188 protein-coding genes, 3 pseudogenes and 1 riboswitch (2 of these 192 only partly in view) are annotated in these 230,686 nt (G+C 55.0%); of the genes and pseudogenes, 115 read left to right on the plus strand and 76 right to left on the minus strand.

The features are described 5' to 3' along the window. Together A3OW_RS27920 and A3OW_RS0114840 are read left to right on the plus strand one after the other, a co-directional pair. Positions 1-386, plus strand: the 3' portion of a protein-coding gene (locus tag A3OW_RS27920; RefSeq protein WP_157385910.1) for a DUF2914 domain-containing protein. It extends 139 nt beyond the left edge of the window; the window shows 386 of its 525 coding nt (coding positions 140-525); the start codon falls outside the window, past its left edge; the stop codon is at positions 384-386. Positions 387-713: 327 nt separating this feature from the next. Further along, positions 714-1,028 carry an H-NS histone family protein gene (locus tag A3OW_RS0114840; protein ID WP_020564234.1) on the plus strand — a complete coding sequence of 105 codons (315 nt, stop codon included), beginning with the start codon at positions 714-716 and terminating at the stop codon, positions 1,026-1,028. A 240-nt stretch (positions 1,029-1,268) separates the two neighbouring features. On the opposite strand, the gene ppdK is transcribed toward A3OW_RS0114840, so the two are convergent. From ppdK to A3OW_RS0114855, 3 genes are all read right to left on the minus strand, one after another. Beyond that, the gene (gene ppdK, locus A3OW_RS0114845) at positions 1,269-4,013 is read right to left on the minus strand and encodes a pyruvate, phosphate dikinase (protein WP_020564235.1); all 2,745 of its coding nucleotides are present in this window, start codon (positions 4,011-4,013) and stop codon (positions 1,269-1,271) included. A gap of 168 nt (positions 4,014-4,181) precedes the next feature. After that, positions 4,182-5,108 (minus strand): histone deacetylase family protein, encoded by a 927-nt coding sequence (locus A3OW_RS0114850; RefSeq protein ID WP_020564236.1) that lies wholly within the window; start codon positions 5,106-5,108, stop codon positions 4,182-4,184. Between the two features lie 154 nt (positions 5,109-5,262). Beyond that, the gene (locus tag A3OW_RS0114855; protein ID WP_020564237.1) at positions 5,263-6,912 is read right to left on the minus strand and encodes a BatD family protein; all 1,650 of its coding nucleotides are present in this window, start codon (positions 6,910-6,912) and stop codon (positions 5,263-5,265) included. A gap of 813 nt (positions 6,913-7,725) precedes the next feature. Between A3OW_RS0114855 and rfbB the strand changes: the two genes are divergently transcribed. From rfbB to A3OW_RS27500, 30 genes are all read left to right on the plus strand, one after another. Next, positions 7,726-8,787: a dTDP-glucose 4,6-dehydratase gene (rfbB, locus tag A3OW_RS0114860; protein WP_020564239.1), complete on the plus strand. Its 1,062-nt coding sequence runs from the start codon at positions 7,726-7,728 to the stop codon at positions 8,785-8,787. Continuing rightward, positions 8,784-9,671: a dTDP-4-dehydrorhamnose reductase gene (gene rfbD, locus A3OW_RS0114865; protein WP_020564240.1), complete on the plus strand. Its 888-nt coding sequence runs from the start codon at positions 8,784-8,786 to the stop codon at positions 9,669-9,671. Before rfbB ends, rfbD begins: the two co-directional genes overlap by 4 nt. A 5-nt stretch (positions 9,672-9,676) precedes the next feature. Further along, positions 9,677-10,567, plus strand: a complete 891-nt coding sequence (gene rfbA / locus A3OW_RS0114870; RefSeq protein ID WP_020564241.1) for a glucose-1-phosphate thymidylyltransferase RfbA — start codon at positions 9,677-9,679, stop codon at positions 10,565-10,567. Beyond that, the gene (gene rfbC, locus A3OW_RS0114875; RefSeq protein WP_020564242.1) at positions 10,567-11,112 is read left to right on the plus strand and encodes a dTDP-4-dehydrorhamnose 3,5-epimerase; all 546 of its coding nucleotides are present in this window, start codon (positions 10,567-10,569) and stop codon (positions 11,110-11,112) included. Before rfbA ends, rfbC begins: the two co-directional genes overlap by 1 nt. Further along, positions 11,112-11,930, plus strand: coding sequence for an ABC transporter permease (locus A3OW_RS0114880; RefSeq protein WP_020564243.1), 819 nt, complete (start codon positions 11,112-11,114; stop codon positions 11,928-11,930). The genes rfbC and A3OW_RS0114880 overlap by 1 nt, the downstream gene beginning before the upstream one ends. A 218-nt stretch (positions 11,931-12,148) precedes the next feature. Then, on the plus strand, positions 12,149-13,510 hold the full coding sequence (locus A3OW_RS0114885) for an ABC transporter ATP-binding protein (protein ID WP_020564244.1): 1,362 nt from the start codon (positions 12,149-12,151) through the stop codon (positions 13,508-13,510). Further along, positions 13,503-18,395, plus strand: coding sequence for a rhamnosyltransferase WsaF family glycosyltransferase (locus A3OW_RS26525; protein ID WP_020564245.1), 4,893 nt, complete (start codon positions 13,503-13,505; stop codon positions 18,393-18,395). Before A3OW_RS0114885 ends, A3OW_RS26525 begins: the two co-directional genes overlap by 8 nt. 44 nt (positions 18,396-18,439) lie before the next feature. Next, on the plus strand, positions 18,440-21,502 hold the full coding sequence (locus A3OW_RS0114895; protein ID WP_020564246.1) for a hypothetical protein: 3,063 nt from the start codon (positions 18,440-18,442) through the stop codon (positions 21,500-21,502). A gap of 320 nt (positions 21,503-21,822) precedes the next feature. Then, the gene (locus A3OW_RS25130) at positions 21,823-24,372 is read left to right on the plus strand and encodes a DUF7657 domain-containing protein (RefSeq protein WP_020564247.1); all 2,550 of its coding nucleotides are present in this window, start codon (positions 21,823-21,825) and stop codon (positions 24,370-24,372) included. A gap of 183 nt (positions 24,373-24,555) precedes the next feature. Next, positions 24,556-25,452, plus strand: a complete 897-nt coding sequence (locus tag A3OW_RS25135; protein ID WP_157385911.1) for a class I SAM-dependent methyltransferase — start codon at positions 24,556-24,558, stop codon at positions 25,450-25,452. Further along, positions 25,449-26,369: a UbiA prenyltransferase family protein gene (locus A3OW_RS0114910; protein WP_020564249.1), complete on the plus strand. Its 921-nt coding sequence runs from the start codon at positions 25,449-25,451 to the stop codon at positions 26,367-26,369. The genes A3OW_RS25135 and A3OW_RS0114910 overlap by 4 nt, the downstream gene beginning before the upstream one ends. 10 nt (positions 26,370-26,379) lie before the next feature. Further along, positions 26,380-26,817: a GtrA family protein gene (locus A3OW_RS0114915; protein WP_083918220.1), complete on the plus strand. Its 438-nt coding sequence runs from the start codon at positions 26,380-26,382 to the stop codon at positions 26,815-26,817. Positions 26,818-27,246: 429 nt separating this feature from the next. Beyond that, entirely contained in the window at positions 27,247-27,516 is a 270-nt protein-coding gene (locus A3OW_RS27925; RefSeq protein ID WP_157385912.1) for a hypothetical protein, read from the plus strand. Between the two features lie 43 nt (positions 27,517-27,559). Next, positions 27,560-31,510: a rhamnan synthesis F family protein gene (locus A3OW_RS0114925; protein WP_020564252.1), complete on the plus strand. Its 3,951-nt coding sequence runs from the start codon at positions 27,560-27,562 to the stop codon at positions 31,508-31,510. A gap of 75 nt (positions 31,511-31,585) precedes the next feature. Further along, on the plus strand, positions 31,586-33,910 hold the full coding sequence (locus A3OW_RS0114930) for a rhamnan synthesis F family protein (RefSeq protein WP_020564253.1): 2,325 nt from the start codon (positions 31,586-31,588) through the stop codon (positions 33,908-33,910). A gap of 297 nt (positions 33,911-34,207) precedes the next feature. After that, positions 34,208-35,419 carry a protoporphyrinogen/coproporphyrinogen oxidase gene (locus A3OW_RS0114935; RefSeq protein ID WP_020564254.1) on the plus strand — a complete coding sequence of 404 codons (1,212 nt, stop codon included), beginning with the start codon at positions 34,208-34,210 and terminating at the stop codon, positions 35,417-35,419. Next, positions 35,416-36,102, plus strand: coding sequence for a glycosyltransferase (locus A3OW_RS0114940; RefSeq protein ID WP_020564255.1), 687 nt, complete (start codon positions 35,416-35,418; stop codon positions 36,100-36,102). Before A3OW_RS0114935 ends, A3OW_RS0114940 begins: the two co-directional genes overlap by 4 nt. Then, positions 36,095-37,123 (plus strand): lysylphosphatidylglycerol synthase transmembrane domain-containing protein, encoded by a 1,029-nt coding sequence (locus tag A3OW_RS0114945; protein WP_020564256.1) that lies wholly within the window; start codon positions 36,095-36,097, stop codon positions 37,121-37,123. The genes A3OW_RS0114940 and A3OW_RS0114945 overlap by 8 nt, the downstream gene beginning before the upstream one ends. A 403-nt stretch (positions 37,124-37,526) precedes the next feature. Next, positions 37,527-38,960, plus strand: a complete 1,434-nt coding sequence (locus tag A3OW_RS0114955; protein ID WP_026223628.1) for a UbiA family prenyltransferase — start codon at positions 37,527-37,529, stop codon at positions 38,958-38,960. Beyond that, positions 38,954-40,252, plus strand: coding sequence for an FAD-binding oxidoreductase (locus A3OW_RS0114960; RefSeq protein WP_026223629.1), 1,299 nt, complete (start codon positions 38,954-38,956; stop codon positions 40,250-40,252). The genes A3OW_RS0114955 and A3OW_RS0114960 overlap by 7 nt, the downstream gene beginning before the upstream one ends. A gap of 4 nt (positions 40,253-40,256) precedes the next feature. Then, complete coding sequence (locus tag A3OW_RS0114965) at positions 40,257-41,012, plus strand: SDR family NAD(P)-dependent oxidoreductase (protein WP_020564260.1); 756 nt, start codon at positions 40,257-40,259, stop codon at positions 41,010-41,012. After that, positions 41,009-43,159, plus strand: a complete 2,151-nt coding sequence (locus tag A3OW_RS0114970) for a hypothetical protein (protein WP_020564261.1) — start codon at positions 41,009-41,011, stop codon at positions 43,157-43,159. The genes A3OW_RS0114965 and A3OW_RS0114970 overlap by 4 nt, the downstream gene beginning before the upstream one ends. A 12-nt stretch (positions 43,160-43,171) precedes the next feature. Further along, positions 43,172-44,116, plus strand: a complete 945-nt coding sequence (locus A3OW_RS0114975) for an NAD-dependent epimerase/dehydratase family protein (RefSeq protein ID WP_020564262.1) — start codon at positions 43,172-43,174, stop codon at positions 44,114-44,116. Positions 44,117-44,118: 2 nt separating this feature from the next. Beyond that, entirely contained in the window at positions 44,119-45,405 is a 1,287-nt protein-coding gene (locus A3OW_RS0114980) for an NAD(P)/FAD-dependent oxidoreductase (RefSeq protein WP_020564263.1), read from the plus strand. Then, complete coding sequence (locus tag A3OW_RS0114985) at positions 45,402-45,803, plus strand: GtrA family protein (RefSeq protein ID WP_020564264.1); 402 nt, start codon at positions 45,402-45,404, stop codon at positions 45,801-45,803. The genes A3OW_RS0114980 and A3OW_RS0114985 overlap by 4 nt, the downstream gene beginning before the upstream one ends. 238 nt (positions 45,804-46,041) lie before the next feature. Continuing rightward, positions 46,042-47,265 (plus strand): glycosyltransferase family 4 protein, encoded by a 1,224-nt coding sequence (locus A3OW_RS0114990; RefSeq protein WP_020564265.1) that lies wholly within the window; start codon positions 46,042-46,044, stop codon positions 47,263-47,265. After that, entirely contained in the window at positions 47,262-48,593 is a 1,332-nt protein-coding gene (locus tag A3OW_RS0114995) for a glycosyltransferase family 4 protein (RefSeq protein WP_020564266.1), read from the plus strand. Before A3OW_RS0114990 ends, A3OW_RS0114995 begins: the two co-directional genes overlap by 4 nt. A gap of 124 nt (positions 48,594-48,717) precedes the next feature. Next, positions 48,718-49,689: an NAD-dependent epimerase/dehydratase family protein gene (locus tag A3OW_RS0115000; protein WP_020564267.1), complete on the plus strand. Its 972-nt coding sequence runs from the start codon at positions 48,718-48,720 to the stop codon at positions 49,687-49,689. Between the two features lie 8 nt (positions 49,690-49,697). Next, positions 49,698-51,041 (plus strand): glycosyltransferase family 4 protein, encoded by a 1,344-nt coding sequence (locus A3OW_RS0115005; protein ID WP_020564268.1) that lies wholly within the window; start codon positions 49,698-49,700, stop codon positions 51,039-51,041. Then, positions 51,038-52,021, plus strand: coding sequence for a glycosyltransferase family 2 protein (locus A3OW_RS27500; protein WP_020564269.1), 984 nt, complete (start codon positions 51,038-51,040; stop codon positions 52,019-52,021). The genes A3OW_RS0115005 and A3OW_RS27500 overlap by 4 nt, the downstream gene beginning before the upstream one ends. 6 nt (positions 52,022-52,027) lie before the next feature. Here A3OW_RS27500 and A3OW_RS0115015 read toward each other — a convergent pair whose 3' ends face one another. The 10 genes from A3OW_RS0115015 to A3OW_RS0115065 form a co-directional block, all read right to left on the minus strand. After that, positions 52,028-52,717, minus strand: coding sequence for a protein-methionine-sulfoxide reductase heme-binding subunit MsrQ (locus A3OW_RS0115015; RefSeq protein ID WP_020564270.1), 690 nt, complete (start codon positions 52,715-52,717; stop codon positions 52,028-52,030). Positions 52,718-52,721: 4 nt separating this feature from the next. Then, positions 52,722-53,654: a protein-methionine-sulfoxide reductase catalytic subunit MsrP gene (gene msrP, locus A3OW_RS0115020; protein WP_020564271.1), complete on the minus strand. Its 933-nt coding sequence runs from the start codon at positions 53,652-53,654 to the stop codon at positions 52,722-52,724. 4 nt (positions 53,655-53,658) lie between these two features. Next, complete coding sequence (locus A3OW_RS0115025; RefSeq protein ID WP_020564272.1) at positions 53,659-54,069, minus strand: DUF1003 domain-containing protein; 411 nt, start codon at positions 54,067-54,069, stop codon at positions 53,659-53,661. Further along, the gene (locus A3OW_RS0115030; RefSeq protein WP_020564273.1) at positions 54,066-56,789 is read right to left on the minus strand and encodes an MGH1-like glycoside hydrolase domain-containing protein; all 2,724 of its coding nucleotides are present in this window, start codon (positions 56,787-56,789) and stop codon (positions 54,066-54,068) included. The genes A3OW_RS0115025 and A3OW_RS0115030 overlap by 4 nt, the downstream gene beginning before the upstream one ends. Positions 56,790-56,903: 114 nt before the next feature. Next, positions 56,904-58,400: an FAD-dependent oxidoreductase gene (locus A3OW_RS0115040; RefSeq protein WP_020564275.1), complete on the minus strand. Its 1,497-nt coding sequence runs from the start codon at positions 58,398-58,400 to the stop codon at positions 56,904-56,906. A 1-nt stretch (position 58,401) separates the two neighbouring features. Then, positions 58,402-59,220 (minus strand): SDR family oxidoreductase, encoded by an 819-nt coding sequence (locus A3OW_RS0115045; RefSeq protein ID WP_020564276.1) that lies wholly within the window; start codon positions 59,218-59,220, stop codon positions 58,402-58,404. A 52-nt stretch (positions 59,221-59,272) separates the two neighbouring features. Beyond that, positions 59,273-59,758 (minus strand): DoxX family protein, encoded by a 486-nt coding sequence (locus A3OW_RS0115050; RefSeq protein WP_232422391.1) that lies wholly within the window; start codon positions 59,756-59,758, stop codon positions 59,273-59,275. 16 nt (positions 59,759-59,774) lie between these two features. After that, on the minus strand, positions 59,775-60,545 hold the full coding sequence (locus tag A3OW_RS25140; RefSeq protein ID WP_020564278.1) for an HvfC/BufC N-terminal domain-containing protein: 771 nt from the start codon (positions 60,543-60,545) through the stop codon (positions 59,775-59,777). Beyond that, the gene (gene bufB, locus A3OW_RS0115060) at positions 60,529-61,404 is read right to left on the minus strand and encodes an MNIO family bufferin maturase (protein ID WP_020564279.1); all 876 of its coding nucleotides are present in this window, start codon (positions 61,402-61,404) and stop codon (positions 60,529-60,531) included. Before bufB ends, A3OW_RS25140 begins: the two co-directional genes overlap by 17 nt. Before the next feature lie 9 nt (positions 61,405-61,413). Next, positions 61,414-61,698 carry a BufA1 family periplasmic bufferin-type metallophore gene (locus tag A3OW_RS0115065; protein ID WP_020564280.1) on the minus strand — a complete coding sequence of 95 codons (285 nt, stop codon included), beginning with the start codon at positions 61,696-61,698 and terminating at the stop codon, positions 61,414-61,416. Between the two features lie 417 nt (positions 61,699-62,115). Between A3OW_RS0115065 and A3OW_RS0115070 the strand changes: the two genes are divergently transcribed. Together A3OW_RS0115070 and A3OW_RS0115075 are read left to right on the plus strand one after the other, a co-directional pair. Further along, on the plus strand, positions 62,116-63,978 hold the full coding sequence (locus tag A3OW_RS0115070; RefSeq protein ID WP_033412675.1) for a sigma-54-dependent Fis family transcriptional regulator: 1,863 nt from the start codon (positions 62,116-62,118) through the stop codon (positions 63,976-63,978). 181 nt (positions 63,979-64,159) lie between these two features. Then, on the plus strand, positions 64,160-64,423 hold the full coding sequence (locus A3OW_RS0115075; RefSeq protein WP_020564282.1) for an STAS domain-containing protein: 264 nt from the start codon (positions 64,160-64,162) through the stop codon (positions 64,421-64,423). A 211-nt stretch (positions 64,424-64,634) separates the two neighbouring features. On the opposite strand, the gene gloB is transcribed toward A3OW_RS0115075, so the two are convergent. Beyond that, entirely contained in the window at positions 64,635-65,399 is a 765-nt protein-coding gene (gene gloB, locus A3OW_RS0115080; RefSeq protein WP_020564283.1) for a hydroxyacylglutathione hydrolase, read from the minus strand. 242 nt (positions 65,400-65,641) lie between these two features. On the opposite strand from gloB, the gene A3OW_RS0115085 reads away from it, so the two are divergent. Continuing rightward, a complete protein-coding gene (locus A3OW_RS0115085) occupies positions 65,642-65,857 on the plus strand; it encodes a DUF2905 domain-containing protein (RefSeq protein ID WP_020564284.1) in 216 nt (71 codons plus the stop codon). A gap of 58 nt (positions 65,858-65,915) precedes the next feature. Here the strand turns inward: A3OW_RS0115085 and A3OW_RS0115090 are convergent, their stop codons facing one another. Continuing rightward, complete coding sequence (locus A3OW_RS0115090) at positions 65,916-67,247, minus strand: DEAD/DEAH box helicase (RefSeq protein ID WP_020564285.1); 1,332 nt, start codon at positions 67,245-67,247, stop codon at positions 65,916-65,918. 198 nt (positions 67,248-67,445) lie between these two features. Between A3OW_RS0115090 and A3OW_RS0115100 the strand changes: the two genes are divergently transcribed. The 4 genes from A3OW_RS0115100 (at position 67,446) to A3OW_RS0115115 (ending at position 70,068) form a co-directional block, all read left to right on the plus strand. Beyond that, positions 67,446-68,129, plus strand: coding sequence for a rhomboid family intramembrane serine protease (locus A3OW_RS0115100; protein WP_020564287.1), 684 nt, complete (start codon positions 67,446-67,448; stop codon positions 68,127-68,129). 133 nt (positions 68,130-68,262) lie between these two features. Then, positions 68,263-68,589, plus strand: coding sequence for a hypothetical protein (locus A3OW_RS0115105; protein WP_020564288.1), 327 nt, complete (start codon positions 68,263-68,265; stop codon positions 68,587-68,589). 244 nt (positions 68,590-68,833) lie between these two features. Further along, complete coding sequence (locus A3OW_RS0115110; protein WP_026223634.1) at positions 68,834-69,553, plus strand: DUF5765 domain-containing protein; 720 nt, start codon at positions 68,834-68,836, stop codon at positions 69,551-69,553. Positions 69,554-69,723: 170 nt separating this feature from the next. Continuing rightward, the gene (locus tag A3OW_RS0115115) at positions 69,724-70,068 is read left to right on the plus strand and encodes a hypothetical protein (protein ID WP_020564290.1); all 345 of its coding nucleotides are present in this window, start codon (positions 69,724-69,726) and stop codon (positions 70,066-70,068) included. A 7-nt stretch (positions 70,069-70,075) separates the two neighbouring features. On the opposite strand, the gene A3OW_RS0115120 is transcribed toward A3OW_RS0115115, so the two are convergent. The 10 genes from A3OW_RS0115120 to A3OW_RS0115170 all read right to left on the minus strand — a co-directional run bounded on the left by A3OW_RS0115120 (position 70,076) and on the right by A3OW_RS0115170 (position 78,287). Beyond that, on the minus strand, positions 70,076-70,813 hold the full coding sequence (locus tag A3OW_RS0115120) for a hypothetical protein (protein WP_020564291.1): 738 nt from the start codon (positions 70,811-70,813) through the stop codon (positions 70,076-70,078). A 403-nt stretch (positions 70,814-71,216) separates the two neighbouring features. Then, positions 71,217-71,702, minus strand: coding sequence for a VOC family protein (locus tag A3OW_RS0115125; RefSeq protein ID WP_020564292.1), 486 nt, complete (start codon positions 71,700-71,702; stop codon positions 71,217-71,219). Between the two features lie 351 nt (positions 71,703-72,053). Further along, positions 72,054-72,392 (minus strand): type II toxin-antitoxin system PemK/MazF family toxin, encoded by a 339-nt coding sequence (locus A3OW_RS0115130; RefSeq protein ID WP_020564293.1) that lies wholly within the window; start codon positions 72,390-72,392, stop codon positions 72,054-72,056. Beyond that, the gene (locus A3OW_RS0115135; RefSeq protein ID WP_020564294.1) at positions 72,392-72,628 is read right to left on the minus strand and encodes a hypothetical protein; all 237 of its coding nucleotides are present in this window, start codon (positions 72,626-72,628) and stop codon (positions 72,392-72,394) included. Before A3OW_RS0115135 ends, A3OW_RS0115130 begins: the two co-directional genes overlap by 1 nt. A gap of 131 nt (positions 72,629-72,759) precedes the next feature. Continuing rightward, complete coding sequence (locus A3OW_RS0115140) at positions 72,760-73,104, minus strand: hypothetical protein (RefSeq protein ID WP_020564295.1); 345 nt, start codon at positions 73,102-73,104, stop codon at positions 72,760-72,762. A gap of 485 nt (positions 73,105-73,589) precedes the next feature. Continuing rightward, complete coding sequence (locus A3OW_RS0115150; RefSeq protein ID WP_157385913.1) at positions 73,590-74,075, minus strand: hypothetical protein; 486 nt, start codon at positions 74,073-74,075, stop codon at positions 73,590-73,592. A gap of 77 nt (positions 74,076-74,152) precedes the next feature. Next, positions 74,153-74,989, minus strand: coding sequence for an NYN domain-containing protein (locus A3OW_RS0115155; protein WP_020564298.1), 837 nt, complete (start codon positions 74,987-74,989; stop codon positions 74,153-74,155). 85 nt (positions 74,990-75,074) lie between these two features. Next, the gene (locus A3OW_RS0115160) at positions 75,075-75,932 is read right to left on the minus strand and encodes a DUF2806 domain-containing protein (RefSeq protein WP_020564299.1); all 858 of its coding nucleotides are present in this window, start codon (positions 75,930-75,932) and stop codon (positions 75,075-75,077) included. A gap of 358 nt (positions 75,933-76,290) precedes the next feature. Then, positions 76,291-77,442, minus strand: coding sequence for an IS91 family transposase (locus A3OW_RS0115165; RefSeq protein ID WP_020564300.1), 1,152 nt, complete (start codon positions 77,440-77,442; stop codon positions 76,291-76,293). After that, positions 77,439-78,287, minus strand: coding sequence for a tyrosine-type recombinase/integrase (locus A3OW_RS0115170; RefSeq protein WP_020563895.1), 849 nt, complete (start codon positions 78,285-78,287; stop codon positions 77,439-77,441). Before A3OW_RS0115170 ends, A3OW_RS0115165 begins: the two co-directional genes overlap by 4 nt. 302 nt (positions 78,288-78,589) lie before the next feature. On the opposite strand from A3OW_RS0115170, the gene A3OW_RS26530 reads away from it, so the two are divergent. Continuing rightward, positions 78,590-79,177: a GNAT family N-acetyltransferase gene (locus tag A3OW_RS26530; protein ID WP_020564301.1), complete on the plus strand. Its 588-nt coding sequence runs from the start codon at positions 78,590-78,592 to the stop codon at positions 79,175-79,177. On the opposite strand, the gene uvrA is transcribed toward A3OW_RS26530, so the two are convergent. Continuing rightward, a complete protein-coding gene (gene uvrA, locus A3OW_RS0115180; RefSeq protein WP_020564302.1) occupies positions 79,156-82,038 on the minus strand; it encodes an excinuclease ABC subunit UvrA in 2,883 nt (960 codons plus the stop codon). The two genes, A3OW_RS26530 and uvrA, sit on opposite strands and share 22 nt — an antisense overlap. Before the next feature lie 155 nt (positions 82,039-82,193). On the opposite strand from uvrA, the gene lpxH reads away from it, so the two are divergent. The 3 genes from lpxH to A3OW_RS0115195 all read left to right on the plus strand — a co-directional run bounded on the left by lpxH (position 82,194) and on the right by A3OW_RS0115195 (position 86,089). After that, positions 82,194-82,919, plus strand: coding sequence for a UDP-2,3-diacylglucosamine diphosphatase (lpxH, locus tag A3OW_RS0115185; protein WP_020564303.1), 726 nt, complete (start codon positions 82,194-82,196; stop codon positions 82,917-82,919). A gap of 274 nt (positions 82,920-83,193) precedes the next feature. Then, positions 83,194-85,032: a methanol/ethanol family PQQ-dependent dehydrogenase gene (locus tag A3OW_RS0115190; RefSeq protein WP_026223635.1), complete on the plus strand. Its 1,839-nt coding sequence runs from the start codon at positions 83,194-83,196 to the stop codon at positions 85,030-85,032. 187 nt (positions 85,033-85,219) lie between these two features. Continuing rightward, complete coding sequence (locus A3OW_RS0115195) at positions 85,220-86,089, plus strand: quinoprotein dehydrogenase-associated putative ABC transporter substrate-binding protein (RefSeq protein ID WP_020564305.1); 870 nt, start codon at positions 85,220-85,222, stop codon at positions 86,087-86,089. 69 nt (positions 86,090-86,158) lie between these two features. On the opposite strand, the gene malQ is transcribed toward A3OW_RS0115195, so the two are convergent. From malQ to glgC, 3 genes are all read right to left on the minus strand, one after another. Continuing rightward, positions 86,159-87,625, minus strand: a complete 1,467-nt coding sequence (gene malQ / locus A3OW_RS0115200; RefSeq protein WP_020564306.1) for a 4-alpha-glucanotransferase — start codon at positions 87,623-87,625, stop codon at positions 86,159-86,161. A 16-nt stretch (positions 87,626-87,641) separates the two neighbouring features. Then, a complete protein-coding gene (locus A3OW_RS0115205; protein WP_020564307.1) occupies positions 87,642-89,333 on the minus strand; it encodes a glycoside hydrolase family 57 protein in 1,692 nt (563 codons plus the stop codon). A 116-nt stretch (positions 89,334-89,449) separates the two neighbouring features. Next, positions 89,450-90,709 (minus strand): glucose-1-phosphate adenylyltransferase, encoded by a 1,260-nt coding sequence (gene glgC / locus A3OW_RS0115210; protein WP_026223636.1) that lies wholly within the window; start codon positions 90,707-90,709, stop codon positions 89,450-89,452. 377 nt (positions 90,710-91,086) lie between these two features. Here glgC and glgB point away from each other — a divergent pair, with 377 nt between their 5' ends. The 5 genes from glgB to argH all read left to right on the plus strand — a co-directional run bounded on the left by glgB (position 91,087) and on the right by argH (position 99,564). After that, positions 91,087-93,240, plus strand: a complete 2,154-nt coding sequence (glgB, locus tag A3OW_RS0115215) for a 1,4-alpha-glucan branching protein GlgB (RefSeq protein WP_026223637.1) — start codon at positions 91,087-91,089, stop codon at positions 93,238-93,240. Between the two features lie 16 nt (positions 93,241-93,256). Continuing rightward, positions 93,257-94,693 carry a glycogen synthase GlgA gene (gene glgA / locus A3OW_RS0115220; protein WP_020564310.1) on the plus strand — a complete coding sequence of 479 codons (1,437 nt, stop codon included), beginning with the start codon at positions 93,257-93,259 and terminating at the stop codon, positions 94,691-94,693. Positions 94,694-94,818: 125 nt separating this feature from the next. Further along, positions 94,819-96,327 (plus strand): endonuclease/exonuclease/phosphatase family protein, encoded by a 1,509-nt coding sequence (locus A3OW_RS0115225; protein ID WP_020564311.1) that lies wholly within the window; start codon positions 94,819-94,821, stop codon positions 96,325-96,327. Positions 96,328-96,475: 148 nt separating this feature from the next. Next, positions 96,476-98,068 carry a phospholipase D-like domain-containing protein gene (locus A3OW_RS0115230; protein WP_020564312.1) on the plus strand — a complete coding sequence of 531 codons (1,593 nt, stop codon included), beginning with the start codon at positions 96,476-96,478 and terminating at the stop codon, positions 98,066-98,068. Positions 98,069-98,175: 107 nt separating this feature from the next. Continuing rightward, positions 98,176-99,564, plus strand: a complete 1,389-nt coding sequence (argH, locus tag A3OW_RS0115235) for an argininosuccinate lyase (RefSeq protein ID WP_020564313.1) — start codon at positions 98,176-98,178, stop codon at positions 99,562-99,564. Positions 99,565-99,649: 85 nt separating this feature from the next. On the opposite strand, the gene A3OW_RS0115240 is transcribed toward argH, so the two are convergent. After that, positions 99,650-100,165, minus strand: coding sequence for a hypothetical protein (locus A3OW_RS0115240; RefSeq protein ID WP_020564314.1), 516 nt, complete (start codon positions 100,163-100,165; stop codon positions 99,650-99,652). A gap of 100 nt (positions 100,166-100,265) precedes the next feature. After that, complete coding sequence (locus A3OW_RS0115245) at positions 100,266-101,045, minus strand: TIGR01458 family HAD-type hydrolase (RefSeq protein ID WP_020564315.1); 780 nt, start codon at positions 101,043-101,045, stop codon at positions 100,266-100,268. Between the two features lie 364 nt (positions 101,046-101,409). Between A3OW_RS0115245 and A3OW_RS0115250 the strand changes: the two genes are divergently transcribed. Then, entirely contained in the window at positions 101,410-102,963 is a 1,554-nt protein-coding gene (locus A3OW_RS0115250; RefSeq protein ID WP_020564316.1) for a cation:proton antiporter family protein, read from the plus strand. Between the two features lie 104 nt (positions 102,964-103,067). On the opposite strand, the gene A3OW_RS0115255 is transcribed toward A3OW_RS0115250, so the two are convergent. Genes A3OW_RS0115255 through A3OW_RS29110 form a run of 4 tightly spaced genes read right to left on the minus strand, consistent with a single transcriptional unit; the run spans position 103,068 to position 107,650 of the window. Continuing rightward, on the minus strand, positions 103,068-105,893 hold the full coding sequence (locus tag A3OW_RS0115255) for a DEAD/DEAH box helicase family protein (RefSeq protein ID WP_020564317.1): 2,826 nt from the start codon (positions 105,891-105,893) through the stop codon (positions 103,068-103,070). After that, on the minus strand, positions 105,890-106,075 hold the full coding sequence (locus tag A3OW_RS0115260; RefSeq protein WP_020564318.1) for a hypothetical protein: 186 nt from the start codon (positions 106,073-106,075) through the stop codon (positions 105,890-105,892). The genes A3OW_RS0115255 and A3OW_RS0115260 overlap by 4 nt, the downstream gene beginning before the upstream one ends. A 22-nt stretch (positions 106,076-106,097) precedes the next feature. Then, positions 106,098-106,556, minus strand: coding sequence for an endonuclease domain-containing protein (locus A3OW_RS0115265; protein WP_083918221.1), 459 nt, complete (start codon positions 106,554-106,556; stop codon positions 106,098-106,100). Then, the gene (locus tag A3OW_RS29110) at positions 106,553-107,650 is read right to left on the minus strand and encodes a DNA methyltransferase (protein ID WP_408605673.1); all 1,098 of its coding nucleotides are present in this window, start codon (positions 107,648-107,650) and stop codon (positions 106,553-106,555) included. The genes A3OW_RS0115265 and A3OW_RS29110 overlap by 4 nt, the downstream gene beginning before the upstream one ends. A gap of 79 nt (positions 107,651-107,729) precedes the next feature. Between A3OW_RS29110 and A3OW_RS27215 the strand changes: the two genes are divergently transcribed. After that, positions 107,730-108,843, plus strand: a protein-coding gene (locus A3OW_RS27215) for an IS630 family transposase (protein ID WP_085984322.1) whose coding sequence is annotated in 2 segments (ribosomal slippage) — positions 107,730-108,157 and positions 108,156-108,843 — 1,116 coding nt in all. Because the reading frame shifts where the segments join, the coding sequence is not laid out codon by codon here. Here the strand turns inward: A3OW_RS27215 and A3OW_RS27220 are convergent. After that, positions 108,745-109,791 (minus strand): site-specific DNA-methyltransferase, encoded by a 1,047-nt coding sequence (locus A3OW_RS27220; protein WP_083918222.1) that lies wholly within the window; start codon positions 109,789-109,791, stop codon positions 108,745-108,747. The two genes, A3OW_RS27215 and A3OW_RS27220, sit on opposite strands and share 99 nt — an antisense overlap. 241 nt (positions 109,792-110,032) lie before the next feature. Here A3OW_RS27220 and A3OW_RS0115290 point away from each other — a divergent pair, with 241 nt between their 5' ends. Continuing rightward, the gene (locus A3OW_RS0115290; RefSeq protein WP_020564322.1) at positions 110,033-110,419 is read left to right on the plus strand and encodes a hypothetical protein; all 387 of its coding nucleotides are present in this window, start codon (positions 110,033-110,035) and stop codon (positions 110,417-110,419) included. Between the two features lie 46 nt (positions 110,420-110,465). Here A3OW_RS0115290 and A3OW_RS0115295 read toward each other — a convergent pair whose 3' ends face one another. Further along, the gene (locus tag A3OW_RS0115295; protein ID WP_033411756.1) at positions 110,466-111,338 is read right to left on the minus strand and encodes a helix-hairpin-helix domain-containing protein; all 873 of its coding nucleotides are present in this window, start codon (positions 111,336-111,338) and stop codon (positions 110,466-110,468) included. An 83-nt stretch (positions 111,339-111,421) separates the two neighbouring features. Further along, entirely contained in the window at positions 111,422-112,084 is a 663-nt protein-coding gene (locus A3OW_RS0115300; RefSeq protein ID WP_020564324.1) for a phosphoribosyltransferase, read from the minus strand. A 275-nt stretch (positions 112,085-112,359) separates the two neighbouring features. Here A3OW_RS0115300 and A3OW_RS0115305 point away from each other — a divergent pair, with 275 nt between their 5' ends. Continuing rightward, positions 112,360-115,194: a class I adenylate cyclase gene (locus A3OW_RS0115305; protein WP_020564325.1), complete on the plus strand. Its 2,835-nt coding sequence runs from the start codon at positions 112,360-112,362 to the stop codon at positions 115,192-115,194. A gap of 47 nt (positions 115,195-115,241) precedes the next feature. Here A3OW_RS0115305 and smbP (A3OW_RS0115310) read toward each other — a convergent pair whose 3' ends face one another. After that, the gene (gene smbP, locus A3OW_RS0115310; protein WP_332309812.1) at positions 115,242-115,589 is read right to left on the minus strand and encodes a small metal-binding protein SmbP; all 348 of its coding nucleotides are present in this window, start codon (positions 115,587-115,589) and stop codon (positions 115,242-115,244) included. Between the two features lie 340 nt (positions 115,590-115,929). Here smbP (A3OW_RS0115310) and rimO point away from each other — a divergent pair, with 340 nt between their 5' ends. Both rimO and A3OW_RS0115320 read left to right on the plus strand, forming a co-directional pair. Further along, positions 115,930-117,240 carry a 30S ribosomal protein S12 methylthiotransferase RimO gene (rimO, locus tag A3OW_RS0115315; protein WP_020564327.1) on the plus strand — a complete coding sequence of 437 codons (1,311 nt, stop codon included), beginning with the start codon at positions 115,930-115,932 and terminating at the stop codon, positions 117,238-117,240. A gap of 208 nt (positions 117,241-117,448) precedes the next feature. After that, positions 117,449-118,495 (plus strand): hypothetical protein, encoded by a 1,047-nt coding sequence (locus A3OW_RS0115320; RefSeq protein WP_020564328.1) that lies wholly within the window; start codon positions 117,449-117,451, stop codon positions 118,493-118,495. 14 nt (positions 118,496-118,509) lie between these two features. Here the strand turns inward: A3OW_RS0115320 and A3OW_RS0115325 are convergent, their stop codons facing one another. The 3 genes from A3OW_RS0115325 to A3OW_RS0115335 are packed head-to-tail and all read right to left on the minus strand — an operon-like array spanning position 118,510 to position 120,447. Continuing rightward, entirely contained in the window at positions 118,510-118,719 is a 210-nt protein-coding gene (locus A3OW_RS0115325) for a dodecin (protein ID WP_020564329.1), read from the minus strand. Beyond that, positions 118,712-119,395, minus strand: coding sequence for an N-acetylmuramate alpha-1-phosphate uridylyltransferase MurU (gene murU, locus A3OW_RS0115330; RefSeq protein WP_026223638.1), 684 nt, complete (start codon positions 119,393-119,395; stop codon positions 118,712-118,714). Before murU ends, A3OW_RS0115325 begins: the two co-directional genes overlap by 8 nt. Beyond that, entirely contained in the window at positions 119,392-120,447 is a 1,056-nt protein-coding gene (locus A3OW_RS0115335) for an aminoglycoside phosphotransferase family protein (protein ID WP_020564331.1), read from the minus strand. Before A3OW_RS0115335 ends, murU begins: the two co-directional genes overlap by 4 nt. 46 nt (positions 120,448-120,493) lie before the next feature. Between A3OW_RS0115335 and lptD the strand changes: the two genes are divergently transcribed. From lptD to rnd, 4 genes are all read left to right on the plus strand, one after another. Beyond that, on the plus strand, positions 120,494-123,427 hold the full coding sequence (gene lptD / locus A3OW_RS0115340) for an LPS-assembly protein LptD (protein WP_020564332.1): 2,934 nt from the start codon (positions 120,494-120,496) through the stop codon (positions 123,425-123,427). Beyond that, the gene (locus tag A3OW_RS0115345) at positions 123,424-124,731 is read left to right on the plus strand and encodes a peptidylprolyl isomerase (protein WP_020564333.1); all 1,308 of its coding nucleotides are present in this window, start codon (positions 123,424-123,426) and stop codon (positions 124,729-124,731) included. Before lptD ends, A3OW_RS0115345 begins: the two co-directional genes overlap by 4 nt. A gap of 132 nt (positions 124,732-124,863) precedes the next feature. Beyond that, the gene (locus A3OW_RS0115350) at positions 124,864-125,442 is read left to right on the plus strand and encodes a DbpA RNA binding domain-containing protein (RefSeq protein WP_020564334.1); all 579 of its coding nucleotides are present in this window, start codon (positions 124,864-124,866) and stop codon (positions 125,440-125,442) included. 250 nt (positions 125,443-125,692) lie between these two features. Continuing rightward, entirely contained in the window at positions 125,693-126,859 is a 1,167-nt protein-coding gene (rnd, locus tag A3OW_RS0115355) for a ribonuclease D (protein ID WP_020564335.1), read from the plus strand. A gap of 178 nt (positions 126,860-127,037) precedes the next feature. Here the strand turns inward: rnd and A3OW_RS0115360 are convergent, their stop codons facing one another. The 5 genes from A3OW_RS0115360 to adk form a co-directional block, all read right to left on the minus strand. Next, on the minus strand, positions 127,038-129,716 hold the full coding sequence (locus tag A3OW_RS0115360; RefSeq protein ID WP_020564336.1) for a FimV/HubP family polar landmark protein: 2,679 nt from the start codon (positions 129,714-129,716) through the stop codon (positions 127,038-127,040). 53 nt (positions 129,717-129,769) lie between these two features. Then, positions 129,770-130,792: an aspartate-semialdehyde dehydrogenase gene (locus A3OW_RS0115365; RefSeq protein ID WP_020564337.1), complete on the minus strand. Its 1,023-nt coding sequence runs from the start codon at positions 130,790-130,792 to the stop codon at positions 129,770-129,772. A gap of 146 nt (positions 130,793-130,938) precedes the next feature. Then, complete coding sequence (leuD, locus tag A3OW_RS0115370; protein ID WP_020564338.1) at positions 130,939-131,574, minus strand: 3-isopropylmalate dehydratase small subunit; 636 nt, start codon at positions 131,572-131,574, stop codon at positions 130,939-130,941. Beyond that, complete coding sequence (gene leuC / locus A3OW_RS0115375) at positions 131,571-132,986, minus strand: 3-isopropylmalate dehydratase large subunit (RefSeq protein ID WP_020564339.1); 1,416 nt, start codon at positions 132,984-132,986, stop codon at positions 131,571-131,573. Before leuC ends, leuD begins: the two co-directional genes overlap by 4 nt. A gap of 51 nt (positions 132,987-133,037) precedes the next feature. Further along, positions 133,038-133,676, minus strand: a complete 639-nt coding sequence (gene adk, locus A3OW_RS0115380; protein WP_020564340.1) for an adenylate kinase — start codon at positions 133,674-133,676, stop codon at positions 133,038-133,040. A 397-nt stretch (positions 133,677-134,073) separates the two neighbouring features. On the opposite strand from adk, the gene A3OW_RS0115385 reads away from it, so the two are divergent. Continuing rightward, positions 134,074-136,338: a DNA internalization-related competence protein ComEC/Rec2 gene (locus tag A3OW_RS0115385; RefSeq protein WP_020564341.1), complete on the plus strand. Its 2,265-nt coding sequence runs from the start codon at positions 134,074-134,076 to the stop codon at positions 136,336-136,338. Positions 136,339-136,386: 48 nt separating this feature from the next. On the opposite strand, the gene A3OW_RS0115390 is transcribed toward A3OW_RS0115385, so the two are convergent. From A3OW_RS0115390 to A3OW_RS0115425, 7 genes are all read right to left on the minus strand, one after another. After that, positions 136,387-136,950, minus strand: a complete 564-nt coding sequence (locus tag A3OW_RS0115390) for a YqaA family protein (RefSeq protein WP_020564342.1) — start codon at positions 136,948-136,950, stop codon at positions 136,387-136,389. A gap of 251 nt (positions 136,951-137,201) precedes the next feature. Continuing rightward, complete coding sequence (gene phoU / locus A3OW_RS0115400; protein WP_020564344.1) at positions 137,202-137,918, minus strand: phosphate signaling complex protein PhoU; 717 nt, start codon at positions 137,916-137,918, stop codon at positions 137,202-137,204. A gap of 13 nt (positions 137,919-137,931) precedes the next feature. After that, positions 137,932-138,765: a phosphate ABC transporter ATP-binding protein PstB gene (pstB, locus tag A3OW_RS0115405; protein WP_026223641.1), complete on the minus strand. Its 834-nt coding sequence runs from the start codon at positions 138,763-138,765 to the stop codon at positions 137,932-137,934. Between the two features lie 3 nt (positions 138,766-138,768). Continuing rightward, the gene (gene pstA / locus A3OW_RS0115410; RefSeq protein ID WP_020564346.1) at positions 138,769-140,427 is read right to left on the minus strand and encodes a phosphate ABC transporter permease PstA; all 1,659 of its coding nucleotides are present in this window, start codon (positions 140,425-140,427) and stop codon (positions 138,769-138,771) included. Further along, the gene (locus tag A3OW_RS0115415; RefSeq protein ID WP_020564347.1) at positions 140,424-142,703 is read right to left on the minus strand and encodes an ABC transporter permease subunit; all 2,280 of its coding nucleotides are present in this window, start codon (positions 142,701-142,703) and stop codon (positions 140,424-140,426) included. Before A3OW_RS0115415 ends, pstA begins: the two co-directional genes overlap by 4 nt. Positions 142,704-142,909: 206 nt before the next feature. Continuing rightward, positions 142,910-143,893 (minus strand): PstS family phosphate ABC transporter substrate-binding protein, encoded by a 984-nt coding sequence (locus A3OW_RS0115420; protein ID WP_020564348.1) that lies wholly within the window; start codon positions 143,891-143,893, stop codon positions 142,910-142,912. A gap of 109 nt (positions 143,894-144,002) precedes the next feature. Next, complete coding sequence (locus A3OW_RS0115425; RefSeq protein WP_020564349.1) at positions 144,003-144,518, minus strand: SixA phosphatase family protein; 516 nt, start codon at positions 144,516-144,518, stop codon at positions 144,003-144,005. A gap of 197 nt (positions 144,519-144,715) precedes the next feature. Here A3OW_RS0115425 and A3OW_RS0115430 point away from each other — a divergent pair, with 197 nt between their 5' ends. The 3 genes from A3OW_RS0115430 (at position 144,716) to A3OW_RS0115440 (ending at position 148,164) form a co-directional block, all read left to right on the plus strand. Beyond that, positions 144,716-146,239 (plus strand): CHAD domain-containing protein, encoded by a 1,524-nt coding sequence (locus A3OW_RS0115430; protein WP_020564350.1) that lies wholly within the window; start codon positions 144,716-144,718, stop codon positions 146,237-146,239. Between the two features lie 245 nt (positions 146,240-146,484). After that, positions 146,485-147,555, plus strand: a complete 1,071-nt coding sequence (locus A3OW_RS0115435) for a phosphotransferase (protein ID WP_020564351.1) — start codon at positions 146,485-146,487, stop codon at positions 147,553-147,555. A 273-nt stretch (positions 147,556-147,828) separates the two neighbouring features. After that, positions 147,829-148,164 (plus strand): hypothetical protein, encoded by a 336-nt coding sequence (locus A3OW_RS0115440; RefSeq protein WP_157385914.1) that lies wholly within the window; start codon positions 147,829-147,831, stop codon positions 148,162-148,164. A 46-nt stretch (positions 148,165-148,210) separates the two neighbouring features. On the opposite strand, the gene A3OW_RS0115445 is transcribed toward A3OW_RS0115440, so the two are convergent. From A3OW_RS0115445 to A3OW_RS0115455, 3 genes are read right to left on the minus strand one after another with little or no spacing between them, the layout of a single operon-like run. After that, positions 148,211-148,876 (minus strand): glutathione S-transferase family protein, encoded by a 666-nt coding sequence (locus tag A3OW_RS0115445; protein WP_020564353.1) that lies wholly within the window; start codon positions 148,874-148,876, stop codon positions 148,211-148,213. A 49-nt stretch (positions 148,877-148,925) separates the two neighbouring features. Next, the gene (locus tag A3OW_RS0115450) at positions 148,926-149,774 is read right to left on the minus strand and encodes an SDR family oxidoreductase (RefSeq protein WP_020564354.1); all 849 of its coding nucleotides are present in this window, start codon (positions 149,772-149,774) and stop codon (positions 148,926-148,928) included. 2 nt (positions 149,775-149,776) lie between these two features. Beyond that, the gene (locus A3OW_RS0115455; protein ID WP_020564355.1) at positions 149,777-150,712 is read right to left on the minus strand and encodes a YbgA family protein; all 936 of its coding nucleotides are present in this window, start codon (positions 150,710-150,712) and stop codon (positions 149,777-149,779) included. A gap of 162 nt (positions 150,713-150,874) precedes the next feature. Here A3OW_RS0115455 and A3OW_RS0115465 point away from each other — a divergent pair, with 162 nt between their 5' ends. Then, positions 150,875-151,318 (plus strand): DUF1499 domain-containing protein, encoded by a 444-nt coding sequence (locus tag A3OW_RS0115465; RefSeq protein ID WP_020564357.1) that lies wholly within the window; start codon positions 150,875-150,877, stop codon positions 151,316-151,318. A gap of 106 nt (positions 151,319-151,424) precedes the next feature. On the opposite strand, the gene A3OW_RS0115470 is transcribed toward A3OW_RS0115465, so the two are convergent. Both A3OW_RS0115470 and A3OW_RS0115475 read right to left on the minus strand, forming a co-directional pair. Beyond that, positions 151,425-151,994: a hypothetical protein gene (locus A3OW_RS0115470; protein ID WP_020564358.1), complete on the minus strand. Its 570-nt coding sequence runs from the start codon at positions 151,992-151,994 to the stop codon at positions 151,425-151,427. Positions 151,995-152,046: 52 nt separating this feature from the next. After that, entirely contained in the window at positions 152,047-153,909 is a 1,863-nt protein-coding gene (locus A3OW_RS0115475; RefSeq protein WP_020564359.1) for a TonB-dependent receptor domain-containing protein, read from the minus strand. Positions 153,910-154,027: 118 nt separating this feature from the next. Continuing rightward, a riboswitch (cobalamin riboswitch) is annotated at positions 154,028-154,237 on the minus strand. Between the two features lie 46 nt (positions 154,238-154,283). Here A3OW_RS0115475 and hemW point away from each other — a divergent pair. From hemW to hypF, 10 genes are all read left to right on the plus strand, one after another. Further along, complete coding sequence (gene hemW, locus A3OW_RS0115480; protein ID WP_020564360.1) at positions 154,284-155,456, plus strand: radical SAM family heme chaperone HemW; 1,173 nt, start codon at positions 154,284-154,286, stop codon at positions 155,454-155,456. Positions 155,457-155,492: 36 nt separating this feature from the next. Beyond that, a complete protein-coding gene (gene pyrE, locus A3OW_RS0115485) occupies positions 155,493-156,131 on the plus strand; it encodes an orotate phosphoribosyltransferase (protein ID WP_020564361.1) in 639 nt (212 codons plus the stop codon). Positions 156,132-156,262: 131 nt separating this feature from the next. Then, positions 156,263-159,058, plus strand: coding sequence for a fibronectin type III domain-containing protein (locus A3OW_RS26535; protein ID WP_020564362.1), 2,796 nt, complete (start codon positions 156,263-156,265; stop codon positions 159,056-159,058). Between the two features lie 409 nt (positions 159,059-159,467). Beyond that, positions 159,468-161,084 carry a DNA recombination protein RmuC gene (gene rmuC, locus A3OW_RS0115495; RefSeq protein ID WP_020564363.1) on the plus strand — a complete coding sequence of 539 codons (1,617 nt, stop codon included), beginning with the start codon at positions 159,468-159,470 and terminating at the stop codon, positions 161,082-161,084. A 159-nt stretch (positions 161,085-161,243) separates the two neighbouring features. Beyond that, complete coding sequence (gene hypA / locus A3OW_RS0115500; RefSeq protein WP_020564364.1) at positions 161,244-161,585, plus strand: hydrogenase maturation nickel metallochaperone HypA; 342 nt, start codon at positions 161,244-161,246, stop codon at positions 161,583-161,585. After that, positions 161,585-162,403 (plus strand): hydrogenase nickel incorporation protein HypB, encoded by an 819-nt coding sequence (gene hypB, locus A3OW_RS0115505; RefSeq protein ID WP_020564365.1) that lies wholly within the window; start codon positions 161,585-161,587, stop codon positions 162,401-162,403. Before hypA ends, hypB begins: the two co-directional genes overlap by 1 nt. A 3-nt stretch (positions 162,404-162,406) precedes the next feature. Beyond that, on the plus strand, positions 162,407-162,640 hold the full coding sequence (locus A3OW_RS0115510) for a HypC/HybG/HupF family hydrogenase formation chaperone (protein ID WP_020564366.1): 234 nt from the start codon (positions 162,407-162,409) through the stop codon (positions 162,638-162,640). Then, positions 162,637-163,761: a hydrogenase formation protein HypD gene (gene hypD / locus A3OW_RS0115515; RefSeq protein ID WP_020564367.1), complete on the plus strand. Its 1,125-nt coding sequence runs from the start codon at positions 162,637-162,639 to the stop codon at positions 163,759-163,761. Before A3OW_RS0115510 ends, hypD begins: the two co-directional genes overlap by 4 nt. Further along, on the plus strand, positions 163,758-164,795 hold the full coding sequence (gene hypE, locus A3OW_RS0115520) for a hydrogenase expression/formation protein HypE (protein WP_020564368.1): 1,038 nt from the start codon (positions 163,758-163,760) through the stop codon (positions 164,793-164,795). Before hypD ends, hypE begins: the two co-directional genes overlap by 4 nt. Then, positions 164,795-167,122: a carbamoyltransferase HypF gene (gene hypF / locus A3OW_RS0115525; RefSeq protein ID WP_020564369.1), complete on the plus strand. Its 2,328-nt coding sequence runs from the start codon at positions 164,795-164,797 to the stop codon at positions 167,120-167,122. The genes hypE and hypF overlap by 1 nt, the downstream gene beginning before the upstream one ends. 146 nt (positions 167,123-167,268) lie before the next feature. Here hypF and smbP (A3OW_RS0115530) read toward each other — a convergent pair whose 3' ends face one another. Continuing rightward, positions 167,269-167,613: a small metal-binding protein SmbP gene (gene smbP / locus A3OW_RS0115530; RefSeq protein ID WP_020564370.1), complete on the minus strand. Its 345-nt coding sequence runs from the start codon at positions 167,611-167,613 to the stop codon at positions 167,269-167,271. A 563-nt stretch (positions 167,614-168,176) separates the two neighbouring features. Between smbP (A3OW_RS0115530) and smbP (A3OW_RS0115535) the strand changes: the two genes are divergently transcribed. Next, entirely contained in the window at positions 168,177-168,512 is a 336-nt protein-coding gene (gene smbP / locus A3OW_RS0115535; RefSeq protein WP_026223643.1) for a small metal-binding protein SmbP, read from the plus strand. Positions 168,513-168,842: 330 nt separating this feature from the next. Next, complete coding sequence (locus tag A3OW_RS0115545; protein WP_020564373.1) at positions 168,843-169,646, plus strand: UDP-2,3-diacylglucosamine diphosphatase; 804 nt, start codon at positions 168,843-168,845, stop codon at positions 169,644-169,646. A 244-nt stretch (positions 169,647-169,890) separates the two neighbouring features. On the opposite strand, the gene A3OW_RS0115550 is transcribed toward A3OW_RS0115545, so the two are convergent. Both A3OW_RS0115550 and ispG read right to left on the minus strand, forming a co-directional pair. Then, entirely contained in the window at positions 169,891-170,208 is a 318-nt protein-coding gene (locus A3OW_RS0115550; protein ID WP_020564374.1) for a BON domain-containing protein, read from the minus strand. Between the two features lie 458 nt (positions 170,209-170,666). Then, positions 170,667-171,890 carry a flavodoxin-dependent (E)-4-hydroxy-3-methylbut-2-enyl-diphosphate synthase gene (ispG, locus tag A3OW_RS0115560; RefSeq protein WP_020564376.1) on the minus strand — a complete coding sequence of 408 codons (1,224 nt, stop codon included), beginning with the start codon at positions 171,888-171,890 and terminating at the stop codon, positions 170,667-170,669. Positions 171,891-171,980: 90 nt separating this feature from the next. On the opposite strand from ispG, the gene A3OW_RS0115565 reads away from it, so the two are divergent. From A3OW_RS0115565 to trmB, 7 genes are all read left to right on the plus strand, one after another. Further along, a complete protein-coding gene (locus A3OW_RS0115565; protein ID WP_020564377.1) occupies positions 171,981-172,709 on the plus strand; it encodes a metallophosphoesterase in 729 nt (242 codons plus the stop codon). A gap of 303 nt (positions 172,710-173,012) precedes the next feature. Continuing rightward, complete coding sequence (locus tag A3OW_RS27935; RefSeq protein ID WP_232422393.1) at positions 173,013-173,201, plus strand: hypothetical protein; 189 nt, start codon at positions 173,013-173,015, stop codon at positions 173,199-173,201. A gap of 48 nt (positions 173,202-173,249) precedes the next feature. Beyond that, on the plus strand, positions 173,250-173,450 hold the full coding sequence (locus A3OW_RS0115575) for a DUF2934 domain-containing protein (protein ID WP_020564379.1): 201 nt from the start codon (positions 173,250-173,252) through the stop codon (positions 173,448-173,450). A gap of 459 nt (positions 173,451-173,909) precedes the next feature. Next, positions 173,910-175,826 carry an ATP-dependent zinc metalloprotease FtsH gene (gene ftsH, locus A3OW_RS0115585; protein WP_408605674.1) on the plus strand — a complete coding sequence of 639 codons (1,917 nt, stop codon included), beginning with the start codon at positions 173,910-173,912 and terminating at the stop codon, positions 175,824-175,826. Between the two features lie 288 nt (positions 175,827-176,114). Next, positions 176,115-177,203, plus strand: coding sequence for a 3-deoxy-7-phosphoheptulonate synthase AroG (gene aroG / locus A3OW_RS0115590; RefSeq protein ID WP_020561623.1), 1,089 nt, complete (start codon positions 176,115-176,117; stop codon positions 177,201-177,203). Next, positions 177,200-178,177, plus strand: coding sequence for a sulfur carrier protein ThiS (thiS, locus tag A3OW_RS0115595; protein WP_020564382.1), 978 nt, complete (start codon positions 177,200-177,202; stop codon positions 178,175-178,177). The genes aroG and thiS overlap by 4 nt, the downstream gene beginning before the upstream one ends. 23 nt (positions 178,178-178,200) lie before the next feature. Then, positions 178,201-178,890, plus strand: coding sequence for a tRNA (guanosine(46)-N7)-methyltransferase TrmB (trmB, locus tag A3OW_RS0115600; protein WP_020564383.1), 690 nt, complete (start codon positions 178,201-178,203; stop codon positions 178,888-178,890). Positions 178,891-178,992: 102 nt separating this feature from the next. Here trmB and A3OW_RS25165 read toward each other — a convergent pair whose 3' ends face one another. Both A3OW_RS25165 and A3OW_RS27225 read right to left on the minus strand, forming a co-directional pair. Then, positions 178,993-180,972, minus strand: a complete 1,980-nt coding sequence (locus A3OW_RS25165; RefSeq protein ID WP_051091823.1) for a dynamin family protein — start codon at positions 180,970-180,972, stop codon at positions 178,993-178,995. A gap of 165 nt (positions 180,973-181,137) precedes the next feature. Continuing rightward, positions 181,138-182,255, minus strand: a protein-coding gene (locus A3OW_RS27225; RefSeq protein ID WP_085984335.1) for an IS630 family transposase whose coding sequence is annotated in 2 segments (ribosomal slippage) — positions 181,138-181,841 and positions 181,841-182,255 — 1,119 coding nt in all. Because the reading frame shifts where the segments join, the coding sequence is not laid out codon by codon here. A gap of 1,133 nt (positions 182,256-183,388) precedes the next feature. Here A3OW_RS27225 and A3OW_RS0115620 point away from each other — a divergent pair. The 6 genes from A3OW_RS0115620 (at position 183,389) to A3OW_RS0115645 (ending at position 191,080) form a co-directional block, all read left to right on the plus strand. Continuing rightward, on the plus strand, positions 183,389-184,426 hold the full coding sequence (locus A3OW_RS0115620; RefSeq protein WP_020563361.1) for an IS630 family transposase: 1,038 nt from the start codon (positions 183,389-183,391) through the stop codon (positions 184,424-184,426). Next, positions 184,416-185,771, plus strand: a complete 1,356-nt coding sequence (locus tag A3OW_RS28645) for an RHS repeat domain-containing protein (protein ID WP_083918223.1) — start codon at positions 184,416-184,418, stop codon at positions 185,769-185,771. Before A3OW_RS0115620 ends, A3OW_RS28645 begins: the two co-directional genes overlap by 11 nt. 1,257 nt (positions 185,772-187,028) lie before the next feature. Next, on the plus strand, positions 187,029-188,636 hold the full coding sequence (locus A3OW_RS26035; protein ID WP_198291325.1) for an RHS repeat-associated core domain-containing protein: 1,608 nt from the start codon (positions 187,029-187,031) through the stop codon (positions 188,634-188,636). A 1-nt stretch (position 188,637) separates the two neighbouring features. Next, complete coding sequence (locus A3OW_RS0115635) at positions 188,638-189,066, plus strand: hypothetical protein (protein WP_020564390.1); 429 nt, start codon at positions 188,638-188,640, stop codon at positions 189,064-189,066. A 118-nt stretch (positions 189,067-189,184) separates the two neighbouring features. After that, positions 189,185-190,711, plus strand: a complete 1,527-nt coding sequence (locus tag A3OW_RS28880; RefSeq protein WP_020564391.1) for an RHS repeat-associated core domain-containing protein — start codon at positions 189,185-189,187, stop codon at positions 190,709-190,711. Between the two features lie 9 nt (positions 190,712-190,720). Next, positions 190,721-191,080, plus strand: coding sequence for a DUF6869 domain-containing protein (locus tag A3OW_RS0115645; protein ID WP_020564392.1), 360 nt, complete (start codon positions 190,721-190,723; stop codon positions 191,078-191,080). A 275-nt stretch (positions 191,081-191,355) separates the two neighbouring features. On the opposite strand, the gene tnpC is transcribed toward A3OW_RS0115645, so the two are convergent. From tnpC to tnpA, 3 genes are all read right to left on the minus strand, one after another. After that, positions 191,356-192,945, minus strand: a complete 1,590-nt coding sequence (gene tnpC / locus A3OW_RS0115650; protein ID WP_020564393.1) for an IS66 family transposase — start codon at positions 192,943-192,945, stop codon at positions 191,356-191,358. A gap of 74 nt (positions 192,946-193,019) precedes the next feature. Continuing rightward, positions 193,020-193,370, minus strand: a complete 351-nt coding sequence (gene tnpB / locus A3OW_RS25180) for an IS66 family insertion sequence element accessory protein TnpB (protein ID WP_020564394.1) — start codon at positions 193,368-193,370, stop codon at positions 193,020-193,022. Continuing rightward, complete coding sequence (gene tnpA, locus A3OW_RS27235; protein ID WP_083918224.1) at positions 193,358-193,651, minus strand: IS66 family insertion sequence element accessory protein TnpA; 294 nt, start codon at positions 193,649-193,651, stop codon at positions 193,358-193,360. Before tnpA ends, tnpB begins: the two co-directional genes overlap by 13 nt. 83 nt (positions 193,652-193,734) lie before the next feature. Here tnpA and A3OW_RS29240 point away from each other — a divergent pair. From A3OW_RS29240 to A3OW_RS27940, 3 genes and pseudogenes are all read left to right on the plus strand, one after another. Next, positions 193,735-193,860: pseudogene (locus tag A3OW_RS29240) on the plus strand (IS256 family transposase); the annotation flags it as partial. Continuing rightward, on the plus strand, positions 193,847-194,614 hold the full coding sequence (locus A3OW_RS27240) for an RHS repeat-associated core domain-containing protein (RefSeq protein WP_232422451.1): 768 nt from the start codon (positions 193,847-193,849) through the stop codon (positions 194,612-194,614). The pseudogene A3OW_RS29240 and the gene A3OW_RS27240, both read left to right, overlap by 14 nt. A 191-nt stretch (positions 194,615-194,805) precedes the next feature. After that, complete coding sequence (locus A3OW_RS27940; RefSeq protein WP_157385916.1) at positions 194,806-195,015, plus strand: hypothetical protein; 210 nt, start codon at positions 194,806-194,808, stop codon at positions 195,013-195,015. A gap of 537 nt (positions 195,016-195,552) precedes the next feature. On the opposite strand, the gene A3OW_RS0115675 is transcribed toward A3OW_RS27940, so the two are convergent. Then, the gene (locus tag A3OW_RS0115675) at positions 195,553-196,407 is read right to left on the minus strand and encodes a YicC/YloC family endoribonuclease (protein WP_408605655.1); all 855 of its coding nucleotides are present in this window, start codon (positions 196,405-196,407) and stop codon (positions 195,553-195,555) included. 51 nt (positions 196,408-196,458) lie between these two features. On the opposite strand from A3OW_RS0115675, the gene A3OW_RS0115680 reads away from it, so the two are divergent. Next, the gene (locus A3OW_RS0115680; RefSeq protein ID WP_020564398.1) at positions 196,459-197,358 is read left to right on the plus strand and encodes a serine/threonine protein kinase; all 900 of its coding nucleotides are present in this window, start codon (positions 196,459-196,461) and stop codon (positions 197,356-197,358) included. Between the two features lie 149 nt (positions 197,359-197,507). Here the strand turns inward: A3OW_RS0115680 and A3OW_RS0115685 are convergent, their stop codons facing one another. Next, entirely contained in the window at positions 197,508-197,840 is a 333-nt protein-coding gene (locus A3OW_RS0115685) for a hypothetical protein (RefSeq protein WP_020564399.1), read from the minus strand. 330 nt (positions 197,841-198,170) lie between these two features. On the opposite strand from A3OW_RS0115685, the gene A3OW_RS0115690 reads away from it, so the two are divergent. Then, positions 198,171-198,899, plus strand: coding sequence for a DUF3581 domain-containing protein (locus A3OW_RS0115690; protein ID WP_020564400.1), 729 nt, complete (start codon positions 198,171-198,173; stop codon positions 198,897-198,899). Between the two features lie 97 nt (positions 198,900-198,996). After that, positions 198,997-199,740: a DUF72 domain-containing protein gene (locus A3OW_RS0115695; protein WP_020564401.1), complete on the plus strand. Its 744-nt coding sequence runs from the start codon at positions 198,997-198,999 to the stop codon at positions 199,738-199,740. A 95-nt stretch (positions 199,741-199,835) separates the two neighbouring features. On the opposite strand, the gene A3OW_RS0115700 is transcribed toward A3OW_RS0115695, so the two are convergent. Beyond that, on the minus strand, positions 199,836-200,858 hold the full coding sequence (locus A3OW_RS0115700; protein ID WP_020562072.1) for an IS701 family transposase: 1,023 nt from the start codon (positions 200,856-200,858) through the stop codon (positions 199,836-199,838). 287 nt (positions 200,859-201,145) lie between these two features. Here A3OW_RS0115700 and A3OW_RS0115705 point away from each other — a divergent pair, with 287 nt between their 5' ends. From A3OW_RS0115705 to A3OW_RS25185, 3 genes are read left to right on the plus strand one after another with little or no spacing between them, the layout of a single operon-like run. Then, positions 201,146-201,622 carry a hypothetical protein gene (locus A3OW_RS0115705; protein WP_020564402.1) on the plus strand — a complete coding sequence of 159 codons (477 nt, stop codon included), beginning with the start codon at positions 201,146-201,148 and terminating at the stop codon, positions 201,620-201,622. Then, positions 201,619-204,582 (plus strand): HsdM family class I SAM-dependent methyltransferase, encoded by a 2,964-nt coding sequence (locus A3OW_RS0115710; RefSeq protein WP_020564403.1) that lies wholly within the window; start codon positions 201,619-201,621, stop codon positions 204,580-204,582. Before A3OW_RS0115705 ends, A3OW_RS0115710 begins: the two co-directional genes overlap by 4 nt. Next, the gene (locus tag A3OW_RS25185; protein ID WP_020564404.1) at positions 204,579-205,250 is read left to right on the plus strand and encodes a hypothetical protein; all 672 of its coding nucleotides are present in this window, start codon (positions 204,579-204,581) and stop codon (positions 205,248-205,250) included. The genes A3OW_RS0115710 and A3OW_RS25185 overlap by 4 nt, the downstream gene beginning before the upstream one ends. Positions 205,251-205,439: 189 nt before the next feature. Here the strand turns inward: A3OW_RS25185 and A3OW_RS0115720 are convergent, their stop codons facing one another. After that, positions 205,440-206,915 carry a RimK family protein gene (locus tag A3OW_RS0115720; RefSeq protein ID WP_020564405.1) on the minus strand — a complete coding sequence of 492 codons (1,476 nt, stop codon included), beginning with the start codon at positions 206,913-206,915 and terminating at the stop codon, positions 205,440-205,442. Positions 206,916-207,118: 203 nt separating this feature from the next. Then, positions 207,119-209,062, minus strand: a complete 1,944-nt coding sequence (locus A3OW_RS25190) for a glycoside hydrolase family 17 protein (protein WP_020564407.1) — start codon at positions 209,060-209,062, stop codon at positions 207,119-207,121. Positions 209,063-209,296: 234 nt separating this feature from the next. Between A3OW_RS25190 and lexA the strand changes: the two genes are divergently transcribed. From lexA to A3OW_RS0115775, 9 genes are all read left to right on the plus strand, one after another. Further along, on the plus strand, positions 209,297-209,920 hold the full coding sequence (gene lexA, locus A3OW_RS0115735) for a transcriptional repressor LexA (protein WP_020564408.1): 624 nt from the start codon (positions 209,297-209,299) through the stop codon (positions 209,918-209,920). A 31-nt stretch (positions 209,921-209,951) separates the two neighbouring features. Next, positions 209,952-210,095: a hypothetical protein gene (locus A3OW_RS27945; RefSeq protein WP_020564409.1), complete on the plus strand. Its 144-nt coding sequence runs from the start codon at positions 209,952-209,954 to the stop codon at positions 210,093-210,095. A 720-nt stretch (positions 210,096-210,815) separates the two neighbouring features. Next, complete coding sequence (locus A3OW_RS0115745; RefSeq protein WP_020564410.1) at positions 210,816-212,927, plus strand: RelA/SpoT family protein; 2,112 nt, start codon at positions 210,816-210,818, stop codon at positions 212,925-212,927. A gap of 97 nt (positions 212,928-213,024) precedes the next feature. Beyond that, positions 213,025-215,739 (plus strand): DNA polymerase I, encoded by a 2,715-nt coding sequence (gene polA / locus A3OW_RS0115750; protein WP_020564411.1) that lies wholly within the window; start codon positions 213,025-213,027, stop codon positions 215,737-215,739. Between the two features lie 135 nt (positions 215,740-215,874). Beyond that, positions 215,875-216,942, plus strand: coding sequence for a PDDEXK family nuclease (locus A3OW_RS0115755; RefSeq protein ID WP_020564412.1), 1,068 nt, complete (start codon positions 215,875-215,877; stop codon positions 216,940-216,942). A gap of 277 nt (positions 216,943-217,219) precedes the next feature. Then, positions 217,220-217,426, plus strand: a complete 207-nt coding sequence (locus tag A3OW_RS0115760; protein WP_026223649.1) for a hypothetical protein — start codon at positions 217,220-217,222, stop codon at positions 217,424-217,426. Continuing rightward, positions 217,419-217,640: a type II toxin-antitoxin system HicA family toxin gene (locus A3OW_RS0115765; protein ID WP_026223650.1), complete on the plus strand. Its 222-nt coding sequence runs from the start codon at positions 217,419-217,421 to the stop codon at positions 217,638-217,640. Before A3OW_RS0115760 ends, A3OW_RS0115765 begins: the two co-directional genes overlap by 8 nt. A gap of 87 nt (positions 217,641-217,727) precedes the next feature. After that, positions 217,728-218,432 (plus strand): DUF2238 domain-containing protein, encoded by a 705-nt coding sequence (locus A3OW_RS0115770; protein WP_020564415.1) that lies wholly within the window; start codon positions 217,728-217,730, stop codon positions 218,430-218,432. A gap of 146 nt (positions 218,433-218,578) precedes the next feature. Continuing rightward, positions 218,579-219,937, plus strand: coding sequence for a metal-dependent hydrolase family protein (locus A3OW_RS0115775; protein ID WP_026223651.1), 1,359 nt, complete (start codon positions 218,579-218,581; stop codon positions 219,935-219,937). A gap of 102 nt (positions 219,938-220,039) precedes the next feature. On the opposite strand, the gene A3OW_RS0115785 is transcribed toward A3OW_RS0115775, so the two are convergent. After that, positions 220,040-220,849, minus strand: coding sequence for a TOBE domain-containing protein (locus A3OW_RS0115785; RefSeq protein ID WP_026223652.1), 810 nt, complete (start codon positions 220,847-220,849; stop codon positions 220,040-220,042). Positions 220,850-221,038: 189 nt separating this feature from the next. On the opposite strand from A3OW_RS0115785, the gene A3OW_RS0115790 reads away from it, so the two are divergent. The 9 genes and pseudogenes from A3OW_RS0115790 to A3OW_RS28965 all read left to right on the plus strand — a co-directional run. Then, positions 221,039-222,541 carry an alginate export family protein gene (locus A3OW_RS0115790; protein ID WP_020564418.1) on the plus strand — a complete coding sequence of 501 codons (1,503 nt, stop codon included), beginning with the start codon at positions 221,039-221,041 and terminating at the stop codon, positions 222,539-222,541. Between the two features lie 41 nt (positions 222,542-222,582). Then, the gene (gene modA / locus A3OW_RS0115795) at positions 222,583-223,350 is read left to right on the plus strand and encodes a molybdate ABC transporter substrate-binding protein (protein WP_020564419.1); all 768 of its coding nucleotides are present in this window, start codon (positions 222,583-222,585) and stop codon (positions 223,348-223,350) included. A 10-nt stretch (positions 223,351-223,360) separates the two neighbouring features. Next, positions 223,361-224,047: a molybdate ABC transporter permease subunit gene (gene modB, locus A3OW_RS0115800; protein WP_020564420.1), complete on the plus strand. Its 687-nt coding sequence runs from the start codon at positions 223,361-223,363 to the stop codon at positions 224,045-224,047. Continuing rightward, on the plus strand, positions 224,044-225,123 hold the full coding sequence (modC, locus tag A3OW_RS0115805) for a molybdenum ABC transporter ATP-binding protein (protein ID WP_020564421.1): 1,080 nt from the start codon (positions 224,044-224,046) through the stop codon (positions 225,121-225,123). The genes modB and modC overlap by 4 nt, the downstream gene beginning before the upstream one ends. A 16-nt stretch (positions 225,124-225,139) precedes the next feature. Further along, entirely contained in the window at positions 225,140-225,568 is a 429-nt protein-coding gene (locus A3OW_RS0115810; protein ID WP_020564422.1) for a TOBE domain-containing protein, read from the plus strand. 358 nt (positions 225,569-225,926) lie between these two features. Further along, complete coding sequence (gene msrA / locus A3OW_RS0115815; protein WP_020564423.1) at positions 225,927-226,952, plus strand: peptide-methionine (S)-S-oxide reductase MsrA; 1,026 nt, start codon at positions 225,927-225,929, stop codon at positions 226,950-226,952. Between the two features lie 258 nt (positions 226,953-227,210). After that, a complete protein-coding gene (locus tag A3OW_RS27950; protein ID WP_232422394.1) occupies positions 227,211-227,372 on the plus strand; it encodes a hypothetical protein in 162 nt (53 codons plus the stop codon). Beyond that, positions 227,369-227,565: pseudogene (locus A3OW_RS28960) on the plus strand (hypothetical protein). The gene A3OW_RS27950 and the pseudogene A3OW_RS28960 overlap by 4 nt, the downstream one beginning before the upstream one ends. Positions 227,566-227,574: 9 nt before the next feature. Next, positions 227,575-227,724 (plus strand): annotated as a pseudogene (locus A3OW_RS28965) (cyanase); the annotation flags it as partial. 200 nt (positions 227,725-227,924) lie between these two features. On the opposite strand, the gene A3OW_RS0115820 reads toward A3OW_RS28965, so the two are convergent. The 3 genes from A3OW_RS0115820 to gpmI all read right to left on the minus strand — a co-directional run. Further along, the gene (locus A3OW_RS0115820) at positions 227,925-228,716 is read right to left on the minus strand and encodes an ABC transporter permease (protein WP_020564424.1); all 792 of its coding nucleotides are present in this window, start codon (positions 228,714-228,716) and stop codon (positions 227,925-227,927) included. Continuing rightward, positions 228,697-229,365, minus strand: coding sequence for an ABC transporter ATP-binding protein (locus A3OW_RS0115825; protein ID WP_020564425.1), 669 nt, complete (start codon positions 229,363-229,365; stop codon positions 228,697-228,699). The genes A3OW_RS0115820 and A3OW_RS0115825 overlap by 20 nt, the downstream gene beginning before the upstream one ends. A 431-nt stretch (positions 229,366-229,796) precedes the next feature. After that, positions 229,797-230,686, minus strand: the 3' portion of a protein-coding gene (gene gpmI, locus A3OW_RS0115830; RefSeq protein WP_020564426.1) for a 2,3-bisphosphoglycerate-independent phosphoglycerate mutase. It continues 754 nt past the right edge of the window; only the last 890 of its 1,644 coding nucleotides appear in the window; its start codon lies beyond the right edge, outside the window — the gene reads right to left on this strand; the stop codon is at positions 229,797-229,799.

A 230,686-nucleotide genomic window follows, 5' to 3' on the forward strand; every position in this document is an offset into this window, starting at 1 on the left:
CCGCAGTATCTGAAAAAAAGCCATCGACGATACCTAAAAAACGCAGCCAGGAACGGGTCGCAAGATCTTTTCTGGCGCATAAAATCGTTAACAAGGAGCCGGTCCATATAGTCAACTCCACAGTTAAAATCGGCAAGACCAAAGCCGTATGGATCAATTATTTTACGGAGCTCAAAGGAATGAATAATAAAGCGGTTTATCATGAGTGGCTAAGCAAGGGCAAAGTCACTTACAGGCAAAGATTCAACATCGCTTCCAACCGATGGCGGGCCGCCAGCCGCAAGCTATTCAATGCCGGGTCCGCTGGGGTCTGGCTGGTTAGAACGGTTGATACGAAAGGTCGCTTGCTCGATCAGAAGGAATTCAAAATTATTCAGGAACGTTAGTTCCGTCGAATAAGACGAGGCACTTGCCGGCAATAGATAATGCTTTATTACCGTGAAAACCTATTTTCATTCTGAGGAATGAAAACCGCTTTTTCATGATCGTTAAATTAATTATTATATGAACCGGCTTCCTTTTTATCCTAGAAACAATCCGGCAATATAAACCATACTATAGATATTAATCGCTTGAAAACAACGAAGTTTAAATTAAAGCGGCGCCTCGTCAAGCCGGTTATTATAATCTTTGCCGTTTGCAATTAATAAATAATACCGCCTATCAATCAATGCTGATATAATATCTTTATTTTAATGGCAGGTAATATCTATATGACAGATTATAAAAATCTTTCCGAAAATGAATTACAGGCGGTTATCGAATCCGCCGAGAAAGCGCTAAGGTTGAAACAGGCCAATAAACGAAAGGAAGTCCTTGCCCAAATCAGGGAACTTGCAGCATCGATAGACGTTACCGTCGAAATTGTCGAACACGACAAGAAATCCGTCCGCAAAGGCGTCAAAGTGCCCGTCAAATACCGCCATCCTGAAGATCCCGATAAAACTTGGACAGGCCGCGGAGTAACGCCTAAATGGATGCGCGCCTTGTTGAATGCCGGACACGATTTATCCGAATTCGAGGTGTAATTGCAATCGGCAGGGATTCCCTGCTTTGCACGGAAGCAGGTTCAGTTTTTTCCTCCATTTCATCCAGGCCATCCTGCTTCCTTCCGGCACAAAAGCAAGGGCCTGGTAAACCGATCGGCCTCCGCAACCCGGAGGCTCTTCTTTGAATAATAAAATTCTGACCGGAATGATTTTCAGAAAGCCTGAGTCCGCATTGCCGGCGTTTCACGCATCCATCGCCGCAGGCAAAGGACGAGAAGCTCAGACAAGAACTTCGCCTTCAAGCAGCTTTGCATGGGCTGCGGCCAATCGCGCGATGGGAATGCGCAGCGCCGAACAGGACACGTAGTCCAGCTTGATCTGATGACAAAACCGGATCGATTCCGGATGTCCGCCCTGTTCTCCGCAGATGCCTATTTTCAACTCGGGCCGCGTTTTTCGACCCAATTCGGCGGTCATTTTCATTAACTGGCCGACGCCTTTAATATCCAGCACTTCGAACGGATTATCCTCAAGAAGGCCCAGATCGTTATAAAGCGGCAGGAATTTGTTTTCGGCATCCTCTCTGGAGAAGGAAAAAGTCGCCTGAGTCAGGTCATTGGTTCCGAAGGAGAAAAACTCGGCGTATTGAGCCAGTTGCCCCGACCGAGTGCAGGCGCGCACGGTTTCGATCATGGTGCCGAATTTGAACTTGACGTTCAGTCCGTACTGATCTTCTATTTCCCGCTGCACTTCGTCGACATACTCCTTGACTTTTTTCAATTCCTCGGCCGTTATGACCTGAGGCACCATGATTTCCGGAGCGATGGGCACGTTTTGCCGGGTACAGATCGCCGCCGCGTCAAGAATGGAGCGTATCTGCATCTTGTAGATTTCGGGATAAGACATGCCGAGACGCACGCCGCGATGGCCGAGCATCGGGTTCACTTCATACAATTCGCGCACCTTCTTCAGCATGACCTGCTTTTTCGCGATGGCCTTGCTGACGACTTCTTCGTTCAGCAAATTAAAGGGCGCCGGCAGCCTGTCGTGGGCCCCGACCGTTTCCAGAGTAACGCGCTGACCCTTGATGACGACTTCATATTGCTGCAACGCGGCAATTTCGTCCTCCAGTTGATGTTCGCTCGGCAGAAACTCGTGCATCGGCGGATCGAGCAGGCGCACAGTAACCGGCTTGGGCGACATCGCGGTAAACAGTTGCACGAAGTCTTCCCGCTGTATCGGAAACAGCTTGTCCAGCGCCGCCTTGCGACTGTCCGGATCCTCCGCCAGAATCATGTCCACGACCAGCGGCAGACGGTCTTTCGCATTGAACATGCGTTCGGTCCGGCACAACCCGATGCCGACGGCCCCGTAGGAAAGCGCCACGCGCGCCTGCTCCGGCGTATCGACGTTGGCGTGCACTTTCAGTTCCGCATGATCGTCGGCCCAGGCCAGCAAGGTTTGCAGCTCGCCGGATACGGACGGCGTCACCGTGGCGATTTTACCCTGATAAATCAGGCCGGTGCTCCCGTCGATGGTAATGATGTCGCCTTCGCGGATCTGTGTTTCGCCGACGACCGCCAGCCGCAGCTTGACGTCGATCCGGATGTCTTCGGCGCCGGCAACGCAAGCCTTGCCCATGCCGCGCGCGACCACGGCAGCGTGGGACGTTTTGCCGCCACGGCTGGTCAGAATGCCTTGCGCGGCAAAAAAACCGTGGATGTCTTCCGGCTTGGTTTCCTCACGCAGCAAGATGATTTTTTCTCCCGCCCGCCCCATCATCGCCGCGGTATCGGCATCGAAAACGCATTTTCCGCAGGCAGCGCCCGGCGAAGCCGGAAGCCCCTGAGCCAGCGGCGGAATCTTGTTGTTCGGATCCAGTTGCGGATGCAGCAACTGCTCCAGCAGTTCCGGATTAATCCGGAGCAAGGCCCGCCGTTTGTCGATCAGACCTTCGCCGACCATTTCCACCGAGGTCCTGACCATGGCCGCGGCGTTCATTTTGCCGTTGCGCGTCTGCAGGCAGTAAAGCACGCCCCGTTCGATGGTGTACTCGTAATCCTGGACTTCCCGGTAATGGTTTTCCAGCTTGTTGCGCAACTCGACCAGTTGCCGGTACAAATCGGGCATTTCTTCGACGAGAGCCTGCACCGGCTTGGGCGTGCGAATGCCGGCCACCACGTCTTCGCCTTGTGCGTTGACTAGGTATTCGCCGTACATTTCGTTGGCTCCGGTGGCCGGGTTACGGGTAAATCCGACCCCGGTCGCACAGTCGTTGCCCATATTGCCGAACACCATCGTGACCACGTTGACGGCGGTGCCGTTGGCCATTTGCGGCGTAATCCGGAACTCCCGGCGGTAATCGACGGCGCGTTTACCCATCCAGGAATTGAAGACGGCCTTGATGGACAGTTCCAACTGCTCGTAAACGTCCTCCGGAAAAGGCCGGCCGGTTTCTTCCTTAACCACGTCCAGAAACAGTTCGCTGATTTCTTTCAGATGATCGGCAGCCAGCGCCACGTCTGCCTTGATGCCCGCCTGCCGTTTGACATTGTTGAAATGAGCATCGAACTTTTCGTCGGCAATACCGAGCGCCACCTTGCCGAAAAGCTGAATAAAGCGCCGGTAGGCATCGTAGCCGAAACGGGGATCCTGGGTTTCTTCGATCAATCCTTTCAGAGTTTCCCGGTTCAGACCCAGATTTAAAATCGTATCCATCATGCCCGGCATCGAGATGGCGGAGCCCGATCGCACCGAGACCAGCAGCGGCCTGGAACTCGATCCGAAGCGCTTGCCGGTGGCTTCTTCCACTTCATGGATATGGCGTTTGACTTCGTCCATCAAGCCGTCGGGAAGCTGATGGTTTTTTAGATAATCCAGACAGGCTTCGGTCGTAATGACGAAGCCGGGCGGTACGTTCAGGCCAATCTGGGTCATTTCACACAGATTGGCGCCTTTTCCGCCTAACAACACTTTGTTTTTGCCGTCGCCTTGCTGGAACGAATAAATATATTGAGCGGTCATCTTGGCTCCTTAAGTTAAGTTCTTTATGAATGTCGAAATGCTTTCTTGCGCCCGTTCATTGGTCAAAGACCGGGAAACTCCGGACTGCAAGACGGCAAGAGTGATTCGGACTGTTTATCGGTGCCGCCGCGGCTTTCTGACGCTTCCTCCAATCGGCTCGAAAAAAGGTCAGGCGTCCAACAGGGCTTTTACGTGGATAGCGGCGCTGGCCGCCAACGCCTTCAGATGATAGCCGCCTTCCAGTACGGAGAGGATGCGGCCTTGGCCGTGGCGCCGGGCGATGGCCAGCAATTCTTCGGTAACCCAGCGGTAATCGGCTTCGACCAGATTGACGTCGGCCAGAGGATCGTCCCGATGAGCATCGAACCCAGCGGAAATCAGCATGAATTCGGGTTTGAAGCGATCGAGTTCGGGCAGTATGAGAGACTGGTATTTTCGCCTGAAATCGGCTCCGTCGTCGCCTGCCGAGAGCGGCACGTTGACGATGTTGCCGGCGCCTGTTTCGGAAGGATAACCGGTCCCCGGATAATGCGGCATCTCATGACTGGAAGCATACAGCACCCGGGGCTGGCGATAAAAAGCGGCCTGAGTGCCGTTGCCGTGATGCACGTCGAAGTCGACGATCGCGATGCGCTCGAGCCGGTAGTGAGTCCGCGCGTATTCGGCGGCGATGGCCACATTGTTAAACAGGCAGAAACCCATGGCGCGGTCGGGTTCGGCGTGGTGTCCGGGCGGACGCACGGCACAAAAAGCATGCTCGGCGCGGCCCGTCATGATGTGATCCACCGCATCGCAAACGGCGCCCACGGCCCTGAAAGCGGCCTTTCTCGAACCGGGCGACACCACCGTATCTGCGTCCAGATAATGATGCCCTTGTTCCGGCACGGCCTTTAACACCGTATCGATATGGCGCTGCGAATGAATCAGCCTGATTTGCTGCTCGCGGCCCATCGGAGGCGACATCCGGACCAACGCCGAGAATTCGGACGCGGCCAGAGCATCGGCTATGCTTTTCAGACGCTCGGCGGATTCGGGATGTTCGGCGCCCGTATCGTGCAGAAGAAAATCCGGGTGGCTGTAATATAACGTCGTCACAAAATCTTACTCGCTTCAATGGCCTGGGGACTTTATCGGCGGCCGGCCTTATCTCCCGCCATGCCTTAACAAGGTTGCTCTAACTGAAGATTGAGCCAAAGGTGATAAAGTTCATGCCGTTGAAAATTTGTTTGCAGCGGCATGCGGCCCGGTTTCATAATCGGTAAAGCGGCTCCAGGCTATGCTCTTCTCGAGCTCCAAGTTGCCGCCGGGCCCTGTGTTCGGAAAAAGCCTGAAACAGTTTTTTTCCTTGCCACCGACCTGATTCCTTGCTGTACAGGATACGGTTCAGTTCCAGAATTTCATCCCGCAGCCGCGCTTCGCAGCAGGAAGCGACGGCGCCCAAACTGGTGGCTTCGTACGTCTGTCTACCCCAATTAATCAAAGCGTTTTTAGCTGCACCCGCATCGTTGCTCTCGCAGGCTTTTTTCAGACTCCTGATAAAAACGGCGGTTTCTTCCTCCTTTTCCCGAACGGTTTCCGCCGGCTTGGCCCATGGCCGCTTCCGTAGAAAATAAACCACGGTCAGAAGCCAGCCCGCCGCCAGAAAAACCGAAATCCAAAGCCAAAGGCCGGCTTGTTCGGCCTGAGTCCTGATAGCCGGTGCATTTTCCGGCGGTTTTACGGGCGTTGCGGCCGGCGTCCGAGCATCGGCCTCGGTTTCTCCCGCCGCCTTCGCGGTGATTGTGACGGCCGGGATTTTAACGGTCTCCATGGCCTGCTTTTCCGTATTGAACCAGGGAATCTCTATGGCCGGTAGAGTATAGCTGCCCGCCTTGGCGGGGATCAAAGCGATTTTTTCCTGTCTTACCGCAACCAGACCGTCCGGTTTTTTCTGTTCCTGAAGCACGGGCTGATCAGGATAGACCTTAATCCGATCGTCCGTCCGGGCCGTATTCAGCTCGGGCAACTGGCCGACCGTCGCCCCCCGGGCTTGCAGCGTCAGGGTTCGGGTCAGAGGTTCCCCCACGTTCATTTGTTGAACGTCTCCCGACCATTCCTCCGCCAGCTCCACATGCTCGGCAGACAGCCAGTTCGCTCCCGTATAGTCGGCGGGCGCCGGCCTGACTTCAAGGTCTACGGCTTTTGAAACGGCTTTTTGAGTTCTGGTCAGTTGGGAACCGAAGAAACCGTTGAAATTCGGCCGGCTGCCGGTCAGCACTTCGGCGGTCAGGATCAGCGGCTGAATCGTCATCCGGCCGCTTTTTTGCGGAAACACGGCGTATTTGCGCTCGGTCACGGCATAATCGATTCCGTTGACTTGCGTCGTATAAGTACTGTCGTCGCCCAGTTTTTCGATCACCGCATCGGCGAGCTGCGGCTCGTTCAAACTGGCTCTGACGATTTCGATTCGCGAATAAATACGCACCGTGTAAATGACCTGGGATTGTATGAAAGGATTTTTCGGCGCCGCATCCACTTCCAGCATGATGTCGTCTTCGGCGCTCAGATTTTTCGCAGTCGAACCGGGCGTGACCACGACCACCATGGGCTGGCTCACGTCCTTACCGAATTTGATCGGCGGCACAATCAGACTGCCGGCCTGCCTGGCCATGACGTTCAGCGTCCATTGCATCGACTTGCTGGCTTTTCCGTTATGCCAGGTGGCGCTGCTGCCGGTGCTTTGGCTGATGATGTCGAAATCCTGCTCGAGCGGGCTGAAGTCGGGATCGTCGTCCGGCGTTTCAGCCGCAGTGAAAACGATCTGAAAGGACTCCTCGAGTCCGACCGGATTACGGTCCACCGAAACCTTGATCGGCGCGGCAAACCCTTCGCCCATCGCCGGAATCTGCAATAAAATCACGAGCAGGATACCAACCGGGCTGGAAAAAGAGAGGAAATTCCGGCGTCCAAGCCTATTCACTTCATTGATTATGGAGGCTGTCATATAGAAATACGCTTGCGTTTAACGCTCACCTGGAAAATAAATTGTCGACTTTGAATCGGGAAAGCTCTTTTGAATATGGCAAAGGAAAGATGCCGGCATCCGATTCCGGTTCAGCCGCTTTCCGTCAGCTCTGAAATCAAAACTGTTCGAGAAGCATTGATTCCTTCGTCGGATCGGCTATTTTGCCCGGAGCCCGATCGGCTTAGGCTATCTCGCCGGGACCGTCACGATTCTGGGCATAAGACCTTAACATTCATCACTTTGCTCAATTAGCCGTCGTACCGGCACGCACTGCCGGCATCCAGGGACAGGAAGGTATAAAGCCTTGTCGTCTCCGGCATCCGGATTCCGGCAATCCACTTGTGCCTCTTGGGTAGGCCGGAACGCCATCTCGGAAAAACCGGCGGACATTAAGGACATAAAGCATAAAAATTTTGATCTTTTTATTGGAGACGATATAATCGATGCGATTCATTATTAACATAACTGTGTTAAATATCAATCTTAAACTATAGAAGCCTAGCGGAAAACAATTGCTTTACAGAACATGGTTTTTGTTGACGGCAGCTTTCGATTCTTGATCTTTCTCGTTTGAGCCTGAATTCGGATTTACTGAACACCGGAATTATCGACCGACTTATTCAGACTTCCGTTTTGAGTTATCAATCCCTTTGGGTATCCGCCTTATATAAAGGCCGCTTTCTTTTAACTTTAAAAAATTAAAGAAACATGAGCATTCTTATTACCGGAGGCGCGGGCTTTATCGGCTCCAATTTTGTGCTGGACTGGTTTGCCCATTCCGACGAAACGGTCGTCAACCTGGACAAGCTCACTTACGCCGGCAATCTGGAAAATCTGCAAAGCCTGGCCCGGGACGAACGGCATCAGTTTGTCCGGGGCGACATCGGCGACCAGGACCTCGTCAGCGGACTGTTGCAGCGCCACCGGCCCCGGGCGGTGCTCAATTTCGCCGCCGAAAGCCACGTCGACCGCTCCATTCACGGCCCTGAAGACTTCATCCAGACCAACGTCGTCGGCACCTTTCATCTGCTTGAAGCGGTGCGCCGTTACTGGGACGGCCTTACGGAAGAGGCGAAAGCGGATTTCCGTTTTCTGCACGTGTCGACCGACGAAGTGTACGGCTCCCTGAACCCGGGCGATCCGGCCTTTTGCGAAAGCCACCGGTACGAACCCAACAGCCCTTATTCCGCGAGCAAGGCGGCCAGCGACCATCTGGTGCGTGCCTACCATCACACCTACGGCCTGCCGGTGCTGACCACCAATTGTTCCAATAATTACGGGCCGTTTCATTTCCCGGAAAAACTGATCCCGCTGGTGATCCACAACGCCCTGGCCGGCCGGCCGCTGCCCATTTACGGGGACGGCCAACAAATCCGCGACTGGCTCTACGTCAAGGATCATTGCAGCGCCCTTCGCGCCGTGCTCGCCGCCGGGCAATCGGGCGAAACCTACAATATCGGCGGCTGGAACGAAAAAGCCAACCTCGACGTGGTGCACACGCTCTGCGCCCTTCTCGACGAACTGCGCCCCCGCGCCGACGGCCAGTCCTACCGCCGCCAGATCACCTTCGTCAAGGATCGTCCGGGCCACGACCGCCGCTATGCGATCGATGCCTCGAAACTGGCCCGGGAACTGGGCTGGAAGCCCGCCGAAACCTTCGAGTCCGGCCTGCGCAAAACCGTTCAGTGGTATCTGGACCATCCGGACTGGGTAGCCCACGTCACCAGCGGCGCCTACCGCGACTGGATCGACCAGCATTACGCCGCATGAACATCCTCTTACTGGGCAAGGACGGGCAGGTCGGGCGCGAACTTCAGCGCACATTGCTGCCGTTCGGAGACGTCGCCGCGCTCAACCGGCACCAGGCCGACCTCGGCCATCTCGACGAACTGGAGCGCTTGCTGCACCGGCTCAAACCGGATCTGATCGTCAACGCCGCCGCTTACACCGCGGTCGACAAGGCCGAAAGCGACCGGGACGCCGCCTTTAGGATCAACCGGGACGCGGTCGCCGTGCTGGCGGGCTGGGCGGCGCGCCACGAGGCGTTGCTGGTTCATTATTCGACCGATTATGTCTTTGACGGCGAAAAAACCGAGGCCTATCTGGAAACGGATCCCACGCATCCGTTATCGGTTTACGGTCTGTCCAAGCGGGCCGGCGAGGAGGCGATTATCTCAAGCGGCGGCCAGGCCCTGATTTTCCGCACCAGTTGGGTCTTTTCCTCCCACGGCAGCAATTTCATCAAGACCATCTTGCGTCTGGCCAGGGAAAAAAACCATCTGAACATCGTGGCCGATCAGTTCGGCGCGCCCACCTCGGCCGAACTGATTGCCGACGTCACGGCGCTGGCCGTGGCCGCGTACCGGGCCGGACGCCTTGCCGGCGGCATTTACCATCTGACCGCAAGCGGCGAAACCCACTGGCACCATCTCGCCTGCCATACGGTCGACCGGGCGCTGGCCAACGGCATCCCGCTGCCACTGGAGACGTCCGCCATTCGCCCGATCGGTACCGAGGACTACCCGCTGCCCGCAAAGCGGCCCAAAAACTCCCGGCTGAATACCGCGCTGCTTTCCTCAACGCTCGGCTTGCAGCTTCCCGACTGGACGGTTCACGTCAATCGCGCCGTCGATCAACTCACACTTTCCGGTTAATCGTCATGACCCCGATAAAACGTAAAGGCATTATCCTGGCCGGCGGCTCGGGCACTCGCCTGCATCCGGCGACGCTGGCCCTGTCCAAGCAATTGCTGCCGGTTTTCGACAAACCGATGATTTACTATCCCCTCGGCACGCTGATGCTGGCCGGCATTCAAGACATTCTGATCATTTCCACGCCGCAGGACGTGCCGCGCTTTCAGCAATTGCTGGGCGACGGCGGCCAATGGGGGCTCGATCTCCGGTATGCGGTCCAGCCGGAGCCGGAAGGACTGGCGCAAGCCTTTCTGATCGGCGAAGCCTTCCTGGGCGATCATCCTTCGGCGCTGGTCTTGGGCGACAACCTCTTCTACGGCCACGATTTTCATCATCTCCTCGATAACGCGATGACGCGTTCCGAAGGCGCCACCGTCTTCGCCTATCACGTGCACGATCCGGAACGCTACGGCGTCGTTGAATTCAACGAGCAAGGCAAAGCCGTCAGCCTGGAAGAAAAACCCAAGAGCCCGAAATCGAATTACGCCGTCACCGGGCTGTATTTTTACGATCACACCGTGGTGAGTCGCGCCAAGGACCTCAAACCGTCCCCGCGCGGCGAGCTGGAAATCACCGATCTCAACCGCCTTTATCTCGACCGGGACCAGCTCAGCGTCGAAATCATGGGCCGCGGCTACGCCTGGCTCGACACCGGCACGCACGAATCCCTGCTGGACGCCAGCCAGTTCATCGCAACCCTCGAGCATCGCCAGGGCCTCAAGGTCTCCTGCCCGGAGGAGATCGCTTTCCGGAAACAATGGATCAGCGCCGAGCAACTGGAGAAACTGGCCGAACCGCTCGCCAAAAACGGTTACGGCCAATACCTGCAACGGATCCTCAACGAAAATATTTTTTGATGAAAGCCACGACCTTAGCCATCCCCGGCGTCATACTGATCGAGCCGGCCGTGTTCGGAGACGAACGCGGCTTTTTCTTCGAAAGCTTCAACCAGCGCCGGTTCGACGAACTCGTCGGCCGGCCGGTGACGTTCGTCCAGGACAATCATTCACGCTCGGCCCGGCACGTGCTGCGCGGCCTGCATTACCAGATCCGGCAGCCGCAGGGCAAGCTGGTCCGGGTCGTGCAGGGCGAAGTCTTCGACGTCGCCGTGGACCTTCGCCGCTCTTCCCCTCACTTCGGGCAATGGGTCGGCGTCGTGTTGTCCGCGGACAACAAGCATCAGCTCTGGATTCCGGAAGGCTTTGCCCACGGCTTTGTCGTGCTGTCCGAGCGGGCCGAATTTCTCTACAAAACCACCGACTATTACGCGCCCGACGCCGAACGCTGCATCCTTTGGAACGATAAGGATCTGGCCATCGACTGGCCCTTCAACGGCGAACCCTCGCTGTCCGCAAAGGATGCCCGGGGCGCTTCGTTCAAGGCGGCCGAGGTCTTCGCCTGATGCAACCATTTTCCATTGCCCCCAAGGAAATGGCGTTCAGTCTCTGGCGCAACCGAAACCTGGTCGCCAGCCTGGTCAAACGCGAAGTCGTCGGCCGCTACCGCGGTTCGGTCATGGGCATTCTCTGGTCGTTTTTGCATCCCATCTTCATGCTGGCCGTTTATACCTTTGTTTTCAGCGTCGTGTTCAAAGCCCGCTGGAACGTAGAGAGCGAATCAAAGACCGAGTTTGCCGTAGTGCTCTTTGCCGGCCTGATGGTCTTCAACCTGTTTTCCGAATGCATCAACCGCGCGCCCAATCTGATCCAGTCCAACGTCAATTACGTGAAAAAAGTCATATTCCCGCTGGAAGTCCTGCCCTGGGTGGCGATGGGCTCGTCGATTTTTCACGGCTTCATCAGCCTGACGGTCTGGTTCATCTTCTATCTGATTTACATAGGTCCGCCTCATCTTAACGCCCTGTTGTTTCCTTTAATTCTGCTGCCGTTGATCCTGTTGACCATGGGACTGTCCTGGTTGCTGGCGTCCCTCGGCGTCTATTTGCGCGACATAGCGCAAATCACCGGCATTCTGACGACCACTTTGCTGTTCCTATCGCCGATATTTTACCCGGTCTCGTCCCTGCCGCCCGACTATCGGAGCCTGCTGCTGCTGAACCCTCTTTCCGCGGTGATCGAACAGGCGCGCGACGTGCTGATTTGGAACAAACTGCCCGACTGGCATTATTATTCTCTGTCGCTGCTGGCCTCGGGAACCATTGCCTGGCTGGGTTTCGCCTGGTTTCAGAAAACCAGGAAGGGCTTTGCCGACGTGTTATAATGAAAAATTTCTATCGATTAATCTTCTCAAAAGCATCCGACACAGGGTACTCTGAAGAATCATTACTAACGAAGTTTGATTATTATGACGATGGCCTTCGCTCAATACGCACCGTCTTGATCGCCCGGCATTTCTGCCATTAACAAGTTGTCGGCTAAAAAGCGATCCCGTTTCCAGTCCCCCAGTTTCCATCCGTAGTATCCAAAAACAAAACCCAAATGACCGGCGTTGCCATTAAAGTAGAAAACCTCAGCAAGTGCTATCAAATTTACGATCAGCCGCAGGACCGGTTGAAACAATCGATCATGCCGAGAATCCGGCGTATTCTGGGCCGGGCTCCGGTAAACTACTTTCGGGAGTTTTGGGCGCTCCGGGACGTCTCGTTCGAAATCAAAAAAGGCGAAACCGTCGGCATTATCGGACGCAACGGCAGCGGCAAATCCACGTTGTTACAACTCATCTGCGGCACTCTCAATCCGACCGGCGGACGCATTCAGACCCAGGGCCGTATCGCGGCCCTGCTGGAGTTGGGTTCCGGATTCAATCCGGAATTTACCGGACGGGAAAACGTTTACATGAACGCGGCCTTGCTCGGGTTGAGCAAGGAAGAAACCGTAGCCCGCTTCGATGACATCATCGCCTTTGCCGATATCGGCAATTTTATCGAACAACCGGTTAAAACTTATTCCAGCGGCATGATGGTGCGTCTGGCCTTTGCCGTTATCGCCCACGTGGATGCGGACATTCTGGTCATAGACGAAGCCCTGGCGGTAGGCGACGCTTTTTTCCGGCAAAAATGCATGCGTTTCCTGCGCCGCTTCATGAAAACGGGAACGGTGTTGTTCGTCAGTCACGATACCGGATCGGTCAGAAGCTTGTGCACTCACGCCATATGGATCGAAAAAGGCCGGATGCTGCAACAAGGATCGCCCAAAGAAGTGAGTGAAAATTACCTCGAAGCCTTCTATGAAGAGCAACAAGGCAAAAGCACGACCACCCGCATCAAACAGAACTTTATCGACTCTTCCGACTCTCAGGCCAAAGATCCGCGGCTGGCGTTCATCAACGCCAGCAATTTGCGCAACGATCTTCGCTTGTTCGAATTCAATCCGGATGCGCCTTCCTTCGGCAAAGGCGAGGCGCAGATCACTTCGGTCAAATTTTTCGACCGACAAGGCGCCCCTCTTGCCTGGGTGGTGGGCGGGGAAGAAGTCGTCCTGAGAGTGGAAGCTCTTGCCAACTCGTCCCTCGACTCGCCGATCGTCGGCTTTTACATAAAAGACAAACTGGGCCAGTGTTTATTCGGAGACAATACCTATCTCAGTTATATGGACTCTCCGGTAGTCTGCGGTCCGGGCCAATTCCTGACCGCCGACTTTTCGTTTCAGATGCCGCGTTTATTGGCCGGCGATTACTCGGTGACCGTAGCCATAGCCAACGGCACCCAGCAGGAGCACATCCAGCAGCACTGGGTGCATGACGCCCTGTTTTTTAGATCGGAATCGACGAGCGTGGCAGGCGGACTGATCGGCATCCCCATGAACAACATCCATCTGAGTGTAAAAAAACCGCATGAATAGCTTCACCGACAGTTTGCTGGAATCGGCTCAATTTACGCCTCTCTCGCTGCAAGCGCCCGGCGCCTGGTGCGGCCATCTGCCGTTTGCGGACTGGCTGACCCGGACGGTGCAGCCCGATCTCTTCGTCGAACTGGGCACCCATTCCGGCAATTCCTATTTCGCTTTCTGCCAGACCGTCCGCGAGGCCGGCCTTTCGACCCGTTGCTACGCCGTCGACACCTGGCGCGGCGACGACCATGCCGGACGCTACGGCGACGACGTGTTCGAGAAAGTCCATGCCCATAACCGGGCGCATTACGCCGACTTTTCCAATCTGCTGCGGATGACTTTCGACGAAGCGCTCGGTTATTTCGCCGACGGCTCGATCGATCTGCTGCACATCGACGGCCTGCACACTTACGAAGCGGTCAAGCACGATTTCGACAGTTGGCGGCCCAAACTCGCTCCGGGCGCCGTGGTGCTGTTCCATGACACCAACGTACGCGAGCACGGCTTCGGCGTCTGGAAGCTGTGGCACGAACTTCAGGCCCGCTATCCCGGCCACCTGGAGTTTACCCATTCCCACGGCCTGGGCGTGGTGCAGGTGGACGGCGCCGAGGCCCGGCCGCTGCCCTGGCTGGACCCAGCCTCTCCGGCGCAGCGGCAGTTGCAGCGTTATTTTGCCGCGCTGGGCGCACTGCAACGGGAACGCTTCGAGCGGAACCAGGCGCAAAGCCGCCTGTCTGCCCTGACCCAAACCTTGACCGAGCGCGACGAACAACTGGCCGAACTTCATCGGGCCCTGTCGGACCGGGATTTGCAGATTGCCGGCCTCCAGCATGCGGTAAAGGATTTCGACGGGCGCATTGCCGCGCTTGACCAAGCCAGACTCGACCGCGATGGGCAGATCGCCGCCTTCAATCAGGCAGTAGCCGAGCGCGACGGGCAAATTGCCGGCCTCAATCTGGCGGTAGCGGAACGCAACCACCGGATGGCCGGCCTTGATCAGGCACTGGCCGAGCGCGACGGGCAAATCGCCGGCCTCCGTCAGGCGCTGGCCGAGCGCGACAACCAATTGCACGCCATCCAGGGCAGCCTGAGCTGGCGGCTGACCGCCCCGCTGCACGCCGTCCTAGCGTCATCGCCCGGATTGAGCCGGTTCCTTCGCCGCACGATGAAACTGATCTGGTGGACGCTGACATTTCAATTATTCCGGCGCTGGCGAGAAAGGCGCGCCGCCCTGCACCTGGAGCTTCCACCGGTTATCCCGCATTTCGCCCCCGCGGCCGGCGATTACAGCGTAGCCGTGCCTTTTTCCTACGACCTCGTGTCCTGGGAAACGCCGCCCCGCCTGGCGGTCATCTGTCACATGTTCTATCCCGACATGGCGGATGAATTCAAAGGATATTTTTCGAATATCCCGTTCGGTTTCGACTTGTACATCACCACCGACAGCGACGCAAAAAAATCAAGCATTCAACAAAGCTTTTCCGGCTGGAACAAAGGCAAAGTCGACGTCAGGCTCGCGCAGAACCGCGGCCGGGACATCGCGCCCAAGCTCATTACCTGCCGTGACGTTTATCACCGTTACGAATTCGTGCTTCATGTCCATACCAAGAAATCCCTGAACTGGGGCGATGCGCACGGCTGGCGCACGTACCTGCTGGAAACGCTGATGGGGTCGAGCGCCATTGTCGAAAGCGTTTTCGAAGCGTTCAGGCTGGACCCGAAACTCGGCATGATCGCCCCGCAACATATCGAAATGATCCGCCAGTATCTCGGCAAGGACAGCAATACCGGCAACGCCGAGCTGTTCGCCCGCCGCCTGGGCATTACGCTGACCCATGACAAAACGATCGATTTTCCGTCCGGCTCGATGTTCTGGGCGCGTTCTGCGGCGCTGAAGCCCCTGCTCGACCTCAAACTTTCCTTCAAGGATTTTCCGGAAGAATTGGGCCAGGTCGACGGTACCCTGGGCCATCTGATCGAGAGGATGTATTTTGCGATTTGCGAGAAAGCCGGTTTTCGCTGGCTGAAAATTTCCCTGCCGGCCTGGCACGTGGATTTCAACCGCTTCGATATCGACGAAAAGCTTCTGGCGGACGCGAAAGATCCCGCCCTCGATTTCGATGAAGCCTTCTATCTTCAAGCCACCCCCGAAGTGGCTCACGCCGTGGCGCAAGGCGTCATGCCGAGCGGCTACTATCATTACTGCCTGTTTGGACAGTTCGAGGGCCGGGTCTGGAGAGACCGCCGGCACAAACTGGGATTCTCCCAGTCCTCCGACCAACTGGTCCTTATCCAAAACCCGGACGATATGCAGGCGCTCATCGCCAAACGCGCCAATCCTCCCAAAACTCCGTCCGGACAAACGGATGCGGCCCGGCTTGACGGCCAGGAAAGCCTCTATCGACAGGCCTACGAAAAATCCGCCTACCGCGATGCGCTCGAGTTCAGCCGCTTCGTTCATGAAGTAAATCGCCTGGCGGCTAATAAAAAAAGCCTCATCGATTTCGACGAGGCCTTTTATCTGCAAGCGAACCCCGGCGTTGCGCAATCGGTCGCGCAAGGGCGCTTCCCGTGCGGATACGTTCATTATTGTCTGTTCGGCCAGTTCGAAGGACGGGCATGCAGAGACCACAAGCACAAGCTGGCGGCAATGCAAACGGCGGCCAAGGCGGCGCCGTCGGCCCGCTCCGAACAGAAAGAAAAACTCTACCGGAAGGCCTACGAGCAATCGGACTATAAAGACACGCTCGATTTCGCCCGCTTTGCCGAGGAGGTCGACCGCTTGGCCAGCCGCCAGGACAGCCTGATCGATTTCGACGAAGAAGCTTATCTGCAAGCCAACCCGGACATCGCAAAATCGGTGGCGCAAGGCATCATTGCCAACGGCTACGTTCATTATTGCGTGTTCGGGCAAAAGGAAGGCCGTTTCCGCAACCAAGAAGAACGGAGCGCTTATCTGCTCAAGCAGAAAGAAAACTTTTACCGCAAGGCTTACGAAAAATCGTCTTACAAGGACACGCTCGATTTCGCCCGCTTTACCGAAGAAGTGGATCGCTTGGCCGCAAATGAAGACAGCCTGATCGACTTCGACGAGGCCTTTTATTTGCAAGCCAACCCCGACGTCGTGCAGTCGATAGCGAAAGGAATCGTTGCCAACGGCTACATTCATTACTGCCTGTTCGGCCGGTTCGAGGGGCGCATTCATACCGAGCAGGAATGGCAGGCCCATCTGCTCAAGCAGAAAGAAAGCTTTTACCGCCGCGCCTATGAAAAATCGGCCTATAAGGACACGCTCGATTTCGCCCGCTTCTCCGCGGAGGTCGACCGTCTGGCTGCAAATGAAGACAGTCTGATCGAGTTCGACGAAGCCTTTTATCTAAAGGTCAATCCCGACGTGGCGCAATTGATCGCCAAAGGAACCCTTCCGAACGGGTACGTCCATTTCTGCCTGTTCGGGGAATCGGAAAAACGCATCTCTACCGAGCAGGAATGGCAGGCTTATCTTGACACGCAAAAAGAAAATCTCTACCGGGAAGCCTACGAAAAATCCGATTACAACACTACGCTCGATCTGACCCGTTTTATCGAAGAAGTGGAGCGTCTGGTCGAAAACAAGGCCAGCCTGATCGAGTTCGACGAGAAATTTTATCTTCAGGCCAATCCGGACGTCGCTCAGTTGATGAAGCAAGGTACCCTTCCGAACGGATACGTTCATTATTGTTTATGCGGACAATTCGAAAAACGCGTCTGGAGCAATTATGAAATCATGCGGCGGTTCGGGCAAGCGCCCAGGCTGTCCAAGGGATTCACGCGTCCGGCCAATCTGCGTCCGGCGCCCATCTATAAACCCGATTTAAGCGCGTTGCCAAGATCCAAGGACCCGTTCCTGCTCATTTTCTTTTCGCATCTGCAAGAAGACTTGTTTTTTGCCGGTTATACCGAATTCTTCAGGGACTTCAAACCGATCATCGACAGCTTCGACCGAGTCGTCCTTTCCGTTGAATGCGACACCTTCAACCCGGAACTCGCCGCGCGCTTCTCGGACCGCATCGAGGTGATCCATGAAAGCAAGCTGAACACGCTGGAATGCCGTCCTACCGTGATTGTCTCCTTCAATAGCGAGCTCTTCCTGAAGGCACGGGACATTTTTCAGGATCTGGACCGGACCATTTATTATTGCCAGGATTACGAGGCGGGATTCGGCCCGCTCGGAACGGGCTACGTCCGCAGCGAACAGGCGGTCGCCAGCTCGCGCAACATCATCGTTTCGACGTCGCTCCTGTATCGTTTCCTGAAAGACAAAAGGCTCTTGACGGATTCCCAGCATATATGGATCACCACGCCCAAAATCGAGCCGGTGTCCGTCAGGCCCGAAAAAACCCGGCGGTTGTTCTTCTATTTCCGGCCCGAAAGCTTCCAGTCCCGGAATCTTCCCGAAATCCTGATGGGCGCCGCCGAACAGTTTTGCGACAAATACACGGGCTACGAGATTTACATGATGGGCACCATCGACACCTGTTATTCCTATCGCATCAACGGCAATTCGATCTTCGTCAATTCGAAAGTGGCGAAGGAAGAGTACGTCGGACTGCTGTCGTCCTGCGATCTGGTGGTCTCGATGATTTATTCGGCTCACCCCGGAGTCATCGCCTTTCAGGCGGCGGCCTCGGGCATTCCCACGGTGACCAATATTTTCGAGAATCGGGATGCGGAATTGCTGAGGTCCATTTCCGGTAACCTCGTTCCCTACGATCCGGTCAGGGAAAATCTGCTCGACCGGATCGAGCTGGCGCTCACGTTGCCTAAAGGACAGCCTTCCTTTAACGGAAACCTGTACGGGCCGGCCGACAGCACGACCATTTCCCGTTACGTCGAGGCCATGGTTAAAAATGGATGACGGCGCGTCGTCGCTGTAGACGTCACCCGCCGGCAACGAGCGGCTTGACCGGACAATTTAATCAATCGCTGGAATTAATCAAGGTCATGACGGCCATAGCTTTTACAAAACCGAAAGTTACCCCTGAAGATGTGACGCTTTCCTTGCTGACGGGGGCGGGCTTGTCCTTTTTGATGGTCTGGGACCTGTACCCCTGTCTCAGCGACGGCCAGGAATACAAGGATCTGGTGATCGGCGCCCTGACTTGGGTCGATTACGACAAGGACCGGGAATGGAAAGCTCTTAACCTGCTCTTCGCCGGGTTCGTCATTTTTAGCATGGGCATGCTCATGCTGTTCCATCATTTGCGGAAAAAGGATGTTTCCGCAACATGGATCGGCGCGGTGCAGCAGTTGTTCCGGCTGGCCTGGCTGCCGGCCGTATTCTGGCTCGGCACCGCGCTCATGCGGCCCGACATGCCGTTCCTTTTGCTCAACGTTTCGGGTTTTCTGGTCCTCTTATTCGCCTTCATCGCCCTGGCCTTCGCTCGAAATCCTGAGACCGTCTCGGCCGGCGACGTGGCGGAGGCCGGCCTGTCTTCCGTGTTGATCCTGATGCTCGGCGTATTTTCCGTTGTTGCCGTCATCGTTGCCGTAACTCAGTTTTCGATTCCGCTGCGCCTCCTTTTGCTGAATAAGGGGAGCGGCGCGATTATCCTCGCCGCCGTCCTGGCGGCCATCGGATTTATCTGCTGGAATACGGTCCGTGCCGGATCATTGCCGCGCCTGAAAAGAGGGTTCCATCGGAGCTTGCTACTGCTTCAAATCACTCCTCCCTTGCTGCTTTTCGTCCTGGTGTCGCAATACGGTTTCTATCAGGGAAGCATGATCAGGTTGTATCAAAGCTCCGGGCTGATTTTCACGGTCTGCGTCCTGGTTCTTTTTTCCTGGCATAGACTTTATCGGCATTATCAGCGCTGGCTTCAAGCGGAACGCTCGGGGCAACTTCTCAGCTATAGGGACATGTTGTCGCCGGCTTCCCTGTATCCGATCGCCGTGTACACCGGTTGCTTTTTTTTCTCCTGGGCGACTTTTTCCTTTGCCATAGATGATTTCCATATCGGGGAGCAGCTTCTGCCCTGGCAGCAGATCGTCGATTTCGGCAAGCTTCCTTATTTCGATTTTGCACCGATTCACGGTCTGATGGCATTAGCCTACGGGGGCCTCAATGCCTGGTTCTACGACGGCACCGTGGCCACTTTTCCTCAAGCCATGCTGTTGCTGACGGCTCTGTTCATCGGGTTGAGTTTTTGGTCGATCTACAGTTTCCAGGGCCCCTGGCCGGCGCTCTTGTTGTCGCCTTTGCTCGGCATCGCCCCGAACCGACTGCTTTGCCTGGTGCCTGTTTTGCTGCTGTTTTCCCGATTGCTTTCCGGAAATCGCAGAGTGGCCGCATGGCTGCCTCTGTGGCTTCTCTTTGCCCTGCTTTCCGTTTTGTACAATGTTCCGGTCGGAGCCGGTCTGATCCTAGGCAGCCTTCCGCTCGTGCTTTACCGTGGCTGGCTGGATTTTTCCGACAACAAAGCATGGATAAAGTTCTTTCTTCTGCTGGCATCGGCTTCAGTCCCGGGAATCGTCTTGGTTACCCCTCTGCGGCACATAGCCGGCGGTTTCCTGCACTTCATCCTGGACAATGCCTCGACCAATACGGCCGCTAACGGCGTCGGAATATTGCAAATGGATTTGCGCCCGCATGATATCGGTTTTGCCGCAACCCAATTCCAGTGGGTTTTTTTAAAGCTGTCCTGGATCATTTTCATCATCGGCGCAGTAACGCTGCTGCTCCGCACCCTGGTCGAACAAAACCGTCGTCCCGAGCCGAGATACATAGTATTGCTCGCCCTGATTCCGCTGACTTTTTTCGTCATCGGCAAGTGGTCCATGGAAAGGATTTCGCCGGGCGATTTTATCTATCGAGACGGCGCGCTTTCCTTTCTTTCCCTGACTTTCTTTCTGCCTTTGCTCCAGGGCGGCTTCGGCACCGAGTCAACCCGGTCCCGCAGGCATCTCGCCCTGGCTCTGATTATCGGCATCACGACCAGTGTCGCGGGAGTGACTCTGGATTATCGTGCGCTGCTCGTGAATCCCACCGTGACTGAGGCCATAGACGACAAAAACAGCCTGGTATCCGGAAAGGAGATCGGCTTGCCGCGTCTTGGCAAGTTGTTTGCGGATCCGCAGCGGATAGAGGATCTTCAATCGCTTCGGAAAGCAATAGCCCTCTATCTCGAACCCGGCGAAACCTTCCTCGATCTCAGCAACCGTTCGGCTTTATACTATTATCTGGATTTGCCGGTGCCGGTCGTTTATTCGGCCGATTACGTCGCAGCCAATACCAAGTCGCTGGGCCGGATGATCGAGCAGATCAAGGAAAATCCGCCGCCTCTCGCGCTCATTGCACCCCGGCTCGTTTACGACGGCGGCCCCGCCTCCCTCAGGAGCTATCTCCTTTATAAGGAATTGGTCTCTTCTTATGTTCCCCGGGTCATCGGGAAGTATACTTTTCTTATCCGGGCCGACCGTATCGGCACCGCTGACCGAAAGACTTTGCCGGAGTCCCTGGATATTCTCGATCCGGTGTTCAGAGCCGGCGACCTGCAGGCCATTCCGAATGCGTGGGGACGCTCCTGGAGACAATTAAAGGACAGATTCACTACGATTCGGCCAATGAAGCCAACGGCAATCTATCATTTTACCCGGACCGAAACGGGAGTTTACCGGCCAACCGGGGATGATCCTTATTTCATGTTCGACATCAGTCCGTACCCTTTGGCCGGGAAAGAGGCCGACTTCCTTCTGATCGATTATGCCTGTGCGAGAAACCCGGCCGCGCCCGAACCGATTCTGGAGCTTTACTGGAATACCGAGAACGATCCCCAGAGCGAAAAAACCGTACTCCGTTTCTTCGGCTCCGGAAAAAAAGCGCTCATACCCATGGGAGCGCAGCCCAGGTGGCTTTTGGCCGAACGCATTGTTTCCTTTCGTCTAGATCTTCTGGACCCCAACTCTTGCCGCGAGCTGCGCCTGAACAGCGTAGAATTGCTGAAGTTGAATGCTCGTGCAAACTAATCGGAATTTGCTTTCCGCAAATTTTTCATGGCGAGGAGCGAGGAGTCCAGCTTTGAAATTGGCTCGGCTACCGGTTGTTCGGTTCCCTTCCCGGGCAAATGAACGCCGAATTCGTGAAAGCAGAAAACTTTGTTATATTAGCTGACGTTACGTACAGCCCTCTAAAACCGGTATGCTGTCTGGATGAAAAAAGCAGCAGGTAGCCCGCATGGAGCTGTGCGTAATGCGGGGATTATCGAAGTCAAGAATAGCCCGGATTCCGTAAACTTCATCCGGGCTGTTTTGCTGATAATAATACGCTTATGAGTTGAATTGTAAGAATGACAACATTTTCCAACTATTTTCGAATCACGCAGAGGGCGTTCGCATCCAAGGCGGTTTTATTGTTGCGCGCGTTGCACGTCAAAGCCATGATGGCCATGCTATTGTTGACAACCTTATTTGCGGCCGCCGGCACCTATGCACAAAGTACAGGGCAACCGGTGGCTCTGGGTAGTCTTGATACCATCAGCCTATCGGGAAACGAGTTTTTAGCGCAAGGTTGGGTGGCACCCTTTAACCCAACTAGAAAAATAACTGCGATAATCATTAAAGTCGGCGGCACAACCCTTTATGAAGGAGGATTTGAACAGTTCGAACGCCCCGATGTAGCCGCAACAATGGCGCGGAAAGACTGGCTGAACAGCGGTTGGCGAGTGAAATCGGCACTCCCCTCGAATTTGAAGGCTGGAAAATATGCGGTAGCCGCGAAAGCCAGAATGGAGAATGGGGAACTTATTAAATTATCGGTCAACGGTCCCACATCCGTGATTGAAGTTAACCCGGATGGGCATGCGCGAACAACGATTGTGCTCGGCTTGCTTGGGTTTGCCGTATCGCTGGTTGTTGCTGCGTTGATTTTTGCGGAAAAAGCGGCAAGGAAACTTTCCGAACGGCTTAAGCGCCACATACATCCTATCGTTATTCCAACGTCCGCTTTAATATTTCTTTTTGCCTGTCTTGTGGGCATGGGGACGTCCGGCTCGTCATTCCAGATCGGTTCCGAACAATCTTCCGCTTTTGTCAGCTCAGACGGTTTTCATTCCGTATGGGGAACACCCAAGCCCATTCGATCCGACGAGTGGCTGGTTTTTACTCCGTTGGCGATATCTCAAGCCAACCACTCGCCTGGATTTCCAATAATTAATAAAAATATTGGCGAAGAAGGGCAAAACATGCTCGTTATAGGATTCACGGGAATGCCTGTCAATCACGTTTCAGCTTTGGCAAAACCCGCAACCTGGGGTTTCCACTTGTTTGATTTGAGGCGTGCTTTAGCCTGGTACTGGTGGTTTCCCATTTTCGGCTGTTTATTTGCCCTTTGGTCGGTTTTTGGTTTGATCTCGCCCAATCATTGGCGCATAGGTTTTCTTCTCTCTCTGTCATTCTGTGCAAGCGCCTATGTCGCTGCATGGTCGTATTGGCCGGCCTATGCAGTTTTCTTTCCCAGTTTAATGTTGTACTCATTCATAGCGATATTGCGCAACAGAAATACCGTTGCGCTGTTTGTCCCGACCATAGCGCTCGGCTTGTCTTTGGCTGGATTTGTCCTCTTATTGTATCCGCCATGGCAGATTTCCTTGGGATACTTATTTCTTTTTATAGGAATAGGTCTTGTGTTACGTGACAAGCTGTACAAAAAGTTCAATCCATTTAAATTGCTTTCTTTTGCATTCGCTTTCGGCTTGGCGATACTGATTCTTTGGAATTGGTGGTCGGATGCCGAATCCGCAATCTTTGCCATGATGGACACAGTCTATCCCGGGCATCGAGACAGCTTGACCGGCGGGAGCTTTACTGTTTCATACTTGCTGCGCGGCTTTACCAACTTGATAACGATTTATCGAATGGATGGGGGCTATTCCAACCAGACTGAAATTGCGTCGTTCTATTTTATGTTTCCCGCGCTCTTTGTTTTGTTTTGCGTACGCCTTTGGGATAAAAAAATCGATGTTGTTCATTGCCTGTTATTGTTATTTATAGCCTTCATAGTAACGTATATGTTAGTAGGGTTACCCAAGGACTTTACCAAGCCCACTTTATGGGGGCGCGTACCGGATAGTAGAGCGGATTTGTCTTTAGGTTTGGCCTGCCTGCTGCTGACGGGGGCGTTATTGGTTCCAAATAACGCCACCAATCGTTTATATAAAATACTGATCATGGTTTTTGCGGGAATTGCCAGTTTGGCGTGGGGGTTGATTGTTGTTTATGCCATTTCCAAAATACCTCCCGAAACGCTATCCGGTTTTTCACCCAGTATTTTAGTAGTTATATTCCTGGTCATTTTATTCGGCTCCTGGTGGCTGGCGATTGGGGAATATCGAAAATATTTAGTGCTTAACCTGATGTTGTCGATAGCAACGGTTTTGCCTTTCAACCCGTTGATTATTTCCCCCCTTGCCGTTACCCCCGTTGCCGATTTTTCCGGGAATCGCTTCCGTGCCCTCGTCGCCGGTAATTACACGCCCGCAATGCTGCTGTTGGCAAGCGGTCGACCCGTATCGAACGGAATATTCTATTACCCCCAAAAAAGAATGTGGGAGCGTTTAGACTCGGATGGATCACAAGAAAACATCTACAATCGGTACCAACATCTGGTTTTTACATTAAGTACCGTAGCTACCCCTTACTACCGGATTGAAACTCCGCAAGGTGACGTAGTTAAAGTGACGGTGGACCCGACCTACTTCGATTTCAGAAAGACGGGGGCCGGCATTTTCGTTGCGCCTTCTACCGACTCAAACGCTCTTAAATTGAATCAAAGCTTAAAGTTCGTAAGCGAGAATAAGGGATGGTCAAAATTTGTTATATCGGGACCGGAAAATGAATGAATGGATTTTCTTGCGTACATGCCAAATATTTATGTTGTAACTCCCCGTCTTTTGCGTGAGCTCTCACCCTGACTGTGGTTGAGTGCATTTATCAATTAATGCGTATGTGAATAAAATGCTCGAATTCCTGCGAGCGCTTTTATTTAGTTTGCGCAAGAATACTCAAAGTGGCGTACCAACACCGTGAAAACAGAACATTATACGTGCTGGATTTGTAATTCAGACGACATGACTTTCGTCAAGCCTAGCAACATAACAGAAACGCTGAACAGCAGTTCCTTTGCCATTACCGATAGCAATTACGGAAGCACCGGGCGATTATATCGCTGCGAAGGTTGCGGCTTCATCCAGTGCTCCGAATTGTCCGACGTGGCTTCTTACTATCAGGACCTTGAAGATAAACAATATGAACTGGGACGTAAAGAGCGGGGAATTCAAGCGCGCAAACTGCTGGAACTGTTACGCCCGCTCCAAGGCAGCGGCCGCTTGCTGGATATTGGCTCCGGGACCGGCATATTGTTGGAACAGGCTCTTTCCATGGGATATGACGCTGAAGGAGTGGAGCCTTCCTGTTGGGCGCAGAAAAAATCGACGGAATACGGCCTTAAAGTTCATCTTGGAACTTATCCTCATCCCGACATTAAAAATACTTTCGATCTGGTTACACTGGTAGACGTTATTGAGCACGTGCCTAATCCCGTCGAGTTATTGGCTCATGTGGCACTGCAACTTGACGAGAACGGTTTTGGACTGGTGGTGACGCCTGACAGAGGCACGCTGATTCCTCGAATCATGGGGTGGAAATGGTGGCATTATCGAATAGCGCACATCGGTTATTTCACACGCAGAAATCTACTTTTAGCTCTGGATCGCGCCGGCTTGGAGCCGGTCAAGATTGGACGGCCAAGTTGGTATTTCAGTGCCGGATATTTATTGGAGCGTATCTACCGTTATCTTCCGAGTATTCTAAGAATACCGTTTCCGGATTCACTGGACAGGATTGTCGTATCCCTGAATCTTGGCGACTCCATTTACATCCTGTTCAAGAAAAAAACACCAAGTCAATCAATTTACTCATGATAAAAAATTATCTCTTTATTGCCAGAATAGACCACTGGTTTAAAAACGTATTCATGCTGCCAGGATTGGCTTTGGCTATAATATTTACTCACCCCGATATTTTACAAGCGATTACGCATTCTCTTATTGCCATATTTTCCACTTGTTTCATCGTTTCAGCCAACTACGTAATAAACGAATGGCTGGATGCCGAGTTCGACCAGCATCATCCGGTCAAAAAACATCGCCCCGCAGTTGCAGGAAACATGAAGGCAGAATACGTTTACCTGGAGTACGCGCTATTTTCGATATTAGGACTTGGACTCGCTTTGCAGTTATCTTCAGTTTTTCTCATTTTTAGCGCATCCCTGTTATTCATGGGGATTCTATACAATGTAAGCCCATTCCGCACCAAAGACCGGGTTTACCTGGACGTGCTATCAGAATCCTTTAACAACCCTTTACGTTTTTTGTTAGGCTGGACCGCGATAACCAGTCAGGTTTTTCCACCGTCAAGTATACTTTTGGCATATTGGATGGGCGGGGGATTTTTAATGGCCGTCAAGCGTTATGCAGAATACCGTTTCATCAACGATCCGAAAAAGGCAGGTTCGTACCGTCGATCGTTTAAGGTATATACGGAAAAGACCTTACTGTTGTCTTCTTTCTTCTATGCCATCACATCCTGTTTTTTTCTCGGTATATTCTTAATTAAATATAGGATTGAATTTCTGCTGAGCTTTCCGCTATTTGCTTTATTATTCGTATGGTATTTGGGAATTGGCATGAAGCCCTTGTCTCCGACTCAGAGTCCGGAGAAATTTTATCAAGAGAAGAACTTCATGATATATCTTATTTTTCTATGCCTGGTAGTATCATTGTTGTTTGTCATAGACATTCCATTTCTGCACAAACTGGTCGAGCCGCTGACCTATTGAAATTGTTGCCATGAGAAGAAATAAACAAGTCAGGCTTTTTTCCCGCTATATACTATCCGGATGTGCTGCTGCCATTACCCATTTCAGTGTATTGGCAATATTGATCGAGTTTGTTGATTTCAATGCAGCCGTCGCAAGTATATTGGGTTTTTGCGCCGCTATTTTGGTCAATTATTCGCTCCAATACTACTGTACCTTCAGGGCACAAGGGCCGCATTCCGTCATTCTTTTCCGCTATCTTCTCGTCACCTTCGCAATGCTGGCATTAAATACCTTGCTCTTCTGGACTTTGAACAGCAAACTGTCGCTGCATTATCTGGCAGCTCAATCGATAGCCACTGCGGTTATCATGATAGGCAACTTCAGCATCAATCGACGTTACACCTTTGTGTCGGATCGGAAGCCGGATACAGGACAAAACGTCCGACTTGTTGATAAACATGGTTAACCAGAATATCTTGCGCGTCCGAAGAAAAAATCAAACGGACGACCGAATCAGAGGGAACAAATCCTTTCACGCTTCGCACTTTGTTATTCCATCCTCCACGATCCTGTTCGCTCAGACTTACTCAAAATTTCGACTTTCAAACAAGGTAGTGTAAAATTGGAGCCGTACTGAAACGAAAAACAACGACTATACAATCAAAGATGGGCTATCTCGAAGCAGATTTGATGCATTTCGGACCGAGAACTCATCTGTTCGGAGAGTTTCAGCAAGCCTTGCTCTCTCGTTCCGGATTCCGGCAAAGAGGCCGGAATCCCGATCTACAATAGTCCAGCGCCCAGGCGCTCTGAAATCCGTGTCGCCGACGGTTGCCGTTAGCACGGCATCCGGCTAAACCTTCCTTCTATTTCTAACTCGTTTGACTGAAATTTTATGTCTTTACCGCAGTTTACGTTTACGATACTGACGGTGCTGACGCTGTCGGCAGACCGGATATTGTTTAAAATAGCGGCCGGTAATTTTGAATTTTCGGCTGCGGGATTTACTGGCAGCCCATTCAACATGAAGCTGATCGTCACCCTGATCGGCTGTTTTCTGCCACGACTAGGTGGTTTTTTATGCCCGAATGCGGCCGCAGGTCGGCCAATGCTGATAAATATAAGCAACTTGCAACAATCTCGCATTTTTAACCCTGTTTTTTAAATCGGAACCAACCAGTGTAGCAGGCGGACTGACAGGCATCCCCATGAACGACATCCCTCTGAGCGCTAAAAACCGCATGAATAGCTTCACCGACAGTTTGCTGGAATCGGCTCAATTTACGCCTCTCTCGCTGCAAGCGCCCGGCGCCTGGTGCGGCCATCTGCCGTTCGCGGACTGGCTGACCCGGACGTTGCAGCCCAAACTCTTCGTCGAACTGGGCACCCATTCCGGCAATTCCTATTTCGCTTTCTGCCAGACCGTCCGCGAAGCCGGCCTGTCGACCCGCTGCTACGCCGTCGACACCTGGCGCGGCGACGACCATGCCGGACGCTACGGCGACGACGTGTTCGAGAAAGTCCATGCCCACAACCGGGCGCATTACGCCGGCTTTTCCAACCTGCTGCGGATGACTTTCGACGAAGCGCTCGGCTATTTCGCCGACGGTTCGATCGATCTGCTGCACGTCGACGGCCTGCACACTTACGAAGCGGTCCAACACGATTTCGACAGTTGGCGGCCCAAGCTCGCTCCGGGCGCCGTGGTGCTGTTCCACGACACCAACGTGCGCGAGCACGGTTTCGGCGTCTGGAAGCTGTGGCACGAACTTCAGGCCCGCTATGCCGGCCATCTGGAGTTTACCCACTCCCACGGCCTGGGCGTGGTGCAGATCGACGGCGCCGAGGCCCGGCCGCTGCCCTGGCTGGACCCAAAGTCTCCGGCGCAGCGGCAGATGCAGCATTATTTTGCCGCGCTCGGCGCGCTGCAACGGGAACGCTTGGAGCGAAACCTGGCGCAAAGCCGCCTGTCTGCCCTGACCCAAACGCTGACCGAGCTTCATCAGGCCGTCTCGGACCGGGACCGGGAAATCGCAAATCTCAGGCAGGCGATTGCAGAATGCCAATGTCAGATAGCGGAATCGAACCGACTGCTCGGCACCCGCGATCTGGAAATCAACGGCCTCAATCAGGCCATGGACGAGATTTCGGAGGAGATGGGCGCCTTGCGCAAGGCGGCTTTCGCGCAAGACGTACACTGCGCCGGACTGGAGAAAGCGAACGCGGAAAAAGATCTTCAGATTCACCAATTGGCCTCCGCGGTTTCAACGCTGCAAGTGCACAATGCCGCTCTCGAACACCGGCTTGCCGAGTTGCTGAACAGTTCCTCCTGGCTGGTGACTCGGCCGATGCGCTTTCTGTCCCGGATCCTGAAAGGAGACTGGCTGGCGGTTAAAGACGGCTTGACCAGGCATTTGGGCCCTCTGAATTTTCTTTTTCCCAAACGGCTTCCGGAGAATAAATCCCATTTATTGACCCAAGACTCCGCTCCCGGATTCGGCCCGGAATGGCACAGCCATCTCGTGGACGTCGACGCCGTCCCGCCGGCCGCATCCGCCGGCCGCATCGGCGTCCACGTTCATATCTTTTATCAGGACCTCGCGGACGAATTTGCGGGCTATTTGAAGAACATCCCTTTCCCGTTCGATCTTTTCATTTCGGTCGTCGATAAAGAAGGACAGGCCATCTGCAAGCGAGCTTTTGCGAAGCTCATCCATTGCCGGAAACTGACGGTCAGGATCGTGGAGAACCGGGGGAGGGACATAGCGCCGCTGTTTTGCGCCTTCGGCGAGGAACTGGCACAGTACGATTATCTGTGTCACCTGCACAGCAAGAAATCCCATTACAATAAAGGCGCCACCGAAGGCTGGCGCGAGTATTTGTGCACCCACCTGATGGGAAGCAAGGAGCGGGTGCAAAAAATCATCGGCCTCATGCAGGACAACTACGGCCGCGGCATCGTTTATCCTCAAAACTTCGTCCGCCTGCCGTACATGGCCAACAGTTGGCTGGCCAACCGGGCGATGGGCGCGGACTGGTGCGCCCGCCTGGGCATCCGGGACATGCCCTCCGGCTACTTCGACTTTCCGGCGGGCTCGATGTTCTGGGCGCGCGGCGACGCTCTGGCGCCGCTGTTCAAGGCCGGAATCCAACTGAACGACTTTCCCGAGGAAGCCGGCCAGACCGACGGCACCCTGGCGCACTGCATCGAACGCCTGTTCGGGGTGGTTCCGGCAAGCCTGGGGCTGCCCCCCGGCATCATTAAAGACGTCCAGTTTCCCAGTTGGTCGGCGTGGCGATTCGACCATTACATGAACCGGACCTTTCAGGACCTGGTCAGGGAATTTTATGCGAAAGAAGTCAAGGTCATCGGCTTCGACATCTTCGATACGCTGTTGTGCCGACCTTTGCTGGATGCCGAATCGGTCAAGGCCATCGTCGGCCGCCGCAGCGAAGAAGAAGCCGGCCGGCTCTACCTGAAGCACCGCTTCGAAGCGGAAAATCTGGCGAGAGAAAAGAAAGGATCGGACGTTTGCCTGGACGAAATCTATGCCCGAATGGCAGAGCTTGTCCCGCTCCCGGCAGAGACTCTGGCCGATTTGAGGCGCCTCGAGGAAGAAATTGAAATGGCCAGCGTCGGGCCGCGTGAACAATGCCTGGCGCTTTATCGTCAGGCGCTTGCCACCGGCAAGCCGGTGCTGTTGCTTTCGGACATGTTTCTGCCCCGTTCCGTGGTGGAAGCGATGTTGGCGCGTCACGGCATCGAAGGCTTCGAGGCCTTGTATTTATCCAATGACGTCGGCCTGAGAAAGGATTCGGGCCAATTGTACGAGCATGTGTTTGCCCGGTACGGCATCAAACCCTCCGAATTTCTGATGGTGGGAGACAACGAGCGTTCCGACTTCCAGATTCCCTGCGATCTGGGAGCCCGTTCTCTTTATATGCTGAAGCCGGTGGAAATTGCCCGCAGCCTGCCGCGATTCGGCGGCCTGATCCGGAAATACGAGAAATCCGACCTGGACGCCGAAGCGACTCTGGGGCTGGTGGTGCGAAAGAATTTCGCAGGCATCGCCCATCCCGGCTTTGATCCGCACTCACTGGTCGATCCGGCGCCTTTCAATCTGGGTTATTCCCTGGTCGGCCCATTGCTCGCCGGCTTCGCGCAATGGCTGGTCCGGACGTCCCGCAAGGACGGCATGCAAAAGCTGTATTTCCTGTCGCGCGAAGGAAAGCTCATCAAGCAGGTCTACGATTTCTGGACGCAAGGGTTGGCCGACGCGGCGCCTTCCGACTATCTGGTGCTGTCCAGAAGAGCGGTCAGCGTGCCCGCCTGTACCGGCCTCGACGACATTCTGGAGATTGCGAAAACCAATTATTGCGCCAATACGATAGAAAACTTTCTGCTGGAGCGTTATGGCCTGAATCTGGAAGACCGGCGCTGGAAAGAAATTACCCGGGCCACCGGCTGGAAGAGATCGGATACCGTCGAGGTCGCGCATAAAAAGATTGCTTCTCTCGCTCCGCTGCTGGAAGCATTAACCCCGGAAATTCTGGAAAATGCACAATCGGAACACGCCGGCCTTCTGGCCTATCTGGCCGCCGGCGGACTAAACAATAAAGGCCGATACGCCGTGGTCGACGTCGGTTACGGCGGCACGATCCAAAAATATCTGAACCGGATTCTGGACGGAAACATCCACGGGTACTACATGATGACCGATGAAAGGATCGGCGACGTGGTTCGGGAGTACGACATCGTAACCCGCGGTTGTTTTCTGGAACAAATCAACTTGAACCAGCCTCTTCCCAAACTGTACCAATACAGTTTCGATCTGGAGAAATTTTTAAGCGCCGACGAACCGCAGATCATCCGCTATGAAGCGGACGAAAACGGCCATGCCGCCGCGGTATTCAGAACGCTGTCGGACGACGAGCGCGGATCTTGTGAATTTCGGAAATTGCTGACGGAAGGAGTGATGAGCTATGTGAGCGATGCCCGCAATCTCCGGGAGACGATGATTCCGGATTTCGTTCCGTCCCTGGCCGTGGCGAAGTCTCTGTACGAGTCGTTCGTTTCCCGCCATTCGGAGAATGAAAAAGCCTCATTGGCCGCCGTTACCCTGGACGACTATTACTATGGCCGCGGTCTGGTTTCATAATGGCGACCATTTTTTTACGATGATCCCGGCACTCGAAAAGACGGCAAAAGATCCGGCAACTGAAGCGGTTTTACGATGCTGAGCAAAGGGCTGAACGCCTTGCGTTACGCCCAACAGAACGGCTGGCCGGCTTTGGCCCGGCTGATCAAGGACCGTCTGTTTCCGGCACACACGTTTACGGGAGAACATCATCTCAAAGCCGATCGGGAAACGATCCTGATCGTAAGCCATGAAGCCTCGAGATCCGGCGCACCGGTGCTGGCTTACAATCTGGTCTGGGCGCTTGTTGGACAGTACAACGTGGTGGCGCTGCTGATGGGCCCCGGCCCGCTTTCGCCGGCGTTCCGGGATGCCGGCGCCGTCGTGATGTCGGCGCCGGACTTAAAGCACAGACCCGAACGGGTGTATCGCACCGTAGACCGGCTGTGCCGGCGTTTCCGCTTCAAGTTCGCCCTGGTCAATAGCCTGGAATCCCGCGCCGCGCTCCCGGCCTTGTACGACCGGGACGTCCCTTCGATCTGCCTGGTTCATGAATTCGCCTCGTGCTACACCCGCCCGCGCGAGGTGATCGGCGAAGCCTGTTTCTGGTCCGACGAAATGATTTTCTCGGCACGGGCCACTCTGGAAGATGCGCTGGCCGCTTACCCCGAACTGCACAACCGCCATTGCCACATCCTGCCCCAGGGCCGGTGCCTGCCTCCGGTGGAAGAAATCGATGAAGCGCGGCTTCAGACGGAGCAGGACCGCATCCGCCGCTTGATGCGTTCCGGCAATTCGGCGGAAGACGTGATTGTACTTGGCGCGGGATACGTCAATTTCCGCAAGGGCGTGGACCTCTTTCTCGACTGCGCCGCACGCGTCATCCGTGCGCCGTCGCGCCGCACTTGCCGTTTCGTCTGGATCGGAAAGGGCTTCGAGCCGGACAAAGACCCCGAATATTCGGTCTTTCTGGCCGACCGGATCCGGCGGGACGGACTTCAGGAGCATGTTTTATTCATTGACGAAACGAGCGCCATCGAAACCGCGTATCAGGAAGCCGATCTTTTGCTGCTGCCGTCACGGCTGGATCCGTTGCCGAACGTCGCGATCGATGCGATGGCTCACGGCGTGCCGGTACTCTGCTTCGACAAGACCACCGGCATCGCCGATTTTCTGAACGGCAGCGGTCTTGGCAGCCTGTGCGTTGCGGATTATCTCGACTCGGCCGACATGGCCGCAAAGATTCTGGCCTTGGCGGATTCCAGGACCTTGCGCCGGCAGACGGCGGACCGGTGCCGCCAAGCCGCGGCAGATTTTTTCGATATGAGGAACTATGTCGTCCGTCTTCAGGCACTGGGGGAAGACGCGTCCGAGCGAGCGCGGCAGGAGCGGGCCGACGCCCGGATCATCCTCGAATCCGGCCTGTTCCGAAGCGATTTTGCCTGTCCTCCGCAATGGCAGGAGGCCACGGCCGAAAAGAAAATCCGCCGGTATGTCCGCACCTGGGCCAGCGGCATGGTCCGCAGAAAACCCCTGCCGGGCTTTCATCCCGGCATTTACCTGGAGCAACACGGACTGGCCGTCCCGAATGCCAACCCTTTCGCGGACTATTTGCGGGCGGGAGAACCCGAAGGCCCCTGGCGCTATCCGGTGATCGGGCCGCCCAAAACAAACGGCAGGAATCTACCCTCCGGTCACCGCGTGGCTCTGCACGTGCATGTTTTTTATCCGGAACTGCTCGCCGACATCATGACCCGGCTTTCGCGCAACCGGATACGCCCCGACCTGTTCGTGAGCATTGCCGACGAGCAAATCCGGCCATCGGTGATGAGCGATTTAAAAGACTATTCCGGCACGATAGCCGATATCCGGCTGGTCCCGAACCGGGGCCGGGATATCGGTCCGTTATTTACGGCCTTTGGCCGGGACATCGCCGACCATTACGACTTTGTCGGCCATCTCCATACCAAAAAAAGCGCCGACGTCGAGGAAGCCGCCATAGGCCGGTCGTGGCAGCGGTTCCTGCTGGAAAATCTGCTTGGGGGCGAATTATCCGGCGCCATGGCCGACCGTATTCTGGCCGAAATGAAGGGCGATGCGACACTCGGCATGGTCTTCCCGGACGATCCCAATACGGTCGGCTGGAGCGCGAACCGGAGCGTTGCCGAGCAGCTTGCTGAACGGATGGGGCTTCGAAATTTACCCGAACAGTTTAATTTTCCCGTAGGAGCGATGTTTTGGGCCAGGACTTCGGCCCTGACGCCCTTGCTGAATTTAAAGCTGGACTGGGAAGATTACCCGGAAGAACCCCTGCCGTACGATGGTACGATGCTGCATGCACTCGAAAGACTGCTTTCGTTGAGTCTGCCGCTGGAAAATTTACGCTGGGCGGCAACCCATGTAGAGGGACTGAGCCGCTGAAAATACCCGACGTTCGGCTCCGGACCACAAATTAAACCCCAAAGCCGAATTGTCGCTGGGCACATCCTACGCCCCATCGATACATTCTACATCCGTTTGAATCGCACCCGGAAGCTTTCCTTTGAATTCATTACTTTACAAATACTGGTATAATCCACCGGCTTGCAATCGTTGTTTTTCTATTCCCATGCATATCGAATATCGGGCCTGCGTGGCTCATACGCCGCTTGCTTCATCCTTTTGCTGAAACAAGAGCCGTCTTATCATCCTTTGGCCGATCATTTTTCCTGATACCTAATGAAAAATTTCAAATTCCTGGTGCTTGGCGCCGGACCGAGCGGATTGACCGTCGCTCATGCCCTGATCGACGCCGGCTGTTCTCCTACCGAGATCGCCGTCCTCGAACAGCACGAGGTCGCCGGCGGCTTGTGCCGTTCCGAAACCGTGGACGGCGCGCCGCTCGACGTCGGAGGCGGCCACTTTCTGGACGTCAAACGCAAGGAAGTTCTGGATTTCGTGTTCCGCTTCATGCCGCAGGAAGAATGGAACCTGTTCGAGCGCGTGTCGAAGATTCGCATTCGCGGCATGGAAATCGATCATCCGCTGGAAGCCAACCTTTGGCAGCTTCCGGTCGAGACCCAGGCCGATTTTCTCGAATCCATCGCCGAGGCCGGGTGCGTGCGGGGCGAGCCCATGCCCGAATCGTTCGCCGAATGGATCCGATGGAAGCTGGGCGAACGCATCGCCGAGGAATACATGCTGCCCTACAACCGCAAGATCTGGTCGATGGATCCCGATCGGCTCGGCACGTACTGGCTGTACAAGCTTCCCGACGTCTCGTTCCGGGAAACGCTGTTAAGCTGCCTGGAAGGAAAGCCGATGGGCGCCCTGCCCGCGCACGGCACGTTTTTGTACCCGAAAAAATTCGGCTACGGCGAGGTATGGCGGCGCATGGGCGAAGCATTGGGCGACTCGCTCGTGGCGAACTGCAAGGTTGAACACATCGATTTGTCTACCCGCACCGTCAACGGGCAGTGGCGGGCGAAGACGATCATCTCCACGATTCCGTGGACTTTGTGGCCGGGATGCTGCGATTTACCCAACGACATTCTGGAAGCCGTCGCCGTCTTGAAAAACGCGCCCATCGACGTCGACTACCACCCCGAAACGCTGGACAGCCGGGCCCACTGGATCTACGAACCGAACGAGTCGATCGCCCATCACCGCTTGCTGCTGCGCGCCAATTTTGCCATGGGATCGCGAGGCTACTGGACCGAGACCAATGCCGCCCGCTCCCCCAAAAGCGAAAGCACGCGTTTCCATAACGAATTCGCCTATCCCGTCAATACGCTCGGCAAGCCGGAAGCCGTCCGGAAAATTCTGGCCTGGGCGCGCGGCCACGGCATTCTCGGGCTCGGGCGCTGGGGCCGGTGGGAGCACATGAATTCCGACGTCGCGGTCGCCGAAGCATTGCAGATGGCCGCCGAATTAAACATAGAGGTTGCATGAAAATTTCGCTTTGCCTGATCGTATGGAACGAGCTTCAAGGGTGTCAAACAGATGTGCCGACGCTTCCTCGAGAGGAATTCGATGAAATCTTTGCCGTGGACGGCGGCAGTACCGACGGCACCGTGGCGTATCTGGAAAGCTGCGGCATTCCGGTGTACCGCCAGCCCAAACGCGGTCTGAACGCGGCCTACGTGCACGCCGACCGCATGGCGGCCGGCGATGCCGTGGTCGTGTTTTTTCCCAAAGGCACCCTGCCCACCGGCGACTTGCGCAAGTTTCGCCCGCTTTTCGAGCAAGGCTGCGAACTGGTGATCGCAAGCCGGCAAATCAAAGGCTCTCGAAACGAAGAAGACGCTCATTTCTGGCGCCCGCGCAAATGGGCCGTCAAAGGGCTGGCTGCCCTGGCCGGCCTGGTCTGGCGCCGCGAGGGAGCCTGGGTCTGGGACGTATTGCACGGCGTCAAAGGCTGGAAACGTTCGGCCTTCGAACGCATGAACATCCTGGAAACCGGCTTGTCGATCGACGTCGAAATGGTGATCCGTTCCTACAAGCTGCGCATTCCGCGCGTCGAGTTTCCGACCCGGGAAACCGCCAGGGACTACGGAGAGAGTCATTTCAAGATATGGCCGACGGGCAAACGGCTGCTGGCTTATCTTTGGTACGAGCTGAGACGACATGACTGAGCAAGTAATAACGGTCAAACCTCAAGGCCGGCTGCGCCGAACCGTGTCTTCCCTCTGGTTCAAATTGGCGATCGCCGCCGGCGTGATCGGTCTATTGATTTATTACAATCGCATCGATTTCAACGTACTGGCGTCGCTCAGGCACACCTGGCCCTGGCTGCTGGCCGCGTTCCTGCTGTCGCTGCCGCCTTTCCTGATCGTCTCTTTCCGTTTCAGGATCCTCCTCGCCAGCCAGGGCATCGACGTGCCGTTCCGTCAGGCTCTGCGCTGGACCATGGTCGGTTCCTTCTTCGACCTGGGCATGCCGAGTTCGAACGGCGGCGACGTGGTCAAGGCGGGCTACGTGGTCGAACACGTCGGCGCGGGGCTCAGGACCCGCGCGGTGATGGCGGTGGCGTTCGACCGGATCATCGGCTTGCTCGGGCTGTTTTTGCTGGCCAGCCTGGCCTGCCTTCTCGGCTGGGAGATGTTAAGCGATCTGCCGGCGCGGCATGTGGTGGCGGGCCTGTCGCTGGCCGCCGGAATCGGGCCGCTGATTGCTTTTCCCGTTCTAGGATCGCGACGGCTTTATCACAACCCGACCTTGAACCGCTGGTTGGAGTCGCATACGTGGGGGCTGCGCTTGCGGCAGATGATCGGCTCGTTCAATTCTCTGCGGGAAAACGCCGGCGTACTGTTCGCCGCCCTGGGCTTGTCCATGCTCAACCACGTCTTCTGGTGCACGGCGCTCCTGTTCATTACCTTCGCGGTCGGCAACGAGGTTTCGCCTCTGAAAGGATTCATCGTGTTTCCGCTGGCGATCTTCGGCGGAATTTTCGGCGTGGCCGGCGGCTTCGGCATCGGCACAGCGGCCTTCGATTTTCTGCTCTCCCATCTGTTGATGGTGCAAAACGGCGCGCTGATCGGGCTGCTGTTTCAAACGATCGGCGCCCTGTCGCGGCTGATGGGCCTGCCCTTCTATCTGGCGTCGATGCAGCGCCGCGGCCGCAGGCCTGCCGAAGCCGCGCAAAATACGAATTGACGACGACCGGAAGAACGAGACGTTAACCCGACAAGACGCCGCTCGTTTCCGAATATCGATAAGGTTGGGCAACGTATTGACAATCTGTTATAGTACTTTCGGGTTTACGGCATTGGTTTGAATTTTGCAATTATTGCCTTGGCAGCCAATAAATTGCACAACCTTATCAATGAGATACTGATACGGGCCGCTATCGGCGGACAGGAAACAAAACTCCATTATGCCTTTATCGTAAGCAATCAAAAATATCCGTAAATCGTCGTCTATAAAACGCGGCAGCCTCATAAGGCATGTAATTGATAATCTCAACCGTACCGCCCACTTAATATCCCTGTTAATTTTTCCTTCTGGCTGTTTCGCTATTCAGAAATAGGTTAAACATGAATAGTAAGGACTTCTTATTTTGAACTTGTATCCTCTTGTAGTTGATCTCGACGGCACACTGATTCACACAGACATGCTCCACGAATCGGCATTAAGAGTTCTGCGCGATAGCCCGCTTTATACATTGCATATCCCTTATTGGTTGTCACGGGGTAAGGCTGCACTTAAGCAGAATTTAGCCAACCGTTCCGATTTTGACCCAAGCAGCCTCCCTTACAACAAGGAGTTACTGGAATGGTTAAGGCAACAAAAGGCTTTAGGCCGGAAACTGGTCTTATGCACCGCTTCCGACCTTTCCATAGCCACCGCCATATCGGAACACCTGGGCGTTTTTGATGAAGTGATGGCAAGTGACGGCGTCAGGAACTTGGCGGGAAAACACAAGGCGGAGTTGCTCGTGCAGTGTTTCGGTCATGCCGGTTTCGATTATGCCGGAAACTCCAATGCCGACCTGGCGGTCTGGCAACAAGCTCATAAAGCAGTAGTCGTCAATGCTTCTGACGCCTTGATCAAAAAAGCAAGCGCTTATTGCGAAGTAGAGCGGGTATTTCCTTCCCCCGCTTTAGAATTCAAGGTTTGGCGCCGCGTGTTCCGGGTGCACCAATGGCTGAAGAACTTGCTGTTATTCGTGCCCATCCTGGCGGCTCACCAATTGACCAACCCCGATATCTGGCTGGAGCTCATTCTGGCTTTTTTTTCATTCAGCCTGTGCGCTTCCTCGGTTTACATCGCCAACGATCTGCTGGATCTGGAAAGCGACCGGCAACATCCTCGCAAATGCAAACGGCCTTTTGCCTCCGGTCTGGTTCCGGCCTGGATGGGCGTGGTTCTGGCTCCCGTACTGCTGTTCAGCAGCCTGGCATTAGCCCGGCATGTAGGAGAGGCCTTCTTTTCCTGGTTGCTGTTTTATTTTGCCTTGACCTGCGCTTATTCCTGGATGCTTAAGCGCGTGATGCTGATAGACTGCCTGACGTTGGCCATGCTTTATACCTTGCGCATCGTTGCGGGCGCCGCCGCTGTTGAAATGAGTCTGTCTTTCTGGCTGCTGGCGTTTTCCGTCTTTTTATTTTTGTCCTTGGCTTTTGTCAAACGGTATGCCGAATTGGAGGTGCAACTGCTGCACGGAAAGCAAAAAGCTCACGGTCGCGGTTATTACACTTCGGATGCCTCTTTGCTGCAAACGATGGGCATCACGTCGGGCTATGCCGCCGTTCTGGTGCTGGCGCTTTATCTTAACAGCGACGCCATATTGAAGCTCTATCGTACCCCCGAATGGGTATGGGGAGCGGTACCCATTATGCTGTTCTGGGTCAGTTGGATGTGGATGCAGGCTCATCGGGGCAAAATGCATGACGACCCTTTGGTCTTCGCCGTTAAAGACAAAGCCAGCCTGCTGTCGGGCGTGGCTTTTTCCATCGTTCTGGCTATCGGTACCCTGGGATGGCCATGGTAAAAGTTTCATCCTGGGGAAGACTGGACCATTGCGAACATGAAGTTCGAGTACTGACCGATCGGTATCAAGTCATCAATCAGCTAAAAAACAAACGCCCCGGTCTGGCTTACGGCATGGGACGCAGTTATGGCGACGCTTGTCTCAATCCGGGCGGCGCATTATGGAACACGACTGGCCTGGACCGGTTTATCGGCTTCAACGAGAACACGGGCAGACTGGTCTGTGAATCCGGCCTGCTCTTGCGCGATATTCAACGCCTGGTTGTTCCGAGAGGCTGGATTCTTCCCGTTACCCCCGGAACCCAGTTGATAACGGTGGGCGGAGCCATTGCCAACGACGTGCATGGAAAGAATCATCACGCATTCGGCTCCTTCGGCGATCATGTGCGGAGGATCAAACTGGCGCGCACGGACACGACGTGCATTGAGTGCGGACCTGACCGGAAACCCGACTGGTTTGCCGCCACCGTGGGCGGTCTCGGTCTTACCGGCCTCATTACCGAAGCCGAAATTCAACTGCGCCGGATAGCCGGCCCATGGCTTGACGCCGAGACCCTGCCCTATACCGATCTGGACGAGTTTTTCCATTTGTGCGACGATTCGGAAAGCGGCTGGGAACATACCGTTTCCTGGATCGACTGTATTCATAAAGGTGAAGGACGCGGGCTTTTCATGCGGGCCAAGCCGGCGAACGAACCCTCCCGTCCGGAGCCGTCACCCCGCAAACTGACGATTCCGTTCGTCCCCCCCGTATCTCTGGTTAACGGCCTTTCGCTTAGAGCGTTCAATACGGCCTACTTCAACGCCAAAAAGCAGCAATCAGGCAGAAGCATCGTCCATTATGAGCCTTTCTTCTATCCGCTCGACAATCTGCTGGAATGGAACCGGATGTATGGCCCTAAAGGCTTCTATCAGTACCAGAGTGTGGTGCCGCGTGAAGTTGGACGTGATGCCGTGCAGGCCATGCTGAATGAAATTGCCGGCGCCGGTGAAGGATCCTTCCTGACCGTATTGAAAACCTTCGGCAATCGTCAGCCCCTCGGCATGATGAGTTTTCCGCAGCCGGGCGTCACTCTGGCTCTGGATTTTCCCAACCGGGGAGAGCGGACGCTTAAGCTCTTCGATCGGCTGGATGCGATTGTCCGCGAAGCCGGCGGGCGAATTTATCCGGCCAAAGACGCTCGCATGCCTCGGGATCTATTCGAATCGGGCTACCCTCGCCTCTCAGAATTTCTGCCATATCGCGATCCCGGCATCAGCTCGGCGCTGTCCCGAAGACTCATAGGAAATTAATACCATGTCCCGTCCCCATAAAAGAATCGTCATCATCGGCGCAACCTCGGCAATTGCAGAACACTGTGCCCGTTTATGGGCCCACAATGCCGCGGTGGATCTGACCCTGGTCGGCCGTGACCCGGACAAAACGGAGCGAGTCGCCGCTGACCTTCGGGTTCGCAGCCCACAATCCGCCATACGCGTTCTCGCAGCCAATTTCACCGATCCCGTCGCCATCCGCCAACTGGTGAATGAGATCACCGCCGAAGGACCCGTTCATACCGTGCTGATTGCCCACGGTTCGCTGCCGGACCAGGCCGCATGCCAACAGGACTTGACTGCATGCCAGGAAGCGCTGATTATTAATGCCATCTCTCCGGTACTGTTTGCAGAGGCGTTTGCCGGCTCCATGGAAAAGAACAATCGAGGAACGCTGGCAATTATCGGGTCGGTGGCCGGAGACAGAGGACGCAAGTCGAATTACGTCTATGGCGCCGCGAAGGGATTGGTGACGCGTTATGCACAGGGACTTCAACATCGTCTGGCAAATACCGACGTAAAAGTCGTTCTGATCAAGCCCGGACCGACCGATACGCCGATGACCGCACACATTAAAGAACAAGGCGGTGATCTCGCCAGTGTAGAAGCGGTGGCTCAGTCCATCGTTCAGGGAATCGATCAGGGAAAGCCTGTTATCTATGTACCGGCCAAATGGCTATTGATCATGATGATCATTCGGCACTTGCCTCGTTTTATTTTTAATAAAATGGATATATGAACAAGACATCAACGGTATTAAAAGAAAAAAATTTAATACTGGCCTTTGCAGGTTTTGCCCTATGGATGGTTGGGCTGACCGTCGTCGGCGCCGTTCGTACCTACTCGCCCGTACCGTTTTGGGATATGTGGGACGGCACCCTCGGATTTTTTATGCGCTTGGACGGGGAGAATAATGAATGGTGGATGCAGCATAATGAACACCGCATTCTTCTGGCTCGTTTGTTGTTCTGGGCCGATTTTAAATTCTTTGATGGCGCCAACTGGTTTTTAACAGCTTTCAATTATTTTTTGATCGGCGGAAGCGCGTGGGTGTTTTATCGAATACTTCGCGCAGCAGCCGCCACGGAAAAACCGGCCACGGAAGAAGTTTTGCTGGGGCTTTTCCTGACCGCCTGGCTGTTCCTGTGGACGCAAAAGGAAAACATGACGTGGGGTTTCCAGAGCCAGTTCATCCTGGCTCAACTGTTGCCGCTGTGCGGTTTGTACTGGCTCTACAAGTCGCTCGCCGGAATTCATGCAAAGCGCCATTTTCTTACTGCATGCGTCTTTGGTTTGGCTTCTGCAGGCACCATGGCCAACGGCGTTCTTGCTTTACCCTTAATGACATGCTACGCGCTTGTCGCGAGGCAAAACCGGCTGCGCACCGGCATATTGCTCAGTCTTTCCGCCGCCATGCTTTTCCTGTATTTTCACGACTATCGCTCACCGGCTGCACACAGCACCCTATCGCAAGCTTTGAGAGAAAATCCGTTCGGCCTGCTTCAATTCGTGTTGCGCTATCTCGGCGGTCCATTTTATTTTCTTTTCGGAAAAGAAGAACTTGGCAAACTGATGATGAATGGAGCGGCACTGTTTCTGATAGGAAGTTCCGTCGGCTTCACCGTCAAAGCTCTGCGCCGGCCTCAGGAAAACACGCTGACACTGGCACTGCTGTTCTTTATTCTTTACATAGGAGGCAGCGCTCTGGGCACGGCCGGGGGACGCCTGGTTTTCGGGCTCGATCATGCCTTTGCCAGCCGCTATACCACGCCTCCTTTAATGGCATGGGCCGCTTTACTGGTTCTGTACTCACCCTCTGTGCTGGCCGCTTTAAAAACGAAGAGCGCAACAGTTCTACTCGCGTTGGCAATGCTTGCATTGCCCATGGCCATTTTCCAGACGGAAGCAATGCAACCGGACTATGCGAAAGTGTTCCAACGAAAAATAGCTGCCCTCGCGCTTGATCTTCAAGCGAGGGATGAAAAACAGATTAAAACTGTTTATCCGGATCCTCGGCGAGCTTTGGTAATAGCCAAAGAGGCTTCCGTTCGAAATCTTTCCATCTTCGGCGACTATCCTTCCCGTGATATGAGAGAACAATGGGGCCTGACAGTGCCACAGCAGACGTTGCCGGCCTGCCAGGGCCATCTGGACGCAGTGGAGGAAATCGATGGGGAGGGCCGTCTTATCCATGTCTATGGATGGATGTTTAACGTCGCCGGTAAAAACTATCCCGACGTCATTCGCTTCCTGGGAAGCCAGGGAAAGGTCGTAGGCTATGGGCTCACGGGTCAACCCAGGCCCGATCTCGCCAAGGCCATCGATAAAAAAGCGTTCCGTGCCGGCTTCCAAGGCTATCTGCTGGCGAATCAGAGAGGCAAGATGCTCACTCTGCTGGGAGAAAATCCTGCCTGCCAACTGCAGGTAAAAGTTCCGGCGCCTATCATATCCCTTACTTCGGCTGCCGGAAAGATCACTGCATCGCTTTTCTTCACCGAACAGTCAGTGAAGAACGCCACTCTTGACGGATCAACCGTTCTGCCCGGAAATCAGTGGATAGGTTCCGATTACTACAGGTCAATGATCGACGGCCTGCAGGTTTACGGAAGCCATATCGACTCCGATGCGAACATAGGGAGCATTTCATTACGGGTCAAACGCGGGGATCGGCTTTTCTACCGATCGGGCCCGAAAGGGGGACAGCAGGTTCTCGAAATATCCGGCAGTGCCATTCCTCCGATTAAACTCCCCGTTGCCAAAGCATGGGCTCTTCTGGATTTGAACAATGCGCTATTGCCGGAGGGGACTTTTACAGTGAAATTTTCGGACAATGGCGCGGGCTGGGGAGAATGGTCCGCCATAGCCGTTCGGCAAAGCAGTCATTAAACTGGATAGATCATGCAATTAAAACACAAAAAAATAATACTTCCCGGCGGCGCCGGACTGGTCGGCCAAAATCTCGTCGCCCGCCTTAAAGCAAAGGGATACCAAGAGATCGTCGTGCTCGACAAACATCGGAGCAATTTGGCCGTCCTGAACCGGGTTCAGCCCGATATTATCGCAGAATATGCCGATCTGGCTTATCCGGGCGACTGGCAGCGGCATTTTGCAGGGGCTGACGTCGTCGTGATGCTGCAAGCCCAGATCGGCGGCACGGATTATCAGGAGTTCGTCCGCAACAATCTGGAATCGACCCGGCTGATCCTCGACGCCGTCAAAATCAACCAGATACCCTACCTGGTCCATATCAGTTCTTCGGTGGTGGAATCGGTAGCCGACGATTTCTATACCAATACCAAAAAGGAACAGGAACGGATGGTGCTGGAGAGCGGCATCCCCTGCCCTGTATTGCGCCCGACCCTGATGTTCGGCTGGTTCGACCGCAAGCATTTGGGCTGGTTGTCGCGGTTCATGAAAAAAATGCCTATTTTCCCGATCCCCGGAGACGGCCGCTACATGCGCCAGCCGCTGTATGTGGGCGACTTCTGCAACATCATTATCAGTTGCATCGAAAACGGAATCGCCGGCGGCGTTTACAACATCTCGGGCCATGAGAAGGTGGATTACATCGACATCATTCGCGAAATCAAACGTGCGACGGGAGCCCGCGCATTGATCACCAGGATTCCCTATGGATTGTTTTACTCGTTGCTGTGGATCTGGGAGCTGTTCGATAAAAACCCGCCGTTCACAACCCAGCAACTGGCCGCCCTCACTGCCAAGGACGAGTTCGAGGTGATCGACTGGCCCGGTATTTTCGGGGTGCCTTGTACGCCTTTTATCGAAGCCATCAATGAAACCTTTAATGACCCGGCCTATGGCACGGTCATCCTGGAGTTCTGACGATGAAGCAGCGCATTGCCGTGCTGGGAGCGGGACCCATGGGCCTGGCCGTGGCTTTTCAATTGGCGCGCGACGGTCACCAGCCGGTTGTTTTCGAAGCGGATGATCGCATAGGCGGCATGACCGCCTCGTTCGATTTTTCCGGCTTGACCATCGAGCGTTACTATCATTTTCATTGCATCTCCGACGAGGCTTTTTTGAAGGTGCTGGACGAATTGGCGATAGCCGACAAAATGCGCTGGACCGAAACGAAAATGGGTTACTGGTATCAGGGACAATTGCAGCCCTGGGGCAACCCCATGGCGTTACTCAAGTTTCAAGGCTTGAGCCTCGCCGCCAAATTCCGTTACGGTCTCCATGCCTTCCTCTCGACCCGACGCAACGACTGGCAACCGCTGGATCAAGTCGAAGCGACGGGCTGGATCAAACGCTGGGTGGGCGAGGAAGCTTACGAAGTCTTGTGGCGCCGGTTATTCGACTACAAGTTTTACGATTTTTCCACGAACCTGTCGGCGGCCTGGATCTGGAGCCGGATACGGCGAATCGGACGTTCGCGCTACAGTCTGTTCCGCGAAAAACTGGGTTATCTGGAAGGCGGTTCGGAAACGCTGCTCCGGGCCCTGCGCGCGGATATTGAAAAGCACGGCGGTGAAATTCGCCTCAACTCTCCGGTCGGCAAAGTCGTCATCGAAGAGGCGAAGGTGCGAGGCATAGAAACGGACGGACGATTCGAAGCCTTCGACAAGGTCATCAGCACCGTCCCTTTGCCTTACGTGCCCAGTTTGATGCCTGATTTACCCTCTTCGATACTGCAAAGTTACCGATCGGTCAACAACATCGCGGTGGTCTGCGTAATCGTAAAACTGCGTCAAGCGGTAACCGAGAACTTCTGGTTGAACACGAACGATCCCGACATGGACATTCCGGGTTTGGTGGAGTACACCAATTTAAGACCCCTGGATCGGCACATTGTTTATGTCCCTTTTTATATGCCGGGGGAACACCCTAAATTTGCCGAGCCGGATCAAATATTCCTCGACAAAGTGCGCCGCTATTTGAAGAAGATCAACCCCCGGTTAAGCGACGAGGACTTCATTGAGCTGCGCGCAAGCCGCTACCGTTATGCTCAGCCCATTTGCGATCCGGGCTATCTCGACAAGCTGCCCCCGGCCGCGCTGCCGGTCGAAGGCCTGTGGGCCGCGGATACTTCTTATTATTATCCGGAAGACAGAGGCATTTCCGAAAGTATCGATTTCGGCAGAAAAATGGCAAGGGAAGCAACGGCGTGATTCGGCAATTTTTTTCGCGGCAATTTCTGATCTTTTTACTGACCGGCGGAACCGCCGCGGCGGTCAATTTCGGCTCCAGAATCGTCTATAGCCACTGGCTGGAGTTTTCCACCGCGGTAATCTGCGCCTACCTTACCGGAATGACCACCGCCTTCGTATTGGCCAAACTGTTTGTATTCCGGGAGAGCCGGCAAGCAGTGCATCGTTCGGCCTTCTTTTTCATTCTGGTGAACTTGGTCGCCGTATCGCAAACCTGGGCCATCAGCATGGGCCTGGCCTATTATCTTCTGCCCCGCTGGGGAATAACCTTGTTCGCAAAGGAAATCGCTCATGCGGTCGGCGTGGCGGTCCCCGTATTTACCAGTTATATCGGTCACAAGCGCTGGTCCTTTCGCTAAAAGCATGGCTAAAATGTTAACCCGCTGTTATTGCCCGTCAGAATACCGGTGAACCGATCGCATCACAAGCGGGCCCAAAAACGCATTGAGAAAATCGGACACGCTCATCAGTCCTGTTGCTTTTGTCTCATTCTTTCTCTGTCTTTTCCGCTTGTAAAATCAATAGATACTTTCCTGCCACTCAAGAAGACGAACCCATTTTTAGAGAGTGGGGTTTACATCGCGGAATTCGAAAAAAATGAAACCCATCATCAATAAAAAAAGGCGATCAGGCTCGGCCATGCTGATCACGGCAGTCGAGCTGATCAAAAATCGATTGTATCCCTGGCTGAAAAAAGGCAGGGCGATCCTTCGCAGATTCAGCAGCAAGAATAAGGACGCCGCCGCGCCTTATACGGTGAAACGGCAGGAAACGGATTCTCCGGACGCGCCTCGGGTTAGCCACGTCATCGCCAATTTCATGACCGGCGGCTCGTCGCGGCTGGTGGTCGACCTGATCGAGCAATTGGGCGGCTACCGGCAAAACGTCATGACCCGCCATATTCCCGATCCGCCGGCCTACGTGAGCCTGGAAATAGAAGAGTACCGCTACCCGGTCGATGAAAAGCCGTTCCTGGAATTTTTTAAGCGCAGCAAAACCGATTTCGTCCACGTTCACTATTGGGAGAACCGCGACGAGCCCTGGTATCACAAAGCCCTCAGGGCAGCGGAAATCCTGGGATTGCCGGTCATCGAAAACATCAATACGCCGGTCGCGCCCTATCTCTCGGATGCGGTGGCCCGCTACGTCTACGTCAGCGACTTCGTCCGGCGTACCTATGGCAAAAACGGCGCCCGGCACGTCACCATCTATCCGGGCTCGGACTTTTCCCTGTTCGACCGGAATGACGGCGAAACCCTGCCGGAAGACTGCGTCGGCATGGTGTACCGGCTTGAGAACGACAAGCTCGGTCCCCAGGCGATCGAACCGTTCATCCGTATCGCCCGGAAACGTCCGATGACGCGCATCCTGATCGTCGGCGGCGGCTCCTTGCTGGCCGTCTTCCGGCAGGCGGTCACGGCAGCCCGGGTAGCCGACCGCTTCGAGTTTACCGGCTATGCCGGCTACGAACAACTGCCCGGACTCTACCGCCGCCTGTCCTTGTTCATCGCGCCGGTCCGGCAGGAAAGTTTCGGCCAGGTCAGCTCCTTCGCGATGAACATGCGCATCCCGGTGATCGGTTACGATGCCGGCGCTTTGAGCGAAATCATCGACGACCCGCAACTGCTGGCGTCGCCGGGCGACGCCGAGGCACTGGCCCGGATTGCGCTGGCCCTTCTGGACGACCCCGAGCTTCGGGAGCGCATCGGCCGCAGGCAGCGCGAACGCGCCCGCCGGCTATTCAGCGTGCAGGCCATGATCAAATCCTACGGCGATCTTTACGCTGAGATCGGCCGCACCCTCGGCAAGGAGAGCGCATGAACATCGCCTTTTTCGTCCATTGTTTCTTTCCCGATCATTTTTACGGCACCGAAACCTATACCCTGGAGCTGGCCCGGCATTACCGAAACTGGGGGCATCAGGTGACCGTCGTATCCGCCGTTTTTCCGGGCGAACCGGCGAAGACCGAACTGATCACGCGATACGAATACCGGGGCGTTCCGGTCATTTGCATCGACAAAAACAGGCTGCCCGATGCTCGGGTCAGGGACACCTACCATCAGCCGGCTCTTCGTCCCGTACTGGAACAAATCCTCGACGGGCTGAAGCCCGACGTCGTCCACGTCACCCATCTGATCAACCATACCGCGGTTTTGCTGGACGTCACCTCTGAGCGCGGCATACCGACGTATGCGACCCTGACCGATTTTTTCGGCTTCTGCCTCAACAACAAGCTGGAAGCGGCCGACGGCGAGCTTTGCCTGGGGCCCTCTCCGTCCCGGATCAATTGCCTGGCGTGCCATTTGCAAGCGATCCGCCGCTATTCTTCCGCCAAGCCCTGGCTTCGGGCTGCCGCGTTTCCGGAGCTCGCGCCCGTCATTGCTCGGCTGGCCCCTTTCGCCGGCAAGTGGCCGGGAGATTTCGGCCAACGCCTGACTCAATTGGTCGGAGACATTGCCGAGCGACCCGATACTCTGACGGAGCTGTACAACCGAACTTATCGAGCCGCCGTGGCGCCCACCCGGTTTCTCGAAAACGCCTACCGGAACAACCGGTTTACAGTCCCCTTGCATACCCTCTGGTTCGGCGTCGACATCGACCGGAGCCCCAAACCCAAGCGCCCCGAAGGCCGCTTGCCGGTGCTCGGATTCATCGGCCAGATCGCCCCGCACAAAGGCGTTGATCTTCTGATCGACGCTTTCCTCCGGCTTCCGCCCGGTTCGGCCGAATTGAGAATTTATGGCCCGGAAAATCTGGACCCCGTTTACATGGCCAGGCTGAGAGCTTCGGCTACAGGCGCGCCCATAAGTTTCCCGGGCACGTTCGCCAAAGAAGCGATGGCCGGCATTTTGGCCGACGTCGATCTTTTGGTCGTTCCGTCGCGCTGGTACGAAAACAGCCCTCTGGTTTTATTGAATGCGCTGGCCACCCACACGCCGGTTCTGATCGCCGACGTGGCGGGAATGACTGAATTCGTCGAAGAAGAAGTCAACGGCCATCATTTCCGGCGCGGCAGCGTCGACGATCTGGAAGCCAGGCTGCGAGCCCTGCTGAAAGAGCCCGACACTCTGGCCCGGCTGTCGGAAACAACCCGCTACGAGCGCACGATCGAAATGATGGCGCGGGAAACTTTTCAAATATATTCTTAATCCCTGTTTCATTTAACAGGAAATATGTGAAAAAATGAGTCTTTGCGAGTTCCATCCATCTTGCGGAAACACCGAATCGACCACCCACCTGCCGCCCAATCATAAACAATAAAGCCGCTCCGAGATGACGATCCAGACTGCCGACACACAACTGAAATGCGTCATTTTCGGAGGCGGCGGTTTTATCGGCTCGCATATCGCCGACCATTTGCTGCGCTCGGGCCATTCGGTCAGGATCTTCGAACGGCCCCGCATTCCCTTGTACCGCTCCTTCGAGGCCCACGAACGGGTGGAATGGATCACCGGCGACCTGCTCAGCAATCACGATCTGAGCGACGCAATTCAGGGAGCCGACGTCGTACTGCACCTGGTCTCCACGACGCTGCCGAAAAACTCCAGCGATGATCCGATCTACGACGTCCAGAGCAATCTGGTCGGCAGTCTGCAGATGCTCAACACGATGGTGACGCATCGGGTCAAAAAAATCGTGTTCATCTCTTCCGGCGGCACGATCTACGGAAACCCGGAGTATTTGCCGATCGACGAACGCCATCCGACCAATCCCAACGTTTCCTACGGCATCACCAAGCTCGCCATCGAAAAATACCTGTTGCTGTACGAGAAAATGCACGGCATTAAAGCGGTGATTCTCCGGGTGGCCAACCCGTTCGGCGAGCGCCAGCGCGTCGAGACCGCCCAGGGCGCCGTCGGCGTTTTCCTGCACCGGGCGCTCAGCGGCCGGCCCATCGAAATCTGGGGCGACGGCAGCGTGGTTCGCGACTATCTGTACGTCAGCGACGTCGCGGAAGCGTTCGTCAAGGCGGTCGAGTACCAAGGCGACAAAAATATTTTCAATATCAGCTCGGGCAAAGGCACCAGCCTGAACGAGTTGCTGGACCTTCTGGAAAACCTGCTCGCCCGGCCGATTCAACGCCGCTATCTGCCGGGCCGCAGTTTCGACGTGCCGGTCAGCATTCTGAGCAACGCCCTGGCCCGGCAGGAACTGGGCTGGCAGCCGGCCGTGCCGCTGCACGACGGCATCGTCAGGACCCTGGCCTGGATGGAGAACGAAATAGCCGAAGGCCGGCGGAGCTGAATTTAAAGATGCGGATTTTGTTGACGGTTCATCAGTTCTTCCCGGCGTACGGCTCCGGAACCGAAGTGCTCACCCATTCGGTCGCGAAGGAGCTGCAACGCCGCGGCCACGAGGTGCGGATTCTTGCGGCTCATCCCGATCCGGCCGAACTGGCCGACGAGGAGCGGTTCGACGACTATCTTTTCGACGATATTCCGGTCTACCGTTTCCGTCATGCCTATCGGCCGATGGGCGGACAAAGCTCGCTGCTGGCGCTGAGTTACGACAACCGTCTGGCGGCCAGGGGCTTCGGGCGGATTCTCGGGCGATTCAAGCCGGACCTCGTGCATTTTTTCCATTTCAACCGGCTGGGCACGGGCCTGATCGAAGAAGCGGCAAATGCCGGCATTCCCGCCTATTTCACGCCGACCGATTTCTGGACCGTCTGCAAAACGGCGCAGATGGTCCTTCCGAACGGCCAAGCCTGCCCTGGACCTAGCCGCTACGCCGGCAACTGCATCAAGCATCTGGCGCTGCAACAGACCGGCGGAATGCTGGCCGCGGCCGTCGACCGGATTCCCGATACATGCATGGAGGGAATAGGCTATCTCGCCGGAAAAGGATGTCTGCCGAAAGGCGGCTACGGACGGGAACTGGCCGCCCTGAGCCTGCGCCTGGAAACCAACGTCGGAAGACTCAACCGTCTGCGGGCGCTGGTGGCGCCCAACCGGCTGATGAAGGACCTGCTGATCCGCTACGGCGTGCGGCCGGAGCTGATCGTCGAATCCGCCTACGGCATCGCCGACCGGCAGGGGATTTCGAGACCGGCCCGGAAAGCGCCGAGGCGGCCTTTCCGGATCGGCTATATCGGCACGCTGATCCCGCACAAAGGCTGTCACGTTCTATTGAAAGCCTTCCATGCGCTGCCGGAAGGGCAGGCCGTGCTCAGAATTTACGGCGATACCGGGCAGTTTGCCGATTATACGGCCGAGCTGAAGGCCATCGCGGGCGGCCGCCGCGACATCGAATTTCTCGGCACCTTTCCCAACTCGGCCGTCGCCGAAGTCATGGCCGAGCTCGACGCGCTGGTCGTGCCTTCGCTGTGGCACGAAAATACGCCGCTGGTGGTGTACTCGGCCCAGGCGTCCGCCTGCCCGGTCGTCGCTTCCGATTGTCCGGGCATCGCCGGCTACATCGAAGACGGCAAAAACGGCCTGCTCTTTGCGGCAGGCGATGCCGAAGCCCTGGCTTTGCGGCTGCGTCGTCTGATCGACGAACCCGGACTGACCGTCGCGTTGAGCGCCCAGGCCAAACCGCCCAAATCGACAGCGGTTTACGTGGACGAGCTCTTGGCCGTCTGGGGACGCTCTTGAAGCCATCCGGGCAAGCTCACTCCGCTCCGGGCGTTACCGTTGTAATCGTCAACTGGAACAGCGGCGATCTGCTGAAACGGTGTCTGAGCGCTCTGGCCCGGCAAACGGTGCCGCCCGACAAAATTCTGGTCGTCGACAACGGCAGCCGCGACGGCTCGGCCGAAGGCGCCGGGCAATGGCCGAACGTCGAGCTGCGCGAAATGGGACGCAACCTCGGCTTTGCCGGCGGCAATAACGAGGCGTTCAAGGACTGCGCCACGGACTTTGTCGCCTTGCTGAACCCCGACGCCTTGCCGGAGCCCGACTGGCTCGAAAAACTGCTCGCCGCCGCCCGTCTCCACCCGGAGTTTGCCGCTTTCGGCTCCCGGCAGATGGCGGCGGACTCTTTCGACGTTCTGGACGGCACCGGCGACGTCTATCATCTCAGCGGCAAAGTCTGGCGGCGGGGCAAAGGGCAGCCTTACCGGAAACAGGACGAGTTGCCGTGCGAAATTTTTTCCCCGTGCGCCTGCGCGGCCTTATACCGGCGCGAAGCGCTGCTGTCCGTCGGCGGCTTCGACGGCGACTTTTTCTGCTACGTCGAAGACGTCGATCTGGGCTTCCGCCTGCGTCTTGCCGGTTACAAGGCGCTCTACGTGCCCGACGCCGTCGTGCATCACGTCGGCTCGGCGACCACCGGCGGACAGCACAGCGATTTTTCGGTGTATCACGGTCACCGCAATCTGGTCTGGACCTTCGTCAAAAACATGCCCGGCCTGCTGTTCTGGGGGTTGCTGCCGTTGCATATGTTGCTCAACCTCGTCTCGGTGGCCTATTTTGCCTTGCGCGGACGGGGACGGGTGATGCTGAAAGCCAAACGCGACGCGCTTAAAGGGTTGCCCCACATGCTGCAAAAACGGCGCGCGATTCAGCGGGTCCGGAAAGCGTCGACCCTGGGCATCTGGCAGGCACTGGATAAAAGCTGGCCGCCTTTCCGCTGATCCGGTTTAATCGTGAAACGGCGTCAGGCGATCCCTCAAGTAATCGATGCCGCAAATTAGGCCCGCCGCCAGCCGGTCCATGACCGGTCTTATAAAATTCACGGCCGGAGAGATCAGCCGAATGCCGAGCAGTACGCCCAGGATCACGGCGAACGTCAGCGGTTCGGAAACGTCTTTCTTGACCAGCCACCAGTAATGCACAACGCCGCCGGCGGCAATCGGATACACCAGGCGGTGCAACCATTTCCAGCGTTTGCCGCCCAGCCTGCGGATCATGCGATCGGTCGAAGTCACGGCCAGAGGCATCATCAACACGAAAGACGAAAAACCGACGGTGATGTAGGGTCGCTTGACAATATCGGCAAGGATTGCCGGGAAGTCGAAAAACTGGTCCAGTGCGAGATAAGTCAAAAAATGCAGGCTGCCGTAAAAAAAAGCGAAAAGACCCACCATGCGCCGCATCCGCACCGGCCAGTTCCAGCCCGAAAGCTTCCTCAGCGGCGTCACGGCGAGCGTGATCATAAGAAACGCCAGCGTCCAGTAACCGGTCGAGCGGGTGATCTTTTCGATCGGGTTGGCGCCGAGACCGTCCAGACAGGCGCCCGCGACCAGATTGGCCAGAGGCGCCAGCGCCAGAATGAACAGCCCGGTCTTCAGGCGGGCCATCGTTTTATTGTTCGGTGATTTGTGAGTCATAACATTAAAAATTTTTAATCAGATCCATGCCGGCGTAAAGATGCGCCACCTGCTCGGCATAGCCGTTGAAAGGCAACGTGTTCCGTTTGAAAAATTCGCCGATGCGCCGCTCCTTGGCCTGGCTCCAGCGCCGATGGGGGACGTCGGGATTGACGTTGGAATAAAACCCGTATTCGTCGGGACCGGCCTCGGTCCAACTGGAAATCGGCTGCATTTCGACGAAACGGATTTTGACGATCGACTTGGCGCTTTTGAAGCCGTATTTCCAGGGCACCACGATGCGCACGGGAGCCCCGTTCTGGTTGGGCAGGACTTCGCCGTAAAGGCCGACGGTCAATAGAGTCAACGGATGCATCGCTTCATCGATGCGCAGTCCTTCCCGGTAAGGCCAGTTCAGTACGGACGAGCGTTGCCCGGGCATTTGCTCCGGGTCGTGCAGACTGATGAATTCGACGAATTTGGCGTTGCCGGTCGGTTCGACCTGTTTGATCAGCTCGGCCAGCGGAAACCCGATCCAGGGTATCACCATGGACCAGCCTTCGACGCAGCGCATCCGGTAAATCCTTTCTTCCAGGGGCGCCATCTTGAGAATCCGTTCGATGTCGAATACGGCGGGTTTGTGTACTTCGCCTTCAACGGCCACCGTCCACGGCCTGGTTTTCAGACGGCCCGCGTTTGCCGCGGGATCTTCTTTGCCGGTGCCGAATTCATAGAAATTATTGTATTGGGTGACCTTATCGTAGGGAGTCGACTCTTCCGATCCGGCATAATTCGAGGATTGGGCCACCGCCAGTTTTTCTCCCGCCAGAAGCCCCGAAGGCCAGATTGCCGCGGCCGTAACGCCGGCCGACCATTGAAGAAATCTGCGCCTGGAACAGTACAACTCGCGCGGCGTAATCTCAGCCGATTTTATTTTTGTTTGAGCAGGATGGATCATGGCTTCAATCTCCTTGAGGGTTTATGTTACTAAGTCTCTCCAGGTGCCTTTCCAGTTCCACAAGTTTCCGGCAAGTCCGGACGATCACCTCGCCGTCCGTTTCTGCGCGTTTTTCCGAACAAGCCGTCTGACCGTTCCGGCTGATCCATACAAAACCGGCAATCAGGATGGCTTCAATGGAAAGCATGATGCCCGGCAGGCTGTAAGGATATTCGTCGAAACGGTTAATCGGACTGGACAGCTCCGGATTCTGGACGATCCAGAGTATAAACCAGACCAGAGGCAAAGTAATGAAGTAAGGATTGCCGCAGAATGCGGCGTGCTCGGCATTCTCGCCGCCGCAACACGGACAGACGGCGATGCCGGCGCTCCTTTCGGGAACGCCGTTTCGAGACATGGAAACGGCAGCGTTCATGAAGGCTTTCCTCCGTCAACAAGAGATAATAAGGGATGCGCTTCAGCCCCGGTATCAAAGCCGGCGATGTCGTAACCGTGGCAGCGCATGACCAGATTGGCCAGAAGTCCGGTCCAGCCGGTCTGATGCGATGCGCCGAGGCCCAGACCGTTGTCGCCGTGAAAATATTCGTAGAACAGCAAGTGGCCGCGCCAATGGGGATCGGATTGCCAGGGGCTGTCCGCCGCAAATGCCGGCAGCCGGCCGTCCGCATCGGGCCGGTAGAGCTCGGTCATGCGCCGCGCCAGGCAGTCGACGATCCGGCTCAGGGTCAGCTCTTTTTCGCCAAGATCGGGCGCGGCGACGGTAAAGCCGTCTCCGAGAAACCGGTAAAATTTTTCCAGCGCCAGCATCAACACGTAATTGGTCGGCAGCCAGACCGGCCCGCGCCAGTTGGAATTGCCGCCGAACAGGGCCGAGTTGGACTCGCCCGGCACGTACTCGATCAAAGCCTGTCCGATGCCCGGCAAGACGCCCAGATCGCGGCGTTCGGCGTGGATGCGGCTGACGCTGCGGATGCCGTAAGGCGACAGAAATTCCCGTTCGTCGAACAAACGCCGGATAATAGACGGCAGCATCGTATGATCGACCAGCGACAAGAGATGCTCGCCGCGCTCGTTTTTGTGCGCCGGGCAGGCGCAGATGGCATGGCCGTGAAACACGCCGCCTCCGTGCCGGTCAAGCAAGGCACGAAAGCGCGGCACCTTCCCGAGCAGACGCTCGTCCACGACCTCGCAGGCGAACAACGGAATCAGCCCCACCCACGAGTACACGTGGAGCCGATGATAACGTCCGTCGGGCGCCACCAGCAAGTCCTTGAAGAATCCGTCTTCCGGATCCCAGAGCGAAACCCCGGTGCCGGTATGGCCGCCGATGGTATTGGCGATGTTGAGAAACTGTTCGTAGGTCTGGATCGCCGTATCTTCGTAATCGGGGTCTTCGACCGCCAGCTCCAGCGCCATCACGGTCATGTTCAGCGCGAACATCGCCATCCAGCCGGTGGCATCGGACTGCTTCAGCGCGTAGCCTTCGGGCAAGCGCAAAGAGCGATCGAAGACCGAGATGTTGTCCAGCCCCAGAAAACCGCCTTCGAACACGTTGAGCCCGTCCTTGTCCTTGCTGTTGATCCACCAGGCGTAATTCATCAACAGTTTATGAAAAACCCGCTGCAGAAAATTGCGATCGCCCCGGCAGCGCTGCTGCCGCTCCATGCGGAACACCTGCAGTGCGCCCAGCGCGTGCACCGGCGGATTGACGTCCTCGAACGCCCATTCGTAAGCGGGAATCTGGCCGTTCGGATGGAAGTAGGTTTCCTTCAGAAGCAGCTCGATCTGGTCCTTGGCGAAGTCCGGATCGATCAGCGCGAACGCCATGCAGTGAAAAGCCAGATCCCACGCCGCAAACCAGGGATATTCCCAGGTATCGGGCATCGACAGCACGTCGCCGGCCCGAAGATGCGTCCAGCACCTGTTACGGCCGGACTTGCGGCGGTCCGGAGCCGGCACGCGGTCGCCCTGCAGCCAGCGCAATACGTCGTAATGGAAGAACTGTTTGGACCAGATCATGCCGGCCATGGCCTGGCGAAAAAGGCGCCGATCATGTTCGTCCGCTTCCGGCAGAATACTCTCATAAAAGCAGTCGGCTTCTTTAAGCCGCCGTGCGAATACCGCGGCGGCGCCTTCGAAAGGATCGCTTTCAAGGCCGGCCGTAAGCACCATATCGATGCGGCGCATGCCGCCTGCGGGAACGGTCAGCACGGTCCAGGCGGCGCTTTTGGTGCCGGTCAGCGCCGGATTCACGGCTCCGGTCTCGCCCTCGATCACGCGGCGATGAAACCCGTCTTTGACGAAGGCCGATGAATCGGCGCAGCCCCACAAGCGCCGGCCGTTGCTTTCATTCTCGGTAAACAGAAGCTCGGCCGGTTGCAGGCCGTGCAGCCGATATTCGCCAAGGTGCGGATGCGAGGACTTGATCGTCCAGGCGCCGCTTTCGGGATCTTCCCTTTCTAGGCAAGGCTTGTCCGATTCCGCCGCTTGCCAGCTCCAGGTGTTACGGAACCACAAAGTCGGCAGCACGTGGAGAACCGCATCGTCCGGGCCGCGATTGAAGAGGGACACCCGGATATGGATTTTATCGGTCGCGGCCTTGGCGTATTCGATGGCGACGTCCCAGTACCGGTTGCCGGCAAACACGCCCGTGTCGAGCAGGCTGAACGGCGGGTCGTGCCGGCTGCGCCGTTGGTTTTCCACCACCAGTTGCCGATACGGATAGGCGGCCTGGGGGTATTTGTAGAGATATTTCAGATAACTGTGGCTCGGCGTCGCCTCGTCGTAAAAATAATATTCCTTGACGTCTTCGCCGTGGTTGCCCTCGGCGCCGGTCAGGCCGAACAGGCGCTCCTTCAGGATCGGATCCTGGCCGTTCCACAGCGCCAGGGCGAAGCACAGCCGTTGTTTTTCATCCGAGATGCCGCCGAGCCCGTCCTCGTTCCAGCGGTAGACGCGGGAGCGGGCCTGATCGTGAGAAAAATATTCCCAGGCCGAACCGTCCGGACTGTAATCTTCCCGGACCGTGCCCCAGGCCCGTTCCGCCAGATAAGGCCCCCACAGACGCCAGTTTTGCCTGCCCAGCCGTTGATTTTCAAGCCGTTGCCGTTCTGGGTCGATGCTGTTAAAGATCATGGTAATACTCCGCTGTTCTGATTAGGATCGGAATTGCCTTGTCGCCTTCCGTCGAATCGGGACCGGCCGGAACATCGCCGATCCCGCGCCCAAAGTCATCGAATGGACAGCCGGTCATGCCGGAATTCTCCCGGCGATGTGATCGGCCGTACGTAAGGCCCAGGCATAAATCGTCAAGGCCGGATTGACGCGGCTGCTGCGCGGCAGGATGCTGCCGTCCACGGCATACAGGTTATCCAGACCGTGAACTTTCCCGTTGCGGTCGACCACGGAGCGGGCCGGATCCTCACCGGCCAGCAGGGTGCCGCAGGCATGCGCCGTGCCGGCCAGAGGCACGGATTGGATGAAGCTGAGGCAGCCCGCCCCGCGCAATGCCCGGCGGAAACTCCGGATCATCCTTTCATGCTCCAGCATCAACTCGGGAAACCGTTCGGGATCGTAGTCCAGTTTCGGCCAGCGGGCCTCGCCGTTGCTTCCTGCCGCATAAATCCGGTTATCCGCATCCGAACCGTCCTCGGTCTGCAGAAAGAAGCCATAGGCGCGCGCTGCCAACGGCCGTGCCATCCGCCTGGGCAGAAAGCCCGGAATCAATGCGCTCAGCACGTCCTCGCCGAATCCCAAAGGCTGAATACTGCCGTGCGGAAACTCGTCGTTCAGCCACAGAACGGTTTTCCGCAGCCTGTCGCTCTTTTTTCCGGGCGACAGCGCCATCATGGCGGTCAGCAGATGACGTTTGAAATAACGTCCGACGCTTTTCGCACAAGGCAGCCTCGCCGCCAGACCGTGGAACTCGAGATAATCCTGCAGCAGCCTCGGCGAATGCAGGGCGCCGGCCGCCAACACGACGCCGCCCGCCCGGCAGTGCCGGCCGTCTTCGAGCTCGACTCCGGCTATCCGGAGCGGATCGGACGGGTCGGCGATCAACCGGGCTACCACCTGGCCGGTGATCAATTCGAAATTGCCGGCTCCCTGAATTTGTTTCAGAAAAACGTGTTCGCCGTCGGCTTTCAGCCCCCGGCACGAAGCGAACCCGTCAAAATGGCTGACTTCGTGGGCTTCGCCCAGAATGGCCGGCTTTAACGCCAGCGGCAGAGGCCGGCTGCGCCAGCCGCTCTCTTGCCGATTGACTCGGTCCAGCAAGTTTTTCAGGTCCGGTTCGACGTCGAAACAGCGCACTCCAAGCAATGCTTCGGCCTCGGCGTAGTAAGGCTCCAGATCCCGGTAGGACAAGGGCCAACCCAGGCATTTAAAGCCCGTCTGAGGTTCGAATTCGCTGCGGTCGAACCGGAGCAGGGCCGCTCCGTACCATTTGGTTTTCCCGCCCAGGTTGAAATATTCTTCCGGGACAAAGCGCCGGTCGTTTCTGTCCAGCCAGGGCTCCTTGCTCTTGAAGACTCCGCTTTCGATCACTTTTCTGAAATCGAGAGTCGAGCCGTCACTCGGCAGAGCCTTCCCCTTTTCCACCAGCAGCACTTTTTTTCCGGCTTTGACCAGACGGTAGGCGGCCGCACAGCCGCCGGCGCCCGAACCGATGACGATAACGTCGTAATTCACCGGAAACGCCTTAATCTGACCTTGCCGTTCATACGGAAGCCTCGAGACGCTGTCCATCTCATCCTCCGCCTTCAAAGCCCGGATACAATGTCATGCCGCCGTCGACGTACAAAGTGGCGCCCGTGACATAGTCCGACTCGTCGGAAGCCAGCCAGACCGCCGCTCTGGCAACGTCTTCCGGCTCGCCGATGCGCCGGTACGGAATCAGCTTCAGCAGAGCCTCGACTTCTTCCTGCGTATCCCTGGCCTCGTAATTGATCGGCGTCTTGATCGCGCCCGGCGAAATGCCGTTCACCCGGATTTTATGCACGGCCAGTTCCTGCGCCAGCGTTTTCATCAGCATGCCGACGCCGCCTTTGGACGCGGCGTAATTGGCATGGCCGGCCCAGGGGATGACGTCGTGCACGGAAGACATGCAGATGATTTTCCCCGTCGACCGGGAAAGTTCCGGCACGCGGCCGCGCCGGAGAAACTCCCGGGCCGCCTCCCGGGCGCAAAGAAACTGACCGGTCAGATTCACCTCGATGACCTTGTTCCATTGTTCCAGGCTCATGTCGACCAGGGCGGCATCCTGCTGCAAACCGGCGTTGTTGACCAGAATGTCCACACTGCCCCAATGTTCCACGGCCGTCCGGAACATGGCTTTGACCTGATCTTCCCGGCTGACGTCGGCTTCGAAGACGATCGCATCCCCGTCCCTGCCGCGAATACGGCGAGCCAGGGTTTCCGCCTGATCCAGCCCCGACAAATAGTTGATGACGACCTTGGCGCCGGCATGGGCCAGGGCTTCGGCGACGGCCGCTCCGATGCCGGTATTGGCGCCGGTCACGATGGCCCGCTGGCCGGTCAGGGGCCGATAATCGTTAGGAATGTTCATACAATGGCTTCCTGTTAAGATCGATGGAATGAAGCCGGACGCTCTCGGGCGGTCAACGGCCGTTATCGAAAAAATGTTTGCCGATCCAGTAATCCAGCGACAATTTGCCGGGTCCGTGCAGCAGGGCGGCCAGCAGCATGAGGCCCCAGACCTTGTGCTGCTCGAGCCCCGCCGCGCCGAGATCGGGATAGGAAATCACCGCGACGACGTTGTAGCAGAACAGGACCAGCGCGGCGAACCGTCCCGCCAGTCCCAGGGCCAGCAGCACCGGAAACACCAGTTCGACGAAAGTGCCGAGCCAAGCGGCCGCGTCCGGCGGCAGCAGAGGGACGGCGTATTCGTTTTCAAACAGATAAAGGGTACTGTCCCAGGTTTGAATTTTTGTCGTGCCCGCCACCCAGAAGGCATAGGCTACCCAGACTCTCAATAACAGATCGGCGACGGGCGCGGCAAAATCCAGCCAGGCGATCACTTTTTTCAGCTCTCCCGCCAGCAAGGCCGTGCGGGTTGCAAATGGAGTATACATAGACGTATTCATTGGCATATCCTCTTGGTTAAACCGAATAAAAACCGGTGAAAAGCCCTTTCTCGAAGCAGAACCGAAGCGTTTCCGCCACGTCGAACCCGGGATCTTTCCGGCACGCCTCCGAAACGGCCTGCATCAGCGGCAGCCCCGACTGCAATCCGGTCAGAAAACGGCATCGGCCGACGTCCAGCGTCTCCATCGCCACCGCCCAAACCGGCCGGAACACCAACAGCCGGCAGCCGCCCTCGTTCAGGTCGATCGGGCCGTCGTCGGGACGGTCTTCCTGATTGGCCCGCCAGATGCGCTCAATCGGATAATCGGAAGCCAAAAGGCGCACCGCCGGATGCAGCCGGAAGCCGAGGCGGCCGTAAGACGTCTCCGGAACCTGCGCCAACGCGTCGGCGTTAAGCCCGACGCCGTCCGCTTCGTGGTAAGCCTCGTGCCGATACCACTCCAGCCTCGCCGTATCGGCAAGGTAAGGCAGACCTCCGGCAGGCCGATAGCTTTCCAGAAATTCCGGAAACTTCCGTCCGAAGGTCAAAAGACAGCCCGAACGGGGCGGATGCCGGCGGACATAATCCCGGCCGAGGCGCAGGAAAAAATCGCCGCCGACCAGTTTGTGGATCACGGGATACACGCCGCAGAGCGCTTCCGTCAGACCCTGCATCGTATTGTTGCGGTAGATCGCCAGCCGCCGGGCCGGCTCGATTCCGTTCGACCGGACGCCGAACGGAACACTCTCCTGCTCTTCGAACACGAAGCCGGTAAATTCCCGCTGCAATTCATGCAACCTGTTCATACCGGCCTCCCATCAATGCTTGCGCTTTCGCCGCTTCCTGCAGCAGAACGGCCAGCGGCGGCAGATCGGCATCCCATTCGATCAGCACCGGCTTAGGTCCCATGAGCCGCAGGGCGGCTTCATACAGGCGCCAGACGTCCTCGCAAACCGGACGATCGTGCGTGTCTATCGCGATTTCCCTTCCCGCCCAACGGTTAACGGCGTGCCCCGCCAGATGGATTTCCAGGACGCGTTCGGGCGGAATGCGGCGAAGATAATCCAGAGCGTTCCTGCCGTGATTCCGGCAGGACACGTACACGTTGTTGATGTCGAGCAGAATCCCGCAACCCGTTCGCCTTGAAAGTTCCGACAGAAACTCGCATTCCGCATAGGTCGAATCCAGGTATTCCAGATAACTCGACGGATTTTCGAGCAAGATCTGCCGGCCCAGAAACTCCTGTACCCGGTCGATGCGCCGGGCCAGATGGCCAAGCGTCTCGTCGGTGTAGGGCAAAGGCGACAGATCGTTGAGGAACACGCCGCCGAACGAGCTCCAGGACAGATGTTCCGACACCAGCCCCGGCTCGATCCGGTCGACCAGACGCTTTAGCCTCTGCAAATGCGGCCGGTCCAGGGCATCCGTCGAACCCAGCGACATGCCGACGCCGTGCAGGCTTATGGGATAGTCTTCCCGGATCTTTTCCAGAAAGAACAGAGGCTCGCCGCCCCGCCCGAAATAATTTTCGCTGTGCACTTCAAACCACGCCGCTGCCGCCGGTCTTTGCTCGAGAATTTCCTGGTAATGCGAAGGCCTCAATCCGATTCCGGCCGAAGCCGGAACCGACGTGCGGGCGCGAGCGGAAGGGATGGGCTGCGCCATGGCCCGCTCCTATTGGGCTTCCGCCCGGGAAGCTTCCAGACGGCCGCCGACGATCCGCTCGCAGGTTCCTTTCGGCAAAGCGATAAAAGCATCTTCCTGGCCGTCCTTTAAAGAATGGCCGGCGCAGGCATTGGACAACGTCTTGCAATCGTTTTTGCCCGCCTGGGCAACGCCGTAACATTTTTCAAGGTCTGCCTTTTCCGCGGCCAACGCCGAAGAAGAGAAGCCGCCCACGGCGCCGGCCGCGATAACGGCCGCCAGAGAGGTGGTGATGAGGCTTTTTACGTTGTTCATGAGTTTTCTCCGTTAGTGATCAATTTAAGGGAACCCCGGTTTTAAACCGGGCAAACAAGATAAAGCAACGGCTGTGCCAATCCGGTTAAAACTGCCTTTTTTAGCTTAAATACAATGGCTTGCACTAATACTTACGACTCAAATCCAATGCCCGGATGTATTTCGAGCCGCCATTTGTCGTGGCCGCCGCAAATAATTGCGGGTTGATGTCCGGCGGGTTAAAGCATAAGATGAATCGAAAATCCTTACGGTTGTCCGAACGGTCTGCATGATCCCATGGACCGTAGGAAGCCGATGCCCCGATTCCCTGAACAAAAAGAGCCTACGGCTTGTTTTTTATTTTTATTTCCCGGGTGACGCTCGATGCTGAACAGTTCCACGGACCTTTTTTCCTCCGTCCTCGGCCCGGAACCGGTCATGGATAAAGTGGAACCGGAAGTATTGCGGGCCATTGTGGAAGGCACGGCGCAGGCGACCGGGGAAGAGTTTTTTCATGCGCTGGTCGGCAACTTGAGCCTTGCGACCGGAGTGGCCAACGCGTTTATCGCCGAATTCGCCGAGTCGAAGTCCAGGGTCAGGACCCTGGCGCTCTGGATGAACGGCGAATTCGTCGAGAACCGGGAATGGGATCTGGCGGGCACGCCCTGCGAGGACGTCGTTCAGGGACGGCTGTGCCATCATCCCGTCGGCGTCTGGAAACGGTTCCCCAAAGAACAGGGCGTGGAAAGCTATCTCGGCGTTCCCTTGATGAACAACGACGGCGAAGTGCTGGGGCATCTGGCGATTTTCGACGAGCGTGAGATGCCCCCAGCTCCGGGGCTTCTGTATACCTTCAAAATATTCGCCGCCCGAGCCTCGGCCGAACTGAGCCGGCTGCGAACCGCCGAACAACTGCGGCTCAGCGAGCAGCGTTTCCGCGACCTGTTCGACGAAGCGCCGATCGCCTATGTTCACGAAGACCTTGAATCGAGGTTCATCAGCGCCAACCGGGCGGCGATGAAGATTCTCGGCATTACTCCGGAGCAGGTTCCGGGCACCGTCGGCCTCTCGTTCATTCCCGATACGCCCGATGCGCAGCGGCGGGTCAGGGAGGCTTTCGCTTCGGTGGGCCGGGGCACCGACACCAGCGGCGTGGTGCTGGAACTTCGCCGGCGGGACAACGGCAAGCCGGTCTGGATCCAGTGGTGGTCGAAGCCCGATCCCGGCGGCCAGTACACCCGCACGATGTTCATCGACATTACCGAACGGGTGCTGATGGAACAGGAACAAGCCCGGCTCAGGGCGCAAAACCAGTATCTGCAGGAAGAAATCAAGGCCGTCCATAATTTCGAGGAAATCGTCGGACGCAGCGCGCCGATGCAGGCGGTGCTGAATTACGTCCGCCGGGTGGCGGCCACCGACGCCTCGGTGCTGATTCAGGGCGAGTCGGGAACCGGCAAGGAATTGATTGCGCGCGCGATCCATTCGGCCAGCAAACGCCGCGATAAGCCGCTGATCAAGATCAATTGCGCGGCACTGCCCGCCGGCCTGGTCGAGAGCGAGCTGTTCGGGCATGAGAAAGGCGCCTTCACCGGCGCCATCGCCAAACGCACGGGCCGGTTCGAGCTGGCCGACGGCGGCACCATTTTTCTCGACGAAATCGGAGAAATTCCGCTGGAAACCCAGGTCAAGCTGCTGCGCGTGCTTCAGGAGCGGGAATTCGAACGCGTCGGCGGCCACGCGCCGATCAAGGTCGACGTGCGCGTCATCGCCGCCACCAACCGCAATCTCTTGCAGGCGGTTGCGGAAAAAACCTTCCGGGACGATCTCTATTACCGGCTCAACGTTTTTCCGGTGTTCACCCCGCCGTTAAGGGAGCGAACCGAAGACATTCCATTGCTGGTGTCCTATCTGATCAACAAGTTTTCCAGGCGGCTGGACAAGCGTGTCGAAGGCATCGGCGAGGCCTCGCTGCGCCGCCTGCACGCCTACCACTGGCCCGGCAATATCCGGGAACTGGAAAACGTCGTCGAACGCGCCATCATTCTTTGCGACGACCCGATCCTCGAAATCGATTCGGGCCTGCTGCCCGGATCGGCTCCGGCCGCCGGAATTCCGCTGTCCATGCCGGAAGACGGCCGGCTGGAAGCGGTCGAAAAACAACACATCGAAGCCGTGCTGGAACAGACCGGCTGGATCGTCGAAGGCGAAAAAGGCGCCGCCAGGATACTGGGCCTGAATCCCAGCACGCTCCGCTATCGGATGAAAAAACTGAACATTGCCAGAGAATCCCGCCAATAGTTGCAGAGGCCGTCAATAATTGAGGACAAGCGCTGCCGAAAGACTCTCCTTACAGACGAGTTGGAACCGATAAGGTGACGAAAAAACAAGCGATTGTTCTTTAATTTTATTCAACCGGGGCACCTGGCATGCATTTCGCCTGTCGATTGTTATGTTATGAACGATAGGAAACCAGACAATCATGCTTAAAATTACTTCCGTAGAGAATGCGTCGGCCGAAAGACTGCTGGTCGTCGAGGGGCGTTTGGTGGGTCCGTGGGTCAAGGAACTGGAAACCGCCGTCAGCGGCCTAGGTACGATACCCGGCTGCATGTACATCGACGTCGCCGCGGTCAGCTTCGTCGATACCCGAGGCATCAGGCTGCTGCACCGGCTGATGAACCAGGGCGTGGTCCTGCAGTCCGTCTCTCCGTTCGTTCAGGAGCTCTTGAACATGAAGCCTTGAATGGCAGTGGTAGGGTACGCACCGCGTACCTTTATCAAGACATACTGAATATCAAGCTCCTAATGGTACGCGGTGCGTACCCTACCACTACGATAAGGAAGACCTGCCCGGTTTTGAAACCGGGCAGGTCTTCTACGGCCCAGCCCCCTAACAGTTGGAACCGTCCACGATACCGGCATCGCCCGAATCCTTGCCTGTTGCCGACAAGCGCTCAAAAACGGTCCTTCAGCCGCCGGGTTTCGGCAAAAACGTCCATCGGCGGCCGCCGGCTCATGCCGACGTGTTTTTGCAATTCCGGGCTGTCTTCCCGGAAAAACGGATTGGTCGCCAGCTCTTCCGCCACGGTGGTCGGCACGGTCGGCCGGTTTTGCCGCCGCAGCCGTTCGACCTCTTCCATCCGTCTTTGCAGCGCGGGATTTTCGGGCTCCACCGTCAACGCAAAGCGTCCGTTCGCCTGGGTGTATTCGTGAGTGCAATAGATCCGGGTATCGCCGGGCAGGACTTTCAACTTCTGTAAAGAATGCCACATTTGTTCGGCGGTGCCTTCGAACAGGCGGCCGCAGCCCATGGCGAACAAGGTGTCGCCGCAAAAAAGCAGCCGGTCTTCGGCAAAATGATAAACGATGTGCCCCCGGGTGTGGCCGGGCGTGAACAGGATGCCGGCCCGGTGCCGGCCCAGCGAAACGGTATCGCCCTCCCGAACGGCGCGGTCGATGCCGGGAATCCGGTCCCGGTCTTCGTATCCCCCGATGATCGTGCAACCGGTCTGCTGTTTGAGCTCCAGATTGCCGTTGACGTGGTCCCAGTGGTGATGCGTATTGAAGATGGCGGTCAGGCGCCATCCCTTGCGCTCCAGAAACTCCAGCACCGGCGGCGCCAGCGCCGGATCGACCGCGGCGGTTTCCAGAGACGCCGGATCATGAAGGATATGGATGTAGTTGTCGGTCAACACCGGCAGCGAAACGATTTCGAGCATGACAGCCACCCTTGAAAAGCATTAAAACAAAGCATTGGACATTGTTGTTTCCGGCCCATCTTATCTCGTTGCTATCCGAACCCCTTCTTCGATATACCCAGCCGGAATACGCTGTCGGCAACGATCGATAGGCGTCTTTTTCGTTACGCCGTGGGCGCAATTTAAATAAAATGCAGTCATTCGCCTGATTCCCCGATCTAATCAATTTAAAACGTAATCAACCGGACAGAGGAGAGTGTCTTATGACCATTGGCAAATTACTGACGTCGATCGGCCTCGTTTTGATCGTCGTCGGGCTGATTTTGACTTATGCACCGGGCCTTCTGAACTGGTTCGGCCGGTTGCCGGGCGATATCCGTATCGACAACGAAAAAAGCGTGGTATTCATTCCGTTCGTGTCGATGCTGATCGTCAGCATCGTCCTGAGCCTTCTGATCAATTTGTTTTTGCGGAAATAGGCGGGCATTTTGCTGGGCAAGGCCGAAGAGCATGAAGGCATGTGCTCCGGATTGGCCGTCATTCCGCCGCTGACTCCGGTGTCTTGCGGCTGGGCGCCCGCCGTTTTCCGATATTTTTCGTATCCCTGTGCCTTTTTTTGATTTTTTCGGCCACAGCTTTTTTCACGGCGGCCGGCTTTTTGCTGCCGGCCGCCTTTCCGGAAGCCTTTACCCGTTTCGGCCCCTGATAGGCGCCCTCCAGTTCCTTGATGGTCCGGCGCTGGCAACGCTGTTTTAAATACCGCTCGATCGCCGCCATCAAATTCCATTCGCCCGGACCGACCAGCGTGATCGCGCGGCCGGTTTCGTCGGCGCGCCCCGTACGGCCGATGCGGTGCGTATAATCGACCGCATTTCTCGGCACGTCGAAGTTGACGATCAAATCGATGCCCGCGACGTCCAGACCGCGTGCGGCCAGGTCGGTAGCCAGCAAAACGGAAATCGCGCCCTCGCGCAAAAGGGTCATGACCCGGTTGCGGTCTTTTTGCTCCATTTCGCCGTGAAGAACGCCGACGCGCAGCTTTTGCCCCCGCAACGGCCCCTGCAGCCGTTCGGCCTGAAGGCGGCTGTTGGCGAAGACCAGCGCTTTATCGTAAGGCTCGTTCAGCAACAGCCAGGCCAGCAGTTTTTGTTTGTGCACCGGATCGTCGGCGAGCACGATCTGCTGCTCGATATGGGCGTGCGCCTCGTGCAGGGTGTTGACGGCGACGATCTCTGGAGCCTGCAAAATCCGGTCGGCGATCCCCTTGACGCCCCGGTGATTGAGCGTAGCCGAAAACAGCAGGGTTTGCCTTTCGGGATTGCAGCGGCCGACGATGGCCAGCACCTCGTCGCTAAAACCCATGTCGAGCATGCGGTCGGCCTCGTCCAATACCAGCATGCGCAGGCGGCTTAGGTCGGGCGTGTCCTGGCTCGCCAGCTCCAGCAGGCGTCCCGGAGTCGCAATGATCAGGTCCGGCTTTTGCCGAAGCCGTTTCTGCTGGCTTTTGAAATCATCGCCCCCCGTGACCAGTTCTGTCCGGAGCCCGGTCCATGCCGACAATTGCCGGCATTGATCGTAAATCTGGCGGGACAGTTCGCGGGTGGGCGCCAGAATGAGCGCGAAAGGGCCGGCCTTCCCGGCGGCCTCGGCCAACGCACGGTGCAGCACGGGCAGCAGAAAGGCGGCGGTTTTGCCGCTGCCGGTGGCGGCGCTGACGCAAAGATCCTTATGGACCAGGGCCGGCGGAACGGCCTGTTGCTGCACGGGCGTGGGAGAAGCCATTCCGGCTTCATCAAGCGCCTTCAACAAGGACGGATGCAAAGACAGCGCGGAAAACGAAAGCGGCCGGTCGAAGGTTTCGGTTTGCATGTATGATTAAAATTGGAGAAAACGGGGTAAAGCGCGTTATTGTATCCCAATTCCCGAAGGCCGGGCCCGGTAAAAACGATTTACAGATGCATGAATTGCCATTTAAATTTATGATGTTAAGCTAAGTCGACGAGCATCGGCCGGATTCGGATCGATTTCCGGCGCGCCTCACTGCAACCGGGTAACCAAGAAGGAACCATGATACCGATTCGAGATACCGCTCCCTGCCATTCCCGACCTGTCGTCACTTGGTCTTTGATCGTGGTTTGCACGGTCATTTTCATCGTCATGCAATGGCTACCCTACGAGGTGAGCTACCGGCTCATCCATTTGTACGGCATGGTGCCGCTGCGTTATTCCAATCCGGATTGGGCCCTGGCGCAGGGTTTGCCGTTCGACGGCTATCTCTCCTTCCTGACCAACCTGTTTTTGCACGGCAACTGGCTGCACCTGATCACCAACATGTGGTTTTTGTGGATTTTCGCCGATAACGTGGAAGACCGCATGGGGCGGGTTCGTTTTCTGATTTTTTATATCCTGTGCGGCCTGTTCGCGACTTATCTACAGTGGTATTTCGACCGGACCCTGGAGATTCCGGTCGTGGGCGCGTCCGGCGCCCTGGCCGGCGTGCTGGGAGCCTATTTTTTTCTTTACCCCATGGCCCGGGTGATCCTGCTGCCGATCCCCTTCATTCCGTTCATCTTCAACGTGCCGGCCATTGCCTTTTTGGGCATATGGGTCATCATCCAGTTGCACAACGCCACCACGTCGGTGGTGTTCAAGGGAGTCTCGGTCGACGTCGCCTGGTGGGCGCATCTGGGCGGTTTCATAGCCGGCATTCTGCTCTACCGTTATTTCATCAAACCACAAGCCGAGGAATAAAGATGGATCAATCGGCCGGCTTTCGATATAATTGCCCCAATAAAATTCGGGACTTATCGGCCATTACCCTGCGGCCGAACGTCTTTCTTTGTTTAAACGGGACTTGAAATTCTCTCAGGAAATTGAAAGGTATATGAAAAAAGTTAACGTCGCGTTGGTCAGACTGCTTCAGTTTGTCGTTTTTGTGGTATTCACATTCGTCGTCATCACTTATTTCGGAGCGATGGTGTTATTGCCTCTGGATGCCGTAGCCCTGCTGATCAAATTGATGGGTCTGGTGGGCCTGCACGGTTTCATCGGCGCCGTCATCGCCGTTCCGGTGATCGGCTATCTGGGCATGATCGTCTACAAGACTCCCGGACTTTGCAAAATGATCGTCGACACCGGCATCGACCTGGCTAAAATCGGCAAGGCCAAAGTCGAAGCTTTCAATGAAATTGTTAACGCGGTAAAAGCCTGATCCAGTCATTCCGAATCTCCTGCCGAAGCCGCCTTCTTTCCGATTCGGCTTTCCCGGCGACACCGCGATTTTATTAAAGGCGTGCCGAATTTTCCTCACGCCTTTTTTAACGATTGAAATAGGAACAGCCGCTCTTGAACGGCCATTGTTTCTCCAGAATCTGAAACAACAATTAGAATAACTGTCTGCCGGCTGCAAGGCCGGCGTCTTCTGTCGATCATCGTTCAAAATTATAGGATTAGCTATGTGTTTTAGTGCAAACATGTCGCTGGGGCTGGGCATTATCGGCTTTGCCGCCTCGGGAATCACTTTTCTCGACAAAGAGGAAGCGTTTTGGGTCAGAACGGCGCGAGCTTATGCGATCTTCCATTTTTCGCTGATGGAACTCATCCAGTATTTCGCCTACCCCGTCGCCAACGAGTGCGGTTACGGCACCAATCTGTTTCTCAGCGAGCTGTCGACTTACCATATCAGCCTTCAGGCGCTCGCGATCATGCCGGCGCTGGCGACCTACTCCTCCGACCCGACCGCGCTGAAACGCGCCTTTCAACTCGGTTTGGCGCTGAGCGGACCTTTCCTGATTTTTACCTTTCTGCCGAAAGAATGGCAATTGGGCTCAATTCAACCGAACTTCATCGGCAACATGATCGCCTGCCTGTTCATGGGCAAATACCATATCGGCTACTCCATCCCCAGCGCCTTCGGCCTGGCGGTTACCTGGGGCTCCCTGTTCGGTTTGGCGTTCAGCGGCTTCGTCTGGAAAAACAACTGGAAAATCGCCAGCTACCACTGCGTGATGGCGCTTCTGACGCTGTTCATGCCGCAATGGCTGTTCGGCGTCAGCACCGGTGAAGCGGCCGCGATCTACTGTTTTTATTCGATTCCGATCACCGCGAGCTTCATGCCGTGGTTTAAAAAGTTTTTCATGGCGCAGCCGGCGGCTCTGGAACGGCAGTACGTCTGACCGGAAAAAACGCTCAAGCTCTTTGAAGCCGGGGACGGGCCTTGTCAATCTCCGGCTTTTCTTCTCTCGATTCCGCTTTTCCTTCTCGCCGGCATTAAATCAACGCCCCCCCTTGCCAGCGCGAACATTTTGGTGAACAATCCGCTCCAAAAAGCCTGGAGAATCCTGTCATGACCGAAACCACCCGCTGGAATCCCGACAAACCCTTCATTATTACCGCCATCTGCGTCATCGGCCTGATCAACGCCGTGCAGATGCTGAACCTGATCCTGTCGCCGATGGCGAAACAGGCCGGCGCCGTTTATCCGATCTATTTTTCCGGCTCGGTGGCGATCAGCCTGATCTGCCTTATCGGACTGTGGCTGCTGAAGCGCTGGGCGGCGCTGCTGTATTCGGCGGTGTTGATCATCAACCAGCTCGTTCTGGTGGCGATGGGTTACTGGGAGCTGACCGCGGCGATCATCCCGGCCGCGATCATCCTGCTGTTGTTCAAGCATCTGGACAAAATGGCTTGAGTGGTCGTTAGGCTCTTTTGAAGCCGGCAAAGGCGTTCTGCCAGGCGGCCGGATGGGTCACTTCGAAACGTTGCGCCGCCGACTCAAGAGATGAAAGCAAGCCCCTCAGCTCGGCCTTGACCGTCGAAGTGCAGCCGTTGACGAGGATGGCGGGCTGGTACCGTTCCAGCCGGTCGATAAACTCTTCCCTGCATTCGGGCCACAGCGCCATCCACACCTTGTCGCGCAGGTTCTTGACCAGGCTTTCCTTGTGGATGTCTACCAGCGAGGCCTGATATTGCACCGGATTCACAAGGCAGAAGCTGTAGTCGTGATCCCGGTCCAGCACCAAGCCAAGACTCATCAGAATCGGCAGCACATGAGTCGGAAAGTACACGAAGATATTGCGGCCGGAAGCGCCGAGCGCGGGACCTGCAGCGACCTGGGCGGAGTATTCGTCCTTGTGGGGCGACTCCAGCAAGAGAAGGATCTGGTTCGGCCGCCTTTTCGGCTCTTGATCGAATTGATTCGAAGCGAATCTGGACAGCGCATGCCCGCCCGGAGCGGTAAAGCGCCACCCGCCGTTTTGAAAGCGCAAGTCGTACCGGTGCGCATCCCGGACCACGCGCTCATCGCTGAAGAACGAGTTTTTGACGACCAATTCGTCGTCGGTATTGTCAAGGTAAGGCGACGATACCTGAAACAGCTTTTCTTCCTGTTCGTTAAGATCGACGCGGAGTCGTTTTTGCTTGAATTCGAGGATCATGTCGCGTCCCCCTGAGTTGACCAAACGCTCGAATGCCGGGCGTGAGCCGAAAAATTGCAGCTTTAAAAACCTGATCCTCTGAATTTATTAGAGACCGGGCGATTACAAATACGACCCTCGCCATTGGCTTTTGTTCGCGCCGATTCGTAACAACGGAATCGTTAACTTCAATTCGCACGAGGTTGATGCTTGACCGCATCCTGCGATGTCGAACAATCGTAGGGTACGCACCGCGTACCTTTCTTGCTGTTTGATTCATGAGTAAAATTTGAAAATGGTACGCGATGCGTACCCTACCAGGCTTTGTGCAGGATGGGCCGACGAAGGAAGCTCATCGCATTGTTTGATGGGCTTCGTGCCGCAGCCCTTCCTTATAGCTCTACGGTCCTGCGAAGACGCAATCTCAACCGCGGCGCGCCGCCTCGATTGCAGCGATGTCGATCTTTGTCATCTGCATCATTGCATCGAATGCGCGCTTGGCGGCAGCGCGGTCGGGATCGGTTACCGCCTCCGTCAAAGCCAGCGGCATAATCTGCCAGGACAAGCCCCATTTGTCCTTGCACCAGCCGCACGCACTCTCTTCGCCGCCGTTGCCGACGAGCGCATTCCAGTAACGATCCGTTTCGGCCTGGTCAGTGGTTGCGACCTGAAACGAGAAGGCTTCGTTGTGTTTGAAATTGGGTCCGCCATTGAGCCCGAGACAGGGAATTCCCATCACGGTAAATTCGACCGTCAACATATCCCCTTGCTTCCCGGACGGAAAATTTCCCGGTGCGCGGTGTACCGCGCCAACGGATGAATCGGGGAAGGTCTTGGTGTAAAAACGCGCCGCCTCCTCGGCGCCGCCATCGTACCAAAGGCAAACCGTGTTCTTTGCTTGCTTCATCATGCCAGTTCTCCATCTTGATGAGCCGCCCGAAACCGGAGTCAATGACGCGCTCGCAGCCGAAGGGCATTGGCTCGGCCAATATTTCCGCGTCAATATGCGACAAAATTCGTACCATTCTGGCACCGCTTCACCGGGCTTCGCACAGGCCGGATAATCGAAGTCCCGATGGCACCTACTTGCTACTTGCTTGATTTATTAGAGACCGGGCGATTATCAATACGACCCCCGCCATTGATTTTTGTTCGCTCCGGTTCGTAACAACGGAATCGGTCGACTTGAATCCGCGATGCCGTTTGGGAAAGGGAGGAGTCCATACCATTATCTTGCGGGCTTGAAACACATTGTTGAATTTTACAACCCCATAACCAATTTTAGGCCGTCATTTAGCGCATTTATGTGTTGAGTGCTTAGTTTGGATGCCTTCTCAGTTAGATACTTTTTGTCTAGCGTAATAATTTGACTGACATTGATAACAGAATCTTTTGCCAGCTTTGAGTGCTTTTTCTCTAGCAACACATTGCCTGGCGCATCTGCGAGGCGAACATTTGAAGTAATTACGGCAGCAAGAACGGTGTTGATCTTGCTGTTATTGAATTCATTGGAAGAAACGACAACGACTGGACGACGAAAACCAGGTTCGGAACCTCGTGGCTCACCTAACGAAGCCCACCATATTTCACCTTTTTTCACTACCACTCATCCTGGTCTATAGAACGCCTTTGGAGTTGATAGTAGTCTTCGCCAAGAGAGTTACTCTGAGCAGAATAAATTTCATTCAACTTTTCAGTGACCCCTTGATTTTTATGCTTCTCTATAAAGGCTTCAACGGCCTTTGAATACAGCTCGCTACGAGATACCCCTAGCCGATTGGCTAAGGTTTCAGCCGCCTGAAATACTGGGTCTGGGATAGATATTGCAGTTTTCATGAGTCAAAGTATAACCTTGGTTATACTCATCTGTCAACACAGGCCGAATCGAGGAAATTTAACGTAAAGCATACCCGAACACAAAAAGCGAAGCATCGCGTAGCTTTTTGTGGTCCGTGTTTATGCGCTTGTTATGTTTTTTCATTCAATGAACCTTCCAAAGCTTTCTGGCGTAATTGCAATCGCTCAATGTCAATGTAAGGACGGATTATCCGCATACTCGCCGACGAGTAACCAAGAATTCCAGCGTAAGCAGCAAAAATTCCCGCCATTACGCAAAGGGCTCCTTGCCAATATGCTCCAAAAAGATTAATTCGATTCAGTAAAAAACTCGCCGCTAATAATAAGATTGCAGCGATAAGACACCAAACTCTTGGGCTTATGAAATTTTTTGCAGGGTTCTCCAACCGCTCAAATTCTCTGAGAAATTGTTCGAGAACCTTTAATTCAAATTGTTCAGGTTTTTCTAATGACATTTCGATCCCTTGAAAACGCTTGAATTAAGCCGCGCCGCGAAGCGGCGTCGGCTTGAATGAATTGTTAGGCCTCACGGCGCTAAGCCCTGTGTTGACTCAAACCGCTCAGCGCAGTCTGGACAAAGCCCAATCTCGTTGACGGTGAGTGGATGGAAGTACTCCATGGCCTTGTCCTTGAAATACAGCCCCTCTTTAACCTCAATCTTGACCCACAAGTTGAGCTTTAGTTAGACTATCTGGCTTGAAATACAGCCCCTCTTTAACCTCAATCTTGACTGGGTCGTATCCGGTTGTTTGGCACATGACACACTGGTTCAAGTACTTCTTGAACCCTTGATACTCATCTAGCCATTCGTTCCGATTGCGTTCTGTTTTCATGAGGCCCAACGCCGAGCTAAGGAGCGCGGAGCCGCATCGCGGCGGAGTGTCCCTTTGAGCGATGTGTTAGGTGCATTTCCCTCATTCACGCCTTCAAGCTGAGCAAGTTATTCAAAGATTGTTACTTTGATCGCCGCTTCGATCTTCTCAATAAGCCTCTGTGCTAACCCTTCAAGCACATCGAGTTCGAAATCGTGTGGATCGTAGATAGTTTCCAGACTTTCGAAATACTCAAACTCTTTTCTTGGATACAGCTTGTTCGCCTTTTCGATCGATTCTCGTTCTTTGTGAGAAATTTCGAAATATTGCGCCAAGCCGTTTCCTTCTGCGGCATCTAGCGCCTTCACCAAATCATGATTCAGCTTCTTCCGATTTTTCTTCTTGTATCCGGCAGTGAAAAGAAATGCTTTCAACGCCAGTTCAATGGAATGACAGATCAAGTAATACCGAACAGGGGAAAACCGATGCTCAGGAGCTTGAAAAGCTCGAGCAGCGGCGAGGAAATCTGCTGCGTAATTCCTTAGCCAATGGCCATCGACATGGGCAACGACATTTGATATCTGCAATGTGACTTCTTTGCCGCTTGAACTCACAGGCCCCCCTCTGTTTTTCGCACCTAACTTAAATCTCAGTTGCCGCCGCGTTAGCGGCGGTCAACTGGAGCGTTGGGTTAGGTATTTAAGTTAACTTTCGTCTCGGACTTTGCTCGGACATATAAATTTTTGTAGTCAGAACCATCTACGGCTCGTTCCTCAGTTACAAAAATATCCGACATTGCTTTTACGAGATCAGAAAGTTTTTTATATCCGTATGTGCGCGAATCAAAATCTGATTTCAGTTTATTTAGATAGCTTCCAAAAGTTCCAAGATGCGCCCAGCCGCTATCATCACTTGATTGCTCTAGCGCATCCAATACAAACTCTTTTGGGAAAACTGGCTGTAGTGGATTAGGGGATTCGCTAATTACGGGAGAAGCGGAGGCTTTTTGCTGATTCACGTTCTCTGTTAAAGATACAGTAGATTCAGTCTGAGCGGAAGGTCGTAGCACTTCAGTGAAAATGAACTTGTGACACGCATTTTTGAATGCGTCTGGTGTTTTTTGTTCACCAAAGCCAAGCACAGTTAGCCCTTCTTCTCTAAGTCGCATTGCTAAACCGGTAAAATCGCTGTCACTGGTAACAAGGCAAAACCCATCGAATTTGCGTGTATAAAGTAAATCCATAGCATCAATTATCAATGTGCTATCCGTTGCATTCTTGCCTGTAGTATAGGCAAATTGCTGTACTGGCTTTATTGCATGTTTTTGTAATACCTTTTTCCATGATGCGCTGGTTGGTGCCGTGAAGTCTCCATAGATTCGTTTAACAGTGGCTTCACCAAATTTGGCTATTTCGGCTAAAAGTCCTTCAATGACGGTGGCTTGTGCATTATCGGCATCAATAAGAACCGCTAATCTCAACGTGGGGTCTTCCGATTCAATTTTGGCTACAAATTTTGGAGATACCATTTTGTTCCTATATCTATGATGTGTCTAACGTAAAGCTAAGCCGACCGCTGGAGCGGGGCGGAAGCGGTTCGGATTGAGCGCCATGTTAGGAGATTTGCGCTTCTGGCAGATACGCACGCCATTTTTCTTTAACATAGTCAGCAAAGCCTTCCACGCCGGGAGCGTTAATAATACTTGCCAACTCTTTTCCAGCTTGCGTAAGGAGCACATTTCCTAGCTCAAGATTATTGTCTGTATCTTTCTGCATTGTTAAAGCCAATGGCTGCCCACAGTAACCTACGACAAATTGTTTTGGCAAGCGCTGCCTACTAAAGCCCGCGATTCCATTAAATTGGATAAGGCCTAAACTATCCAAATGTGACAAACTCTCAAAATTTATTCCTACTTTGTTATATATCTCTGCCTGAGGATCAAAGACCAGCGGGGTAAAGTTTCCGATAAACCAACCAAACCGACATAAAGATTGGAATAGCAATGCATCTTTTTTGTCTAAATCGCTAAATAGGTTAACTGTTCTCTTGGAATATGTACCTGGTGAATTAGCCTCACCAGCCAATACTTTTGCCCAAAGAGTTTGCATTTCGTCATCAGAAATTATTCTTGACTTATCGAAGAAGTTCGCAATCCAATCATCTTCCATCTGCTCCGGCTTTGATTCTTGTTTCAAATGCGGTATAGATTTTTTTGTAATTTCCTCCATGTTTTCTTGTCGATTTGCTTCTTCCTCAACAAACCGATGCATCGCGCGACGATGAAGTTCAGTAATTTCAATTTCAGATTTTGCTTTTATGAGGTTGGCTTCAGCTTCGGCCTTGGCAACACGCTTTATTTGCCATGGCTCAAAAACCCCACCAATTGCGGATGAAACTTTTTGAATCAAAGTGTCCGCAGGCTTGGATAAGTCTCCAAGATTAACTAATGAAGTCGAATTGTCGTCTGACATCTTCACTCCTAACAAATAAGCATTTTATCTGTCGTGCGCAAGCATGACAGATAAATGTGTGTTGGACTAAGCCGCTCTGGATGTTTGGCTTAGCCCGCCTTCTTTATTAATGGGGATTGTATTGTTTTCGAGCAGGGTTGTCCAAGATTTATCGGCTTTCTATGGACGTTAGTCTTGTTTGTAACTGACCGATTAGCTTCTGATAGGTCCGTCGAGGGAAGGATTTATTCAATTTTGTTCGCTTCATTTGTTAGTTTTTCGGTTTTTTCTTTCTCTCGGCCGCACGGTATCCCAGGCCTTTTGGCGCCTGTGGACGGGCTGTGCCGTTCCTGGCTTAAGCTTCCGATCGGTTTATCGCTTAGCCATACTCTATGCGCTTGGGCGCTATCTCTCCGACGACGATCATACGGCCTGTTTGGCATTGCGGACATAACTGCGGTTTTTCAATGATCGGCGCGGTAACGGGCTGACTGTTTACAACTTCCTGCTCGACGATCTCTTGCTCGGCTATGGCTTGCAGAGTATGCCGGATTTGCGCCAGCTTTTGTCGCCGGCATCGGTTGGCGAGAAAGCCGTAATGGCGAATGCGCATGAACCCGATCGGCAAAATATGCCATAAGAAGCGTCGAATCAGTTCTTCACCGCCCAACACCATGACTTTGTTGCGGTCATGATCCCGGTAGTCCTTGTAGCGCAGATGCACTTGGTCTTCGTCTATCTGCCGGATCCGCCCATTACTGAGTGCGGTTTTGCGACTGTAGCGGGCCAGATACTGGACCACTGTTTCGGCTTGGTTGAGATAGGCTTTGGTGTACACCACCCAGTCTGTTTGCATGAGCTCACGGAGTCGCGTATCGATTTCCGCAGGACGCGTGATCCGTTGCAGTTCACCGCGTTGCGCACTGTACCGCAGGCGGCAAACCATTCGACCCCGAAAAAATCGGGACAAGGCCCGGACCGGAAACAGGTAATTGCTTTTGGCCGGATGCCAGTCGCCTGCTTCGGTCAAGGCGCCGCCGGCGACCAGGCAGTGCAGATGCACATGCCGACTCAGATTTTGCCCCCAGGTATGCAAGACCGCGGTCATCCCCAGGGTGCCGTGCAATCGTTTCGGGTCTTGGCCAAAATGATCCAAGGTTTCCCAAACGCTCTGGAATAAGCACCGGTAGATCACTTCGGGGTGCAGTTCGACCCAGCTATTGAGCGTATGCGGCAGTGTGAACACCAGGTGATAGTAGGTCACCGGCAGAACCGCCTGCAACTGCTGTTGGCACCAGGCTTGTTGGGCTTGGCCCTGGCATTGCGGGCAATGGCGGTCACGGCAGGAATGATACTGCGGCTGCTCGAAGCCGCACTGCCCGCAACGCCGTCGCAGGCCACCCAAGGCTTCGGTGCGGCATTGTTCGATATGCCGGCAGGCTTTTTGCTGAATCGGGGTGAGCGCATGCTGCGTCTGATAGGCGGGCAGAAATCGCTCGAAGACCGCCTGCAAGCCGACGTCGCCGCTCATAACGGCTGCTCCAGTTGGGCCAACAGGTCGCCGCCGCTTCGGCTTTCCTGATAACCCGGCACCCAATGGACATAACGCAAGGTCGAGCGGATATTCTGATGGCCCAGCTGATGCTGCAGTTGATGCAGCGGCATGCCGGCTTCCAGCTGATGGGTCGCATAGGCGTGACGCAGGCTGTGAATGCCGCCGATCTTGTCGACCCCGGCGCGTCGTTTGGCCTCCGAAAAAAGCTTTTGCGCACTGGCAATACTCAACGGCGAGTGGGGATCGGCACCGGGAAACAGCCATTGCGGCGGCCGCAGTTCACGCCAATAGGCACGCAATAGCTGCAATAAAGTAGGCGACAGGATCACGGCCCGATCCTTAGCGCCTTTGCCTTGTTCCACTCGCAGCAGTCGCCGTTCGCCATCCAGGTGGCGAATCTGAATCGACACCAATTCACTGACACGAAGTCCGCAACCGTAACAGGTCGACAGTAACATGCGGTGTTTGAGGTTGCCGTGGGCCGCCAGGATGCGGCTGACTTCACTGCGCATCAGCAGTTCCGGAATGCGTTGTTCTTGTTTAGGCACCTGCAGCTTGACGCCAAAGCTGTCCTGGCCGAGGACGTGCAGATAGAAAAAACGGAGCGCATTCAGATACAAGCGGCAAGTGGCCGGCGAGAGGTGGCGTTCTTTGACCAGTGCGAGGAAGAACCCTTGCAGTTCTTCCCCCGACAGTTGAGCCGGCGAACGATGATAATACTTCGCCAACTCGGCGACAGCCATCAGATAACTGCGCTGGGTTCTCAGAGCCATGCCGCGTACCAGCATGGCATCGATCATTTTTTGACGTAACGGAGTCATCACATTTCTCCTCTAAAGACTGACCAACAGCGGTCAATCAGGAGTGTGCGACTTATTGTTACGAAAGGGAAATTTAGAGCTGTGCCAAGGCACCGCGCAGCGGTTTAGTTCAACAAATAATTATACAGTTTCTGTATATCTTCCTGACTCTACATCTTATTTGCAACAAATTTGTAACGTTAGTCAGTTGCTAACGGCATATCGTTCTAAATTGGAAGATATGCCGATCCAGATATTATTCTGAACCGGAATCATTGCCTTACTATCAGCGGCAAATAGTTGTATTCTGAAGGTAACCCAATATGTCCTTAAACAACAACCCCATCGAAATTACCCGCCTGACTCTGGCCGACCTTCGAGCCGACGAATCCGGCACGGCGATCGAACAACTGGCCGAACTGATCGTCGAAGCGTTTCGGGAGCCGCCGTGGCACGAGCATTTTTCGGCGTCGCGAATCCATTTCGGTCTGGGCGTCGAGCTGATGCGGCAGGGCGCGCTGCTGTACGCAGCCAAAGAGCAGGACGCCGGCCGGATCGTCGGCTATGTGCTGGGCAAGGAACTGGCCGCAGGCGAAGGCAACGGGCATCAGCAGACGTTAAAAGACATATCCGGCACGGCGGCGCTGGATTATCTCTGCGAGAACGGGCGGCGGGTATTTTACGTAAGCGGGCTGGCGGTCAGGTCCGGCTTCAGGCGCCGAGGCATCGCCGAGCGGCTTTCGCTGGCCTTGCTCGACGAGCTGCGCCGGCAGGGATTTTCTTACCGTCTGGGGCGCACCGACCGTTCGATGATCAGCATGCGCAATCTGTATCAAAAGCTGGGATTCAGGGAATTGCCGGTCACCGACGCCAACCACTCCGAGCGAAGCTACTGGCTACTGGCGCTGTGACCTTCACTCGCTGCCCTTTTCTTGACCGTTTGCGCAGGCTGATCGGTCTCGAAAAACCGCTTTAGATAAACGCCGGTATGGGAGACCGGGTTTGCCGAGACCTGCCGGGGCGTGCCTTCGGCGATCAGAAGGCCGCCGCCATCGCCGCCTTCGGGTCCCATGTCGACGATCCAGTCGGCGGTCTTGATCACGTCCAGGTTGTGCTCGATGACGATGACGGTATTGCCGTGGTCGCGCAGGGTATGCAGCACCGCCAGGAGCTGCTTGATGTCGTGGAAGTGCAGCCCGGTCGTCGGCTCGTCGAGAATGTACAGCGTTTTGCCGGTGTCGCGCTTGGACAGTTCCTTCGACAGCTTGACCCGCTGCGCCTCGCCGCCGGACAGCGTGGTGGCGTTCTGGCCCAGCGTGATGTAGCTCAAGCCGACCTCGGTCATCGTTTGCAGTTTCCGGGCCAGCGCCGGTATCGCGCTGAAGAACTCGGCCGCGTCTTCGACGGTCATCGCCAGCACTTCGTGGATGTTCTTGCCTTTGTAGCGGATTTCCAGCGTCTCCCGGTTGTAGCGCTTGCCGTGGCAAACTTCGCAGTTGACGAAGATGTCGGGCAGAAAATGCATTTCGACCTTGATCACGCCGTCGCCCTTGCAGGCCTCGCAGCGCCCGCCTTTGACGTTGAAGCTGAAGCGTCCGGGCGTGTAGCCGCGGGAGCGCGCTTCCGGCGTCGCCGCGAACAGCTCGCGGATCGGCGTAAACAGCCCGGTGTAGGTCGCCGGATTCGAACGCGGCGTGCGGCCGATCGGACTTTGGTCGATGTCGACCACCTTGTCGAAATGCTCCAGCCCGTCGACGCCGTCGCAGGGCGCAGGCAAGGCGCCGGCGCGGTTGATCACGCGCGCGGCCTGGCAGAACAGGGTGTCGTTGACCAGCGTCGATTTGCCGGAGCCGGAAACGCCGGTCACGCAGGTTAAAAGGCCGACCGGAAAGGCGATGTCGACGTTTTTCAGATTGTTGCCCCGGGCATTGCGGACGACGATCCGCCTGTCCGGGTCCGGAGGCTTCAGCGCGGCGGGCACGTCGATGCCGTTTTTCCCGGACAGATACTGCCCGGTCAGGGATTCCGGCGTATTGACGATGTCCTCGACGCTGCCTTGCGCGACGATGCGGCCGCCGTGCACGCCGGCGCCGGGACCGATGTCGACGATGTGCTGGGCCGAACGGATCGCGTCTTCGTCGTGCTCGACCACGATCACGGTGTTGCCGAGATCGCGCAGACGGAACAGCGTATTCAGCAGTCGCTGGTTGTCCCTCTGGTGCAGCCCGATCGAAGGCTCGTCGAGCACGTACATGACCCCGACCAGGCCCGCGCCGATCTGACTGGCCAGACGGATGCGCTGGGCTTCGCCGCCGGAAAGCGTCTCGGCGCTGCGGTCCAGGGTCAGATAGTCGAGGCCGACGTTGACCAGAAACTCCAGCCGCTCCTGAATTTCCTTGATGATTTTGACCGCCACTTCGCCGCGCTTACCGGGCAGGCTGAGCTGCTGAAAAAAATTCAGCGCCTTCCGGATCGGAAAGGCGGTCAGATGATGGACCGGCAGATTTTCGATGAACACGTTCCGCGCGGAAATGTTCAATCTCGCTCCGTCGCAAACGCTGCACGGCTTTTGTGATAAATACTTCGACAGTTCCTCTCTGACCAGTTGCGAGTCGGTTTCGTGATAGCGCCGCTCCATGACGGCAATGATGCCTTCGAAGCGGTGTCGCTTCTTCTTGGAATAGCCGAATTCGCTGAGCAGCTTGAATTCGATCTCTTCGTCGCCGCTGCCGTACAGGATGATCGCCTGGATCTCCCGGGACAGCTCCGAGAAGGGCTGCTCCGGATCGAAGCCGTAATGCTTGGCCAGGGAGCAGATGATTTGATAGTAATACGCATTGCGCCGGTCCCAGCCGCGGATCGCACCGCCCGCGAGGCTGATGTCCGGGTTGTGCACGACCAGCTCCGGATCGAAAAATTCGCGGATGCCCAGGCCGTCGCAACTGCCGCAGGCGCCCTTGGGATTATTGAAAGAAAAGATGCGGGGCTCCAGCTCGGTCAGGCTGTAACCGCAATGAGGACAGGCGTAGCGTTCGGAGAAAAGAAGTTCCGCACCGTCGTCCAGGCACGCCGCGATCGCTTTGCCGTCGGCGAGCCTGAGCGCGGTCTCGAAGGATTCCGCCAGCCTCAGGGTGATGTCGTCGCGGATCTTGAAGCGGTCGATGATCGCTTCGATGGTGTGCTTCTTTTTAGGCTCCAGCGCCGGCGCTTCGTCGAGATCGTAAACGATGCCGTCGATGCGGGCGCGAATGAAGCCCTGGGCGCGCAGATCGTCGAGCAGTTGCGTATGCTCGCCCTTGCGCTCGTTGATCACCGGCGCCAGCAGCATCCAGCGCTGGTCCTGCGGCTGCGCCAGAACCTGGTCGACCATCTGGCTGACCGTCTGCGCTTCCAGCGACACCTGATGCTCCGGGCAGCGCGGCGTGCCGGCCCGGGCATAGAGCAAGCGCAGGTAATCGTAGATTTCGGTGATGGTGCCGACGGTGGAGCGGGGGTTGTGCGAGGTCGACTTTTGCTCGATGGAAATCGCCGGCGACAGTCCCTCGATATGGTCGACGTCGGGCTTTTCCATCATCGACAGGAACTGGCGCGCATAGGCGGAGAGCGATTCGACGTAGCGCCTTTGTCCTTCCGCATAAATCGTGTCGAAAGCCAGCGACGACTTGCCCGAACCGGAAAGTCCGGTAATGACGATGAGCCGGTCCCGAGGCAGATCGAGATCGATGTTTTTCAGGTTGTGGGTACGGGCGCCGCGAATGCTGATGGTATCCATCAAAAGATTCCTGCTATTGAAAGAACTCCATACTATACGATCAAATTTATCTTCAACACAAACTCCGGTTGGTAAAAGCGGACGCAGCCATTATGATAGGCCCGCCTTATTCAACACGATCGGCCTTTCCGTTTTCTCAATTCGCTCGCTTGTCCATGAACAACGAAATTCTGTTTATTTCCGATCTCCACATCTCTCTCGAAAAAACCGAGATCACCCGGCGTTTTCTCCGTTTTTTGAAAGAGCGTGCACCCCAGGCCGCCGCCGTTTATATCCTGGGCGACCTGTTCGATTCCTGGATCGGAGACGACGACTCGACGCCACCGAACGATGCCGTCAAAACAGAGTTGAGAAGGCTCACCGCTTCGGGAACGAAAGTTTTTCTGATGCTGGGCAACCGCGATTTCCTGCTCGGCGAAAAATTCTGCCGGGACACCGGCGTAGTCCTGCTCGGCGATTACGAGGTGATCGATCTGTTCGGCGTGGCCACGCTCTTGACCCATGGCGACCTTCTTTGCACCGACGACCTGCCTTATCAGGCGTTCCGAGCCAAATCCCGAACGCCCGAATGGCGGCGCTCGATCCTGTCGAAGCCGCTGGCGCTGCGCTTGTTGGGCGCGCGCTGGTACCGCTTCCGCAGCTTTTTGCACAAAAGGAAGAAAAGCCGGGAAATCATGGACGTCAATCCGGATACCGTGGTTCGGACGATGCGCGAACACGGCTGCTTGCGGCTGATCCATGGCCATACGCACCGTCCCGCCGTACATCGTTTGAGCATCGACGAACAGCCTGCCCAGCGCTTCGTGCTGGCCGACTGGAAAAAGGACGCGGCCGAGGTTTTATGCTGGAACGGCGAAGGTTACAGGATCGAACGAATCTGATTTTCCGGAATTTCCGGTAAGGGTGTTCGGCGATTCATTCTTCAAATAGCCCCGGACCGAATCCGCAAGATAATAATTTTTTTGGCCTTTCGCTTTTTGCCTTGCGGTCCGAGTCTATTAAGGGTTGACTTTTTAAGGAAAATCATTAAATCTACGCAGCTGGAGTGACCTGTTTTGATCACGAGCAGAACATTAAACATCACCCAAAACTAATATTAGTCAAAAAAACATAATCAGTATTTTGTGGCATAACAAAATACCAGGAGAAAAAAATATGAAGAAGCCTTTAAAAAGTTGGCTGCTTGCTTCAAGTGTGGCGTCAATCTTGGCCGCGCCAGCTATTTCAACTGCTAACAGCGATCTTGACCAACTGTCACAAAACCCTGCGAACTGGTCTATGTGGGGTGGCAACTACTCGGGTACCCGTTACAGCAAACTCGATCAAATCAATACCTCTAACGTAAAGAACCTGCAGCCGGCCTGGTCTTTCTCTACAGGTGTTTTACGTGGTCATGAAGGCGGCCCATTGGTCGTAAACGATGTTCTTTACATTCACACACCTTTTCCCAATACCGTTTTCGCGATAGATCAAAAGACCCAATCCGTGATCTGGGAATACACTCCGACTCAAGACGCGGACGTCACCATTCCGGTCATGTGTTGCGATACCGTTAACCGGGGTCTGGCCTACGGCGACGGCAAAATCTTCCTGCAACAATCCGATACCGTTTTGACCGCACTGGACGCCAAAACCGGCAAACGGATCTGGAGCGTGCAAAACGGCGATCCGAAACTGGGCATGACCAACACCAACGCGCCGTTGGTCGTTAAAGACAAGGTGCTGACCGGCATCTCCGGCGGCGAATTCGGCGTCCGCGGCTTCCTGGCGGCTTACGACATCAAGACCGGCCAATTGGCCTGGAAAGGCTACAGCATGGGTCCGGACTCCGACACGCTGATCGATCCGAGCAAAACCACCACCTGGAAAGACGGCAAAGTCACTCCGGTCGGTCCTAACTCAAGCACCGGCACTTGGGAAGGCGATCAATGGAAAATCGGAGGCGGCACCACCTGGGGCTGGTACAGCTACGATCCTCAATTGAACCTGATTTACTACGGCTCCGGCAACCCGTCCACCTGGAACCCAACTCAACGTCCAGGCGACAACAAATGGTCCATGTCCTTGTGGGCTCGCGACGCGGATACCGGAGCCGTGAAATGGGTTTACCAGATGACGCCTCACGACGAATGGGACTATGACGGCATCAACGAAACCGTTCTGGTCGACCAGGAAGTCAAAGGCAAGATGCACAAAACCATCGTACATTTCGACCGTAACGGTGTGGGCTATACCCTGGACCGTGAAAACGGCGAACTGCTGGTTGCCGAAAAATTCGACAAGTCGGTCAACTGGCTGACCCATGTCGACATGACTACCGGCCGTCCGGTAGGCGTGCCAAAATACAGCACCGAGCACAACGGTGAAGACGTCACTACCGAAGGCGCCTGCCCTGCCGCATTGGGTGCCAAAAACATGGCACCTACGTCTTACTCTCCACAAACCGGGCTGTTCTACATTTCAGGCAATCACCTGTGCATGAACTACGAGCCGTTCGAAGTTTCCTACACAGCCGGTCAGCCTTATGTGGGCGCGACCCTGACCATGATGCCTGCCGGTGCGGACGTCATGACAGGACAACCCGACGGTTCGACCAACCTCGGCCAGTTCACTGCGTATGATGCAAAAACAGGTAAGATCGTATGGTCCAACAAAGAGCCGTTTTCCGTCTGGTCAGGCTCTGTTGCCACCGCCGGCGGTGTGGTATTTTACGGTACGCTGGAAGGCTACCTGAAAGCAGTCGACGCAAAGACCGGGCAGGAACTGTACAAATTTAAAACGCCTTCCGGCATTATCGGCAACGTCAACACCTGGAGCTATAACGGCAAACAATATGTCGGCGTACTGTCGGGTATCGGCGGCTGGGCAGGTATCGGCATCGCAGCCGGTCTCGAAGGTGAATCCGAAGGTTTGGGTGCCGTGGGTGCATACAGAAGCCTGAGTTCCTTCACCAAATTGGGCGGTACCCTGACTGTATTTGCATTGCCCAATTAAAAACGATCCGATTGAGTTGGATTGATCGCTGAAAGCCCTGGCTGATGATAATCAGCCAGGGCTTTTTTTGTGCGGAGCAAACCTTTGCGAGCCGAGAGGTTTTACCGAAGCGGCGATTTTTTTAATTAAATCGCGGTTCCGTTTCTAGTAAACTATTCCATTATCGGCTATACATCGGGAGAATTTAATGAGGGCTGCACCTCTAATTTATACAATACTGGCCGGCCTGTTGCTGGCTTCAAGCACGTTTTCAGCTTCAGCGGCGGATAAATTCAAGGTCTGCGCCGATCCGTTAAATCCGCCTTACTCGACAAAAAAGCAGGACGGCTTCGAAAACAAAATCGCCGAACTGTTCGCCGAAAAACTCGGGCAGACCATCGAGTACACCTGGTTTCCTCAACGCATCGGCTTTATTCGCAATACGTTGAACGCACCGGTCGACGAGAGCAAAGTCGACAGCGACGAATACAAGTGCGACGTCGTGATGGGCGTGCCGGCGGGCTTCGACCTGGCATTGACCACCGCGCCCTACTACCAGTCGACTTATGTCTTGCTGATCGCCAAGGGACGCGGCTTCGACGACGTCCAGGAGGCTTCGGAGCTGGCCGGTCTGCCTTTGCAGCGCCAGGAAGAGTTAAAAATCGCGATGTTCGACCGCGGACCCGGTACTGCCTGGCTGCAACAGCAGGGCTTGCTCGACGTCGGCATTCCTTATCAATCGATGTCGGGAGACAGCGAAAACAACGTGGCGATGCAGATTGCCAGGGACATGAAGGCAAAAAAGATCAATATGGTAATTTTATGGGGTCCGCTGGCCGGCTACGTCATCTCGCAGAGCCCCAAAAACAGCTATACGATGATACCCATGAAGTCGACGCCGGGACTGAAAATGGAATTTGCGATGGCAATGGGCGTGCGCAACGGCGACAAAGCCCGGAAAGAGATGCTGGATCGGCTGATTGCCGAAAATAAGGAGAAGATCCGGGCCATCATCGCTTCCTACAACATTCCATTAACCGAGATCAAGGCCCACGATATCCCGAAGGACGACGACTGAGTTTTGCTGTCTGCCCCTTTTTCGGCAAGGGAGGCAAAGAGCCAAAGCCTCCCTTGGCGCCCGTTCCCGTCACTTGCGGTCGTAGAGCTCCACCCAGTGGGCCAGTTTCTCGGCGCGTTCGGAGGTCAATTGCTCCCATTGAAAGCGCCAGAGCCAGTTTCCGTGGCAAGTGCCGGGAATGTTCATCCGGTGTTCGGTGCCCAATTCCAGGATGTCCTGCATCGGGATGACGGCAAGGTTGGCCACCGACCGGAAAGCCGCCTGGATCAGCGCGCAGTTCAGCGTCGTCGACGGAAATCCGAGATATTCGTAGACATGGTACCTTTCATGATCGCCGAGCTTGTCGGCCCAGCCCACCGTGGTATCGTTGTCATGCGTTCCGGTATAGACAATACTGTTTTTTTCATGATGGTCGGGTAGATAAGGATTATCGGGACCGCTGCCGAAAGCAAACTGCAGAATCTTCATGCCGGGCAAATTAAATTCGTCCCTCAACTCCTCAACTTCCGGCGTGATGATGCCGAGATCTTCGGCGACCAGCGGGATCTGGCCGAATTCATCCTGGATGGCCTGCAACAACGGCTTGCCGGGCGCTTTCACCCATTTGCCGTTGATCGCCGTTTCTTCATTGGCCGGTATTTCCCAGGCCGCCTCGAAGCCACGAAAATGATCGATTCGAATGATGTCGAACTGTTCCAACAGGGTTTCCATTCTTTTCAGCCACCAATCGAAACCGTTCTCTATCAAAGTTTGCCAGTTATAATGAGGATTGCCCCAGCGCTGCCCGGTTGCGGAAAAATAATCCGGAGGCACGCCGGCCACCACGGTCATTTCCCCGGCGTCGTCGAGTTTGAAAACGTCCCGGTTGGCCCAAACGTCGGCGCTGTCGTAAGAAACAAAAATGGGAATGTCGCCGAACAGCAGGACGTCGCGCAAATTGGCGTAGGCTTTCAATTCCATCCATTGCCGGAAAAATACGTATTGCTCGAATTTGATGCAGTCGATCGCATCCTTTAAACGTTTCCGGGCTTCCTTGATTACCCGCACGTCCCGTTCCTTGTAGGGCTCGGGCCACTGATTCCAGCATTGCCCGCCAAATTCCTCGCGAAGCGCGATAAACAAGGCAAAATCGTCGAGCCAATAGGCTTTTGCCCGGCAAAAATGAGCGAAGTCGGCTTTGTCATGCTCTTCCGCACGCGCCAGAAATCCTTGATAAGCTTTTCTGATCAGAAAACTTTTATCTTCTTTCGAGGCTTCCGACACGCGGTCGTGAACATTCAACCAGCCGACCTTGATCAGGTTATCGATATTGATCAGCGAAGGATTGCCGGCATGAGCCGATAGACAGGCATAAGGCGAGCCTTCCGCGTGGGTCATGCCCAAAGGCAGCGTTTGCCAGACGGTCAGTCCGGAGTTTTTAAGAAAATCGACGAAATAGTAGGCATCCTGTCCCAGGTCTCCCTGTTCGCCGGTTCCCGGCAGCGAGGTGATGTGAAGCAGAATACCGGCACGGCGTTTGTTTAGAAGATTATTCAAGTTGTGTGATCTCAAGTTATTGTTCTACGCCGTGGCGCATGGTTCCACCCATCGCCGGAGCGCCTGTCCCCTGGGTAAATGACAAGGCCAGATAAGGCGGAGGCTCCTTACCCAGCAATTGGTATAAATTGGTCAAGTTTAGGCGGTACTGTTTTTCAAAACTGCTGACCGCATATTCCGGATTGTAGTCGCCGAACCACCAGAACCAGTCGGAACCCTCACAAACCGCCAACTGAAGTTCGGCCTGCCTTAACTGCGAATCGCCAAGCCTTCCTGCGGCTACGGCCTGGTCGAATTCCTTTTTGACGTCGCCCAGCATGTCCCAGCCGCGATTCTTGTCGGTGGATCCTATCCACGTCGAAAAGGTACCGTAGACCCAACTGCCTGCCGCCAGACGGACCAACGGTTTGACCGGCACTTTTTCCTTCAAGCAGGCCGAAAAAGTAGTCAACTCGATATCGGGATGTCCGGCCAGCCGTTCATACAAGCCGCGCAAGAAATAATAGCCGTTATACGGAAAATACTCCCAGGCATTTTCTCCGTCCATGATGATCGAGACAACGGCGTCTCCAGACTCGTGAGCGGCAATATTTTCCAAATGATGAATCAAATCGGCCACGGCATCGTCCGCGTGCCATTTCGAATACTCGAAACCGATCCGATCCGACAAGCCGTCATCGCGAAAAAAACAGGCGATGCCGTTTTTTTTCAGCCTGAACGGATGGTGCAGGCTGACAGGGCGATGATTTTCCGGCAAATTCAGGCTGTGGCTCAACACGGCGCCGCCGCTGGCCGCCCATTTAAACCCGAAATCACCCAAAAGTTTCAGAGCATATTGACTGATCGACCCCTCGGATGGCCAGACGCCCTTGGGCTTGAAGCCGAAAAATCGTTTGAACGTCTCAACGCCCTTTTCGATGTGCCATAGCGCGCGTTCTTCTCCGCCCGGATACAGGTCGAGTTCGGGCAAGGAACAGCCGGGCATGGCTTCGTGAGCCGATTTCAGATCCAGCAGCAAAGGCAGGATCGGATGGGCATAGGGGCTAACGGAAAGCTCTATCTGACCCTTTTTGGCCAGCGTCTTATAGCGATAAATCACGTTGGCCAGCAATTCGCCCATGATTTCCAGAATTTGCAGCCGGTCGTGCAACGTATAGCCGCCACCCTTTTCGATCAGGTGTTTGATGCGGTTATCCGTTAATTTAACCGTTTCTCCCATCCAGGCCAGATGATACCAAACCAGCATGTCGGCAATAAACTGGGAGTTGACGTATGCCAGCGCCCCGTAATGCTGTTCCAGCCATTCCGCCATTTCAACCAGTTTCCGGAAGGCGGGATATCGATCGATCTGCCTTTCGCGATGGGCCCGCATGCAGTTCTTGATCAATTGCGAGCGCGCTTCCGGATCCTCGGGAAGATCGGCAGCCACCAAGGCCGCCAGCAAGTGATCCGTCAGGGCACGGCCGTGATTCAGATAGCCGCTCACCTGATTGGCATACGCTTCGATCTGCTCCAGCAAAATCGGCGCAAAGTTCACGACCGCTCTCGCCTCCGGAACCGCTTCCAGATGCGCCGCCATATCGACATAATCCTTGATGACGTGAAGGTAGGTCCAGGGCAAAACGAACTCTCCCGAATGCAGATCCCTGTATTCGGGCTGGTGCATGTGCCAGCACAAAACAAGCTTTAATTTTTTTCTTTCGGACATGACGGCCGCAGTCGCCCAACCGGCAATGGCAAAACAGCTTGGCCGAGGCGGCAGGACATTTTCAGGGAAATGAAATACGCCGCCGAACGAAAGGCCGGCGGCAGGATCAGGGTGTATTATCTTACAAAATGCAGTTTTTGCCCCAACATTTCGGGAGTGACCAGGACCACCCCACCCGGGCTGACATAATATTTCTTCTTGTCTTCTTCCAGATTTTCGCCGATGACGGTGCCTTCCGGAATTTCACAGCCTTTTTCTATGATGGCTCGGGTAATCCGGCAATGCCGGCCGATGTTCGCCTGCGGCAAGACAATCGAATCTTCCACGGTCGTATAGGAGTTCACCCGGACGTTCGAGAACAGCAGAGAATGTCTTACGGTCGCGCCGGAAATCACGCAGCCGCCCGATACCATCGAGTCCACCGCATGCCCTCTTCTTTCTTCCTCGTCGAACACGAATTTGGCGGGCGGCGTTTGTTCCTGGTAAGTCCAGATCGGCCAGTAGGTGTCGTACAGATTCAAATCGGGCTTGACGTTGACCAGTTCCATGTTGGCCGACCAGTAGGCGTCGATCGTACCCACGTCCCGCCAGTAGCTTTGCACGCCGCTTTGCATGTCCAGAAACGGATACGCATTGACGATATATTTGTCGATAACGGACGGGATGATGTCCTTGCCGAAATCGTGATTCGAATTTTTGGTGTCGGCATCCTTGATGAGCTGTTCGAACAAAAAGGCGGCGTTGAAAACATAGATCCCCATCGAAGCCAGCGCAGTGTCTTTACGGCCCGGCATCACGGGCGGATTGGCCGGCTTTTCGATAAAAGACCTCACCCTTCTGTTTTCGTCGACGCCCATGACTCCGAAAGCGGTGGCTTCCTCCAGCGAGACTTCGATGCAGCCGATGGTCAGATCGGCCTTCCGTTCGACGTGATCCGCGAGCATTGCGGCATAATCCATTTTATAAATGTGATCGCCGGCCAGCACCAGGATGAACTCCGGATCGCGGTTGCGCAGGATGTCGATGTTCTGGAACACGGCATCGGCCGTCCCTTTGTACCACGAGTCTTCGCCGTGACGCTGCTGCGCCGGCATCAAATGGACGTACTCGCCGAATTCGCCGGTCAGAAAACCCCATCCCAATTGCAGATGCCGAATCAACGAATCGGCCTTGTATTGCGTCAGCACGCCGATCTTGCGTATTCCGGAATTCAAACAATTGGACAACGGAAAATCTATAATACGGAATTTACCACCGAAAGGAACGGCCGGTTTGGCCCGCCAATCCGTCATGTTCATCAATCGGGACCCTCGTCCGCCTGCCAGGATTAAAGCTATCGTCTTGCGGGTTAAATGGCTCACTAAAAAATCTGGCATGGTTTTTCTCCCGGTAGAATAGATTCACAATGATTGAGGTGTTTGGTAACATTGAGCGGAAGTTATTCTACTACATTGAGGCTGATACAGTGAAAAGACGATCAAAAAATTCATCCGCTTCCGATTCTACCGCTACCGCTGACGCAAGCACCCCGACTGTTGAACCTGTGAAAGCCACGCCGGCTGCACAGAGCGCCTCTAAAAAAGAAAAAGTAACGGCCGCCGCTACGGCCGATGCCGACCTGGCCTCGCCGGCCGCGGCCCCTACGGCAAAATCCCCGGCGGCGGAACCGGCTAAAGCCAGAAAAACGCCCAAAGCATCGGAGCCGGCCGCGTCCGTTGACGCCACGTCTCCACCAGCCGAGGCCCCCGTCCGGCTGACCGACGATTACGAAAAAATCATCAAGGCCCGCCATCACGATCCCTTTTCAATCCTCGGACGCCATCCGAAGAACGACCGTATCGAAATCCGGGTTTTTCTGCCTCACGCCGAAACAGTCCATCTGGGAAGCAGCGACGGCCCTCGGTTCGAACGCATCCACGGCACCGATTTCTTCATCTATAAAGCCGAAAAGGATGAATTGCCACCGCATTACAAACTGGTATGGACGGATAAAAGCGGGCATCGTCACGAAAACTACGATCCGTACGATTTCGCCAAGCAGTTGCCGGACTTCGACATCCATTTGTTCGGCGAAGGCAAGCACTGGCACATTTATCAGAAACTGGGCGCCCACCTGCACCAGGTGGACGGCATCGACGGCGTGTTTTTTGCGGTATGGGCGCCCAATGCCGGCCGCGTCAGCGTCGTCGGCGACTTCAACCGCTGGGACGGCCGTTGCCATCCGATGCGCAATCTCGGCGGCTGCGGCATCTGGGAGATCTTTATTCCCGGCTTGAAAGAAGGCTGTTTGTACAAATTCGAAATCTCGAACCGGGACAGCGGCGACATTCTGATCAAAAGCGATCCCTACGGGCAGTATTTCGAATTCCGCCCCAGCACGTCCTCCATCGTCCTCAAGGAAAACACCTACCATTGGCTCGATCACCAATGGATGAACAACCGCATCCATCACAACTGGCTGCGCCAGCCCATGAGCATCTACGAGGTGCATCTGGGTTCCTGGAGCCGCGATGCTCAGGGCAACTTTTTGAGCTACCGGGAACTTGCCCGGCAACTGGTGGATTACGTCAAACAGATGGGCTTCACCCACATCGAACTCCTGCCTGTTACCGAACATCCCCTCGATATTTCCTGGGGCTACCAGACCACCGGTTATTTCGCGCCCACCAGCCGTTTCGGTACGCCCGACGATTTCCGCTACTTCGTCGACGTCTGTCATCAAAACAACGTCGGCGTCATTCTCGACTGGGTGCCTGCGCACTTTCCGAAGGATTCGTTCGCTCTGGCGCGCTTCGACGGCAGCGCCCTGTACGAACACGAAGATCCCCGCAAAGGCGAACACCGCGACTGGGGAACGCTGATTTACAATTACGGCCGCAACGAAGTCAAAAACTTCTTGTTGTCCAGCGCGATGTACTGGCTGGAAGAATTCCATCTGGACGGACTCCGGGTCGACGCGGTCGCCTCGATGCTGTACCTGGACTATTCCCGCAGCGCCAACGACTGGATTCCCAACCAATACGGCGGTAATGAAAATCTGGAAGCGATCGAGTTTTTAAGGGAGCTGAACGCGGTCACGCACGATCAGCATCCGGGCACCGTAATCATGGCCGAGGAATCGACCGCCTGGCCCCAGGTCACGCGTCCCACCTGGACCGGCGGACTCGGTTTCTCGATGAAATGGAACATGGGCTGGATGCACGACACGCTCGCCTACATGAGCCTGGATCCGGTGCACCGGATGCACCACCACGATCAGCTCACTTTCGGCCTGCTCTACGCCTTTACCGAAAACTTCGTGCTGCCTTTTTCGCACGACGAAGTCGTGCACGGCAAGGGCTCGCTGGTGAACAAAATGCCCGGCGACGAATGGCAGCGCTTCGCCAACCTGCGCCTGCTGTTGACCTTCATGTACACCTATCCCGGCAAGAAGCTGCTGTTCATGGGCTGCGAGTTCGGCCAGGGCACCGAATGGAACGTCAACAAGTCGCTCGACTGGTACGTGCTCGATTACGCCCATCACCGGGGCGTGCAAAGCCTGGTCAAGGACTTGAACCATCTTTACAAAACCCATCCGGCCCTGTTCACTCACGATTTCGAGCATCAGGGCTTCGAATGGATCGATTGCCATGACATCCAGCAGTCGGTGATCAGCTTCCGGCGCAAGTGCGAATTCGAAGAACTGATCGTGGTCCTGAATTTTACTCCGGTGCCACGGGAGAATTACCGCATCGGCCTGCCCGAAGCCGGCACGTATGCCGAAATCTTCAATTCCGACTCCAAATATTACGACGGCAGCAACATGGGTAACGGGGTCGTGACCTCGGAGCCGATGCCCTGGATGAATCTTCCTCATTCCGTCAGCATGACCCTGCCTCCGTTGGGCGGGATAATCTTAAAGTTATAACCGGGCCGATGCACGCATGAAAAAAATACTTTTCGTCACCAGCGAAGCCCATCCCCTGATTAAAACCGGAGGACTGGCCGACGTTTCCGGCAGCCTGCCCAAGGCCCTGGCCGAACTGGAGCAGGACATCCGGCTGATCGTTCCGAAATACCAGGCGCTCAATACGCACGGGGAAGACATACGCTATGTCTGCTCCCTGCGCATCGACAATCGGAATATCAATATCCTGGAAACCCGCCTGCCCGACAGCAAGGTCACCGTCTGGCTGGTCGATTATCCGGCCTATTTCAATTTTCCCGGCAATCCGTACGTCGATGAGGAAGGCAGCCCCTGGCCCAATAATGCGGAGCGTTTTGCGCTTTTCTGCCGGGTCGCCGTCGAAGTCGCGATGGACCGGATCAATCAGCACTGGAAGCCGGACATCGTTCATTGCAACGATTGGCAAAGCGGCCTGGTGCCCGCGCTGCTCTCGCTGGAATTCGGTCCGCCCGCCACGGTTTTCACGATTCACAACATGGCGTATCAGGGCCTGTTCCCGATCGCTGCGGCAACGGCGCTGAATCTGCCGGGCCAACTGGTTCATCCGGAGGGGCTGGAGTTCCATAATATGTTGTCTTTCATCAAAGGCGGCCTGGTCTACAGCGATCACATCACCACCGTCAGTCCCACTTACGCCATGGAAATCCAGACGCCGGATTTCGGTTACGGACTGGAAGGCTTGCTGGCCTATCGCAAAGAGATCCTGAGCGGCATTCTTAACGGCATCGATACCGACCAGTGGAATCCGGAAACGGATCCGCTGATCGCCCGGAATTACAAGTCGGTATCGCTTCTCGAGAAACAGTACAACAAATCCGAACTGCAAAGGCGGATGGAACTGCCGGTTAACGACCACATTCCTTTATTCGGAGTGATCGGACGGCTGGTCGAACAAAAAGGCATCGACATGATTCTGGACTGCCTGCCCGACATGGTGTCGATGCCCATGCAATTCGTCCTGCTCGGCAGCGGCGACAAAGGGTTTGAAAACAAACTGAAAAATTTCTCCCATTTGTATCCCGATAAAATCGCGGTTACCCTCGGCTACAACGAATCGTTGGCCCATCTGATCGAAGCCGGCGCCGACGTTTTTCTGATGCCGTCGCGGTTCGAGCCGTGCGGCTTGAATCAAATGTACAGCCAGCGCTACGGCACCATTCCCATCGTTCGAAAAACCGGGGGACTGGCGGACACCGTCGTCGACAGCCTGCCTCACACGCTTACGGACAGTACGGCGACGGGCATCGTCTTTAACGAAGCCAGCGCCAGCGCGTTAATGGAAGCAATCAAACGGACCCTGATCCTGTATCACAATCACGAGGCCTGGAAAAAAATGCAGGTGAACGGCATGCAGAAAGATTTTTCCTGGCAGCAAAGCGCCCGGCATTATCTGGACTTGTACCAAAACCTTTAAAAAGAACCATTTTCGGTATGGACCTTGCTTTGTTTTAGATGACGTGCTTCTCTGCGGCCAGCTTTGCCCGGCCGCACAACTTCACGACTTCAGGTTTCCGGCGCCTATCTTCGGGGAAATAACGGATGGACAAAATCCAGTTGATTTATGTAAAAAACGTCATTACCCGAAAAAAAAGAGGCGTCCGACAACTCCTGTCGTTTTTCATGCTTCTGGAAAACCTGAGTCCTCACAAAGAGGTCGACGTGCTCTGGGCGGGAGAGGATGGCATATGGCACACCCTGGCGGCCGCTTACCACAGCGCCTGCGAACCCGGCCGGGAATACTGGCGGGCGGAAACCGAACTGCAACCGACAAGCGACCACTCTCTGCCCGGAAATATTCAGTTCGCCCTGAGGTACCGGACGTTAGGAAAGGAATACTGGGATAATAACCTCGGAAGAAATCATTCCAGCGAAGCCGATTCGGGCATCGAAGCCTTCGATCATCGCCGGGTGCTCAACATCGACTTCAGCGACCGCCTGGACGAGCGCCGGAAATACGTTCCGGTCTGCGTTGCGGTCGATCGTTCGCTGCATGCGGAAAAGGTCACCGTCCACTGGACCACGGACAATTGGCGGCACACCCGAAAAACGGCCTGCCATTTCAAAAGAAACTATTGGGACAAAGAGTTCCAGAGCAACGCCCGGAATCCCAACCAGTATGGGGTCGAGCTCTGGAAAGGCTGGGTCAAAATCGCCGATGCCTTTCGCCTTCAGTACAGCATTTCCTGCGAAAGCCGAGGGCAGATCCTGTGGGACAACAATCACGGCCGGAATTACTCGGCCAGCCGCAGGCCGCTCAACGTGATGATTCTCAATCTTCATTGTTACCAGGAAGAAAATCAGGAATTCAAGTTCAACCAGATCGCCAAGGCCATCAACGAACTCGACGTCGATATCGCCTGTTTCCAGGAAGTCGCCGAGCTATGGAACGACGGCAACGGCGACTGGCAATCCAACTCGGCGAGAATCATCAACGAGCTCCTCGAGCAGCCCTATCACCTTTACACCGACTGGTCGCATCTGGGCTTCAACCGGTACCGGGAAGGCGTCGCCATCCTGAGCCGCTATCCGATGACGAAACAGGAATCGCGCTATGTATCGGACAGCCACGACGTCTACGACATTCATGCAAGAAAAGTCGTCATGGCGCAAATCCACCTGCCTTACATGGGCACCGTGAACGTCTTCTCGGCGCACCTGAGCTGGTGGGAAGACGGGTTTGCCGAACAGTTCCACCGCTTGCGCCGATGGGCGGCCGAAAGGCATCGCGGCCATCTGGCCGGCACCCTGCTCTGCGGCGATTTTAATGTCACCGCCGGCTCGGAAGGCTACCATCTGGTGGTGGACACGCATGAATACGACGATCAATTTCTGGCGGCCAATGCTCAGGGCGTGTTCGAAAAAATTTTCCGCGTCAACGATTCCCACTGGCAAAACCATCTGGCCGACGATTATCGCATCGATTATATTTTTTTGAATAAAGCCAGCGATCTATCCGTCACTTCGGGCCGTGTTCTGTTTACCGACGAGGATTACGGCCGGGTCTCGGATCACTGCGGCTATTTGATGACGTTCGTACCCAAAGTCTGATGCCGTGGCGCCACGGCATCAGTACGAAGCTGCCTGGGCTATTTGGGTGCACCTGGGCAGTCGATCACCTTCCTCCCTCAGGAAGAAGGGACTTATTCAGAGCTTCCTTAAATTTATACAATCGCACGACGCCTTTTGAGGTAAAAATATGACGTTTGCTGAACATCACGCCATGCCGACTCATGGCAATCTGGGCGGCTTTTTTTCCCGGATCAACGACTTTAAGGATAAATTCTACATTCGCTGGGGAAAAATCGACTTTGACGTTCATTTCGGCGTCCAGGCCAACGTCAAAGTCGTGCTGAAAGTGTACCGCGACGAAATCCGGGAAACCTACATCGTCGACACCGATCCTTACGATGTCCAGTGGGATCGGCACAAGCGGCGCACCCGGGATTTTTACATCCATCCGCATTCGGCCCAATTCGGCAAGATCAACTGCATCAAGTTTTCCTTCATCGTGCATCTGGACGAGCATTCGATACCTTCCCATAACGATTACATCTTCATGGACTGGTACCAACTGCAGGACGATCAGCCGCAATACCGGAGCATTAGCTCGGACTGGGCTACGCCCAACGGCTACCGGACTCACGAGCTCAATGCGGCCGAACTGCAAAGCGACGTCGACTGGTACAACCATCATCTCGAGTCGCTGAGGCTGACTCCCAAATTCACCAAAGGACTTCTGTATCATCCCTATCATCCCAAGCGGTTCATTCACGATCACATCGACAAGGTGATTCGCAGCAAATATGAAAACCCTGCGCGTTTCTGCACGATCAAGGTCAGCGTCGACTGCATCGACGATGCGGATTTCGTTTCCCATCTGATTCATGCCCATCATCAGGGGGTGTGCGTCCAGTGCATCGTCGACTGGCGCAAGATGACCCTGACCAACAGCCACAACTACGCCCGGCTGAAACGTTCCGGCATCGAGCTGCTCGGCGTGTTCTGCACGCCCAAGCACCATCTGATCGAAGTCGAACCGGACATGCACACCAAATTCGTCATCTTCAACGACGAAGACTGCATACTCGGCTCGTTCAACATCACTTTCGACCGTTGGTGGGCCAACTGGGAGTCGGGCATGACCTTCCACTCCAAAGGCATCTGCCGGCTGCTGGACAACATCTTTCAGAGCCAGCGCGGCGGCGTCAACCAGAAATACGGCATCGATCCGTTAAGCCCTTTCAATCTGCTCTATACCTTCGGCCGGCACGTCATGCTGAGCGGCGGGTATTACCGCCCGCACCATGCCATCCTCGCCGAAATTCATCGCGCCCGGCATTCGCTCAAGCTCTGCCTGTTTCTGATCGGCGATCTGGTCGGCGATCATCACGACAGCGTCGTCGACGCCCTCATTCATGCGCGGAACCGTGGCGTCCACGTCCACATTCTTTTCAACGGCCATCTGGCGCGGCAGGGCCGCGTCGGCGTCGAGCGTTCGATGGCCGACGAGCTGAACCGCCCCCTGCTGCCGGCGGTGCAGCGGCTGAAGTCCGCGGGCATCCCGGTCGGTCTGGTCTACGGGCAGGACGACCATCCGGTGCCGTATTCGCCGATCCATTCCAAATACTGCGTCATCGACGACTCGATCGTCATCGAAGGCAGCTTCAATTGGTACAATACTTCGGTTTTTTCCCACGATCTCGTGGTCGTGGTCAACAGCCGGGACGTGGCGCAGCCCTATCTGTTCGAGTTCGAACAAATCCAGCGGTCGTTCAGGGTCTTTTACTAACCGCCGTGCTTGCCGTTGCGGTAAAAGAACGGTTATTCCCGTAATTTATGGCTTTGCTTCTTAACGTTGTATAATTCGGCTTTTTCAGCCATTTCCGATCGTCCGCCATGACCAACGTCAACACCGAAAAACTTTCCAGCGCCCGTTTTGCCGAAGCCACCGACGCGTTCGTCGAAGTCTTTACCGCGTCGGTCACGTTCGATCAGCGCATGGCGATGCAGGACATCGAAGGCTCGCTGGCGCACGCGGCCATGCTGAAAGAGTGCGGCATCCTGACCGAAACCGAGTTTCAGGACATTGTCCGGGGGCTCACCGAAATCGGACAGGACATCCTGGACGGCCGTTTCGACTGGTCGATCAAACAGGAAGACGTGCACATGAACATCGAAGCCCGGCTGACCGACCTGATCGGCGTGGCCGGCAAGAAGCTGCACACCGGCCGCTCCCGCAACGATCAGGTGGCGACCGACATCCGGCTCTACCTGCGCAGCGAAATCCGGGAAATCACCCGGCAACTGACGCGTCTGCAAACCGCCGTTCTGGATCAGGCGGAACGGCACGCCGACACGATCATGCCCGGCTTTACCCATTTGCAGGTGGCGCAGCCGATCACCTTCGGCCACCATCTGATGGCCTGGTTCGAAATGCTCGCCCGCGACCGGGAACGGCTTCAGGACTGCAACAAACGGCTCAACGTGATGCCCCTCGGCGCCGCCGCGCTGGCCGGCACCAGCTATCCGATCGACCGCGAATTGACCGCCGAACTGCTCGGTTTCAGCCGCCCTTCGGCGAATTCGCTCGACTCGGTCAGCGACCGCGATTTCGCCATCGAATTTACCGCCACCGCCAGCCTGATCATGATGCACCTGTCGCGTTTTTCGGAAGAGCTGATTCTGTGGTCGAGCGCCCAGTTCGACTTCATCGACATTCCCGACGCCTTCTGCACCGGTTCGTCGATCATGCCGCAAAAGAAAAATCCGGACGTGCCCGAACTGGTGCGCGGCAAGGCCGGGCGGGTCACCGGACATCTGGTGTCGCTGCTGATGCTGATGAAAAGCCAGCCTCTGGCCTACAACAAAGACAATCAGGAAGACAAGGAGCCCCTTTTCGATACCGTCGACACGCTGATCAATTGCCTGCGCGCCTATGCCGACATGGTGCCACGCATCGGCGCGAAAAAAGACCGGATGTATCAGGCCGCCAAACGCGGCTTTGCCACCGCCACCGATCTGGCGGATTATCTGGTCCGCAAGGGCATGGCCTTCCGCGACGCGCACGAAGCGGTCGGTCTGGCGGTTCGACTGGGAATCGACACCGGCCGCGATTTATCGGAGCTCACCCTGGCCGAACTGCAAGCGTTTTCTCCGCTGATCGAAGCCGACGTGTTCGACTCGCTGACGCTGGAAGGCTCGGTCTCGGCCCGCAGCCATGTCGGCGGCACGGCGCCCGATACGGTCAGAAAAGCCGTCCGGGCGGCGCGGCAGGCCCTGGCGTAGTACCTTCCACTTTCTCCGGCCGGGCCGGGTTTTCACCGCTCACCCGATTGCATCGGAGCCTTTCATCGCTCCGAAGCCGCTTGCCTTATTCCGAAGGCGATGAATGGTGCTTCGTATGCTCCGGTACTTCGGCGCTGCCGTGATCGCTTTCCTGCGCGTCGAACCATTCATGCAGCGCCTGCACGTACTGAGGGTATTCGGTGGAAAAATGGATCTGCGCGCCGTTCGGCAGGGACTCGTATTCGTATCTGATGTCGTCGAGCGCCGCCTTTTTCAACTGGGCAAGCCCCGGCATGTCGGCGCCGTGGACGCGCTGGGTCGCGGAAAAGTCTCCTTTTCTGAACTGATTGGTCAACTCGCGCAGATGCTCCTGGACCAGCTTGATTTGCTCCTTGTCGGCCTCCGGTTTGACCACCACGTGCTGCACGCCGCCGTGAACCGTTTTCGTGAACGATTGCAAAGTCTGATCCAGGGAATAAGGAACGGTTTCGCGGCTTTGCTGCTGCACTTTTTCCACACGTCCTGAGCCGGCCGGCTCTGCCGCAAGCGCCGCCGAGGAAGCGAGTAAAATTCCGATCGAGATGAGGGATACGTATTTCATAGGGGCTCCTTGTTATCGGGTGAATTGCGTCTGATGAACAGCTTCACGTACGGATTGATGTTCGAAAGACATTTTTTGTCCGCCGCAGGTTCCATTGTCTTCAGCCCGGCAGATGCCCGGGCAGGTCGGCGATGGAAGCAATGGTCAGATCGGGCACGATCGGACTGTCGTCAACATACGCTTTCCGGTATTTGCCGGTTTTTACCAGAATGCCGGTCAAACCTGCGGTTTGTCCGCCGCCGATATCGGAGTCGACGTCGTCGCCGATAATGGCCACGTTTTCCGGCGGCAAATCCATTTCGCTCAGAGCCGCCCGGAAAAAGGCAGGCGAAGGCTTGCCGATCACGGTCGCCTGTTTCCGGCTGGCGTATTCCAGAGCGCTGACGAAGGCGCCAATGTCCATTTGCAGACCGTGTTCGGTCTGCCAGAAGCGGTTTTTATGGATGGCGATCAGCTCGGCTCCGTTCATCAGCAAGTTGAAAACCTTATTCAGCAGCGAATAAGACCACGCCTCGCCGATGTCGCCGATAACGACGACGTCGGCCTTGTCGTCCGCTTGCCGCAAATGCCGGAAATCCTGTTTGACGTCCTCCGACAGCACCCAATGGCAGACCGGGTCACCGAGTTGCCGAAGATGGATCAAAGCCGCCTGGGGAGCACTGATGATTTCGTGCCCGGCAATATCGAATCCCAGGCCGGTCAGTTTATCGTGCAGCGAAGCGCGGGACAACGTGCTGGTGTTGGTAATGAAACGGCAGCGGTAGCCCCGGCGTTTTATCTCGGTAATGGCCGCCCTGGCGCCGTCGATCACGTTTCGGCCGACGTAGAGAACGCCGTCGAGATCGCACAGAAAGCCACGAATTGAAGATAGATCTGCCATACGAAGTTAACGAGTGATTGCCGGACATCGGATTTTCGGCAGTAGTCCGATTATAACAGAGTCCTGCCGGCGCCGATAAATACCGAACGCAGGAAAAGCACCAAACCCCAGGCATCCGCCCGGCTTTTAATTTCCTACGGTTCCCGTTATAGTGATTGAAGAATCTTTTCTTCTATTTTTCCGGAAAGACAAGCTTCATGGCTTGCGCGTTAAAAGACAAAAAGAAACGAGGATAAAACCCAAAACGGCTGCTTTGAAACCCGAGCGGCGCCCGGCATCCCGCCCCAGGATGCGTGCCATTATCCGACGAGTGCCTTTATCGCAACTTTCCGGAATCAATCTTTCTAAACAAGGCATTTGACACATGATGGAATTAGTCTGGGTTGGTACGGCTTATCTCATAGGCCTGATCGCCAGCCATTTGTCCTTTCCTCCTCTGGTGGGCTACTTGATCGCCGGCTATATTCTGCACTCGCTGGGCGTGGAATCGGCATGGACCCTGACTCATCTGGCCGACGTCGGCATCGAGTTGCTGCTGTTCACCGTGGGCTTGAAAATCAGATTGCGTTCGTTGCTGCGCCGGGAAGTTTTAAGCGTAGGCGGCCTGCATTTGGCGTTCGTGACCGGAGTTTCCGGACTGATTTTTCTGCTCCTCGGCGAACGGAGCGCCGGCGGCTGGGTCCTGGGCGCCAGCCTGGCATTTTCCAGCACCGTGCTGGCGATCAAGGTGCTGGAAGACAACGGCGAGCTTTCTTCCTTGCATGGCCGGGACGTACTCAGCATCCTGATTCTTCAGGACGTCGTGGCGATTGCGCTGCTGGCGGTCGCGGACGGCCGACAGCCGTCCTACTGGGCGTTTGCCTTGTTACTGCTTCCGCTGCTGCGCCCCCTGGCCCACCGCCTGCTCACGGTCAGCCGGGCGGACGAATTGAGACTGCTCCTGGGCGTGTCGCTGGCGCTGGCAGGCGGCGTGTCCTCCGAAAGCGTCGGGATTTCCCCCGATATCGGCGCCTTGCTGATGGGCATCATGCTCGCGGCTCATCCACAGATCGACGATCTTTCCGACAAGCTCTGGAGCCTGAAGGAAGTCTTTCTGGTCGCCTTCTTTCTGCAAATCGGCCTATCCGATTTGCCGAACCGCGACCAGATCGTTCAGGCGCTGGGGTTGCTGGCCGTATTGCCGTTGCAGGGCATCGTCTTTTTCACTCTGTTTATCCTGGCCGGCTTGCGCGCCCGCACCGCGTTCATCTCGTCGCTGGCTTTGACGACTTACAGCGAGTTTGCGCTGATCACCACCGGCGCCGTGGTCAAGGCGAATCTTTTGCCCGCCGACTGGAACGCCGTGATCGCCCTGGCGGTCGCCGGATCCCTTGCCGTCGCGGCGCCGTTGAACCGCTATTCCCATCGGTTGTTTTCCTGGTGCGAGCCCTTTTTGATCCGTTTCGAGAAAACATCCGGAAGCGGACATCCCGACCGGTTGCCCGACTCCATCGGCCGCGCCGAATGGTTGGTGGTCGGCATGGGGCGCACCGGAATTTCCGCCTATCAGGCCTTGTATCGGCAGGAAAAACGGGTCGTCGGCCTGGACGCCGATCCGACCGTTCTGGAAAGCCTGCTGGCTAAAGGCAAGCGCGTGATTTACGGCGACGCCGAGGATCCGGAGCTATGGTCGGAGCTGCCGCTGGACCGGGTCAAAGGCATCATTCTTACCCTTCCCGAATTCGACGCCCGCTGCTCGGCGACACGACAACTCAGAAAGCGCGGCTTTCAGGGCCAGATCGGCACCATTTGCTATCTTCCCGAAGAAAAGGCGCAACTGGAGCGATTGGGCGCAAACCTGATGATTCATCCACTGGTCGAGGCAGGAAACCAGTTGGCCCGGCAAATCGTGCGCGATCGTTCGGAATTGCCACAATAAGGATGGTTCCTCATCCGTGCTGTGATAGACCTTAGCGGAAAAGGGCCCGGAATTGACGGCCCTTGCCGAACACAATACTCAGTGGATGCGGAAAAATTTTCCCATTAACTATCGGTCAATTTAAATCGCTGAAAATCCGCCAGCCTTTTAGACTCCACAATCTCATCATGCGGCAACAGCAGGTAAGTCCAAGGTTTGGTGCCTGTTTCTGCGGCGTAATCCGAAGCATGCCGGCACCACCGTGCTGCGGCGGCGGCCTTAGCCTGCACTTCTTGGGAATCGATGTCGCCCTTCGCTTTGGTTTCCACCATGAAAATCTGTGTATCGGTATCCGCGACAAAATCCGGTATATATTCGGGCTGCTCGGTTCCCAGTTTGTAGTAAATCTGGAATTGGCCTTTGGCGGGCTTAAACCACTTCCGTGCGTCTCTCTCCAGAATGACGGCAAAACGCCGCTCGGTGTCGGAATCGAACTTTTGTAACGGATATAAGCAGCGCTCGAATCCGCCGAACAGCATTTGTTTGATGCGGCCGGTTTCCGTGACCGTTTCGCGGAAATGGCGCACGGCAATCCCCAGGGATGGGCTGAATACCGCGGAATCTCCGGGAGCGATGGCGGCGCGGCCGGCGGTAGCCGTGTAGTTACAGGGTTTCAACTCGGTAAAGCCGCGGCTGACTTTGACTTCGTATTCGGTCGCTTCCTCCCAGAAATGCGCCATCATCTGGGCATGAATTTCACGGGCGATCAAGCGCCGATCACGAGCCAGCACGCTCCGCACCTCAGCTTCCGGGAGATAGCCGGACAAGTGTTGCACCATTTGCCCGGCGAGGCCGTACAGCAATTCGGCATGGGTGAAATAATCGACGTCGTCATAGTCCACCAGTGCGTGAACGATGTAATCCTCCAAACGCCGCTCAACCAGACCGATTTCCGACGCCAGCGTGAACTGTTCGTTGGTGCGCAGCATTTGCCCAACAATTTCACGTTCGCCGGGTTGCAGGTGTAACTGAGCAACATCGAGTTTGAACGGATGAAAACCCGTGGTAACCTCTCCATTCGGCACCACGGTAATGCGCGGAATATCGATGGTTTGCTGGACGACCACCGCGGTCGTCTTCGCCACCACGTCCGCCAAATTGAAGCTTTCGCCGGCTAGCCAACTGGACTGCACCGGCTTCAGCCGCTCGGCCACTTCCTGCAGGATTACCTGTTGCACTTCCGGTTTGAGCAATGCCGCGCTGGTCGGCACCAAGTCGCGTTTGATCTCATATTTGCCGATGACCTCCATCACCATACGCGCGGCCTGCAATTCGGGTTCACGGGTAAACACAGGCGCGCCGCCCTCTCCCCAACCCTTTATGCCCTTCAGGGGACTCTCCCATTGGGAAAGGGGCTTATCTTGCTCTCGCTCCCCTCTCCCGAATTCGGGAGAGGGGCCGGGGGAGAGGTTTGTCAAACCCAGCCGCGTCATCGCCCCAGACGACACCTGCACGCTGACTTTGTTATCGTCGCTGCTCGGCGCCTCCAAAATCAACTGTTTCAGCCGAATCGGCGAATCGCCGCGATTGGCTTCATCAATAATCTCCTGAAACTTATCGTGCGCGACGATGTTCAAGCGGTCCACTGCCGCCACGCCGGTACGCTTGCCGTACGGCAGACGCAGACCGCGACCGATCGATTGCTCGATCAAAGTCCGCGCATTGGCCGCCCTGAGCGGCACGATGGTGTACAGATTGGTGACGTCCCAACCTTCTTTGAGCATATTCACGTGAATCACGATTTCGGTCGGCTCGTCCACGCTTTCCACCGCCAATAACCGGGTAATCATCGCTTCTTCTTCGGCGCCCGAGCGGCTGGAATCGACCTGAATCACCTTGCCCCGATAACGGGCCTCAAAGAACGCATCGGACTCCAACAGCGCCAAGAGCTGCGCGGCATGCGCCGTCTCCCTCGCAATCACCAACATGAACGGCTTAACGGCCTTTACCCCGTTCTCGCGGGCATAGGTCAATAGTTCGACCTTGGTAGTCTCATGCAGGCGCACGCCGTCTTCCAGCTTGACCTTCTCCAGCTCTTCCGGGGTATGCGCTCTGGCATCGAAGTTACGTTGCGTCACCACCGCCGGTTCTTTGACAAAGCCGTCTTCCATCGCCCGTGCCAACGGGTAATCCATCACCACGTTTTTGAACGGCACCGGTCCGCGCGTCGATTCCACAAACGGCGTCGCGGTCAATTCCAATCCAAACAAAGGCTTCAATTCGTTGATCGAACGCACCCCGGCACTGGCGCGGTAACGGTGCGACTCGTCCATCAGCAGCACCAGATCGGTCAAACCGGCTAAATGGTTGAAATAACTGTCGCCCAGCACTTCTTGCATGCGCTTGATGCGCGGCTCCTTGCCGCCGCGCACTTCGGAGTTGATTTTGGAGATATTGAATATGTTGATGCGGACATCTTCAAAGGCCCCAGGCAGGCTTTCTCGAACGACAGCACCTGACTGATCGTAGTTGTCTCCAGTGATAACGATCGGCGGCTGTTGAGCAAATTCGGCGATGCCCTTGAACACATACTTCGGCGTATTCGGCGTGAAATCGGCAATCAATTTGTTATAAATCGTCAGGTTCGGCGCCAACACGAAGAAATTATTGATGCCGTGCGCCAGATGCAAATAAGCGATAAAAGCCCCCATCAAGCGGGTTTTACCGACGCCGGTGGCCAAGGCAAAACACAGCGAAGGAAAGTCGCGCTCAAAATCCTCCAGCGTCGGAAACAGCGACTTCAAACTGGACAACACGGCGGGCACGTCTTTCTCGTGCTGCAACAATTCCGGCGCCATCTTCAACGCATGCGCCAAACGCGACAACGATTCGGCTTGCGGCGGACGCAGCGACAAGCGCCCGGTTACGGCATTTAAAACCTTTGAATTCATACTTGTCCTTCTTGCCGGAGTTGTTCCGCCGTCAAACGAACCATTTGCCGGTCTTTCAAAATCACAATTGCGGTTCCGGTTTGTATTGCCTGCTTCCGGGCTGATTCGGCAGCTCGTTTGATCGCCTGTAAAGACGCCACTAAATCCTTGTCCTTGGTGAGGATCGATTCGTGCGCTGTCATGACTTTTCTCCCGTTTCCTACATTATGGCTTTTTGTTTTCATCGGCGGCTTTGGACAGGTTGCCGGCCACCATTCGAATTTGTTCCAGCACCGCTGCCGTTTGAGCCAAAACGTCATTATTCCAAAAGTGCAGGATGGTAAAGCCGTTGGCTCGAAACCAGGCATTGCGTTTTTCGTCTTGCTCGTCGCCATGCTGGCTGCCGTCGGCTTCTATGATCAGACGCAATTCCAGGCAAACAAAATCGGCAATAAATGGCCCTATCGGTTTTTGACGCTTGAATTTTAGCTCCATGAAGCGGCCGGCGCGCAAGTAATACCAAAGCCGCTGCTCGGCTTCGGTCTGATTGGAGCGGAGAAACTTGGCGTGTTCGAGCAAGCTAGCCCCCTCTCCCCACCCCCTCTCCCCGCGGGGAGAGGGGCTTGAACTGTTCCCGCCGCGATTACAGTAAGTTGATGGATTTGAAGGGTATTTCGTGTTCATAATTCATCCTCGAACAAATCAATTGTCTTCGAATTTTTTTGCATGTTGCCTTTTCTCTCCTCTCCCGCGAGCGGGAGAGGAGCCGGGGGAGAGGGTTCAGCCATCGGCAAATTCGCCACATTCAGACTGTAATCGTCATGCCCCCATTCGCAACGCGCCAACACCATCTTGGGGATTTTTTTCAGGGTCAGATGCGGCCAGCGTTCGATGGCTTGTGCGGCAGTAATGCCGTGAAAGGCCGAACAGCATACGAGTAATGAGTAGCCTGAGCGCCCTCTCCCCAACCCCTCTCCCAACTGGGAGAGGGGCTCATCCGTCCCTTTCCCGCTTCCGAGAGAGAAGCCGGGGGCCATCGGCTCAAACTCCTCTTTCCCATCTCCGAGAGAGAAGCCGGGAGCCATCGGCTCAGACTCTCCTCTCCCGCTTGCGGGAGAGGGGCCGGGGGAGAGGGCAATACCGCCCACCTCATCGGCCAGAGCCTGCAATTGTTCGGCAGACAGGTTTTGCGTGGTGACGTAGATAAAATCGCGTTCGCTGGAATGGCCGTGCTGCCACCAGCGCGTTTCCGACGGCGCATAGGTAAAGCCTTCCAGCTTGCACAAGGCCTCGGCCAGCATCGCCGCATTGTACTCGGGATTGACGACCGGATTGCCCCAGCGGTCGTTGACGATCAGGCTGGGAGCCAGTTTGTAATAACGGAAACCGCCGCCGCCCTGCCAGTTGACCGCTTTCGTAATGCCGCCTGGGTCTTCGCCGTCGATGACCTTTTTTAGGCGCGGAATGACGTGGGTGTGGCAGTGTTCGCCCAGCTCGACCATGATCCAGCGCCGGCCCATTTTATGGGCGACCGCGCCGGTGGTGCCGGAACCGGCGAAGGAGTCGAGGACGAGGTCGCCGGGGTTTGTAGCGATATGAATAACTCTGCTGATTAGTGCCTCGGGCTTGGGAGTGGAAAATGGAGTTTCTCCAGGAAACAGGTTTACCAATTCTGATTTCGCTTGACCATTCGTGCCGACCTCTTGCGCAGACCAAAAAGATGAGGGAACTAAACCCGCCTGGACTTCAGACAGGAATTTCTTAACCCTAGTAGTCAGTCAATTTAAATCAAAAGGATATATTGGGCTTGTAAGTCACTCTATAGTGGCATTGATGGTTACTGATTGAGGTCAAGCAATGCCAGCTCTTAAATACAAAGTCAATCTGACTGAAGACGAAAAGCGTGGCTTGGAAGCCATGATCAACAAAGGAAAAGCCGCGGCACGCCATCTGACACGCGCGCGAATTTTATTAAAAGCGGCAGCGGGTATTCAGGATAAAGACATTATCCAAGCTTTGGGTGTCTCGGAATCAATGGTGTTGACGACGCGCCAACGGTGTGTGGAAGAAGGCCCGGAAGCCGCCCTGAAAGAACGCCCCCGTCCAGGACGTGCCCCAAAACTGACGGAGAAGCAGGCCGCCCATATTATCGCCTTGGCTTGTAGTGAGGCGCCGACAGGGCATGATCACTGGACCTTGCGGTTGTTGGCGGACAAAGTGGTGGAATTAGCGTATGCCGACCGTTGCAGCTATGAAACCATCCGTCAGCTTTTAAAAAAACACTCTCAAACCCTGGCAGAAGCAAGAGTGGTGCATTCCCGAGGTGAGTGCTGAATTTGTCGCGGCGATGGAAGACGTGCTGGACCTTTATGAAGAACCCTACGATCCGTTGCGCCCGGTTGTGTGTTTCGACGAAAGTCCGAAGCAACTCATTGCGGAAGTCCGCCAACCTCTCCCGCCTGAGCCCGGTCAACCGGCCCGCTATGACACCGGCTATGAACGGAAAGGCGTCTGCGATTTGATGATGATCTGCGAACCTAAACGCGGTTTTCGGCAGGTGGACATCACCGCGCGGCGGACCAAAATCGAATTCGCGCACAGCATGAAGCATATCGCTGAACTTTATCCGGACGCGGCGGTGATCCGGGTGGTGCTGGACAATCTGAATACCCATAAAATGGCGTCTTTGTATGAAGCCTTTCCAGCAGAGCAAGCCCGTGAATTGGCGCGACGGCTGGAGTTCCACTACACGCCCAAGCATGGCAGTTGGCTAAACATCGCTGAGATCGAACTGGCCGTCTTGTCGAACATGTGTTTATCACAGCGGATACCGGACACAGAGAGCCTCCGGCGTGAGGTCGAAGCCAATATCCTACCGCGCAACACCAAGGCGACGCCCGTCAATTGGCGATTTACGACGCAACAGGCACGACGTAAACTGGCTCGCCTGTATCCTTGTGTTTCTTCGTGACTGACTACTAGGTGCATTTGATCCGTCCGCTCCAAACCAAATACGATTATCGGCAACCATTTCGTTGAAACGCGACTCGGTGTAGAGCCAACACCGACCAGCAGGCGGATCAACCTTACGGCCGGAAGGCGTAGTCACCGTGAAAAACTGGGCTTGCCGGCGGCCTTTCTCGGCCTTAGCATGGGCCGGCAGCGATGCCCACACGCCACGGGGATCGTTGTCTGGGTTTGTAAATCGCTCAAGCTGACTCTCGGATGCAGGCAATGGATTTCGTATCTCTTTCCAGATAGCGCGAGATTTTGCAAAGACCAACACATGGTCATGCACAGCGGAAAAGTCAGTCCGATTCTCCCGAGTTGGTGTCTTTTGCCAAAACACATTCGCAACAAAATTCCCCCGCCCAAACACCTCATCACACAACACCTTCAAATAATGACATTCATTGTCGTCGATGGTAATCCACAATGAACCGTCGTCCGACAGCAAGCGCCGGATGATTTCCAGCCGGTCGCGCATCAAGCCCAGCCAGATCGAATGCTCCAGCCCGTCGTCGTAATGAGTGAACGCGCTGCCGGTGTTGTATGGCGGATCGATGAACACGCACTTGACCTTGCCGGTAAATTCCTGCTCCAGCGCCTTCAACGCCAACAGGTTGTCGCCGAAAATCAGCCGGTTGTCGAAAATATCCGTTTGCTCCCCTCTCCCCAACCCTTTATGCTCTTCAGGGTGCTCTCCCCGCTGGGGCGAGGGGCTTACATGCTCCTCACTTTGCCGGAGCGTCAGGCTTTCGCTCCCCTCTCCCGTGTGCGGGAGAGGGGCCGGGGGAGAGGGAAAACGCCGAAACTTGGCGTAATACGATTTCTCCGGGTCTTCCAACAAAATCCGCGGCTCCAGGCGGGGTCGTTTGTCTTTGCCGATCCAGGTAAGTTCGAGTTTTTGTTTGGCCATTTAAAAAGAGATTCAATTCGTTAGTTAAAGCGGTAAGACGTGTCGTCCCAATCGCCGGCTGCGATTGGCGTAATTGCGCGAGACGATTCCGGGGATATTATCCATCAATTCAAAAAATCCGTGATACAATAACTGACTTATATAGTCAGTTAATCTGAATTCCTGCTTTGTTGCTTAAAATCTCACATTAATGGTTATATAAAAATAATTTCCGATTTTCATTTTGAGGTTTAACAAACACATGAATTCTATTAAAAAAGGTTCGATTTCCCTGGTCATGGCGGCGGTTCTTGTCTCTGCATCCGCCACGGCATTGGCCAAACCCGCCGGCCAGGAAGTAGTCACTTCCGCCATCGAAAACACCATTTCCAGTCTGGAAAGCGCGTTAAGCCTATTGGAAAAGGGCGGCGATAACGACGCGGTTATCAAAGCCATCGCCAATGCCCGCCAACAGCAAAAGGAGTTTCGCTTTGAAGTGACCGAACGTCAGCGCGAAAGAACCGTTAACATACTGAAACGCGCGGGTTCCGAGATTAAAAACGGCAACATGCAGCCCGGCGAGCAATCTTTAAGAGAAGCCTTGGCTTCTTTTAAAGAAATGAAAGCCATTTACGACAAAACGCACTAATGCCCTCAGGCCGATTAAACCGGGCTGTCCAAGCAAGCAGCCCGGTTTAATCGGCGTTCTCAGAGGTTTCTCCCTGTTCCGAGTAAAAATCGCCGCATTCCTTTTCCCGCCCACGTACGACCCGCTTGCCGCTGTCCGCGCCGCGCGTTTCCGTAACGACGGTATGCTGCCCTTCGTGATGGCGGTCGTCGTAAAAATAAACGACCACCCAGTCTTTCACTCGGTCCAGTTGGTGGGCGCGGGCGGTATTCGAATAGAGCGCGGTAAAATGCCAGCCCTGTTTCGTCACGTGCATGATCGGCAGCCAGGCTTCGCCGCCGGGATTGAAGCGCCTGGGCGCGATGGTCGGCAATTCGCCGTCCTCCGCTTTTTTACGGTACTGCCGGTCGATATACAGCAGCAGGCCGACCGGCGGCTCTTCCGTTTGTTGTTGAGGCTCGAGACGCGGCTTGCGGTACCCCAACACATGGCTGAGCCAGGTTTGCACGAGTTCTATTTTTTTCGCGCTGAAGCCCGGGACTTTTTTCAGACGTCCGCTGTGCGCCGCCATTTCCAGCGCTTCAAGCGAATCGATGTGCAGGATTTCGATGATCCGGTGCGCCGACTTCGGTCCGATGCCGGGAATCTGTTCGAACAAAGCGACCGGGTCATGACCCGACTGAAGGCTTTCCAGCCGGCTCATGCGGCCGGTCATCACGTATTCGCTAATGGACCGGGCAATGCCTTCGCCGACGCCCGGCAGTTCCAGCAAGGCGGAGAAGCCGTCGCGCCGCAGCCGTTCCTCGACCGGCTCGGGCAGGGTTTCGATGGTCCTGGCCGCGCTCCAATAAGCATTGACGCGAAAGGGGTTGGCTTTTTGCTGTTCGAGCAAGTCGGCGATTTCGCGAAGTTTTTCTGCAATGGCTTTATTTTCGATCATGAGCTTCAAGGCCGTAGATTCGTTAAAGGCAGGTTTTGGCCCTGCCGGGAAAATGCTCTCCGGCACGGAAGCGAACCCTCCCGCTAGCCCGGCCGTTCACGGTTCTCTCCCTGCCGGTGCGGATGGCCGAATTCCGCCTCCGCGCCTTGAAGCAATAGCAAGGCATCCTCTATCTGGCGAGGAGTGACCTCGATACCGTGCCGCTTTTCGATTTCCTGCCGCAGCCAGACGGCATCCCGGCCGCCTTCCGGCAACCGGGCGATCAGACTCGACAAATCTTCATTGACCGCCCAGGGATAAATGATCCAGCGCCATTCGGAAACCGTCTCGACATAAAAATCGGGGACAAACCGGGACACGGTTTTAAGATGCAGCGCCGCGGTCATCAGCCGCTTCGGCGCCCCGCATTGCCGAACGTGCTCGACGCCGACCGCAAACGTATCTCCACTGTCGCACACGTCGTCCAGGAGTAAAACGGCCCGTCCGTCGATGTCGGCCTTCAGCGGGTACTTGACTAAGGCCTGCTGCCGTTTTTGCGTGGCCCGATAATGCTCTATCTTGAAGCCGGCAAGGTCGTCGACGCCCAGCATGTCCGACAATATCCGTCCCGGTATGTATCCGCCCCGCGCTATCGCCACGATGACATCGATCGGGGCGCCGGCCGTTCGCAACTGCCGCGCCAGGCGTCGGCACAGCTCGTACATCTGCTCCCAGGTCAGTAACGTACAGGGAAAATTATCGGACATCTTCAAACCTCGGAATGATTCGGGGCGGGTTCATAGAAGCGTTTTACGCTTCGCCTTTCGGCAGCCTTTTCCGGCTCTGCCGAAGACAACGCTTCTTTCGGAAAAGACCGCCATTATAGGGTTCATTACTCTGTTAAGGAACAGACCGTGGCGAGCGCGGTATCGCTCCAGCCATTTTGTTAAGAAAAGCCCCCGGCAGGGGGCGGCCCGTTCCGGGTCTTTAACAATGGACGCCGTGCTCTATACTTAATTCTGGAGTCGAGCAAAGAAGTACCGTGACCAAATCATATCCCCCCATCCATTTAGGTGCGCCAGGAGAAGAGATCAGCATCAAGGATCTGCGAACCGTCAAATTGCGGTTCAAAAAACTGCATCAGGTTCGAATCCATTACATTTACGACTTTCTTCAACCCCGTCAGCAGATATTTCTGGATCTGCTGCCGCTTATTTTTCACGTCAACTCCCCCTTGCTGCCGGGCTATATTTCCTTCGGCACGCCTTCCGGCCTGTATCAATACAGGCCTGGCCCCCGCACGCTGAAAGCCGCCGGAAAATTCATTAAAAACTTCGCCTTCGACGGCGGCCGCGCTGCCGGCAAAGAAGCGATCGACGGATTGTATCTCATGGGCAGCGTCGGCAGCATCGCTTATTCGAAAACCAGCGACATGGACATCTGGCTGTGTCACCACCCCGATTTGCTGCCCGGCGAAATAAAGGAACTGTCGGCCAAAGCCCATGCCGTGGAAGATTGGGCGGCCACGTTGGGCCTCGAAGTCCATTTCTTTTTGATGAACAGCAAACAGTTTCGGCTGGGTCTGGATGCGCCGATTTCTTCGGAAAGCAGCGGAGAAACGCAGCATTACCTGCTGCTGGAAGAATTTTATCGAACCTCGATCTACATCGCCGGCAAAGCTCTGGCCTGGTGGCTGGTTCCCCCGCACCAGGAGCACCGTTACAGCGACTATCTACAGCACCTGGTCACGCAGCGTTTTATCAACGAAAACGATTTCATCGATTTCGGCGGACTGGAGACGGTGCCCGCCGAAGAATTCATCAGCGCCACGATCTGGCATATTTATAAATCGCTGCACTCGCCGCACAAGTCTCTTCTGAAGCTCCTGCTGATGGAATGCTATGCCAGCGAATATCCGGAGCCGAAATGGATCTGCCGACAGATTAAAGAAGCCGTTTATCGGGGCAACTTCTCTTCGGCCGATCTCGACCCTTATGTACTCATTTATCTGAAAGTCGAAAAGTATCTTCAGGAGGCGCACAGCGTGAATCGGCTAGCTCTGGCCCGCCAGAACTTTTACCGTAAAATCACCGAGTCCTCCGATGAAGCCATCACGCCGCAGGCCCTCGCCTACAGGGAAAAATATCTGCGCGATATTGCCGAGCGTTGCCGCTGGCCGATCAATACCCTGGCCGAGCTCAAGCAGCATCGATACTGGGACATCAAGCGGGCAATCGCCGAGCATGACGTCATTTTGCGGCAATTGACCCACTGTTTTCGCATGATCCGCGGCTTTGCCGGCGATCATATCCACCGGAACTACCGCCAAAGCCAGGATCTGAAACTGATAGGCCGCAAGCTCTATTCGTTTCTGGACAAGAAACCCGGCAAAATCGAGATCATGACCACTCGCGCCGCGGTTCACAACAGAGAGCGGGAAATCTTTATCGCGGAAAACCGGTATGCGGCCGCCCCGCCCGTCTGGTGTCTGTATCTCGAAGACGTCTCCGGCAGCGGCGGAGTCAGCGGAGAGCCGGTGCTCAAACGCGGGACGTTGATCGAAATTCTGGGATGGCTGATGATCAACCGGTTCTATCTGCCCGAGCAGCAGATTCATTTAGGCTCGAGGAGACTTCATCTCTCCAGGGAGGAATTACAAAGTATTCTGGAACAAATGTATGGTTTTATTAAAAACAATTTCGACGAAAATACTTCCCTGACTCATTACTATGCCGCCAATACCCTCAAAAAGTCCCTGCTGATCATCAATATGGGCCAGGCCATCCCCGAGGACGCCGGGAAGGGATTGTGTTTGATCAGCGAACGGTCCGACGTCTTCAGCTACGGCTCGGAACGGAAATGCTTCATCCAGGCCGTCGATCGAATTTCCATCAGCAGTTGGAACGAAATCACCAGCAGCCATCACGAAGGCCTCGAAGGGCTGTTCGACTGCCTGACCGGCATCATCAACGGACACGACCGGCGTTTATTGCCGAGCGATTTGACCATTCTCTGCCATACTCCGATGCGGGCCAAAAGCATCATCCGGAGAGTGGCTGCCGTCTTCGCCACGCTGGTCAGCCTGTTCTCCCGAAAACAGGCTACGGACGCTCCTCGCTACCTGCTGGCCGGCGGCAAAGGCCATTATCTTTTTCAACTGGTCGACCAGCGCCTGAGCTTTTGCGCCCTGCAATCAAACGAACAGGTTTTTGCCGAATTATCGCATCCTCAGCGGCATTTCAGCCCCTTGCATTTCGATGAAGAAGTTCTCGGCGAGACGCCGCTTGCTTTGATCTACCGCTTGAACCGGCCTCGAAGCCTCCAGTTTTTTTATTTTGAAGCCCGAAATGCCGTTACCGTTTATATTCTCGATGAAAGAGGCGCCCTGTTTTGCCGGCAACACGCCGAAGCGGATTCCGATCACCTGATCCGTCACTATTCGGCATTTTTATCGTCGACGCTCGGCCGTATTTTTCAAGACGCCGCCGCCGACATCGACTATTATGAAGTCCGGAAAAATTCTTCGGGACTTTTTTCCTGCCATCCGGTCACGGTCAAATCCGACACCGATCCTGATTCGCTCAATCTGAGCATTGCCGGCCTGATTCACGAAAACCATCCGGGATACGTCATCCGTTGCGGAGACCGGGTATTTTCCTCCCAGGATCACGGCGCCCGAATCTTTCAGGCCGTTTATCAACATATTATCCGTTATCGGCAGGAGCACCCGAATCATCCCGTCCATCTCACCGACATCGATCTGCCGGTTTCCGCTTTCGGCGTGACTTGCCGGGAAGAACTCCAGACCATTCATTATCTCAAGATGAAACAAAAAATTGAGGAGAAAATGAATGGCAGGAGTCAGGATCAGGGATGAAAGATGGAAATAAACGGACGCGACAGGCCGTCCGTGCGTCCTGTCGGTTACTTGTTCCCGGCTTCAATGTGCCCGGCCGCTTCCTCGGCCGATTGCACCGCCGCATCGAGATGCTCCTTGCCGGCCGTTTTTCCGTGCTCGATGGAAGATTCCAGAGAACGGACGGCGGCATCCATGTGGGTTTTCGAGTCGTCCTTGGCTACTTCGGCGGCTTTTTTCGCATGAGTCAGGGCTTCATTGGCATGTTCCACCAACATCGGAGCATGGCCTTTTTTTCCGTGTTCAATCGCCATCTTGGTGTGTTTCAACGCCATATCGGCATGTTCTTCGGCGAACACGGCCGAACTTAAAAACATCAGCAAAACGGCACTGATCATTGCTATTTTTTTCATCATCGTTTCCTCCTAATCGTTCAAGATGCCTTTCAGTCGGCTCGACGGCAGACCGCCCTTGGGACAAGAGCGCTTTCTATTCTGCAATATTAGAACTATACAGTTTAGCATTATCGTATTTCCGGCAATACCAAAATTGAGACTGCCCAACCATTGTTTGGTTCCTGGTTGAGGAGACGTGAAAAAACTCAGGGATTATTTTTTCCGAGGCGGGCGAATCTTTTGGCGGAACGCGCCTTTTTCCTTCCCGCCGTCCGGACGTTTCTCTAAGTCGTTATTTTGTATTTTTATTTTGTCTGCCTCTCGGCTAAACTATTTCGGTTTTACGTTACCCGAGAAATGAATGACTACCCCCCAAATTGGATTTATCAGCCTGGGCTGCCCTAAAGCCCTGGTGGACAGCGAGCGAATTCTGACCAAACTGCGTTCCGAAGGTTACGCCATTTCCCCGACTTATAAGGATGCGGATCTGGTGGTCGTCAACACCTGCGGTTTTATCGATGCCGCCGTGGAAGAATCGCTCGACAGCATCGGCGAAGCCCTGGCCGAGAACGGCAGAGTCATCGTCACCGGCTGCCTCGGCGCCAGAGAACAGGAAATCCGCGCTCGCCATCCGGAAGTCCTGAAAGTGACCGGCGCCCATGCTCTGGAGGAAGTGATTGCTTCCGTGCACGAGCATTTGCCGCCGCCCCACGATCCTTTCATCAGCCTGGTGCCGCCCCAGGGCATCAAACTGACGCCGCGCCATTACGCTTATTTGAAGATCTCGGAAGGCTGCAATCACCGCTGTACTTTTTGCATCATTCCCTCGATGCGCGGCGATCTGGTCAGCCGGCCCATCCATGAGGTGATGAGGGAAGCCGAACGTCTGGCCAATGCCGGCGTCAAGGAATTGCTGGTCATTTCCCAGGACACCAGCGCCTATGGCCTGGATTTAAAATATCAGGCTTTCGACTGGCGCGGTCAGTCCCTCGACACCCGGTTCCATGACCTGGCCGAAGCGCTGGGCGAACTCGGCATCTGGATCCGGATGCATTATGTCTATCCTTATCCGCACGTAGACGACGTGATTCCGTTGATGGCGGAGGGAAAGATTCTGCCTTATCTGGACATTCCTTTCCAGCACGCGTCCCATCGTATTCTCAAGCTTATGAAACGGCCGGCGGCCGCGCAGAATAATCTCGACCGGATCCAGTCCTGGCGAAACATCTGCCCCGAAATCACGTTGCGCAGCACCTTTATCGTCGGCTTTCCCGGCGAAACCGAACGGGACTTCGAAGAACTGCTGCAATTCCTGACCGAAGCCCAGTTGGACCGCGTCGGTTGCTTTGCCTATTCGCCGGTAAAAGGCGCGGCAGCCAATGTACTGCCGGATCCGGTGCCCGAAGAGATCAAACAGGAACGCCTGGAACGTTTTATGGCGCATCAGGCCGAAATCAGCGCGAGACGGTTGCAACGGCGTTTGGGTAAAATAGAGACCGTTCTGGTGGATGAAGTGGCTCCGGAAGGCGCGGTGGCGCGAAGCAAGGCCGATGCGCCGGAAATCGACGGCCAGGTGTTTATCGACGGCGCGACCCATTTGCGCGTGGGCGACCTGGTCGAGGTCGAGCTGGAAGAAGCCGACGAGCACGACTTGTGGGGACACCTGATTTAACCGGCCGTGGTATATCTCTTGGCTATCATGAAAAGGCTTGTCACGCCGAATATGAAAATACACAGGATGTGCCACATCATCCCTAACGATGCGCTTCACGTTGTCCGGCGCATCCTTCTATGAAGGCTTCTTCACGGCAGTATTATTGAAACAAAACCAAGGCGGATCTATTTGACCAGTTAATTTACCGACGAGAGGATATGCGATTATGTCAGCTCAGTTAATTTCAACCCGGCCATTTCCCGATCAAACCAAGCTCGCCGTCTCTTTCCGGCTGTTGTTGAGTTTATACTCGATCATTCCGATCTGCCTAATATTGCAATGGCTCGATACCGGATTCTGGCAGGGTTATCTCAAGGAAAACCTGCCGAGCAGCCCGACGCATTTTCTCCTCTTTCAGATACTGTTCGGCACGCCTCACATCATCGCCAGTGCCATCGTGCTGACCAGCAACAAGGATTATGTCCGATTCTACAAACGCCGGCTGCTCTGGATGAGCGCCGCCATTGTTGTTTTCTTCGGCCTGGGCAGCCTGTTCATCCCCTACCGGGTTCTGTATGTCCTGGTGGCCTGCTGGACGGTTTTTCATGTCCTGAAGCAGCAGCATGGAGTGGCCCGTGGAGCGTGCCGGCTGCCTTCCTGGGCATTCCATCTATTGTTGTGGTTGAGTATCGCGGCGGGAATTCTCATTTATCTCGGCATTTTTCTAAAAAACGGCCTGGACGCCCATCAAGCAGTCGAAATCCAACAGATGGCGGCCATTCTCAGCGGGACGTTGGTACTGGCGACCGGATTAACCCAGCGCCACGTGACTACCCGAAACGGCAAATGGTTTTTGTGGAGCAACACTCTTCTGGTTTTAAGCAGCTTTTATCTCTATGTTCAGCAGTATTATTTTTTCGCCATCCTGGTGCCGAGACTGGTCCACGACGCCACCGCCTATATCTTCTACATCACCCACGATTACAACAAGCACCGCCAGCAACCGCAAAACTGGATCTATCGTCTGGCCCGGCGCTATAGAATCCACTACTTCATCGTGCTGCCGCTGATTTCCTTCAGCCTCGCCTTCATCCTACAGGGATACGGGGATGCGGTGGTGAATTGGACGGCACAGCATTTATTCGGCATGGCAATACCGAAAGCCGTTACGCTGGGCCTGTTGGGCTATCTGGGCTTAATGCATTACTATACCGAATCGTTGACCTGGAAAGGGGATTCGCCGTATCGGAAATTCATTTCTTTTACCCGTTAAGCCTGACCGGAGTATTACTCGATCAGGGAAAAGCCGACTTTGATCGTGACTTGCCAGTGCGCTATTTTGCCGTTTTCGATGTGCCCGCGCGTTTCGACCACTTCGAACCAGCGCATGTTCTTGACGGTTTTGGCAGCCCTTTCGATGGCGTTCTCGATGGCTTGCTGCAACCCCACGGTCGAAGAACCGGTGAGTTCGATTTTTTTGTAAACATGCTCAGACATCGTTGCTCTCCTGTTGTTGATAGTAAAGGCTCAACTGCTGTAGGCGTTCCGGCGTACCGACATCCATCCAGAAGCCGGAATATTTTTCACCCGTCACTCTCCGGTCGGACATGGCCTGGCGTAATAGCGGGCCCAGTTTTCTGATGCCTGGCGGAGTTTCCTTGAACAATTCGGGCCGATACAGGCCGATCCCGCTGAAGGTGAACCGTTCCCTGCCGTTTTCGGTCACTTCGCCGTCATCGCTCAGGCTAAAGTCTCCCCGGGGATGATGCTCGGGATTGTCGACCAGAATCAAATGGGCCAGATCGACCTTCACCCGGGCCAGTTCGGCATAAGGAAAGTCGGTCGCAACATCACCGTTAACCACTAAAAACACTTCGCTGTCCAGGAGCGGCAAGGCGTTGATGATGCCTCCGGCGGTTTCCAGAGCCTGTTCCCCTTCCGGAGAATACCGGAGCCTGGCGCCGAAGCGGCGTCCGTCGCCCAAAACGTCTTCGATTTGCTGGCCCAGATGCGCGTGATTGATGACGATGTCGTTAAACCCCGAAGCGACCAATTGCCGGATGGTATGTTCGATCAAAGGCCTGCCGGCTGCCGGCAGCAGCGGCTTGGGGGTATGGTCGGTCAAGGGGCGCATTCTCTCGCCGCGCCCTGCGGCTAAAATCATTGCTTTCATGCGGTCTGAAACGGAAGAGGCAAAACGCGGCTTTGCAGAAACCGGCCAAACTCGGCCAGCTCCGGATAAACTCGCGTCTGTTCGATGACATAATTCAAGGTGCGGGGAATGTCGTTCAAGTAACCGTGCTTGCCGTCCCTTAATTTAAGTCTGGAAAAAATGCCGATGGCCTTCAAATGACGCTGCATGCCCATCCAATCGAACCAGCGCTTGAATTGTTCCGGGCTGCAATCGAGCAGGCGATGTGCCAAAAGGCGCCGATAATAGGCGGTCATCCATTGCTCTACCCTGGCATCGGGCCAGGCAATATAACAATCCCGAAGCAGGGACACCAGATCGTAAGTAATGGGCCCGACGACCGCATCCTGAAAATCGAGCACCCCGGTCGAGCCGCTTGCCAAAACCATCAGGTTGCGGGAATGAAAATCCCGGTGCACGCAGACGCGCGGCTGCGCCAGCGCCGATCCGATCAGCAGCTCATGCACGGATTCGCGAATGTGGGCCGGCAGGTCTATGTCGAGCAATTGCTGTAAAAACCACTCGTCGAAAATGGCCAGCTCCCGCCTTAGAAACGGCTCGTCGTAAACGGGCAAATCGCAGTCCGGCACCGGCGTATGAGCCTGTAGCCTGAACAGGCTGTCGAACGCGCTTCGATAGAGGTCGTCGGCGGTATCGGCAGTCAGCCGGTCCAGAAAGCTCTGACTGCCGAAATCTTCCAGCAATAGAAAGCCGTCCTTGAGGTTTTGCGCATGAATAGCCGGAACATGCACGTCCGAAGCACTCAACAGACGGGCGACTTTGATAAAGGCGGCCACGTTCTCCTTCTCGGGCGGCGCATCCATAACGATGAAGCTTCCTTCGGGAACCCTAATCCTGAAGTAACGTCTGAAACTGGCGTCGCTCGAAGCAGGCTCGCAGCGGACGACCGCCAGCAGCAGATCGTGTTCGAGCCAGTCCATAAGGGTAAATATTCTGATGTCTTCCAGCATGATGTCCGGGGCCAGTTTAGTTATTCTGCCGAAGTAAATTAAGGTAAAATGGGAATCCGGCATTTTATTCCAATTGCGACACATTAAGCTACTCATACATTCACTCCCGATGCATCGTCCTTTATTTCTGCTTTTTCTCCTTCTTTTTGCGAGGACAAGTATAGCCAACAACGCAGTCTGGAATTGCCAACAGGATAAAGCCAGCAAAGAGTGGAGCTGTGTCGGCGAAAAAAAACAAGCCGAGAAAACGGCCGAAAAGGCGCCTTCCGGCCGACCCGAAGCCGTCGTCGTCGAGAAACCGGCCTTGCCGATACCCGAACCTCGAACGCCCGCTCCCGTGCCCGAAACGGCACAATCCGCCGAACCCGGGGTTGCAGCCGCTCAGCCGACGGTAACGGTCTCCGAACCGGCGGGCAGCAAGCCCATCATTCCGGTTTCCCGGAAACGTTCGCCCGAGGAAGCCAAGGTCAAGGATACGTCCCGTCCTCAAGGGTGGACCTGCAAGGCCGGCGGGCAGGACACCGACTGGAATTGCAATCTGGTCGGCCCCGATCCCAAAGGCGAGGCACGGATCGTGGAGTCGGACGAACATAAATTCAGCTTGCTGAATCCGGCCTTCGATTACAAACAGGAGCAAATTTTCAACAACCTGTCGGCGCAGTTGAAATACGACCCCTGGGCAAACTGCACGATAGAAATGAGCGCCCGTCCCGCTTACGTGCCCGGACGGCATTTGCGGGATGTTTCACCGCTGGAAGTCACGTCGGACTATTCCGAAGTCTTCGAAAATGAAATCAGCCGGTACACCGGCAACGTGGAAATCACCCGGGCCGATCAGCGCTCCCTTTCCAACGCAGCCACTTACGATACCGTTTCGGAAACGCTGGACCTGCAAGGAGACGTCTATTACAGCGAAGACGAACTGGCCCTGTACAGTAATACCGCAACGCTGGAACTGGCTTCCGATCAGGCCAAATTAAGAAACGTGATGTTCATCTCGCCGTCCACGCCGCTCCGTGGCCGGGCCAAGACCGTCTACCGCGACAATAAATTTCTGTCGCGCTACAAGGAAGTGGCTTATACCAGTTGTCCTCCCAACAACCAGGACTGGGTCGTACATGCCACCGACCTGAAACTGAACGACGAAACCGGCAAAGGCGCCGCCAAAAATGCCTGGCTCGAATTCAAAGGACTGCCGGTATTTTATTCGCCCTATCTGTCGTTCCCGATGGACGAGAGAAGGCTTTCCGGTTTTCTTGCGCCTTCTTTCGGCAATACCCAACAAAGCGGCTTCAATTTTTCGATACCTTATTATTGGAATATTGCTCCCAACTACGACGCCACCTTGAATCCTCGATATTATACCGACCGGGGTCTCATGCTGGGTGGGATTTTCCGGCTCTTGACCAAGTATTCGAACAGCATCGCCAACCTGGAGTACATGCCTAACGACAATCTTCGCAATACGTCGAGATTCTACGGCTCGTTCAAGAATACCAGCCATTTCACGCCCAACATCAGCTCAAACATGGATTTGAACTATGTATCCGACAATCAATTTTTCGCTCAGTTGGGCAGTGCGCTCAGTTTTCCCAATTTCAGCTATGTCAGAAGCTCGGCCGATCTCGGTTACAACGACCAGAACATTTCTCTGGTAGGCCGAATGGTCAATTATCAGACCATCGACGAATCTTTGACCGGTTACCGCCGCCCCTATACGAGGCTGCCCGAAATCGATTTGAACTTGAATCACGCCTTCGAATTCATGCCGCTGAATACGGCGCTGGACGGCAATTTCGTCAATTTCCAGCACGACTCGATCGTAAATGCCCAACGTTTCAATATCAAACCTTCGGTGAGCTTTCCCATCAAGTCGGAAGCGGCTTATTTAACGCCTAAAATCTCGGTCCAACACACCGATTACCAGCTCAGCAACGACAACAATGGCGTCTATCAACTCAACGACCCCACGCAAGTCAGCCCATTCCCGAACTCGGTAACGAGGACCTTGCCGATCGTCTCCCTGGACAGCGGGCTGTTTTTCGAAAAGGAATTTCAATCGGCATCAATCAAGCATACTCTGGAACCGCGTCTGTTTTACCTTTACATCCCCAGAAAAGATCAGAACGACATCCCGCTTTTCGATACTTCCCGGTACGATTTCTGGTATCAAACCATGTTCAGAGAAAATCGCTTCAGCGGCAGCGATCGGTTACAGGACGCCAATCAGGTCACGGCCGCCTTGACTTCGCGCCTGATCGATTCCGCTACCGGCAAAGAGCGGCTAAAATTGAGCCTGGGCGAAATATTTTATTTTCAGGACAGAGAGGTGACGGCTCCGCTGCTTATCAACTATCTGCCCGGCTGGCTTAACTTGCAAAGCACTAACGGCTACCTGCAAACTCCGGCCGAAACCAACTCGCTGTCGCCTTTGGTGGCGGAAATCAGCAGCGAGTTCGCGGACCATTGGTCTGCCGAAACCGGTATTCAATGGGATCCGTCCACGAACTCGATCGTCAGAGGCAAGGCTGTGCTGCATTTTATTAACGAACCCGAGCAAATTTTCAACATCGGTTTCCTGTACCGGCAAAACCAGCTCATTCAAGACACGATCGAGCATAATCTCGGATTCCTGAGCAGTCCGACGGTCAATCCTTCCCACGTGAACCCGACCACCTTGTTAACGGACAAGCGCGTTCTCGAAAGCAACGACATCATCCAAAGCGACGTCTCGTTCCGGTGGCCGATCATCAACAACTGGTTCGCCGTAGGCCGATGGCAATACTCCTGGTTGTACAACCAAACTCAGGAAACTTTTCTGGGCCTGGAAAAAGAAAACTGTTGCTGGCGATTCCGGGTCATCGGAAGGCGTTACGTCAACAACGTCAACGTCACCAATTTCAGTGCCGCCAATTCTCCCAACGCAAGCAGTCAGACCGGCATCTTCTTTCAGGTTGAACTGAAAGGATTGACCGGAATCGGGGAAAAACTGGACAAATTCTTCGAACAAAGCATTTATGGTTATCAGAAACCGGAAAAATGATCGATTTTATCAATATGAAAAACTTATTCATCATTGTCTTCATAAGCTGTTTTTTTACCTGCTCTCCTGTAGCTCAGGCCGAAGTCCTGGATAAAATAATCGCCGTCGTCGAAGACGACGTAATCCTTGACCGGGAGCTGGAACAGGAAGTGTCCGTCATTCTGCAAAGAATACAGAACAACAATACCGCCCTGCCGCCCCGCTTCGTGTTACGCAAGCAGGTTCTGGAAAAAATGATCGTCGATAAACTGCAACGGCAACTGGCCGAAAAAGCCGGCGTCACCGTCAGCGAAGATACGCTGAACCGGTCGGTCGGAGAAATTGCCCGCAGAAACAATATGGACGCTCGGGAGTTCAGGATCGAGCTGGAAAGGCAGGGCATGTCGTATGAAAGCTTTCTGGAAAACGTACGTAATGAAATCATCATCAATGAATTACGGGGCCGCGAGATAGGCGGGCGCATCAAAGTAACCGATCAGGAAGTTCAACATTATCTCGAAACTCAGGATCAGGGCGGAACGGAAGCGGAACAGTATCATTTAGGACATATCCTGATCGCTGTCAAGGAAGGAGCGTCATCCTCAGAAATCCAGCAGGCCAGCAGCAAGGCCGAGTCATTAGTCACCAAGCTGCGCGCCGGCGAAGACTTTACTCAAACCGCAATCAGCAGCTCGGATGACGGCAATGCCCTGAAAGGCGGCGATCTGGGCTGGCGTTCGGTCGGCGATGTGCCGACCCTGTTCGTCGATCATGTAAAAACCATGGCGACGGGCGACATCGCCGGTCCGATCCGGAGCCCGAGCGGTTACCACATTATCAAGATGCTGGACAAAAAAGGCGCCATGGATCACCAGATGGTCACCAAAACCAAGGTTCGTCACATTCTGATCAAGACCAACGAACTCGTCGATGACAATGAAGCCAGAAACCGGCTGCTCGCCTTGAAAGAACGGGTCGACAACGGCGAGGATTTCGGCGCTCTTGCGCGCTCTCATTCGGATGACAAAGGATCGGCGCTTAAAGGCGGCTCGCTGGACTGGGTCAGCCCCGGCGATTTGGTCAAACCTTTTGAAGAAGCCATGGAGAAATTGTCGATCAATGAAATCAGCGATCCGGTACAAACCCAGTTCGGCTGGCATTTAATTCAGGTGCTGGGCAGAGAAAATAAGGATAATAGCGTAGAATACCGTAAAAACATGGCCACAGACGCCATTAGAAAAAGAAAGATTGAAGAAGAAACCGAACTGTGGCTGCGCCGATTGCGCGATGAAGCCTACGTGGAAATTTACCAGGACAGGCTGTAACGGATCCCGGTCGAGTTTATCGGCACAACCGATTGGAGTTCCGCTCCTGTCATGAATGATTTTTCTTCCTGTCGAGACCGGACAACAACCTTTACCAACCGACTTTAGACACTTTCTTATTCCCGGAACAAGATGGACATCATCAGCACCATGCCAACGGCTCGGTCAAAGAATGACGAAGCACTGAAAACGAGTTTGCAGCGGATACTCGACGGGGAAAATCTGGAGAACCAGCGCGCCTTAACCAAATATCTCGTCACCGAACTTGGCGTCGACTTTCTGGATTTTTCCGCAGCGCTGCTCTATCTTTATCAACAGCACACGCCTCCGCTTGCGAGCTCTCTCCCGGAGCCGACAAGACCGGGGCAATACTTGGACAGCCCGGTCCATCCGGAAATCAAAATGGTCCGCTACAAGCTTAGCGTCGGACAAAAACATCGCGTATCCCTCGAAGAGCTGACCAAAGTGCTGGTGGAAGAATCGGGGGTCGATAAAAACTATATCCGCAATGTGGACATCCAAAATCTTTATACGTTTATTGAACTCCCCGACGAGATGCCTCATGACATTTTTCTGCATTTAAAGTCGGTGGAAATCAATCAACAGAAACTGGACATCAAACGGGTTAAAGCTCATCACTCAAAAAAAAGAGTCCGTAACCGTTCCAGGAAAACGCGCCCGAAAAAACCGAAATCGTCTCATGAGTTCTAGGACGACGATTTCGTTCGTAGAAACTTAAATGGCCCAGAGCCTGACAAGCCTATAAAAAAATCGGAATGCAGCAATAATTTGACGTTTGCCAGCCAACCCAGGTTTACGAATAATGACCGGCATAGGATATGAATAAAATTTGGTATGCCGTTCTTTTCCGTACAATCTAAATTATAAAAGTTCTCCAATCTTTCTCCGGAAGTCCCGAAGTCGGGCAGACCCAGTCTCTCAGTTGAACAGTGAAAATTCTATGACCCCCATTCAATACATCGATACGATCGAACAACTCGCCGTTCTGTGCGAACAGATCAATAGAGAGCCGTGGATTGCCCTCGATACCGAGTTTTTGAGAGAAAAAACTTATTATCCGAAATTTTGTTTGTTGCAAATAGCCACACCCGACTGGGTGGCCTGCGTGGATCCCTTGGCGCTGCCCGATCTGAAAATTCTTTTCGAAGCCATTTACAATCCCAAAATCGTTAAAGTATTTCATTCCAGCCGTCAGGATCTGGAAATATTTTATCAGTTGACCGGACAACTGCCCGAGCCCGTCTTCGATACGCAAGTAGCCGCGCCTTTGCTGGGATTCCAGGATAATCCCGGATACGCCATGCTGGTTTCCAGTTTTCTCAACATCAATCTGAACAAGGCTCATACCCGGGCCGACTGGAGCAAGAGGCCTCTGAGCGAGGCGGAAATTCAGTACGCGGCGGACGACGTCATCTATTTATGCCGGATTTATCAGATCATCATACAAAAATTAAGCGCTCTGGGCCGTGCGGACTGGCTTAAGCAGGATTTTATCGATCTGACCAATCCCGATCTGTATCGGATACAACCGGACAAAGCCTGGTACAAGATCAAAGGCAAAAACAAGCTGACCGGGAAGCAGCTTTCGATCGTCCAATCTCTTGCCGAATGGCGGGAAAAAACGGCGCAATCCGAAAACCGCCCCAAAAACTGGCTATTGCGCGACGAGTCGATTTTCGATCTGGCCAAACTGCAACCGGAAACGGTCAGCGAGCTGGCTCTTGTGCGCAGCATTAACGAACGGATCGTGAACCGATACGGGACCATGTTGTGCCAATTAATAACGGAGGCCAAAAATCGGCCTCCCATCCCTTTGAAGGAAAAAAACCGGTTCGCCAAAAAGACGCAACAGCAAGAAGCCATTCTGGACATTTTGACCGCCATCGTCCGGTTACGGGCCGAGGAAAACTCGCTCAATCCGATGATCCTCGCTTCACGGAAAGATCTTGAGACCCTGCTGATTGAAGCAGACGAGTCCTGCCCGCTGCTGCACGGCTGGCGCTATACGATGGCCGGACGAGAATTGACCGGTTTTCTGGAGGGTAAGTTGTTACTGGGAATCAATGATGGAAAAATCGATATTATCGAAAAAATATCCGTGAAATGAATAGAATATCGAAATTCAATTGCACTTTCATAAGGAAAGGCATTCTTGTCGGATGAAAGAGCTGAATCCGATGCCGATCGGACTGCGGCTCTTTTGCGAAGATCAGAAGAGTTTACTAAAAAGGCGGCGCCCATAGACACTTAAGAAATTCCTTTCTGCGCCGCCTCGCCCGCTAAATTTAACTTAACACGTCAAAAAATTTCAGAGCCATCTTTTTTTGTTCCTCGGAGCCCTTTTCGATGACCTGCTCGACTATTTCCTTGGCCGATGCTTCATCTCCCATGTCCAGGTATGCTCTGGCCAGATCCAGTTTGGTTTCAAACTCGTCCATGTCGGTCAAATCGGAAACACCGAAGAACTCACTGTGTTTCGCTTCCCCTTCCGATAAATCAAAATTGAAATTGAAATCGCCGTCAAGAGAGAGGCTTTCCCGGGCTTGATCGCCGTCTTTGCCGGCCGTTAAATCGGAAGCAAAGACCTCGGAGTTTTCTTTGGGAGATTTGCGAGGCTCCAAAGTGAAATCAAGCAAATTAAAATCAAAGTCCTTATTGCTTTCTTCGGCTTCAATCAAACTTTCCGCAGGGTTTTCATCACGGCCGCCGGCCAGGGAATCGGCACGTAACGTCGACAATGAGTCCAGATCAAAATCAATGGCCTCGTTATTCCGCTGCGTACCCTCTTCCTCGAAACTGTCCGCCAGATCGCTCAATGAAAAATCAAAATCGGCTACGCCGCTTTCGAATTTCGCCGATTCGGATACAGGGCCGTCCATCAAAGGCGCCGCATCGAAGACAGGGCCATCGAGCTCCATGACATCGGAGACGTTCAATGCCGGAAGATCGCTTTCAACATTTTTGTTCAATTGGACGGCAGGCTGTTCGGCTTCCTTTTCGGTTCTGATCGAAAGACGTTTCTCGCTTGCGCCAAACAATGCGGAACCCGGGCAAATCTCGCCGCCCATTTCGACCACTTTTTCCCAAAATCCTTTTTCGCCCTGTTTACCGGCCGCGGCCAGATCCATCGCATAAGCTTCGAATGCCTTTCCGTTTTCACTTGCAAAAAATATTTCCAGCAATTTCAGCTTGCATTCATCCCGATTAGGCTGCTCCAGGATGGCCTGACGCATCAAGTCTTCGGCTTGTTGATAGCGTCCGTAAGCGAGATAGACGTCGGCTTCGGAAACCGGATCGATTTCACCCTGATCGGTATCGAAAGCGTCAAAATCGCTCGGGGTAAACTCACTCAAAAACGAGCTTTCGCCGACCGAATCCACTTGATAGATGTTGCTGTCGTCGATTGACTGAGCGGCTGCCGGGGCAACGGAACGATTCGGGCTTTCCGTTTCGATTGCTCTGGTAATGATCGAAGGCGCAAACATGCTCTCCGTGTCGGTTTTGGCATCGGTCTTGCGTTTCCGCCACCATAACCAGCCCATGCCCGACAATAAGGCGAAACCGATGCCGCCGGCAGTCAGATAAAAAGAGCCGGAATCCGAGGCCGCCGCATCATTACGAGCGGGAGGCTGCTGAACCGGAGCACGCTCAATTTTGGCCTGTGCCTTTTGCGCCGGAGTTGTTTCGACGGCCGGTTGCCGATTCGCCGGCGGGGTCTGAGCGGCAGGCTGCGGCGCGGCGGAAGAGGTGGATTCTGCCGGCTGCGGCGCCGCTTGCACCGGAGCCTGCACCGCCGGTTTCGGCTCGGCAGAATGCTGCAGCGCCGCGATTTGCTGGTCTTTTAACGCCATCACTTCCTGCATTTTCGCCAGTTGCTGCTGCATTTCCAGCATCTTGCTTTGTAATGCGGCGATTTCCGAACTCGTCCCCGTGCCGTTTTCGGAGCCGTTCTCGCCTGCGCTGGTTACAGTCTGAGTACTGGTTGCCGACCGAGTGCTGTTATCTTGCCCGGCGGCTGCCTGCTCCTGACCGGGTGTAATGACGGCATTTTCCGAAACCGTGGCTTCGGCAGGAGCCACCAGCGTCAACTGGTTATCGATCGCTTGATCCTGTTTTTCGCCGGTTTCCTGAGGGGCTGTCTGCGCCGTCTCGACCGGAGCCGGAGCGGAACGGTTTTTCCACGCTTCGGTTTGCCGGTCGTATTCGGCCAAAGCCTGTTTGCGCGACAATTTCACAATCGCTTCCTGCGGAGGAATTTTCAAAGTCTTCCCCGCCTTCAAGGCATTTATGTTTTCCTTAAAAAAAGCCCGGGGATTTTCCTTGTACAGGGCAATCATCATTTGTTCGACGGAAACGCCGTATTGTCTGCTTGTCTGTTCGGCAATTTTCCAGAGAGTATCTCTTCTTGTTGTTGGACCGTAGCTGTCCGTATCTTCGGCGCTGCGCCGGATTTTCCGCGGACTGTCGGAAACCGCGGTTTCGCCGGGAGACGGATATACCGGGGGCGTATCCAGCCGCTCGGGCAGATTAACCACGGGAACCGTGGCCTGCTCGTACACTTCAGGCGGATCTACCAGGACCGAGAATTCTTTGTACAAGCTGCCTTTGGGCCAGCTCACTTCCAGCAATAAACCGAGAAAAGGCTCTTTCAAGGCTTCTCTCGAACTCAGTTTGATAACGACGGAGCCGTCCGGGCGCACGACGGGTTCAAACTTGATTTTCGACAAGAAATAACTCCAGGGAACTCCGGCCTCGTCGAATTTATCGGGTGGCGCCAGATTAACCTTAACATCGGACAGTTTTTCACCGGGCGAGAGCACGAGAGAAATTTCGGCATTGAGGTTTTGATTAAGGGCCGAATGCAATTTAATCCCGCCGATACCCAAGGAATGAGCACCTGCCGGAGCCAACAACGACAAAACCGCTAATGCCTTGGTCAAATTGCGCACGTTGCTCTCTTTCACGATAGTTACCTCAAGCTCTTACCGCCAAAAAATAATATATGGATAAGCTTAGACTAGATGTAATTTTTTACTAGCACTTCTGCAATTTGCACGCTGTTCAGGGCAGCCCCCTTTCGCACGTTGTCTCCGACCACCCAGAGGTCGATTCCCTGAGGATGGGAAACGTCTTCCCGGATGCGGCCTACAAACACATCGTCATGTCCCGAGGACTCGGTCACCGCCGTAGGGTAGCCTCCGTTCTTGCGCTCGTCCAGAACCTTGACGCCCGGCGCTTTTTCCAGCAATGACCTGACTGCTTGTGCATCGATTTTCTTCAACGTTTCAATATGGACGGCTTCCGAATGCCCGTAAAAAACCGGAACCCGAACCGCCGTAGCATTGACCTTGACGGCCGCATCCCCCAGAATTTTCTGGGTTTCCCAAACCATCTTCATTTCTTCCTTGGTATAGCCGTTGTCTAGAAAAACGTCGATTTGCGGCAATACGTTGAAAGCGATCTGTTTCGGATAAACCCGGGATTCGATCGGCTGGCCGTTCAGCAGCTTGGCCGTTTGCGTGGCCACTTCGTCAATGCCTTTCTTGCCGGTTCCCGACACCGCCTGATAAGTGCAGACATTGATTCGGGCGATACCGACGGCATCGTAAATCGGTTTCAACGCCACCAACATTTGAATGGTGGAACAATTCGGGTTGGCAATGATTCCCCGGTTTTTATATTCGGCAATTTTTTCGGGATTGACTTCCGGCACCACCAATGGAATATCATCGTCGTAGCGGAAGTGCGAAGTGTTGTCTATGACGATGCATCCTGCCGCCGCCGCTTTCGGAGCGTATTCCGCCGACACGGCGCCTCCCGCCGAAAACAAGCCGATCTGCGCTTTGGAAAAATCAAAGGTGGCCAGATCTTCAACCACTAACGACCGGCCTTTGAAGGGTATTCTTTTTCCTACCGACTTGCTGCTGGCCAAGGCATAAACCTCGCCCACCGGAAAATTGCGTTCTTCAAGAATGGAAAGCATTGCTTCGCCTACCGCTCCGGTAGCGCCGACCACCGCAACGTTATAAACCTTAGTCATTCACTGCACCTACATTAAAACTGTAACCGACGCATGCACCGGGCAACGCGCCGAATGGAAACATCCGCTTTTTCACCGCTTATTTTGCAATAGAAAGCATTCGGTTCGAAAGCGGACAATCTTGTACTCTACCCGTCAATTTCGGGTCAATCGGTAAACAGCCAGGGAGCCCGTTTCGCCCGCTCGCGCTCATAGTCCCTGATCTTGTCGGCATGCTGCAGCGACAAGGCAATGTCATCCAGACCGTTGAGCAAACGGTGTTTCCGGGTCTCGTCAATGGCAAAGGAAATGATTCTGCCGCCGGGCGTCGTAATCTTCTGCGCCGCCAGATCGACCGTCAAACGGTAGCCCGGCGTCAATTCGCCGAACAGAGCATCGACTTCCTCCGTGGCCAATACAATCGGCAACAAGCCGTTTTTAAAACAGTTGTTGTAGAAAATGTCGGCGAAGCTGGGCGCGATGAGGGCGCGAAAGCCGTAATCGGCCAGAGCCCACGGCGCATGCTCGCGCGACGAGCCGCAACCGAAATTTTCCCGAGTCAACAAAATTTCCGCGCCCTGATATTCCGTCTGATTCAGAATAAAATGCGGATTCAACGGACGGTGGCTGCAATCCATTTCGGGCTCGCCGCGATCCAGATAACGCCATTCGTCGAATAAAAACGGCCCGAAGCCGCTTCGGCGTATCGATTTTAAAAACTGTTTCGGAATAATGGCGTCAGTGTCGATATTGGCTCGATCCAATGGTACGACCAGTCCGTTTAACGTGGTAAATGCTCTCATTGTTGCCCCTCCCAGGTTCTCACATCGACAAAATGGCCGGCGATGGCCGCCGCGGCCGCCATGGCCGGGCTTACCAGATGAGTGCGTCCGCCATAGCCCTGACGTCCTTCAAAATTCCGGTTGGAAGTGGAAGCGCACCGTTCGCCTTCGGCCAACCGGTCCGCATTCATTGCCAGACACATGGAACAACCGGGATCGCGCCATTCAAAACCCGCATCGGTGAAAATCCTGTCCAGGCCTTCCTGTTCTGCCTGATGTTTGATCAGCCCCGATCCCGGCACGACCAAAGCCAGTTTGATGTTGGACGCCACCTTCTTGCCTTTGGCAACGGCGGCGGCGGCCCGTAAATCTTCGATTCTGGAATTGGTGCACGAACCGATGAACACCTTGTCCAGGGCAATATCGGTAATCGCCTGGCCCGCTTTCAGGTCCATGTAGGCCAGCGCGCGAATCATGCTTTGCTGCTTTACCGCGTCCGTTTCCAGCGCAGGATCGGGAACTTTCTCATCGACGGCGACCACCAGTTCCGGAGAAGTGCCCCAGGTGACCTGCGGCTTGATGGTGGCGGCATCCAGATCGACGACTTTGTCGAAGACCGCATCCTTGTCCGAATGCAGGTTGCGCCACAAACGCTCGGCCATATGCCAGTCTCCGCCTTTGGGCGCATACGGCCGCCCTCTGTAATAATCGATGGTAATCTCGTCGACGGCGATCAAACCGGCTCTCGCACCCGCTTCGATGGCCATATTGCATACGGTCATACGGCCTTCCATCGATAACTCGCGAATCGCCTCTCCGGCGAATTCGATGGTATAACCGGTGCCTCCGGCCGTGCCGATTTTACCGATAATGGCCAGCACGATGTCTTTGGCGGTCACGCCCAGACCGGTTTTGCCGTTGACCCGGATCAGCATGTTTTTGGCCTTTTTTTGCACCAGACATTGAGTGGCCAGAACGTGCTCGACTTCGGACGTGCCGATACCGAACGCCAAAGCACCGGAAGCGCCGTGAGTGGACGTGTGAGAGTCACCGCAAACGATGGTCATGCCGGGCAACGTCGCGCCCTGTTCCGGTCCGATGACATGCACAATTCCTTGCCGCACGTCGGTCATATTGAACTCGGTAATGCCGAATTCCTCGCAGTTTTTCTCCAGGGTTTCGACCTGCAGCCTGGAAACCGGATCTTCGATGCCTTTGTCCCGATTCGTCGTCGGCACGTTGTGATCGGCCACCGCCAGATTTCTCGATTTCCGCCAGGGGCTGCGGCCGGACAGACGCAAGCCTTCGAATGCTTGAGGCGAGGTGACCTCATGCACCAAATGGCGATCGATGTAAATCAGCGAAGACCCGTCTTCTTCAGTATAAACGACGTGGTCTTCCCATAATTTGTCATATAAAGTTTTACCCGACATAGCTCTTTTCTTAGGTTCAAGCCGCACGCGCGGCGGTTTCAAAAAATGATGTTATCCCAGAATGGCGAAAATTTTTGCCGTAATGTCTTCGACGCTGCCTTTGCCTGTAATCGAACTGAATTTGACCTTTCGACCGGGCGCGGAATAATAGGCAGCCAGAGGCTTGGTCTGTTTATGATAGACATTGAGCCTTTTGCGCACCGTTTCCTCCTTGTCGTCGTCCCGCTGCACGAGCGGTTCGCCGGTCATATCGTCGAGACCATCCACCCTGGGCGGATTAAACTCGACATGATAACTGCGGCCGGACGCCAAATGAACTCTTCTTCCCGCCATCCGTTTGACGATTTCTTCGTCCTCGACCACAATTTCAATGACATGGTCGATGTCGATTCCCATCCTCTCAAGACCTTCCGCCTGAGCGATAGTTCGAGGAAAACCGTCGAGCAGAAAACCCTTTTTGCAATCCTCGGCGGCAATGCGTTCCTTAATCAAACCCAATATAATGGCATCGGAAACCAGCCCTCCCGCATCCATCACCTTTTTCGCTTCCACACCCAATGGAGTTCCTTCCCTGACCGCGGCGCGCAACATGTCTCCGGTCGAAATTTGCGGAATACCGTACTTTTCAGTAATGAATTGGGCTTGTGTACCCTTTCCCGAACCGGGGCTTCCCAACAGAATGATACGCATAAAAAATGACTCCAAGTATGGTACAAGAACTGATTACGCTTTTAAAAAAGCAAGACTGCCTATTTTAGCACTTCATGCTTAATCTCTTGTAAAAAATAACTATTTTCTCCTTGATAAAATATCCGAATTTCTGTTTTGAAACACGGTTCGGGGCGGAGACTTGTCCGACGCCTTGAGTCTTGCCTACGAAGCCCTTGGAACAGGTTTGGAGGGAGATTCAGGCAAGCCATTCTGCCGGCAAACTTTGACTTTTCGTCAACCAGGATAAAAACCAGGCGGAAGCCTCGCAAAAACCGGCAAACTCCAAATTCGGTCTAAACTACTCAGACCGGCCGTTACTCCAGCCAGGTCCGGTAACCGGATAATTTTCTGCCCACTTCAAGACGATGATACAAAAATGTCTCTTGCCGCCTTGCCGTTTCTAGCAGGCATCGTTCTGATCCAGCAGTTGCCTTCGCTTCCGGGCGACGCGGCGCTGTTGACCGGCGTGCTTTTGGCCGGCCTGCTGGCATGGCGGCGTTGCGGGATGGGGTTTTTGTTCATGCTCGGGGCCTTATGGGCCGTGGTCTTTGCCGGGATCCGCCTGTCGGAGCGCCTTCCCGCAACACTGGAAGGCAGCGACATCCGGGTACAAGGCTCTGTTTCCGGCTTGCCGGAAGTCAAGGACAAAAGCGTACGATTCAATTTGGCAGTCATTCCCTTGCAGCCCTCTTTACCGGACAACGTCAGATTGACCTGGCACGACCCGCCCTATCCGCTCAAGGCGGGCCAGTTTTGGTCCATGACCGTGCGGCTGAAGCGACCGCACGGCACGTTGAATCCCGGCGGTTTCGATTACGAACGCTGGCTGTTGGGTGAAGGAATCGGGGCCACCGGCTACGTGCGCCGCTTTCCGCAAGCCGAATTATTGAAGATCAAGCCGCCCTGGTACCGAATGGATACCTGGCGGCAGGCCGTCTCCGACCGCTTATCCGGTCAGTTGGCCGGTCATTCCGGACTGGGGCTGATCAAGGCGCTTACGATAGGCGACGGCAGCGGTATTGACCAGCAACAATGGCGGCTTTTCCGGGAAACCGGGACCACCCATCTGGTCGTCATCTCCGGTTCGCACATCGGCCTGGTAGCCGGATTCATTTATTATCTGGTATTGAAGATTTCAGCCCGAACCGGCCTGTTGCGGTGGCCGCCGCCCCGAGTAGCGGCTATCGTTTCGATGGTGGCGGCGCTCTTTTATTCGGCCCTGGCCGGTTTTTCAGTACCCACTTCGCGCGCCCTGGTCATGTTGGCGATGGTGATGACGGCCGTCGTTCTACAGCGTCAGATCCGGCCCCTGCATACCTTGTCTGTGGCTCTGATCGCCGTGCTGGCGGCCGATCCGTTAGCGGTAGGATCGGCCGGCTTCTGGCTGTCCTTTTTCGCGGTGGGTTTGATTGTTTATGCGATGGCCGGACGCTTGGGGAAAATCGGACCGATTAGAGGCACTCTGAAATTGCAATGGTATGCCACCGTCGGCTTGACGCCGCTGCTGCTCCTGTTTTTTCAACAGACGTCGTTAATAGCGCCGCTGGCCAATCTGATCGCCGTGCCGGTGATTAGCCTGGCGGTAGTGCCGCTGTCGCTGTTGGCTACCCTGCTTCTGTTCATCGCACCGAGCCTTGCGGCAGCCATCTTCTATCCGGTCGAGCGATGCCTTGAAGCGCTTACCGATCTTTTAGCCGTACTGGCTGCATGCCCTTCGGCGACACTGGACCATCCGCAACCTTCACCCTGGGCTCTTTTTTTGGCAGTTCCCGGTCTTCTTCTGCTGCTGGCGCCCAAGGGCACGCCCTGCCGATGGCTGGGCTTGACTCTGTTTTTACCCATGGTTTTCGTGCAAGCCCCCAAGCCGCAGCCGGGAGAAATCCGGCTGACTCTGCTGGATGTGGGCCAAGGGCTGGCGGCGGCGGTGCAAACGACCCACCACTGGCTGGTTTATGACGCCGGCGCCCGGTTTTCCGAAGAAAGCGACATGGGTCGGAGAGTCCTGCTGCCGTATTTGCGCACTCAGGGAGCGGATAAGATCGATCGCCTGATCGTCAGCCATGGCGATAACGATCACATCGGCGGCGCCTTTTCCTTGCTCGAAGACATCCTTACCGATTCGGTCCTCACCAGCGTGCCGGCGCAGCTTAAGGCTTATGCTCCGATCTCATGCGCGGCAGGACAGTCCTGGCAGTGGGACGGCGTCGTGTTTACGATTCTGTCGCCCGAACAGCCCGGCTCCGGAAGCGACAACAACAACTCCTGTGTATTGAAGATTGAATCCGCACAGGGCGCCGTGCTCTTGCCCGGCGATATCGAAGCGGAAGCGGAATCGCAATTGGTGAACGCCTACGGCAAAGCTTTGCGGGCGGACGTCCTGATCGCACCGCACCACGGCAGCAAGACCTCTTCGACCGACGCATTTTTGCAAACGGTAAAGCCAAAGTATGTGCTGATACCGGCAGGCTACCGCAATCAGTTCGGCCACCCGCATCCGGAGGTCCTAACGCGCTACCGGTTGCTCGGAAGCCGTTGGCTGAACAGCGCCGACAGCGGCGCGATTCGGGTCACGCTGAAAGATCGTTCCGTAAACGTGGATGTGATGCGCCGGTCGGAAAAAAGATATTGGCATACGGAGTGAGCTCTCCAGTAAACACAGCAACCGGAACGGTGGGGGCGGTCCGTGTCGTCAGCCGAACCACGTACCGGTGGAGGCGATAATGAGATAATAGAGAAACATGCGCGGAATCCGAAACAGCACCGAGGCGGTCAGCGCGGTTTTTGCGGAAACGCCCACGGCGCCGGCGGTCCAGCAGGTGACGGAATACGGCAACGGCGTCACGGCGCCGAGTACGATGGCCCAGAAGCCGTATTGACGGATGAAGCGGCGCTGTTTTTCATCGAATTGGTCGAAAAACCGGCTCACCCATTTCAAATGCCCCAGCCTGCGGCCGATGCTCCAGCCCAACATGCCGGCCACCACCGATACGACGCTCAGAATGAAAACGTACCGTGCCCAATGGTCGGCAAGATCGCTCTTGGCGATGATCACCAGCAAAAGGTCGGGCGATACCGGAGTCACCAGCGTATCGGTGATCAATAAAATCAGACAAAGTCCGGCAAATCCGATGCGATCGACCACGGCGTTGGTCGCCGCTACCAATTCTTCCTCGAACCAGAAGCCCAAGAGGCTCAGGACAATGATCAGAATCAGCAATCCGGCCAGCGCCTTGGTCAGATTCTCCCTGATCATGGGCTTTTTGCCGGAAAGGTCATGGACGTTGTCAACGAAACGCTCGATATAAAAACGCTTTGGCTAAAATTCGGCCTTTTGAAAAAGACCTGTCCTGCCTGCAAAATTGCCTAACAACAGCGTCTTCAAATAAGGCCGAGAATCGCGAGAAAACGTTTCGTTCGCCGGCCTTCGGAGGAGGCATTTTCTTTTTTGTTCGACGGCTCCTGGACGGGTCCCTACCGAACCGCAGACGGTTCTTTGCGACAAGTTTATCCTTTAATTTTTTTTTCCAACTCTTCCTGGGTAATATGGCGTACGTCCAATCCTTTGACCATATAGATCAAATACTCGCAGATGTTGACCGAATGATCGCCGATCCGTTCCAGGGAGCGGGCGGTCCCCAGGACGTCCAGGGTGCGGGTGACGTTCCTGGGATCTTCCATCATTCGCGTGATCAATTGGCGGATAATGCTGGCGTATTCCCGATCCACATGATCGTCGCCTTTGGTAATCGTCGCTACTTCTTCGATGCTCATCCGGGCAAAGGCGTCGAGCGCGCCGTGCAGCATCTCCTTGACCAAATCGGCCATGTGCTGAAGTTCGTAGTATTGATCGATCTTGTTGCCTTCGACGTCGGATACCCGTATGGCCATCAGAGCGATTTTTTCGGCCAGATCCCCCACCCTTTCCAGTTCGTTGATCACCTTGATGACGGTAATGATCAGCCTCAAATCGAATGCCGCCGGCTGCCGCAAGGCCAAAATCTGCATGCATTCCTGATCGATCACCATTTCCAGGGCGTCGACCTGGTTGTCCTGCTTGATTACAAGATCCGCTTTTTCGGCATCGCCGGTCATGAACGCCGAGACGGCCAGGTCCAGTTGCTCTTCGACCAGGCCGCCCATGGTGAGCACTTTATTGCGTATGTCCTCCAGTTCCTTATTGAACTGGCCCGATATGTGATGTCCGATTTTGCTGTTGTCCATTCTCTACTCCTGACTACCCGTACCTGCCGGTAATATAGTCTTCTGTCTGCTTTTTTCTTGGATTGGTGAACAACTCGCTGGTCGTCCCCATTTCGATCAACTCACCCATGTACATGAAGGCCGTATAGTCGGACACCCGCGCCGCCTGCTGCATGTTATGGGTCACGATAACTATAGTGTACTTTTCCTTCAGTTCGTTGATTAATTCTTCGATCTTCAACGTGGAAATCGGATCCAGGGCGGAAGCCGGTTCGTCCAGCAGCAGGACTTCGGGCTCGATGGCGATCGCCCTGGCAATGACCAGCCGCTGCTGCTGGCCTCCGGACATGCCCAAGGCGTTATCGTTCAACCGGTCTTTGACCTCATCCCACAGCGCTGCCCCGCGCAGCGCGTTTTCGACCGTTTCTTCGAGAATTCTTTTATCGTTGATTCCCTGAATGCGCAGCCCGTACGCCACGTTTTCGAAAATGGATTTCGGAAACGGATTCGGCTTCTGGAACACCATGCCGACGCGCCGCCGCAAGGCCGCCACATTCACCGATTTATCGTAAATGTTTTCATTGTCCAGCAGGATGCTGCCTTCGATCCGAACGCTGTCCACCAGATCGTTCATCCGGTTGATACAGCGCAGCAACGTGGATTTGCCGCAACCGCTGGGACCGATGTAGGCGGTCACTTTTTTCTTGGGCATTTCCATATTGATGCCGTGCAATGCCTGTTTTTCTCCATAAAACAGATTTAAATTTTCAACCCTGATGCAAATTTCCTGTTGGCCTTTGGTTTGTTCCTGACTTCTTATGATGGAATTCATGTCGATCGCATGGGTGCGTACAGGTTGTGCTGTCATTTTTTATCCTTCCAATGCCCGGTATTTTTCACGAAGATGATTTCTGATCAAAATGGCCGCCAGATTAAGCCCGATGATGACCATCACCAACAGAAGGGAAGTCGCATACACCAAAGGTCTCGCGGCTTCCACGTTAGGGCTTTGAAAACCGACGTCGTAAATATGAAATCCCAAGTGCATAAATTTTCTTTCCAGATGTAAAAACGGAAAATTGCCGTCGAGCGGCAGCGCCGGCGCCAGCTTGACCACGCCCACCAGCATCAACGGCGCCACTTCCCCGGCGGCTCTGGCCACCGCCAGGATCAGCCCGGTCATCATGGCCGGACTGGCCATCGGCAATACGGTGCGCCACAGCGTCTCCAGCTTGGTCGCGCCCAGAGCCAGACTGCCTTCGCGTATCGATTTGGGAATCCGCGCCAAGCCTTCCTCGGTCGACACGATCACCACCGGCAGCGTCAGCAGGGCCAGCGTGATCGATGCCCAGAGCAGGCCGGGCGTGCCGAAAACGGGCGCCGGGGCCGCTTCGGGAAAAAACAGCCGGTCGATGTTGCCGCCCAGGATATAAACAAAAAATCCGAGGCCGAAAACGCCGTACACGACCGAAGGCACCCCGGCCAGATTATTCACGGCGATCCGGATCAGACGGGTAGTAAATCCCTGTTTGGCGTATTCGCGAAGGTAGACCGCGGCAATGACGCCGAAAGGCGTCACCATCACCGACATGATGATCACCATCAGAATCGTTCCGTAGATGGCCGGGAAGATGCCCCCTTCGGTATTGGCCTCGCGCGGGTCGTCGCTGAAAAACTCCATGAGCTTGCTCAGATAATGCCCGGTCTTGTCGACGATGCTCATGGCGTTGGGCCGGTAAACCCGGACTACTTTGGCCAGCGGAATTTCGCGTTCCACGCCGCTGTCGGTCACGGCGACCAGAGAATATTTTCTAATCTGTTGATACAACTCGCTCAACTGGGCCTGATGCTTTTTATACTCCAGTTCGTAAGCGGCTTTTTCGGCGTCGATCTCTTTTTTGGCGTTCTCGTCCAGAAGATTTTTGAGTTCCAGACTGCGTTGTTTCAGCCGCAATTGTTCGAGCCCGTAATTGATCGCTCCGATTTCCTTTTTTTCCAGATACGTTATTTTGTCAAATACGGCCAAAGCTTCCGCCAGTTTCTTCTCCAGCACCGGCCAGGCTTGCTCGCCGCCGGCCAGAACCGTGCCGTTTTCCTTGACGGCGGCCAATGTTCCATAGAAATTGCCCCATTCCCGGCGCTCCACCACCATAAGATCTGCAGGAGCGTCCTGCCGTTTGATATTGCGTTCCTGAATCCAGCGGAAATCGGCGCCGGTGACGTCGCGGTTGCCGGTCTTCAGTTGATATTGCACCAGCGCGTCCTCGCCTTCGGCCATGTTGAAGCCGCTTGCTCTGGCCATCGCGGCGGGAGTCACCGTGGTATCGATGTGCTCACCGAACAAGGTCTGGGGAGCGGCGTTCCCATCTTCCTGATAGCTGAACCTGATCACATCGTGGGGCCAGAAATGGCCTACGCCGCGCACGGCGGTCAGGAGCAAAACCCCCACGATCATGATGAGGCACGCGCTGACCGCCGCGGCGGTCAGCCATATCCAGGGATTACCGCTTTTAATCCATGCGTTGATCATAATGAACTGTATTTTTCGCGTAAACGCTGCCGGATAATTTCCGCCAGCGTGTTAAAAATGAAGGTGAACAGAAACAAGACCAGAGCCGCTAAAAACAGGACCCGGTAATGGGTACTGTCCACGGCCGATTCCGGCATTTCCACCGCGATATTGGCCGCCAGCGTGCGAAGGCCCTGAAATATGCTGAAATCCATGACCGGGGTATTGCCGGTCGCCATCAAGACGATCATCGTTTCGCCGATGGCCCGGCCCAGACCGATCATGACCGCCGAAAAAATTCCTGGGCTTGCGGTCAGCAACACCACTTTGGTCATGGTCTGCCAAAGCGTGGCGCCCAAGGCCAGGGAGCCCACGGTCAAATGTTTCGGCACGCTGAAGATGGCATCTTCGGCGATAGAAAAGATCGTCGGAATCACCGCAAAGCCCATGGCGACGCCGACCACCAGCGCATTGCGCTGATCGTAGCCGATGCCCCACTCCCGGCTCAGCCATTCCCGAAGAGAGCCGTCGAACAGCAGGGATTCCAGCGGTACGCTGACGACAAAAGCCAACCAGGCGCTTACCACAATCACCGGAATCAACAGGACGGCCTCCCAGCCTTCCGGCACTTTCTGCTGAAGCGCTTTCGGCAAATATTGCCAGAGATAGGCGAACAACATGACCGCCACGGGAAGCGCCAGCAATAACGCAAAAATTCCGGCCAGGTGTTTTTCAAAAAAAGGCGCCAGCCACAGGCCGGCCAGAAAACCCAGAATTACGGTCGGCAGAGCGCCCATCAGCTCGATGACCGGCTTGACCAGTTGCCGCATTCTGGGAGCCATGAAATAAGCGGTATAGATGGCCCCCATCAAGGCCAGCGGCATGGCGAACCACATGGCGTAAAACGCGGCCTTCAGGGTGCCGAAAACCAGCGGAGTCAAACTGTATTTCGGTTCGAAATCGTTGCTTGCCGAAGAAGACTGCCAGATATAATCCGGCTTGGGATAGCTTTCGTACCAGACTTTCTGCCATAAAGACTTTAAAGAAACTTCCGGATGAGGATTGTTCAAATTCCAGCGGTGCATTTTCCCGTCTTGAGCTTCCATCAGCATGGCGTTCGCTCTCGGAGCCAGCGCCGCGATCGTAGGCGCCGCTTCTCCTATTTTTTCTTTGACCAATTCCCGTTCCGAAGTGGAATGGTAAATGCCCATCAGACCCTCGGCGTCGATCGCCATAAAGCCTTTGCGCCTTTGCTCCGGCTGGATGCCGACGACCGCCTTGTCGGACACTTTGAAGGCACGAATCTTTTGCAGGGCAAGATGATTGAGCGAATCCCGGACGATGCCCCATTGCGCAACCCATCCGCTGGAATCTCCGATCAGCAGGGAGAGATCGCCGTTCAGGAAAGCCTTGCTGGTGATCTTGAGTCCCGACTCGACCACCTTTCTCTGTTCCCGCAGGACCGGCGCGCTGATATCGTCGACGTCATAAAAAATCAGGCTGTCGTCCTTGTCGACCAGATACAGACGCGAACCGTCCTTGTCGATGAGCATGTCCGAAATGCCCGCGGCCGGGATGTCCAGCGACGAATCGGTCCGGGTGACGGTCGCCTCGTCCGCGAACAAGGATTGTTCCTTTTCCAGGTTGACCAGATGAATCTTACCGCCGGCCTTGGCTACGATGAGGGTCCGGTTATCTGCCGCCCGCGCCGCGATTTCCTCGACAGGGGCGCCCGTCGCATCGATGACCTGCGCTTGCTCGCCCAGGGGATAGGCAAGGGATGGGGTAATGACCCGCTTATTTTCCGGGTAGGTGATGCGGTATTGATGTTTTACGAGAAGCGCCCGTCCGTCGGACAGGCCGTAAACAACCACGCCTTCGCCGAGCGGGCTTCCTTCGGCAAAGCTGGTGATCCTGGCTCCTTCCGGAATCGCCACCGATTGCTTTGAGAGGGTTTTGCCCGTGGCTGCCTCAAAGAACACCACTTGGCCCGAGTCGGTAAAACGGGCCGCCACTTCGTTTTGTTCTTCGATCGTCAGCAACAGGGTTTTGCCGGAAGCCTGCTCGGGAACCTGATAGACGCCGGCCGGATCGGCGCTCGCCGGTATAAACAGCGGCACGACTTCGTAGAGCAGGTAAAAGAAAATCAGCACAATGGCGACAATCACGCCCAATCCGCCCGCCACCACGCCATACCGGGCCAGCAAGTCCTTGACTAATCGCCATTGCTGGTAATAGCCACCGGCAGCGTCGGGGATGGCTGAAACATATTTTTTTTGAGAATTTATTGCCGACATGCAGGAAATCTGAAATATGAAAGCGACATGTTAAAGATTAATAACGAAAAAAATCGGCTGGGGCTCGATTTCCGAATCCCAGCCGCTTACCTGTCCATAACCGCTCTTACTTCATGAGGGGGAAAATAACGGGTTATTCAGACCGACATCACTGTCTTGCGTCCCTGCTCGTTAATTGGTTTTTCACAGAGGTAACGGGTGTTCCTTTATTTAATCAGAGTCAATGCTTTTTCCACCACCTTGGCCGGAAGAGGAATATAGCCGTCCTTGATGACCGCTTCCTGACCGGCTTTCGACAACACCATTTTCATGAATTCATTTTCGAGCGGAGCCAAGGGCTCATTGGGTTTTTTATTGACGTAGACGTACAGATAACGGGTCAGCGGATAAGTGCCGTTCAGTGCATTTTCCGGAGTTGCCTCGACATAGTCCTTGCTGCCTTTCTTGGCCAACGGCACCAGTCTTACGCCCGAAGTCGAATATCCCATACCGGAATAGCCGATCCCGTTGACCGAAGTGGTCACCGACTGAACGACCGATGCAGAACCGGGCTGCTCATTGACGTTGCTTTTGAAGTCGCCTTTGCATAAGGCATGCTCTTTAAAATAGCCGTAGGTGCCCGATACCGAATTACGTCCGTACAATTGAATCGATTTGGCTCCCCAGGCCGCCACGCCTGCCTGCCCCCAGTTTTCGATGTCGGCCTCGCCGCCGCACTTGCGGGTGGAAGAAAAAATCGCGTCCACCTGTTCCATGGACAATCCTTTGATGGGGTTGTCCTTATTCACCAGAACCGCCAGGGCATCGACCGCGACCGGAATCGCCGTCGGCTTGTAACCGTATTTGTCTTCGAAATCTTCGATTTCGTCGTCTTTCATCTCGCGGCTCATCGGCCCGAGATTCGAAGTACCTTCGGTCAGAGCCGGAGGCGCCGTGGAAGAGCCTGCGGCCTGAATCTGGATATTGACGTTGGGATAATTACGGTTGAATTCTTCCGCCCACAAAGTCATCAGATTGGCGAGGGTATCGGAACCCACGCTGGACAGATTGCCGGAAATGCCGCTGGCTTTCTGGTATTCGGGAATGTTCTCATCAACGGTCATTACAGCGCTAGCGTTCAGGCTGAACAAGCCGGTGGACGCGAAGCCCATGGCCATCAGCAGGGTTTTGGTATTACCGGATAATTTCATTATCAACTCTCGATATAATTAAAATAGAACGGGTAGGTACAACGATCGCAATAAGAGTATTCATTTTATATGACATTATTATGACAATGTCATATTTTTATTCGGCTTGTCAATTCCCGCCAGACAACTGCTTGGGATGAACGAGCTCGATCAGCTTCGCGCATTGCGGCGGCAAAAGAGTCCAGTCCTCGGGCATGGCCATTCTCGCCAACGCCGCGGTAGGCATCAACTTTTCCTTGCCGGGAAGATGGGCAATTCCCACCAGTTCAATTAGAAGCCGTTCCAGCTCCGGATTATGGCCGACCAGCAAAACTCGTTCCGATTCGGCAGGAATTTCCGCCAGGACGTTTTTCAATCGGTCGGCACTGGAAGCATACAAACGGATGTCCCGGCGTACGCTTTCCTCATCGATTCCGAGTTCTTCGCATACCAGAAGCACGGTATGTTCCGCTCTTTCGGCGGGCGAGGTCAGTACCTCATCCGGAACCAGGTTCCGCTCTTTCAGCCATTTTCCTATTTGCCGGGCCGCGCGTTTTCCCCGTTTTTTCAACGGACGGTCGATGTCCGAAACCGAGCCGTGCCTATCGGATTTGCCGTGCCGAAGCAACCATAATTCTCTAGCCATGGTAATATTCTCCAATCTATGACGCTATATGAAATATCAAAAGATGTCTACGATGCATTTTCCGTTATCAAACTTCGGCGATTATGCAATGATTTTATGACGGAAACATGTAATGCCTGTCATGAATCGTTAATACGGCACAGCTAAAATTAAGGATTTAGGTCGTTGCTCGCCTTAAAACTCACTCATCCAGCACCATGTCCTTACAATTCGAATTACCCGCCAATTTATCGGCCGAAAAATTTCTCGCCGAATTAAGCGAAAAAGCCGATATCCAGCTTATTTCCCGGCATTATTGCCTCAGGACCTATTACGACAGTTTCGACTGGCGCTTATGGTCCAACGGAATCGTTTGCGAGTTCAACCGTTCCAAAGTCTGCTCTTCCTTGTCGCTGCGGACGCTCAAGAACGGCCGGATCCTCGCCGGTTCGGAAATCGCCGAAGTTCCTCCTTTTCCAAGGCAATTAACAGCGGGAATCGTTCAGGATTCCCTGCAATCCTTGCTGGGCATACGGGCACTTCTGGCGATCTGCACGCTCGACTACGAAGCCTATCAACTCAATCTGCTGAACAAGGACAAGAAAACCCTGGTAAGGCTCGATCTCGAAGAATACGAACTGTGCAACAATCGCCTGCTGCTGCAACCGATCAAGGGTTACGAACAGGCCGCCGAAAATCTGACCCGCCTGCTCACCGGGGAACTGGGGTTAACCGTTACGGACAAGCCGGTATTGCTGATTGCCCTGGAACTGCAAGGCCGCCACCCCAAGGACTACTCATCCAAACTGAAACTGACGCTGGATCCGGCCCTGCCGGCCGACATGGCGGTAAAAACGATATTCGGCCATCTTTTAAAAGCGATCAAACTCAACGAGCACGGCATGCTGGCCGACATCGACAGCGAATTCCTGCACGATTTCCGGGTTGCCGTGCGCCGGACCCGCACCGGATTAAAGCAGCTCAAAGGCGTTCTGCCGGAGGAAGTCGCCGCTTATTATTCCGATTTTTTTTCCTGGCTGGGACAAGTTACCTGCCCGACGCGCGACCTGGACGTCCACCTGATCCAGTTCGAGCATTACAAGTCGGTGCTGCCGGAAAACATCCGCGACGATTTGAATCCTCTTTACGACTTTCTGCTCAAAAAAAAGCAGCAAGCCCGGCAGGACATGCTGGAACAGTTAAAATCGCCCAGATATCTGACGACCCTGCTCGAGTGGGAGCAGTACCTGAAACAACAGCCGCTCCAGGCCGTCCAGCCCGCCTCTCCGGCTCCGGCCGCCAAAACCGTGGCCAATCGCAGCATCTGGAAAATGTATAACCGGGCGTTGCGCCAGGGCAAAGCGATTACACCGGAGTCGCCCGCGGAGAATTTGCACACGCTCAGAAAGACCTGTAAAAAACTGCGGTATCTGATCGAATTTTTCCAGAGCTTGTATTCCGAATCCCACATCAAACATTTACTCAAAGACCTGAAAGAACTCCAGACCGTATTGGGCGACTTTCAGGATTACACCGTTCAGGAACAGGCCATTCAGCAATTCAGCGAAGAAATGATCCAAAGCGCCAATTCGGCTAAAACTTTCCTGGCCATGGGCGTGCTCGTCCAGATTCTGGATGAAAAAAAATGGCAGACGCGCGCCCAATTCTCATCGTGTTTCGAACATTTCACCCGCAATAAAAATCACTCGATTTTTAAATCACTGTTCGCAAGCGACGATTAATCTTTTTGATTCCCCTCGCCTGTTCCTTCCCGGCGTCTTTCTTTTCCTTAACGACGGGTCCGGCATTCCCGGCTGACGCCTTTTGCCTTAATGGACGCGCCGGCCGGTTGCACTATTCCTGACGAGGCTTTTTAAAAAGCCGGGATTGAACTAAAATACGCAAGAATCGGTTCCGAATTCGTTTTACCGCAAGCGGCACAAAAACGGCCATTGAGAAAATTTAAATCAAGGTCTCGCTACCATCAATGAAGGAAAATATTCTCGCCCGGGATCCTCGTGAACTGACGATCAATTGGGCACAGCGGATTATTGAAAAACATTCCATCGATGCCAAAGTCTCCGGAGTGAACATCGTTTCCGTCGATATCGGGACCACCACCCGCATCCGCCTCCTGGTGGAACACGACGGTCCGGACCTTTGGCCCCGGCGCTGGTTTGTCAAATTGCCTTCGCTGCATTGGCGCGCCCGATCGATAACGGCACTGTCCCGGCTGCTCCATATGGAAGTCCGCTTCTACAACGAGCTTTCCAGCTTCATTCCGGTCACCCGTCCCCATAGTCTGGCCGCACACAGCAAAATAGGCAGAGGTACGACGCTGGTTCTGTCCGACGTGACCGAATTCGGCGCAAGGCCGGGCTGCACCAAAGACGCCCTGACGGCGGCCGAAGCCTCTCTGGTGATCAGGCAACTGGCCTCCTTGCATGCCCATTTCTGGAATAAAGTACATCAAGATCCCGATTACCGCTGGCTTTCCGGCCCGGTTCGGCGCCTGGAAGACGGTTTGGGCACAGCCCTGGCCGTGCCTTTGATGAAGCGAGGTCTGACCAAAGCGGGAAGCCTGGTTCCCCATGGCCTGTACGAGCCCGCTCTCCGGTATGCCCAAAAGCGCAGGCTGGCCATGCGTTATCTGAGTTCCGGCCCGCAGACGCTGGTTCATCACGATTGCCATTCCGGCAATTTATTCTGGAACCAATCCCTGCCCGGATTTCTCGACTGGCAACTCGTCCGCCTGGGCGAAGGCATCGGCGACGTGGCGTACTTTCTAGCCACGGCGCTCGATCCCGAAATCCGGCGCCGCCACGAACCGGAGCTCCTGGCCGGTTATTTTCAGGTGCTGCTCGAGCACAAGATTCCCAAAATCGAATTCGGCAGCCTGCTGCAACGCTATCGGGCGCATCTGGCTTATCCTTTTGAAGCCATGCTGGTCACCCTCGCCATCGGCGGCATGATGGATACGGAAAGCAATCTTGAGCTGATCCGCCGGACAGCGGCTGCCGTCGAGGATCTGGACGCCTTTTCCGCGCTGCCCATTTAACTCCATTTTCCGGTCGAGCGTTTTTTGTAACGTACGCGGGCGAATCGGAAACCTCCTGAAATAGCGCCCTGAGCCTTTCTTATCACGGCATCTTCCCGGCCGTGAGTCAACCGGCTGATCCGGTGGAAGCTCTCTTTTACCCGAGCGGGCGGGATCACGGGTATAATGCCTGTCAAGAAACCGGAAAACCGGTACGGCCGCTTTGAAATGAACGGAATTATCCGGCTCTTCAACGCGGGAACTTACATTCAACAATCACGAGACCACTACACGATGATCAGATTTTTTATCTTGATGTTGCTGATGTCGAACATGCCTTTGGCTGCCGCCGGTCCGGAAGCCAAACCCGAGGCGGTTCAACCTCATGAAAACAAACTGGATCGTTTGAGTAAAAAACTGGGGCTGACCGAGGATCAAAAATCCAAAATCAAGCATCTTCTGCATGCCAACAAGGACAAAATCCAGACGCTAAAAGAAACGGACCCGGAACAACTCAAATCTGCCCTGTCTCCCGAGCAAAAGCACACGCTGGAACAACTGCGGAAAAATCCCGAAGCCTTGCGGAAGCTGAAAAGCGAAGTGAAGGGCAAGCAATTGAAGCTCGACTAGCGCCGCGAAGAAGAAAGCGTTGCGGCGGATTCGCCGCGTCGGGTCCCTATGGCCGCCAGTGCGGCGGGTTGGTCCGCTCGAATCCCGGTATCGCTTCCATTTTCTTGCACCAGGCCTGCACCGCCGGATAATGTTTTTCGATTTCTCGAAGCGTTCCGCCGATTTCCTCGGTATTTTCCCGTTTCGCCGCGATGGTCAGCAACTGGACGACGGGGTAATACGCCACGTCGGCCGCCGAAACTTGCGCTCTGCCCGCCAGAAAATCGGCACGGACCAGTTCGTCGTTGAGGCGGCTCATTTCTTTTTCGACCATTTGCCTGGACCGAACGGCTTCCTCGCGTTTTTCCGGAAGCTCTCCGGAAAAAACGGTGCCGACGAAATGGGTCATGTGCGGCTCCCAATAAGAGACGCATTCCATGATCGAACGCCAGATCCGGCCCTGCTCAGCCGCGCTGAGCCCGAACAGGGCCGGCTCCGGCTGCCTCGCTTCCAGATAACACAAAATGGCGATCGATTCATACAGCGTGAAGCCGCCTTCACGTATCGCGGGCACCTGGCCCCGCGGATTGATCGCCAAAAACCGGTCCGATTTGAGATCCTTTTCCGAAAAACCCAAGCGCACGCTTTTATAAGGCATCCGTTTGATTTCCAGGGCGAGCAGCACCCGCCACGAATACGGGCTGCCGCAGCCCCAATACACTTCGATGCTCATCCGCCTTCGGATCCGGTTGCGCTATCGGAAAAAATTTCAATCATTGACTTCATTGCCCGGTTGGCGACATTTCTTTCAGCCGCTCCCCATAGCCGTCCTTGTAACTCGGAAAAAGAAAACGGTAGCCCAACGCTTTCAAGCGGGCATTGCGGCAACGCTTGTTCATCGGCGCTTCGCCGGCAACCGCTTGCGCCGCCGGCGGCGGACAATGCAACTGCTCAGCCAGCCAGGAGACGACCTCCCAAAGCGGCGCAGGATCGTCGTCGCTGGCCAGATAACAGGAATCCAGCGCCGCTCCGGCCAAACGCCGCGCCAGCAGGAACGACAGCACGCCGATACAATCCTGCTGATGAATCCGATTGGTGTAATAGGGAGGCGTTTTCTGGATTAAGGGCGCTGAAGCCGCCTTCCTTAATAAATAGTCGCGGCCGGGCCCGTAAATTCCGGAAAAGCGCACCACGATATTTTCAGGATTTGCCGACAGCACCCGCGTCTCCGCCTGTCGAAGCCATCGGCCGTTGAACGGTTCGGGTTCCGTTTCCGACATTTCATCGACCCACTCGCCCCGGCATTGGCCGTAGACGCTGGTCGACGAAACAAAAATCAAAGGCCGCCCGGCAAATCGGTCCAGCACGTTATTAAGACCGGTCTGATAGACGTCCCGGTAACTCTGCTCGGAGCGGCCATCCGCCGAAACGATAAAAAACACCTGATCGAATCCGGTTCCGACAGCCTGTAACGTCTCGGCTTGAGTGACGTCGGCGGCGACATAGGCGAACGCACTTTGCCCGGGCGGCGGACGCCGTTTCAGCCCCGTGACCCGGTGGCCCTGAACGGACAATTGCAGCGCCAGGCCCGAGCCGATGTCGCCGCAGCCCACGATTAAGACGTCAGCCATCGCTACAACTCGTTAAGCAGGCGCAATTCCTGCGGATAAGGGGATAGGTAATAAGATTCATCGATGTAAGGATCGGGTGATTTTCGAAAATGGTGCTTGAGCAGGGTCAGCGGAACGATCAGCGGCAGGTCGCCGCGCCGGTAGCGCTCGATTACGTCGACCATTTCCGCCTTGTCGTCGGCGCTCAGCTCTTTCTTCAGATAACCCTGGATGTGTTGCAGGACATTGACGTGCCGGCTGCGCGTCGGCACCTGCTTCAGAAGGCTCGTGAGCGAGACGATGTACCGTTCGGCCGTGTCGGCCAGCGTATCGGAGCCGACGTCGGCCAGCATCCGGCCCAGATCCCGGTAATCGCCGTGGCTCATGATGATGAGCTTGTGCCGGGCATGGAACGTCGTCAGTCTGCCGGGAGTCAATCCTTCCGCCAGCATTTTTTTCCATCGGTAAAAAACATACACGCGCTGAATGAAATTCTCGCGGAGGCCCGGATCGCCGAGCCGTCCTTCTTCTTCGACCGGCAGCAACGGATTGGCTTTCATCAAGGCTTCGGCATAAATGCCGACGCCTTCCCGCCGAGGCTGGCCGCCGCCGTAAACCTTGACCCGTTCCATGCCGCAACTGGGCGAGTCTTTTTTCAGAATATAACCGCACAGTTCGGCATGCCGATCCTTGAGCTGCTCGGCGTGCCGGCGCAAACGGTCGGTCACGTCGCGCTCCGGATCCTTGACCCCGACGCAGCGTATTTCGCCGCCGATTCTGACCAGATGCAGAGTCGGCCTCGGCACGCCCAGGCCGATTTCCACTTCGGGGCAAAAGGGATGAAACTCGAAGTACTGCCCCAGGGTTCCGGTAATGTAGGCGTCGTGCTTGTGGCCGCCGTCGAAACGCACTTCCTGGCCGAGGAGGCAACTGCTGATGCCGATGGGAATTCTCTTCATAGTCATACCGAATGGCTCCGGAAAACAGGACCGGCGGACTCGCTCCGCCCCGCTTCCGCAAAAAATCCGGCTCGGCGTCTTCCGCGTCCGCAAAGACCGCGCTGGTTTTTCCGCCTGAAAAATGAGATGCTCTGCTTGGAATGAACAACCGGGCGAAATTCCATGATTTTCAAATTGCTTGTTTCTACAGGACTGATTGCGATGACTTTATCCACCCCTTCCCAGGCAGCGGATACCGCTGTCAAACTGGCGCCCTGCCCGAACACGCCCAACTGCGTGTCCAGCCAGGCGCCCAAGGACAGCGGCCATTATATTGCACCGTTTAAAATCAAAGGTAAAGTTGAAGACGCCTGGGCGGCGTTGCAACGGACGCTGGCCGGCCAAAAACGGACCGTGATCACCGAAGCCGGTAACGGCGCGCTGCACGCCGAAGCCACCACGCTGGTCTTCCGTTTTGTCGACGATGTTGATGCGGTGCTCGATGCCGATGCGAAACTCATTCATATCCGTTCGGCTTCAAGGGTCGGGTACAGCGATCTGGGGGTTAACCGCAGACGAATGGAAGCGTTAAGGCGACAATTGCAGCAGGCCGGGATCGTGGAATAGAACGCCAGAAACCCGGTTTAATGCGGGCCAAAAACCTGTCTTTGCAAGCCGTCCCGGAATCGCATTGCAAAAATTCCGGGGACGGAGGCGTTCAACCGTTTTCCTGTCACGCTTCCTTGCGCAGGGACTGCACGCCGAGCGTGGCTTTGATCAGCCTGACCGCGGCGAACAGCACCGCCACATAGCCCAGAGCCGCTCCGGTGTAGGGCAGGAAATAACCGGCAGACTGCACGATGTAGCGGCTCCATGCCAGATCGTCATAGCGCCCGGAAAACAAATAGAAACTGCCGTTGGAAATGATAAAGGCCGCGGTGGCCGCCAAGGTCAGCAAGCCGAACGACAACGCCAGTTCAGCTCCGGCAAAGGATTTGAATCGCGCACAATAGCGGCCTGCCGACCACATCACGCCATAGGTCGGAATCAGAAAGACGTAGGCCGGAGAAATGCAATAAGCGCTGGTGCCGTTGGCAATGGCGAGATAATCGATCAAACCGGCCAAGCCCAACAAGAAGACGAAAAGAAGGGTTTTGCGATAAACACCGGCAAAAAAGAACACCGCCAGCGACGCATCGGGAAGATGCAAGGCATCACCGAAATGGTGAAAACGGGTGAGCACCATCAATAGTATCAGAGGTACTGGCAAATAACGGGTCTGCAGCCAGAATAGGGTTTTCATCGAGTATCTCCAAAATGAGCGAATTTGACGCGAAGCCGTTCCCGGCCGTTCTTCAGTTATTATAATGGACGGAAACAAAAAAATTTCTGTCCGCAGTGTTATAAGTATCCACCAGTTGATATTGTTTATCCAGCAGATTATTCAGTTTGGCGCTGAGCATCCAGTGCTTGTCGAAGTGATAAGCGGCCCGTAAATCGACCGTGGCATAGCCGGCCACCCGGACCGTATTCTGCGGATCGTCGTAGCGGTCGCCCTGAGCCAGGATAAAAGCGCCCACGTCGACCGGCCCGAACGAACGGGACAAATCAAACGACAGGCTCTTCTGATAACGCCGCACCAACCGGAGATCGGTCTCCCGGTCTTCGGGATTCAACAGGTTCATGCCCAGCTTGCCGTTCCAGCCGAAAAACTGAGCGCTGATTTCCGCTTCGAGGCCGTCGATCTGAGCTTTTCGGACATTCTCGGGACGGTATTGGAAACGCACCGGATCGACCAACATCCAACTGATCAGATTGTCGATATTGGTGTGATAGGCCCTGAATTCCCATTGCAGCCGTCCGTGGTCACCTGCCAGACCCACTTCGAACGAGGTCGATTGTTCGGGTTCCAGATCGGGATTGCCCGCGCTGAAACCGTCGTTGGGCCAGTACAGATCATTGAACGTCGGCGCCTTGAACGCGTTGCCGAAACTGGCGAACGGACTGAGGCCATACTTCCAGCGATAACGCCAGCCGACGTTGCCGGTGACGTAGTCGCCGAAGGCCTCGTTTTCATCCCAGCGCAGCGAGGCATTGATGAAATGATCGTCGAACAAACGGCTGTGCATCTCGCCGAAGATCCCGACGTCGTAGCGCGACGTCTTGCTGAAATTTTCCGAGCTGTCGATTTCATCCAGACGATAATCCGAACCGAGCACCCACTGATGATCGTCGGACAAGTCGATCCGGTTCAGCCAGGTGGCGTTCCAGCGCGTCGTATCGAAGCGGGTGGAAAAGGCGCCGCCGGGGGCAAAATTATCGTTGTCGTCGAGGCTCTGACCGAGGCGCAACGTGGAGCGCCAATTGTCGAGCAGATCCATGCTGCCGGAAAGGGAGGCCACCTGATTGATGAATTTCGTTTTGTCCTGGAACGTACCGTCGTACTCGGTCTTTCCCTGAGCTCTGATGAACGAGCCTTCGATTTCGGCCTCATTGTCGAAGCGGTGGCCAAGCCGGGCATTGACCGCGGTATTGTAATAGCCGTCCTTGTCGGGCTGGTCGACGCCGAAAAATCCCGGCACCGGTTCGCGAGAATCGAATCCCTGCGTGTTGTAATGAGAGGCGCCGACCGTGTACCAGGAATTTTGCCATTGGCCGCTGACCGTGCCGGCCGTGCGGATCGTGTCGTAAGTGCCGCCGCCGGCATCCAGCGTCACGCTGGGCTTTTCGCTCCGGCTGCCCTTCCGCGTGAAAATCTGGATGACGCCGCCGATTGCTTCGGAGCCGTATAGGCTGGACTGGGGGCCGCGGATGATTTCCACCCGCTCGATCTGATCGATGGGAATGAATTCAAATGCGGTGGCGCCGATCGTCGCCGAGCCTACTTTGATGCCGTCGACCAGCACCAGGATATGGCTGGAATCGGTGCCGCGCATGAAAACGCTGGTGATTTTGCCGTCGCCGCCCTGTTGGGTGAGATCCAGGCCGACGGTGCCCTTCAACAGTTCCGGCAGGGTTTTGCTCTGCAGGCGCTCGATATCCTGGCGGGTATAGACCGTGGTCGCGGTGGCAAGCTGCTTTTTATCTATTTCCGAGCGGGTGGCGGTAACCACCATTTCGGGTAAATCGGCCGGTTCGTCCGGGATGGGTTCGGCCGCCGGCAAAGGGAAAGAATGGAATCCGGCCAGCAACAGCGAGCCGTAAATGAATTTTTGCATGGTCTCCTCGTCCTCTGCGCCGCCCGCGCAGGGTGCATTAGCTAATAAAACAACGGAGGACGAAGAAGACGAGAAAAACGGAAAATGACTGTCCTTTTCGCAGACAGCCCTCCGCTGTGCCGAATAATGCTTCGAGGCCGGTCTCCGGGCTTATAAGCGGCTGGCGCCTGAATCGCCGCCTTCCCATGCAGAGCACAGTGGCATTTCGACGATTCTTTGACTTATCTACCGTTGCGGGGGCAGCGTCGGCTTTGGCTGAAACCTGACCGACTTCCCGTTTAACCATTGGGAATGACATCCGAATGGAACCTGAAAGCGGAGGCCATTATAAAGAATCGGCTTTCGATGTCAAATGGCCGTAACCGGCGGAAATCGTGTTAAACTACCTCTTTATCCGTTCGATTATTGCCGTCTTGCCGCCGCTCAGCCTTTATATTCATATCCCCTGGTGCATCAAAAAATGCCCTTACTGCGATTTTAATTCCCACGCCGCGAAATCCGATCTGCCGGAAACCGCTTACGTCGATGCCCTGCTGGCCGATCTGGCCAAAGATGTGCGCCGTTACCGAATTGACCGTCCGATCGCTACGATTTTTATCGGCGGAGGAACGCCCAGCCTGTTCTCGACCGCAGCGATCGACCGGCTGCTGCAGGGCATCGCTCGGCAGGTGACTCTTGAACAGAATGCGGAAATCACGCTGGAAGCCAACCCCGGCACTTTCGAGAGCAAAAAATTCCGGGATTTCAGATGGCTGGGCATCAACCGCCTGTCGATAGGCATCCAAAGCTTTCACGACGGGCCATTGCGAAGACTGGGCAGGGTGCATTCTTCGAAAGAAGCCGTGACGGCGGTCGACATCGCGCATCGTGCCGGCTTCGACAACATCAATCTCGACTTGATGTTCGGCTTGCCCGAGACAACTCCCGACACGAGCAGAATCGATGTCGAAACCGCCATCGGCTTGCAACCGGCCCATATTTCCTTATATCAGTTGACCCTGGAGCCTAATACCTATTTCCATAAATTTCCGCCCAGGCTCCCCGGTGACGAGATCGTCTTTGAAACCCAGCGCCTTTGCCAGAGCATTTTGGCCGATCACGGCTACCGGCAATATGAAATCTCGGCTTACAGCCTCGACGGTCGGCAGTGCCGCCACAACCTGAATTACTGGCAATTCGGCGATTATTTGGGCATAGGCGCCGGCGCTCACGGCAAGCTGTCGCTGGCCTTGCCCGGCCGCATCCTTCGAACCGTCAAGCCCAGGCATCCCGAACAGTATCTGAAAACCGCCGGGGACGATGCCATCGAAACCATCATCGCCCCTCAGGATCTGCCGCTGGAATTCGCGATGAACCAGTTGCGGCTGAAGCAAGGCTTCAGCGCGAACGCGTTCCGCTCGGCCACCGGCCTGCCTCTAGCGGCTCTTGAACCGGGCTTGAATTCCAATCTGAAACAACGGTTGTTAATCGAGGAAAACGAGCGTTATCATTGCTCGGACTTGGGCTGGAATTTTCTGGATACCGTTTTGCAACGCTTCGTCAACTGAAAACCGACCCGATCCCCATTTCGATACGGACTCACCATGCACGACTATCAAAAAGACTTTATCGCCTACGCCCTGGAATGCGGCGTACTGAAATTCGGTGAATTCCAACTGAAATCAGGCCGCATCAGCCCCTATTTTTTCAACACCGGCTTGTTCAATACCGGCGCCCGGTTGGGCAAATTAGGGCAGTTTTATGCCCAGGCCTTGATCCATTCCGGAGTGGAAGCCGATATCCTTTACGGTCCGGCCTATAAAGGCATCCCGTTGGTCAGCGCGGCCTCGATCGCCTATGCGCAACTAAAATCGTCCGACATCCCTTTTGCGTTTAACCGGAAGGAAGCCAAAGATCACGGCGAAGGCGGCGCCTTGGTGGGCGCTTCTTTGAAGGGACGGGTCATTATCGTGGACGACGTCATTACCGCGGGAACCTCGGTCAGGGAATCGGTCGACATCATCCGGGGCTGCGGCGCCACCCCGGCCGGCGTACTGATTGCACTGGACCGGCAGGAAAAAGGACAAGCCGATATCTCGGCCGTCCAGGAAGTCACCCGAACCTTTGCCATGCCGGTCATCGCCATCGTTACTCTGGCCGATATTATCGAGTATTTGAGCAATGAGGGCGGCCCTTTTCTTGAAGCGATAAAGGATTACCGGCGCCTTTACGGAATAACCTGAGCGCCGGCTTCCGAATGATAAGCGGGCGTGAGATACGACCGATTTAATTACCCAGCCGAAATCAGATCCACTCGGCAGATTCATTGACTCAAACGTCAAACGAATTTCCGTTAACGGGATAGGAGAAGGTCATGAATGATGGCTTGATTATTCAACCGCGATCAAAACTCGCTCCGTTATTGCCAAAATCCGTCTGGTGGCAGGCCGGGTTTTGGATTCTGGCCGCATTGGCTTTGGCCGCGCCAATTTTAGTTAAGGCTCAAGACGATCTTTCCGTGCCTCCTGACCAGCCATTCGCTGCCGACGGCGTTATTCCCGGCTCTACCGGCCACAGCGAAATTCACTCTGCGGGCAATCTGCTCTATATCCCGGTGGGGCCGAAGCTTTCCTCGGCAGAGGTGCGCTCCGGGACGCAACCCTCGAGAAACAAGGCTCACGCACTCATCGCCGAACGCCTTCGCGAAAAGAAGCCGAAGCCTGGTAATGCCGCCGTTCCCGAGAGAGAAGGAAGCCGGCTGGACAGAGTCGTCGTGTTTCTCGATGAAAACGGAGAACCCATTCTTCCCGATGCGGAGGAAGCCAGGAAAAAATCGGCTTCTGCTGTTGCCGGCGCAGCGATAGACAACGAACTGACTTTCACCTTCGATTCCCCTGACCACCCCTGGAGCGCGTCGGATATAGCAACGCTTCAGGCCAGCATCAATACTTTCTATCCTCTGATCAAGGAAGTGTACGGTGCTCCGGCGTTTTCCAATACCATGAATATCCGGTATGACCCAACCCTTACCGGAAGCGATGTCGCGGGCACCTATTCGTCCTCGACCAACGAGCTGACTCTGAGCGAGCTCGACGTCGATGTTCTGGTCCACGAAATCATTCACGCCTTTCGCGACGACTATATCCTTGCAATCAACACCTACGAAGAAGGGATGACCCGCGCCGCCGAAATCGAGGTTTTCAGCCGTTCCGGGGTGGCTCATCCGTGGGATGATAAACACTCTTATGCCTATGACAGATATTATGAAGGCCTCAATCTGCCTATCATCGGCAGCAAAAATGGAAACGTTTGGGCAGGTTACGTTTCAGCTCTCGTGCGTTACCAGCTGGCCGGCTACGCCTGGGCCAAGGCGCTCCTCGAGAATTCCAGTTTTTTCATCAATTTCAATACCCTACTGTATTCCGCGGCGGCCGCCGACCATGGCGTGGTTGCGAATCTGGCGGCACTCACCGGCCTGGCGGCCTCCGTCCAGGCCAACGTCGAAGGGAAACCGTTCCAAACATGGTATGCCCAGCAGGGCGTTTTCGACGCGGACCCGCCGCAAGGCTACCTTCTCTACCAACGCATCAACCAGGGCAACATTGACTACTTCTACCGAAGCACTTCGGGCACCGAGACAATGCAGGCGGGTAAGACGATTGAGTGGCAAGACTATGACTACCGGGACGCCCTGCTGCTGAGCGGCAGCGAAGTCACCAACAGTTACGGCGTCGCCGGGGTTGGCTGGCCCGGCAACTATCAGGACAAGTTGCGGATTGAGGCCAGGACGCAAAGCCCCGCCGGTCCGGTAGCGGATTCCGGCATGCTCAGTTTGGGTTCCGGTGTCGGCGTTTTCGGCTATCTGCCGGCAAGCAATGCCGGTTCTGTCACTATGACTTCGCTCGACAATATTGTCTCGCCCGTCACCGTGAACGTGGTGAACGGCGCCTTCGCCGAGGATACGCTGGGGACTGTCAGAGGACGTTTCCGAGCCGATTTCACCGACGCCACTCACAGCTTTTCGGTTTATTTCAACAAGGATGCCAGCCCCTACTTTCTCCCGATGGCTTTCTGGATTCAGGGGAAGGTCACCGATTCGGCCGGCGCCCCGCTGCCGGGAGTTACCCTCACCCTTTCCGGAACCTCTGTCACCACCGCCACCTCGGGCCCGGACGGAAAATTCTTCTTTCCTCATCTCGAAGGCGACCAAAGCTATACCATCACGCCCACCATGACAGGCTTAACCTTCTCGCCTGCCAGCACCGCCCTGACGCTGATGGACAAAACCGGCAACGTCAACTTCAGCTCGCAAACGGACACCACCAAACCCACCGGGACGATTTCCATCAACAACGGCGCCGCCAGCACCACCACGACGGCGGTGACGCTCACCCTCTCGGCTACCGACACCGGCTCGGGCGTCAGCACGATGCGCTTTTCAAACGACAACGTCACCTGGGGCTCCTGGCTCACCTTCGCCACCACCGCCTCCCACACGTTGACCAGCGGCGACGGAACGAAGACGGTTTATGCCCAATTCAGAGACGCGGCTCTGAACGTCTCGGATACGGTAAGCGACTCCATCACTCTCCAGGCTGCCGCGATTCCTGCTGCGCCAAAAACATTGACCGCCGTAATAGGTTCGGGAAACCAGGTCAATTTGAGCTGGAGCGATCAAAGCACGAACGAAACCGGATTCAAGATCGAACGTTGTTTGGGCAGATTTTGCTCCAACTTCAGCCAGATCGGCGCGGTGGGCCAGAACGTGACCGGTTGGACGGATACCACGGTCACTGCGGGCAGCACGTACCGGTATCGGGTTCGAGCCTACAACACGACCGGCAATTCGGCGTATTCCAATATTGCAGGCATTACCGTTACCGCCTCGTTGCCGGCCGCCCCCAGCAATCTGACGGCCACGGCCCAATCCACGACCCAAATCAAACTAACCTGGACGGACAATGCTACCAACGAAACGCAGTTCAAGATTGAACGCTGCCAAGGTTCCACTTGCTCGAACTTTGTTCAGATTAAAGCGGTCGGGGCCAATAGCACTAACTATACCGACAGCAACTTGAGAAGCAAGACAGCTTATCGTTATCGGGTACGCGCCTCGAATAATAGCGGTAATTCGGCTTACTCGAACAGCGCCGGTGCCACCACCAAGTGATCGAATACTTCAGGTCCGGTCGGAAATGGCGCTGACTTAATCTATGACCTTATGAATTAACATAACGAACCGAAACGGCGGTAAACCGCCGCCCCCGTCATGCCTGCCCACCGTTCCACGCGGCGCCAACGGCATCGGATAAAACATTGCGCTGACGGCAGCGGCGCCTTTAGAAAATTCATGCCGGCTCTGTGATTCTTGTGATTTAATCGAAATCAACAATAATGGTGGAAAATGTTTAAAATCATAGAGGACACGGGGCTCACAGAGGATATGATTTTCAAGCTCTGCGTTTCTCGGCAAGCGCTCTGTCCATAAGTCCCCTTATGATGGCGATGCCTACCGCTCGCGTCCATGCGGCCGTCCGTGATCCCTGTGGTTTGAAATCAATAACAATTAAGGAAACAAAATGCTCGATCCTCTTCTGCTAAGCGGCACGGCGGCCGCCTTTCTGGTGTTGATCACCCTGATGCTGATCCTGATCTGGCGCAAGATGAATGCGTTGTCGCAGTCGAACGCCGAACAAATCAAAGCCGAATTGATCAGTCTGCTGGAACGAATGGACCAGTCGCTGAAAGCGGGCCTGAGCGAATCACGCCGGGAGCTGCGCGAGGTCAGCGCGGAAAACCGCCGCGAAATGAACGAATCGTTCAAGGGCTTTCAGGACACCTTGCTGAACCGGGTCGCGGCCAACAGCAGCGAACAAAACCGTCAGTTGAACGGCTTTAAAGATGCGTTGAACGCCTTGTCCGAAAAACTGATCGGCAATTCCAACGAATTCAGGCAGAGCGTCAGCGCTTCGTTTACGGCTTCCAGCGAATCGCTGAACAAGAAGCAGGATGAATTCAGGGAAAGAACGCTGGAAAAACTCGACAGTTTTCAGGAAGGCCTCCGGAACGACGCCAAGGAAAATCGCCAGGAGTTGAACGCGGCGCTGAAATCGTTTGAAGGCAAATTCGCCGACGGCATCAAGGATTTCAGCGAACAACTGAGGCTGAAATTTTCCGATCTGAACAAACAGCAGCAGGAAACGGCAGAGCAGGCCAGGGCCAGCATTGCCGAGATCAGGGAAACCATCGAAAAACAACTGAAAGCCATCAGGGAAGACAATACGATGCAACTCAACGAAATGCGCAGAACGGTCGATGAAAAGCTGCACGATACGCTGGAAAAACGCCTGGGCGAATCGTTCAGGCACGTCAGCGAGCGTCTGGAGCAGGTGCACAAAGGGCTGGGCGAGATGCAGACTCTGGCGGTCGGCGTCGGCGATCTGAAAAAGGTGCTGTCCAACGTCAAAACGCGCGGCATTCTCGGAGAATATCAACTGGGCAATATTCTGGAGCAGATCCTGTCGCCGGAACAATACGACATCAACGTCGCCACCAAAAAAGGCAGCCAGGCGAACGTGGAGTATGCGGTCAAATTGCCGGGCAAGGCCGACGACAAGACCGTCTGGCTGCCCATCGATTCCAAGTTCCCGCTGGAAAGCTATCAAGCCTTGCTCCAGGCGCTGGACGACGGCGATACCGGCAAAATTACCCTGACGCAAAAGCAGTTGATGAATGCCGTGGAAAGCTTCGCCAAGGACATCAGCGGCAAGTACATCGATCCGCCTCATACGACCGACTTTGCGATTATGTTCCTGCCGGTTGAAAGTTTGTACGCGGAAGTCCTGCGTTACCCTGAAATTTTCGAAAAATTGCAGCGCATTTACCGGGTGACCATTACCGGCCCGACCACCTTATCGGCATTGTTGAACAGCCTGCACATGGGGTTCCGGACGCTGGCGGTGCAAAAACGCAGCAGCGAGGTATGGAACGTGCTGGCCGAGGTAAAAACCGAATTCGTCAAATACGCCGAGCAACTGGATAAAGTGCAAAAACAGCTCCATACCGCGTCCCACTCATTGGAAACCCTGCAAACAACCCGGACCCATGCGATGGAAAGAAAATTGCGCGGCGTGGAGACGTTGGCCATGGATCAGGACGCCGAAGCGCTGGTCATGATCGGAACGGAATCCGAATAGAGAGTCTGTTCAATCGGGAAAACCGCTTGTCCGTTGCGTTTCGGATCAAAACATTAGGCATTTCATGCAGGTTCGGATACTATTCGGAACCGAGACCTCCGCACAATCGGGACCGGGTAAACCGTATGGCAACCGCATCGAGCTTATTCATCCGCCGTCATGCATGAACTGTCGTTGTGCGAAAATATAAGGCAGGTCCTGGAACAACAGGCGCCGCTGCAGCACTATCATCGGGTAAAAACCGTATGGCTGGAGATCGGCAGGCTTTCCGGCGTGGAACCGGAAGCCATCCGTTTTGCGTTCGAGATCGTCATGCAGGGGTCGGTAGCCGAACGGGCCCGGCTGGAAATTGTCGAAGTACCGGGGGAAGCGCGCTGCACACAGTGTCTGCAAACCGTAGAGATACAGCAGCGCTATGACGAATGCCCCCGCTGCGGCGGTTATCCGTTACAGATACAAAACGGCGAACAAATGCGAATCAAGGAACTGGAGGTAGAGTAATGTGTACAGTCTGCGGCTGCGCCGAAAATGCAACGTCCGACGAGAGCCATGAGCACGGCCATCGCCATCCGCATCATCACGAATACGTCCTGGGTTCCACCCAGACGCATGTTCCGGGGATGAGCCAGGCGCGCCTGGTCAAAATAGAGCAGGACATCCTCGGCAAGAACAATCGGTATGCCGCCGCCAACCGCGATTATCTGACCCGGCACGGCCTGTTCGCGCTGAATCTGGTGTCCAGTCCCGGATCCGGCAAAACCACGCTGCTGACGCAAACGATCGAACGGCTCAAACCGGAATTTACCGTCGGCGTGATCGAAGGCGATCAGCAAACCGCCCTCGACGCCGAGCGCATCCGCCAAACGGGAGCCAGGGCCGTGCAGATCAATACCGGCAAGGGCTGCCATCTGGACGCCCATCGAGTCGGACATGCGCTGGAAGATCTGGCCTTGCCGGACAACGGCGTCGTTTTTATAGAAAACGTCGGCAATCTGGTGTGCCCTGCGGCATTCGATCTGGGAGAAGCTCACAAAGTGGTGGTGTTGTCCGTCACTGAGGGCGAAGATAAACCCATCAAGTATCCGGACATGTTCCATGCCGCCGATCTGATGATTCTGAACAAGATCGATTTGTTGCCGTATCTGGACTTCGACGTGCAGCAATGTATCCGCTACGCCCGCCGGGTCAATCCGCGCATCACAATCCTGGAACTGTCGGCCAAAACGGGACAGGGCATGGACGCATGGCTGCAATGGCTCCAGGCCGGCCGGACGCTGAATGCGATCGGCCAATCGTTGCCCGCGGGCGGCCAGGCTTAATTTATGTGTCTGGCGCTGCCCGCTCGAGTCGAGGCGATCGATACGGCGACCGGCATGGCCACGGTCGCGGTCGAGCAGGTCAGAGTCGAGGTGTCCCTGGCCTTGGTCGACGACGTCCGGGTAGGCGATTACGTACTGGTCCACGTCGGTTACGCGCTGAACAAAATCAGCGAGGAAGAAGCCGAAAAAACGCTGGCGCTCTTCGCCGAAGCAGGCCTGAGCGGTTCACCGCCATGAAATACATCGAAGAATTCCGGCAACGGCATCTTGCGGCAGGGCTGGCCGAGGCGATAGCCCGGGAAGCCAATACCGGACGGCGCTACAAACTGATGGAGTTCTGCGGCGGGCACACCCATGCCATTTACCGCTACGGCATTCAGGATTTCATGCCTGCCAACGTCGAATTCATTCACGGACCCGGCTGCCCTGTCTGTGTGTTGCCGACCGGACGCATCGATGACGCCATCGCCCTGGCCGAGCGGTTCGGAGTCATTCTTTGCACCTACGCCGACATGCTCCGCGTTCCCGCCGGCGGCCAAAGAAGCCTGATGAAGGCGAAAGCGCAAGGCGCGGACATCCGCATGGTGTATTCCAGTCAGGATGCTCTGAAAATTGCACGGGCCAATCCCGGACGGGAAGTCGTCTTTTTTGCGATAGGCTTCGAGACCACGACGCCGCCCACGGCCGTCGCCATCCGGCAGGCGCAAAGCGAAGGGCTCAAGAATTTTTCGGTCTTCTGCAATCACGTGCTGACGCCGGTGGCGATGCGCGCGATTCTGGATTCTCCGGAAAAAGTCGAAATCGACGGTTTTCTGGGGCCTTCCCACGTCAGCACCGTCATCGGCAGCTCGCCCTACCGGGAGTTTGCCGACCATTATCGAAAGCCCGTGGTCATCTCGGGATTCGAGCCTTTGGACGTGATGCAGTCGACCTTGATGCTGATCCGCCAGTTGAACGAGGGGCGCTGTGAGGTCGAGAACGAATATACCCGCGCCGTGAGCCCCGAAGGCAACCGAAAGGCGCAGGCACTGGTTGCCGACGTCTTCGAATTGCGCGCCGCATTCGAATGGCGCGGCTTGGGGCTGCTCGCCGGCAGCGCGCTTCGGATAAAGCCCGATTATGCCCGCTTCGATGCCGAGCGGCGGTTTACCCTGCCGGCCGTCCGGGCCCACGACGTCAAAGGCTGCGAATGCCCGTCCATTCTGCGAGGTTTGAAACGCCCGGTCGACTGCAAATTATTCGGCACGGTCTGCACCCCGGAAAACCCGATGGGCTCCTGCATGGTGTCGTCCGAAGGCGCGTGCGCCGCGTATTGGTCTTACGGACGTCTGCCGATTCAAAAAAGAGCACCGGCATGAGCCGTTACCGGTCGACTCTCGATTTGCGGCACGGCGCCGTCGACATGAGCCACGGCAGCGGCGGCCGTGCGATGGCGCAGTTGATCGAAGAATTGTTCATCCGGCATCTGGATAACGACTTGTTGCGCCAGGCCAACGATCAGGCGATGTTCGAGCCGCCGCCGGGCCGCCTGGCGGTCAGCACCGACAGTTACGTGATTTCGCCGCTGTTTTTTCCCGGCGGCGACATCGGCTCGCTGGCGGTGCACGGCACGATCAACGACGTCGCGATGGCCGGCGCCAAGCCGCTTTATCTCTCCGCCGGCTTTATCCTCGAAGAAGGCTTTTTGCTGGCGGATCTGGAAAGGATCGTGATCAGCATGGCCGCCGCCGCCCGGCAGGCCGGCACGCCGGTCATCGCGGGCGATACCAAGGTCGTGGAGCGGGGCAAGGGCGACGGCATTTTCATTACCACGACCGGCATCGGGGTCGTGCCGGAGAACGTCCGTATTTCCGGCGATCGGGCCGAGGCGGGCGACCGCATACTGATCAACGGCTGCATCGGGGACCACGGCGTGGCCATCCTGGCCAGCCGAGAAAATCTTCAGTTTTCGACCGTGATCCAGTCGGACTCCGCGGCCCTGGCCGACCTGGTCGCCTGTATGGTGCGGGCGGTTCCCGACATTCACTGCTTGCGCGATCCGACCCGCGGCGGTCTGGCGACGACCTTGAACGAACTGGCGCGCCAGTCCGGCGTCGGGATGATGATCCGGGAAGACGCCATTCCGGTGAAGCCTTCGGTCAAAGCCGCCTGCGAATTGCTGGGCCTGGACCCGCTGTATATCGCCAACGAAGGCAAGCTGGTCTGTCTCTGTCCGCCGGAACAGGCCGAGGCCTTGCTTGCGGTGATGCGCCGTCATCCCTTGGGCCGAGAGGCCGCCATCATCGGCGAAGTCGTTGCGGATCCGGATGGGCTGGTCCGGATGGCAACCGGCTTCGGCGGCCACCGCGTCGTCGATTGGCTGGCCGGGGAGCAACTGCCCCGAATCTGCTGATGCCCGGCAAAGCCATCCGCATCGCCGGCGCCGTGCAGGGCGTGGGATTTCGTCCGGCGGTATGGCGTCTGGCGCACGCCTTTCACCTGCGCGGTTCGGTCTGGAACGAGTCGGCGGGTTTGCAAATTCGGGTCTGGGGCAGCGAGGACCGTATCGCCGGGTTTATCGCCGAACTGCCCCGGCAAGCGCCGCCTCTGGCCCGCATCGATCGTATCGACGTCGAAGCCATCCAGGGCCCCTGCCCTGACCGGGACTTCCGGATCACCGACAGCCGCTGCGATGCGGCCGGCCGAACCGGCATCGCCGCCGATGCCGCGACGTGCCCTGATTGTCTGCGCGACTTTCTGGAGCCGGCCAATCGCCGTTATTTTTATCCGTTCACCAACTGCACGCATTGCGGCCCGCGCTTTTCCATCATTCAGGCGGTACCTTACGACCGCGTCCACACCAGCATGAAGCCTTTCGCCTTGTGCCCCCGTTGCCGGGCGGAATACGGCAATCCGGCCGACCGCCGCTTTCATGCCCAGGCCAATGCCTGTCCCGATTGCGGCCCTACGCTCTGGCTGGAAAACAGCCACGGTGAAAAACTACCGGTTCCGGATGTGTTGAAGGCGGCCGTCGGCTTGCTCAAGCAAGGCAAGATCATCGCCGTCAAAGGTCTCGGCGGTTTTCATCTGGCCTGCGCGGCCGATAACGAAAATGCCGTCGCCCGGCTGCGCCGGCGCAAAAACCGGTACGCCAAGCCGTTTGCCGTGATGGCGAAAGACCTGGCGACGGTGCGCCGCTATGCCGAAGTTTCGATTCCGGAACAAGCGATGCTCGAAGACAAGGCGGCGCCGATCGTGCTGCTGGCGGCCCGGGGCGAACAACTGGCCGATAGCGTGGCGCCCGACGGCCGGACTCTGGGCTTCATGCTGCCTTATACGCCGCTGCATCACGGTTTGTTACAGATCTTTGACGGACCTTTGGTCATGACTTCCGGCAACCGCAGCGAGGAACCGCAGTGCCTCGATAACGATGAAGCGCGGCAGGCGTTGCACGGGATCGCCGATTATTTTCTGATGCATGACCGCGACATCGTGCGGCGCCTGGACGATTCCGTCGTCCGTATCAACGACGGTCAACCTCGTTTACTGCGCCGGGCCCGAGGATTTGCGCCGGAACCGTTCAGGCTCCCGGCCGGCTTTGAACGGGCCCGCCCGGTGTTAGCGATGGGCGGCGAGCTGAAAAACAGTTTCTGCCTGCTTCACGAAGGACAGGCGATTTTGTCGCACTACCTCGGCGACCTGGAAAATGCTCGAACGCAAACGGACTACCGCCGGCAAATCGGGGAGTACCGGCAACTGTTCAACTTGGCTCCCGAAATCCTGGCGGTCGATCTGCATCCGGATTACGCGTCCACGCAACTGGGCCGACAATGGGCGAGCTCCGGCGATCTGATGATTACGGAAGTACAGCATCATCATGCGCACATCGCCGCGTGCATGGCGGAGCATGGTTTGCCGCTCGGCGCCGAAGTCCTGGGAGTGGCTTTCGACGGCCTGGGCATGGGTTGGAATCGGGAGCTCTGGGGAGGCGAATTTCTGCGGGTGGATTACCGCCGTTGCGTCCGTCTGGCGCATCTTCCGGCCGTGCCCATGCCGGGAGGCGTTCAGGCGATACGCGAACCCTGGCGGAATGCCTACGCTCAGCTTCATCATTATTTTGACTGGCAAGCGTTGCGGCAATCCTTTGCCGATGTTGACATCCTGCGTTTTCTTTCGGGCAAACCCCGGGCGATTCTGACAGCCATGATTGCACGCCGGGTGAATTCGCCGGCCAGCAGTTCCTGCGGGCGTTTTCTCGACGCGTGCGCCGCCGCCGTCGGTCTGTGCACGGAGCAAATCAGCTATGAAGGTCAGGCCGCCGTGCAACTGGAAAGTCTCGCCGCGCCTGTTTTTGCCGAACAACGGGAGCACGCTTACCCGGCCGGTTTGGAGCAGTGCGGCGCGGCCATCGTCATCGACTGGCGCCGGTTCTGGATCGCTCTTCTGACGGATTTGCAGCGGAGGACCGACGCCGCCGTCATCGCGGCAAGGATCCATCACGGGCTGGCGCGCATCACCGCACGCCTGGCCATCCGGTTATGCCGGCAATACCGGCTGGATACCGTGGTGCTGAACGGCGGCGTTTTTCAAAACCGTTTGTTGCTGGAAGAGACCGGAAGATCAATCAGGCGGGCTGGAAAAACCGTATTGTCTTCCGCTAAAGTCCCCGCGAACGACGGCGGTTTGGCTTTGGGGCAGGCCGTTATCGCCGCAGCCCAAGCGCTTCGGCAGGGCCTTTAACTTACTTGTGTCGGATTGTGACTTTTTCAATTCGGGGCGGAAACGGCCGTACTCGACAAAAAACCCCATAGGCAATAAACCTACGGGGTTTATTTTATCGTCTTTTAGGGCTGTAGGCCGGATGAAATATTTTTTACAGAACGGGATTAGCGGTTGCCTGCTTTAATGTGTTCGGCCGCTTCTTCAGCCGCTTTCGTGGCCGCTTTTCCGTGTTCCTTGCCCTTCATTTTGCCGTGTTCTATAGCCGATTCCAGAGATTTGACCCCGGCTTCCATATGGGTTTTGGCTTCGCCTTCAGCGACTTCGGCCGCTTTTTTCGCATGAGTCAAAGCTTCTTTGGCGTGCGTGGTCAAGGCGCTATTGTGTCCGGCCTTGCCCTGCTGGATGGCCATTTGGGTATGTTTTAAAGCCGCATCGGCGTGTTCCTCGGCCAATACCGTAAAGCTTGAAATTCCCAGCAAAACCGCACCGATTAACATGATTCTCTTCATAGTGCCACCCTTACATTTTTATGGTTATGGATAATCCTGGCCGTTTGCGGTAAACCTTTCACCAAGGTCAGGAGATTGCATGGTAATCTTATGTCCGGGAAGGGTCAAATGATTTAATTTCGGGCCCGAGCATGGCGGACAGGAAATGGAAAACTTCGAGGATCCTTGGTTTTGAATTCGGAACAACCTTAAAGAGCGGTCCAAAGCGTTTTTCTATCGCCGACGGGAGCGAATCCATTCGTCCGGTTGGTACCGAAGTCGAAACAATACATCCTAACCGGCAATAGGATACAAGCGGACCGGAAAAGCCGTGGCGGACTAATTTGTTTGTCAATCCGCCCGCCATTCAATTCCATCTCAATTTTTATTTTTTGAAATAGGGAAAGTAAATTTAATATGGTAGTCTAATGCACGCGATGTTCGTAACAGCATCTGCATCGCATCGTTAATTCCAAAATTGGTTGACTATATCGATACAAGGCATGCCTTTAAGTTAATTGAAGGCTGCTATAACTTGAAAAATAAACTGTATCGATCACTTAAATATTAATGAGGAACTGAAAATGAAAAAAACAACATCCGTATTTGCAGGTTTATTGTTAGTATTTAGTTCAGCGGTAATGGCTGAAGATCCCCATGCCAAAGCGGCGCTTGAGCATGCCAATGCGGCTGCGAAAGAAGGAGCTGCAGGCCGGGCAAGTGAATTGGTGAAGCATGCGAGCGTGGCTTTGGAGCATACCTTGGCCGGCGCCTTAGTGGACACGGGAATGAATAAGGAACACCTGGAGGCAGCTTCCAATGAGCTGGAAGAAGCCGTCAATCACGGTAATATGGGCCATGCGGATGTCGGTACCGAGCACGTCAAGGCGGCGATAACCCATATTCAAGCCGTTAAATAAGCGTAAGGCTTATAACTGGCGGAAGGGAACGGGCGGATCTTCCGCCCGTTTTCTTTTAGGCCGGGTTCAGGAAAAAATAATGAGACTTCGGCTGAATCTCATCTTTTTTAACGGGCCGTTCTCCGGCCAATTTCTTCGGCTGCCGGAAAAATCGCGTTACCGATATTGAAAATCGGCTTTTCCGGATGAACCGGCTCCGGGCTTGCTCCGATCCGCTTCGGGCCCATTGTCGGCGAAATCCATTTCATACAATCTTCATCCAATAGTTAACAAACTGTCATAAAAAATCGTTATTTTAATCATCGGCAATGACTCATTGGGATGATTACTATGACTTTACATTATCGGTCAGTCTGGATTTCGGATACGCATTTGGGCACGAAAGGCTGTAAAGCCGAGGCTCTGAGAGATTTTCTCGATCACGTCGAATGCGACTATCTCTATCTTGTGGGCGACATCATCGATCTGTGGAAGTTCAAATCGGGCTTTTATTGGCCGGCGCTGCACAGCGAAATCGTACAGCGAGTCATGATCAAGGCGCAAAAAGGGACTCGCGTCATTTATATTCCCGGAAATCATGACGAATCCTTTCGCAAGCATGCCGGCATGCATTTCAACGGAATCGACGTTCGACTGAATGCCATCCATCAAACCCGGGACGGACGCCGGTTCCTGGTGCTTCACGGCGACGAATTCGACAGCATCGTATGCCATAATAAAAATCTAGCCTATATCGGCAGCGAAGCCTATGAGATATTGCTGGTGGTCAATCGATGGTTTAACGCCGTGCGCTCCCGGCTGGGCTATAAATACTGGTCGCTCTCCGCTTATTTAAAACATAAAGTCAAAAACGTGGTCAGTTTCATGGACAACTATCAGCATATATTGAGTCTCGAAGCCCACAAAAGGCAGGTCGACGGCGTCATCTGCGGGCATATCCATCATGCCGATCTGACCGAGATGGAATTCGGGAAGACCTATTGCAACTGCGGCGATTGGGTGGAAAGCTGTACGGCTCTGGTTGAGAATGCAACGGGGCAATTGGCGATCATCCGCTGGCTGGAAGAAAGCCATTGGTTGCTGGAGCAATCGGACCGGGAAGACCCGGCCCTGCCTCAAAAACAGGCGGCCTGAGGTTGGCCCGCGACTTCAAAGGAAAAATCACTAAGCCGGCAGTTTTCCGGCTATCCGATCAAATATAAGGTAACCTGCGGGCTCTAACTTTATCTGAGAAGCTGGATTGAAACATCGCAGAAACCGTACCGGAGTTTAACTCCGGAACCGGGCCTTCCAGGAAGAAAGATTCAGGATGTCCCCGGCCGGGACAAAGATCGCTCCCGTGCCGGGGTCCGGTTATCGCAGACGGTAATTGATCCGTCTATTTCACGATCAGACTGTTATTAACCTGCTTGACGCCTTTGACGGTCCGCGCCAGTTGCACGGCTCTTTCGGCCGCTTCCGGGGTATCGACGAATCCGCTCAACTGGACGATGCCTTTGAACGTTTCCACGTCGATCTGCAAGACCTTGAGTTTGGAGTCTCCTAAAATAGACGCTTTGACTTTGGTGGTCAGAACGGAATCATCGATGTATTCGCCGGTGCTTTCGTATCGTTTGCTTCCTGCACAACCGGCAAGAGAAACAATCAATAAGAGACTCAGTAAAAAACGTACGATCAAATTTATTTGTTTCATCATATTCGTGTCTTAACGATCAGCTATAAGATTTTGGATGAAGAGGGCAATGTTCAACCCGCATCGGGATGAATTGCGGACTGTGAAGTTTATAAAATTTATCGGGTAAATAATACCTGATAAGCATCTTACGACAAAAATATTACAAAGCAATTAACTTCTTGCTTATCTTTCGCCTGCCCTGCTTACTTAAAGTTATTCCTCAAGAAAGCTCAAAGCCCGGCAATATTCCGGCTCACTCAACCGTTGATCGAAAAGTTAAGCCGCAGGTCTTTGGTCAGTCCAAGTGGCTTTCATCGCGGATAAGGGGATAGTTTCCGGGCCGGCCATGATCCGCGCCCGCGAAAGAAATCAGGCCGGCTAGGAACTTCAGCGCAATGCAGGCGGAAACGATAGGGTAAAGGCCGAAAACCGCACGCCGGTAATTTGATGCCGGCGCGCGGTTTTTCATTCGCGCCTTGTCAGGCGTCGGCACCGTAATGCGTTTCGATATATCTTTGCACAATGGCCTGAAATTCCTCGGCGATTCTGTCGCCTTTGAGCGTTACCGTTTTTTCGCCGTCTTCATAAACCGGGGCTACGGGCGACTCTCCGGTGCCGGGCAGACTGATGCCGATATTGGCGTTTTTACTCTCGCCCGGCCCGTTGACCACGCAGCCCATCACGGCAACTTCCATCGATTCGACGCCGGGATACTGAGTGCGCCATACCGGCATTTGATCGCGCAGATAGGTCTGAATTTCCATGGCCAGTTTCTGGAAATAATCGCTGGTGGTGCGGCCGCAGCCGGGGCAGGAAATCACCATCGGAGTAAAGGAGCGAAAGCCCATCGTCTGCAGAATTTCCTGCCCGACGATCACTTCCTGGGTCCGTGAAGAGCCGGGCTCCGGCGTCAGGGAAATGCGGATGGTGTCTCCGATGCCTTTCTGCATCAGCACGGACAGGGCCGCGGAAGAGGCGACAATGCCCTTGGAACCCATGCCCGCTTCGGTCAGGCCCAGATGCAGCGCGTAATCGCAGCGGCTGGACAAGTCTTCGTAAATGCTGATCAATTCCTGGACATTGCTGATCTTGCAGGAGAGAATGATTTTATCCTTGCCAAGCCCGATTTCTTCGGCTTTGGCCGCGCTTTCCAGCGCTGACAGTACAATGGCTTTGCGGGTAACGGCCGCCAACGGTTCCGGATTGGCCAGGCTGCGGTTCTCATCCAGCAGCCGCGTCAGGACGGCTTGATCGAGGCTGCCGCCGTTGACGCCGATGCGCACGGGCTTGTTGTAGCGGCAGGCAAACTCGACCATCTGCTGAAATTGCGGGTCTCGGCTTTTGCCGCGTCCGACGTTGCCGGGATTGATCCGGTATTTGTCGAGGGCCGCGGCGCAGTCCGGATATTTTTCCAGCAGTTTATGGCCGTTGAAATGAAAGTCGCCTACAATGGGTACCGAATAACCTTTTTTATCCAATTGATTGCGGATTTCCGAAACGGCTTTGGCGGCCTCTTCGGTGTTGACGGTAACCCGAACGATTTCCGAACCGGCGGTGGACAGTTCGATGATCTGGTTGACGGTGGCCGCCACGTTGGCGGTATCGGTGTTGGTCATCGACTGCACGACGATAGGTGCGCCGCCGCCCACTTTGACGTTGCCGACCGATACCTGATGGGTAATTTTTCTAAGACTGATGGACATAAGCTGAATCTGGATGAAAAAAGAGGATATTTATTTGATAAGAATAGAGTAATTATACGCCTAATGGCGGGTGTTGAGCAGAGTTAAATTGTGCGGATAAATTATTTTTCTGACATACATCTGGAGTTCGGTTATCTGGATCTTCCGAAAAACGATGCCGATATTGTCATTGCCGCCGGCGATATCGGAGTTTGCGATCAAGGCGTCGAATGGCTGAAATCGCTGAAAAAACCGGTAATTTACGTCGCCGGCAACCACGAATTCTACGGCAGCGATTATCGCGAAACCTTGTTGTTGATCCGGCAGCAATGTCTCGGCAGTAATGTGCATTTCCTCGAAAACGGCCGGTTCGATTTTCAAAAGGTGCGCTTTCTGGGCTGTACGCTCTGGACGGATCTTCACGTGGAAGGCCAGGAGAAAGTCGCCTCTCTCAGCGAATCGCTGAACGACTTCCGGCAAATAAAGTTCGGCGACCGATTCATGGACGTCAACGATTACAGCCAAATGTTCCACCGCTCGAAACAATGGCTGGAAAAGGAACTGGCCAAACCTTTTCCAGGAAAAACGGTCGTAGTGACTCATCATGCCCCGTCCCAATGGAGCTGGAACGAATCCCCGAATGCGGTGAAAAAGCTGGCTTACTGCAACGATTTGAAACCGTTGATGCATGAATACGAAATTGCCGCCTGGTTTCACGGACACGTCCACAGCCGCTCGGATTATCTGATTGCCGGCGCAAGAATACTGGGCAATCCCAGAGGCTACGTCGGTAAAAAAACCGTACCCGGCTTCGATCAAAACAGAATCGTCGTGATCTAGATTGGCCGTGCCGGCGGTTCGGCAATAGCCGATCCTGGCGCACCAGCTCCCGCCCGATGAACAAGAATTCATCCCCCTCCGAAGCATCGCCGGCAAGCAGGCTCGGCCGGACAGGGCGCGTCCAATCCGATACCGTAACAACCGCGGCACCTGATATGTGATTTGCAAACTTTCATTGGATTAGGTCAGGACGATACGGTCCTTCCTTCAGCCGTTCTCCTCAATATTTTTTGCTCAACGTGGAGAATTTTCAAATTTCCGTTGTCATTGATTTATTAAGTAGGTATCGGAGCACGGGTTGACTTGACTCATGTTATGCCGGTTATCGAAGATTATGAAAAAGATCCTGCTTTCAATAAACCGATGGGACGGTTTGCCCTGTTCGATCTCTTGCAAAAAACAGAAAGCCGACGTTTTATCTATCTGCCTGATGAAAATGAGCGAATCGTAGTAGCTCGTTATGCCGCTATTTTGAATAAATTTTATCGATGAGCCTGCCGATCCTCTACCCCACTGTTTACCATTGATCGAGGAGCCCCCATGAATGAAGAAAACATATCTCTAAGCCTTGGGCAAAACGGAATTCCGGATCTGGATACGTTTTATGAAATGGTCAAGGAACGGGCTTTTTTTAAAGCGGAAAAAAGGGGATTCGAGCCGGGACATGAAATGGACGACTGGCTGGAAGCCGAAAAAGAGATCCGGAATCAGTGCCATTACTGGAGCCAGGAAGTCAATTGAAATCGGGTATGGCGCTTTTCCACAATCTTTGGAAATTATGGTCAGTCACGTCGAGTGAAAGCAGATCCGGCAGTCTGGGTAAAGGCTGTTAACGTCCGGCGGTCCTTTGTATTAGAGTACGTTTTAATATCTTTAAAGAAGAAGCACCGGCATTAAAATGTTTTTCCGTTTTTTATGGCCGAGCAATGGCCCGGATGCGAAATCAGGTTTACCCTGCCGGAGCAGGTTTTATCGCGGACAGAGTTGCATACGTGGTATAAACGGAATCCCGGGGGCGAGAGAATGCCGAACGGCCGGGGTGGAAAGCGGCAAACGCATCACAAACAAATGGCTGTTTTATTTATAAAAGAAGCAATAAAAAACACCTCCTTGAAGGGGCGGATTCGAATAACAACACATGACTTTTTTTAAGGTATGAATAAAATGGAAAAGCCGGAAAACAATCTGATGAAGTTTCTGATGAATTTATTGAACAACGTCATCGCCTTTTTGAAAAAAATTTTTTCCAATAATTTGAGCTCCTTACCGAAAAAGGAACCGGAGCTGGAGCTTAACAAGCCGTCAACCGACAACGAGGCAAGGGAAAAACAAAAAAAAACGATTTATCTTGTCCTGCTGTTCCTGGTTTCCTTGTTTGTGCTGAACAATATTTCCGAGGAGCGCCGGGATGAAATTCCCTACAGCCAGTTTCTTAGTTTGGTAAACGAAGGCAAGGTGGACAAGCTCACCGTGACCGAGCGTTATATAACCGGCCTGATCAAACCGGAAAAGGAAAATGAACCGGGCCGGCGCTTTTCGACGGTGCCGCTATGGCAAAACGGCCTGGCCGAGATGCTGGCCAAGAATAAAGTCGATTTCGTGGTGCGAAGCGGGGAAAACTGGCTGGCCAATATTCTTTTCAACTGGATCATTCCCATATTCATTTTCGTCTTCATCTGGTCGTGGTTGCTGCGCCGGACCACGGCGGCCGGTCCCCAGTCTTTTCTTAATCTGGGCAATAAAATCCGCATTCATCAGGATACCCAGGCCAAGATTACCTTCAAGGACGTGGCCGGCGCCGACAGCGCCAAGCAGGAACTCACCGAGACCATCGATTTTCTGAGGAATCCCGAAAAAATTCAAAGGCTGGGCGGACGGATGCCCAAAGGCATATTGCTGGTGGGTCTGCCCGGCACCGGCAAAACCTTGCTGGCGCGCGCGGTATCGGGGGAAGCGGGCGTGCCGTTTTTCAACATCAGCGGTTCCGAATTCATCGAGCTGTTCGTCGGCGTCGGCGCGGCACGAGTTCGGGAATTGTTCGATCAGGCGCGCAACAAGGCGCCCTGCATCATTTTTATCGACGAACTGGACGCCATCGGCCGCTCGCGGGGCGGACCGGTCGTCATGGGCGGACACGACGAACGGGAGCAAACCTTGAATCAGTTGCTGACCGAGATGGACGGTTTCGACACCTCCGTCGGCGTCATCGTGATGGCGGCGACCAATCGGCCGGAGGTCCTCGATAAAGCCTTGCTTCGCGCAGGACGGTTCGATCGCCAGATCATCGTCGACAAGCCCGATTTGCAGGATCGTATCGAGATTCTGAAGCTGCATACCAAACGTTTGATCATGGCGGATAACGTCGATATCAGCGTCATTGCCAAACGCACGCCCGGACTGGTGGGCGCCGATCTGGCCAATATAGCCAACGAGGCTGCGATTCTGGCGACCCGCAACGGCCACGACAAAGTGGAGATGTCCGATTTCGAGGCGGCGATCGACCGGATTCTGGCCGGCCCGGAAAAGAAAAGCCGAGTCTTGACGCCGGACGAAAAACGCCGCGTTGCCTATCACGAAGCCGGACATGCGCTGGTCGCGGAAAATGTCCCGACCGCGCAGCCGGTGCATAAAATCTCGATTATTCCCCGCGGCGTGTCGGCGCTGGGCTTTACCTTGCAATTGCCGGGCGAAGAGAAATTCATGTCGACCGAAGACGAGCTGAGGGATCAGATCGCCGTGTTACTGGGCGGGCGCACCGCGGAACAGGTGATGCTAGGAACCATCTCCACCGGAGCCCACAACGACCTGGAAAAAGCCAGTGACATCGCCCGAAGCATGGTATGCAGTCTGGGCATGAGCAAAAAACTCGGGCCTTTGACGTACGGCAAGCGCCAGCAGCTTCAATTTCTGGAAACCGAAGTGGCCGAAACCCGCAACTACAGCGACGTTACCGCCCGGCTGATCGACACCGAAGTCATCGATATCGTCCAGGAAGGCGAGGCGCGCGCACTCAAGATTATTACCGACAATAAGGCCGCGCTGGAAAAACTGGCCAACCTGCTGCAGGAAAAAGAAGCCATTAACAGAGAAGAAATGATGGCCTTGCTCAGCAAATAACATTTGTCTCTCCTGCCCTGCGTAACGGCAGCGAGTGGATGAGGGCGAATTCATCGACTCCTGTCGCGCAGGGAAAATATTCCGGTTTGAAAACATCGGGAATCTCCCGATACCGGCCCGCATTGATTCGGGCTGCCCCGTTTTTCCCGAGAGTTAAAAAATAGCGCGGATAACCCGAAACAAACGTAGAGGTTTGCTATTTTTATTGTCCAAAAAGTACCCCCTCGCGGCTAAAACCGGGTAAAATATCGAATTTTAAGCTAATTAGCGTCCTGTGTGGTGCCATTGATGCAAATGAAATACAAAACCGACGATTTGAGGATCTGTGCGACCAAAGAAGTGATCGCGCCGATTCAAGTCCATACCGAAATGCCGATGACCGAGGCCGCGGCCGAAACCACCGTGAAAGCGCGTCAGGCGATCCACCGCATTCTCACCGGCGAAGACGACCGGCTGCTGGTGGTGATCGGCCCCTGCTCGATTCACGATCCGATCGCCGCGAAAGACTACGGCAGCCGTTTGAAAGCGGTCAGGGACGAGTTGGCCGACGATCTGGTGATCGTGATGCGGGTGTATTTCGAAAAGCCGCGCACCACGGTCGGCTGGAAAGGGCTGATCAACGACCCCGACCTGGACTCCAGCTTCAACATCAACAAAGGCCTGCGCGTGGCCCGGCAATTGCTGCTGGATCTCAACAACCTGGGCATGCCGGCGGCCACCGAATACCTGGACCTGATCACGCCCCAGTACGTCTCCGACCTGATCGCCTGGGGCGCGATCGGCGCTCGCACCACCGAAAGCCAGGGCCATCGGGAGCTGGCCTCGGGCGTCTCCTGCCCGATCGGCTTCAAGAACTCCACCGACGGCACCATCAAGATCGCCATCGACGCGATCGGCGCGGCGATGAGTCCGCACCATTTCCTGTCCCTGACCAAGGCCGGCCATTCGGCGATTTTCTCGACCACCGGCAATGAAGACGTGCACATCATCCTCAGGGGCGGCAACGGTCGGCCGAACTACGATGCGGTCAGCGTCGAGCAGGTCGCCGAAGGGCTGGTCAAGGCGAACCTCAGGCCCAACATCATGATCGATTTCAGCCACGCCAACAGCCTGAAGCAATGCCAGCGCCAGTTGATCGTCGGCGACGACGTCGCCGGCCAGATCGCAGGCGGCGACCGCAGGATCATCGGCGTCATGCTGGAAAGCCACCTGAAGGCCGGCCGCCAGGAAGTGGTGCCGGGGCAGCCTCTGACCTACGGGCAGAGCATCACCGATGCCTGCCTGGGCTGGGACGACACCGTCCCGCTGCTGCACAAACTGGCCTCGGCGGTGCAGGAGCGCCGCTCGGTCGACCGCAACCGGAGCCTCAACGCATGAACATCTATGTCAATGGCGTACCCCATAATTGCGACGAAAACAGCAACATTGCGCAAATCATTGCTGCCCTGGGACTGACCGGCAAGCGCATCGCCGTGGAAATCAACAAGGAAATCGTCCCTTTCAACCAATACGATCAATACCGCCTTAAGGACGACGATCGGCTGGAAATCGTCCAGGCCATCGGCGGCGGTCAGGACGACCCCTTGATCATTGCTGGCAAGGCTTACCGTTCCCGGCTTCTGGTCGGTACCGGAAAATACAAGGATCTCGAGCAAACCCGCCTGGCTACCGAAGCCAGCGGCGCCGAGATCGTGACCGTGGCGATACGGCGGACCAATATCGGGCAAAAGGCCGACGAGCCGAACCTGCTCGATGTCCTGCCTCCGGATCGGTACACTATTCTGCCCAACACGGCCGGCTGTTACACGGCCGACGAAGCGGTCAGGACCTGCCAACTGGCCAGGGAACTGCTGGGAGGGCATACCTTGGTCAAGCTGGAAGTATTGGCGGACCAGAAAACCCTGTTTCCGGACGTCGCCCAGACCTATATTGCCGCCGAGCGCCTGGTTAAAGACGGCTTCGACGTGATGGTCTATACCAACGACGATCCGGTCGCGGCGAAACGCCTGGAGGAAATCGGCTGCGTCGCGGTGATGCCTTTGGCCGCACCCATCGGTTCGGGGCTGGGCATTCGCAATCCCTACAATATTCTGACCATCGTCGAAAACGCCAACGTCCCGATCCTGGTCGATGCCGGCGTCGGCACCGCCTCGGACGCTGCGATTGCCATGGAGCTGGGCTGTGACGGCGTGCTGATGAACACGGCCATTGCCGAAGCGAAAAATCCGGTGTTGATGGCTTCCGCGATGAAAAAAGGCATCGAGGCGGGCCGGGAAGCGTTTCTGGCCGGACGCATGCCCAGAAAGCGTTTCGCTTCCGCTTCGTCGCCGCTTGAAGGACTGTTTTTTTAGAAAAACCGGTTCGCATAAGTTTCATGTTGCAAACGGAAGAAACCGTTCCTAAACGAATTCGCAGCTTTATTCGCCGGCAAGGACGGATGACCCAGGGACAGCAACACGCTTTGGATCATCATTGGGAAAAATACGGCCTCGATCCCGCCGTGAACCATGATTTTGCCGCAATTTTCGGGCGTCATGCCCCGTTACTGGTTGAAATCGGTTTCGGCAATGGCGAAAGTCTGGCGCGGATGGCTTCGGAAAATCCTGATCGGGATTATATCGGGATTGAGGTGCATCGTCCGGGCGTCGGGCATTTGATGATGAAGCTGGCGGAATCGGGCTTAACCAATGTCAGAATCTTTTGCCACGACGCCATAGACATTCTGGAACAGCGGATTGCGGATCAAAGCCTGAGCGGAATCCATTTGTTCTTTCCCGATCCCTGGCCTAAAAAAAGGCATCACAAAAGAAGGATCGTCAGGCCCAGCTTCGTCAAGCTGATTGTCCGGAAATTGAAGCCCGGCGGTTATTTTCACGCCGCGACCGACTGGCAAAATTACGCCGAAAGCATGTTGGCCGAGCTTTCGGCTGAAAAAGACCTTATCAATGCCAGCAAAACCGAGGATTATTGTGACCGGCCTGCGTATCGGCCCTTGACCAAGTTCGAGCGTCGGGGCGAAGGGCTGGGACATGCCATCCGGGATCTGATTTTCTTCAAGAAGTAATCAGGAAACCGGATGTTCCTTGTCTCGGGTTTTCGGAAATGTCCTCTTATTCTCCCCACGAAGAGCCGGCCGGGCTGATCACGGGGCGAGCTTCCGGATAGGTCAGACGCGGGTTTCCTGCCGGCGGCTCGCGTCTTCAACGGAGCGGCTTTGGCGTACTTCCTGTTTGGGATAAAGAATTTTCGAGATGGTCGCTATCTCGTCCCGTTGCCGGCGTAACGGAACGATTTCAGCTTCCAGAGCCGCGATGTTCTCACTGATGTTGCCCTTGGATTCGTTGATTTTTCTCAAGGTTTGCAGACGGCTGTCGATCTGCCTCCGGTGCTCCTTGATCTGATGCATCAAAGGCGTCAGCACGCCCTGACTCCAGGCCGTGGCGTCGGCATGCGCCTGTCTCATGATGTTTCTGGCTTTGGCGATGATCGTGCTGTAGAGCTTGTTGATCACGATACTTTGTTCGGTCATGGTGGTTTTGGCACTTGCCCGGAAAGCTTCGCCTTCGGCAAACACCTGCTCCAGTTCGAACTGATATTGCTTGATCGAAAAGAGATCGGGCTCGATTTCCGCAAAACCGTGCTCTTCGGAAAACTTTTTATGAATGGCCTTCACCAGGCGTCTCGTTTCGTTGGTGATATCGACCGACTCCTGAAGCAGGTCTCGCAAGTCGTCGAATAATTTGCGAATGTGCTGCTTCATGCTGTAAGTCGTGAGACTCCTGGACATGTCTTCGCGAGTGCGATGAATGATGGGGTCGATGCGTGATTTGTCGAAAGAATCGATTAAATGTTTGGCCTGAACCAGAAAAACCTGGCGGCTATTCTGGAAGTTTTCGACATTGGCCATGTAAAGATTTTGCTTGTCCCTGGTTTCGGCCATCAGCTTGCCGGTCATATCCTTATTTTCGAAATCGATTTTCTTGAATTCTTCCAGTTGCGCCAGAGCGTTGGTGAGCGAGGCCTCGCTCAGGCTCAACGATTCATTGACCATAAAGCCAATATCGCGGGCGACGGCCGCCAGCAAAATGTTGCGACGCTGCTTCAGAATATCGTTGGCAAGATAATCTTCCAAAACGGAGATTTTGCTTTTTTCCATCAGCCGATTATCGCCCTTGACCTTGGCCAGCAGAGCTTGTTTGGCCGAAACCGGAAAAATGGCGTTTTCATCGAGTTTCAACGTTGCCGCGGACGATCTGATCTGGGATCTGACCGACTCCTCATAACCGGTTTCTCCGGCGAGGTCATCCCACATGGCATCGATTTTGTTCATGACCACCGCCAGGCTTTGCCGCGCGCCTCCGCGGGCGACACAGACATGCTGGCGCCACATTTCCAGATCGCTTTTGGTCACGCCGGCATCGGCCGCCAGCAAGAAAATGATGGCTTGCGCGCTGGGCAGCATGTTCAACGTCAGTTCCGGTTCGGTTCCCAATGCGTTCAATCCCGGCGTGTCCAGGATGGCCAGCCCTTCTTTTAACAGCGGATGCGGAAAACTGATCAAGGCATGCCGCCAGCGGGGGACTTCGACTTTGTCCTGATTCAAGAGACCTTGTTCCGCCGCATCGTGCTCATTCCATAAGCCGAGTTTTTCGGCAAGCTCCCGGTCGACGGATTTGGTGGCCACCAATTCCTTGAAAGCTTCCTGCATTTGTGAAGGGGATTGACAGTCCAGGTCAATTTGAAGCCAGCGCTCGGGGTGCTGCTTCAGAGCGGAAAGCGAGATGTCTTCAAGACGGGTTTCAATATCCAGCAGCCGGATATAGCTGCCTCCCTTTTCGTCCCAGAACAGCTCGGTGGGCGACATCGTGGTGCGGCCCGGCGAGGAAGGCAAAAGACGGGTGCCGGTTTCGGAGAAGAATAAGGCGTTGATCAACTCGGTTTTGCCGCGGGAGAATTCTGCAACGAAGGCCAGAGTAATGCGGTCGGATTGAAGACTGTTAATGATGTTGAGGATGGCGTTGGTGCTATGGGCGTCATTCATGCCGTAGCGGTTGCGCCATTCATGATACATCTCAATACCTTGTACCAGCTTCGCACGCCATTGCGAATATTCGTGCATTTGCTCTCTAAATTCCACATTTCTCATGGCAAGCCTTCTAATACAAATAACGAGTCAATGAAGTTATTGAAATATTAACCGGGAAAATTCTTGATTAAGTGTAGACCATATCCGAAGAATGTTAATGCGGGGGCGGGATTTGACGGTTCAAAGTCTTGCGGTTCCGCCTAGAAAAAGGAAGCTAGTAGTCAGTCACGAAGAAACACAAGGATACAGGCGAGCCAGTTTACGTCGTGCCTGTTGCGTCGTAAATCGCCAATTGACGGGCGTCGCCTTGGTGTTGCGCGGTAGGATATTGGCTTCGACCTCACGCCGGAGGCTCTCTGTGTCCGGTATCCGCTGTGATAAACACATGTTCGACAAGACGGCCAGTTCGATCTCAGCGATGTTTAGCCAACTGCCATGCTTGGGCGTGTAGTGGAACTCCAGCCGTCGCGCCAATTCACGGGCTTGCTCTGCTGGAAAGGCTTCATACAAAGACGCCATTTTATGGGTATTCAGATTGTCCAGCACCACCCGGATCACCGCCGCGTCCGGATAAAGTTCAGCGATATGCTTCATGCTGTGCGCGAATTCGATTTTGGTCCGCCGCGCGGTGATGTCCACCTGCCGAAAACCGCGTTTAGGTTCGCAGATCATCATCAAATCGCAGACGCCTTTCCGTTCATAGCCGGTGTCATAGCGGGCCGGTTGACCGGGCTCAGGCGGGAGAGGTTGGCGGACTTCCGCAATGAGTTGCTTCGGACTTTCGTCGAAACACACAACCGGGCGCAACGGATCGTAGGGTTCTTCATAAAGGTCCAGCACGTCTTCCATCGCCGCGACAAATTCAGCACTCACCTCGGGAATGCACCACTCTTGCTTCTGCCAGGGTTTGAGAGTGTTTTTTTTAAAAGCTGACGGATGGTTTCATAGCTGCAACGGTCGGCATACGCTAATTCCACCACTTTGTCCGCCAACAACCGCAAGGTCCAGTGATCATGCCCTGTCGGCGCCTCACTCATACAAGCCAAGGCGATAATATGGGCGGCCTGCTTCTCCGTCAGTTTTGGGGCACGTCCTGGACGGGGGCGTTCTTTCAGGGCGGCTTCCGGGCCTTCTTCCACACACCGTTGGCGCGTCGTCAACACCATTGATTCCGAGACACCCAAAGCTTGGATAATGTCTTTATCCTGAATACCCGCTGCCGCTTTTAATAAAATTCGCGCGCGTGTCAGATGGCGTGCCGCGGCTTTTCCTTTGTTGATCATGGCTTCCAAGCCACGCTTTTCGTCTTCAGTCAGATTGACTTTGTATTTAAGAGCTGGCATTGCTTGACCTCAATCAGTAACCATCAATGCCACTATAGAGTGACTTACAAGCCCAATATATCCTTTTGATTTAAATTGACTGACTACTAGTCTGCGCCTTGATAATAAGCAATCTAAATTGGTGTCGCTTCAGGATATATTGTAGATAAAGAGGGTGTTTATTAGAAGTCGTTTGAAAGGCTGCTTCAAGCCGGCCCGAAGTGATTGATCTTACCTTGAAAAAAGTATAGCACAAAGAAAGGCGTCAACGCTGGGCTTAATTTCCTTTTTATGGGTGTAGGTAGTGGGCAAGGATATATCTAATGCTCAAAAAATTCATTTCTAATTCAATCCACTGATTTCATTCTCTGGACAATTGCCGAAGAGCGGCTATCCTTTTTCAGTAAATCTAAGATGTTAGTGTTTCAAAGCTCCGATACACCTCGGTAAATATTTACGTGCCCGCTGGTATAGATGCCCTGTATTGCGCTATCTCACTAATGGAAATAATTGGATATTCAGGGAAACTATGAGAAATCTTTTTCCGATTTAGGGACTTCGCACTACACAATTTTCAACGGAAGACAAAGAGGAACAATAATGAGGAAATCTACCGGTAAAACCGGCTGGCAAAATGCTTTCAGGCCAGGTCATGCATTTGATTAGATTGGGTATACTCTCTTTCCGGTCTTTAAACTTAACCCTGCCGGTTTTCATAATGCGAAAATCTTATGGGCTCTCCATAAACCAATTCCTGTCGCCCGGTTGGCATAGACATCATTCAGTACAAAACGCCAATTGGCTGTCACGTCCTATAGTCCGGAATCTGATGATATTGCTTTTATGCTCAGCCAGCATGTCATTACAGGCCACTCCATTTCAGATTTCTCTCGTCGTAAACACAGACTGGACTTATCAATACAACCGATGTGAAAGGTGGCGTGGGCCATATACTAGTGAAAGCGAAGCTATTACCGCAGGAATGAACGACTTCTACTATCCTCCTTGTCAGCCTTATATGACTGATCCCAAAGCGTGGGGCACCGTTGAGAATCCGACATATGGTCCTTGCGGTAGTACGAATCTTTATCCTAGTCCCTTCAGTGCTATTAACCAGGCCACAATAAACCGAACAGTCGTGGTATCATTTCTTCATGGAAATTGAGAAAATAGATACCCGAAAACTTGATGCATCCGCTCGCGAGCAGCTTCGTAAAACGGCGATACGGATGTATAAACGAGGTCGCACCCAGACTTCTATTTCCGAAGAACTCGGCGTCCGCAGATCCACCATTGTGGAGTGGATTAGCCGGAGCCGCCTTGGAAACAGTACAAAAGAAGCAAAGCGGGGCCGAACTGTAGGCGAATTTCGCAGATTGACCGAGGCTCAGGAAGTGAAAATCCAGAAAGACATTATTGATAAAACGCCGGAGCAGATGAAATTGAGTTTTGCACTCTGGAATGCCAAGGCAGTTCGTTCGCACATCAAGCAGTGCTTTCTGATTGACCTGCCGATCCGGTCAGTCCGGCGCTATTTAAACCGCTGGGGTTTCACGCCGCAGCGCCCCCTCAAGCGGGCGCTTGAACAAAAGCCCGAAGCAGTCAAAAAATGGCTGGAGACGGACTACCCGGCAATTGCTGCACGTGCCAAAGCAGAGGGTGCAGAAATATATTGGGGCGATGAAACCGCCGTGTCATCCGTTGAGCATTATCCGAGAGGATACGCACCCAAGGGAAAAACACCCGTTCTGGTCCTGTCCCAGAGTAAAAGGGAGCGAATCAATCTGATCTCGGCGGTGACCAACCAAGGCACGATGCGGTTCATGCTGTACCGCGAGAATATGACTGCCGAGATTATGATTCGCTTTATGCAACGGTTGATCAAGGATGCAGGACGCAAGGTCTTTCTGGTTGTAGACAATCTCAGGGTTCATCACAGCAAAGCAGTAACAAAATGGCTTGAGAGAAACAGCGAAAAGATCGAAATGTTTTTTCTCCCGAGCTATTCGCCGGAACTGAACCCAGACGAGTATATGAACGGTGAGCTGAAGGCGCGAATGAATGCAAGTGAGCCAACTCGCGGTGGCGATCATCTCAGGAAAAAAGTCATGTCAAATCTCAAATCGATTCAAAGCCGACCGCACCGCGTTCGTGCATACTTCCGCGCTAAGCCGATAGCTTATGCTGCATAGGTGTGCGGTTTTTAGCGGCCGGATTAATAGTATTATTAGTGGAATTGAAGTTAGCAATAGACGACATGTTAGCGTCACCCAAGTATGTTCTGGATTTACTTGGAATGATGCAGTAACTATAAGAAGAGACCGAACGACGGGATGTCCAGCAGGGTATACGCTGATCAGCGGGAATATTTGCCAGTTAGTCTCCGCCGATCCTTTTAAAAACGCCGGCCCCAGTTGCCCGAATGGAACCAACCCGATCAATGGGGGTACAGGAAACAAATACCAAGCGGAAATTGATTACACCTCTTCTCCCGGCCAGGGAAATATTTCATTTACCCGATACTACAACAGCGCTGTTGTATACAACGGTATTACGCTTCCTACGGGACTGGGAGAAAAATGGGGTCATACATTTTCTCGTTCCGCTTTAGTATTCAACAATAAAACCGTGGCACTGCGCCGGCCTGAAGGACAGGTCTACTTTTTCAATAACGTAAACGGACAATGGGTAACCACAGCGGATATTTCCGAAACGCTGATCCAGACGGTAGATGCATCAAACATACCGACGGGTTGGCGCTATACCACTAAGGAAAACTCGACGGAAGATTACGATACCGAGGGTCGTCTTTTGGCGATCACTTTCAAATCAGGACTTAAACACACTCTAATCTATAGTTGCAGCCCGGTAAGCACTACGTGCCCAGTCGCCACGCCTACCTCGGTAGCGCTTATCCCCGGTATTCTGATTAAAGTGACCGATAATTTCGGCAAGAGTCTTAACTTTACTTACAATAGCTCCGGCCAAATGACTACGATGACCGACCCGGAAGGAAAGGTGACCAACTACGGTTATGATGTTTCCGGCAACCTCAGTACCGTCACCTACCCAGACGATACCCCGGCAGACCTCACCAACAATCCACATAGAACTTATATTTATGGAGAGCTGGCTCATACCGCGAGTGTCAGTCAGCCTAAAGCCCTAACCGGTCTCATCGACGAAAATGGCGTACGGTATGCCACCTGGACCTATGACGCCTCCGGTAAAGCGGTTTCTTCTGAACACGCGGAAGGGGTGGAGAAGCACAGTCTAAATTATGCTTCCGATGGAAGTAACACGGCGATTACCGATCCTTTAGGATCAATCCGGACCACTTATTTCACCACGGTCTTGGGATGGTCAAAAGCACCGGCAGCGACCAGCCCGCCGGCTCTGGCTGCAATGCCTCCGCCAGCGCCCTCACTTACGACGCCAACGGCAACGTCGCCCGCCGGACCGATTTCAACGGCCATCAGACGACCTACACCTACGATCTTGGCCGCAACCTCGAAACCGGCCGCACCGAAGGCTTGACCACCAGCGGCGCTGCAACGCCGGAAACCCGCACGATCACCACCGAATGGCATCCGACCTTCCGCCTGCCGACGAAGATCACCGAGCCGGGACGGGAAACCGCCTGGACCTACGACAGCCTGGGTAACGTCACTCAAAAAACGCTCAAGGACACCGCCACCGGCCGAATGCGCACCTGGAACACCGGTTACACCTATTCCGCCGCCGTCCCCGGCGCACTGTTGCAAACCGTCGAGGACGGCCCCCGGACCGATGTCGCCGACCTGACCACGACCGATTATTATGCGCCCGACGCTACCTGTACCGGCGGCCATGTCGGCTGCCGTGGCCAAATCCAGAAGATCACCCATGCGCTCGGCCAAGTGACCCAAATCACCGCCTACACTGCCCACGGCCAGCCGGAAACCGTGATCGACCCCAACGGCCTGACGATCGCGTTGACCTACGATGCACGCCAGCGGCTGCTCAGCTATAACGTCGGCGGGGAAATCACCCAGTTTCAATACGATCCGGTCGGCCAGTTAACCCAATGGATCCGTCCGGACAACAGCACCTTGAGCTATAGCTACGATGCCGCGCACCGCCTGACCGAAATCAGCGACGGCCTCGGTAACCGCATCGTTTACACGCTGGACGCGATGGGCCATCGGATTCAGGAAGACGTGAAGGATCCGTCCGGACAATTGGCCCGAACCCGCCGCAGCGAATACGATGCCCTGAGCCGGCTCGCCCGGGACATCGGCGCCAATAACCAGACGGTCCAGTACCGGTACGACAGCGAAGGCAACCTGACCGATCGGATCGATCCTCTGAATCATACGAACAGCTACGCCTACGACAGCCTGAACCGTCTGATTCAATCGGTCGATCCGGCCAACGGCAGCGCTCAAAACACGCTCGATGCCCAAGACCGGGTCACCGCCGTGACCGATCCTAGAAATAACACCACTCAATACACCTACGACGGTCTGAATAACCTGATTCGGGAAGTGTCTCCGGACCGGGGGGCGATCGATTACACTTACGACGACGCCGGCAACGTGCTGACCCGAACCGATGCCCGGGGCGTCCTCCACACCTATACCTACGATGCCCTGAATCGGCCTATCCGGCGGGTTCACACTCCCGTAGCCGGCGTGCCGGCCACGCCGAACACGAACTGGACCTACGACCAGGGAAGCCACGGCCTCGGCCGCCTGACCACGCTGGCCGATGAAAGCGGCAACACCGTGTAACAGCTACGACAGCCACGGCCGCTTGACCGGCAAAAGCCAAACCACGGTGTTCAACGGCGCCAGCCTCACTCACAGCCTGAGTTACAGCTACGATGCCGACGGCCGTCTGGCCAGCCAGACTTATCCGTCGGGTCTGGTTATCGTTTACGGTTACGACAGCGAGGGGCGAGTTAATGCCATCAGCCTGAACGGGCAGACCCTGCTCACGAATCTGGTTTACGAACCGTTCGGTCCGCCGCAAAGCTGGACCTGGGTCAGTGGCCAGACGTACAGCCGGACCTTCGATGCCGACGGCCGTCTGTCGGACTACCCGTTGGGGCTGGACACCCGTTTCGTCAGCTACGATCCGGCCGGCCGCATCACCGGCTACAGCCATACCACCGCCGCCAACGACCGCAGCTTCGACTACGACCTCGTGGACCGGCTGATCCTGGACAGCGACGGCACGACCAGCCGCAGCTTCGCCTACGACGCCAACGGCAACCGTACTGACTTCAATCAGAACGGGAACAGTGCTCTATACACGATCGATCCCGGCAGCAATCGCCTGCTCGGCCTCAGCGGCTCGATGATGAAAACCTACAGCTACGACGCGGCCGGCCATCTCACCGGCAACGGCACCACGACTTTCGACTGGAACGCCGCCGGGCGATTGGCGAGAATGATGACGGGCGCTTTGAGCAATATTTACCGATACACCGGGCTGGGCGAGCGGGTGATCAAGGCCGGCGCTTACATCACCCAGCAACCCCATCGCTATATCTACGACCCTCAAGGCCATCTGATCGGCGAATACGACAAAAACAACGCCTTGCGGCAGGAAACGGTCTGGCTTGGCGACCTGCCGGTGGCGGCGGTCAAGAAAGACGCCGCCGGCCTATTCCAGTTCTATCCCGTCCAGGCCGACCACCTCAATGCACCTCGGGTAATCCTGAACAGCGCCAACACCTCGGTCTGGCGCTGGGATGCTGCCGATGCCTTCGGCACCGTCCTGCCTAATGGCGACCCGGACGGCGACGGTATTTTGTTCGAATACAACTTGCGTTTCCCTGGGCAGTTTTACGACAAGGAAACCGGCTTGCATTACAATTATTTTAGGGATTACGATCCGGTCACCGGGCAGTACATCGCCAGTGATCCGATTGGGCTGGCGGGTGGATTGAATACTTATGGATATGTTAATGGGAATCCGATTAGATGGAGCGATCCTTTTGGCTTAGCCCCCGGAGATCCATATGACTCTGCTAATGAAGCTGTGCAAGAGGTTGCTAAAGACATCCTAGATATGGGACCGCAGCGTATTGAGTGGGGAGGATGGATTTATGAGATGACAAATGGGAAATTTTCATACACAAAGCCGAGAACTGATAATGAAGAGACTCATGTTTCTCCAGGTTCCAAATTTATCTGTCCCGGTGAACCTGTTGCTGATTATCATACTCACTGGGCTAAAAATGGTTACAAATATAATATTTTTTCAAAAGACGATAAATGGTCCAACTTTCTTAATCAAACGACCGGATATTTGATAAAACCTGATGGCAGCATCGACATTTATGTGCCACCACCATATTGGGAAGTACCGTCAAGATTCAGATATGATATGGGCTATACAGGTAGGGTTAAATAATATGTACCAAGATGGCAATATTGCCGAGAATGGCAAAAAAACTATTGGCATTAAATTAATGCTATGTCTCGTCCTCGGAGTGATTCCTCATATAGGATATTCTCTAAATACATCAAATAAATGTGAAGGGCTTTATTGCCCCCAAGATCAGGTGGTTTTATCAGGAGATTACTTTAAGGCGGTTTCTGTTGCTGCCATGGATTTTCAGCAAGTCCTTCAACAAAAGATTCATAATACTCATTCTAAGCTTGGTTTGTTTCTCTCCGATTTAAGGAATTATTTAATTCTCATTGACGTAGAATCTGATGGGAGCATTTTAATTGATTTTCATCCAAAAAATTTTGAAGATGCCCCTGTAAAAGGCGGTGGTGCAAGCTATAAAGTTAGCCCCGAGACATTCAAAATTCTCGAAAAAGAATACTCAATGTGATTTTATGGAGCATAAGTTTCGCCTAAGAAACAGCAAGTAGCTCGGATGGAGCTTTGCGGAATCCGGGGCAATCGGGACATTGATTATCCCGGATTCATCGAGTCAGAGGGAGCCCCCTATGTCGGGATTGGTTATCACGTATGGCTATGACAGCGAGGGGAGAGTCAATGCCATCAATCTGAACGGGCAGACCCTGCTCACCAATCTGGTTTACGAACCGTTCGGTCCGCCGCAAAGCTGGACCTGGGTCAGTGGCCAGACGTACAGCCGGACCTTCGATGCCGACGGCCGTCTGTCGGACTACCCGTTGGGGCTGGACACCCGTTTCGTCAGCTACGATCCGGCCGGCCGCATCACCGGCTACAGCCATACCACCGCCGCCAACGACCGCAGCTTCGACTACGACCTCGTGGACCGGCTGATCCTGGACAGCGACGGCACGACCAGCCGCAGCTTCGCCTACGACGCCAACGGCAACCGTACTGACTTCAATCAGAACGGGAACAGTGCTCTATACACGATCGATCCCGGCAGCAATCGCCTGCTCGGCCTCAGCGGCTCGATGATGAAAACCTACAGCTACGACGCGGCCGGCCATCTCACCGGCAACGGCACCACGACTTTCGACTGGAACGCCGCCGGGCGATTGGCGAGAATGATGACGGGCGCTTTGAGCAATATTTACCGATACACCGGGCTGGGCGAGCGGGTGATCAAGGCCGGCGCTTACATCACCCAGCAACCCCATCGCTATATCTACGACCCTCAAGGCCATCTGATCGGCGAATACGACAAAAACAACGCCTTGCGGCAGGAAACGGTCTGGCTTGGCGACCTGCCGGTGGCGGCGGTCAAGAAAGACGCCGCCGGCCTATTCCAGTTCTATCCCGTCCAGGCCGACCACCTCAATGCACCTCGGGTAATCCTGAACAGCGCCAACACCTCGGTCTGGCGCTGGGATGCCACCGATGCCTTCGGCACCGTCCAGCCTAATGGCGACCCGGACGGCGACGGTAGCCTGTTCGAATACAACCTGCGTTTCCCTGGGCAGTTTTACGACAAGGAGACCGGCTTGCATTACAATTATTTCAGGGATTACGATCCGGTCACCGGGCGGTATATCGACAGTGATCCGATTGGGCTAATGGGTGGGTTGAATACTTACGGCTATGTCGGCGGGAATCCGATTAATCATTCTGATTCTTCTGGACTTTTCTTGGATGAAGCGGGACTTCAAACAGCGCTTCAAGGCTTAGCAACGGCTACAGGAATTACTACCAGTACAATCTCTGCTACTCTTGGTGGTATCGCAGGAATTTTGTATCCAAAACCTGCTGGTGAAGGTTCAGATGTAATTCCACAGCAAGATTGTCCTCCAGATAATGACGATAAATGCAGTAAATTAATTGCAGAAATTCAGGATGTTATGAAACAGTTAAACAGACGATATATGGATCAATGCCGAGATAAGAAAAAACTATGGGATACCCATGTCCAAGCTTTTGAAGATACTAAACGTCGATTAGCCAAACTTGTAGCTCGGGCAGAGTCAAATGGTTGTGCAGTACCACTTAGGGCATATGAGTGGTTACATACTCAATGCCCTGTGCCTGGTACACCGAGAAACACATCACCAGGATATTGAGGTTTTTTGATGAATTTAGCTATTAATTGGATAAAGGCAAAACAAACACAAATACTTGGCAAGTCACTGAGTGAAAAGGAGGAAGATGCGATAATCACTTTGCTTGAACAATGTGATTATGAACCTGATAATGCCGTTAAAGTAATACTTGAGATCATCGAGCAAAACCCGAGTGAGCGAGTGCTAGCCTTCTTAGGTGCGGGTCCTGTTGAAGAACTTCTTGTGAAATATCCTGAGTATCTGGAGAAACTGATTGAGATGACACCAAATACCAGTGCCTTGAAAGAATGCCTTTCTCATGTTAACTACGATGATGAAGATGGACTGGATGCGGAAATGTTAAATAAATTTCTTAATTCAACGCAGTAGCCCTGATCGGCGAATACGACAAAAACAATACCTTGTGCCAGGAAACCGTTTGGCTTGGCGACCTGCCAGTGGTGGTGGTCAAGAAAGATGCCGCCGGCCTATTCCAGTTCTTTCCCGTCCAGGCCGACCATCGAGTTATGTTTGAAAGTTGTGGATGAAGAGATGAGGAAAGCGGCGTATTCTTGATGGTCTTCGAGGTCATCATCCTAACAGAGAGGAGCGAATACGCCGTAAGCGTCTAGCCGTCCCACATCGTCGGCTGTTCTGGTTATGATTTAATCCGTGACAGCGAAAGGCAGCAGTTCGTCAATGCGGCTGTTGGGCCAGGTGGGGAGTTTTTCCAGGATATCTTTTAACCAGGCCGAGGGATCGAGGCCGTTGAGCTTGGCGGTGCCGAGCAAGGTTTGAATGACCGCCGCCCGTTGGCCGGCGCGTTCGGAACCTGCGAACAGCCAGTTCTTTTTACCCAAGGCAATCGGCCGAATGCTGTTTTCGACAGGGTTGTTGTCGATGGGCAAATCACCGGTTTCGGCGTAACGCCTCAGCGCGTCCCAGCGCTTCAAGCTGTAATCAATCGCTTTGGCGGTGGCACTGTTGGGCGCGGTGGTCAGTCGGGTCTGTTGCAGCCAATCGTGCAGGCCGACCAGTGCCGGCCGGCTTTTCTGGACGCGCAAGGCTTGGCGCTCAGCAGGCGTTAGGGCACGACCTTCGGCTTCGATCGCATACAATACGGCGATGCGGCTCAAGGCTTCTTGCGCGATCGGACTCTGACTGGCCTGGAACAAGTCGAAGAATTTCCGCCGCGCATGCGCCCAACAGGCCAGTTCAACACACGGTTCGATTAGGCGTTGATCCTCGGGATGCGCACGGGCGGCCGCAAACAGGGCTTTGTAGCCGGCGTAGTCATCGACCACGAGGTAGCCTTGCCAATCGCCTAGAAACTGCCCGGCATGCCGGCCGCTGCGGCCGGCTTGATAATCGAAGACGAGGATCTTCGGCCCCGGTTGCAGGTCATTGCTGCGGTAGGCCCACAGGTAGGCTTTCTTGGTTTTGCCGTTGCCGGGATCCAGTTGCGGCACTGGCGTCTCATCGGCATGCAGGCAATCGCGTTGCAAGAGGTGCCAGGTCAATCGATCGGACAAAGGCTGCAAGGCCACGCCGAGGCGCCCGACCCAATCGGCCAAGGTGGAACGGGATAAGGCAACGCCGTCGCGGGCGGCGATTTGCTCCAAGCGATACAGCGGCAGATGGTCCTGGAATTTGCTGATCATCACCCAGCTCAACAAGCCGACCGCCGCCATCCCGCCATCGATCACCGCCGGCGGAATCGGCGCCGCCGTCACGGTTTCGCAGCTCCGGCAAGCGTACTGGGGGCGGATATGTCGGTGCACGAAAAACCGGGCTGGCTCGACATCCAGTTGCTCGGTCACATCTTCGCCGATCTGGATCAAGTCCCGGCCGCATTGGCCGCAAGTGCAGGATTCGGGTTCATGCCGGTGTTCGATGCGAGGCAAGTGAGACGGTAACGGTTGCCGGCCGGCGCGTAAGCGTTTGGGGCGAGCGACAGTGTCGCAAGGTTCGTCCTGCAGTTGCTCGACTTCGGCATCGATGGCCGAAATATCCGTGTTCCAGGTTTCCTCGAACACATCCCGCTGCAGCGGCGCCCAGGCTTCGCTTTGGGTACTGAAACGGATGCGCTTGTAATAGGCCAACTCGTGCGTCAGCGCGGCGATTTTGACGTCTTTGCTCTGAATGGCTTTGGCATCCCGCTCAGCCTGCTCGATCAGCGCTTGAATCAATGCGGCTACTTCGGTTTTTGCCGAAGGCTCCAGGTTCAACTGATCGAGTTTGGCGAGGGGGTTCATGGCTGTCATTATACCGTATGAACCCTCTGAGCGCCTTGATTTTATTGAGTTTCATCGGTTTTTAAAGTTTCACCTTACACCCGCCATTCTGCTGACGGTTGTGCCGATAGCCGTTGCCAGTCGACGCCGGCGGCTAACCAGTGCCACTGCGCCTGACTGATCGCAAACACCGCTTCATTGGCTTTAGGCCATACAAAAACCCCCTGGTGCAGACGCCGCTGACAGAGCCAAACCCCATTGCCGTCCCACAGCAACAGGCGTAACCGATTGCCGGCACGGTTGCGGAAGATAAAGGCCGATCCGGCGCCCGGCGAATGTCCCAGGCTCTCCTGGACGATCGCGGTTAAGCCATCCAGGCCACGGCGCATATCGACCGGCGCCACCGCCAGCCAAATCTGCGCCGGACTTGCGATCAGGCTAGGCATCGTAACAGCTCTGCCAACCAAACGGCCGAAACGGTCGCGGGCAACTCCAGCCGGTGACCTTGGCGACACTGCAGCACCAGACGCTCGATGGATGGGGCTGCGTTTTCAACGTGGACCGGGATCAAGGCCAAGGGCGGGACGCCTCGACCCTTGCGGTAATCCGATAGTCGTGCCGCAAAGGTACGACTGTTAAGGCTGTGTTGCCGGCAATAAGCCGACTGCTTTAAATCACTGCTTTGCCAAGCTTCGATATGATCGAGCCATCGTTTCGATAATGCCATGATTCATCCTCGCCAAAAATAACAAGGATGAACTGTCCGGTAGTGCTTGAACAGATGGGACGGCTAGACGCTTACAATACGCCATGAGTGAAGATACGGTAATTTCACTAAAAAATCCAGGGTCCCCCGGTTCGGTAGCCGACGCCCTGACAGAGATTTTGCGGGAAGGCGCACAGCAGTTGCTTGCGTCCGCGATTGAGGCGGAAGTCAGAGGGCCGTAGGCTGGGTTGGAGCTTTGCGGAAACCCAGCATATCCGCATCCCTAAATGCTGGGTTTCGTTCCTCAACCCAGCCTACGGCCCTGACCACCTCAATGCGCCCAGGGTAATCCTGAATAGTGCCAACACCCCGGTCTGGCGCTGGGATGCTACGGACGCCTTCGGCACCGTCCTGCCTAATGGCGACCCGGACGGGGATGGCCTCCTGTTCGAATACAACCTGCGTTTCCCTGGGCAGTTTTACGATAAGGAAACCGGCTTGCATTATAACTACTACAGGGATTACGATTCGGTCACGGGACGCTACATCGACAGTGACCCGACTGGCTTGGCGGGAGGCATTAATGCTTATGCTTATGCCTATGTCAATGGAAATCCGGTGAATCTGACCGATCCGAATGGGTTAATGGCTATTCCAGCAGCTCGTGCAGCCGCCGCCGCTATTCCCGCCGCCGTTTGTGCTGTAGCTCCCTCGGTGTGTCAAAAAGCTGCTCAGGCTGTGTCGAATGCCGTTCAAGCTTGCCGGAATGCAATGCATAGCGAGGCTAGCGATGATGCTCAGCCGAATGAAAAAGATCTCACCAAGGTAAAAGAGCGAGAAGGAAATAAAGTTGCTCAGGAAGCTGGTTATCAAGATGCGAAGGATGGTCGAGGTGAAGGTGGTGTAGACATCTATCGTGACAAGACGACTGGTGACTATTGGTTATGGAATGGCGTCAGAGGAGGCGAAAAAGAAAGATTATGACTTTAAGACGGGCTAGATCAATATCATTAACCTTTAGAGGATTCGAATTGACTCCACAGGAAGTCGAATCCTTTGTGGGTGTGACTGCAACTAGGCTTGGAAAGCAAGGTGAGCCAGTCAAGCCGGGTGTCAAGACATTGCTAAAGCGGCCTATAGTGAAGTACTCGTTAGAATTTCCCTATGGATGCAGAATGGCTGAAATGATTCCTGCGCTTGTGCAACATCTTGGTGGAATAAGCCACCTTTGCAAGGTTCGAGATCGAGTGTTGCCTGAATTTTTTGAGATTGATATTGTTTTGCCTATTAAAGGATCAGAAGAACAAGAAGGGGGCTCTTTACCTTCAGAGGTTATTGCTGATCTGTACACGTTGCGAGCAAGCCTTTCCTTTCAATTTCTATAAAACTGTTCAACGCGATGACACTGCGTAGCAAGGGCCGTAGGCTGGGTTGGAGCTTTGCGGAAACCCAGCATATCCGCATCCCTAAATGCTGGGTTTCGTTCCTCAACCCAGCCTACGGCCCTAAAGAAATGTTGGGGACGTTACACTAGAAAGTAAGATAAGTAGGTTTGCATAAAAAGCCAGGTAAAATCAGACAGAGGGGGCTGGTTGTAGAGAGATAAATGAAATATGTGAAAGGCTTGACCGAAGCGGAACAGCGCTTAGTGCGAGAAGAGTGCAACTTCGGGTCGATTGCAAAATGCCGAAAACTTTTCAAATAGAGCCGGGGCAGCAGTTTCTCCAGAGTCTGGGTCCGCCTTAAGCGACGGCAACAGAGCCAAGGTAAGCGGAGCTTATCTTTACAGTCGTGACCAGGGGACCGGCACCTCAATCGTTCCGATATCGGTTGAGCATGCCTTCGTTTTGGGCCCATGACCCTTCTCGCCGTAACCGAGTTTACCGGCGGTTCCCGCGGACAGACCGCGACAACCCGAAACATCACTCAATATTCTGTACCTGTTCTCGCATCTGCTCGATAAGCACCTTGAGCTCGATCGAAATCTGGGTCGTTTCCTTGTCGGCGGACTTGGAGCCCAGAGTATTGGCTTCGCGGTGCAGTTCCTGCATCAGAAAATCCAGTCTTCGCCCGACCGGCTCGCGCTGCCTCAGGACTCTCAGGACTTCGTTGATGTGAGTTTCCAGCCGGTCCAGTTCTTCGGCAATATCGAGTTTTTGAGTGATCAGGACCAGTTCCTGCTCAAGGCGCTCGTAATCCGGCTGGGCAACCAATTCGGCCACTCTGTCCCGCAACCGGTTGCGAATCAACTGCAGCACTTCCGGAATGCGCTTCCTGGCCGAAGCGACATGGCCCAGCATGGTCTGGCAACGCTCCTCGATCATCGCTTTAAGCTGCGCCCCTTCTCTTTCCCGCACTTCCAGCAATTTCGCCAGGGTTTGTTCGACCAGGGCGGTGATTTCTTGAGCCAGTTGCTCCCTGCCCGCTTCCGGTTCCTGCTGAATGCCGGGAAAGGCAAGCACGTCGAGCGCCGAAAAGGACGAGAGCCCGGGCATCAGCTCTTCGATTTGCCGGGTCGCTTCCAGCAGCGCGGCCACGGCGTCGCGATTGACCAGAAAACTGGCTCCCGCCCTGGCCTGTTTTCTGTAGCTCAGGCTGCATTCCACTTTGCCCCGGTGGATCTTGTCGGCGATCCGGGAGCGAATGTCGGCTTCCAGGAAACGCATGCGCTCGGGGAGCTTGACCGTGATATCGCTGTAACGGTGATTGACCGACCGCATTTCACAATCTATAGTTAAATCGCTGATTTCCGCTTCACTACCGGCAAATGCGGTCATGCTTCTAATCATTAAACACCTGTTCTGGCTGGATTCTAATTCAAAATAAAAATGATTGAATATTACGATCCGGAAACATATCCCAAAGAATGGAACTATCTTCAGAGCGGGACCATTATAGACCAGTACATGATCGAGCGGGAACTGGCGCACGGCGGCTTCAGTTCGGTGTATCTGGCCCGGCAGATGGCCGATCAGATCCAGGTCGCCATCAAGGAGTATCTGCCCCGAAAGCTGGCGCATCGGACCTGGAATAACGTGGTTGTAGCCAACAGTGAACAGACCCAGTCCTTGTTTCGGCGCGGTAGAAGCCTTTTCTTTGAAGAAGCCAAGGTACTGGCAACGTTAAAACATCCCAATATCGTCGAAGTAATCAATTTTTTCGAAGCCAATTCGACCGTTTATATGGTAATGGTCTACGATTACGGCATCACGCTGGACAAGATCCTGAAAAATAAAACCGTGGCCGTCACCGAAGACTTTTTGAGGGCGGTGTTCGGCACCCTGCTGGCGGGCGTAGGCCATATCCACAGCCATCATGTGCTTCATCTCGACATCAAACCGGCCAACATTCTGGTCCGGCCCGGCAGCGATTCCTTATTGCTCGATTTCGGCGCCCTGCAAACCTTTCCCCATTCGCAACTCAGCAAGCAGATCAAAATCCTGACCAAAGGCTTTTCCCCCATCGAACAGTATCACCAGAACGCCAGAATGGGTCCCTGGTCGGACATCTACGCGATCGGCGCCAGCATGCGCGCCTGCATCGAAGCCAGGACGCCGGTTCCCGCGCCGGAGAGGGTCCGTCACGATACCCTGGTCTCCGCGGTCAAGGCCTTTAAGCGCGGCTATTCCGAACCGTTTTTGAAAGCGGTCGACTGGGCAATGGAACTGAATCCTAAAAACCGGCCGCAGTCGGTTGCGGAATTGCAGGAGGCGCTGGCGGGAGAGTGAAGGTTTCTGCTAACGAAAGCGACTCTTCATGCGGAATGACGGCGGGTCGAATCCAGCTCTTTCCGTTATCCCGGACTCGGCCCTCCTGTAGGCAAAAAAATGAAGTCCTTAAGGTCCCGGCCGCAAGCGGCACAGGAAATTCTTATCCACTATTTCTTTTTATAAAAATTAGCGGTGTAGCAGGACATCAGCGCTCCCCTGACCATGGCTATATCGTTTTGCTTGTAGAGTTCGCTGCTCTTATCGCTCAAGGTAGGCATGAGATTCTTGGTTGAATCGGAAATGTCACTGTTGCCGAACACCGCATCGGCCACGCAATTGCAATAAGAGTCAGCCTGATCCGCAGGACGCGTGGCACTTTCCTGTTTTATACAGTTATTGACGAAAACCGGCTTCATCTTGTCCGTATTACCCTTTTCCCTGTTGCATGCCGACAAACCGAGACATAAAGCGGCCATAAACACTGCAAGTTTCTTATTCATTTCATTCCTTATAGTCGTTTTTATTATGGAACAGTGGTATTCATTACCGATTAACCCAAAGGAGGGATAAGGTGCTGGTCCGAAGATCCTGTCCGCAAGAAAAAATATCAGGATAAATTAATTTCACATCCCACAAGCTCTGACGCATGCGGAGTATGAAAACATCATTATATCCTGGCAGGCCCCGGAGCAATCAAGATTGTAGGCCATCCGCAAAAAAAGCCGGAGTCGAAACCGGACTTGTCCCGTAAACTGAAAGCTTGGAGATTCCGCATAAGTGAAACAGTATGGTAGAATTAACCCGTTTCACCCAAATAATAATATAACATTATGTTTCTAAAAGAATTTTATGGAATTCAGGATGGCTTTGTCAGCATTTCAGCCGAGCAGGCCAGCATGTTCGCCAAAGAAGTAGCCCATGATTTCAACCCTTTGCACGACGTGGATGCAAAACGTTTTTGCGTTCCCGGCGATTTGCTGTTTTCACTGGCCTTGGAGAAATACGGCCTGAGCCAGAACATGCACTTTATCTTTTCGGGCATGGTCGGGCATGGCGTCCTGCTGGACTTTCCCGCCACCGATGCCGGCCGGCTCGACGTGAACGACCAGCAAGGCAAGACCTATTTGCAGATCGAACGGTCGGGCGACGTGAGCCGGGATTCGGCCTTGATCGAAAGCTTTGCTCGCGACTACGTGGCTTTCTCGGGACAGAATTTCCCCCACGTGCTGGTGCCTTTACTGGCCCGGGAAAACGTCATGTTCAACCTGAACCGGCCGCTGGTGATTTATGAAAGCATGACCCTGTCGTTCGATCGTCTTGATTTTCGGCAGGCGTCCGTGGAGATGGCGGCACCGACAATGGAAGTCAACGGCAAGCGCGCCTCGGCTTTGTTACACTTCCTGATCAAGACCGGCGAGACTACGGTTGGCGCAGGCTTTAAAAAACTGGCGATCAGCTTGACGGGTAGCTATGAGTCTCAGCCGATGCAGGCCTTTGTCGATGACTATCTGGCCAGGAAAAACGGCTATTTGAGTAATTTAGGGCGTTTATCGCATTAATACTGCCCGAACGAGCGTTTTCTCCCAACCTTGTCCGGAACCTGTTTCCTTTCCACTTGAATGAAATGAGTGAAAAGCCTCGACGTCAGCTTTTAATATGCAAGCGCTACATATCGGCACCAGCGGCTGGAGCTATCCGGAATGGCAGCACACTTTTTACGCCGGCGTTGCCCGAAAGGACTGGCTGAAATGCTACGCCGAGCGATTTTCCGCGGTGGAAATCAACGCCACTTTTTATCGTCTGCAAAACCCCGATACGTTGACTAAATGGTTCAGCGGCACCCCGCCGGCGTTCAAGTTCGCAATAAAAGCCAACCGCTACCTGACCCACAACAAAAAACTGCTCGATCCGGAGCCGTCGATAGCGATCGAAAAACACCATGCCGAAGCGCTCGGCAACAAACTGGCCGCCGTGTTATGGCAACTGCCCGGCTCGTTAAAAAAAGACCCGGCCCGGCTAAAGGATTTTACCGATGCCTTGCGGCAATGGCCCGAAGCGCGCCACAGCATCGAATTCCGGCACTCCTCGTGGTTTGATGACGAAACCGCCGATTGCCTGGCTCAAGCCAATATTGCCGTTTGCCTGTCCGACGCCCAATCCTGGCCGATGTGGGACCGTACCACGTCGAACCTGGTTTATATTCGTCTGCATGGGCATACGAGAACTTATGTTTCTTCCTACAGCCAACCCGAACTGGCCCATTGGGCCGGGCGCATTGCCGGGTGGATTATCCAGGGCAAGGAGGTGCATGTTTATTTCGACAACACCGCCGAAGGCGCCGCGCCTCTTAATGCATCTGCTTTGCGGGCTCTGGTGGAAGACTGTTTAAAAGCGGCGTAGCAAGGCCAACTGATGCGATGATTGAGATATGCCGATGCGGTAGAAAAGTTGTAATACTCCAGACGTGACCGGACATATTTAAACATCTGCAGGACTTACGCAAGGCTCATGCGTAGAGATGGATTTCTGAGCTGTTGGCAGAGGTAGTCATCGAGTAGCTTCTGTTTCAATTGATAGACCGTCCGTCCCGAGGTGTAGGCCAATTGCTTCAGTCGAACCCAAACCAGGAAAGCGCAGGCAATATGATTGCGCTGAATGCGGGCAGAGCGGCACTGGCAGCGTTCCCTTCCGGTGACCTGTTTGCCTTCGCGGTGCAGTTGCTCGATCTTCCAGCGATAGCCGCACGCCTGTTGTGCGGCCGCCGTGGAATGCTGAGTGGGCTCGTTGGTCACGACCCAATCCGTGCGGTGGGTGGACACCTCAACCCGGAACAGGTGCACCTTGTGGTGTTTGGGAAAGCCTCTGATCTTGATGGTTTTACCGTGCGCCCGCTCGGTCGGGCTCCAGATCAGCGAGTCGACCCGTTGGTAAGGTCGCTCGCCGCCGGAATCATCCACTTGGCGGTTAGCCTTGAGCGGACAATAATAGACTTTCTGCAAGGATTCGATGAATAACATCAGGTCTTTCGTGGCGTACCAGCTATCCATCAGCACGGCGTGAAACGGCAAACGCTTGTGATGCACGGCATTGCCGAGCATGTCGTGGACATGATCCAGTTTGGATTGGCCGTCGCCATCGGGATCGTAGAGCCGGTAGTCGATCAGCCAGAACTGATCCAACTCCGGATTGACATAGACGCAGGTCACGACGCCGATACCGCGAATCAGGCCATGGGCATTGCCGCTGTACTGGTGACGTACTAGGGCAATCTTTCGGGAGAAGTCCTTATCCAGCACGGTGTCGTCGAAGATCAGGTAGCCGGCCGGTGTGAGGACGATGTCGTTGCGGACGTTGTCCCATATCAGCCGCGGGGTCATCCGTTCTCGTTGCAGGTAGCGGTTGATGGCATCGTGGCTGAAGGTGTCATGGTGATCGGCAAAATAGGTCAGCGTATAATTGATCTGGCTGACCAGCAGAAATTGGCAATAATCCAGGCGAGTCATAAAAGATTTGATCATAACTTGATGTCGCTTTTGACCTCAGTCTTTGATTCATGTGCCTTCAGCGATCAGATATTTTGCGTAAGTCCTGATCTGTTTAGATTAAACTTGACACTGACAGTCTGAGTTCTGCCACAAGCAGTCCTTCAACTCTGATTATTACGTTATGACTGATATAAAAAATAATAAAATTATGGGGCAGTAGACGAAAGATATGACTTTGCTAATTATAGTTACGGACTCTTGTTGCACAGCACGATTATATAAGTAATAATTGCATTATTTTCATGTTGTAGACAACGAGAATGCAAGTTGTAACTACCATTCAATTTACTCAAGAACAGGCACGAGCCTTGACTGGGGTATCGGTTGAGACTGTTCGTCATTGGCGAAAAACTATTCCATATCTTGCAACCAAGAGTGGCAAATCCTCTCGCTTCACATTTGCCGATCTCATAGGTTTGGCTGTAACAAAAACCCTGGTAGGTTCTTTAGGCGTCCATATTGCCACTTTAAGCGGTGGCATTGACGCACTTTTTCGGATGCTTCCCACCATGGGGCCAGCCTCATTGAATCAGGGTATCGTTTTAGTTACAGCAACCAACGCGTTACTTTACAATCCGGAAGTTGATCAGTTAAATCTTCTATCATCGGCACCTGCATTAATGATTCCTCTTGCCCCTTTAGTATCGGATATTCAGCAACAAGTGCTACCGACCACGCTGTTTTCGCATCAGTTAGAGCTCCCGTTCCCGCCTATTGTAATACGGGGGAAAACGTGAGCGCGGCAACACTGCAACAGGTTCTAGCGGCCACAGGATTTCTACCTGATGGGTTGCCTACTCCTGGTTTATATTTTGGACAGGAGGCTCAGAGGTTACGCCGTGGCCGAGATTTTTCCCCCGATGCACTCTGGCGCAGCCCATCGTCGCTAACCGTCTACTTCAAGTTCGAACATACGACTCCTACTGATGCGTTGGTCAGCAAATGGCGCCGCGAGGTTTGGAATGAGGGATTTGCACCCTTACTGTGGGTTATTTCTCCTGAAAGTATTGACCTTTATAACGGCTTTGGTGCACCAATCAAAGAAGGAGACACTCAGAAATATTTAATTCATTCCTTTAGGAATATTGAAGCGTCTCTTGGTGAACTGGATGCACTGGCCGGGCGAATATCATTTGAGACCGGCCAGTTTTGGGCACAAGCGCCCACTGTTAATCGTAAAACTAGTGTCGACCAAAAGCTGTTGTTAGACTTGGCATATCTGGAGAGCGATCTCGTCAAGACCAATCTTGAACGCAATGTGGCACAAGCCCTGATTGGGCGCGTGATCTTCACCCAGTATCTAATTGATCGGGAGATTGTCAGCTCTAAACTCTTAAAAGAACTTTGCCATCATGCCTCGCTCCCAACGATTTTGCGTGATTCTAAGGCAACAGAACTGCTCTTTACTTGGCTCAGTCAGACCTTCAACGGTGATATGTTTCCACCATCATCGGCCAGTGATACACCAGCTATTAGTCACCTTTCGCGCGTCGCTGATTTTCTGGAAGCCGTCGATCCATTGAGCGGACAGATAGACCTGTTCCCTTATCAGTTTGACGTGATTCCTGTTGAACTCATAAGTTCGATCTATGAGCAATTCGCTCATGCCGAGCCGCGAGTAGATAATCGGCGCTCCAGTGAAGCCGTCAATAATGGTGTGCATTATACTCGCCTGTCCCTGGTGTCTTTGGTGCTGGATGAAGTCATGGATGGATTGACAGGAAATGAGTCTATTTTGGATTTGACATGCGGCTCCGGTGTGTTTCTCGTCGAGGCGCTACGCCGTCTTGTACACTTGCGGGCGAATGGACAACAACCTACCCGCGATTTAATTCGTTCAACTCTCTATAATCAGATTTACGGGGTTGATATCAGCGAGGCGGCTGTGCGTGTGGCCGCCTTCAGTCTCTATTTAGCCGCACTTGAAATCGATCCCGATCCACAACCACCACATTCATTGAAGTTCCAACCCCTTATCGGTAAAACATTATTAATTGGAGATGCCCATACCGTTGGGCAAAGCGGGGACGGCAAAGTCGTGTTGACTACACCTACAGGTTTGAAGCGATTCGATGTCATCGTTGGCAACCCTCCATGGAGCTTCAAGGGGCACAATGGAACCGAAGCACGCCGTAAGATGCGCGCCGCTGGCGTTCCCGCACAGCCGCGGGGTGAAGGTCTCGACTTCATGTTGCGTGCAGTCGAGTTCTCGCATGAAAAGACTCGCTTTGGCGTGGTTCTCAGTGCAATGCCATTTTTCAGCCGAAGCAATACGGGCATGGCTGCGGCGCAGTATGTCATGCAGCTTCTTGCGCCAATAACATTAGTGAACCTATCGAATCTATGCGGTTGGCTATTCGCCACAGCCACGATGCCTGCTGTTGTGCTGTTTGCTCGGCATCGGCCACAACCTTCAGACCAAGTGACGGTTGTGCAAATCCCATGGACTGCCAGCGGTGCGAAAACTCATTCTTTTGAAGTATCGCCAAGCGACATAATCAAACTTACGATACCCGAAATAAACGCGCGACCGATGAAGTTGAAGGCGGCAGCAATAGGATGTAGGCGTGATATGGCTCTACTCGATTCGTTAGCATCATCACATTCTATGCTAGGTGCTCAATTAGCGACCTTGGATGCTGAGTTGAATGTCGGCCTGATTCGCGGCTTGCCAAACAATCAGACTCGTGACGCACGGGCGTTAAAGGGTTTGGAGTTGTTACAAACACAGGACATCAGACGGTTTCAGATACCGAATGCGCTTCCCTTATTCAACTTATCTAATGCGCAAAGACCGAGATCGCGAGACATCTACCGCGCCCCCATCCTCATAGTTAAAGAAACATTGAGTGAGGGGCCTCGTGCGATTGTCGCGGTGGCTGATCGTGATTTGGTCTTTACTAACGCATACTTTGGTGCATCGATGCCAGTTGCTCACCGCCAGTCTGCGCATCTTCTCGCTGCGATATTAAGTTCATCGCTTGCAAGTTGGTTCTTTTTGATGTCCGCGTCAGAGTTCGGTGTCTGGAAACGACGTTTGCTTCAGCATGATGTCACACTGCTTCCAACTCCAGACCTGAAGGCATCCGTAAAGTCGGAAGCTGGCAAGCGACTGTTACAAATCGAGGAAAATCTACAGCATAAGGTCTGTACAGAAGAAGATTGGCATGTTCTGGACAATGCGGTATTCGATTTATACGCCCTTGATGAGCCAGATCGTGTGATCATCCGAGATGGTCTGTATCGTGCCAGTTGGCAATGGCAAGCTGGTAAAGAAAGCTCTGTCGCAAGTGCTAGTGTTCACAGCGATATTGCACAATATGCTGAAATTTTCTTGACGGTTATTAGTGATTGGCTTTCGGCTCGTAACAAACGACATATGCGAGCAGAGATTTTCAATCTGCCAAAGTATTCTGCTCTCAGAGTCGTTCGTTTTGTGCTTGAAGACGGCCCAGGCAATACAAGGGTGGATTTGATTGAGACGAATGGCGAACTAAATGACATTCTGAATAACATCGGCAATCGTCTAAAGGTCAAGCTGGCTACCGCTCTTAGCGGACAACGCGAATTGCGGATTCATGGGCGAAATGAGGTTGTAATCATAAAGCCAGCTTCGCGACGATATTGGATGGGGATTGCCGCGCTGGAAGATGCCGATGCCGTAGTCGTCGAGAGCTTCATGGGGGGCAATGCTTGAGAATTCCCTATGAAACTGCTGCTCCACTTGGCAAAGAATTCATTGATCTGGGGCCAGAGATTACAGCAGTGATCCTACGTACACTGGTTGCTGGATGGCAGTATGCTTGTGGATTCGACGATGTCAACGCACAGGCAGGCGAAGTTCTGATGACAGAACGCTTGCGCGATGGCATGCGATGCAAGCTGAAATCAAACGGACATCACTGGAAAAATCTGCTAGTAATCCTTCCTGGCACCGAATCACGCTCTAATAGCGCTGTCGTGATTCCCGATGGTCGAACCGATATCCCTCTATTTTTGATCGAAGTGTTCTTGAGAACACAAGAGCACGACCCTCATGCAATAATAGAATGCAAACGCATCATTGGCATAGATAGACATTTGTGTCGTGAGTACGTGGTGGAAGGCATTGACAGGTTCCGAACTGGAAAATATGGTCGGAACCATGCAGTGGGCTTCATGGCAGGCTATTTGTTAACTGGAAACGGAGAGGAAGCTGCGGCTGGAATAAATGCATATCTGACGCGCACTAAGCGCGAATCAGAGCATCTCGAATCTGATAATATCTATAAAGATGCCCTAACTTGGAGTAGTAAGCACCCACGGTCGGGACCGTCTTCTCCTATCCACATGCACCACGTCTTTCTTAACTTTCTAATTCAATAACCCAACTTCATTGGATTGGTCTTAGTTACTCTGCAAGTCGATTTTTAACTTTCACAAGTTCTGCTCCGCCAACATATAAAAGACGGCTTTGGATCAAACTCTGCCTCTCAATGTTATATTTATCCAGATTACTTTTTGAAATCATCCGGTCAAGCCCCAATTTTCACACCTTGTTCTTTTGATGTCACCCTACAACCCCTTGCTCCGATTCTCCATCCGCCTTAAGAATTCGGTCAGTATCAGCCGGTACAGTTCGTCGCCCAGATATTTGTCTTCGATGCCGCTGTCGACGTTGGGATTGTCGTTGACTTCGATGACGTAGCCCTTGCCGTTTTTTTCCTTGACGTCGACCCCGTAAAAGCCGTTGCCGATCGGCTGGGTGGCTTTCAGGGCGGCTTCCAGCACGGCCTTGGGCACTTCGAAAGTCGGCAGCGTGTCGAAATTGCCGCTGTCGGTGCGCTTGCCGCCGTGGCGGTAAATCTGCCAGTGGTTTTTCACCATGTAGTAGCGGCAGGCGTAGAGCGCCTTGTTGTTCAACACGCCGATGCGCCAGTCGAAGTCGGTATACAGGAATTCCTGCGCCAGCAGCAGGGCCGACTTTTGAAACAGCTCGTGCACCTTGACGTCCAGCTCGTGCCGGTTGTGCACTTTGACGATGCCTCTCGAAAAGGAACCGTCCGGAATTTTAACGACCACCGGAAAACCGGCCTCGGCTTCGAGCTTGTCCAGATGCGCCGCATTGCCCCGGTGCAACAGCCAGGTCTTCGGTGAAGGAACCTTATGCGTGCGGAACAGGTCGGCCAGATAAACTTTATTGGTGCAACGTAGCATCGAGGTCGGATCGTCGATGACGACCAGGCCTTCGGCCTCGGCTTTTTTCGAAAAGCGGTAGGTATGATGGTCGATCGCCGTCGTTTCGCGGATAAACAGCCCGTCGAACTCGGGCAGCCGCACGTAATGCTGCTGGGTGATCAATTCGATGTCGATGCCCAGTTGCCGGCCGATATTGATGAATTTTTTCAGCGCGCCGCGGTTGCTCGGCGGCATTTCTTCCTCCGGATTGAACAAAATGGCCAAATCGTAACGCGCGGTCTTGCGGGCGCGTCCCTTGCGCCAGACTTTCTTGCTGAACATGTCCAGGGCATCGGCGAACAGAGTCTGCTCGGATTCATTCAGAGTTCTATGGGATACCGCTTTCAATTCGGTAATTTCCCACTGCTGGCCGAAGAAGCGCAAGGTAATCTCCAGCACCGGACAGGAAAACCGCTCGAACAGCAGCCTTGCCAGCTCCTGAAATTCCGCCTCCGGCGTCGTTCCGAAATAGCTCAGCAGGGTGATTTCGCCGGTTTTATTTCGGCTTTTGAAGGCTTTGGCCAACGTCTGGGACAGATCTTCCAGTTGCAGCCGGTACAGCGCCTTTTTGCCGAGGTCGTTGAGCACTTTCACCGACGGGATGACGTGGTGCCCCCGCGCCTCGGCCAGCAGCGAGCAGTAATAGCCGTCGGAGAGATAACGGTAGCTGCTGCACAGATTGATCACCCGGACCCGCTGGTCGGGATCGACTTGCTCGAGGACCAGATAATTTTCGAAAGTGGTTACCTGCTCGCTGGGGTAATAGGGATTCCAGTCGGAAAGATCGTCAACTACCAGAATGGTACGCGCCATAGTATGGAGTGTCCTGAATTAAGTCGGCTAGGGAGGAAGGAATTGTCGGATGAGGATAAAACTAATCAAGCCGGCCTGAATGCGGGCTGAACCCGGCCCCTTGTTGGCGAAAGCGCCGTCCGCCGGAAAACGCGCTCGAACCGCAGAGGCCGACCCGGGGTTACGGTGAAGCGGCCGGATCATGTGTCATAGGCATTTGCCTTTCATTTGCTTTCGGGAGAACGCCAAGTGTTTAATGCCGCGCCTGAAACCTTGATTTTGCCTTCCTCACGAATCCACAACGGCGCGGCCAGAATCAGCAGACCGGCCAGCCACAGCAGCAATTGGCCATTGGTGAGAGTGTAGATCAACGACGTCAGCAACCTCTTGCCGAAGTCGGGATAACTTTCGATAAAATCGTGGCCGACCATGAAGGCGTAAGTCTCTCCTGCGATCTGGAACGGTACCATCAGAACGAGTATCCAGGCGATGAACCGAACCGGCAGCAAAATCACGGCGGCGGCGATCAACAGAGCCCAACCGAGCAATTGGCTGCTGGTCAGGGTAGACATCAACGCCGCGTATGTCCGGTCGGCCAGGACCGGATACGCTTCCGGATAATTGGTGCCGAACATCACCTGCACGGTCTCCGCAGCGACCAGCAGAAAGCCGCACACGATCAGCACCCGACTCGCAACGCCGGCGTGGTTTTCCGAAAGAGATTTTGCTCCGAACAGCCCGTTCGGCTCCAGAACGTCCGGAAAATTCGATCGCTGGCTGAAACAGCGAAACCAGGCCAGTGCCAGAATGCCCGCCACCGGAATGTACAGGACCGGATAAGGGATGTTCAGATAGCGTCCATGCAGCGCCAGAGCCTGGGACTGAAAAATCGCGATGGCGACGAAGCCCAGCACCAGATAGCGGATCCAGAGGCCCACCGCCGGGTTTCCGGCCCGCTTGCCCAACAAATCGAGCCCGCGCCGAAACATCAGCACGGCCAGCGCCGAGCTCAATCCGGCCATCAGCACGGCATGGATCCGCTCCATATCGTCGTAGCTGGTATACCAGTAATCGCCGAACTGTTTGACCAGCAAGGCGCTCAGCACCTGAGCAAAACCGGTCAACGCCAGCAGCTTGAGCGGAGACAGCGGCAAAGTCCGTTTGACGTGGAAAGCCATGATGCCCAATGTAATCAAGCCGGCGTAAAACAAACGCAGCGGCCAGGAAGGATTTTCGGTAACTTTGCCGGTCAGCGGAAAAATCGGATTCCGCCCTACCGAGAACAGGCCCCAATTGGCCCCGACCACGCCTTCCAGCTTGCTTTTCCAAGGCTGGTTGAAGGCCTCGACGATATTGTAGTCGAAACCGTTCTTGCCGGCCACCTGCACCAGGGAGCGGATGAATCTGGCTTCGTTGACGACGCTGGGCACCGCCCAGCCGCGCTGCCGCCCGGCGCTCGGCCAGCCGGATTCGCCGATCAGGATCGGCTTGCCGGGATAAGCTTCGCGGATTCTGCGGTAATTCTTTTCGATGTGAGCGGCGGTTTGTTCGACGGTCAACGGCTCGTCTTCCCAGTAAGGCAGAATATGCACGGTAAAAAAATCCACTTCCTGGGCGATTTCCGGATAGCGCAGATAAAAAGACCAGACGTCGGCGTAAGACACCGGCTGTTTGACCGCCTTTTTGACTTGCCGGATGTACTCCAGAAGCTGCTGCGGATCCATCTCGCCGCGCAAGAGCACTTCGTTGCCGACGATCACCCGCTCGATGACGTCCGGATAGTCGTTCGCCGCCTTGATCAACTGGGCGATTTCGGCGCGGTTTTCATCCTCGATCGTGGGACCGCCGAGCCATGCGCCCTGAATCAGTTTCAGCCCGTGTTTGCGAGCCAGGGCAGGCACGTCCTGAAGACCGCTGAGACTGGAATAAGTGCGGACGGTATGCGTCTTGTCCGCCAGCATGCGCAAATCCTCATCGATTTGTTCGTGGGTCGGATAGACCCGAGTCAACGGACTTTGTCCTTCCCGAAAAGGCGCGAACGACACGCTGTTCAGCTTGCCCTGAGGAACGTCGGGGCCGACGTCCTGAGGAAGATTGGCCAGCCAGGAAAACAGAGCGTTCAGGGCGACGACCAGCAGGACAAAGAAAATGAGTCTAGGGAATTTCATAATATCCGATAAGGAAGGGACGATGGGATTCGAACGATATCATAGCTTATTCGGGCCGGCGGCTGCAAAACTCACGCCGCCGCCACGGATCGTTCCGTTACAACCGGGACGGAGGCAGGCCCCTCCGGAGCCGGGGCGCTTTTTGTTCTCTTCATGTTCTTTAATTGTTCTTTTTTTGTTCTCTTTTTCGAAAATTTCTGATATCCTTTATCACAACTCAACCGGAACAATGCGATGGATACTTTAACGAGACGCCAGCGGGAAATCTTCGACTTCTTGCGCAATAACCTGGAAAACTTTACCTACCCGCCGACTCTGGACGAGTTATGCAAGGCATTGGGCATGACCTCGCGGGGGTCGCTGTACAAGCACATTCTGACGCTGATCGAAGCGGGCCTCGTGGAGCCTTTCGCCGCCAACAAGCAAGGCGGCATCCGGCTGACGCAGCGCGCCCGGCAAGAACTCGGGGAGGCCGCTTCCGGACTGCCGTTCGTCGGCAGGATCGCCGCCGGCAAACCGATCGAGGCGCTGGAGACCGTCAATTATATGAGCGTGCCCGACGCCCTGAAGAGCGACAAGCCCTGCTATATCCTGCAGGTCAAGGGCGATTCGATGATCGAGGCCGGGATTTTCGACGGCGACTGGGTCGTGATCGAACAACGCAGCTACGCCGACAACGGCGAAATCGTGGTCGCGCTGATCGACCAAACGGAAGCCACGCTGAAATTCATCGAACAGACTCCGGAAAAAATCGTATTGATTCCGGCCAATGCCGCTATGGCCGCGCTGTCGTACCGCCCCGAACAAGTCGAAATCCAGGGGGTTTTGGTCGGCCAAATGCGCAGTTACCGTTCTTAACCCGTCATCCATCACCATGAGGAAAGCCATCATGCAAAGAAAAATCCATATGCACGACCAGGTAAAAAACAAAGTGGAAGCCGTCATGAACCATTATCACCCGCATACGCTGGATCCGTGGATTTCGAAATTCATCGTCATGGCCGGCTGCATACTGATCGGGATGTCTATGTAACGCCGAATTAAACCGTTTATTTCGATTGCACCGACAAAGCGAACCTGGCTCTTCCTCCAAGAAAACCGGCTCCGGCTGAACTTATAAAAAGAAGACCTGCCGGGTTTTAAAACCCGGCAGGTCTGCTATGGCTCCAGCCTGACTTAACAGCCATGAGGAAGCTTCCGCCACCCCGAATCATGAACGTCATCTGTAGGAGCGGCTCTTGTGCCCCGGGGGTATTAGCCGCGATTAAGCCTTGGTCGCGGCTAAAGCATTTTCATATCGCGTGTAGGCGTGTAGGGGCGAATTCATTCGCCCGGGCTTGTGTACCCAAGGCGAATGAATTCGCCTCTACCCCCGGTAATCCGCACGGACAAACTGAAAATGCTCTAATACCCTGCGGGGCACAAGAGCCGCTCCCACCGGCCCCTTTCGATTTTCACGGTAACGGCAATAAGCAGGGCTATTTTTCCTTATTTGCCGAAAAAGCCTCAGCCGTTCCCGTTTGAACCCAATCCCGTTTGCCCTATCGGATGGAATCGCAATCTTGTTGAATCGGCTGCTGAGTCAATTCGCCAGCCGATCCGGAATTTTACGCTTCTATTGCCAGTCTTTTGAGAAAGGGAAAAACGGCCAATTAAAATTCGGCAAGGCCGCCAAGATCCTTTTATTTGTTTGCCACACAAATTTATAATAACCGGCTTCAGCCTTCCCCCTTCCCACTGGCTTTTACCATCGATGCAAACCCAATCAGCCCCGAACAAACCTCTGTTTAACGAGTTCTCCGCCGCGGACAGACAGGTCATCGAAAAAGCAATGGCCCTCATTGCGCTGATTCCGGACGATCCTCATTATCACCGTCCGCGGGGTTTTGAAGTCGCCGAAATACTGACCGGTTTCAGAGTCGACCTGAACACCATTCTCGCCGCCATCCTGAGCGATCCCCGTCTGGCCGAATTAAAACCCAAACCCAACATTGCCCAACAGTTCGGAGAAACCGTGGCCGCGCTGGTCAACGACGTCAACTGGCTCAACAAGTTGTCGGTCTATACGCCGGAGATGACCCACCAGCCCAACCAGACCGAGACCCTGCGCCGCATGCTGCTGTCCATGACCCACGACGTCCGCGCGGTCCTGATCAAGCTGGCCTACCGGATCAAGCGGCTGCGCAACCTGTCCAGGGAATCCAATGAAGTCCGGCATTTTATCGCGCGCGAAACCCTGGACATCTATGCGCCGCTCGCCAACCGCATGGGCATCCACCAGTTCAAATGGGAACTGGAAGACATGGCGTTCCGCTATCTGGAGCCGCAAGTCTATCGCAGCATCGCCAAATCGCTCGCGAACAAACGGCTCGAACGGGAAAGCTGCATCAACGACTTCATTGCCCAGTTGCATAGAGTGCTTGCCGACGAAGGCTTGTCCGCCGAAATTTACGGCCGGCCCAAGCATATTTACAGCATCTGGAAAAAAATGCAGCGCAAGCAACTGGACATCGAAGAGCTTTACGACCTTTTGGCCGTGCGCGTCCTCGTCGGCAGCCTCAGCACCTGCTACTCGGTGCTGGGCGTCGTGCATCACCATTGGCAGACCGTGCCCAAGGAATTCGACGATTACATCGCCAATCCCAAGGAAAACGGCTACCAGTCGCTGCATACGGTCATCGTCGACAGCGAAGGCAACCGCATCGAAGTCCAGATCCGCACCCAGCAAATGCACGATTTCGCCGAGCTCGGCGTCGCCGCGCACTGGTCCTACAAGGAAGGCGGCAAATACAACGCCGCCATCGAGAAAAACATCGCCTCTCTCAGGAAATTGCTCGAAGAAAAAGGCAACGACGAGTCGCTGGTGGAAGACTTCCGGACCGAACTGTTCTCGGATCGGGTCTACGTGCTGACGCCCGCCGGCAAGCTGATCGACCTGATCAAGGGCGCCACGCCGCTGGATTTCGCCTACGCCATTCACAGCCAGATCGGCCACCGCTGCCGGGGCGCCAAAGTGAACGGACGGATCACGCCCCTGACCTACACCCTGAAATCCGGAGAGCAGGTCGAGATCCTGACCGCAAAGGAAGGAGGCCCCAACCATAACTGGATCGACCCCAATCTGGGGTATCTGAAAACGCCGCACGCGATCAGCCGGGTCAAAAGCTGGTTTAAAAATCAGCAGCAGGCTCAGAACATCGCCACCGGCAAAGCGATACTGGACAAGGAAATTCAACGCCTCGGCCTGAAAGCGGTGAATTTGACCGAAATGGCCAGGCACTTCAAACAGCCGGACAAGGACAAACTGTTCGAAGCGATCGGCCGCAGCGACATCAATATCCGCCAACTGACCGGCTTTTTGAAGATACCCGAACTGGAACCGCCACCGGCGGCGAAAGTTCCGCAGAAGAAGCCTTCCGACAAGTCCACCGTGACCGTGGACGGCATCGACAACGTCCTGACGACCTTTGCCCACTGCTGCACGCCGGTGCCGGGAGACAGCATCATCGGCTATATTTCGCAGAAAAAAGGCATCACGGTGCACCGAACCGATTGCGAGAACATTCTGCATCTGGATCCCGAAAAGCAGGCTCAGTTGATCAAGGTCAACTGGGGCGGCGAAAAATCGGCTTTTTCGGTGCCCATCGTGATCCAGGCTTTCAGCGCCAAGGATTTATTGAACAACGTCACGCAAATTCTGACCCAGGCCAAAATTCACATCACCCACGCCGCGCTGGATACCCATCCTGACTTTTCCGCCGACCTGAATCTGACCATCCAGATCGAAAACACGCGCCAGCTCAGCCAGGTTCTGAATAAAATCCACCAGCTTCCCAACATCATCGATGCCAAACGGAAAATATAATCGCGGCGGATGCTGAAGTTCAAGGCCGGCGGTTTTTTCTTGTACGACGGACCGTTTACCCTTAACCTTGCGCCTTTAGCCCAACCCTGGTGTGCTTATGCCCGAACCGATACAAAAACGCCTGATTCTGGTCGACGGATCTTCCTTCATCTTCCGCGCCTACCATGCCCTGCCCCCGCTGACCAGCCCCAAGGGCATGACCACCAACGCGATCCTGGGCGTTTCCAACATGCTGCGCAAGCTGATCGCGGACTATCATACTGATTACATCGCGGTCGTTTTCGACGCCCCCGGCAAAACCTTCCGCAACGAGCTGTTCGAGGCCTACAAAGCCCACCGCCCGCCGATGCCGGACGATCTCAGGGTGCAAATCGAGCCTCTTCACAACCTGGTCAGGCTCATGGGCCTACCGTTGATCATGGAGCCCGGCGTCGAGGCCGACGACGTCATGGGCGCTTTGGCCAAACAGGCCGTAGAGCAGGGCTTCGAGGTCATCATTTCCACCGGCGACAAGGACATGGCGCAACTGGTCAACGAACACATCATTCTGGAAAACACCATGTCGAACAGCCGCATGGACGTTCAGGGGGTGATCGAAAAATTCGGGGTCCGTCCGGACCAGATCGTCGATTATCTGGCGCTGATGGGCGACAGCGTCGACAATATTCCGGGCGTGCCCAAGGTCGGGCCGAAAACGGCGGCCAAATGGCTGGAACAATACGGCACGCTGGAAAACCTGATGGCCTCGGCTGACGCGATCGGCGGCAAGATCGGCGAAAACCTGCGCAATGCGCTGAGCCAGTTGCCGATCTCGAAACAGCTCACCACGATCAAATGCGATCTCGAGCTGGCCTTCGGCGTCGGCGACCTGAAACGCCGGCCCTGCGACTCCCCCCGGTTGAAAGAACTGTTACAGGAGCTGGGCTTCTCCTCGTGGCTGAAAACGCTCGAAAACGGCAACGACGGCATCGTTCCGGTCGCCAACGATGCGCCGAAAGACCAAGCCCCCGATTATGAAACCGTATTGACTCAGGAACAGTTCCGGCACTGGCTGAACCAATTGCAGCAGGCCGACCTGTTCGCCTTCGATACCGAAACCACCAGCCTCGATTACAGCAAGGCCCGAATCGTCGGCGTGTCGTTCGCGGTCGATCCCTACAAGGCTGCCTATGTGCCCCTGGCGCACGATTATCCGGGCGCTCCCGACCAGCTCGACCGGACGGAGGTCCTGGAACAACTCAGGCCGCTTTTGGAAAATCCGGACAAAGCCAAGCTCGGGCAGAACCTGAAATACGACATGCACGTGCTGGCGAACTACGGCATCGCGCTGAAGGGCATCGCGCACGATACGATGCTGGAATCCTACGTGCTCGACAGCACCGCCACCCGGCACAACATGGACGATCTGGCCAAGAAATACCTGGACGTCGACACCATCCGCTATGAGGACGTCGCCGGCAAAGGCGCCAAGCAGATTCCGTTTCAGGAGGTGCCGATTGAACAGGCTAGCCCTTACGCCGCCGAGGACGCCGACATCACCCTGCGCCTGCACCGGACCCTGCTGCCGAAGCTGGAACAGCAGCCTTCCCTGCTGGCCCTGTATGCGGACATCGAAATGCCGCTGCTCAGCGTGCTGGCCCGGATCGAGCGCAACGGGGTGCTGATCGATACCGAGATGCTGGCCCGGCAAAGCCTGGAACTGGCCAGCCAGATTATTTCCATCGAACACCATGCGCACGACCTGGCCGGCCATGCCTTCAACCTGGGCTCGCCGAAACAGATCCAGGAGATTTTATACGACCGGCTGAAACTGCCCGTCGTCCGGAAAACGCCCAAAGGCCAGCCGTCCACGGACGAATCGGTGCTGCAGGAGCTGGCCGTCGACTACCCCTTGCCCCGGCTGATCCTCGAACACCGGAGCCTGAGCAAGCTGAAGTCGACCTATATCGACAAACTGCCGCAGCAGGTCGACGACGGCACCGGCCGCATCCACACCTCGTACCATCAGGCCGTGGCCGCGACCGGAAGGCTTTCGTCCACCGATCCCAATCTGCAGAACATTCCGATCCGCAGCGAGGAAGGCCGGAAAATCCGGAAAGCCTTTATCGCGCCGAAAGGCTACAAAATCGTCGCCGCCGATTATTCCCAGATCGAACTGCGCATCATGGCGCATCTGTCGGGCGACGCCGGCTTGCTGAAAGCCTTCACCGACGGCGAGGACGTGCACCGCGCAACCGCCGCCGAAGTGTTCGGCGTGGCGCCGGATCAAGTCACTCACGACCTGCGCCGCTCCGCCAAAGCCATCAATTTCGGGCTCATTTACGGCATGTCCTCGTACGGCCTGGCGCAGCAACTGGGTTTGTCCCGAAATCAGGCGCAGACTTACATCGACCTGTATTTCGCGCGCTACCCCGACGTCAAGGCGTTCATGGACAACATCCGCACGCTCGCCCGCGACCAAGGCTACGTCGAAACCTTGTTCGGCCGGCGCCTGTATCTGCCGGACATCAATTCCCGCAACGCCTCCCAGCGCCAGTACGCCGAGCGCACCGCGATCAACGCCCCGATGCAGGGCACCGCGGCCGACATCATCAAGCGGGCGATGATCGCGGTCGACCGGTGGCTGCAGCAGGACAAGCCGGACGCGAAGATGATCATGCAGGTTCACGACGAGCTGGTGTTCGAGATCGCCGAGAACCAACTGGACGAATGCGCCACAGTGATCCAAAACATCATGGAGTCGGCGGCCCGTCTTAAAGTGCCTTTGGTCGTCGACGTCGGAGTCGGCGACAACTGGGATGAGGCGCATTAGATCACTGGTTTATTTATCATGGATAAAATGTTGGAAAATCTGCATTGAAGGCAAATCATTGAGAATCAAACACAAAAATATGTACGTTAGCCAGATCTGTTATGATTAATTTTTTAGGCGCCAAGGAGACAGAGCATGCTGTTTAAAGTCAGCGAAAATGAAAAATCGTTGTCCGCCGTCAAATCTGACTGGCGGCCAAAGGAGCTTCAATTAGAAGCACTTTTGGTATCCCCGGCAGACGACGCATCCGCGCAGATTCTATCGGAGGCAGTATTCGGAGAGCCCCTGCTCCTCATCAGTAATCAAGTTCGTACAAGGACTCAAAAGCGTGCTGATATCCTTGCCTTGGATCGTGGTGGTAATGCCGTAATAATTGAGCTAAAGCGGGATTTCGGACAGCTTGGAGTTGAAACCCAAGCATTACAGTATCTTTCTGATTTCTCAATCTATAAAGGCGAAGCATTCTTGTCGAGATTCGCGCCCACGGCCTCCCAGCGAGGAGACATTCAAAGTTTCTTGGGGAATGAACCCCGCGTAGAAGACGTCAACAAGAACCCTCGTATCATCCTTGTTGCCAGAGCTTTTGACGAAACTGTGTTTTCTCTGGGTGAATGGCTCAGTTCGAAGGGTGTTTCCTTTCGATGCATAGCATATACGCCGGTTGCTGTCGGATCGGAGAAGTTCGTTTCGTTTTCAGTCGCCTTTGATCGTTCGGTTGCCGCACTATTCGCACTAAAGTTTTCGGCTGCCGCGCGCGAGCCTGGCTTTTTTTGGCACAACATTGCTAGAGCAGACGAGTCTTGGTGGCGATTTCTTGTGAACGCTGGCCAGATTCCCGCATGCTTTGACGACTCTCCGGGGGATCAGGGAGAAAAAATCCTAAACCGATATATTGGTGGCGACATTGTAGTTGCGTATGCTAAAGGATACGGAGCCGTCGGTTGGGGCGAGGTGCTCCCCGGCAACACCTACCGACTGTTAGAAATTGGATCGACAGGCGATTTTCTGAAGGGATGCTGTTTGCATCGATTGTCAGTTCGTTGGCGAGCGGTTGCCGAGAAACTCAATGACGCCCTCCCCGCTGAATATATTCGAAATGAGTTTGGCATCTACCATCCCATCAGTACTTCCGTTTCCATGAGCTCGGAGAGTGGCAAGCGTTTGATTGCGGTCCTTTCGGAACGGTTTGGTGCCTTGCAATGAGGGCGCAAAGGGCGGGGGCGGGTCTTGCATTCAATGTCCGTAGGATGCGGTAAGGAACGAACCGCATCGTTCGCGATTAATACCTTTAAAGGGCACAAGGGTTTTTATCGTCACCGCATGCTACAGCCCCCATTATCCATAATCTTCAAAAGCGTAAACATATAAAAATTGAGCAAATTAGGGTCAGTTACTTATAATCGAATTCAGCTTGACCATTGGGACAAGTTATCCTTGTCTTCAAGCCCTTCAATCCCTACATTATTAATGGAGAAAATCCATGGAACTCTCAGCAGTTTTAATGCCGTCCCCCGAAGGAGGTTATGTCGCCTTCAATCCGGAAACCGGCACGACAACACAAGGTGAAACCGTTGAAGAAGCGTTAAGCAATCTGCGTGAAGCGACCGAACTTTATCTCGAAGAATTTCCTCTTACCATCGCCGGACGCCCTTTGCTGACCTCATTCCAAGTACCGGAACATGCCTAAATTGCCGGTTGTATCGGGAGCCGATGTTGTGCGAACGTTGCAGCGATTGGGGTTCGTGATTGCACGTCAACGTGGCAGCCATATCGTAATGCGGCGCGGCTCCTCAGGTTGCGTCGTGCCAAACCACGTCGAATTAAAAGCCGGTACGCTGAGCGGGGTTCTGAAACAAGCGGGCGTTTCCGTCGATGAATTCGTCGAGGCGCTCCATGCTTAACCATGCGCTCCGGCCACATTCGAAGTCGACCCTATTCTCCTACGTTGTTATAGAGGATTCCGGCAGAATCCTTCGGCGGGAAAGAGCATGAGCAAGAACAGCCCCCACGGCTATGCCTATTATCGCCGTTATCTGCTGGGGCTCGCTGCGCTTTTCACGATCGAATGGGTTGTCCTGGCCATTCACCCCAAGCATCGCACCGATTGGCTACTGGAGAACATCCTGGTCGTCTTCGTCGCCATCGGTCTCGTTTTCAGCTATCGCCACCTGCTTTTCTCGCGCCTGTCCTATACGATGATCTTTCTGTTCCTTGCCCTGCACGAGATCGGCGCTCATTACAGTTATTCCGAAGTGCCTTACGACGTTTGGTTCGAACGCCTGACCGGCCATTCCCAGAATGAATTGATGGGCTGGGAGCGCAACCATTTCGACCGGCTGATGCACTTTTTATACGGACTTTTGCTGGCTTATCCGATGCGTTCGGTCTATCTCCGGGTGGCGGCTGTCCGAGGATTTTGGGGTTACTCCCTCCCTCTGAGTTTTATCATGGCGACGTCCATGGTTTACGAACTGATCGAATGGGGCGCCGCGCTCCTGTTCGGCGGTCCCCTCGCCCAGGATTACGTGGGCAGCCAGGGCGATCCCTGGGATGCGCAAAAAGACATGGCGCTGGCGGCTTTAGGCGCTTTGATTACGATCGTCTGTACCGGGGTCATCAACAAGGTTCGCCGCCGCGATTTCGCCGGAGAATGGGCGGAGAGTTTGAGGGTTAAGCGGAAAGCGCCGCTGTAGCAAGAAAACCTCAAGCTCGCGTAGGTCCGATTACGCGGCGCTAATCGGACCTACGCGAGCTAGTCGTTCAGCGAATTTTGCTATGTTCCGCCGCTGAAATGCAGCGTTGGGAATCCGTCAGTCACACTAATCCAAGCAGAGGCGTCATGGATCGCATGTACAGAATATTGCTCAGGTCCATTCTCATGGTCAACTGCGCCACAGGCTCCGCTGTGCTTGCCCAGGACGCACAGCCGACCGCGGTCCTATTCGAGAATGTACACATCTTCAACGGCAAGGCGAGCACGCTGTCCGCCCCATCCAATGTGCTCGTGCGCGGGAACAAGATCGAGAAGATCTCCACCGAGGCGCTTGACGTCGATCGCCGTGCCGACATCCACGTCATCGAGGGCGGCGGTCGAACGCTGATGCCCGGACTGATCGATGCGCACTGGCACGCTATGATGGCGGCGGTGTCGCTGAATGTGGCGCTGACGGCCGATATCGGTTACATCAATCTGCTGGCGGCCCAGCAGTCACAGGCAACGTTGATGCGCGGCTTCACCAGTGTGCGCGACGTAGCCGGCCCCAGTTTCGGCCTCAAGCGTGCTATCGACGGGGGCGTGGCAATTGGTCCACGCATCTGGCCTTCTGGCGCCATGATCTCGCAGACCAGCGGCCACGGCGACTTCCGCCTCCTTTATGAGATTCCGGCTGCACGCAACGCTCCGCTGAGCCACTTGGAGCAGCTCAACGTCGGGATCATCGCCGATGGTGCGGACGAAGTTCTCAAGCGGGCGCGCGAGCAGTTGATGCTGGGAGCGAGCCAATTGAAGCTGGCGGCCGGCGGGGGCGTCGCCTCTCACTACGATCCGATCGACGCCAGCCAATATACCGAAGCCGAGTTCCGTGCCGCGGTCGAGGCTGCCGAAAATTGGGGCACTTACGTCACTGTGCATGCGTATACGCCGCGCGCCATCCAGATGGCAATCCGCAGCGGAGTGAAATGCGTCGAGCACGGGCAGTTGATGGACGAGGCCACGGCGAAGCTGATGGCCAAGAAAGGCGTCTGGCTCAGCATCCAACCGTTCCTGGACGATGAGGACGCGAATCCGTACCCGGAGGGTTCGGTCAACCGGATCAACCAGCTCGCGGTGAGCAAGGGCACGGATACGGCCTACGGGTTCGCCAGAAAGTACAAGCTTAAGACCGCCTGGGGCACCGATGTTCTGTACAGCGCGACGAGTGCTGCCCGTCAGGGCGCCCGACTCGCGAAGATGGTGCGTTGGTACACGCCTGGCGAAGTGTTGGCGATGGCGACGAGTGCGAATGCGGAGCTCCTGGCGATGTCGGGCCCGCGTAATCCGTATCCGGGCAAGCTGGGCGTTGTGGAGGAAGGTGCGCTGGCAGATCTGCTGCTGGTGGACGGCGATCCGATCGCGAACATCAATCTGGTCGCAGACCCGGAAAGGAAATTCGTCGTCATCATGAAGGACGGCAAGATTTACAAGAACATTATCCAATGACGCCCAACAAGGGAGTGAAGCTGACGGTTTCCAGCGTTTGCTCGTGCCGAGCTTCCGCTTCCAGCCGCAGCACACGCCTAGCCTGCTTCGCTCGAACCCACATCATGCCGGCTTGACCCCTAAAATCGGCGTATGAGCCTTGAAAGCCGCGCAAACCGGTATGCCGGGCGCAAGTCCCAGATTTTTCAGGCTTTGCCGGGTGACCATCGCGGCCAGAATTTCACCGCCGGGCAGTAAAACGATGACTTCCGAATCCGCGCTGTCCTGTTGAATGCGCATGACTTTGCCGAACAGTCGATTGCGGGCCGAGAGCTTCTCGAAGCCGGGGCCGGCCAACAGCAGGACGTCGGCGCTGTTGATCATCAAAACCGCATCGTCGCCGACTGCGATGGCCAGTTTCTCAAGCGAAGCCGAATTCACGGCAGCGACGATTTTCTCCCCGCCTTTCGTGCGCACCATCACTTGCGCCTCCTCTTCTTTCCGATCGATCCGGATCACTCGGCCGAAAAGCTGATTTCGAGTGCTGGTCCTGACCGCCAGACGCTGAAGAAGCAGCACGGTAGCGGGATCCTCGGCCAGGCTGCGGTTCAATTCGGCGATAAATTCCTGATGTCGCCGCTCCAGGCGGGCAAACAACGCCAGCAGCGCCTGTCCGGCCGGAGTCAACACGGTCCCTCCGCCCTTGCTGCCGCCAATAGCGGTAGTCAACAAGGGCTGCGGCGCGCCGTTGCTGGCTCGTTCCAGCATCTGCCAGGCTCCCTTGTAGCTCAAGCCGACTTGCTTGGCGGCCTGATTGATCGATCCGTTTTGCTCGATCGCTTTCAGCAGTTCGATCATGCGGTTGTCCAGCAATCCCGCCAGCCGTAATTCGCCTTCTATCCATCGGCAGGATGAGTCGTCACTCGGTTTCATGGTATCCAACTGAAAAAATATAAGACGATTGTTTCATATTCAAAAACCGTTTGTCGCAAAATATCGTTATATATTTTGATACATAACGATATATACTAGCGCTCCTTCAACGGGCAACTGCTTGGAAAAACCTTTTTGAAATCGACTACCACGCAAACGGCGTTTGACGCTCATAAAAGACAGACCTTCATGACTCTTCAAAACGAATCAATCAAAATTCCCTGTTTTCCCCGTTCAATCGGTCTGATCGTGGCTTCCGCCGGATTGATCTCCCATTTCGGCACGGCCCATGCGGCGGAAGCAAAGAAAAGCTATTCGATGCCGCCGTTTGCCCCGTTCGAGAGTCAGATGAACGATGTCTTGCTGGGTTCGTACAAATACGAAAAACCGGTCTGGAATCTGCACGATACGTTGGGTTTGCCCGAATGGCTGTCCATGTCGCTCGAACAGCGCACGCGCTACGAAACGATGGACGGCTGCTTCAAGGCCGGCTGCCAGGGCGGCGACCAACAAATTCCGATGCAGATCGATCTGTGGCTGGAAGCCCGTTTCGGCCATTGGCGGGCCGGAGGCGAATTTCTCGATGCGCGCCAGTTCGGCGCCGACGAAGGATCGCAAATCAACAATACCCACGTCGACGAGGCCGATTTCATCCAGGGCTACGTCGCCTGGGCCGATCAAAACGTGATGAACAGCGGCCTGGGCGTCGAGGCAATCGCCGGACGGCAGACGCTCAACCTCGGCAGCCGCCGTCTGGTCGCGCGGAATAACATGCGCAACACGATCAACACGTTCGACGGCTTCAGGCTCCGGATCGTCGATTACAACCACTGGCAGTTCAACGCGTTCGTGACCAAGCCGGTCGGCCGCTATCCGAACGATTCGGAGCAATTGCTCGATCACTTCCACAGCTTCGACGAACCCGAAGAGCAAATCTGGTTTTCCGGCGGCTTCCTGGAGGTCTACGATCTGCCCGGCAAAATCAACGCCGAACTGTACTTGTACCATCTCGATGAAGGCGACCGCAAGCGGAATCCTACCAACAATCGCCGCTATTTCACGCCGGGCATGCGTTTTTACGTCAAACCCGCGAAAGGAAGTTTCGACTTTCAAAGCGAAACCATCGGCCAGTGGGGCACGGTCCGGTCGTCAAAAAGTTCCGACAAGGATCTCGATCATTCGGCCTGGTATCAGCATCTCGACATCGGCTATACCTTCGAGATGCCCTGGTCGCCGCGTTTGGCGGTCGAGTACGACTACGCCAGCGGCGACCACGATCCGAACGACGATAAGGATCAACGCTTCGACACCTTGTTCGGCGCGCGCCGCTTCGATTTCGGCCCGACCGGCATGTACGGCGCCTTTGCCCGCAGCAATATCAATACACCGGGCATGCGGCTGGGCTTTTCGCCGCGCCCGGAAGTGCAGGCGTTTATCGGGCACCGCTTGTTCTGGCTGGCCGAAGACAAGGATGCCTGGACCACGGCCAATCTGCGCGACCGGACCGGCAACACCAGCCCTTTCATCGGACAGCAGGTGGAACTGTCAGCACGTTACGACTTCAACAGCAGCCTGAACTTCGAGGCCGGCTGGGCGCATCTGTTCAAAGGTGCCTTCGCCAAGGAAACAGCCAATGCGCCGGACGGTAAGGATATCGATTATTTCTATATGCAAAGCCTGTTCCGATTCTGAGCCCTTGCAGCCATCTTTTACTTAAATTTAGGAGCATGACTATGTTCAGCCGTCGTTATAACCGTTTACTGATTCTCCTCGGCGCCCTGGTCGCCAGTGGTCATGAGGCCTTCGCCGAAACGACGATCGTGGCGGTCGCCGCCAACTTCACCGAACCGATGAATGAAATTGCCGAAGCCTTCGAAAAAACGACCGGGCACAGCGCCAAACTGTCGTTCGGTTCGTCCGGAAAATTCGTCGCGCAGATCGAAAATGGCGCGCCGTTCGAAGTGTTCTTGTCCGCCGATGCCGAAAAACCGGAAAAACTGGAAAGAAACAAAATGGCCGTGCCGGGCAGCCGTTTCACCTATGCGATCGGCAAGCTGGTGCTGTGGTCGGCCAAACCGGGTTATGTCGACGACCAGGGACAAATCCTGGAGACCGGCGGCTTCAAGCATCTGGCCCTGGCCGACCCGAAACTGGCGCCTTACGGCAAGGCGGCCGTGGAGTTTTTAAAAAACAAAGGATTGCTCGATAAACTCCAGCCGTTGTTCGTGCTCGGCGAGAACATTTCGCAAACGCACCAATTCGTCTCGACCGGCAACGCCGAGCTGGGTTTTGTCGCGTTGTCGCAAGTGATCGAAGACGGTAAAATTGCGAAAGGATCCGGCTGGATCGTACCCGAGGAACTGCATGCGCCGATCCGCCAGGATGCGGTGTTGCTCGACAAGGGCTCGGAAAATCCCGCAGCGGCCGCGTTGATGCAGTTTTTGAAATCCGCCGAAGCCCGGGCGATCCTTCAGAAATACGGCTACAGCCTGGTCGACTGAATTCGAAACCATGCTCACCGAAGACGATCTTTCGGCCCTATGGCTGACTTTCCAGGTGGCGGGCCTATCCACCCTGATCTTGTTGATCGTAGGAACCCCGCTTTCCTGGTGGCTGGCTCGAACCCCGTCGCGCTGGAAAGGCGTCTGCAACGCCGTGGTGGCGCTGCCGTTGGTCCTGCCGCCGACCGTGCTCGGCTTTTATCTGCTGGTGCTGCTCGGTCCGAACGGGCCGTTCGGCGGCCTGATGGCCGGGCTGGGTCTTTCTCCGCTCCCGTTTACGTTCGGCGGCCTGGTGACCGCTTCGGTGCTCTACTCGTTGCCGTTCGTCGTGCAGCCTTTGCAGACCGCTTTCAGCGCCATCGGCGAACAAACGCTCGAAACCGCCGCCACCTTGCGTGCGGGGCCTTGGGATACGTTTTTCAGAGTCGTCATCCCCTTGGCAAAACCGGGCTATTTGGCCTCCACGGTTTTGGGTTTTGCTCATACGGTCGGTGAGTTCGGCGTGGTGTTGATGATCGGAGGCAACATTCCAGACAAGACGCGAGTCGTCTCGGTGCAGATCTACAACCACGTCGAAGCGTTGGAATACGCTCAGGCCCACTGGCTGGCCGGCGGCTTGCTGATTTTCTCCCTTGCGGTACTGATCGTCATGTACGGACTGTCGAATCATCCTCCCGCCGTCCGCCCGATGAAATGAATTCGCCGATCGTTGCCCGTTTTGCACTCGATTACGCTTCTTTCCGGCTGGACGTCGATCTTTCCTTGCCGGGCTCGGGCATCAGCGTGTTGTTCGGTCCTTCCGGCTCCGGCAAGACCACTCTGCTGCGCTGCATCGCCGGCCTGGAAAGGCCGGACCAAAGTTATCTGGAAGTGAAAGGCGCAGTTTGGCAGGACAGCCGGCGCGGCTTCTTTCTGCCGCCTCATCAACGCGCACTGGGTTATGTGTTTCAGGACGCCAATCTGTTTCCGCATTTGAACGTTTATAAAAACGTCTGTTTCGGCTTGAAACGAATCGGCCTAAAACCCGCCGAGGCCGGCCTCGAGCAAACGGTCGAGCTGCTCGGCATCGGCCATCTGCTGGACAGAATGCCGGACCGCCTGTCGGGCGGCGAGAGGCAGCGCGCCGCGATCGCCCGCGCCCTGGTGCTGAAACCGGACATCCTTTTGATGGACGAGCCGCTGGCGGCGCTGGATTTCCAGCGCAAGCAGGAGATTCTGCCGTATCTGGCGCGCCTGCATCAGGAATTGGACATACCGGTCCTGTACGTGACTCATGCCCGTCAGGAGCTGGCGAAAATGGCCGATCATCTGGTGATCCTGGAGGAAGGGCGCGTCCAGGCCGAAGGCCCTCTTGCCGAAACCCTAAGCCGGATCGATCTGCCGCAGGCTACGGACAGCCAGGCGGCGATGATCTGGGAAGGCCGGATCGCCGCGCATGAATCCGAATATCATTTGAGCCGGGTCGACTGTGCCGGCACCCCACTCAGCATGCCGCTGATCGATGCGGCGGTCGGTTCCCCGGTGCGGGTGCGGGTTTACGCCAGCGACGTCAGCATCGCGCTGGAAAAGTCGAACGCGACCAGCATCCTGAACGTGCTGCCCGCCACCATTACCGATATGGCCGACAACCGGAACGGGCAGACGGTCTTGTGCCTCAGCATCGGCGCTCTTCCGCTGCTGGCCCACGTCACCCTCAAGTCGAAAAGCCTCTTGAATCTCAGGATCGGCATGGCCGTCTACGCGCAGATCAAGGGCACGTCCCTTTTAAATTAACCGCAAGAGATTCCCCATGAAAGTCAGCGCACGCAATCAGTTCAAAGGCACCGTCAGCGCAGTCCGCCCCGGTTCGTTCTATACCGAAGTTCTTGTTCATTTGAAAGGAGGCGACAACCTCGTCGCGACGGTGACCAAGGAATCAGCCCAATCGTTGGCGATCGCACCCGGAAAGGAAGTCATCGCGATGATCAAGGCGCCGCACGTGATCCTCGTCACCGATTTCGGAGGCTACCGCATTTCGGCGCGCAACCAGCTTGAGGGAAAGGTCGTAGAGGTCAAGCCCGGAGCGATCAACAGCGAAGTCGACATCGAACTGAAAGGCGGCGAAAAGGTGGCCGCCACGATCACCAACGAAAGCGTCGAAGCGCTGGGCTTGTACCAGGGCCAAACGGCGACGGCGGTCTTCAAAGCCGGGTCGGTGATTCTGGCGGTCGCGGAATAACGATTCCCTTTGAACTGCGCCCGGCCGGCGCAGTGGAGCAGATCGCGGGCGTTCCCCGAATAGCGGTCATTCCCATGACGCTCGCCGTCCCGATGCTGCTAACGAAATCCAGCCGGGCCGAATAAGCCGGCATCGCCGTCAATATAGCTCAAAACCCGAATCTTTCGATTCGCTGATAGCCGGAAAGCGGTGAATCAATTAAAATCGGCAATTGCTCGATCCGTACATCCGACGCAGGCCGCCTGTCTCCGGAAATAAATTTTCCTTACACTGCAACCCAGGCCGATGTAGACCGTTCTAACCGGACGGACGACGCGCAATCGAATCACAATGAACCGAATCTGGAGGAGGATAGGCTATGAACAGACGAAAACGCGCATCTTGCTCTTTATTGATTCTTAGCATTTTGGCGGTCGTTGCCGGAGTGCTGCTGAATCCGCAACTGCTGGCGGGCAAGCCTGTTTATCCTTCGCTGAACAAGGCCGCGGTCGGTCCGGACACGCCTTACATCGTTTTGGGGATGGGGTGTTTCTGGGGCGCAGAAAAGCGCATGCAGACCCTGACCGGAGTGCTGGACGTCGAAGCCGGCTATGCCGGCGGCGACGACCTTTCTCCCCGCTACGAAACCCTCCACAATACCGAAAAGGCGATCCAGGAAGGCCATGCCGTCAAAAATCATGCCGAGGTAGTCAAAGTCTATTACGATCCAGGGCAAACTACGCTCGAACGCGTCCTGATCCAGTTTTGGGAAAACCACAATCCGACCCAGGGTAACCGCCAGGGCAACGACGTCGGCAGCAATTATCGCAGCGCGGTCTTTTACCGTACCGACGACGAGCACCGTTTGGCCGAGAAAACACGGGCCGTCTATCAGGAGAGCTTGAAGGCGGCGGGCATCGACGCGCCGATCACGACCGAAATTGCGCCGCTCGAAAACTATGCCGCCGCCGAGGATTATCATCAGGATTATCTGGAGAAAAATCCGTTCGGTTATTGCGGATTGGGAGGGATCGGAGTGGCTTATCCCAGTCCCGGAACTTCCGTTCACGACGCCGCTGTTCACGACGGAGTCAAGACCACAGCCGGCGGCGAGGCCTGGCAAGGCATCGCCTTGCATGCCGAAGAACAGTTGATCGCCTTCGAAGCGGTCGACTGCGGCTATTGCAGACAGTTCGACAAGGAAGTGCTCGCGTCCTGGAACAATCCGCTTCCCATCGTCGCCACCAACCTGACGTCGCCTCCGGAAGACTGGAAGCTCGCCCGGGAATTATTCGCCACCCCCACCGTCGTCCTGTTCAGAGACAGGCAGGAAGTCGCCCGCTACACCGGTTACCGAGGCGCGCAACACTTCCGGCAATGGCTGAGCGAAGCGACAGAATCGTAGTACGATTTCGCGCAAGCAAACCGCCATTCTCCTGAATCCTCGCGGATTCCCTATCGGCGAATCCGCCTGCACCGGTTAGGATTTGGCGTACCAGCCGGCTTATCAATAACTGAAAGTTATTAACTCATCCGTAGAAACAATTGGATGCTCTTCCCGTCCAACAAGAATAATACTTTTACCCGGCCAGGACCCATCAGAGCGCGTACCGTCATTTGCGGATATGTCTTCTCATCCAATCAACATCGAGGTGAACATCCAATGGCTAAAATTATCTGTGTACTTTACGACGATCCTGTCGACGGCTATCCCACTTCCTACGCGCGTGACGATCTGCCCCAACCGGAGCGTTATCCGGATGGACAGACTCTGCCTACTCCCCATGCAATCGACTTCATATCCAGTTTGGAACAGAAAGAATGAAAAGAACTGATGTGTCGGAAAAAATTATCGCCGCCAAAATCGGCCACGGCTTGAAATGGTCTGACGTGGCGGCTACCGTCGGTTTGAGTAAGAATGGGTCATCGCCGCCTGCCTCGGTCATATGACGCTGAGCCCGGCGCAGGCCGAAATTGTCGGCGAAATTTTCTCGTTGAACGAAGAAGAAAGACGATGACTGACGGTTATGCCATGCAAAGGCTCGTCGGCCGATGCGACACCGACCGATCCTCTGATCTACCGTTTCTATGAATTAATAAGCGTCTACGAACTCACATTGAAGGAATTGATTCACGAGGAATTCGGCGACGGTATCATGAGCGCGATCGACTTAATTTTTCGAAGCACGATGATGGATGCAGCCAGCATCAATAACCGCCAAATAACTTTTGTCGGTTTTTCATGGCGCACCAAGAGTTTCTTGATCCGATCAAACCAGGAATGGCAGACTTCTACGATCCAGCGGCGCGGCTTTAACTCGGCATTTTTGTCCTTCCCTGCACGCGATATGAAAACGCTTCGGCGGAGCCGCGCCGGTCAAGATTTCTTGATCACTTCCTCCCTCAATACGTCAAACGCGTTGAAGGCGATCTTCAGGCCGAGCGTCAGGTTCATGAGGCAGGCCAGAGTGGAGCTGGTGAAGATGCAGATCATGATGGCGATCTGGTATTTCACCGCGATCCAGGGTTCGCTGCCGCCCAGAATTTGGCCCGTCATCATGCCGGGCAGTGAGACCAGCCCCATCGTCGCCATGCCGGCGATCGTCGGATTGAGCGCAGCCTTGACGGCATTTCGAAAGTACGGGCGCACGGCTTCCCGTCGGCTCGCGCCCAGCATCAGGAAAGTAGTGTATTCGTTTTCGTTCCTGCGCAGTTCCGAATAGAAGCGTTCCAGGGCGATGACGTTGCCCTGCAGGCAATTGCCGAGGATCATGCCCGCCAACGGTACGATATAACGGGCATCGTAATAATGAGCCGGCTGGATCACCAGGATCACCAGATAGGCGGTGGAAAAAAGCACGCTGGCTGCCACCGCGGTAAAAGTGGCCAGTGCAAAATAGCGCGCTTTCAGTCCGGCACGGCGCAGAATGGTTAAATCGGCGACGATCAGCATCACCAATATCCAGAGACCGTTGAGCCAGGGATGGTTCAGATCGAACAGCGTTTTCAGATAAATGCCGACCAACGCCAGTTGAATGCTCATGCGCAGAATGCCGACGCCGATTTCCCGGTCCAGCCGCAGGCCCGTCAGCCGGAGCAGCAGCCAGGGCAGCAGGCAGAGGCCGTAAAGCAGCGCCATCTGCGGCAGTTCAATATCCCGTGTTGCCATGATGCCTTACCTCGGTCAAACGCCCCGCATCGAGTTCGAAAAGTATGTCGCAGCGCTCCAACCACTCGGAGTCGTGCGCCACCGCAAGGACCGTCAGGCTGGAATCGGAAAATACGTTGAAGACGGCTCGTTTGCTTTCGTCGTCCAGAGCGCTGGTCACTTCGTCGAGCAGATACAGGCTTTTTCCCAACAGCAGCCCCCTGGCCAGAGCGATGCGCTGCTTTTCGCCGCCGGAAATTCGGTTGCTGCTCCGGCCTAAAATGTCCAAAGGCAAGCGCAGCCGTTCCAATACCTCTTTCAGTTGAGCCGGAGTGGGCGTATGACCTCGATGCGCTTTGAATTGAAAAGGCAGCAGCAAGGCTTCCCTGACGCTTTCGGCGCCCAATACCGGTTCTTGTCCGATGTAAGCGGTGCAGCTTCGAACAGCCCGGACAGAGGCCGAGGTCAGCGGTTTTTCCTGAAAATAAACGGTCCCTTGCGCCAGGGGATAAAGTCCCATCAAGGTTTTTAAAACGCTGGTTTTACCGGATCCGGATTTGCCGGATAACGCCGCTTTTTCTCCGGGCGGCAGCGCAAAGCTGACGTCGGATAGAATGGTTTTTCCTTGGGCGATGACCGATACGCGAGCGAAGCGAAGAATAGGAGGCATGTCAGTGAATGAGTCGTGTCCGGTCTATAACTCTACCCTATTCCTTCCGATCGCGTAAGCGCTCATTCTGTTCCCTTCCATTTGCCGGCCTTCCTATGCCCTTACTCATGCACCGCAACTGCTTGCTTTCCTCGGGACTCATTGCCAAGCCATTGGCCAGCCAGGGAGGATCGGCATCGAGCACGGTTTGAAATTCTTACAGTCGGTCGACCGCCTCGATGACTTCCGGCACCTTCACCGGATAAACGTCGGTGCGGATGACCTTGGCGGCGGCTGATTTACTGAACAGACTCTAACTGTAAATATTCAATTCTTCCGATAACTCGATGGGATCACTGCCGATGTGCCTCCCAATTATTGTAGGGTTTGCATTGCAACCTTCCTTGGCTGCGGCTGTTCACCACATACCGCAGCGAGCAAGTGCAAAGACCTTAAGCGGGTTCGATCAGGCTCGGATCGTAGTCTTCCGGGGCCTCGAAGCCGAGCAGATTCAGCACGGTCGCGGCGATGTTCGACAGGCCCGGGGTCACTAGATCCTCGCGCAGTTGGTACGAAGGATCCACTTCGCCCGAGATCAGCACGAACGGCACCGGATTCAGCGTGTGCGAGGTCTTGGCCTTGGTACGGCCTTCCGCGTCCCGGGTCACGTTGCCTTTTTTATCGAGTTCGTACATTTCGTCGGCGTTACCGTGATCGGCGGTGACAATCGCCGTGCCTTTCGCTTCCAGAATCACCGGAATCAAGCGCGCCAATTGCAGGTCCAGGCTCTGCATCGCAGTCACCGCCGCTTCGAAGTTGCCGGTGTGGCCGACCATGTCGCCGTTGGCGTAGTTGACCCGCAAATACCGGTACCGGCCGCTGCGGACCGCGTCGATCAGCGCGTCGGTGATTTCGGCGCATTTCATCCACGGCCGCTGTTCGAACGGCACGACGTCGCTCGGAATTTCAACGTAGGTTTCCAGCGCGTCGTCGAATTTGCCGGTGCGGTTGCCGTTCCAGAAATAAGTGACGTGGCCGTATTTTTGCGTTTCGCTGATCGCATATTGCGAAATGCCGTTTCTGGCCAGGTATTCGCCCATCGTCCGATCGATCGCGGGCGGTTCGACCAGAAAGCGCGGCGGCAGTTTGGTATCGCCGTCGTACTGCATCATGCCGGCGTAGGTGACTTTCGGCAGCGGGCCGCGCGAGAAGGCGGTGAAATGTTCTTCGGTAAAGGCACGCGAAATTTCAATGGCGCGGTCGCCGCGGAAATTGAAGAATACCACCGCATCGCCGTCGACGATCGGACCCAAGGGCTTGCCGTCTTTGGCGATGACGAAGC

It is taken from the genome of Methylosarcina fibrata AML-C10 (genome assembly GCF_000372865.1).
In the GTDB taxonomy this organism is placed as follows: domain Bacteria; phylum Pseudomonadota; class Gammaproteobacteria; order Methylococcales; family Methylomonadaceae; genus Methylosarcina; species Methylosarcina fibrata.

What these genes read in the sequence shown, in the direction of transcription:
- A3OW_RS0114840 (WP_020564234.1), top strand. Translation starts at nt 714, where the DNA reads ATGACAGATTATAAAAATCTTTCCGAAAATGAATTACAGGCGGTTATC.
- ppdK (WP_020564235.1), bottom strand. Translation starts at nt 4,013, where the DNA reads ATGACCGCTCAATATATTTATTCGTTCCAGCAAGGCGACGGCAAAAAC.
- rfbB (WP_020564239.1), top strand. Translation starts at nt 7,726, where the DNA reads ATGAGCATTCTTATTACCGGAGGCGCGGGCTTTATCGGCTCCAATTTT.
- rfbD (WP_020564240.1), top strand. Translation starts at nt 8,784, where the DNA reads ATGAACATCCTCTTACTGGGCAAGGACGGGCAGGTCGGGCGCGAACTT.
- rfbA (WP_020564241.1), top strand. Translation starts at nt 9,677, where the DNA reads ATGACCCCGATAAAACGTAAAGGCATTATCCTGGCCGGCGGCTCGGGC.
- rfbC (WP_020564242.1), top strand. Translation starts at nt 10,567, where the DNA reads ATGAAAGCCACGACCTTAGCCATCCCCGGCGTCATACTGATCGAGCCG.
- A3OW_RS0114880 (WP_020564243.1), top strand. Translation starts at nt 11,112, where the DNA reads ATGCAACCATTTTCCATTGCCCCCAAGGAAATGGCGTTCAGTCTCTGG.
- A3OW_RS0114885 (WP_020564244.1), top strand. Translation starts at nt 12,149, where the DNA reads ATGACCGGCGTTGCCATTAAAGTAGAAAACCTCAGCAAGTGCTATCAA.
- A3OW_RS26525 (WP_020564245.1), top strand. Translation starts at nt 13,503, where the DNA reads ATGAATAGCTTCACCGACAGTTTGCTGGAATCGGCTCAATTTACGCCT.
- A3OW_RS25130 (WP_020564247.1), top strand. Translation starts at nt 21,823, where the DNA reads ATGACAACATTTTCCAACTATTTTCGAATCACGCAGAGGGCGTTCGCA.
- A3OW_RS0114910 (WP_020564249.1), top strand. Translation starts at nt 25,449, where the DNA reads ATGATAAAAAATTATCTCTTTATTGCCAGAATAGACCACTGGTTTAAA.
- A3OW_RS0114915 (WP_083918220.1), top strand. Translation starts at nt 26,380, where the DNA reads ATGAGAAGAAATAAACAAGTCAGGCTTTTTTCCCGCTATATACTATCC.
- A3OW_RS27925 (WP_157385912.1), top strand. Translation starts at nt 27,247, where the DNA reads ATGTCTTTACCGCAGTTTACGTTTACGATACTGACGGTGCTGACGCTG.
- A3OW_RS0114925 (WP_020564252.1), top strand. Translation starts at nt 27,560, where the DNA reads ATGAACGACATCCCTCTGAGCGCTAAAAACCGCATGAATAGCTTCACC.
- A3OW_RS0114930 (WP_020564253.1), top strand. Translation starts at nt 31,586, where the DNA reads ATGCTGAGCAAAGGGCTGAACGCCTTGCGTTACGCCCAACAGAACGGC.
- A3OW_RS0114935 (WP_020564254.1), top strand. Translation starts at nt 34,208, where the DNA reads ATGAAAAATTTCAAATTCCTGGTGCTTGGCGCCGGACCGAGCGGATTG.
- A3OW_RS0114940 (WP_020564255.1), top strand. Translation starts at nt 35,416, where the DNA reads ATGAAAATTTCGCTTTGCCTGATCGTATGGAACGAGCTTCAAGGGTGT.
- A3OW_RS0114945 (WP_020564256.1), top strand. Translation starts at nt 36,095, where the DNA reads ATGACTGAGCAAGTAATAACGGTCAAACCTCAAGGCCGGCTGCGCCGA.
- A3OW_RS0114960 (WP_026223629.1), top strand. Translation starts at nt 38,954, where the DNA reads ATGGTAAAAGTTTCATCCTGGGGAAGACTGGACCATTGCGAACATGAA.
- A3OW_RS0114965 (WP_020564260.1), top strand. Translation starts at nt 40,257, where the DNA reads ATGTCCCGTCCCCATAAAAGAATCGTCATCATCGGCGCAACCTCGGCA.
- A3OW_RS0114970 (WP_020564261.1), top strand. Translation starts at nt 41,009, where the DNA reads ATGAACAAGACATCAACGGTATTAAAAGAAAAAAATTTAATACTGGCC.
- A3OW_RS0114975 (WP_020564262.1), top strand. Translation starts at nt 43,172, where the DNA reads ATGCAATTAAAACACAAAAAAATAATACTTCCCGGCGGCGCCGGACTG.
- A3OW_RS0114980 (WP_020564263.1), top strand. Translation starts at nt 44,119, where the DNA reads ATGAAGCAGCGCATTGCCGTGCTGGGAGCGGGACCCATGGGCCTGGCC.
- A3OW_RS0114990 (WP_020564265.1), top strand. Translation starts at nt 46,042, where the DNA reads ATGAAACCCATCATCAATAAAAAAAGGCGATCAGGCTCGGCCATGCTG.
- A3OW_RS0114995 (WP_020564266.1), top strand. Translation starts at nt 47,262, where the DNA reads ATGAACATCGCCTTTTTCGTCCATTGTTTCTTTCCCGATCATTTTTAC.
- A3OW_RS0115000 (WP_020564267.1), top strand. Translation starts at nt 48,718, where the DNA reads ATGACGATCCAGACTGCCGACACACAACTGAAATGCGTCATTTTCGGA.
- A3OW_RS0115005 (WP_020564268.1), top strand. Translation starts at nt 49,698, where the DNA reads ATGCGGATTTTGTTGACGGTTCATCAGTTCTTCCCGGCGTACGGCTCC.
- A3OW_RS0115015 (WP_020564270.1), bottom strand. Translation starts at nt 52,717, where the DNA reads ATGACTCACAAATCACCGAACAATAAAACGATGGCCCGCCTGAAGACC.
- msrP (WP_020564271.1), bottom strand. Translation starts at nt 53,654, where the DNA reads ATGATCCATCCTGCTCAAACAAAAATAAAATCGGCTGAGATTACGCCG.
- A3OW_RS0115025 (WP_020564272.1), bottom strand. Translation starts at nt 54,069, where the DNA reads ATGAACGCTGCCGTTTCCATGTCTCGAAACGGCGTTCCCGAAAGGAGC.
- A3OW_RS0115030 (WP_020564273.1), bottom strand. Translation starts at nt 56,789, where the DNA reads ATGATCTTTAACAGCATCGACCCAGAACGGCAACGGCTTGAAAATCAA.
- A3OW_RS0115040 (WP_020564275.1), bottom strand. Translation starts at nt 58,400, where the DNA reads ATGGACAGCGTCTCGAGGCTTCCGTATGAACGGCAAGGTCAGATTAAG.
- A3OW_RS0115045 (WP_020564276.1), bottom strand. Translation starts at nt 59,220, where the DNA reads ATGAACATTCCTAACGATTATCGGCCCCTGACCGGCCAGCGGGCCATC.
- A3OW_RS0115050 (WP_232422391.1), bottom strand. Translation starts at nt 59,758, where the DNA reads ATGAATACGTCTATGTATACTCCATTTGCAACCCGCACGGCCTTGCTG.
- A3OW_RS25140 (WP_020564278.1), bottom strand. Translation starts at nt 60,545, where the DNA reads ATGAACAGGTTGCATGAATTGCAGCGGGAATTTACCGGCTTCGTGTTC.
- bufB (WP_020564279.1), bottom strand. Translation starts at nt 61,404, where the DNA reads ATGGCGCAGCCCATCCCTTCCGCTCGCGCCCGCACGTCGGTTCCGGCT.
- A3OW_RS0115065 (WP_020564280.1), bottom strand. Translation starts at nt 61,698, where the DNA reads ATGAACAACGTAAAAAGCCTCATCACCACCTCTCTGGCGGCCGTTATC.
- A3OW_RS0115070 (WP_033412675.1), top strand. Translation starts at nt 62,116, where the DNA reads ATGGATAAAGTGGAACCGGAAGTATTGCGGGCCATTGTGGAAGGCACG.
- A3OW_RS0115075 (WP_020564282.1), top strand. Translation starts at nt 64,160, where the DNA reads ATGCTTAAAATTACTTCCGTAGAGAATGCGTCGGCCGAAAGACTGCTG.
- gloB (WP_020564283.1), bottom strand. Translation starts at nt 65,399, where the DNA reads ATGCTCGAAATCGTTTCGCTGCCGGTGTTGACCGACAACTACATCCAT.
- A3OW_RS0115085 (WP_020564284.1), top strand. Translation starts at nt 65,642, where the DNA reads ATGACCATTGGCAAATTACTGACGTCGATCGGCCTCGTTTTGATCGTC.
- A3OW_RS0115090 (WP_020564285.1), bottom strand. Translation starts at nt 67,247, where the DNA reads ATGCAAACCGAAACCTTCGACCGGCCGCTTTCGTTTTCCGCGCTGTCT.
- A3OW_RS0115100 (WP_020564287.1), top strand. Translation starts at nt 67,446, where the DNA reads ATGATACCGATTCGAGATACCGCTCCCTGCCATTCCCGACCTGTCGTC.
- A3OW_RS0115105 (WP_020564288.1), top strand. Translation starts at nt 68,263, where the DNA reads ATGAAAAAAGTTAACGTCGCGTTGGTCAGACTGCTTCAGTTTGTCGTT.
- A3OW_RS0115110 (WP_026223634.1), top strand. Translation starts at nt 68,834, where the DNA reads ATGTGTTTTAGTGCAAACATGTCGCTGGGGCTGGGCATTATCGGCTTT.
- A3OW_RS0115115 (WP_020564290.1), top strand. Translation starts at nt 69,724, where the DNA reads ATGACCGAAACCACCCGCTGGAATCCCGACAAACCCTTCATTATTACC.
- A3OW_RS0115120 (WP_020564291.1), bottom strand. Translation starts at nt 70,813, where the DNA reads ATGATCCTCGAATTCAAGCAAAAACGACTCCGCGTCGATCTTAACGAA.
- A3OW_RS0115125 (WP_020564292.1), bottom strand. Translation starts at nt 71,702, where the DNA reads ATGATGAAGCAAGCAAAGAACACGGTTTGCCTTTGGTACGATGGCGGC.
- A3OW_RS0115135 (WP_020564294.1), bottom strand. Translation starts at nt 72,628, where the DNA reads ATGAAAACTGCAATATCTATCCCAGACCCAGTATTTCAGGCGGCTGAA.
- A3OW_RS0115140 (WP_020564295.1), bottom strand. Translation starts at nt 73,104, where the DNA reads ATGTCATTAGAAAAACCTGAACAATTTGAATTAAAGGTTCTCGAACAA.
- A3OW_RS0115155 (WP_020564298.1), bottom strand. Translation starts at nt 74,989, where the DNA reads ATGGTATCTCCAAAATTTGTAGCCAAAATTGAATCGGAAGACCCCACG.
- A3OW_RS0115160 (WP_020564299.1), bottom strand. Translation starts at nt 75,932, where the DNA reads ATGTCAGACGACAATTCGACTTCATTAGTTAATCTTGGAGACTTATCC.
- A3OW_RS0115165 (WP_020564300.1), bottom strand. Translation starts at nt 77,442, where the DNA reads ATGAGCGGCGACGTCGGCTTGCAGGCGGTCTTCGAGCGATTTCTGCCC.
- A3OW_RS0115170 (WP_020563895.1), bottom strand. Translation starts at nt 78,287, where the DNA reads ATGACTCCGTTACGTCAAAAAATGATCGATGCCATGCTGGTACGCGGC.
- A3OW_RS26530 (WP_020564301.1), top strand. Translation starts at nt 78,590, where the DNA reads ATGTCCTTAAACAACAACCCCATCGAAATTACCCGCCTGACTCTGGCC.
- uvrA (WP_020564302.1), bottom strand. Translation starts at nt 82,038, where the DNA reads ATGGATACCATCAGCATTCGCGGCGCCCGTACCCACAACCTGAAAAAC.
- lpxH (WP_020564303.1), top strand. Translation starts at nt 82,194, where the DNA reads ATGAACAACGAAATTCTGTTTATTTCCGATCTCCACATCTCTCTCGAA.
- A3OW_RS0115190 (WP_026223635.1), top strand. Translation starts at nt 83,194, where the DNA reads ATGAAGAAGCCTTTAAAAAGTTGGCTGCTTGCTTCAAGTGTGGCGTCA.
- A3OW_RS0115195 (WP_020564305.1), top strand. Translation starts at nt 85,220, where the DNA reads ATGAGGGCTGCACCTCTAATTTATACAATACTGGCCGGCCTGTTGCTG.
- A3OW_RS0115205 (WP_020564307.1), bottom strand. Translation starts at nt 89,333, where the DNA reads ATGTCCGAAAGAAAAAAATTAAAGCTTGTTTTGTGCTGGCACATGCAC.
- glgC (WP_026223636.1), bottom strand. Translation starts at nt 90,709, where the DNA reads ATGCCAGATTTTTTAGTGAGCCATTTAACCCGCAAGACGATAGCTTTA.
- glgA (WP_020564310.1), top strand. Translation starts at nt 93,257, where the DNA reads ATGAAAAAAATACTTTTCGTCACCAGCGAAGCCCATCCCCTGATTAAA.
- A3OW_RS0115225 (WP_020564311.1), top strand. Translation starts at nt 94,819, where the DNA reads ATGGACAAAATCCAGTTGATTTATGTAAAAAACGTCATTACCCGAAAA.
- A3OW_RS0115230 (WP_020564312.1), top strand. Translation starts at nt 96,476, where the DNA reads ATGACGTTTGCTGAACATCACGCCATGCCGACTCATGGCAATCTGGGC.
- argH (WP_020564313.1), top strand. Translation starts at nt 98,176, where the DNA reads ATGACCAACGTCAACACCGAAAAACTTTCCAGCGCCCGTTTTGCCGAA.
- A3OW_RS0115240 (WP_020564314.1), bottom strand. Translation starts at nt 100,165, where the DNA reads ATGAAATACGTATCCCTCATCTCGATCGGAATTTTACTCGCTTCCTCG.
- A3OW_RS0115245 (WP_020564315.1), bottom strand. Translation starts at nt 101,045, where the DNA reads ATGGCAGATCTATCTTCAATTCGTGGCTTTCTGTGCGATCTCGACGGC.
- A3OW_RS0115250 (WP_020564316.1), top strand. Translation starts at nt 101,410, where the DNA reads ATGATGGAATTAGTCTGGGTTGGTACGGCTTATCTCATAGGCCTGATC.
- A3OW_RS0115255 (WP_020564317.1), bottom strand. Translation starts at nt 105,893, where the DNA reads ATGAATTCAAAGGTTTTAAATGCCGTAACCGGGCGCTTGTCGCTGCGT.
- A3OW_RS0115260 (WP_020564318.1), bottom strand. Translation starts at nt 106,075, where the DNA reads ATGACAGCGCACGAATCGATCCTCACCAAGGACAAGGATTTAGTGGCG.
- A3OW_RS0115265 (WP_083918221.1), bottom strand. Translation starts at nt 106,556, where the DNA reads ATGAACACGAAATACCCTTCAAATCCATCAACTTACTGTAATCGCGGC.
- A3OW_RS27220 (WP_083918222.1), bottom strand. Translation starts at nt 109,791, where the DNA reads ATGGCCAAACAAAAACTCGAACTTACCTGGATCGGCAAAGACAAACGA.
- A3OW_RS0115290 (WP_020564322.1), top strand. Translation starts at nt 110,033, where the DNA reads ATGAATTCTATTAAAAAAGGTTCGATTTCCCTGGTCATGGCGGCGGTT.
- A3OW_RS0115295 (WP_033411756.1), bottom strand. Translation starts at nt 111,338, where the DNA reads ATGATCGAAAATAAAGCCATTGCAGAAAAACTTCGCGAAATCGCCGAC.
- A3OW_RS0115300 (WP_020564324.1), bottom strand. Translation starts at nt 112,084, where the DNA reads ATGTCCGATAATTTTCCCTGTACGTTACTGACCTGGGAGCAGATGTAC.
- smbP (WP_332309812.1), bottom strand. Translation starts at nt 115,589, where the DNA reads ATGATGAAAAAAATAGCAATGATCAGTGCCGTTTTGCTGATGTTTTTA.
- rimO (WP_020564327.1), top strand. Translation starts at nt 115,930, where the DNA reads ATGACTACCCCCCAAATTGGATTTATCAGCCTGGGCTGCCCTAAAGCC.
- A3OW_RS0115320 (WP_020564328.1), top strand. Translation starts at nt 117,449, where the DNA reads ATGTCAGCTCAGTTAATTTCAACCCGGCCATTTCCCGATCAAACCAAG.
- A3OW_RS0115325 (WP_020564329.1), bottom strand. Translation starts at nt 118,719, where the DNA reads ATGTCTGAGCATGTTTACAAAAAAATCGAACTCACCGGTTCTTCGACC.
- murU (WP_026223638.1), bottom strand. Translation starts at nt 119,395, where the DNA reads ATGAAAGCAATGATTTTAGCCGCAGGGCGCGGCGAGAGAATGCGCCCC.
- A3OW_RS0115335 (WP_020564331.1), bottom strand. Translation starts at nt 120,447, where the DNA reads ATGCCGGATTCCCATTTTACCTTAATTTACTTCGGCAGAATAACTAAA.
- lptD (WP_020564332.1), top strand. Translation starts at nt 120,494, where the DNA reads ATGCATCGTCCTTTATTTCTGCTTTTTCTCCTTCTTTTTGCGAGGACA.
- A3OW_RS0115345 (WP_020564333.1), top strand. Translation starts at nt 123,424, where the DNA reads ATGATCGATTTTATCAATATGAAAAACTTATTCATCATTGTCTTCATA.
- A3OW_RS0115350 (WP_020564334.1), top strand. Translation starts at nt 124,864, where the DNA reads ATGGACATCATCAGCACCATGCCAACGGCTCGGTCAAAGAATGACGAA.
- rnd (WP_020564335.1), top strand. Translation starts at nt 125,693, where the DNA reads ATGACCCCCATTCAATACATCGATACGATCGAACAACTCGCCGTTCTG.
- A3OW_RS0115365 (WP_020564337.1), bottom strand. Translation starts at nt 130,792, where the DNA reads ATGACTAAGGTTTATAACGTTGCGGTGGTCGGCGCTACCGGAGCGGTA.
- leuD (WP_020564338.1), bottom strand. Translation starts at nt 131,574, where the DNA reads ATGAGAGCATTTACCACGTTAAACGGACTGGTCGTACCATTGGATCGA.
- leuC (WP_020564339.1), bottom strand. Translation starts at nt 132,986, where the DNA reads ATGTCGGGTAAAACTTTATATGACAAATTATGGGAAGACCACGTCGTT.
- adk (WP_020564340.1), bottom strand. Translation starts at nt 133,676, where the DNA reads ATGCGTATCATTCTGTTGGGAAGCCCCGGTTCGGGAAAGGGTACACAA.
- A3OW_RS0115385 (WP_020564341.1), top strand. Translation starts at nt 134,074, where the DNA reads ATGTCTCTTGCCGCCTTGCCGTTTCTAGCAGGCATCGTTCTGATCCAG.
- A3OW_RS0115390 (WP_020564342.1), bottom strand. Translation starts at nt 136,950, where the DNA reads ATGATCAGGGAGAATCTGACCAAGGCGCTGGCCGGATTGCTGATTCTG.
- phoU (WP_020564344.1), bottom strand. Translation starts at nt 137,918, where the DNA reads ATGGACAACAGCAAAATCGGACATCACATATCGGGCCAGTTCAATAAG.
- pstB (WP_026223641.1), bottom strand. Translation starts at nt 138,765, where the DNA reads ATGACAGCACAACCTGTACGCACCCATGCGATCGACATGAATTCCATC.
- pstA (WP_020564346.1), bottom strand. Translation starts at nt 140,427, where the DNA reads ATGATCAACGCATGGATTAAAAGCGGTAATCCCTGGATATGGCTGACC.
- A3OW_RS0115415 (WP_020564347.1), bottom strand. Translation starts at nt 142,703, where the DNA reads ATGTCGGCAATAAATTCTCAAAAAAAATATGTTTCAGCCATCCCCGAC.
- A3OW_RS0115420 (WP_020564348.1), bottom strand. Translation starts at nt 143,893, where the DNA reads ATGAAATTATCCGGTAATACCAAAACCCTGCTGATGGCCATGGGCTTC.
- A3OW_RS0115425 (WP_020564349.1), bottom strand. Translation starts at nt 144,518, where the DNA reads ATGGCTAGAGAATTATGGTTGCTTCGGCACGGCAAATCCGATAGGCAC.
- A3OW_RS0115430 (WP_020564350.1), top strand. Translation starts at nt 144,716, where the DNA reads ATGTCCTTACAATTCGAATTACCCGCCAATTTATCGGCCGAAAAATTT.
- A3OW_RS0115435 (WP_020564351.1), top strand. Translation starts at nt 146,485, where the DNA reads ATGAAGGAAAATATTCTCGCCCGGGATCCTCGTGAACTGACGATCAAT.
- A3OW_RS0115440 (WP_157385914.1), top strand. Translation starts at nt 147,829, where the DNA reads ATGATCAGATTTTTTATCTTGATGTTGCTGATGTCGAACATGCCTTTG.
- A3OW_RS0115445 (WP_020564353.1), bottom strand. Translation starts at nt 148,876, where the DNA reads ATGAGCATCGAAGTGTATTGGGGCTGCGGCAGCCCGTATTCGTGGCGG.
- A3OW_RS0115450 (WP_020564354.1), bottom strand. Translation starts at nt 149,774, where the DNA reads ATGGCTGACGTCTTAATCGTGGGCTGCGGCGACATCGGCTCGGGCCTG.
- A3OW_RS0115455 (WP_020564355.1), bottom strand. Translation starts at nt 150,712, where the DNA reads ATGAAGAGAATTCCCATCGGCATCAGCAGTTGCCTCCTCGGCCAGGAA.
- A3OW_RS0115465 (WP_020564357.1), top strand. Translation starts at nt 150,875, where the DNA reads ATGATTTTCAAATTGCTTGTTTCTACAGGACTGATTGCGATGACTTTA.
- A3OW_RS0115470 (WP_020564358.1), bottom strand. Translation starts at nt 151,994, where the DNA reads ATGAAAACCCTATTCTGGCTGCAGACCCGTTATTTGCCAGTACCTCTG.
- A3OW_RS0115475 (WP_020564359.1), bottom strand. Translation starts at nt 153,909, where the DNA reads ATGCAAAAATTCATTTACGGCTCGCTGTTGCTGGCCGGATTCCATTCT.
- pyrE (WP_020564361.1), top strand. Translation starts at nt 155,493, where the DNA reads ATGCACGACTATCAAAAAGACTTTATCGCCTACGCCCTGGAATGCGGC.
- A3OW_RS26535 (WP_020564362.1), top strand. Translation starts at nt 156,263, where the DNA reads ATGAATGATGGCTTGATTATTCAACCGCGATCAAAACTCGCTCCGTTA.
- rmuC (WP_020564363.1), top strand. Translation starts at nt 159,468, where the DNA reads ATGCTCGATCCTCTTCTGCTAAGCGGCACGGCGGCCGCCTTTCTGGTG.
- hypA (WP_020564364.1), top strand. Translation starts at nt 161,244, where the DNA reads ATGCATGAACTGTCGTTGTGCGAAAATATAAGGCAGGTCCTGGAACAA.
- hypB (WP_020564365.1), top strand. Translation starts at nt 161,585, where the DNA reads ATGTGTACAGTCTGCGGCTGCGCCGAAAATGCAACGTCCGACGAGAGC.
- A3OW_RS0115510 (WP_020564366.1), top strand. Translation starts at nt 162,407, where the DNA reads ATGTGTCTGGCGCTGCCCGCTCGAGTCGAGGCGATCGATACGGCGACC.
- hypD (WP_020564367.1), top strand. Translation starts at nt 162,637, where the DNA reads ATGAAATACATCGAAGAATTCCGGCAACGGCATCTTGCGGCAGGGCTG.
- hypE (WP_020564368.1), top strand. Translation starts at nt 163,758, where the DNA reads ATGAGCCGTTACCGGTCGACTCTCGATTTGCGGCACGGCGCCGTCGAC.
- hypF (WP_020564369.1), top strand. Translation starts at nt 164,795, where the DNA reads ATGCCCGGCAAAGCCATCCGCATCGCCGGCGCCGTGCAGGGCGTGGGA.
- smbP (WP_020564370.1), bottom strand. Translation starts at nt 167,613, where the DNA reads ATGAAGAGAATCATGTTAATCGGTGCGGTTTTGCTGGGAATTTCAAGC.
- smbP (WP_026223643.1), top strand. Translation starts at nt 168,177, where the DNA reads ATGAAAAAAACAACATCCGTATTTGCAGGTTTATTGTTAGTATTTAGT.
- A3OW_RS0115545 (WP_020564373.1), top strand. Translation starts at nt 168,843, where the DNA reads ATGACTTTACATTATCGGTCAGTCTGGATTTCGGATACGCATTTGGGC.
- A3OW_RS0115550 (WP_020564374.1), bottom strand. Translation starts at nt 170,208, where the DNA reads ATGATGAAACAAATAAATTTGATCGTACGTTTTTTACTGAGTCTCTTA.
- ispG (WP_020564376.1), bottom strand. Translation starts at nt 171,890, where the DNA reads ATGTCCATCAGTCTTAGAAAAATTACCCATCAGGTATCGGTCGGCAAC.
- A3OW_RS0115575 (WP_020564379.1), top strand. Translation starts at nt 173,250, where the DNA reads ATGAATGAAGAAAACATATCTCTAAGCCTTGGGCAAAACGGAATTCCG.
- ftsH (WP_408605674.1), top strand. Translation starts at nt 173,910, where the DNA reads ATGAATTTATTGAACAACGTCATCGCCTTTTTGAAAAAAATTTTTTCC.
- aroG (WP_020561623.1), top strand. Translation starts at nt 176,115, where the DNA reads ATGCAAATGAAATACAAAACCGACGATTTGAGGATCTGTGCGACCAAA.
- thiS (WP_020564382.1), top strand. Translation starts at nt 177,200, where the DNA reads ATGAACATCTATGTCAATGGCGTACCCCATAATTGCGACGAAAACAGC.
- trmB (WP_020564383.1), top strand. Translation starts at nt 178,201, where the DNA reads ATGTTGCAAACGGAAGAAACCGTTCCTAAACGAATTCGCAGCTTTATT.
- A3OW_RS25165 (WP_051091823.1), bottom strand. Translation starts at nt 180,972, where the DNA reads ATGAGAAATGTGGAATTTAGAGAGCAAATGCACGAATATTCGCAATGG.
- A3OW_RS0115620 (WP_020563361.1), top strand. Translation starts at nt 183,389, where the DNA reads ATGGAAATTGAGAAAATAGATACCCGAAAACTTGATGCATCCGCTCGC.
- A3OW_RS28645 (WP_083918223.1), top strand. Translation starts at nt 184,416, where the DNA reads ATGCTGCATAGGTGTGCGGTTTTTAGCGGCCGGATTAATAGTATTATT.
- A3OW_RS0115635 (WP_020564390.1), top strand. Translation starts at nt 188,638, where the DNA reads ATGTACCAAGATGGCAATATTGCCGAGAATGGCAAAAAAACTATTGGC.
- A3OW_RS28880 (WP_020564391.1), top strand. Translation starts at nt 189,185, where the DNA reads ATGTCGGGATTGGTTATCACGTATGGCTATGACAGCGAGGGGAGAGTC.
- A3OW_RS0115645 (WP_020564392.1), top strand. Translation starts at nt 190,721, where the DNA reads ATGAATTTAGCTATTAATTGGATAAAGGCAAAACAAACACAAATACTT.
- tnpC (WP_020564393.1), bottom strand. Translation starts at nt 192,945, where the DNA reads ATGAACCCCCTCGCCAAACTCGATCAGTTGAACCTGGAGCCTTCGGCA.
- tnpB (WP_020564394.1), bottom strand. Translation starts at nt 193,370, where the DNA reads ATGCCTAGCCTGATCGCAAGTCCGGCGCAGATTTGGCTGGCGGTGGCG.
- tnpA (WP_083918224.1), bottom strand. Translation starts at nt 193,651, where the DNA reads ATGGCATTATCGAAACGATGGCTCGATCATATCGAAGCTTGGCAAAGC.
- A3OW_RS27940 (WP_157385916.1), top strand. Translation starts at nt 194,806, where the DNA reads ATGGCTGAAATGATTCCTGCGCTTGTGCAACATCTTGGTGGAATAAGC.
- A3OW_RS0115675 (WP_408605655.1), bottom strand. Translation starts at nt 196,407, where the DNA reads ATGACCGCATTTGCCGGTAGTGAAGCGGAAATCAGCGATTTAACTATA.
- A3OW_RS0115680 (WP_020564398.1), top strand. Translation starts at nt 196,459, where the DNA reads ATGATTGAATATTACGATCCGGAAACATATCCCAAAGAATGGAACTAT.
- A3OW_RS0115685 (WP_020564399.1), bottom strand. Translation starts at nt 197,840, where the DNA reads ATGAATAAGAAACTTGCAGTGTTTATGGCCGCTTTATGTCTCGGTTTG.
- A3OW_RS0115690 (WP_020564400.1), top strand. Translation starts at nt 198,171, where the DNA reads ATGTTTCTAAAAGAATTTTATGGAATTCAGGATGGCTTTGTCAGCATT.
- A3OW_RS0115695 (WP_020564401.1), top strand. Translation starts at nt 198,997, where the DNA reads ATGCAAGCGCTACATATCGGCACCAGCGGCTGGAGCTATCCGGAATGG.
- A3OW_RS0115700 (WP_020562072.1), bottom strand. Translation starts at nt 200,858, where the DNA reads ATGATCAAATCTTTTATGACTCGCCTGGATTATTGCCAATTTCTGCTG.
- A3OW_RS0115705 (WP_020564402.1), top strand. Translation starts at nt 201,146, where the DNA reads ATGCAAGTTGTAACTACCATTCAATTTACTCAAGAACAGGCACGAGCC.
- A3OW_RS0115720 (WP_020564405.1), bottom strand. Translation starts at nt 206,915, where the DNA reads ATGGCGCGTACCATTCTGGTAGTTGACGATCTTTCCGACTGGAATCCC.
- A3OW_RS25190 (WP_020564407.1), bottom strand. Translation starts at nt 209,062, where the DNA reads ATGAAATTCCCTAGACTCATTTTCTTTGTCCTGCTGGTCGTCGCCCTG.
- lexA (WP_020564408.1), top strand. Translation starts at nt 209,297, where the DNA reads ATGGATACTTTAACGAGACGCCAGCGGGAAATCTTCGACTTCTTGCGC.
- A3OW_RS27945 (WP_020564409.1), top strand. Translation starts at nt 209,952, where the DNA reads ATGCAAAGAAAAATCCATATGCACGACCAGGTAAAAAACAAAGTGGAA.
- A3OW_RS0115745 (WP_020564410.1), top strand. Translation starts at nt 210,816, where the DNA reads ATGCAAACCCAATCAGCCCCGAACAAACCTCTGTTTAACGAGTTCTCC.
- polA (WP_020564411.1), top strand. Translation starts at nt 213,025, where the DNA reads ATGCCCGAACCGATACAAAAACGCCTGATTCTGGTCGACGGATCTTCC.
- A3OW_RS0115755 (WP_020564412.1), top strand. Translation starts at nt 215,875, where the DNA reads ATGCTGTTTAAAGTCAGCGAAAATGAAAAATCGTTGTCCGCCGTCAAA.
- A3OW_RS0115760 (WP_026223649.1), top strand. Translation starts at nt 217,220, where the DNA reads ATGGAACTCTCAGCAGTTTTAATGCCGTCCCCCGAAGGAGGTTATGTC.
- A3OW_RS0115765 (WP_026223650.1), top strand. Translation starts at nt 217,419, where the DNA reads ATGCCTAAATTGCCGGTTGTATCGGGAGCCGATGTTGTGCGAACGTTG.
- A3OW_RS0115770 (WP_020564415.1), top strand. Translation starts at nt 217,728, where the DNA reads ATGAGCAAGAACAGCCCCCACGGCTATGCCTATTATCGCCGTTATCTG.
- A3OW_RS0115775 (WP_026223651.1), top strand. Translation starts at nt 218,579, where the DNA reads ATGGATCGCATGTACAGAATATTGCTCAGGTCCATTCTCATGGTCAAC.
- A3OW_RS0115785 (WP_026223652.1), bottom strand. Translation starts at nt 220,849, where the DNA reads ATGAAACCGAGTGACGACTCATCCTGCCGATGGATAGAAGGCGAATTA.
- A3OW_RS0115790 (WP_020564418.1), top strand. Translation starts at nt 221,039, where the DNA reads ATGACTCTTCAAAACGAATCAATCAAAATTCCCTGTTTTCCCCGTTCA.
- modA (WP_020564419.1), top strand. Translation starts at nt 222,583, where the DNA reads ATGTTCAGCCGTCGTTATAACCGTTTACTGATTCTCCTCGGCGCCCTG.
- modB (WP_020564420.1), top strand. Translation starts at nt 223,361, where the DNA reads ATGCTCACCGAAGACGATCTTTCGGCCCTATGGCTGACTTTCCAGGTG.
- modC (WP_020564421.1), top strand. Translation starts at nt 224,044, where the DNA reads ATGAATTCGCCGATCGTTGCCCGTTTTGCACTCGATTACGCTTCTTTC.
- A3OW_RS0115810 (WP_020564422.1), top strand. Translation starts at nt 225,140, where the DNA reads ATGAAAGTCAGCGCACGCAATCAGTTCAAAGGCACCGTCAGCGCAGTC.
- msrA (WP_020564423.1), top strand. Translation starts at nt 225,927, where the DNA reads ATGAACAGACGAAAACGCGCATCTTGCTCTTTATTGATTCTTAGCATT.
- A3OW_RS27950 (WP_232422394.1), top strand. Translation starts at nt 227,211, where the DNA reads ATGGCTAAAATTATCTGTGTACTTTACGACGATCCTGTCGACGGCTAT.
- A3OW_RS0115820 (WP_020564424.1), bottom strand. Translation starts at nt 228,716, where the DNA reads ATGGCAACACGGGATATTGAACTGCCGCAGATGGCGCTGCTTTACGGC.
- A3OW_RS0115825 (WP_020564425.1), bottom strand. Translation starts at nt 229,365, where the DNA reads ATGCCTCCTATTCTTCGCTTCGCTCGCGTATCGGTCATCGCCCAAGGA.